Source organism: Streptomyces sp. NPDC002868, assembly GCF_055563295.1.
In genome coordinates this window covers 129,347-354,348 of the sequence record NZ_JBVHDR010000004.1, presented here as the reverse complement: position 1 = coordinate 354,348, position 225,002 = coordinate 129,347, and the positions used below count along the sequence as shown (strand labels likewise).

Sequence of the window (225,002 nt, the reverse complement as noted above, 5' to 3'; positions counted from 1 at the left end):
CGGCTCAAGGCGCAGGCGCTGGCCGCGATCGAGGGCGGGGGCTCGCAGGAACGCGACGACGTGGCCTGGCTGCTCGTGCTGGAACAGCTGATCTTCCAGACCGAGGCGGAGGCGCGCTGGCTCGACCACTGCGAGGTGCGGCTCATCCGGATCTCCGCGGCGGCCGGCCGGGGCGCGGACCGCGGAGCGGAGCACACGACGGCCGCGTCCCTGCTCGGTACCCCGGCGGGGCGGGCGTCTTCGGCGTCTTCGACGGAGCCCCCATCGGCAGGCTCGGAGGGCCCGGCATCTCCGGCGGCGCCGTCAGGCTCGGCGCGCGCACGGCCCGCGCCGCCGACGTAGCCCGCCGAACGCCGCCGAAGTAGCCCGCCGAACGCCGCCGGCCGGCTCAGTCCGCCGAACGCCGCCGGCTGAGCCCACCGAAACGACGCGCTCGCCCAGCTCTCCCAATCTCCGTACATCCGCTCGCGGCATCCAGCCGCTCGTACACCGTCCGTCCAAGGGGGGACCCTTCCATGTCCGACCGTCAGTCACAGAAGTCACAGCAGCCAGTGCTGCAACTCCAGCAACTCACCCGCGTTCACGGCAGCGGCGCCACCGAGGTGCATGCCCTGCGCGGCATCAACCTCGATGTCTTTCCCGGCGAACTCGTCGCCGTCATGGGCCCGTCCGGCTCCGGCAAGTCCACGCTGCTCACCATCGCCGGCGGACTCGACACCCCCACCTCGGGGCGTGTGATCGTCGAGAACACCGACATCACCACCGCCGACCGCAAGACGCTCGCCGCTCTGCGCCGCCGCAGCATCGGCTATGTCTTCCAGGACTACAACCTCATCCCGGCGCTCACCGCCGCCGAGAACGTCTCCCTGCCGCGCGAGCTGGACGGCATCTCCGCACGCAAGGCCCGTACCGAGGCCGTCGCCGCGCTGGAGGAGATGGAGCTCGGTCATCTCGCCGACCGCTTCCCCGACGAGATGTCGGGCGGCCAGCAGCAGCGCGTTGCCATCGCCCGCGCCCTGGTCGGCGAGCGCCGGCTCGTCCTCGCCGACGAGCCGACCGGCGCCCTCGACTCCGAGACCGGCGAGTCCGTACTCGCCCTGCTGCGCTCCCGCTGCGACAGCGGCGCGGCCGGCATTCTCGTCACCCACGAACCGCGCTTCGCGGCCTGGGCGGACCGTGTGGTCTTCCTGCGCGACGGCGCGGTCGTCGACCAGACCATCCGCAGCCAGGCCGACTCGCTGCTCTCGGGCCAGGCGGCCGAGCTGTGAACAGTTGGTACCACTCCTGGCGGGCCGCGATCCGGATCGCCCGCCGCGACGCCTGGCGCTCCAAGGGACGCAGTTTCCTCGTTCTCGCCATGATCGCCCTGCCCATCCTCGGCGTGAGCGCCGCGGATCTGACCCTGCGCAGCGCCGAGCTGTCGACCGAGCAGAGCCTGGAGCGCTCGCTGGGCGCCGCCGACGCACGGCTGAACGACCCCGGCATGGGCGGGGTCGCCCTCATGCAGACCCCCGACGCCAACAGCTCAACGCCGGTGGGGGACTTCGAGAACAAGCCGTATCCCGAGGGCAAGACCGACGTCAACAAGGCACTGCCCACCGGCGCCAAGTCCCTGACGGACTCGCTTGGTTCGGGCAAGCTGCGCACCACCCACGGTCTGCTGAACACCGAGATCCGTGAGCTGAAGGCCTCGGACCCGTTGGCCAAGGGCATCATGGTCGTCGATCAGGGCCGGCTTCCGCAGAAGGCCGACGAGGTCGCCGCGACCACACACTTTCTGGAGACCAGCGGTCTGAAGGTGGGCTCCAAGCTCACGGCCCGCGGACTCGACCGTGAGTACAAGATCGTCGGCGCCTACGAACTCCCCGACACACTCGACACCGACCAGGTCAACGCGCTGCCGGGCGCCCTCCTCGCCCCGCTCGACAAGGCTCTGGAAAAGGCCGGGCTGCCCGTGACCGAGGCGAGCACCACGCATCTGGTGAGCGTTCCCGGTGGTTTCACGTGGAACATGGTCAAGGAGGCCAACGCCAAGGGCGTAACGGTCAATTCGCGCGCCGTGGCCCTCGACCCGCCCGCCAGGTCCGACGTTCCGATCTACCAGCAAGAGGGCTGGGGCGATTACGAGGAGAGCACGGCGGCCAAGGCCGCGGCGCTCGCCGCGGTCGGCACCGTCGTCGGCCTCGCGATGCTGGAGATCTGCCTGCTGGCAGGGCCCGCCTTCGCGGTCGGCGCGCGTCGCTCCCGCCGCCAGCTCGGTCTGGTCGGCGCGAACGGCGGCGACCGCCGCCACATCCGCGCCATCGTCCTCGCCGGCGGCCTGGTGATCGGCGTCGCCGCGGCGGTGGTCGGCACGGTTCTCGGCCTGCTCCTCACCTTCGCGCTGCAGCCGCTGCTCGAGGACTACATGGGCCAGCGGTTCGGCAGTTTCGACATACGGCCGCTGGAACTGCTCGGCATCGGGCTGCTCGCCGTGTTCACGGGCCTGATGGCCGCGATCGTCCCGGCCATCGCCTCGTCCCGCCAGTCCGTGCTGGCCTCGCTCACCGGCCGTCGGGGTGTACGCAAGAGCAGCCGGGTACTGCCGGTGATCGGCCTGATCGCGGTCGGGCTGGGCGCGGCGATCGCGCTCTACGGCTCGGTGATGACCGACCAGTACATCGTTGTCGCGGGCGGCAGCGCCATCGCCGAGCTGGGCGTGGTCGCGCTGACCCCCGCTCTGGTGGGCCTGTTCGGCCGGGCCGGACGTATCCTGCCGCTCTCCCCGCGGCTCGCGCTGCGGGACGCGGTACGCAACCGTGGCCGTACGGCTCCTGCCGTGGCCGCGGTGCTGGCCGCCGTCGCGGGCACCGTGGCCGTGGCGACGTACGCCGCGAGCGACGACGCCCAGGGCAAGGCGCAGTACGAGGCACGCCTCCCGCACGGCGCGGTCTCGGTGATGCTCGACGAGGCAGGCGGCCGTGACGTTCCGGCGGTGCGCGCCACCGTGCAGAAGATGCTGCCTATCGACCTACGGGCCGATGTGGACCGGATCTCGGTCGGCAAGACCAACTGCTCGATGTACGGCGGCGGGGAGGGCTGCGGCCGCTACGAGGTAGTGGTGCCCAGGGCAAACCAGTGCCCGCTGTGGATGACCGACCCGGCCCACCCGGACGAGGACCCCTCGGCGAAGTTCGACAAGGCCGAGCGCCGCAAGCTCGCCGACGACTGGCGCTGCAAGGAGCTCCCGGGCGGCGGCGGCTATGTCGACGGCGGTGTGCTGGTCGGTGACGCGAAGCTGCTGAAGGTGCTCGCGATCGATGACGCTGCGGCCGAGAAGGCGCTGGCGGCCGGGCAGATCGTGTCGTTCGACAAGCGCAACGTCGACACCAAGGGCAAGATCGGCATCCGTCTGATCACCGACACCAAGAAGGCCGACGAGGCCGCGCAGAAGGGCAAGGACGCGCCGGGCGAGATCAAGGCGTTCACCGCGCACCAGGTCGCGAGTGAGCCCAATTCGTACGGCGTCGCGATGATCCTTCCGCCTGCCGCGGCCAAGTCGGCGGGCATGAGCACGGTGCCGTTCGGGGCGTACTACTCGACGGACAAGATGCCGAGCAGTGAGCAGCGCCAGCGGCTGGACGGCGAGCTCGACAAGACCGGCTCGGACATCGACCTTCATGTCGAGGAGGGCTACACCAGCGAGAACAGCATCATCCTGCTGGCGCTGACCGTCTTCGCCGGGCTGATCACGATCGGCGCGGCCGGTATCGCCACGGGCCTGGCCCAGGCTGATGCCGAGGCCGACCTGAAGACGCTGGCGGCTGTGGGCGCGCCGCCACGGGTCCGCAGGACGCTCAGCGGATTCCAGTGCGGTGTGGTGGCCGCGATGGGTGTGGTCCTTGGCTCGGCGGCGGGTGTCCTGCCCGCGATCGGGCTCCGGCTCACCGAGAAGCGCGAGCAGATGAAGTGGTACCGGGAAGCGATGGACCAGGGCTACGGCTCGCTCAACTCGGTGCCGCACGTACCGATCATCGTGCCCTGGGAGACCCTGGCCGCGCTGCTCGTCGCGGTCCCGGTCGGCGCGGCGCTGCTGGCGGCGCTGGTGACCCGCTCCCGCGGCGCGCTGTCCCGCCGCGAAGCGACCTGATCGGCGGAGCCGGGCGAATCCAGCCATATCCAGCGGCTTTGTGCCCCCGTACAAGGGTGGATCACCCTTGTACGGGGGCACACCGTGTGGTGAGGCACATGTGCGAGAGAATGGCGGCATGGAGATGCCGAGGAATGAACGGTCGCAGGAGAGCCCCCACATTCTTGTCGTGGGACAGGACGGGATGGCACTCGGCGGCGGTGACGGTGACGACGAGTCGCGCGAGGTCCCGGTGACGGAAATGGTGGAACAGCCTGCCAAGGTCATGCGCATCGGCAGCATGATCAAGCAGCTGCTGGAGGAAGTCAGAGCAGCACCTCTGGACGAGGCGAGCCGGGTCCGGCTCAAGGAGATCCACGCCAGCTCGGTCAAGGAGCTGGAGGACGGCCTCGCCCCCGAACTGGTCGAGGAACTCGAACGTCTCTCGCTGCCCTTCACCGACGAGGCAATCCCCTCCGAGGCCGAACTGCGCATCGCACAAGCCCAGTTGGTGGGTTGGCTGGAGGGCCTCTTCCACGGAATCCAGACGGCCCTGTTCGCACAGCAAATGGCGGCCCGCGCCCAACTCGAACAAATGCGCAGGGCGCTCCCCCCGGGAGCCCCGCACGAGGACGACGAGGGCGGCCAGCACGGAGCGATCCGCTCGGGACCGTATTTGTAGGGGCGCAAGGGTACTGCGTACGGCGCTGGGGGTACTGCGTCCCCCAGCGCCGAGCCAATTCCGCGACTGGTACTGAGTACTGACAGCCCGCGCCGCCAGGGGCGGGGGCATCCGAGGCGCACGCCGCCACTCCGAGGTCCGCGCGGCCGGGGCGGCCGGGGGCGAAGCCCGCGCCAGAACCCCCAGCCCGGTCTGACAGGGCGGTCGGGGGCGCCGAGGCTCGGGCCACTCCGAGGTCCGCGCAGGAGGGGGCGGGGGGCGAAGCCCGCGCCGTCGCCCTCAGCGGCGGGGGTCACACGCCGCCAGCCCGAGCTGGCATGGCGGTCGGGTCCGAGGTCCCACCCGCCCTCAGCCCGCGCCGCCAGGGCGGCCGGGGGCAAAGCCCGCGCCGCCACCCGCAGCCCGCGCCGACGGGGTCCGAGGCCCTCGCCAGAACCCCCAGCCCGCTCCGGCAGGGCGGGCGGAGGCGAAGCCCGTGCCGCCACCCTCGAGCGTGGCCCGCGCCGTGCGAAGCCTGCACGGCAGCCGGGGTGTTGGGGCACGCAGTTGCCCCCACATTCAAGGACGCGACCCGCCGTGCGGCGAAGCCGGGTACGGCGGAGTCCGGAGTGCCGGGAGGGACCGGGAGGGAACGGTCCGCCGCTCTCCGCACCGAGGCCCGCCGTGCGGCGAAGCCTGCACGGCAGCCGGGGCGTGGGGGTGCGCAGTACCCCCACATTCAAGGGCGGGCGGGTGGGACAACCTGGCCCGCACCCCGGACCCCCGCCACGCGGCGCACCACACCGCAGCCGGCGCGCGAACCGCGGGCGCGCTCAGCCCCCCTCAGGCGCCACCAGCAGCACCTTGCCGACGTTCGCCCCGGCCTCCAGCACCCGATGGCCCTCCCCCGCATCCGCCATCCCCAGCTTCCGGTCCACGACCGCCCGCACCCGGCCCCCCTCGATCAGCGGCCACACATGCTCCCGCACCGCCGCCACGATCGCCGCCTTCTCGCCCAGCGGCCGCGCCCGCAGCGACGTCGCCGTCACCGCCGCCCGCTTCCCCAGCAGCGCCGCCAGGTTCAGCTCACCCTTGACGCCACCCTGCAGCCCGATCACGGCCAGCCGGCCGTTGACCGCCAGCGCCTGCACATTCCGGTCCAGATACTTCGCGCCGACGATGTCGAGGATGACGTCCGCCCCCGCCCCCTCCGTCGCCTTCCGCAGCTCCTCCACGAAGTCCTGCCCTCGGTAGTCGATCAGGATGTCCGCGCCCAGCTCCGCGCACCGCGCCAGCTTCTCGGGCCCGCCCGCCGTCACGGCCACCCGCGCACCCACCGCCTTGGCGAGCTGGATCGCCATCGTGCCGATCCCGCTCGCACCCCCGTGCACCAGCAGCGTTTCACCCGGCCGCAAGTGCGCGATCATGAAAACGTTCGACCACACCGTCGCGGTCACCTCCGGCAGCGCAGCCGCCGTGACCAGGTCCATCCCCTCCGGCACCGGCAGCAGTTGCCCCGCCGGCACGGCGACCTTCTCCGCGTAACCGCCGCCGGCGAGCAGCGCGCACACTTCCTCGCCCACGGCCCACCCGGAGACACCCTGCCCCAGGGCGACGATGCGCCCCGAGCATTCAAGGCCGGGGTACGGCGACGCCCCGGGCGGCGGGTCGTAGAAACCCTGACGCTGCAGCAGGTCGGCGCGGTTGACGGCGCTCGCCACGACCTCGACGAGGACCTCCCCCTCGCCAGGTACGGGATCGGGCACCTCGGCCCACACAAGCGCCTCGGGGCCGCCAGGTTCGGGAATCGTGATCGCATACATGGCCGCGAGGCTACTCCGGAGCGGCCCTATTCAGGGCGGTTGAGTGCTGCGCCTTCCTCGGCGCGCACGATGGTGATGAGGCGGTCCGTCAACTGCAATGGACTGGCCGCAGGATCGTCGTATCCGAGCAGCCGGTGCCCCCGCAGCACGCTCACCACCAGGTCATCCGTCTCCCGCACACTGCGCCCCACCTCGGCCTTTATCACCGGCCGCTCAATGAGGTCGAGCCCGCTGCCCTGCTGGATCAGGTCCTCCATCACCGTCCCCGCACTGGGGCTGAGCACGGACAGACCCAGCAGCCGCCCCGCCGCACTGGCACTGGTGATCACCGCGTCGGCGCCGGACTGCCGCAGCAGCGGCGCGTTCTCCTCCTCGCGCACCGCGGCGACGATCTTCGCTCCACGGTTGAGCTGCCGCGCGGTCAGCGTGACCAGCACCGCCGTGTCGTCGCGCTGCGTTGCGATGACAATCTGGCGCGCTTTTTGCACCTCGGCGCGGAGCAGCACATCACTGCGGGTCGCATCACCGACCACCCCCACAAAGCCGTCGGCGTTCGCGGCCTCGATCACCTTGCTGCTGGGGTCGACGACAACGATCTGCTCTTCCTTCAGGCCCGTGGCGGTCAGCGTCTGTACCGCGGACCGGCCCTTGGTGCCGAAGCCGACGATGACGGTGTGATCACGCAAGCGAAGCCTCCACGGCTTTAGGCAGCCACTTTGGGGCGAGCCTCTAAGATCATGGCCCCGATTCGGGCTGTTGCGGGCAGGCTAGGTGCTGCCCGAATCGCGGCCAGCGTAAGGGGCCATGATCACTCGCCCCAAAGCAGCTCCAGCCCAAAGCCGCTCCACCGACCTCACGCCGATGTCGTGCTCAGGTCTCGTCAAGAGCCTTCTGACGAGGCACCACAACAACTTGGTCCTCATCTTCGTAGATGATCTTTCCAGGTTCCAAGGACTCAGCTCGCTCGCAGGCAACACCATGCCCGGCAAGGATCTCCAAGTACCCATCCACGCGCTTGATCAGCTCAGCAGACGACACCTTGAACCACGCCACAGCGCCAGGGTTCAGTTGATGGTCATAAACGGTCGGATCGCTGTCTGACGGGTTGGCGTAGTTCGCGTCATACCAGTCGTTGTTAGTCCGCCGGAATCGCTCTTGCTCCTCGGTCAGCCGGCCCTCACGAGCCAGACCGTTGACCAGGGCGAAGACTCCGGGGAAATGGCCCCGCTCGCTTCGAGTGGTCCCTTGGAATCGCACGTACAACGCTTCCTGCAACAGAACGCCTCCGCCTCAGACCGCCACCGACACGTTGGATCATTCCATCAACGTGCCCCTCGCGTGCCCGAACGAGCGGGGAACCACGGGGAACGGCAGTCGGTCACGGAGTGCCGAAACAGTGAGAGCCCCCGACCGGTTTCGCTGGTCAGGGGCCGTTCACGTGCGGTGGGTGTGGGATTTGAACCCACGGTGGCATCGCTGCCACGACGATTTTCAAGATCGTTGATCGGTTGACTCGCCCATTGGCTCCACCGACCTCGACGCGTCGCTCCGTCACTGGCCCGCCTGCTCCCTCCCAAGAGTTCGAGTTCTCCAGTAGGCCATGGCCTCCGCGCCGAAGCCGGCCGCTACGAACAGGCATCCCAGCCAGAAGAGCGACGTGCTCTGCCGCTCCACGCCGCCAAGCAGCATCACCACCATGCCGAGGACGGGAAGAAAAACCGCGCCAGCCGTCCACCACTGGCCTTTACGAACTTGGACAACCGCGGAGGCCAGCCCGAGCACGAAGACCAGCGTCATCACTGCCATTGCTATCCACATGACGGCAGTCTGCCGTGTCTCCTGCCACATACCCGCCACGTGCTCGATCGGCAGTGGGCTGGGGCGCCTGCGGGCCGTCCGAGGCCGGTCAGCAGCGCTCGCTATAGGCGAAGTACAGCAGCGGAGTACCGCAACCACAGCAACCGTCCACGTCCGCTAACGTCCCTCCAGGACCTTGAAGCGACCGGTATGACCGACGCTGACCGATCCGGCTAGAGCTACGGAACAGAAGATGGCCGTGCCCCATCCGTGCCCGATAGGGCGATCAGCCACGGTCAACCGGGGCGCGTGGTGGCGCAGATACTCGTTAGCAGGACCATCGCCCCCGGACGGCTGCCCAGCGCAGACGCGTCCGCGACCGGTGCCAGGCTTACAGAAAGTGGTCGTGAATCTCCCACCTAGCTCTGATCGGCCCTGGGGCGTGGCCGATGGTCACCGACGTTCGGTGACTGAGTCAGTGGCCCAGCAGGCCGATCAGGACGCCTCCATCGCCGCGCGCGCCGATTCAACAAACTGCCCCTGGCGCCGCAGATACGCCTCCCGCACTTCGTCGAAGCGAGCGCGTGCATCGGCGTCACCGCGGGTGATATGCCACAGGCACCGGTTGACCTCCAGCGCCGCGTCCAAGACGGCCTGGGCCGCTACGGCGGTCGTGGACGGGCCTTCCAGGATGACGACACGGACGCTGTGCATGAGAGGGGCGTAGGCTTCGCGTAGCTCCGAACGTAGATCCTCAAGGCGCGCCAGCTGCTGGTCCGGGCTGGAGATCTCGTGAAACGCATTAATGATCCTCCGGTACAACTCGCCGGTGACGTGGGCGCGTTCCATCAGCTCGAGGTAAGCCTCCCGCTGCAGCTCCCGCACACGTCCCCGATGCTGAGCCTGTACCGAAGCCTCGACTTGGACCCGGGCGGTCCGCACGTTCCCCAGGTTGGTCACCCAGCTTGCGAAGACGGCCGTGCCGCCAGTAAAAGCTGCGACCCACATCGCGCTGTCCCCCACACCAATTAGTCTCGGTGAGGTGCTGGCCGCTGTCGAGGGCCACTCTCGACCTGCCCGGCGGATCCTGGCGGAGAAGCGGTGCCCTGGACCAGGCCACGGCTGCGCCGCGCCGTGCGATCGGGCGGTGAGTGTCTAACTGCGTGACAACGCCGACGAACAGCCACGGACGAGCACGGAAGTCCACAGACCATCAACACAGGTGCGCGGCGTACAAACCCAAGGTAGCGGCCCCGCCCAGGTTGCTTCGGGACGAAGAGGTCTCGTCGCCAGGGGCGGTGGGAGGGGGCGGTGCGCTGGCGCGACTGGAGTCCCGAGGCGACCCTGGGGACCTTTCAATTCCCGCCCCCCTTGGCCGCCGTGCCCTCAACGGGGACATCGAACCGGCCCATCGCGCCAGCAGCTAACACCTGACAACGTCCTGGCGTCGGCCAGGGCCATCCGCACAGACGTGCCAGATCGCCGGGAACCACGGGGAATGGCAGAGACCAGGTCGTTGGCCAGTCAGGCGCCGTAACCGCTCCGCCACAGGTCAGCCCGGCAATTGCCCGTAGAAGACCCCAGCTTCCCAAGCTGAGGTCCCAAGTACGCCGGCGCAAACAGAGCCCATAAGGTTCGGCTCATGGTGACTGCGACTGTCCGCGAGTGGCGCGACGAGGAAGGGTGGGGCGTGCTCGACTCCCCCGAGACTCCCGGCGGCTGCTTTGGCCACTACTCCGACATACAGATGACTGGGTTCCGCACCCTGGCGCCCGGACAGCAAGTGGACCTCACGTGGGAAGCCCCCGGCTTCAAACAGGACGGGTACGACTACCGCGCGGTGAGCATCGTGCCTCGACCTGCCTGACATCCGCACCTGACATCAACGACAGCGCACGACCACGGTCCCCAGCGGTTCGCTGTGCCATCGCACCCCCTACCCCGGCATCCAGTGGCGTCCTGTTGATCAAACTCCTGAAGCGTGTGTCACACGATGCTGGGGGACGCTGCGCCTCGGATGTCAGAGTCTGGTGAGAGCGTGTCCCGCATGGAGGACACACACTTTGATCTGCCTGAGGTGAGTAGCCCGGAGCAGGCCGTGATTGCTCACTTCCAGCTTGGCGGCGAAGGCTTCGGTGCGCCTGGCCAGCGCGCGCTCGTTTTCGATGCAGAGCGTGCCATGACGGAAGCCGTCGAGGATGCGGGCGTAGGTGAGGTGGAGGGCAACGAGTTCGGTGGAGGCGAGGCTGTGCTGTACGCGTACGGCCCGGATGCCGACGCTCTGTTCAGGGTCATGGAAGCGACCTTGCGCGCACTGCCGTTCCGGCCGGCGCACGTCGTTCTCCGGCGCGGGGACGCGGGGGATCCCGAAGCCGCTGAGTCTCGCGTGGAGTTGTGAGGTCCGTGCCAGATCCGTGCCAGGTTGCACGGGCAGCCTCGGTCAACGACGGGCACATCGGTACCGCACGGAGCCCGCTCGATTCTGCGAACTTGCTGCTCAGGACACCCGCCCGCCGTGGATCAGCGGTGATTCCCAAGCTCAGGGTCTTCGCGAGGTCGGTACGGCCGCGGGATCTCGTACGCTTCCAGCGCATCGGCGTAGCGCGTCAACAGCGCGTCGAGGTCGGCCAGCAGGAGGCCAGCGGTTTCCCGGGCCCCGGCCACGTCGCCCTGGTCGAAGGCTTCCACCACTTCGGCAACGTCGCTGCGGAGGATGGAGAGAGAGTCACCCTGGATCAGTACACCGGGAAATCGGCGGCCGGGCAGGCGCACCACAGCGTTGTTGCCACCGTCCGTGAACAGCTCAACCTCGACTCGTTCCATATGGCCATCCAACCTGACATCACCGTCTGACTGTGAGGATGTCGATGGCGCCGCCCCGGGGTCAGACTCGCTGGCACACACGCGACCGCACGGTGCTCGCCAACTGAAATCGAACAGACGTACCATTCTGGTGTGGCTGAAACGTACGACTTCCCCGACGATCTCCGTGCCGCGCAGCTCGACCTGCACCGGACGCGTGCTGAGTACGCGGCGCTGTGTCGTACCTTGCCCTGGTCGGTGACCCCGGAGCCCGGCTGGACGAGCGAGAAGCACGTACTCGGCGACCGGGTCGTGTCCTTTCCCGACAGCCCCGGCTACACCACGGAACAGACAGCGGAGGTGGAGCGGTTGCGCCGACGGCTGCTCGATCTGTCGGTCATGGTGAGCACGCATCCGTACTGGGCGACCCTGACGGCGGACGTGGTCGATGCGCGGATGGCTCTCAAGCACGCCCATCAGCAGGCCGAGGCCAAGGCGGCGTAGACCGTCATGGCCGAGCGCCCACCATCGCGGCTGGAACTTCTGCGCTTCCTGGAGCGGGTCCAGCTTCAACAGCTCCAGCAGACAAAACGCTGGCTGGAGCAAGAGGAGGACCGAGCCCTGCATTCTGCCCACGTTCCGCCACCACTGCCGGAGTGGAAGATCGAGATGAGCCGCGGCGGGCGACACGCCATCGCCGTCCATACCGGGGACTGCACGCACGGCGGCGCACCGCGGGCCAAGCCGATCAGCCGCGAGCAGGCACTCGCCGCCCTCGCCGCGCACGTCGAACCCTGCACCATCTGCCGCCCCGACCGAGACCTCGGCACGCTGTGACCGACCACCCGTCGCAGCCCGGAGACATGAGAAGCGCACCGATCGTCGTGCACCGGATCTCCCCGACCGGCGGCCGACGGGTCACCGTGCGGGACCAGATCATGGGCCTCGCCCACTCCGACCGAGACCTGCTGGAATTCCTCCGCCAAGCAGGCCTACCCGACGCAGAAGACCGCCTCGACGACCCGACCTGGGTCGAATGGTTCAGCGGCAGAGCACACGAGTACAAGCCGGACGATCCTCCGAGCTGAGCGCCGCCCCTTGGCCCACACGCGAAAGCGCCGCCGTCTCAGTTTCCCTCTCATTCAGCCGCGTTCACCATCGTTCAGACCCGACCCAGTCCAAGTCCCGCTGCACCAGTCACACCGCCATGGCCCCAGGTGAACGACCCTGGACATGCCCCTCAGCGACACCAACAGACTTGAAAAGCGTGCGCATGTCGGCACTGCCGGCGAGCACGATGCGCCATGGCGACGGACAGGACTGCGCCGACGATGTGCCCGCCCGGGCGTCGAAGGCAGCGGGCCACCTCAGCTCGCTTTACCCAACCGAGAAACGGCCCGTACGAGAGCTGCCACGTCATGAGCCGCAGCCGCCGGCAGCACCACGCGCAGCCCCCAATGCCCCCAAGCCGAACAGTTTGGTTGTCGCAGCGTCCGCAGTCGTGACCGACGAGACGGGGCGCATCCTTCTCCAACGACGCCGTGACAACGAACTCTGGGCACTGCCCGGCGGCGGCATGGACATGAGCGATTCACTGCCCGGCACGGCTGTACGGGAGGTCAAAGAAGAGACGGGCCTCGACGTGGAGATCACGGGTCTTGTCGGCACGTACACGGACCCCCGCCACGTGATCGCCTACACGGACGGCGAGGTGCGCCGTCAGTTCAACGTCTGCTTCACAGCACGCGTGGTTGGCGGTCGACTCGCCATCTCTGACGAGTCCACGGAACTACGTTTCGTGTCGACGGAGGAGCTCGAAGCGCTGCCCATGCACCACACACAGCGGCTGCGGATCCAGCACTTTCTGGAGCACCGAGAGCGGCCGTACCTCGGCTAGTAGTGCTGGATTCCGGACGGCACCGCGGGTGATGGCCTGGGTTCGGGCTTTGACTGCGGACGTCTGGGCCACTCTCAAGATTCGCAACGCCTCGACAGAGCCGTCACCGAGCTTCGCTGTTGCGGTGGCTCGGCCGGACAGCATGCGCTGCTGCTTCGGCGTCGATCGTGTCGGTCAGTCGGGCGGGTGCGGGTACTGATCCGAACGGTGCTGGAACGCCAGGATGCTGGGGTTCTGGATGACACCGTCGCGGATCTCGATGGCGCGGCGGATGGTCTCGTTGGACTCCCAGGTGCTGTGTCCGGTGAGCACGGCCCGCAGGAAGGGGAGCAGGGCCTCGCTGTTCTCCCAGGTCGCGGAGTTCCACAGGTAGGACGGGCTGTGGTCCACGCCGTAGTAGAGGATGTTCTCGCCGACCACGAACGTCGGCTCGATGAACGATGTCGGCCGCGCCCAGCTGAAGCCCATGCCCTCGTCGCAGGAGACATCGATGATGAGGGTGCCCGGTGCGAGCAGACCGAGGTCGTCGTCGCTGAGGAACATCAGCGGCGCCGCGGTGTCCTGCAGTACGCAGTTGACGATGATGTCGTGCTCGGCGAGGAATCCGGATAGTGGTACTCGGCCGGCGTCGGAGAGGGCGTAACTGCGGCGGGTGTCGGCTTCGTCACGGTCGAACTGTATGATCCGCGCCGAATGGATCGGCGAGCTGACGGCTGTGACGCCACGTTGAGTGAGGACGTCGACGTCGTGCACGCCCAGGGCGCTCAGAGCGGTCACGGCTCCGCGGGCGGTCGCGCCGAAGCCGAGCACGGCCGCTCGAAGCCGACGGCCGTAGTCGCCCGTCGAGCCGTTGATCTGCAAGGCGTGAAGTACGGAGGAGTAGCCGGCCAGCTCGTTGTTCTTGTGGAAGACGTGCAGGTTGAACGAGCCGTCGTTGGTCCAGTGGTTCATCGCCTCGAAGGCGATCAACGTCAGCTTCCGGTCGATCGCCACCTGAGTGAGCCTTTTGTCCTGGACGCAGTGCGGCCAGCCCCAGAGGACCTGTCCATAGCGCAGTTCCTCGAGATCTTCCTGCAGCGGTTTGGCCAGCAGGACGACATCGCACTCAGTGATGAGCTGCTCTCGGGAGCGAAACCCGGCGACGAGGGGCGCCAGCTTCTCGTCGGGGATGCCGAAGCGCTCCCCGTACCCGCGTTCAAGGAAAATACGTTCCCGGAGGTCCGAGTCGATCTGGTCGAAGTGTGAGGGGTGAATCGGCAGTCGACGCTCGTTCTCTTTACGTGACTGTGCCATCACTCCGAGAGTGAGAAAGTGCACGTGCACCCCCTTCGAGTGATGCTGTCCAGCATAGATCAGCACGTCACGGACGCGTGATCACGAGGAGCCGGCCCGCAGGCCGAAGCGGGGCGCCGACCACCACCTGGCCATCGATGCGCCCCCAAGACCGACGCCAGGCAAAATCCCGAAGTCACCGTAGCCGCAATTTGATGGGCCATCAATTTTCTTTATTTTCAAGACATTTGACTCCCCCCATTCTTGCGGCGCGTTGATTCCTTATAGAATTCTGACCACGCTATGGAGCAGAGCCGAGCCTCACGCGTCGCCATTCGTCGTCATCGTCGCCGAAAGGCGGCCCGGGTGAGGTGTTCATGAGGAGCGCAACCGAGGCCCGAGCCTCGGTTGCCGGTCTTAGGAAGAGGCAGTCGCGTCTTCGGCTGGGGCATCCGAGATCCGAATTTGGCTGCCGCCAAGCGCAACCGCCCGAACAGCTGCGCCCCGCAGCCCGTGTCGCCAGTACTTGCGGCGAAGGCGCATCCGGCACACGATCCCGGAGAAGACCGACAGCCAGGCCGCCCGCCTGCGCAAAGGCTCACGTGGCGGACGGCCACCCGGCTTCGACGAAGAGCGGTACAAGAAGCGCAACACCGTCGAGCGGGCGATCAACAGGCTCAAGCAGTCCAGAGCGGTAGCCACCAGGTATGACAAGCGCGGCTACGTCTTCCTCGACACCGCGACAGCCGCCGTCTGGCTCCGAACTAGAGCCGTGGCGAGCTCAGATCAAGCCTCCCGCATGCACACCATTCGCCGGTCCGGTACGGAAGCATGGTCGGCATGCTGAATGAACGGATCACTGCACGCGAGGGCCGGTCATGAAAGACGAGACGCAGTCGGCCGAGACGCGAAGACTCTCGGTTTTCCGGTCCCTCTGGTCCGGCACCCGGTCTGGGGGCCAGGTCGACGCTGACGCTGCCCGCACCGTCGTCATGCCGGTCATGGGCGTGGTACCTCCACTTCAGCAAGTCCTACGACGCCTCACCATGGCCCTGGGCGTGCTGCTGGCGACAGTGGCCATCGTCTACGTCGATCGCGGCGGCTACCACGACAATGCCAACGACTCGGTTGATCTTCTCGACGCCTTTTACTACGCGACAGTCACCCTCTCCACCACCGGATACGGCGACATCGTTCCGCATAGCGACAGCGCACGCCTGACCAACATCCTTCTCATCACCCCGTTGCGCGTGCTCTTCCTGATCATCTTGGTTGGCACCACCCTCGAAGTGCTCACCGAACGAACGCGGCAGCAGGCTCGCGTTCACCGTTGGAAGAGCCGCACCCAAGGCCACGTGGTCGTCGTCGGCTATGGCACCAAGGGTCGTCACGCCATCGCGACGCTGCTCGGCCAGGGAACCCCCAAAGACAAGATCGTCATCATCGACCCTCAGCAGAAGGCGGTGAAAGCCGCCAGCAGTGACGGCTTCGTAGCGGTCCTTGGGGACGCGACACGCTCCGAAACACTGCTGCAAGCAGAGGTGCCGCGCGCCGCACAAGTGATCATCGCTCCCGAGCGGGACGACACAGCCACTTTGGTCACTCTCACCGCGAGACAGCTCAATAGGCGAGCCGCCATCGTCGCAGCTGTCCGGGAAGACGAGAACGTACCGCTGATCAAGCAGAGTGGAGCCGATGCCGTAGTAACCAGCTCCAGTTCGGCCGGGCGGCTTCTCGGGCTTTCCACCATCAAGCCTTATGTGGGCACGGTGTTGGAAGACCTGATGACTTATGGCAGCGGGCTTGATTTGTCTGAGCGGCCGGTGACGGACGAAGAGACAGGCCGATCACCCCGCGAGTGCACGGACCAAGTCGTCGCTGTCGTGCGCAGGCGCGAGGTACTGGGCTACGACCACCCAGACGCCGCGACGCTCCGGCCCGGCGATCGGGTGATCACGGTGACCCGGACGAATTCACACGGCTGACCAGGCGTGGCTCGTGGCACATCTGGCAAACCGTTGACTCCAGCGGTTCAGCCGCCACTCGTCCCGGGTTCTCTCCGTGAGGACCTCGAGAGTCGTGCCGACCAGGATGATCAGAAAGAGCACGCGCAGCGGCGTCACGATCAGCACGTTGGTGAGCCGTGCCCCGTCGCTGTACGGGACGATGTCGCCGTATCCCGTGGTGGAGAGAGTGACCGTCGCGTAGTAGACGCAGTCGAGGAAGTCGACGGAATCGTCAGCGTTGTCGTGGTAGCCGGCTCGGTCGGCCCAGATGAGCAGCACCGTCAGAGCGAGCACCGCCAGAGCTATCAGCAGGCGTTTGCCAACCTGACGCAACGGGCGCTCGACGACGCGGCGGGGGAGTTTCACCCGGCTGGTGACCAGCTGCTCGTCGACATGCCTGGCCATGGCGTCATGGCCGGGAAGTTTCACGTGAAACATCCTCCCTCGGCGAGGGAGGGTGTCCAGGACGTCCACGGCAGATCGAGGACCTCCAGCTCGTCACCGGCCTGCGCGCCGCCCGGCGGCACGACGGCGAGTCCATCGGCGGCGGCGATACCGCGCAGCATGGCCGGCCCGTTGTAGTGCAGCGGCACAAGGCGGTCGGTGCGGTGCACGAACGGCACAAGGCGGGTGTCGTACGGATGCCCGTGCACCTCATCACGTACGGGCGCGCGATACGGGACGGGCGCCGGGCGGCCAGCGAGTCCGCGCAGCAGCGGCTCGGCAAGCGTGAGGAGCCCGGAGACCGCGGCCAGGGGATTGCCGGGCAGACCTACCAGATGCCTGGCCGGGAGATCGCCGTCCGCGGCGAGCCGGGCCAGCAGCATTGGATGGCCGGGGCGCACCGCGACGCCGTCGACCAGCAGCTCGGCGCCCGCCTTCCGCAGGACCGGGTGGACATGGTCGACCGGGCCCGCGGCAGTACCGCCGGTGGTGAGGATGAGATCGGCATCGGAGGTGGTGACGGCACGGTGGAGCGCTTCGGCGTCGTCGCCGAGGCGGCGTGTGGCGACGACATCGACGCCGAGGGCGCGCAGCCAGGGACCGACCATCGGCCCGAGGGCGTCGCGGATGAGGCCGTCGTGGGGGAGTCCGGCAGTGAGCAGCTCATCGCCGAGGATCAGGACTTCGACGCGCGGCCGGGCAACGGTGAGCAGTTCGTCGTAGCCGGCGGCTGCGGCGAGGCCGAGCACGGCGGGGGTCACGAGGGAGGCGGCGGGCAGGAGTTGGTCGCCCGAGCGGCATTCCTGGGCTCGCGGTCGGATGTCCTGACCGGGGATCACCTCGCGCTCGGCGTACAGCTGGCTCTTGTCCGCGTCGGTACGGGCATGCTCGCTGCGGATCACCGCTGTGGCCTCGGGCGGGATACGGGCGCCGGTGGCGATCCGTACCGCAGCCCCGTCGGGCAGCGGCGGGGCTTCACCGTGCCCGGCGAGAATCGAGCCGCCCACTTGAACGGTCCATGGTCCGGGGCCCGCGACGACCCAGCCGTCCATGGCGGAGGTGTCGAAGGAGGGCAGATCGCAGAGCGCGGTGAGCGGCTCGGCGAGCACCTGCCCGAGGGCCTGATCAAGGGGCACACGCTGAGTACGGCGTTGGGCGGAGCGCCCGATGCGCGCGGCTAGCGCGCGGGCTTCGGGCCAGGCGGTGGCCCGGTGCCGAGCTGTCGAAGGACCGCCGGCGGGGGCGGGGGCGGACTTTTGGTGCGTCTGGCGGCCGACCAGCGCGAGGGCCTCCTCGACGCCGTCCGACTCGGCCTCGTCGCTCCCGTTGAGAGGGGCACCGGTCACATCTGATCCGTCCGCCGCGTCGAACTCGTGGTCCCGACCGTTCATCCGGCGTCGGCCTGGTCCTGCTCGCCGGCCTTGGCGGGCTTGGCGGGCTTGGCAGACTCGGCAGGGCCCGCTTCCGGGGTGGCCTCTTCGGCCTCCTCCGCCCAGCGCGCGGCGAGCGCGGCCGCTTTACGGGCGGCCTCCGCGACCGCCGCCGGGCCGCCGCTGCCTGCCTGGGCCGCCGCGTACCCCACCAGGAACGTGGTGAGCGGCGCGGCGGGGCGGGCGACGCCGTGGGCGGCATCCCGGGCCAGGTCGAGCAGAACGCCTGTGTCGACGTCCAGTTCGATCCCGAGTTCGTCCTTGACTGCGGTAATCCATTCGTCCAGCACGTTCCCATGCTCCCGTATACGGGCCCGGGCTGCGGAGATGTCCTCCCAGGTGTCGCAGTCGAAGGAGGCGAGCGGCTCCGCGCCGATCCGGGCGAGGTCCAGTTCCTGCGTCAGCAGACGCAACGGCAGCCCGTTAAGACTCCCGTACTCGGTGGCGAGGAGGGCGAGTTCACGTCGCAGCGGTTCGGTGCGGTACGCGGCCACGAGCGGCTGGTCGCGGCCGCCCGCATCGGTGAGCAGCGCCGCCTCACGCCCGCTGGTGCCGAGCGTGCCGAGCAGCTGCCGCACCGTCCGCTCCCCCAGGAACGGCAAATCGGCCGAGAGCACGAGAACGGCCTGCGCCTCGACCTGCCGCACCCCTGCGTCCAGCGCGGCCAGCGGCCCGCCGCCAGGGGGCTCCTCGCGCGCCCAGACCACGGGGCGAGCGGTGGCCCGGCGCCCTCCGACGACAACGGTGCGCCCCGCGTCGCGGCACACCCCGAGCACCCGGTCGAGCAGGGCCCGCCCGCCCACGCTCACGGACGGCTTGTCGACCCCGCCCAGCCGCTTGGCGGCACCTCCTGCGAGCACGATGGCGTCATACGCGGTCATGCCTGAAGTATGGGCCGCGATCGCGTGGGCGGGGAGCCCCGAGTGGATCTCTCTTGCACCGATGGGATCTCTTGCAGACCTCGCTTGCAGACCTCGCTTGCAGACCTCTCTCGTGGCCTCTTCCTGTGCTGCCGGCCTACAGGCTGCGCAGCAGCACCGCCGGATGTTCCACGCAGTCGGCGACATAGCGCAGGAATCCGCCCGCCGTGCCGCCGTCGCACACCCGGTGGTCGAAGGTGAGCGAGAGCTGAACGACCTGGCGGACGGCCAGTTCGCCCTGGTGCACCCATGGCTTCGGCACGATCCGACCGACCCCGAGCATCGCCGCTTCCGGGTGGTTGATGATCGGCGTGGAGCCGTCGACGCCGAACACCCCGTAGTTGTTCAGGGTGAACGTCCCACCCGTCAGATCCGCCGGAGTCAGCGTCCCCTGTCTGGCCGCCTCCGTCAGCCGTCCGAACTCCGCGCTCAGCGACTCGGCCGAGCGGCTGTCCGCATCCCGTACGACGGGAACGACCAGGCCGCGCTCGGTCTGCGCCGCGAACCCGAGATGCACCGCGGGCAGGCGCACGATCTCCCTGGCGTCCATGTCCACCCTGGAGTTGAGTTCCGGGTGGCGGGCGAGGGCAGCCGTGCAGATCCGGGCGAGCAGCGCAAGGAGCGAGATCTTCGGACCGCCCGCGGCGTTCATCGACGCCCGCGCGGCCATCAGCTCGGTCGCGTCCGCGTCGACCCAGCACGTGGCGTCCGGTATCTCACGCCGACTGCGGGACAGCTTGTCGGCCACGGCTCCGCGTACGCCGCGCAGCGGTATCCGCTCACCGTGCGACGCGGCTGAGGCCGGGGCTGCGGCGACGACGCGCTCGGGCGCGGCAGGCGCCTCGGCGGCCCGCATCGCGGACTCGACGTCGGCCCGCAGGATCAGGCCGTCGGGCCCGGACCCCGTCAACTTCCGTAGATCGAGACCGTGTTCACGGGCGAGGCGGCGGACCAGCGGCGATATGACGGGCACGGGCCCGCCCTGCGCCATGTCCTCGACCGCCACGGCGCGCACTGCCTGCCGCTCGGGCTCCGCAGCTGAGGCCCCGGCCCCGGCCGGGGCCTCAGGCGTCGGCGCAGGAGCCACAGCCACAGCCGCAGCCGGTGCCGGGACCGCGGCGGGAACAGGCGCGGCGGGCGCGGCAGGCCGGATCCGGCGGCGGCGGGCGGCGGGCGCCCCCGTCCCATAGCCGACGAGAACGTTGCCGGACGACTCGTTCGAGGACCCCGACGAGCCCAAGGACCCGGCAGAGCCCGCGGCACCGGAGGAGCCGGCACCGGCCCCGCCGGAACCGGCCGACTCCACCGCCCCCACCGCAACCGTCAACAGTGGTGCCCCGACCGGTAGTTCCGCGCCCTCCTCGCCGAAGCGCGCGGTCACCACGCCCCCGTACGGGCACGGCACCTCCACCACCGCCTTGGCCGTCTCGACCTCGACGACCGGCTGGTCGATGGCGACGACATCGCCCACCGACACCAGCCAGCGCACGATCTCGGCCTCGGTCAGCCCTTCCCCGAGGTCCGGGAGCTTGAATTCGAGCACCTGAGCCATCAGCTCCCCGCCTCCCACTGCAGCCGTGCCACCGCGTCCAGCACGCGGTCCACTCCCGGCAGATGGTGCCGCTCCAGCATCGGCGGCGGATACGGAATGTCGAATCCGGCCACCCGCAGCACCGGCGCCTCCAGATGGTGGAAACAGCGCTCCGTCACCCGCGCCGCGATCTCCCCGCCCGGCCCTCCGAAGCCCGTCGACTCATGGACGACAACCGCACGTCCCGTACGCCGCACGGACGCGCAGACCGTCTCGTCGTCGAAGGGCACCAGCGAGCGCAGATCCACGACTTCCAGGTCCCAGCCCTCGGCCGCCGCGGCCTCCGCCGCCTCCATACAGACCGGCACGGAAGGCCCGTACGTGATCAGCGTGGCACTGCGCCCCGGGCGCCTGACCACGGCCCGGCCTATCGGCTCGACCGCCGACGGCGCCTCCGGCGACCACGCTGACTTCGACCAGTACAGCCGCTTCGGCTCCAGGAAGACCACTGGGTCGTCGGAGGCGATCGCGGCCCGCAGCAGCCCGTACGCGTCGTCGACCGTGGCCGGCGTGACGACATGGAGCCCCGGAGTCGCCATGTAGTACGCCTCTGACGAGTCGCTGTGGTGCTCCACACCGCCGATTCCGCCGCCGTACGGAACGCGCACGGTGATCGGCATCGGCATCCCGCCGCGCGTGCGGTTCCGCATCCGCGCCACATGGCTGATCAGCTGCTCGAACGCCGGATACGCGAAGGCGTCGAACTGCATCTCGACGACCGGCCGCAGCCCGTACATCGCCATGCCGACGGCCGTGCCGAGGATGCCCGCCTCGGCGAGCGGCGTGTCCGTACAGCGGTCCTCGCCGAACTCCTTGGCGAGCCCGTCCGTGACCCGGAAGACCCCGCCGAGCGCGCCGACGTCCTCCCCCAGCACGTGAACGGCCGGGTCCTCGGCCATCGCGTCGCGCATCGCGCGCTGCAATGCCTGCGCCATGGATGCGGGCTTCACCGCGGCCGTGGTCATCGCGCCTCTCCCTCCGCATCCAGCTCGGCCCGCAGCTGCGCCGCCTGCTCCCGCAGCTGACTGGTCTGCTCGGCGTAGACATGCGCGAACAGGTCCATCGGGTCGAGCACCGGGTCGGCGTTCATCCGCTCACGCAGATCCGCGGCCATCGTCTCGGCCGCGTCTGCCGCAGCCCGTTTGCCGTCCTCGTCGAGCAGTCCTCGCTCCGTCAACTCCCGCTCCAGCAGCCGGATCGGATCATGCGCACGCCAGGCCTCGACCTCGCCCTCGCCTCGGTAGCGCGTCGCGTCGTCAGCGTTCGTATGCGCGTCGATGCGGTACGTCACGGCCTCGATCAGCGTCGGACCGCCACCGCGCCTCGCTCGCGCGACGGCCTCGACGACCACCTCGTGCACCGCGGCCGCGTCGTTCCCGTCGACGAGCCGGCCCGGCATGCCGTACCCCACGGCCTTGTGGGCCAGCGACGGGGCGGCGGTCTGCTTGGCCAGCGGCACCGAGATCGCGAAGCCGTTGTTCTGCACGAGGAAGACGACCGGGGCCTGCCAGACCGCGGCGAAGTTCAGCGCCTCGTGGAAGTCGCCCTCGCTGGTCCCGCCGTCGCCGACCATGGCGAGCGCGACGACGTCGTCCCCCTTGAGCCTGGCGGCGTGCGCCAGCCCCACGGCGTGCGGCAGCTGGGTGGCGAGCGGGGTGCACAGCGGCGCTATGCGGTGCTCACGCGGGTCGTAGCCGGTGTGCCAGTCGCCGCGCAGCAGGGTCAGGGCCTGCACGGGGTCGAGGCCGCGCACCACGGCCGCGAGGGTGTCGCGGTAGCTGGGGAAGAGCCAGTCCCGCTCCTCCAGCGCCAGCGCCGCCGCCACCTCACATGCCTCCTGCCCGGTGCTCGACGGGTAGACGGCGAGCCGGCCCTGCTTGGTCAGGGCTGTGGCCTGGGCGTTGTACCTGCGGCCGCGTACCAGCTGCGCGTACAGCCGCAGCAGCAGCTCGGGGTCGGCCCCGGCTGCGGCGTCCGTGCCGAGCACGCGGTACGGCTCCGGGTCCGGGAGCAATGGTGCGGGGTCGGTCCGGGGCTTCCACGCCGGGGGCGGGGTGGGCCGGTAGGCGGCGGCACCGGGCAGCTCCTGGACCGTCATGCTGCTCTTTCTCAACGCGAGCACCTCCTCGTGGGAGCGACGACGAAGCGGCCCGAGTGTCGAGCGCCTCACCTACCGATTGTTCGGTCGTGGACGCATTTTGGCTACAGGCACCTTCAGCCTGTGGACAAACGGTTCTCCACAGCCTGAGATGGAGACAGGTCGTCCATGCTAGGAAGGCGGGGGGATATGGCAGCTGAACAAATGGCCGAGGGCGGGGACCGGGCGGAGCAGCCCCCTCCGCCGCGCCCGCTCGACGCCATCGACCGAGACATCCTGCGCATCCTGCAGACGGACGGTCGCGCCTCGATACGCTCCGTGGCCGAGCGGGTCCATGTGTCCCGCGCCAATGCGTACGCCCGGATCAACCGGCTCATCGACGACGGAGTGATCCGCGGTTTCAGTGCCCGTGTGAACCATGAACGCGCAGGTCAGGGCGCGTCCGCCTACATCACCCTCAAGATCGTGCAGAACTCCTGGCGCACGGTGCGCGAGCAACTGCAGGCGCTGCCCGGAGCCGCCCATATCGCGCTGGTCAGCGGCGATTTCGACGTACTGCTGCTGGTGCACACCCCGGACAACCGCACCCTGCGCGAGCTCGTCCTGACCAGGCTCCAGTCGATCCCTGAGGTGCTGTCCACCCGCACGCTGCTGGTCTTCGAGGAGACGGATCTCGACCCGGGGCCGGGGCAGGGGCCGGTTGTCGCGCCCGCTCCGGACGCCGAGCCACTGTAGGAGCCCCGGCAGCGCGAGGAGCCGCCGACAGCTCTAGGAGTCCGTGCGCAGGCCGTCGAAGGCGAGCCTGACGACCGCCTCGGCGACCTGGTCGCCGTCATAGCCGCCGCCCGGGTGCGGCCGGTACCACTCGACCAGGGAGTTCACCATGCCGAAGAGCAGCCGGGTGGCCAGCCGGATGTCCATGTCCGCGCGGAGATCGCCGTCCGCCGCGGCAGCCTTCAGCAGATCGGCGACCCGCTGGTCGAACTCCCGGCGCCGCTCCATGGCCCACCGCTCGGTCTTGGTGTTGCCCCGCACCCGCAGCAGCAGCGTCACATAGGGCAGCTCGGACATCAGCACCTCGACGGTGCGCCGGGTGACGTACTCGACCCGCTCGATGGCCCGCCCGCGGACGGCTCCCGGCTCCTCGAGGATCGCGAAGAGCGCCTCGAGCGCCCGGCTGACGGCGCGGCGCAGCAGTTCCTCCTTGCCCGCCACGTGGTGGTAGATCGAGGACTTGGAGATGCCGGCCGCCTTGGAGAGATGCTCCATGGAGGTGCCGTCGTAGCCGCGCTCGTTGAAGATCCGCACGGCGACGGTCAGCAGCGTCTCGGGGGTGTACGTATCGCGCTTGGCGGTGGTCATCAGGCGCCCTTCTGGGAGGTCGCGTACGACCACTGATGGAGCGCGAGGGACCGCGCGTAGCGTCCGGTCGGCACACTCTCGTGGAGATTGCCGAGCAGTTCCCAGGCCCAGTCGCGCCCCAGGCTGTCGTTCCATTCGATGGGCCCCAGGGGGTAGTTGACCCCCAGACGCATCGCCGTGTCGATGTCCTCCTTGGTCGCGACCCCCTTGGCGACCGCGTCCAGCGCCAGATCCCCGAGCATCGCGACGGTACGGGCGACGATCATGCCCGGTACGTCACCGATGACACTGACCTGCTTGCCGAGCGCCTGGAAGAGGCCGGTCGCCTGCCCGAGCGTGTCGTCCCCGACGTCGTCGGCGGCGGACAGGGCGATCCGGGTCGCGGACCGGTAGTCGAGTGCCAGGTCGAAGTAGACGACATCGCGGAATTCAACGGATGTCTGGCCGTCGGCGAGCACCAGCTGACCGCCGCTGGGCAGCACCAGCCGTGTTCCCTTGTCCTCGTCCTTCTGCCGCACCTCGATGCCCGCTTCCCGGATCATCGCGATCAGCTCTCCGGCGGGCTCCAGATCACCCTCGACCACGACGTACTCGGGAGCCCTGGCCGGCTCTGCCGTGTGCGGCGCGGGCTTCGGCGCCCCTTCGGCGTACGAGAACCAGCCGTGGCCGGACTTCCGGCCCAGGCGGCGCGACTCGACCAGACGGCGCTGCGCGAGGGAAGGGAGAAACTTGAGGCTGTGGAAGAAGGACTCCCAGACGGAACGGGTGACGGCCTCGTTGACGTCCTGGCCGATCAGATCGGTGAGCTCGAAGGGGCCCATTTTGAAGCCGCCGGATTCCCTGAGGACCGCGTCGATGGTGGCGGGATCGGTGCCGTGCTCCTCGTACACCGCGAATGCCTCGGCGTAGAAGGGCCGGGCTATGCGGTTGACGATGAATCCGGGCAGGTCGGCGCAGCGCACCGGGGTCTTGCCCCAGGCCGCCGCCGTCGCCCACGCGCGCGTGGCGGTCGCCTCGTCGGTGGCGTGGCCGCTGACGACCTCGACGAGCGGGAGCAGGGGCGCCGGGTTGAAGAAGTGCAGCCCGACGAAACGGCCGGGGTGTCTCAGGGCGCCCGCGACGGCCGTGACGGAGAGGGAGGAGGTGTTGGTGGCGAGCAGGCAGTCGTCGGCGACGATCTCCTCCAGCGCCGTGAACAGCTCCTGCTTGACCGCCAGTTGCTCGAGGACCGCCTCGACGACGAGCGCGGCGTCGGCCAGCTCGGCGAGGTTCGCTGCCGGGTGCAGACGGGCCCGTGCCGCGTCGCGCTCGGCGGCGCCCATCCGGCCCTTCTCGACCAGCCGGTCGAGGCGCGCGCCGATGGCATCCGCGGCTTCGCCGACCCGCCCGGGAACGGCGTCGTAGAGGCGCACGGGATGGCCTGCGGCGAGGGCGACCTGAGCGATGCCCTGTCCCATGGTGCCGGTGCCGACAACGGCGACGGTACGGCTCTGATCGATGGCGGTCATGGCGCGATCCTCCCCGATGAGTTATCCACAGGCTTGACAGGCCCCCTTGTACCGACCGATCGTTCGGTTACTCTAACTCTGTCATTCCTTCCCTGCCCAGCTCGACGAGGAGTTGGTCCTTCATGCAGCTGACCGAGACCCACCGGCCGACGCTCGACCAGGCCCTCGAGGTCATCCGCACACGCGCCTACTGGTCCCCGCATCCCGAGCACCCCAAGGCGTACGGCGAGACCGCGCCGGCCGACGGACTCGCGGCGTTCGAGGCCCTCCGTGGCACCCGCTTCGAGCTGGACCAGCCGGGCACGGACGGCTGGACGGGCGCCGAAGTCTCGCCGTACGGCCCGGAGTTGGGCATCGAGTATCCCCACCCCGACATCGACGTCCTGCTGCCCGCGATGCGCGCGGGCATGGCCGCCTGGCGCGAGGCCGGTCCGGAGACCCGAGCCCTGGTCTGCCTGGAGATCCTTTCGAGGATCAGCGCCCGCACCCATGAATTCGCGCACGCGGTGATGCACACCAGCGGGCAGGCCTTCATGATGGCGTTCCAGGCGGGCGGCCCGCACGCCCAGGACCGCGGCCTCGAGGCCGTGGCGTATGCCTACGAGGAGCAGACCCGCACACCCGCGGCCGCCGACTGGTCCAAGCCTCAGGGCAAGCGCGACCCCCTGGAGCTGCGGAAGACCTTCACCACGGCGGGACGCGGCATCTCCCTGCTCATCGGCTGCAACACCTTCCCCACGTGGAACGGCTACCCGGGGCTGTTCGCCTCCCTGGCCACCGGCAACCCTGTGCTGGTCAAGCCGCACCCCCGCGCGGTGCTGCCGCTCGCGCTCACGGTGCGGGTCGCCCGCGAGGTGCTGACCGAGGCGGGCTTCGACCCGAACCTGGTCTGCCTTGCCGCCGAACGACCGGGCGAGGGCATCGCCAAGACCCTCGCGGTACGCCCGGAGATCAAGATCATCGACTACACGGGGTCCACCAGCTTCGGCGACTGGCTGGAGGCCAACGCCCGGCAGGCGCAGGTCTACACCGAGAAGGCCGGCGTCAACACCGTCGTCGTCGACTCCACCGACAACTACAAGGGGATGCTGTCCAACCTGGCCTTCTCGCTGTCCCTGTACAGCGGCCAGATGTGCACCACCCCGCAGAACCTCCTCATCCCCAAGGACGGCATCACGACGGACGCCGGCCCCAAGTCGTACGACGCGGTGGTCACCGACCTCGCGGCCTCGGTGGGCGGCCTGCTCGGCGACGACGCCCGGGCGAACGCCCTGCTGGGCGCGCTGGTCAACCCGGATGTGAAGGCACGCCTGGACGGCGCAGCCGGGCTGGGCGAAGTGGCCCTGCCCTCTCGGAAGATCGCCAACCCTGAATTCCCGGATGCTGTCGTCCGTACGCCGGTGATCGTAAAGCTCGACGGCTCGCGGAAATTCTGGGACGGGGCCGACGCTGAGGCGGCGTATCTGTCGGAGTGCTTCGGCCCGGTGTCCTTCGCCGTCGCCGTGGACTCGACGGCCGACGCGCTGGAGCTGCTGCGGCGCACGGTCCGCGACAAGGGCGCGATGACGGTCGGCGCGTACACCACGTCGGCGGAGACGGAGCGCGCGATCGAGGACGTCTGTCTGGACGAGTCGGCGCAGCTCTCCCTGAACCTGACGGGCGGGGTGTACGTCAACCAGACGGCGGCGTTCTCCGACTTCCACGGCTCGGGCGGCAACCCGGCGGCGAACGCCGCACTGTGCGACGGGGCGTTCGTCTCGAACCGCTTCCGTGTGGTGGAGGTCCGCCGCCAGGCGTGAGACTTCGGCGATCTGCGCGTGTGTGCCGACGGCGAGGACCATGCTGTCGGCACGCACGCGGGGTCCGTCCGACAGCTGCGCTGTCGCTTACGGGTGCGGGATTTCCGCGTGCCGCTGCACCCACGCGTGCATGGCGATCGCCGCCGCCGCGCCCGCGTTGATCGAGCGCGTCGAGCCGAACTGCGCGATCGAGCACACCATCGTTGCGTGCTTGCGCGCCTCCTCCGTCAGCCCGGGCCCCTCCTGCCCGAAGAGCAGTACGCAGCGCCGCGGCAGCTCGGTGCGCTCCAGCGGCACGGCCCCCGGCAGGTTGTCGATACCGATGATCGGCAGATCCTCCGCCGCGGCCCAGGCCGTCAGGGAGGCCGTGTCCGGGTGGTGGCGCACATGCTGGTACCGGTCGGTGACCATGGCACCGCGCCGGTTCCAACGCCGCCGGCCCACGATGTGGATCTCCTTCGCCAGGAAGGCGTTGGCGGTACGCACCACCGACCCGATGTTGAAAGTTTCTGTTACACAACGGGTCTGGAGAGCTCTCAGCCATCCTGGGCGTCTGGTCCCTGTAGCGGACCGCCCCAGTGGAACAGAGCCATGGCCACGCTGGTCGCAAGGTTGTAGCTCGACACCTGGGGCCGCATCGGGAGGGCCAGCAGCTTGGTTGCCTGGCCCCGGAGCTCGGGCGAGACCCCATGCCGCTCAGAGCCGAATACAAGCAGCGCGTCACCAGGGATGCCCACAGACCTGATGTCCTCCCCTTCTGGGTCAAGGACGTACAGCGGGCCTGGTGGAAGATCACTGAAGGGGAGCCGTTCCACGGCGGTGGCGAAATGGAGACCCGCCCCCGCCCTCACCACGTTGGGATGCCACGGGTCCAGGTCACCGGTGGTAACCACACCTGTGGCCCCAAAACCGGCAGCAAGACGAACCACGGCTCCGACATTCCCGAGATTGCGTGGGTTGTCCAGAACGACGATCGGTGACGTCCGTGGCAGCCGGCCCAACCCCGCCAAGTTCGTCTGACGGCTGCGCCTGGTGGCCAGAGCGGCCACCTGCGTGGGGTGAACCCTCGGCACCAGTTCGCGCAGGGTCTGTACTGGTACCTCTACGACAAGATCCCGGATGCGGTCCGTCACGTCGTCGGCAAGCGAGGCAGCGAGCGCCAGGGCGGCCTCCTTGTTGCCGGTGACTGCGACTCGTACATCCGCCCCGAAACGAAGCGCGTGCTTCAGCGCATGGAAGCCGTCGAGCAGCACAGCATCAGGCGGGGCCTCACTCCACTGCCGTACAGCCCTCGTGGCATCGTCATCGCTCATCGCCTCAGGCTACGGCGCCGAACAGCCGCTCTCCCGCATCGCATAACGCCCATAGGGCCCGCTGCTCGGTGGCCTATGGCCCATTGATTGATCGTGTTGAACGTCCCAGTACGGCAACATCCGCCGGGGGCCACACGTCGGGGTCCTTGGGCAGCTTGTACCGGCTGCGCACCGGGTGCCCGGTCAGCTCCTCCAGGGCGGGCACCTGATCGTCCAGCCAGCGGGCGGCGGCGGGCGTCAGCATCTTGAATTGCCACGGCGGTGTCATCGTCTCGTGGTCGATTCGGGCACGCCGAGATCTCGGCGCATGACACGGCGGAGTTCGGCCACTGCCGAATCAAACCTGTTCTCCAGCTCGCTGTACGCCGGGCTCTCGATCACAGCGCCGTCCACGAGCAGGTCTCTCGTGTGCCTCAAGACCACGAACGCGGCGCGGGCGGCCTCAACGACATCTTGCGGGGCGATGATGGCCAGCTGGTGGCGGATCTCGTACGCCCCGGGCGCCAGAAACAGCTCGCGCACCCTCTTAGGGCGCTCGCTTGCAGGTATGTCTGCCTGCGCGCACTCGTGGAGCGCCGTTCGCATACGCGAGAGGGCAGCGGTGTAGTCGGCGTAGAGCTGCCTCCGCACGTCGAGACTCTGGCCGGCGCGCTCCCTGCGCCACCTGAGCCGATCGGCAATCAACGTCGAACCGACCCCGATCACCGCGCCAAGTGCCGTACTGACTGGCGATATCCACTCCATGGCAGCGGAGCCTAGAACGTCCGTTTGCCCGCCGCCCTGCAAGCGTACCTTGGACGTGCGCTCTGAGCTTGGGAATCACAAGGTCGTCACGGATCGTCCGCGGCCGCTGGTCTGCGCATACGCTCCGCACAGCTTGCGGCTGTCAGTGCCCTTGAGTTGTCGGCACTGCCCGTGAGTGCCCGCTCGTTCTGGCACGGATCGGCACGTTCTGGCTCGTTCAACCAGGAGTGCGTCACGGCACTGGGGCCAGTTCAGGGACGTGCGGACTGTCGAATCAATCCCCACGACCTCACCACCCGTGACGTGAGGTGCCGTTAGAGGTAACGTGCGCCGTACACTTTTCAGCCTGCTGGCCGATATGCAACCAGGGACTGTGATGCAGGATCGTTTGATGTTGCCCGCTCATGCCCACCAGGAGATAGTGTCCGCCGACCCTCAGGCGTGGCATGTCCCTGACATCGTGGGCGCGGGCAAGGCAGTTGAGCGCCACATGGTGCTTCTGGCGGTGTTGCCTGCCGTGCTGGTCACGATCACCGGAGCCGCAGCCGCTGCTCTCCTGTTCACCGCAGGCGTGGGCCACGTCGACAAGAGCGCCTTCTGGGGTCTGCTCAATGGCACGCTGCTGCTCGTCTGCATGATCCTCTCGGGCGCAGCGTTCATCGCCGCCGGGAAGGCGCGGGCCGTGGCACGCCGCCATATCGAGTTGAGCTCGTTCGCGGCACGCGGCCAGGCCGAACTGGCTAAGTTGCAACGGCAGATGGAGCCTGGGCAACAGCTGACAGAAAATCAGCGGCATCAGTCCGGCCCGTTGCCCAAGCGGACGGGTGATGCGCTGGATCGGCTGGGGCAAGAGATCGCATCCGCCCAGCGCGTTGCCGAGGCGACTGTGGTGGAGCTCGGGGCACGGGAGCGTGGCGGCGAGCACTTCGAGGTCTTCGCCAATCTGGCCCGAAGGCTGGAGTCTCTCGTGCACCGCGAGATCGGGCTGCTGGACGACCTGGAGAACGAGGTCGAGAACCCGGACCTGCTCAAAGGCTTGTTCCATGTGGACCACCTGGCCACCCGTATCCGGCGATACGCCGAGAATCTGGCCGTGCTCGGCGGCGACGTCTCCTATCGCCAGTGGACCCGACCGGTCAGCATGGCCGATGTGATGCGTTCCGCGGCCGCCGAGATCGAGCAGTACTCGCGGGTCAAGATGGTGCCTCCGGTGGACGGGACGGTGAGCGGGCACGCGGTCGTCGACGTGGTCCACCTGCTGGCGGAGCTGGTGGAGAACGCCACGGTGTTCTCCCGTCCCCAGACCCAGGTGCTGCTGCGTGCCGAGCACGTCACCGCCGGGCTGGCGATCGAGGTCGAGGACCGCGGTCTGGGCATGACCTCCACTGAGCGGGACCAGATGAATGCCCTGCTCGCCTCCCCTGAGGGGATCGCCTTGGGCGAGCTGCTCCAGGACGGTCGCATCGGCCTGTATGTGGTCTCTGTGCTGGCCCGGCGGCACGGCATCGTCGTACAACTCCAGAGCAACGTCTACGGCGGTACACAGGCGGTGGTGGTGCTGCCGCACGAGCTGCTGGGCCGGGGCCCGGACGTGGTGGAATCACGGCAACAACAGTCGGACCTCACTCCCGCCGCCCCTCATGGACACGCCGACGACTCGACGGAGCAGGCACTTGCGCCGGACACGTCTGTCGCTCGGGGCCCGGTACCCGCACCGGTGGCCGAACCACTACTCGCCCCCGTCGCGGCTCCCACGCAGGGAGATGCTCCCCCCGTACTGCCCCAGCGGCGCCGTCAGGAACACCTCGCCCCGGAATTGCGGCAGTCCCCCCACGCTGCCGTGGCGCCCAAGGAAGACGATCACGATCCCGGCTTGATGGCCGCGTTTCAGAGCGGCGTCCGCCTGGCTGAGGACTCCGAGGAAACTGACACCTCCCCGTCCCTCGGCGGGGAGCTCCGACCGGACCCGGCCCCCTAGCAGTTTCACGTCATTGAGGAGAAGTGGGCAATTGTGGTGAGCGAAGATCTCTCTTGGCTGTTGAGCGGCCTTGTGCAGCGCGTACCGCATACGCGGAGCGCACTGCTGTTGTCCTCGGACGGTCTGGTGATGGCCTCGGATGGAATGGACAAAGACGCGGCGGATCATCTGGCGGCCCTCGCCAGCGGGCTCTACTCTCTGGCGCGCAGTGCCGGCAAGCGATTCGATGACGGCGATGATGTGCGGCAGATCGTGACCGAACTCAGCAGCTCGCTGCTTTTTGTCTCCGCGGCCGGGCAGGGCGCCCTGTTGGCAGTGCTGGCCGGGCGCGAGGCGGATGTGCCAGTGCTGGGCTACGAGATGACCATGATGGTGAAGAGCGTCCGCAGCCACCTGGGGGCCGCTCCCCGTCAGCCGGCGGGGCAGTGAGAGATGCCGGATGACCCGGACGATCCGCATAGGCCGTTGCTCGATGATGCCCTGGGGCGGCTGGTTCGGCCGTACACCGTCAGTGACGGACGCACCAGACCCACCTGCCAATTCGACTTGATGACCATGGTGGTGGCCACGGGTACCGTGCTGCGGACCAACCTCGGATTGGATCACGGACATGTGCTTGACCTGTGTCGGACGCCGGTCACGGTGGCTGAGATCGCGGGGCACACGCGCATGCCGGCAACGGTGATCAAGGTGCTGCTGTCCGACTTGGTGGAGCGTGGGGCGGTCGTCACACGGCGCTTCGACATGGGAACACGGGGGTCATACTCTCCCCCCGATCTAGATCTATTGGAGGCGTTGCGGGATGGGCTCCTCAAACGGCTCTGAGGCACCCGGCGCCGACTCCCTTCCGATGGGGATCAAGGTTTTGGTCGCCGGGGGTTTCGGGGTGGGCAAGACCACCTTTGTGGCAGCAGTGAGCGAGATCGAGCCGCTGAGCACGGAAGAACTGCTGACCGAGGTCAGTGCTGCCACGGACAGGTTGGAGGGCGTGGAGAACAAGGCCACCACCACGGTCGCGATGGACTTCGGCCGGATCACCGTCAGCCCCCACCACGTGCTCTATCTGTTCGGCACGCCCGGTCAGGAGCGTTTCTGGTTCATGTGGGACGAGATGTCCGCCGGTGCGCTCGGTGCGGTAGTGCTCGCCGACACCCGTCGGCTGGACCACAGTTTCGCGGCTGTCGACTTCTTCGAAGCACGTGGCATCAACTTCGTCGTCGCGGTCAATGAGTTCGACGGGGCGCACCGCTATGAGCCGGAAAAGGTGCGGGCGGCGCTGGACCTCAAGCCTGAGGTCCCGGTGGTCCTGTGTGATGCTCGCCTGTCCAGCTCGGGTATTCGGGTTCTACTTTCCCTCGTGCAGCATCTGATCACTTCAAGGAGTTCGCATGGCTGAGATGGTGTACAGGTCTCCCTTCGGAGGTGACATAGCGATCGCCGTACGTCATCTGCTTCTCCCTCCGGAGGACCCTGAGGCAGAAGCCCGGACGCGCCGACTTCGGGAACTGGGGATCGAGGACAAGCCCGTTCCGGAGTTCGATGACTTCGCGCGTGAACTCGCGCAGCGCACCGGGGGGTGTTACGCGGGGGTCAACTTCCTTGTCGACGAGAGCCGTCAGTACTTCGCGGGCTTGTACAGCGCGGCCGCCGACACAACCGTGAACCTGGAGTCCCCCCTTCTCGACGATCCCGTGCCCGGCCGGGTGATGCCTCGTGACTTCGACATTGGTTTCTGCCCGCATGTGGTCAGGCGGCGCAAGGCTCTGGTGCTGGAGGATGTCCGCGACTATCCACGCTTTGCCGGGAACCACGTGGTCGACGCCATCGGGATCCACTCCTACCTGGGCGCTCCGCTGATCGACAACACGGGCATGGTGCTGGGCACGATCTGCGTGGTGGACCAGGATCCGCATCCCTGGGGTCAACAGGGGCTGGAGACTATCAAGACGATGGCGGCCGACCTGGTGGAGCGCATCGAGCGGCGGGCGCACGGCTCGTGAGGAAGCCTGTTTGAGAGAGGGTCTTCGGCCACCGGCAGGAGCGGGTACGTCTTGTCAGCGGCTGTGCCCGGCCGATCCACCCGCAGCGGTGGGAAGACCAGGTGGACGCGCGCACGGGGGACGTGTGAACCATGGTTGATCGCGGTTCGCCGCCCGATCTGGTGCGCACCGGGTGCAGCACTCGTGGAGTGCTTGCCGTACTGACGGTGCGGACGGTGCCCTGGGCGTCGCACATCCTGAGGATACGACGAGCCCAGTCTGCGTGCCCCGGCAATGCCTCGGACCGGAGAACGCCATCTGGCACGTCATCGGCCCGGCTGTCGGCGCGGTCTCGCGACCGTCCTTCTGGTTCGGATCTGGTGCAAGGCGCTTAGCGCCGTTCAGACAACAAAGAAGCCCCGGGCCGCTGGCCCGGGGCTTTCTGTCGGAGCGGGTGACGGGAATCGAACCCGCGCTCTGAGCTTGGGAATCACCGGCGGTTCGTGGCACTTCGCAGACCTGACCAGGCAGAACAGGGCCTTGAACCCGGTCTTGCGTCTACGACGTTGGACCGCTGCTCCGGAGCCGCCGTGTGTCCAGGTCGGCGACGATCGCCTCGCGCGTCCAGTACCTGTAGTGGTCGGCCACATTGCGCCGGTCGCCCTCGGCCAGCAGCTGGGGGTCGTACCGCCCGTCCTGCGGCCACGGCAGCGGACACGGCCCGACGCCGACCTCGGGGCTGTAGGCGTCGTCGTACTGAATCGGTTCTTCGGTGGTGCTCACCCGACGAGCGTACGGGGCTGGTCCGGGCTACCCCGCCGCTGCTCCAGCCGCCCCGCGACGTCCGCGCGCGAGAACAGCCGGTCCCGCCCGCGCGCCGCCCGCCCGCCGAGCCAGATCAGGAAGGCGGTCGGCAGGAAGACCGCGTCGGCGGCGATCATCGCGAGTGAGAAGAAGGGCAGCCCGAGCAGTACGGCGATGGCCGCGTGCTCCAGCATCATGGCGGCCAGCAGGACGTTCTTGACTCGCCGGTTGAAGAGCGTGAACGGGAAGGCGACCTGCACGATGACCGTGCCGTACGTCAGCACCATCACCATCACGCCACCGGAGGCGAGGAGGTCGGAGAGGGCCGGCCAGGGCGTGAAGTAATCGAGCTTGAGCGGGTAGTAGAGCGCGGTGCCGTCCTGCCAGCGGGAGCCCTGGATCTTGTACCAGCCTGCGGTGGCGTAGATCAGACAGACCTCGGCCATGATCACGACGAGAGCGGCGTTGTGAGCAAGGTTGGCGAGAACGTCCAGCAGGGTGCGCAGCTCGCTGTTCGGCGCGTATCGGCTCACCATCCACCACAGCCCCAGCCCCACCCAGAGCACCCCGAGCAGCAGCAGTACGAGCCAGCCGGTCTGGTTCAGGAATGTGGCGATGACCAGGGCGAGTCCCAGCACCGCCCAGAGCACGGGGCCGACCCGGTCGCGGGACGGCCTGCCCGGCGCTTCCTGCGTGCCCTGCACCGCCGACCCACCCGGTACTCCCTGCGCGTCCGGTTCGGCCGCCACCCCCGGCAACGCTCGCGCCGCGCGCCGTGCGTCCAGGGACCAGACCTGCCCGCAGCGCGTCAGGACCAGATAGATCGCCATCAGATGGATGACGTTGTCGCCGCCGTCGCCCATGAAGATGGAGCGATTCTGGAGCGAGAGCACACCGATCATGAAAAGCACGGACATGGTGCGGGTACGCCAGCCGAGTATCAGCAGCACGCTGGACAGCACGGCGAGGCCGTACACGACCTCGAACCAGAGAGTGGTGTCCGACCAGATGAGCGCGGTGAAGGCGTCATTGCCCGCTATGAGCTGCCGCGCCATGTCCCAGCTCCACGGACCGTTGGGGCCGTACATCTCATGACGATTGGGCAGCTCACGCAGCAGGAAGAGCAGCCAGGTGGCGGCGAAGCCGATCCGGACGACGGCGCTCTGGTACGGACCGAGGGCCGTGGAGGTGATGCGCTGGACAGCGCGCGCGACCCCGCGGTCGGCGGTGTCGTTCACGTGCCCGCCTCCGTCCGGCCGTTACCGACACCCTCGGGCAGATCCGCGGCGGTGACTGTCCACCAGGGCAGAACCCGGTAGGCGGGGCGGGTGTCGATCTTCTCGTCGCTCCACTCCGGGGCCTTGACCGAGCGGGTCGAGGACCTGAGCTGGATGCGCTCGACGGATCTTCCCAGGTCGTGCGCGTCGAGGCGCATCATCACAATCCTGCGGACATATCTCTCTGAGAGCTGGCCGCGCACGCCGTTGGCGCGGTTCTCGTTGTCGTGGGAGTTGATGTAGAAGTCCCACGCCCGGCGCAGCTCGTTCTGCTGGACATGGCTGGGGAGGAGATTGCCGCGGATCGCCTCGCCGTCCTCGGCGGTGAGGTCGATCCAGTCGGTGGTCTTACGGCTGCCGTCGGTGGCCGTGAACTCGGCCTTCACCTGCACGGCGACGTTCTGCTGGAGCGGGTTGGGGGCGAAGAGCTTCCAGTTCTGCTCGAACTCGGGGTAGACCCAGCCGTCGACCGCCTTGCCGTACTGCTTGGTGACGGTGTTGGACGGGGCGACGTGCAGAAACACCATGGCCAGGTGGACGCAGGCGAGAGCGCCGATAATCGCGAGCGAGACGGCGGCGGCGACCTGGTAGGGGAGGGAGAGGGCCGCCATGCCGCGGACGGGGGCGGGCTCGGGGGCTGCGGGCTCGGCGGCGTCGGGGGGCGCGACCGGCGGAAACCGGTGCCAGTGCTCCTGCTCAAGCTGGTGCTGGACCTCGGACTCGACCGCGGGTTCGAATTCAGGGTGGGATTCGGGCTGCGTACGGGCCTTGGGGACGCGGCCGGGCCGCGGCTCGGAGCTCAGGCTCCTGGCGCCGTTGACGTCCTCGTCCTCGTAGGAGTCCATCCCGCCCCGATCCCCATCGGTCCACCTCAGTTATCCACAGGGTTGACACCCTACGGGCCGTCGACCCACCATTGAAGTCAATGAACCGAACGATCGGTCGGTAGGGGGCCCGGATGACGGCAGTGACTGCGGATACGTACGAGGCGGTTTTCGACGCCGCCGTAGCCGCCGATGAGCGCATCGAGCCGCGCGACTGGATGCCCGATGCCTACCGGGCCACGCTCGTCCGCCAAATGGCTCAGCACGCCCACTCCGAGATCATCGGCATGCAGCCGGAGGCGAACTGGATCACGCGGGCGCCCTCGCTGCGCCGCAAGGCGATCCTGATGGCCAAGGTCCAGGACGAGGCGGGCCACGGGCTGTATCTGTACAGCGCCGCCGAGACCCTGGGCACGAGCCGCGAGGAGCTGCTCGACAAGCTCCACGCCGGCCGCCAGAGGTATTCATCGATCTTCAACTACCCGACGCTGACCTGGGCCGATGTCGGCGCGATCGGCTGGCTGGTGGACGGCGCGGCAATCACCAACCAGGTGCCGCTCTGCCGCTGCTCCTACGGTCCGTACGCCCGCGCGATGGTCCGGATCTGCAAGGAGGAGTCCTTCCACCAGCGCCAGGGGTACGAGCTGCTGCTCACCCTCTCCCGTGGGACGCCCGCCCAGCACGAGATGGCGCAGGACGCGGTGAACCGCTGGTGGTGGCCGTCGCTGATGATGTTCGGCCCGCCGGACGATGAGTCAGCACACTCGGCGCAGTCCATGGCCTGGAAGATCAAGCGGCACTCCAATGACGAGCTGCGCCAGCGCTTCGTGGACATCTGCGTACCGCAGGCCGAAGCCCTCGGCCTCACCCTCCCGGACCCCGATCTGCGGTGGAACGAACAGCGGGGCCACCACGACTTCGGCGCGATCGACTGGGCCGAGTTCCAGGACGTCCTCAAGGGCAACGGCCCCTGCAACGAACAGCGGATCACGCAGCGCCGCCGGGCCCACGAAGAGGGCGCCTGGGTCCGGGACGCGGCCGCGGCGTACGCCACGAAACACCAAGCACAGCACGCGAAGCCCGGGGAGGCGACGGCATGAGCAGCTCGACCGACTGGCCGCTGTGGGAGGTCTTCGTGCGCTCGCGCCGCGGGCTGTCCCACACGCACGCGGGAAGCCTGCACGCCCCGGACGCGGAGATGGCCCTGCGCAACGCCCGCGACCTGTACACCCGGCGGAACGAAGGCGTGTCGATCTGGGTGGTTCCCTCCACGGCGATCACCGCGTCCTCGCCCGACGAGAAGGACTCGTTCTTCGAGCCGGCCGGCGACAAGCCCTACCGTCACCCGACCTTCTACGAGATCCCGGAAGGGGTGAAGCACCTGTGACCGCGACGGCCAATGCCGCGGCGCTCGCCCTCGGCGACGATGCGCTGGTGCTCTCGCACCGGCTGGGGGAGTGGGCCGGCCATGCGCCCGTCCTGGAGGAGGAGGTCGCCCTCGCGAATATCGCGCTGGACCTGCTGGGGCAGGCGCGGGTGCTGCTCTCCCTCGTCGGGGACGAGGACGAGCTGGCGTATCTGCGCGAGGAGCGGGCGTTCCGCAATCTCCAGCTGGTCGAGCAGCCGAACGGCGACTTCGCCCACACCATCGCCCGCCAGCTCTACTTCTCCCTCTACCAACGACTGCTGTACGGGCAGCTGACGGCGGGGAACAGCGAGTTCGCCGGGCTCGCGGCCAAGGCGGTCAAGGAAGTGGCGTACCACCAGGACCACGCCGAGCACTGGACCGAGCGGCTCGGCGACGGCACGGCCGAGAGCCATGAGCGGATGCAGCGGGCGTGCGACGCGCTGTGGCGGTTCACCGGCGAGATGTTCCAGCCGGTCGAAGGGCTGGACGTCGACTGGCAGGCGCTGGAGGCCGGTTGGCTGGAGGCCGTCACCGCCGTGCTGGAGCGGGCGACGCTGTCCGTGCCCGACGGGCCGCGGGCCGGCGGCTGGGCGGCTGGCGCGGGACGGCAGGGTCTGCACACCGAGTCCTTCGGGCGGATGCTGGCGGAGATGCAGCATCTGCACCGCAGCCACCCGGGGGCGTCATGGTGACCGACGTGACTGAGACGCGACTGGAGGCGGAGCTGCGCAGGCTCGCCGGCTCCGTGCCAGACCCTGAGCTGCCGGTGCTGACGCTGGAGGAGCTCGGCGTGCTTCGCGGGGTTCAGATCCTCGGGCCCGGCAGGGTCGAAGTGGAGCTGACCCCGACCTACACCGGCTGCCCGGCGATCGAGGCCATGACCTCGGACATCGAGCAGGTGCTGCATGACCACGGAATACCGGACGTCTCGGTCGTCAAGGTCCTCTCCCCGGCCTGGTCGACAGATGACATCAGCGCGGAAGGACGGCGCAAGCTCGCCGAGTTCGGGATAGCCCCGCCCCGCCCGCACACGGCTGAGGGGCCGGTGCCGCTCACTCTCTCCGTACGCTGCCCGAACTGCGGCTCCACCGATACCGAGCTGCTGAGCAGGTTCTCCTCCACCGCTTGCAAGGCACTGCGCCGCTGCGTCAGCTGCCGCGAACCCTTCGACCACTTCAAGGAGTTGTAGATGTTCCATCCGCTCCGGGTCAGCGAGGTCGAACAGCTCACGGACGATTCGGTGGCGGTCACCTTCGAGGTGCCGCCCGAGCTGCGCGAGACCTTCCGCCACACCCCCGGCCAGCACCTGGCCCTGCGCCGGCTGGTGGAAGGCGAGGAGATCCGTCGTACGTACTCGATCTGCGCCCCGGCCGCCCCGGCCAACGGTGATCCGATACTGCGCGTGGGCATCCGGCTGGTCGACGGCGGCGAGTTCTCGACGTTCGCGCTCAAGGAGCTCGGTGTCGGCGACACCGTCGAGGTGATGCCGCCGATGGGCCGCTTCCTCCTCGCCCCGCGCCCCGGGTACTTCGCAGCGGTCGTCGGCGGCAGCGGCATCACCCCGGTGCTGTCGATGGCGGCGACGCTGCTGGCGCGGGAGCCGGAGGCCCGGTTCTGTCTGATACGCAGCGACCGTACCGCGGCGTCGACGATGTTCCTTGACGAGGTCGCCGACCTCAAGGACCGCTTCCCGGACCGTCTTCAGCTGGTCACCGTGCTCTCCCGGGAGGAACAGCAGTCGGGACTGCCGTCCGGACGACTGGACCAGGAGCGGCTGACGGGGCTGCTGCCCGCCCTGCTTCCGGTGACCGACGTGGACGGCTGGTTCCTGTGTGGCCCCTTCGGCCTGGTCCAGGGCGCCGAGCGCGCGCTGCGCCGGCTCGGGGTGGACCGGAGCCGTATCCACGAGGAGATCTTCCATGTCGACGACGGCTCGGCGCCCGGGCCGGGGCCGGTGACCGCGCCGGCCCATGCCGAACTGACCGCGACCCTGGACGGCCGTTCCGGCAAGTGGCCGGTGCGGGAAGGCGAGTCACTGCTGGAGACCGTGCTGCGGAGCCGCTCGGACGCGCCGTACGCGTGCAAGGGCGGGGTCTGCGGTACCTGCCGGGCCTTCCTGGTCTCGGGCGAGGTGCGCATGGACCGCAACTTCGCGCTGGAGGCGGAGGAGACCGAGGCGGGCTATGTGCTGGCCTGCCAGTCTCATCCGGCCACACCGGAAGTGGAGTTGGACTTCGACCGCTGAGCAGGCCCTGGGTCGCTCCCTCCCACGCTGTGTTCTTTTTCAAGAACCTGTTCTATCTTGACGGTCCGTCAGATACGGATTTCAGGGCAGCACCGGTGCGTGGGAGGACAGGGCAGTGGACTTCACCTTCACCGAGGAGCAGCAGGCGGCGGTCGAGGCTGCGAAGGCGGTCTTCTCGGGCGTCGCGCCCGACGGAGTGCCGAGCCCCGCGCTCACCCCGGGCGCGGTGGCCGAGGAGTTCGACCGGCCGCTGTGGGCCAAGCTCGCGGACTCCGATCTGCTGAGTCTGGTCCTGTCGCCACAACACGGCGGGGCCGGCCTCGATCCAATCGCGCTCTGCCTGGTGCTGCGCGAGTCCGCGAAGGTGCTGGCGCGGGTGCCACTGCTGGAGACGAGCGCGGTCGCCATGGCCGTGGAGCGTTACGGCAGCACCGAGTTGAGCGACGAGATCCTGCCCCGCGTCGGCCGCGGCGAACTGGTGCTCACCGTCGGGGCCAACGGCCGCACCGGCCACGACCCCGCCGAGCTCGCCGTCGCCGCGCGCCCTGCCCGCGCACAAGGTGATGGGGCCGGCTGGGTGCTCGACGGGGTGCAGACGGGCGTGCCCTGGGCCCAGTCCGCGGACCGGATCGCCGTGCCGGCGCACACCGGTGAGGGCCGGGCCGCGTTCGCCCTGGTCCCCCGGGACCGTGAAGGCATCACGTTCGGCGAGCAGGTCTCCACCAGCGGCGAGCGCTTCGCCGAGGTCAGCCTCGACTCCGTACGGATCGACAGCCGCGAACTGATCGACGCCGACGGCGCCTGGGAGTGGCTGCGCCAGCTCCTGGCCACCGGAACCTGTGCACTGGCTCTCGGGCTCGGCGAGAGCGTGCTCGCGATGACCAGCGAGTACACCGGAAAACGTGAGCAGTTCGGCTTCCCGGTCGCCACATTCCAGGCAGTCGCCGTCCAGGCCGCCGACCGCTATATCGATCTGCGCGCGATGGAAGCGACCCTTTGGCAGGCGGCTTGGCGGCTGACCCCGGCGCGGGAGAGCACGGGAGTCGGCGGCCCGCTGCCGGTGTCCGGCGATGTTGCGGTGGCGAAGATCTGGGCCTCGGAGGGCGTACGCCGCGTCGTCCAGACCGCGCAGCATCTCCACGGCGGCTTCGGCGCCGACACCGACTATCCGCTGCACCGCTACCACGCCTGGGCCAAGCAGCTCGAGCTCTCACTCGGCCCGGCCGCGGCCCATGAGGAGGCCCTGGGCGACCTGCTGGCCGCTCACCCCCTCGGCTAACGGCTCAGGGAGCCGAATCAAGCCTCGCAGCCCCGAGCCTCGTGCCCCCAGCCTCGTGCCCCCAGCCTCGTGCCCCCAGCCTCGTGCCTCGTGCCTCGTGCCTCGTGCCTCGTGCCTCAGAGGACGAACGCCGGGTTGCCGGTGTCGGTGACCATCGGGCGGCCGACGCCGTCCCATGCGAGCATGCCGCCTTCGATGTTCACCGCGTCGATGCCCTGCTGCACCAGATACTGGGTGACCTGCGCGGACCGCCCGCCGACCCGGCACATCACATACGCCCGGCCCCCGTCGGCCAGAGCCTCGGTCACCTCACCGAAGCGGGCCACGAAGTCGCTCATCGGGACATGCAGCGCGCCCTCGACATGCCCGGCCGCCCACTCTTCGTCCTCCCGGACGTCCAGTACCAGGCCGTCGGACGGTACCGCCGCGGCGTCCACCGAGGGCAGCGGGGCGAAATTCATGGTCATGCCTTCTCTCGTGCATCTCACACATATCGTGCATCTCGAACATACGCGGCAGGGTCTCTCGGCTCCTGAGAAACCTCAGAAAACCTACTGCACCAGTCCGGACAGTTCCTTCTCACGCTCGGCGACCTGCACGAGCAGCTGCTCGGCGATCTCCTCCAGCAGCCGGTCCGGGTCCTCGGGCGCCATCTTCAGCATCGCGCCGATCGCGCTCTCCTCCAGCTCCTGCGCGACCGCGGTCAGCAGCTCCTTGCGCTGCGACAGCCACTCGAGCCGGGCGTAGAGCTCCTCGCTCTCGCTGAGTGGCTGTTCGGCGGGCACAGGCCCGGCCGCCCACTCCTCGGCCAGCTCCCGCAGCAGCGCCGCGTCGCCGAGCCCGTAGGCGGCGTTCACGCGCGTGATGAACTCTTCGCGCCGTGTCCGCTCCCCCTCGTCCTGCGCCAGGTCCGGGTGCGCCTTGCGGGCCAGCTCGCGGTAGAGCTTGCGTGCCTCCTCGCTGGGACGCACCCGCTTCGGCGCCCGCACGGGCTGGTCGTTGAGCATCGCGGCGGCCTCGGGGGAGAGGCCCTCGGAGTCCATCCAGTCGTGGAACAGCTCGTCGACACCGGGCATCGGCATCACCATCGCCCGCGCCTCCTGCGCCTTGCGCAGATCCTCCGGATCGCCGCTACGAGCGGCCCGGGCCTCCGCGATCTGCGCGTCCAGCTCGTCCAGGCGCGCGTACATCGGACCGAGCTTCTGGTGGTGCAGCCGGGAGAAGTTCTCCACCTCCACCCGGAACGTCTCCAACGCGATCTCGAACTCGATCAGCGCCTGCTCGGCCGCGCGCACCGCCTTGTCCAGCCGGGCCTCGGGCCGTGGCTGCGCGTCCTGCTCTTCGTCGTTCCGGGTCGTCGGCCCGCCGGATGCATCCTGGGTCACGCGCCCAGCCTACGGGCGCGGCGAAGCACCCCGTCACACCCCCAGCTCAGCGGCTATCCGCCCACTCTTGATCGCCGCCAGCAGATCCGCGTGGTCCGCTTCCGTACGGTCCGCGTACGTCATGGCGAAGCCGGCCACCGCCTCGTCCAGCTCCTCGTTCTTGCCGCAGTACCCGGCGAGCAGCCGCGGGTCGGCGCTGTGCGCATGCGCCCGGGCCAGCAGCGCACCGGTCATCCGCCCGTAGTCGTCGAATTCGTCGGGCGCAAGCGCCGCCGGGTCCACGCTTCCCTTGCGGTTCCTGAACTGCCGTACCTGGAAAGGCCGTCCGTCGACCGTCGTCCAGCCGAGCAGAATGTCGCTGACCACCTGCATCCGCTTCTGGCCGAGCACCACTCGGTGCCCTTCGTGGTCCACCTCCGCCACCTGGAACCCGGCGGCCGGCAGATACGGCAGCAGTGCCGAGGCCCGCGCCTCCTTCACCTGAAGCACCAGTGCCTCGCCCCGGTGGTCGAGCAGCAGCACCACATAGGACCGCGTGCCAACGCTCCCTGTTCCCACCACCCGGAACGCCACATCGTGGATCGCGTACCGCGCGAGCAGCGGCCGCCGGTCCTCCGACACCGTGCGCAGATACCCCTCGAGCGCCGAGGCGACGGCCGCCGCCTCCGCGTCCGGCACCCGCCGCAGCACCGGCGGCGCGTCCACGAAGCGCCGTCCGCCGTCGCCACACTCCTCCGTCGCCTTGGCGGCGAAGCGCGCACTCGTGTTGTTACGGGCCCTCTCCGAGACCCGCTCCAGCGTGCCGAGCAGATCGCGCGCGTCCGTATGGGAGACGAGCTCCTCGTCGGCGATGGCGTTCCACGCGTCCAGCGCGGGCAGCCTGGCCAGCAGCCGCATGGTGCGCCGGTACGCGCCCACCGCGTCGAACGCGGCCGCCCGGCAGACAGTTTCGTCCGCGCCTGCCACCCGCCCGGCCAGCACCAGTGAGACGGCGAGCCGCTTGACGTCCCATTCCCACGGGCCGACAACGGTCTCGTCGAAGTCGTTCAGGTCGATGACGAGGCGGCCGCGCACATCGCCGTACAGTCCGAAGTTCGCCGCGTGCGCATCGCCGCAGATCTGCGCGCTCACCCCGGTGACCGGAGTGCCCACCAGGTCGTGGGCCATCAACCCCGCCGAGCCGCGCAGAAACGCGAACGGCGATGCGGCCATCCGGCCCACCCGTATCGACGTGAGCCCAGGCACCCGGCCGCGGCTGGACTCCTCGACGGCCTCGACCGCGTCGGGCCGCGTCACCGCGAGCACCAGCGAGTCGTGCGAAGCCCGCGGCACCCGGTCCCGCAGCACCTTCCCCGCCTCCTTCGGCGACCGGGCGGCGTCCGCAACGCCGGGCGTTCCCTGCCCCGGACGCGGTGCGAAGCCCGGCACCACCGGAATGCGCTCCCCGCCCGTCGCCCCTGCCCCGACCTGCTGCACCGGCATCACCGTCTCCGCCTGGCTCATGACGCGCTGCCTCCCCCGTCGTCGTACCGACTCCAACATCAACTGCCAACGACGGTACCGCCGCTGCCCGACAACCGTCTCCCCCTGTGGATAACGTTGCGCAACTCCGCGGCCTGCAAGGCTCAAGCGCCCAAACCCCGCCCTTGAGCCTCCGTCCGAGCCGGGAGCCCCGCTAGCAGGGGTCCGAGCCGCCCTTTGCCAGATACGTGTCGGCCCACAGCGCCAGTTCCTTGAGCGCGGGCTCCATCGCCGCCCCGGCCTCGGTCAGCCGGTACGCGACGCGCAGCGGCGGCCCCTCGTCGACCTCTCGCACGACCAACCCCGCCGCCCCCAGCTCGGTCAGCCTGTCCGAGAGCATGCGCTCGCTGATGCCCGGGATTGCCCGCCGCAGCTCCGCGAAGTGCACAGCGCGCTGCATCAGCACCGAGACGATCAGCCCGGTCCAGCGCTTGCCGAGCAGCTCGAAGACGCGCGTGATGCCCCCATCGACCCTCTTGCACGCCTCTTCGCTGTGTTCCGCCATGCCTCCAGAGTACTGCGCCATCCCCATGAACTTACGAAAGATAAGTACCTATGCTATCTATAGGTGCGTACGGAATTTCATCACGCACCACCCCCTCATGGAGAACCTCATGGCCACACTGCTGCACCTCGACTCCGCCGTCTTTCCTCAGGGCTCGGCCTCCCGCGACATCACCGCCTCCTTTGTCCAGGCCTGGCAGGAGCAGCACCCTGAGGGCACGGTCGTCTACCGCGATCTCGCCGCCACGCCCCTGCCCCACCTGGACTTCGCCGCCGTTTCCGCGGGGATAGAGGACGCGCTGCGCGCCGAGCTCGCTTCCGAGCTCGAGGCGGCGGACGCCGTTCTGATCGGCGCACCGATGTACAACTTCACGATCCCGTCCACTCTCAAGGCATGGCTGGACCAGGTGATCGTCGTCGGCCACAACGCGGGCCCCGACGGTCCGGTGGCCGGCACCCCGGTCACGGTCGTCGCCAGCCGCGGCGGTTCATACGCTCCGGGCACCCCGCGCGAGGACTACGAGTTCGTCCAGAACTACCTGGAGAAGGTGCTGACCGGCATGCTCGGCGCTGAGGTCGACTTCATCGTCCCCGAGCTGACACTGGCTCACTCCAAGCCCGAGATGGCGGAGCTGATTCCGCTGGCCGACGCCTCCCGTTCGAAGGCGCTCGACGAGGCTGCCCAGAAGGGCAAGGCCCTGGCTGCGCGTCTCGTCGCCTGACTACAGGTGCCGCGCGCAGCGCACACCTCACGTGAAACGCCCGCGGAGAGTCCATCCTCCGCGGGCGTTTCACGTGAAACACGTCAACGCGGATGTTCCACGTGAAACGTCAGCCCGTCAGGACGCCCACGTGCCCGCACGACGCCCGCCCGCACGACGCCCGCAGGCACGACGCCCGCAGGCACGACGCCCGCAAGCAGGCCCCCACGCCCAACCCGCTCACCCGCTCACCCGCTCACCCGCTCACCACCCACCGTCCAACCCGGCGTCCCGCGCCAGCAGTGCCGCCTGCACCCGGTTCTCGCACTCCAGCTTCGCCAGGATGCGGCTCACATACGTCTTCACCGTGGCCTCGCTCATATGCAGCCGCCTCCCGGCGTCCGCGTTGGACAGCCCCTCGCCGAGCAGCGCCAGCACCTCCCGCTCGCGGGCGCTCAGCCCGGCAACGCGAGCCCGCGCCTCCTCGCCGCGCGCAGCCGCCCGCCCGGACGCGAGCTGGTCCACCACATGCCGGGTCGCTCCGGGGGAGAGATACGCCTCGCCCGCGGCCGCAGCCCGCACCGCCCGGATCAGCTCCGCGGGTGCAGTGTCCTTGAGCAGGAACCCGGCGCCCCCGTGTTCCAGCGCCCGCAGTACGTTCTCCCGCTCACCGAAGGTCGTCAGCACGATCACCCGCGTCGCCGGTGCCGCCCTGCGGAGTTCCCCCAGCGCCGTGAGCCCGTCCATCACCGGCATCTGGATGTCGAGGAGCACCACGTCGGCGGTGTGGGAACGCGCCAGGTCGATGGCCTCGCGCCCGTTCGCAGCCTCCGCCACGACCTCGATCTCGCGGTCCGAGGTGAGGATCATCCGGATCCCCGCCCTGATGAGCGGCTCGTCATCAGCGACGACGACCCGGATCGGCGAACCGCTCGGCGACCCTGTCGACGCACCCGTCGGCAACCCCGTCACATGCACCCCCACACCACAGGCACCCCCACAACACAACCGCCGCCTACCGGCACCCGCCGCCGCCCACCGCCCTCAGCGGCTGACCTCGTAGGACTTCTTCTCGATCAGCTTGCCGCCCTTGAAGCAGAACCGGAACACCGGCTCGGTCTCGATACTGTCCCCCACCTCCGAGGACATCAGCACCATGCACTTGGAGTCCGCAGGCTCCTTCGGGCCCTTGCCGCTCAGCCCCGTCGTCGTGATCGTGTCCCCGCTCGGCAGCTGGTCGCGCACCTCTTCCTCGGACGCCCCGATCTTCACCTGCTCGTACTGGGCCGGGTCGATCATCCCGTCGCTCACCGACCCCACCAGGAAGAACATCCCGAAGACACCCGCCACCACCAGCACCAGCAACGCCGCCAGGGCAATCCCGCATCCCAGCGCGAACCCCCCGCCACTGCTCTTCCCACCCATCGCCAACTCCCGCTCCGAAACAGTCCAGTCCATGACCGGATCACCGTTCCCGAGCGCGGCCTTCGGCGACTGCTGGCGGAAGTCGTCCTCCGCAGCGACGAACGGCGCGGCCTCCACGACTCCGTACGGCAGCACTCCAGCCACCCGGAAGCCCCCGCCGTCCGCCGGCCCCGCATGCACGATGCCGCCGACCAGCCGCGCCCGCTCGCGCAGCCCGGTCAGCCCCTGCCCGCCGCTGACCACCTCGCCGGGTGCCGACGCCCCAGCTGCCCCGCTGACGATCTCGACGACGACCGAGTCCGGCTCGTATCGCAGCTCCACGTCGATCGGAGCGCCGGGAGCGTGCTTGTACGCGTTGGTCAGCGCCTCCTGCACGATGCGATACGCCGCATGGTCGGCCGCCGCGGCGAGCGCCCGCGCCTCGCCCTTGCACCGCAACTCCACCGCGTTGCCCGCCGCTCGCGCGGCCTCCACGAGCCCCCCGATACCGGCCGTCCCACGCGCGACCCGCCCCGACTCGTCAACCGGCGCCGGCCCCTCGACCCCGTCCCGCAGAATCCCGACGACCTCACGCAGTTCATGCATTGCGGTCACCGAAGCGTCCCGCAGCACCCCGACCGCCTCCCGCTGCCGCGGCGTCAGCTCGGGATCCACCTCCAGCGCACCGGTGTGCACGGAGATCAGCGCCAACTGGTGACCGAGGCTGTCGTGCATGTCCTGAGCGATCCGCTGGCGCTCACGCAGCCGCGCCTGCCCCACCACCATCGCGCGCTCCCGCAAGAGCTGGACGTTGCGCTGCTGCAGGGTGTGCAGCAGGGTCCGGCGCTGCGTCCAGTAACGGCTGGCCAGGCCCGGTACGACCGCCGTCGCAAGGAAGTACAGAGTGGCGAGCAGCACCAGCGTCATCGGCGTCTGCTCGGACCAGGTGTCGACAAGCATGATGCCGACAAAGAGGCCGTACGCGACGGTGAACGCGACCAGCGCCCGGCCGGCGCCCACGATCCTGCGCCCCGCCGACCAGCCCACGACCATCAGCAGCGGCGCGAAGCCGCTCAAGAGCGGCGCGAGCGCCCCGGTGACCACCAGCACCGGCAGGGGCATCCGGCGCCGCAGCAGCGACAGCAGCGCGGCCGCCGCCCCGACGCCGAGCAGCCGCAGCCCCGCGCTGCCCGTCAGTTCCTCGGTTCCGGCGGCCATGAGACCGAGCACCAGCGCGAGCACCACCTCGCCGACGGTCCGCCTCCGCGACCAAAGCTCGGGTGCCGCCAGCCACGTCCAGCCGGCCCATATCTTCGATGACGCGTTCACGCCCGCACCCTAAGCAGCCCGCCCCGCCGCCCACGGCCCACTTTCGTCTCGCCCCGGAGCGACGAACGTCGCACAGTCGCACATCCCACACTCCGGTCAGCCCGCGCGGAGGACACCCCGGGCGGGAAGAAGGCAACGCAGAAGCCCCGTAGGTCGATGACCTACGGGGCTTCTGATCTGTGCGCGAGGGGGGAGTTGAACCCCCACGCCCTTTCGGGCACTGGAACCTGAATCCAGCGCGTCTGCCTATTCCGCCACCCGCGCATTGGGTGCTGCCGCCTTGTGCCCCACCCGTTCGGTGTGACCCCCTGGCGACATCCAGAAGATTAGCACGCGGTACAGGGTGCATTCACACTCGATTGTTTCGGCAGAGCCGACGAAGGAAGAGGGAACGGAGAGCGGTCTCCCCCCACTCCTCTTGGGTGCACCCTGGGTGCGGGACACTGTCAGGAGGCCGCCTCTACGATCCGTGTGAGAGGTGACACTCATCGACGGGGCAGACAAGGGGAACCAGCCGATTTCCCGACGCGTGGATACGATCAGTAAGCAGTACCAGGACGGCAACGACGGAGGAGGTGCCTCATGGGAGTCCTGAAGAAGTTCGAGCAGCGACTCGAAGGTCTGGTCAACGGCACCTTCGCCAAGGTGTTCAAGTCCGAGGTCCAGCCCGTCGAGATCGCGGGCGCGCTCCAGCGCGAGTGCGACAACAACGCGACGATCTGGAACCGCGAGCGGACGGTCGTCCCCAACGACTTCATCGTGGAGCTCAGCGCGCCCGACTTCGAACGCCTGAGCCCGTACTCCGGCCAGCTCGGCGACGAGCTCTCCGGCCTGGTCCGCGACTACGCCAAGCAGCAGCGCTACACCTTCATGGGGCCCATCAAGGTCCACCTCGAGAAGGCGGAGGACCTCGACACCGGTCTGTACCGGGTGCGCAGCCGCACTCTCGCGTCGAGTACGTCACAGTCGCCCGAGCGGGCCCCCGCCGGCCCCGGGCCGGCCGCAGTCCCTCAGCGCGGCGCCCGCGGCGGCTACGGCTATCCGCCCGCCGGTGCGCCTCCCATGCCGGCCGCGCCGCCTCCGGGCGCCGGCCGACCCGGTCCCGCGCCCGCCGCGGACCGCCGCTCTGCACCCGGCCCAGGCCCGATGCCGAGCACTCAAGTACGACGCTGGATCGAGATCAACGGCACCCGCCATCAGATCTCCCGCCCGACGCTGGTGCTGGGTCGCAGCACCGACGCCGATGTGCGGATCGACGACCCCGGCGTATCGCGCCGGCACTGTGAGATCCGGACCGGAACGCCCTCGACGATCCAGGATCTCGGGTCTACCAACGGCATCGTGGTAGACGGGCAGCACACAACCCGCGCTACGCTCCGCGACGGCTCGCGGATCGTCGTGGGCAACACCACCATCGTTTACCGGCAAGCCGAAGGGTGAAGCGGGGGCAATGTCAGAGCTGACCCTGACGGTCATGCGGCTAGGTTTCCTGGCCGTTCTGTGGCTGTTCGTGATCGTGGCCGTCCAGGTCATCCGCAGTGACCTGTTCGGTACGCGCGTCACGCAACGCGGCTCACGCCGCAACGCCGACGCGCGTCCCCAGCAGACGCGCCAGACCGCCGCGCCGCCGCAGCAGCGCCAGCAGGCGGGCGGCGGCCGCCAGCGCCGTGGGGCGCCCACCAAACTTGTTGTGTCCGAAGGCACCCTCACGGGCACCACGGTGGCCCTGCAGGGCCAGACCATCACGCTGGGCCGGGCGCACGACTCCACAATCGTGCTGGACGACGACTACGCGTCCAGCAGGCATGCCAGGATCTACCCGGACCGTGACGGCCAGTGGATCGTCGAGGATCTCGGGTCCACCAATGGCACATATCTCGACCGGACCCGACTCACCACCCCGACACCGATTCCGCTGGGCGCGCCGATCCGCATCGGCAAGACCGTCATCGAGCTGCGGAAGTAGTACGACAATGAGCGAGCGGAGCGAGCGAGCCGCAGCGGTCCCGACAGCGGACCGGGACGGGCTCCCGACCGGAGGGTGGGCAGTGTGGCTCGAGACCGGCTGTACCCCGAGCCGACGGGCGAGGTGCGCATGAGTCTGTCTCTGCGCTTCGCCGCCGGATCGCACAAGGGCATGATCCGGGAGGGCAACGAGGACTCCGGCTATGCCGGCCCCCGCCTTCTGGCCATCGCCGACGGCATGGGCGGCCAGGCCGCCGGCGAGGTCGCCTCCTCGGAGGTCATCTCCACGCTCGTCACGCTCGACGACGACGTGCCCGGCTCGGACATCCTCACCTCGCTCGGTACGGCCGTGCAGCGCGCCAACGACCAGCTGCGGCTGATGGTCGAGGAGGACCCCCAGCTCGAGGGCATGGGCACCACGCTCACCGCCCTGCTCTGGACCGGCCAGCGCCTCGGCCTCGTACATGTCGGCGACTCGCGCGCCTATCTGCTCCGCGACGGCGTGCTGACACAGATCACCCAGGACCACACCTGGGTGCAGCGCCTCGTCGACGAGGGCCGGATCACCGAGGAAGAAGCCACCACCCACCCGCAGCGCTCCCTGCTGATGCGCGCGCTGGGCAGCGGCGACCATGTCGAGCCCGACCTCTCCATCCGCGAGGTCCGCGCCGGCGACCGCTATCTGATCTGCTCCGACGGACTGTCCGGCGTCGTCTCCCACCAGACGATGGAGGAGACCCTCGCCAGCTACCAGGGCCCGCAGGAGACGGTCCAGGACCTGATCCAACTCGCGCTGCGTGGCGGCGGCCCCGACAACATCACCTGCATCGTCGCCGACGTCCTCGACACCGACTCCAACGACACCCTGGCCGGGCAGCTCAACGACACCCCGGTCGTCGTCGGCGCGGTCGCCGAGAACCAGCTCCAGCTGAACGACGGCGGCGCTATGCAGACCCCTGCGGGACGCGCGGCCGGCCTCGGCCGCCCCGTGCCCCCGCAGCAGAACGGCAGCTTCGGCCCGCCCGGCAGCGGCGACGGCATGGGATACGGCGGCATGCCGCCCGAGGGCAGCTTCGGGGCGTACTCCGACGAGGACTTCGTCAAGCCGCGCGGCAGCCGCAAATGGCTGAAGAGATCCTTCTACATCGTGCTCGCCCTGGCGGTTGTCGGCGGCGGTCTGTACGGCGGCTACCGCTGGACACAGACCCAGTACTACGTCGGCTCCCAGAATGAGCACGTCGCGCTCTACCAGGGCATCAGCCAGGACCTGGCCTGGGTCTCGCTCTCGAAGGTCGAGAAGGACCATCCCGAGATCGAACTCAAGTACCTCCCGCCCTACCAGCGCAAGCAGGTGGAGGCGACGATCACCGCCGACAGCCTCGGCAAGGCACGCGCGAAGATCGACGAGCTCGCCGTCCAGGCCACCGCCTGCAAGAAGGACGAAGAGCGCCGCGAGGCGGCCGACCGCGCGAGCACCCCGCCGCCCGGCGAGGGCGAGGCCGGTGGCACCACCGGCAAGCCGACCACCCAGAACGCCAAGACCAAGCCGACCGCAGCTACTCCCTCTCCGGGGCCCACCCTCTCGGAGGAGGAGCAGAAGCTGGCCTCGAACTGCGGAAAGCAGTAATCGGCCGTAGGGGGCCTTCTCCACCATGAGCGTTGTCACCAACACCACCACGATCGGCGCGATCGAAGCACCGAGCCGCCGCAACACCGAGCTGGCGCTGCTCGCCTTCGCAGTCGTCATCCCGGTGTTCGCGTACCTCAACGTCGGCCTCGCCCTGAACGGCGAAGTGCCGGCCGGACTGCTCGGATACGGGCTCGGCCTCGGCCTGCTCGCGGGCGTGGCCCACCTCGTGGTGCGCAAGTTCGCCAGATACGCGGACCCGCTGCTGCTGCCGCTGGCCACCCTACTCAACGGCCTCGGCCTGGTGATGATCTGGCGCCTCGACCAGTCGCCCCGGCTGATCCAGCGGGCGACGACGCTCTTCGGGGGCTTCAGCCCCGACGCCCCCAAGCAGCTGCTGTACTCGGCGATCGGCATCGCCCTCTTCGTCGGCGTACTGATCCTGCTCAAGGACCACCGGATCCTGCAGCGCTACACCTACATCTCGATGGCGGTGTCGCTGGTCCTGCTGATCCTGCCGGTGTTCTTCCCCGCGGTGAACGGCGCGAAGATCTGGATCAGCCTCGGCCCCTTCACCATCCAGCCAGGTGAGTTCGCAAAGATCATCATCGCGATCTTCTTCTCGGGCTATCTGATGGTGAAGCGGGACGCCCTGGCGCTCGCCAGCCGCCGGTTCATGGGCCTGTACCTGCCGCGCGGCCGTGACCTCGGACCCATTCTCGTGGTCTGGGTGATGTCGATCCTGATCCTGGTCTTCGAGACCGACCTGGGTACCTCGCTGCTGTTCTTCGGCCTGTTCGTGATCATGCTGTACGTCGCCACCGAGCGCACCAGCTGGATCGTCTTCGGTCTGCTGATGTCCGCGGTCGGCGCGGTCGGCGTGGCCACCTTCGAGCCGCACGTCCAGCAGCGCGTCGAGTTCTGGCTCAACCCCTTCGCCGAGAAGACCTGGGCGCAGAGTGAGCAGATCGGCCAGGCCCTGATGTCGTTCGGCTCGGGCGGCACGCTCGGCACCGGCCTCGGCCAGGGCGACTCCGACCTCATCGGCTTCGCCGCCAACTCCGACTTCATCCTCTCCACCTTCGGCGAGGAGCTCGGACTCGCCGGGATGATGGCGTTCCTGCTGATCTACGGCCTGATCGTGGAGCGCGGCGTACGCACCGCCCTCGCCGCCCGCGACCCCTTCGGCAAGCTCCTCGCAATCGGCCTCTCCGGCGCCCTCGCCATCCAGGTCTTCGTGGTCGCCGGCGGTGTGATGGGTCTCATCCCGCTGACCGGTATGACCATGCCGTTCGTCGCGTACGGCGGCTCGTCCGTGATCGCCAACTGGGCCCTGGTGGGCATCCTGATCCGCATCAGCGACACCGCCCGCCGTCCCGCGCCCGCGCCCGCCCCGTCCCCCGACGCCGAGATGACCCAGGTGGTCCGACCGTGAACAAGCCCCTGCGCCGGATCGCGATCTTCTGCGGGCTCCTCGTGCTGGCCCTGCTGGTGCGCACGAACTGGCTCCAGTACGTCGAGGCCGACGAACTCAACACGCACTCGAAGAACCGCCGTGTCCTGATCGAGCGGTACGCCAACGAGCGCGGGAACATCATCGTCGACGGCAAGCCGATCACCGGCTCCGTGGAGACGAACGACACGGACTTCAAGTACAAGCGCACCTACGTCGACGGCCCCATGTGGGCGCCGGTCACGGGTTACGCGTCGCAGGCCTTCGACGCCAACCAGATCGAGAAGCTCGAGGACGGCATCCTCACCGGCAACTCCGATCAGCTCTTCTTCGACCGCACGATGGCGATGTTCACCGGCGACAAGAAGAAGGGCGGCAACGTCGTCACCACCCTCAACGGCGCCGCGCAGAAAGCCGCCTTCGAGAAACTCGGCTCCAAGAAGGGCGCGGTCGCAGCGATCGACCCGCAGACCGGCAAGATCCTCGCCCTGGCCTCCACCCCCTCGTACGACCCCTCGACCTTCGCCGGCTACTCCGGCAAGGACGAGAAGGCGTGGCTGGCACTGGAGCGGGACAAGGACAAGCCGAAGCTGAACCGCGCGCTGCGCGAGGTCTACCCGCCCGGCTCCACCTTCAAGGTGCTCACTGCGGCAGCGGCCCTGGAGCACGGCGTCGTCGACGACATCAACGCGGCGACGGACACCCCGGAGCCGTACATCCTGCCCAACACCCGCAGGCCGATGGTCAACCACGCCAACGGCTGCGAGAACGCCAGCCTGAACCAGGCGCTCAAGGTCTCCTGCAACTCCGTCTTCGCCAGCCTCGGTGACAAGGTCGGCCGGGACAAGATGGTGGAGACGGCCCAGAAGTTCGGCTTCAACAACCCCGAGATCGACACCCCGGTGCGGGCCGCCGGCTCCGTCTACGACAAGACGATGGACCGCCCCGGCAATGCCCTGTCGTCCATCGGCCAGTTCAACACCGCCACCACCCCCCTCCAGATGGCCATGGTCACCGCGGCGATCGCCAACGACGGCAAGCTGATGAAGCCGTACATGATCGACCGGCTGGAAGCACCCAACCTGGAGGTCATCAAGAACAACGAGCCGCAGGAGATGAGCCGCCCGCTCTCCCCGGAGAACGCGCAGCTCCTCCAGGAGATGATGGAGAACGTCGTCAAGCAGGGCACCGGTGGCAACGCCAAGATCGACGGCGTCGAGGTCGGCGGCAAGACCGGTACCGCCCAGCACGGCGAGAACAACAGCAAGAACCCGTACGCCTGGTTCATCTCGTACGCGAAGACCGCTGACGGCGGATCCCCGGTCGCCGTCGCCGTCGTGGTCGAGGACAGCGAGGCCAAGCGGGACGACATCAGCGGCGGCGGTCTCGCCGCCCCCATCGCCAAGGCCGTGATGCAGGCGGTACTGGACAGCAAGAAGTGACGCGGATCACGTCTGGCGTCCATACCTGCACATTGCGATACCGGTCGGGTATCAGGTGACGGTCACAGGCGGATCAGGTGCGGCGTGCCCGGTAGCGTATGCGCGAACAGCACACCGCCGGACCACACACGGGTGCGGTCGGGACTGACGGAGAGGGCTGGAACAGTTATGGAAGAGCCGCGTCGCCTCGGCGGCCGGTACGAACTGGGCTCGGTGCTCGGCCGTGGTGGCATGGCAGAGGTCTACCTCGCCCACGACACCCGGCTCGGCCGCACCGTCGCCGTGAAGACGCTGCGGGCCGACCTCGCCCGCGATCCGTCCTTCCAGGCCCGGTTCCGCCGTGAGGCCCAGTCTGCCGCCTCGCTCAATCACCCGGCGATCGTCGCGGTCTACGACACGGGCGAGGACTACGTCGACGGGGTCTCGATCCCGTACATCGTCATGGAGTACGTCGACGGGTCAACGCTCAGAGAGCTGCTGCACTCCGGGCGCAAGCTGCTGCCCGAGCGCACGCTGGAAATGACCATCGGCATCCTCCAGGCGCTCGAGTACTCGCACCGCAACGGCATCGTCCACCGCGACATCAAGCCGGCGAACGTCATGCTGACGCGCACCGGCCAGGTCAAGGTGATGGACTTCGGCATCGCCCGTGCGATGGGCGACTCCGGCATGACGATGACGCAGACCGCGGCCGTCATCGGCACCGCCCAGTACCTCTCCCCGGAGCAGGCCAAGGGCGAGCAGGTCGACGCGCGCTCCGACCTGTACTCCACGGGCTGCCTGCTCTACGAGCTCCTCACCGTGCGTCCGCCCTTCGTGGGCGACTCCCCGGTGGCGGTGGCGTATCAGCATGTGCGGGAGGAGCCGCAGCCGCCGAGCAACTTCGACCCAGAGATCACGCCCGAGATGGACGCCATCGTCCTGCGGGCCCTGGTCAAGGACCCCGACTACCGCTACCAGTCGGCCGACGAGATGCGCGCGGACATCGAGGCCTGCCTCGACGGCCAGCCGGTCGCGGCGACGGCGGCGATGGGCGCGGTCGGCTACGGCGGGTACGCCCCGGACGACCAGCCGACCACGGCGCTGCGCCAGGCCGACCCGGGTGGCCAGACGTCGATGCTCCCGCCGATGAACCCGGACGACGGGGGCTACAACGGCTACGACGACCGACCGGACCGCCGCCGCCAGAAGAAGTCGAACACCTCGACGATCCTGCTGGTACTCGCGGGCATCCTGGTGCTGGTCGGCGCGGTGCTGATCGGCAAGTCGGTCTTCAGCGGCAATGGCGGCGGCAACGGCGATGTGCCGGTGCCGCAGCTGGTGGGCAAGCCGTTCAAGGAAGCCCAGAGCCTCGCGACCAACGCGGGCGTCAAGGTCGCCCAGTCCAATACGGCGCGCTGCGACCAGCCCAAGGGCAGCATCTGCAGCCAGACGCCGGCCGAGGGCAAGATGCAGCAGGGCGAGACGATCCAGGTGGTCGTCTCGGAGGGCGCGCCCAAGGTCGAGGTGCCCGACGTCACGGAGAAGTCCCTGGCGAACGCCAAGGACCAGCTGCAGGGCAAGGAATTCAAGGTCGAGGTCAAGGAAACCGAGTCCGACGAGGAACCGGGCACCGTGCTCGATCAGAACCCCGATGGCGGCACCCAGGCGGAGAAGGGTTCGACGGTCACCCTCACCGTGGCCAAGCAGTCCAAGATCAACGTGCCCCGGGTCGTGGGCGCGCAGTTCGACGCCGCCAAGGCCCAGCTCGAAGGCCTCGGGTTCACTGTCGCGCGGGTCGATGCGGACTCCAACCAGCCTGCGGGCCAGGTCACCGAACAGGACCCCAAGGGCGACTCGAGGGCGGCCAAGGGCACGCAGGTCACGCTCACGGTCTCCAAGGGCCCGCAGCAGACGCTGGTGCCCGTTCCCGAGATCAGGACCAAGAGGGTCTCCGAGGCCAAGCAGATCCTGGCGCAGAGCGGCTTCACGAACATCCAGTTCGCGCCCGGCAGCTCCCCGGACGACAACGCCTTCGTGAGCAACTCCGACCCGCAGCCCGGCACTCCGGTGGACCCGGCGACCACAACGATCACGCTCACGACGGTCGGTGGCAGCGGTGGGAACGGCGGAGGCGGGAACGGCGGCGGCGAGTTCATCGGCGGCGCCGGCGACTAGCCGACCGGCAAGGCTCCGTACAGCGAGAAGCCCCGGCACCCACCCAAGGGTGCCGGGGCTTCTTGCGTCCGTGCGTACGGGCTAGCGCAGCTCCTCCGGCAGCGTACGGTCATGGTCGACCTTCTCCGTGCGCGTCAGCTCGCCCCACACGATGTAGCGGTAGTCCGACGTGTACAGAGGCGTGCAGGTCGTCAGCGTGATGTAGCGGCCCGGCTTCGACTTCCCCGACTCCTTCGGGACGGACTGCAGCACATCCACGTTGTACTTCGAGGTCTCCGGCAGCCTCTTGTAGACCTTGTAGACGTACCAGGTGTCCCGCGTCTCGAAGACGATCGGGTCGCCATCCTTCAGCTTGTGGATGTTGTGGAACTTCGCGCCGTGGCCGTCGCGGTGCGCGGCGAGCGTGAAGTTCCCCTTGTCGTCCCAGGGGAGCGCCGACTTGATCGGGTCGGTGTAGTAGCCGGCGATGCCGTTGTTCAGGGCCTCGGCGTCGGTGCCCTTCTTCACCAGCACCTCGCCGTTGTTCATGGCGGGGACGTGGAGGAAGCCGATGCCGTCCTTGATGTCGAGGGCGCCAGGGCCGCGGTTCGCCCAGCCGTCGCGGATCTGGTCGCCCTGTTTGGAGGCCTCACGGTCGGCGAGAACGTTCGTCCACCACAGTGAGTAGACGACAAAGAGCCCCAGCACCACGCCCGCAGTGATCAGCAGTTCGCCGAAGACACTGATGACGCCGGCGATCCGGCCACGAGCACGTGCCACTGCACCTTTTCCCGTCTTGAAGTCTCACAGCGCTTCAGCGTCTCAGCCGACAAGCGCGTCCGGCTTTCCCTTGCTGCGCGGCCGTTCCTCGACCATTTTGCCCCACACGATCATTCGGTACGTACTCGTGAACTCGGGCGTACACGTCGTCAGCGTGATGTACCGGCCCGGCTCCGTGAACCCGGAACCCGGCGGCACCGGGCCGATCACGCCGATGTTCGACGGCGAGGTCTGGGGGAGGATGTTCGCCATCTTGTACGTGTAGTACGCGTCCTGCGTCTCAACAACGATCGGGTCCCCCGGCTCGAGACGGTTGATGTACCGGAACGGTTCACCGTGAGTGTTGCGATGGCCCGCGACCGCGAAGTTACCCGATTTGTCCGACGGCATCGCGGTCTTCAGCTTCCCCTCGGCATAGTGCCCGACCATGCCGCGGTCGAGGACCTTGGGCTTGCTGATGCCCTCGGCGATCGGGACGACGACATCCAGCTTGGGGATGTGCATTATGGCGAAGCCCTGCCCGGGCTCGAACACACCGGGCTTGCGGCCGTTCGCCCAGTCGTCCTGGATCTTGTTCGTCGCCTGGTTGGCCTGCTGGCCGGCGCGGATGTTCGTCCACCAGAGCTGGTACGTGACGAAGAGCAGCATCAGTACGCCGAAGCTGATGAACAGTTCGCCTATGGCGCGGCTGGCGATGACGGCGGGGCTGTCCTTCGCCGCACGCGCGGCACGGCGGGCCTCGACCCGCGAAAGGGGCCTGCCGGACTCGGACGTCGTCGAGGGGGCGGGCTCAGGGCGCTTACGGCCCCGCGCCTTGGCCGCCCGGCGGCGCTCCGCCCGGCCGGGACCCGCGGGGGTCTCCAGCGCGCGACGCGTGTCAGCCGTACGCAGAGCGACGGTCTCGTCGTCCGGCACCGGGATCGGCTCGGACACCGGCGCTGGCTCGGCTATCTGCTGCGGCATCGGCACAGGCTCCGGCTCGGGCCGCGCTACGGGTACTGGCCCCTGTTCCGGTACCTGCACCGCTTCCGGCTGGGCGTACCAGTCCCGCTGATAGTCCGCAGGGTCGTCCACGGAGTACTGGCGGTAGTCAGACCACTCCTGCGGGGGTGGCGGCGGGGGCTGCTCCTCCTGCTCCGGAACGCTCGTCGCCCGGAACCACGGCGAGCCGCTCTCCCCCGGCGGCAAAGGGTCCGTCAGCGGGTCGTACTCGTACCCGTCCTCAGGGCGCGGACCACTCACGCCACGGCCTTGCCCACCACCGGTGCGAGCCCCGCGGAACGCCCGACCGCCCCGGTGTCGCCGCACTGCTCCAGCCAGTTGGCGAGCATCAGATGCCCGTGCTCGGTCAGGACCGACTCGGGGTGGAACTGCACACCCTCGACGGCCAGTTCACGGTGGCGCAGCCCCATGATGATGCCGTCCGCGGTCCGTGCCGTGACCTCCAGCTCGTCCGGCAGCTCCGCCGGCTCCGCGGCCAGCGAGTGGTAGCGGGTCGCGGTGAAGGGCGAAGGCAGCCCGGCGAAGACGCCCTTGCCCTCGTGCGTGACCAACGAGGTCTTGCCGTGCAGCAGCTCGGGGGCGCGGCCCACCACACCGCCGTACGCCACCGCCATGGACTGCATGCCCAGGCAGACACCGAAGACCGGGACGCCGGTGTCCGCGCAGTGCCGCACCATCTCGATGCACACACCGGCCTGCTCGGGCGTGCCGGGCCCGGGGGAGAGCAGCACCCCGTCGAAGCCGTCCTGGGCGTGCCTGGGGGCCACCTCGTCGTTGCGCAGGACCTCGCACTCGGCGCCGAGCTGGTACAGGTACTGGACGAGGTTGAAGACAAAGCTGTCGTAGTTGTCGACGACAAGGATGCGCGCGCTCATCGGGCCGCCCCCGCTCCGTCGACCGTCACATCGTTGAACGGAAGCAGCGGCTCCGCCCACGGAAAGACGTACTGGAACAGCACGTAGACGACCGCGAGGGCCAGCACGAGCGAGATGAAAGCCCGCACCCATGCGTTGCCCGGCAGATGCCGCCAGATCCAGCCGTACATGCTGTCCCTTTCCGTTCGGTACCGCACCAGACTAAAGGGCGGCAGGGGCACATGGGTCAGCTGCGCAAAGCTTCCGGTTTGCCGTCGGTCACAGGCTGGGTGGCGTCCAGATGCGCCCAGACGATCAGCCGGTGGCTGCTGCCCCACTCCGGGTCGCAGGTGGTCAGCGTCAGATAGCGCCCCGTCCCGTCGAAGCCGGACTTACGCGGGACGGGGTCGATGACGCCGACGTCGCTCGGCACGGTCCGGTGGGGCTCCTTCTCGATGCGGTACGTGAACCAGGTCGTGCCGTCCGTCAGCACCACCGCGTCCCCGGCGCGCAGCTTCGGGAAGTCCTTGAAGGGATCGCCGTACGTGCGCCGGTGGCCGGCGACCGAGAAATTGCCGCTCTCGCCGAGCGCGGCGGTGGAGGCGTAGTGCCCGAGGCCCTTTTTGAGGGTGCCGGTCCTGGTGCCTTCGAGGACCGGCCAGTCCCAACTCCCGCCGAAGCGGGGGATGTACATGACGGCGAAGGGCTTGCCGTCCTCGTACGTCTTCGGAGCCGGCGACACCGTCCGTTCGGGCGCGGGGGCCGTGCCCTGCGACCACTCGTCCTGGAGCCGGTCGATCTGGCCGTCCGAGGCACTGTCGGCCTTGATGCCGGTCCAGAACAGCACGTACGCCACAAAGAGCACAATCAAGGTGCCAACGGTGATGCAGAGTTCGCTGAAGGTCCTGACGACCAGCCGCACCGACACCGACTCCCCCAAGCACTACCCAACGGGCTTCGCGTAGTGGAGATCCACTGTGCCCGAGTAGGCGGGGAGAGTCACCGCCTCACGCTCGTCGACTTTCCAGCCGAGGCCGTACGCCTTCACATACAGCTGGTAGTTCTGGATCGCCGGAGAGGCGGCGATCGCGTTCTTGAGCGCGCCCTGGTCACCGACAGCGGTGATCTTGTACGGCGGGGAGTAGACACGGCCCTGCAGGATCAGCGTATTGCCGACGCACCGCACGGCGCTGGTGGAGATCAGCCGCTGGTCCATGACCTGGATGCCCTTGGCGCCGCCCTTCCACAGGGCATTCACGACGGCCTGCAGGTCCTGCTGGTGGATGACCAGGTCATTGGCCTGCGGCTCGGGGTAGCCGGGGGCGGCCTGAGCGTTCGGCGGGGCGTCGTTGAGGGTGACCGTGAGGGCGGGGCCGCTCAGCTTCTTGGTGCCCGCGGACCTCTCCAGGGCGCCGAGCTTCTCGTCCTCGGCCCTGGTGGAGCCGTCGTCTCGCTGGGCGAGGGCGTCGATGTCCCCGCGCAGCGCCGCGGTGGACTCGTTGAGGTCGCCGTTCTTCGCGCTGCGCTGCTGGATGAGGTCGGAGAGCTTCAGCAGCGAGGCGTCCGTACGGATGTTGGTGCCCTTGGCGGTGTTGAAGCTGGTCACGAAAATCAGCCCGGCGAGGGCGAAGACAGCAGCCGTCAACAGCCGGACAGTCCCGCCCGCCAGTCGGCCACCACCCTTCATCGAGCTTCGCCCACCTTTCTGTCCCTCGAAGCGGTTGACCGGCCCTTGGGGGTCGTCGGCAGAATTGCTCAACGTACCCTTATCTCCTCAGGCGCCGCGGAAGCACTACGCTAACGGACGCCCGGGGGAGGCAGTGGTCCCCCTCGCTCCACCCCCCGGCGCCAGCCACAGTTCCCTGCGCGGTCACGCAGCGCATCGACAGGAGAGTCCCTCGTGCCGAAGTCACGTATCCGCAAGAAGGCCGACTTCACGCCGCCGTCGGCATCGAAGCAGGCGACGAGCATCAAGCTGACCAGCCGTAGCTGGGTGGCACCGGTGATGCTCGCGCTGTTCCTGATCGGTCTTGCCTGGATTGTCCTCTTCTATGTGACCGAGGGCGACCTGCCGATCAAGAGCTTCGGCAACTGGAACATCGTCGCCGGCTTCGGCTTCATCGCCGCCGGCTTCGGCGTCTCCACCCAGTGGAAGTAGCTTTTCCGCAGTCCCGCCGTCAAGCCCTGCCCTGAGGTTATCCACAGCGTTGTCCACAGTGGGGAAAAGGTCAGACGATCTGTGGATAACCCTCGGAGCATTGACGCCGGTGTGACTGCATCGGCCATCTTGGTGAAGCGACCCGCCCCTTGCGCTTACTGGGAAAACCCAGCTCAGCGACAAGGGGCACGCTTGTTCCACACAGCATGCACAAGATCCGCCACACGCTGTGGACAACTTTGGGGAAAGGTCTCGCTCAGGTGAGCGAGGCGGTTCTCGCCAGCACGACCACGACGGTCACCAGGAAGATGACTGCACAGGTCCCGACCTGCACCAGAGTCCGGTGCTCGCGCGGCGCGTAGACGAGGCCGAGGGTGACCAGACCGCCGGCCACCAGGCCGCCGACGTGCCCCTGCCATGAGATGTCCGGCCATGTGAAGGTGAAGAGCAGGCTCAGCGCGAGCAGGGCGATGACCGGCCGCATGTCGAGGTTCGTACGCCGTACGAGCACGGCGAACGCGCCCATCAGGCCGTAGATCGCGCCCGAGGCGCCCAGCGAGGGCTGGTTGGGCGCCGCCAGCAGATAGGCGAGAGCGCTGCCGGCAAGGCCCGAGAGCAGATAGACGGCGAGATAGCGGGTGCGGCCGAGTGCCCGTTCGACGAGCCTGCCCAGGAACCACAGGGTCAACAGGTTGAACAGGATGTGCGGCACCTGTTGGTGCAGGAACGCCGCGGTGATCAGCCGGTACCACTCGTCGTCCGCCACTCCGACGATTTCGCCGCCGAGCTGTGGACTGCGGGCGAGTCCGATCAGCTCCATCTCGGCGACGAACCGGTCGCCGAGCGCGAGCACCACGCCGTACACCGCGATGTTGACTGCGATGAGGATCTTGGTTACCAGGAAGGGGTCCGCCTCGACGGTGCCGCCCGCGAGCGTCCGCGGCTGGTTGGCGGTGGGGGAATGTCCCGTACCGGATCCGGTACGGACGCACTCCGGGCACTGGAAGCCGACCGAGGCGCTGACCATGCAGTCCGGACAGATCGGCCGCTCGCAGCGGGTGCAGCTTATGCCCGTCTCGCGGCCCGGATGCCGGTAGCAGCTCGGCAGGCCGTGCGTGCCCTGCGGCTCCTGCGGACTGCCTGGCGCCTGGTCCATGAGGTCCCCACAATCTCTCCGGCTCATCACACCGCCCCGCCCATCCATACGGACGGGCGGGGCGAAAAGGTTCCCTGGGGATCACGCGTGGATCACGACGTGGGATCACACGGGTTCACACGGGTTCACACGGGTTCACACGGGATCACACGGGATCACACCCGGGGATCCGGGAATCAGCCCTCGCGGGTCTCGACGACGACCGACTCGATCACGACGTCGTTGACCGGGCGGTCGGTGCGCGGGTTGGTCTGAGTGCCCACGATGGCGTCCACGACCTTCTTCCCGGCCTCGCTCGTGACCTCACCGAAGATGGTGTGCTTGCGGGTCAGCCAGGCGGTGGGCGACACGGTGATGAAGAACTGCGAGCCGTTGGTGCCCGGGCCGGCGTTGGCCATGGCCAGCAGGTACGGCTTGTCGAAGGCCAGGTCCGGGTGGAACTCGTCCCCGAACTCGTACCCCGGGCCGCCTGTGCCGTTGCCCAGCGGGTCGCCGCCCTGAATCATGAAGCCGCTGATCACGCGGTGGAAGACCGTACCGTCGTACAGCTTGTCCGTGGACTTCTTGCCGGTCGCCGGGTGGGTCCATTCACGCTCGCCCTTGGCGAGCTCGACAAAGTTCTTGACCGTCTTGGGCGCGTGGTTCGGCAGAAGCCGGATCTCGATGTCGCCTTGGTTGGTCTTCAGGGTGGCGTAAAGCTGCTCGGCCACGATCTGCCTTCCGTAAGTCTTCTCTGACGTTCCCCGATCCTCGCACGGAAGAGCCGCCCGGGGAGAAAAGGCGCCGAGTCGTCGCGCGACCGGCGCGCTGAAGGGCGAACCGTGGCATCGTCGTCCGCAAAGCTCCCTACATGACCCGGATGCCCGCCCCGCATGCCGAGGCGGCTGTCAACAGGCATGATTTTCAAACGGGTGGAAAGGCGAAACTGTGCCCAACTGGGGATGAACCCCAGCATCCCAGAACGCCACCGAGGAGGAGGATCCCGTGACCCGCATGGACAGCGTGCGCGCCGCGACCGGTACGGCGAAGGAGAGCGTGCTGCACGCCGCGGAAGTGGTGGCGCCCTACGCCGGCACGGCCAAGCACCAAACGGCGCATTATGCACACGAGGCTCGCGTACGGCTCGCGCCCAAAGTCTCGAAGGCCGCGAATCAGGCCCGTTATCAGTACGACGCGCGAGTGGCGCCGCATGTGCCGCCCAAGGTCGACAAAGCCGCACACCGAGCTGCGGTGAAGGCCCGCAAGGCCGCTCGTCAGGCGGCGGATTACACCGTGCCGCGTGTCGAGCACGCGGTGGCCCTCGCTCAGCCCGTAGGGGAAGAGGCTGCGGCCCGCTCCACTGCCGCACTGGCCGCTCTGCGCGGGCAGGTGACGGCGAAGGACATTCAGAAGCTGGTGAGGAAGCGCGAACGGCGGTCCAGGGCCGGACGTCTCGCCAAGGGTCTCGCGATCATCGGCGTGCTGGCCGGCGGAGCCTTCGCCGCCTGGAAGTGGTGGGACAAGCAGGCCAACCCCGATTGGCTGGTGGAACCGCCCGCCGCCACGGAGGTCTCCGACCGCGCACCGCTGACGTCCGTCGACGGCACTGGACAGGAAGACCTCGATCCTGAGGTGCAGGCGAAGCAGGCCGAGGCGGAGGCTGACCGCGACGACCGTCGCTGATCGCATACCGCCCCTGTGGCCGGTGGCGTCGGGAGGAGTGCGAGCTCCCGGCGCCTCATGCGGCAGAGAGCGCCAGATCCGCGCCGGGGGCGGAGGCGGTGCTCAGCGCACTGTAGGCGCTGTAGGCGCCGTAGGCGTCGAGCACGGGCCGGTGCCTGGTGGCGGGTGAGGCGCCATGGGCCTCGGCGCGGATGCGCTGCTTGATGGTGGGTGGCAGTGACCTGCCGCGCGCGATGGGGCTCCATCGTGTAGTGGGGGCCACTGTCGCCCGGACACCCTGCGGACGCGCCTGCTTCGGCAGGTCCAGTCGGCCCGGCGTCCGCACGGCCGGCTGCTGAGCGGCGTTGGCGGCGGTGGTCAGCCCCACCGACGCAAGCAGCGCAAAGAGCGCGGTGATGAACGCGGCCCACAGATTCTTGACCTTGAAGGCGGCCATGACCCCTCGCTTTCGGGTTGAGCGATCTACATACCTTCCTCATGATGTGTACGCATCTTGGGAAGTGGGGGACCTACGCCGCCGCCGTGCAGTTCTTCGGATGAACACCACCCGTACGGTCCAGTGGCGGCCGTCGCCCGCAGCGGCAAGGACGAGCGGGGGCGGCGCACAGCGGTGCAAGGACCCGCAGAAGATCCGCGAGGACAACTTCGGCTTCGGGCTCCAGAAAGTCCTCGACGGCCTGGAGGGCCCGGCTCGGCGTACAGGCGGCCGGGCGCGCGGCGAAGGGTGAGCCGTGCCCTTCGTAGGAGAAAAGACCCCCTCCAACCGCGTTTCCACAGGTCAAAGGGGGTCTTGAAGTGTGGAGCCTAGGGGAGTCGAACCCCTGACATCTGCCATGCAAAGACAGCGCTCTACCAACTGAGCTAAGGCCCCGGAAAGGTGGATACGACCGAGCAGAAACGTGCCTCGGCCACCGCCGCAGACCAGAGTACCGGGTGACCCCCGTGATCCTGCAAAAGGATTAGGGCTCCCGGTCGGCGACCACGCTCCGTAAGATGCTCGGCGTGGTTCGCAGCAGCGAAGCCCGCTTGGGGAAGCGATGGGGAGACGCGATGGACGCCGCACAGCAGGAAACGACCGCCAGAGCCAGAGAACTGCAGCGCAGCTGGTACGGAGAGCCACTGGGGGCGCTCTTCCGTCGGCTCATCGATGATCTGGGTCTGAACCAGGCTCGCCTCGCGGCGGTGCTCGGGCTGTCGGCGCCGATGCTCTCCCAGCTGATGAGTGGCCAGCGGGCCAAGATCGGCAACCCTGCGGTGGTCCAACGGGTGCAGGCGCTGCAGGAGTTGTCGAGCCAGGTCGCCGACGGCAGCGTCAGCGCGGTCGAAGCCACCGACCGGATGGAAGAGATCAAGAAGTCGCAGGGCGGCTCCGTGCTGACCGGCACCAGCCAGAGCACGAGCAGCTCCGGCGCGCCGACTGTGCGCCGCGTCGTACGCGAGATCCAGTCGCTGTTGCGCTCCGTCTCGGCGGCGGGCGACATCATCGATGCGGCGGACTCCCTCGCCCCGAGCCACCCCGAACTGGCAGAGTTCCTCCGGGTGTACGGCGCCGGGCGCACGGCGGACGCGGTCGCCCACTACGAGTCGCACCAAAGCTGATCGAGGCAGGACGCCTCACAAGGGAACGGGGAGCGGGCGCAGCGCAATGGGTGAGGTCTTCGCTGGTCGGTATGAACTGATCGACCCGATCGGGCGCGGTGGTGTCGGTGCGGTCTGGCGCGCCTGGGACCACCGGCGCCGTCGCTATGTGGCGGCCAAGGTGCTGCAGCAGAGCGATGCGCACACACTGCTGCGCTTCGTCCGCGAGCAGGCTCTGCGGATCGATCATCCCCATGTCCTCGCCCCGGCCAGCTGGGCCGCGGACGACGACAAGGTGCTGTTCACCATGGATCTGGTGAGCGGCGGGTCGCTGGCGCATGTGATCGGCGACTACGGCCCGCTGCCGCCCCGTTTCGTGTGCACCCTGCTCGATCAGCTGCTGTCCGGTCTGGCCGCGGTGCACGCGGAGGGGGTCGTGCACCGCGACATCAAGCCGGCGAACATCCTGCTGGAGGCCACCGGGACCGGACGGCCGCATCTGCGGCTGTCCGACTTCGGGATCTCGATGCGCAAGGGTGAGCCGCGGCTGACCGAGACCAACTATGTGGTGGGCACGCCCGGTTACTTCGCGCCCGAGCAGATGATGGGCGCGGAGCCGGACTTCACGGCGGATCTCTTCGCGGTCGGCCTGGTCGCGCTCTATCTGCTCCAGGGCCAGAAGCCCGACTCCCGGGCTCTGGTCGAGCACTTCGCCAGCCACGGCACTCCCGGCGCCCCCCAGGGCATGCCGGAACCGCTGTGGCAGGTGCTGGCCGGTCTGCTGCAGCCCGACCCGCAGGCCCGGTTCCGTACTGCCACGGGCGCGCGCAAGGCGCTCACGGCGGCTGTCGAGATGCTGCCGGAGGCCGGCGCCGGCGACGAACCGGTCGAGGTCTTCGACCAGATCGGGCCGCTCCCCGCGGGGTTCGGCCCCACCGGTCCCGTAACCGACCCCCAGGCAGGCCAGCAAGCAGGTGGGCAGGGAGCGCAGGCTCCCGCGCAGCAGCCGCTCCCCCCGACGGAGACCGGCAGTTTCCATCTGGCCCCGCCGCCGCAGCAGCCGCCCGTACAGCACAACACACAACTGCCGTACGCGGCACAGCCGTCCACTCCTCCCCCCATGCCTGCGGCTCCGGAGCCAACGCCGACCCCCACTCCGATCCCCGCCCCCACACCCGTACCAGCGCACAGCGCCTCCCCCCTTTACGCTCCAGTGCCCGAGCAGCCCGCGCAGTCGCAGACCGCTCCGACCGCCCCGGTGCAGTACGAACAAGCTCTTACTCGTGCTTACACCGCTCAGAGCCCGCAGGTTCCGATCCCGCACGCACCGGTTCCGACGGCGGCCACAAAGCGACCGGGACCGCCCCCGAAGGTCGCGGTCCCGGTGCTGCTCGTTGCTCTGCTCTGTTTCGCGGTCGGCATCTGGGCGCTGACCCAGTCCTGAGACGCCAGTCCTGAACTACCAGGAGGGCGGCGGCCCGTACTGCCCCGGCCCCGGCGCCTGCCCCGGCCCCGGCGCCTGCCCGGGCACCTGTCCCTGACCAACAGGACCCGGCGTCGGCGCCGCCCCCAGCACCGCGCCCGCGGTCGCCGTCACCGTCGCCGTCCGCCGCCGTGCCAGCAGCGTCCACACCCCGAGCCCGAGCACCAGCACGATCCCGGCGCCGATCCCCGCGGCGGCGACCAGCTGCATCGTGTCGCTCTTCGCCGCCTCCGGCGCGCTCTTCCCGCTGTCCGCGGCCTCCTGGTCGTCCTTGGTGACCTCGAAGTCCCCCGCGGGCCCCGCGTACGCCGGAGCGCTCTCCGCCTCGCCCTCGACGTTCACCCGCAGGGTCAGCGGGATCGCCTTCTTGCCGAACTCCTCGCCGACTTCCGGGTTGAGCGTGACCGAGAGGTAGTACCAGCCGGCGAACCGCATGGCGCTGGTGGAGGGGTCGGAGTCGTAGCGGTTCTCGTACGCCACCGGCGGCACCGGATCCATCGCCAGCGACTTCTGCTTGCCGTCGTAGTACACGCTCGACGCGTCCTGCACGATCCCGCGCGCCGGGTTGTGCAGGGCCAGCACGAGGGCGTTGCCGACGCCCTGCGCGCTGTCGTCCGCCGCGCTGGTGCCGAGGTCGGCGCTGGCGAAGATCTGCTGTCCCCAGTCGACCGGCACCCGGTAGAAGAGCGTCTGGCCGGGCGTGATCTCGTCCTGCCACTCGCCCTGCGTGAGGCCGGTGGCGTCGGTGAAGCTCGTGCCGCCGTGCCGCTCCTCCGGGCCGCCGCCGGGCGCGGCGGGCGATGCGGACGGCCAGTTCTCGGGCGGTGCCGTCGGGCCGGCGGACTTCAGCCCCGGCTCCGAGGCGAAACGGATCTCCACATCCCATGGCTCGGGCGTCGACGTGCCCTCACTGGACCGCTCCAGAAGCACGTAGTACGCGCCCGCCTCCTGACAGCTGCTGCTGTCCTTGTCGATCGTCCGGTCCGCGTACGCGGCGACCGGCCTGACGTACGTGGCGGAGCCGAACTGGGCGTCGTCGTCACCGCACTTGGTCCCGGAGCGGTCCTCGATGCTCACCGACAGCTTGTCCGCGTACCCGACCTTGGTGGCCAGCTTGGGGACGGCTACCGCCGAGACGTACGCATTGGTCTTGGCGTCCAGGTCGACACGGTAGTAGCGCTTCTCGCCGGGCTCGATCGTGTCCTTGTAGGTCGATCCGGCCGTCAGGGGCGGCCCATCGCTGTTGACCGCCGAGCCCCGCACCGCCTTGGCCTCGCTGTCGAAGGTGTACGGATGGGGCTCGCCGACCGCCCACGCCTGCCCGGGCAGCGCCGCCACCGCGCACATCGCCGCCATGCCGGCCAGCGCCACCCGGCCTCTGCCGCGCTGCCTCTTCACGCGCTTCTCCTTGGTGTGGTCGTGTCCGTGGCGGTGCCGGTCGCCGGCTTGCGCCGTACCAGTACGAGCACCAGGCCCGCGATCAGGACGACCGCCCCGCCTGCTGCTGCGGCGATCGCGGTGCCGGTCCATCCTGCCCCGCCGGTCGCATCGCTGTCTGCGCGGGCAGCCGAATCACCCTTCTTGTCCGCCTTGTTCGCGAGGGCCGGCGCGTTGTGCTGCGGCCCGGCCAGCTCGTCGCCCATCACCGCCACCCGCAGCACCACACCGATCTGCGGGTTCTCGGCGATCTCGGCAGCCTTCGCGCCGAGCGTGACGGCGATGTAGAAACCGCCCTTGGTGTGCACCGGGACGACATTGGGGTGGGACTCGTGGCGGTTGGTCCAGGCGACCGGCACGGTGCCCATCTCCAGCGCCATGGGCCGGCCGTTGTAGATGGCCTGCGGGCCGAACTCCCCGGTGCCGCCGCCGACCGGCGCCCGCCCCGGCGTGAAGACCTGCGTCGCTCCGTAGGACCACACCGACGAAGAGCCGTCCACAGTGGGCTCGTTGGCGAACTCCACGTCGTACCGCAGCTGCTGCCCCCAGCCGACCGGAACCTTGTGCCAGAGCGTCTGCGACGGCAGCACCTTGTCCCGCCACACGCCCTGCCCGATCTCCTTGGCGTCGTTGAAGCCGGTGCCGCCCGTCACGTCGCGCGGGTCCCCGGTCGGCAGCAGGGCGTCCTTGTCGCCCTTCCCGTACTCAGGCTGCGACTGAGCCGGCGTCACATCCTTGGGCAGCGGCTGCTCGACGCCGTACGTCAGCTCCAGCGGCCATCGCGCGGCGTCCGAGCCCTTCTTGCTCTCCCGCTCGACGACCAGCCAGTACCGGCCCGCCTTGTCGCAGCCGCTCGTTCCCTTCTCGCTCGGAATCCGGGCAACGGCCGAGGTCAGAGGGGTCGCTCCCTCCTTCTGGAAGAAGTGCTCGGTGCTGGTGGCGCAGGCACTGTCAGTACCGTACGCAATCCTGGTGCGCAGGACGTCGAAGGTGTCGACCGCCGCCCCGGGCTGCGGCACCGCCGTCGCGGAAAACTCCACAGTGGATTCGGCATCCAGGTCGACCGCGTAGTACCGCTGCTCGCCGGGTCCGATCGTGTCCAGATACTGCCCCGGTACGAGAGAGGGCGCCGCGTCCCGGCGCAGCGCGCCCTCGACCCGCTTGCCACGGAAGCGGTATCCGTCGGCCGACAGCTGGGCCGAGCGCTGAAGCTGGCGGGCGAGCGCCTTGGCGTCGGGTGCGTCGTAGTAGCGCCCGTTGCCCGCCTTCGCGATGCACTCCAGCTGCTGCCGCGCCGCGCCCCGCACCTGGAATCCGACCGTGTCGATGCGCAGCCCGACGCCATCCTTGGAGAGCTGCTCGGCGGCCTCACAGGGCGGCGGAGAGCCGCAGTTGTCGTCACCGTCGGAGATCAGGAGGATCGTACGGGTCCCGATCGCGCCGTCGGCGGGTTTCGGGAAGTCCTCGGCGGCCTTCTGCAGCGAGAGCCCGATGGGGGTGTCGCCCTTGGGCCGTAGCGCCCCCACGGCCTGCTTCATGCCCGCACGGTCGAGCGGCTCGACAGGCCGGACCAGCCGGGTGTCTGTGCAGCCCTTGGGCCGATCGGCGCCGTAGACCCGCAGACCGGTGGGAAAGCCGTCGGGGAGGGCGTCGACCACGGTCCCGACGGCCGCGCGGGCGGAGGCCATCCGGGTCTGCCCGCTGCCGTCGTCGTCGGCCATGGAGCCGGAGGAGTCGAGCACCATCACCAGGCCGCTCTTGCCGTCTGGCGCTTCAGCCTGCCGCGCTTGCCCCGCCCGACTCGCCTCCCCCGTCCGACTCACTTCCCCCGCCTGCCCGTTCCGCCCCGCTTGCCCGACCTGCGCGGCCGCACTCGCCGCCGGCAGCGGGCCCGCCGCCAGGGCGAGCAGCGCCGCGCCGATCGTTGCCACCGTCGTACGGCGGCCCAGTCGTGCCTTCACCCGTGTTCCCCTCCCGAGTCCCCGAAGTTTGCTCTTGCAATTTAGTAATTTGCTTTGGTGAATTCAAGAGCAAGATTGTCACGGTCACGCCACAGCGGGGGAGGTTGTGTGCAGCGGCAGGCTACGGGCAGCAGGAAGCCCCGGCCGCTTCAGCGACCGGGGCTTCGTACCAAGACTGCTGCGTCTCACACACCCGAACCTGCGGGCACGGAGTCGGTCGCCTCCGTCCACAGATCCTGCTCGGCGCGATCCGCCTGGATCTGGCGGTACACGAGGAGCCCGCCGATGGCGGCCAGTGCGACCAGGAGAAGCTTCTTCACCGCGCGACCTCGTCTTTCCTTGACGTATGAGGACTTCTGGCGCCCGACTATACACACCGACCGATACCGATCGGTGACCTGCGTACGACGTGCGAGGGGCCGGCGAACGCCCCAACTCGGGCTCCGGACAAAGCGATCGGCCCGGACGGAGAAGCTCCGTCCGGGCCGAATCACAACTGTGGGGCTAACAGGATTTGAACCTGTGGCCTCATCCTTATCAGGGATGCGCTCTAACCAACTGAGCTATAGCCCCGCCGCGCTGCGCGCTGACCTCTGAAGATTAGCGCACGTCCGGGGCAGTACCAAAATTGGTTACTCGTCCTCCGCCAGGGTCAGCTCCACGCCACCGACGAAACCCGCGGACAGGTTGTAGATGAACGCTCCGAGCGTCGCCAGCGCTGTGGCCAGCACCACATCGATCACCGCAATGACCGAGGTGAAGATGAGCACCCGCGGCAGCGAAAGGAACGACTGAAGGTCGAAACCATTGCTCTCGTTGGAGCCGGTGGCCTCGCTGATCGTCCCGCCGACCGTCGAGAAAACGCCCATCGCATCCATGACCATCCACAGCACCGCGGCCGCGATCACCGTGCAGATGCCCAGCGCGATGGAGAGCAGAAAGCTGACCTTCATCACCGACCACGGGTCGGCCTTGGCCACCCGCAGCCTCGCCTTGCGGGTACGCGGCGTCGTACGCGCCCCGGTCCGCGGTCGGCGCACAGCGCCACCCGCCTGCGACACGCCGCCACCGCCCTGGGGCGAGGGATACGCCTGCGGCGGGTGGTACGGCTGCCCGGCCTGCTGCGGCGCCGGCTGCTCGCCGCCAAACCTCTCGTACGGGGGTGTGTGCCCCCGAGTGTCCGTCACCGTAACCCCCTGGGAGTCCGCGGCAGGGCCACGAGCACCGTTCGCTCCGGAATCGGCCGATCCGGCGCCCGTGGCTCCACTCACGCTTTACTCCTCGTGCTCCCCGGTCGAAGGCTCCGTGCCCTCGACCACCGCCTCGACCGCCTCACCGTCGGCCTCTTCGGTCCCGTCGACCTCTTCGGCCTCGCGACCCGCCTCGGCGTTGCGCGCGATACCGACCACGGCGTCGCGCTTACCCAGGTTGATCAGTTGGACGCCCATGGTGTCACGGCCCGTCTCCCTGACTTCGTTGACTCGCGTACGAATCACACCGCCCCCGAGGGTGATGGCGAGGATCTCATCCGTCTCCTCGACCACCAGCGCACCCACGAGCGAACCGCGGTCCTCCACAATCTTGGCGGCCTTGATGCCGAGGCCGCCGCGACCCTGGACGCGGTACTCGTCGACGGCGGTCCGCTTCGCGTACCCACCATCGGTGGCAGTGAACACGAACGTACCGGGCCGGACGACATTCATCGAGAGCAGTTCGTCGCCCTCACGGAAACTCATGCCCTTCACACCCGACGTCGCACGCCCCATCGGACGCAGCGCGTCGTCGGTCGCGGTGAACCGGATCGACTGCGCCTTCTTGCTGATGAGAAGCAGATCGTCCTCGGCCGACACCAGCTCGGCGCCGATCAGCTCGTCGTCGCTGCCGTCCTCCGTCTCACGGAGATTGATCGCGATGACGCCACCCGAGCGGGGCGAGTCGTAATCCTTCAGAGACGTCTTCTTCACCAGACCGCCCTTGGTGGCGAGCACCAGGTAGGGCGCGGCGTTGTAGTCGCGGATCGCCAGGATCTCGGCGATCTGCTCGTCCGGCTGGAAGGCCAGCAGGTTGGCGACATGCTGACCGCGCGCGTCCCGGCCGGCGTCGGGGAGTTCGTACGCCTTGGCGCGGTAGACACGGCCCTTGTTGGTGAAGAACAGCAGCCAGTGGTGCGTCGTGGAGACGAAGAAGTGGTCGACGATGTCGTCTTCCTTCAGCTTCGTGCCGCGTACGCCCTTGCCGCCGCGCTTCTGCGAGCGGTAGTCGTCCGTCTTCGTGCGCTTCACATAGCCGCCACGCGTGATGGTGACGACGATGTCCTCCTCGGCGATCAGGTCCTCCATGGACATGTCGCCGTCGAAGGGCACCAGCTTGGAGCGCCGGTCGTCGCCGAACTTCTCGACGATGACGGCCAGTTCCTCGCTGACGATCCGACGCTGCTTCTCGGGCGAGGCCAGGATCGCGTTGTACTCGTTGATCTTCGCCTGCAGTTCGTCGTGCTCGGCGACGATCTTCTGGCGCTCCAGGGCGGCCAGTCGGCGCAGCTGCATCTCGAGGATGGCGTTGGCCTGGATCTCGTCGATCGTGAGCAGGCCCATCAGGCCCTCGCGCGCGACCTCGACCGTGTCACTACGCCGGATCAGCGCGATGACCTCGTCGATCGCGTCCAGCGCCTTGAGCAGACCGCGCAGGATGTGTGCCCGCTCCTCCGCCTTGCGCAGGCGGAACTTCGTGCGCCGGACGATGACCTCGATCTGGTGGTGCACCCAGTGGCGGATGAAGGCGTCCAGCGAAAGCGTGCGCGGCACGCCGTCGACCAGCGCCAGCATGTTCGCGCCGAAGTTCGTCTGCAGGTCGGTGTGCTTGTAGAGGTTGTTCAGCACGACCTTGGCGACCGCGTCGCGCTTGAGCACGATGACCAGGCGCTGGCCCGTACGGGAAGAGGTCTCGTCGCGGACATCCGCGATGCCGCCGATCTTGCCGTCCTTCACCAAGTCGGCGATCTTCTGCGCGAGGTTGTCCGGGTTGGTCTGGTACGGAAGCTCGGTGACCACCAGGCACTGCCGGCCCTGGATCTCCTCCACCTCGACGACCGCGCGCATCGTGATGGAGCCGCGGCCGGTGCGGTACGCCTCCTCGATGCCCTTGCGGCCCACGACCAGCGCACCGGACGGGAAGTCCGGGCCCTTGATCCGCTCGATGAGCGCGTCGAGCAGCTCCTCGTGGGTGGCCTCGGGGTGCTCCAGTGCCCACTGTGCGCCGGCCGCGACCTCGCGCAGATTGTGCGGCGGGATGTTGGTGGCCATGCCGACCGCGATCCCCGCCGAGCCGTTGACCAGCAGGTTCGGGAAGCGCGCCGGCAGGACCGTCGGCTCCTGGTTACGGCCGTCGTAGTTGTCCTGGAAGTCGACGGTCTCCTCGTCGATGTCCCGGAGCATCTCCATCGACTGCGGCATCAGCTTGCACTCGGTGTACCGCATGGCGGCGGCCGGGTCGTTGCCCGGGGAACCGAAGTTGCCGTTGGAGTCCACCAGCGGCATCCGCATCGACCACGGCTGGGCGAGACGTACAAGCGCGTCGTAGATCGAGGAGTCGCCGTGCGGGTGGTACGTACCCATGACGTCACCGACGACGCGGGCGCACTTGTAGAAGCCCTTCTCGGGCCGGTAGCCACCGTCGTACATCGCGTACAGCACGCGCCGGTGGACCGGCTTGAGGCCGTCCCGTACGTCGGGCAGCGCACGCGAGACGATGACGGACATCGCGTAGTCGAGATACGAGCGCTGCATCTCGGTCTCGAGCCCGACAGGCTCGATCCGCAGCGTCGGCTCTTCTTCTTCAGTCGTGGCGGGAGTGTTCTCGTCGGCCATTGCTGGTCAAAATCCTTTCGAAGCGGTCAGCGACAGACCGACTCAGATGTCGAGGAAGCGGACGTCCTTGGCATTGCGCTGAATGAACGAGCGCCGCGCCTCGACGTCCTCGCCCATCAGCACCGAGAACAGGTCGTCGGCCTGCGCCGCGTCGTCGAGCGTGACCTGGCCGAGCACGCGGTGGTCCACGTCCATCGTGGTGATGCGCAGCTCCTCGGCGTTCATCTCGCCGAGACCCTTGAAGCGCTGGATCGAGTCTTCCTTGATCCGCTTGCCGTTCTGCTTGCCGAGCTCGACGAGCGCGTCGCGCTCACGGTCCGAGTACGCGTACTCGAAGTCGTCCCGACCCCACTTGATCTTGTAGAGCGGCGGGCGCGAGAGATAGACGTGCCCGGCCTCGACCAGCGGCCGCATGAAGCGGAACAGGAAGGTCAGCAGCAGCGTGTTGATGTGCTGGCCGTCGACGTCGGCGTCCGCCATCAGGATGATCTTGTGATAGCGGAGCTTCTCGATGTCGAAGTCCTCGTGGACTCCGGTGCCGAAGGCGGAGATCAGCGCCTGGACCTCGGTGTTCTGCAGGATCTTGTCGATCCGCGCCTTCTCGACGTTCAGGATCTTGCCTCGGATGGGCAGGATCGCCTGGTACATCGGGTTACGGCCGGACTTCGCCGAGCCGCCGGCGGAGTCACCCTCGACGATGAAGATCTCGCACTTCGTCGGGTCGTTGGACTGGCAGTCGCTCAGCTTGCCCGGCAGCGAAGCCGACTCCAGCAGGCCCTTGCGACGGGTCAGGTCGCGGGCCTTACGGGCCGCTACTCGCGCCGTCTGCGCCTGGATGGACTTGCGGATGATGTCCGCGGCCTCGTTGGGATTGCGGTCGAACCAGTCGGTGAGGTGCTCGTGCACGACCTTCTGGACGAAGGTCTTCGCCTCCGTGTTGCCCAGCTTGGTCTTGGTCTGGCCCTCGAACTGCGGCTCGCCCAGCTTGACCGAGATGATCGCGGTCAGACCCTCGCGGATGTCCTCGCCGGAGAGGTTGTCGTCCTTCTCGCGCAGCAGCTTCTTGTCGCGCGCGTAACGGTTGACCAGGCCCGTGAGCGCGGCCCGGAAGCCCTCTTCGTGCGTACCGCCCTCATGGGTGTGGATCGTGTTCGCGAAGGAGTACACACCCTCGGTGTACTGGGAGTTCCACTGCATGGCGATCTCGACAGAGAGCATCCGCTCCTTGTCCTCTGCCTCGATGTCGATGACAGTCGGGTGGATCAGATCGCCCTTGCGGGAGTTCAGGTACTTCACGAAGTCGACGATGCCGCCCTCGTAGTAGTACGTGACCGTCCTGGCGGGCGGCTCCTCGTCCGGCTCCTCGGGGGCGTCCGCGCCCGCGGTGGCCTTGGCCGACTCGCGCTCGTCGGTCAGCGTCAGGGACAGGCCCTTGTTGAGAAAGGCCATCTCCTGGAAACGGCGGGAGAGCGTCTCGAAGGAGTACTCGGTCGTCTCGAAGACGTCGCCGTCGGCCCAGAACGTGACCGTGGTGCCGGTCTCGTCGGTGGGCTCGTTCCGCTGGAGGGGGGCGGTGGGGACGCCGAGCTTGTAGTCCTGCGTCCAGCGGTAGCCGTCGCGCTTGACCTCGACGGAGAGCTTGGACGACAGGGCGTTGACGACCGATACGCCGACGCCGTGCAGACCGCCGGAGACGGCGTAGCCGCCGCCGCCGAACTTGCCGCCGGCGTGCAGAACGGTCAGCACCACCTCGACGGCCGGCTTGCCCTCGGACGGGACAATGTCCACCGGGATACCGCGGCCGTTGTCGACCACGCGTACGCCACCGTCGGCAAGGATCATGACGTCGATGGTGTCCGCGTGCCCGGCGAGGGCCTCGTCGACGGAGTTGTCGACGACCTCTTGCACAAGGTGGTGAAGTCCACGCTCACCGGTCGAGCCGATGTACATGCCGGGGCGCTTGCGGACCGCGTCCAGACCCTCGAGGACTGTGATCGCGCTGGCGTCGTACGAGGCGGATACCTCGCCGTTTCCACCGGCAGGAGTGGACGGAATGTTCTCGTTGGGGTTGCCGGAATCGGCCACGAAGCGCCCTTTCTGGCACAGCACAAGCCGTTCTCCGGGCAGGCGGGAGCGGCTGCGTCGTTCGACATGTTCCGCGAGTGGGCGGGATTGTCCACCAGTCTACCGGTACCGCCGACACGAATGGGGGTTTGCCGGTAGCTGAGTCCGCATGTGCCGCCCTGAACCGTGATGGTCCGACTCCCCATATCCAGGAAGGGGCTCCAGGAGGCTCACACGGGCGTTGAGCGCTTCGGCCTGTCAACCACTCGCTACGGTCTGACTATGTTCTGGCTGTGGTGAGAGACGCGTCACACACTTCGTGGGGTTTCGCTCGTTACGGGTGGGGGTGGCCGCCGAAAATCCTGGGGGTCCGGGGCGCAGCCCCGGTTTCGGGAACCGGTGGGGTGGGGGTGGGGAGAGACACCCCTCAGCCGTACGTGTCGCCCGGCCCCACACTCCCCGGCGCCCTCAGCGGCCCGTACCCCCTCTGCGGCCCCCCGGGCCCCAGCACCTTGATCAGCCGTACCGTCCCGTGCCCCAAGTCCTCGTTCAGCCGCGCCACCAGCCTCGGCGCCAGCAGCCGCAGCTGCGTCGCCCACGCCGTCGAGTCGCACTGCACCGTCAGCACGCGCTCGTCAGGATCTTCGTCGTACTTCAACGGCACACAGTGGTTCGCCAGGTCCTCGCCCACGATCTGCGGCCAGCGCCCCATCACCCCGCCCACTGCGGCCGGAGTCTCCCAGCCCCGCTCGGTGATCAGCCGGTTGATCGCCGCACCCAGCGGGAGCGGATCGCGGCCGTCCGCACGCGCCCCCGACCGCAGACCCCCGCCCCGCCTGGCCTGTTTCTTCTGCTGCGCCGCCGCACCCCGTGCCTTCGCCTGCTCCTTCGCCGCGCGCAGCGCGACCCGGGCCAGGTCGACACCCGACGACTCGGGCACCTTCGGCATCTGAACGGACTCGCCGCCGGGGTCCTGGTTCATACGCGTTCCACCGCCCCGTCCGCCACCGCGTACCGCGTACCCGCCAGCACCCCCGGCACATCGTCCTCGACCGCCGCGGTCACCAGCACCTGCTCACCCGGAGCCACCAGTTCAGCCAGCCGCTCCCGACGTCGCGCGTCCAGCTCCGCGAAGACGTCGTCCAGCACCAGAACGGGCTCATTGCCCTCCGCCCGGAGCAGGTCGTACGAGGCCAGCCGCAGCGCCAGCGCGTACGACCAGGACTCGCCATGGCTGGCGTACCCCTTCGCCGGCAGCTGCCCCAGCTTGAGCACCAGGTCGTCCCGGTGCGGCCCGACCAGGGTCACGCCCCGCTCGATCTCCTGCTTGCGCACCTCCGTCAGCGCGCCGATCAGCTGCTCGTACAACGCGTCGCGCCCCTGCACCCCGGCAGCACCCGCACCGCCACCGGCGGAGGAACGGTACTCCAGCGCTACCGGCCCGCCCCCCGGCGCCACCTGCTCGTACGCCTTCTCCGCCAGCGGCTCCAGCGCCGCGATCAGTTCGATCCGCTGCGCCAGCAACTCCGCGCCCGCCCGCGCCAGATGCTGGTCCCACACGTCCAGCGTCGACAGATCCGCCCCGCCGGACTTCGTCCCGGGAGCTGCCGCCACGCGCCCGCCGTGCCGCCGCGCCATCGCCGCCGACTTCAGCAGGGTGTTGCGCTGTTTGAGCACGCGCTCGTAGTCGGACCGCACCCCCGCCATCCGCGGCGACCGCGCCGTGACCAGCTCGTCGAGGAACCGCCGCCGCTCGCCGGGATCGCCCTTCACCAGCGCCAGATCCTCCGGCGCGAACAGCACCGACCGCACTATCCCCAGCACATCACGCGGTCTGACCTGCGAAGACCTGTTGATACGGGCCCGGTTCGCCTTCCCCGGATTGAGCTCCAGCTCGACCAGCTGGGAACGCTCGCCCTGCGTGACAGCGGCCCGGATCACCGCCCGGTCCGCCCCCATCCGCACCAGCGGCGCGTCCGAAGAGACCCGGTGACTGGACAGCGTCGCCAGATAGCCGACCGCCTCGACGAGATTGGTCTTGCCCTGCCCGTTCGCCCCCACGAACACGGAGACGCCCGGGTCGAGCGGGACCTCGACCCGGGCGTACGAGCGGAAGTCGGCCAGCGACAAATGCGTGACGTGCATGGATGTACGCCGACCTCCCCCGGCTCAGGGCTACTTCTTGTTCTCGACCGCGTGGCCGCCGAACTGGTTGCGCAGCGCCGCGACCATCTTCATCTGCGGGGAGTCGTCCTGACGAGACGCGAACCGCGCGAACAGCGACGCGGTGATCGCGGGCAGCGGCACCGCGTTGTCGATCGCGGCTTCCACAGTCCACCGGCCCTCGCCGGAGTCCTCTGCATAACCGCGCAGCTGGTCCAGGTGCTCGTCCTGGTCCAGCGCGTTGACCGCCAGGTCGAGCAGCCAGGAACGGATGACCGTGCCCTCCTGCCAGGAGCGGAAGACCTCACGTACGTCGGTGACCGAGTTGACCTTCTCCAGCAGCTCCCAGCCCTCGGCGTAGGCCTGCATCATGGCGTACTCGATGCCGTTGTGGACCATCTTCGCGAAGTGGCCCGCGCCGACCTTGCCCGCGTGCACCGAGCCGAACTCGCCCTCGGGCTTCAGCGCGTCGAAGACCGGCTGCACCTTCGCGACGTGCTCGGCATGGCCGCCGTACATCAGCGCGTAGCCGTTCTCCAGGCCCCAGACGCCGCCGGACACACCGCAGTCGACGAAGCCGATGCCCTTGATGCCCAGCTCTACAGCGTGCCTCTCGTCGTCCGTCCAGCGGGAGTTGCCGCCGTCCACCACGATGTCGCCCGGGGACAGCAGCTCGGCCAGCTCGTCGATGGTGGACTGGGTCGCGGATCCGGCCGGCACCATCACCCACACGACCCGCGGGCCCTTCAGCTTGCCCACAAGCTCTTCGAGGCTGTGGACATCGGCGACGTCCTGGTTGCGGTCGTAGCCGATGACGGTGTGGCCTGCGCGGCGGATGCGCTCGCGCATATTGCCGCCCATCTTGCCGAGGCCGACGAGACCGAGCTCCATCACAAATTCCTTAAGCGTTGTATGCCGATTCGTACCCGGATCCGAGCCTACGCCGGGCCGGTACCGACGGCCCGACGGGCCCGCTCGGGCGTGAGCGGGCCCGTCGGGATCAGCCCTCGGCGGACCAACCGGACTCAGCCGGACAGCCGCACAGGCATGATCAGGTACTTGTACGCCTCGTCCGCCTCGGCATCCACAGCCGGCTTGCCGCTCAGCAGCGCCGGCTTGGTGGAGGTGGTGAACGAGAGCTGGGCGACCGGCGAGTCGATGGCGCTCAGGCCGTCGAGCAGGAAGGTCGGGTTGAAGGCGATCGAGATGTCGTCGCCCTCGAGGTTCGCGTCGACGCGCTCCACAGCCTGTGCATCGTCGCTGGAACCGGCCTCCAGGATCAGCACGCCCTGCTCGAAGCTGAGCCGCACCGGGGTGTTCCGTTCGGCGACCAGGGCCACCCGCTTGACGGCCTCGACGAAGGGCGCGGTCTCGATCACGGCGACCGAGTTGAACTCGGTGGGGAACAGCGTCCGGTACTTCGGCAGATCGCCCTCGAGCAGCCGGGTCGTGGTCCGCCGCCCGGCGCCTTCGAAACCGATGAGCCCCTCGCCTGCACCCGAGCCGGAGAGCGCGAGGGTGACCGTGTCACCGCTGGTCAGCGCCTTGGCGGTGTCCAGCAGCGTCTTGGCGGGCACCAGCGCGACAGCGGACGCGTCCGGGTTCTCCGGCTTCCACAGGAACTCGCGGACAGCGAAGCGGTAGCGGTCGGTGGAGGCCAGGGTGACGGTGTCGCCCTCGATCTCGATACGTACGCCGGTGAGCACCGGGAGCGTGTCGTCGCGGCCGGCGGCGATGGCGACCTGCGCGGCGGCGGAGGCGAAGACCTCACCGGGCACGGTGCCGGTCGCGGTCGGCATCTGCGGCAGCGCCGGGTACTCCTCCACAGGCAGGGTGTGGAGTGTGAATCGCGAGGAGCCACAGACGACGGTCGCCCGTACACCGTCTGTGGAAATCTCCACCGGCCGGTTGGGGAGGGCGCGGCAGATGTCTGCGAGCAGTCGGCCGGAGACCAGGACTGTGCCGTCCTCGTCCACCTCCGCCTCCACGGAGACGCGGGCCGAGACCTCGTAGTCGAAGCTCGAGAAGCTGAGGGCGCCGTCCTCCGCCTTCAGAAGAAGGCCCGCGAGTACGGGCGCCGGCGGACGGGCCGGGAGGCTCCGGGCCACCCAGGCCACCGCCTCCGCGAGTACATCGCGCTCCACCCGGATCTTCACCGGAACCGCCTCCTGCTGTTGCTGGCTCGCCCTTGCTGGCCTTCGTCGTCGGCTGTGTCGCCGGGGACCAGTCTGACGTACGGCACCGACAGTCGGTGCGGGTCGGGGTCAAGTCGTGGCAAGAGGCGTGAGGCGCTCCGGGCTCGAGTTGTGCACAGGGCCTTCTTCGAAGCGAATTCCCCGGTAACTCTAAGTGGGAGTAGTAGTAGGGCCTGTGGAAACGGTGGATAACGCCATCCATGCAGGTCAGACCCATTTTTTTGTCCACCGGGCCTGTGGGCGGAGCCGGTGGACAACCCGGTGGTTCTGTGGACGCCCGAAAGTTCTGCACATCCGATGCACAGCCCGGGGGGACTTCTCCCCAGTGCTGTCCCCAGCTTTACCCACGTTCCCCACAGGCCAACCGACCTCGTTGGTGTGACGCCTTTCACTCGACACAGTGATCTCGGGTGTTTCGTTGCCGAACAGTGGACAGGGGTGTGGGAAAGCTGTGGGCAACGCGGCGCTGCCTGTGGGCTGCCGGTGGACAACCTTGATCGAGCCCTGTGGAGGGCTTCTGTGTCCACAGTCTGTGGAGCACGGTTGGCCACAAATCCACAAGCGTCTGACCTGGTGTGATGAAGTCTCAGCAACCGCCCCTGTGGACGCAATCTGGACAACTTTCCAGTCCCCAGGCTGTGGACGGAAAGTCGTCCCCAGATCTGTGGAGAACACCTCCCGGTCGCCGACTATTCGAACACCGGACATCTGGAGGAGAGGCGCGGGAGGGGTGGCGCGATGCCTCTGGAACGACGAAGGGCGCCCCGGGACCTCGTCCCGGGGCGCCCTCGAAGGCCTCTTGGGTGGCTGCCTCAGCCGTTCTTGATGCGGTTGGTGAGCTCGGTGACCTGGTTGTAGATGGAGCGCCGCTCGGCCATCAGGGCGCGGATCTTGCGGTCCGCGTGCATCACGGTCGTATGGTCGCGGCCGCCGAATTGCGCGCCGATCTTCGGCAGCGACAGATCGGTGAGCTCACGGCACAGATACATCGCGATCTGGCGGGCGGTCACCAGCACCCGGCTGCGTGACGATCCGCAGAGATCCTCCACCGTCAGACCGAAGTAGTCGGCGGTCGCTGCCATGATCGCGCTCGCGGTGATCTCGGGAGCCGCGTCCTCCCCACCCGGGATCAGATCCTTGAGCACGATCTCGGTGAGCCCGAGATCCACCGGCTGCCGGTTGAGCGAAGCGAAGGCGGTCACCCGGATCAGCGCGCCCTCCAGCTCGCGGATGTTGCGCGAGATCCGGGAGGCGATGAACTCAAGTACCTCCGGCGGGGCGTTGAGCTGCTCCTGCACCGCCTTCTTACGGAGGATCGCGATCCGCGTCTCCAGCTCCGGCGGCTGTACGTCGGTGGTCAGACCCCACTCGAAGCGGTTCCGCAGCCGGTCTTCCAGCGTCACCAGCTGCTTGGGCGGCCGGTCCGAGGACAGCACGATCTGCTTGTTGGCGTTGTGGAGCGTATTGAAGGTGTGGAAGAACTCCTCCTGCGTCGACTCCTTGCTCGCCAGGAACTGGATGTCGTCGACCAGCAGGATGTCCACATCGCGGTAGCGCTTGCGGAACGTGTCGCCCTTGCCGTCGCGGATCGAGTTGATGAACTCGTTGGTGAACTCCTCCGAGCTCACATACCGCACCCGGGTGCCGGGGTAGAGACTGCGTGCGTAGTGCCCGATGGCGTGCAGCAGGTGGGTCTTGCCGAGCCCCGACTCCCCATAGATGAACAGGGGGTTGTACGCCTTGGCCGGCGCCTCCGCGACCGCGACCGCCGCGGCGTGCGCGAACCGGTTGGAAGCGCCAATGACAAAGGTGTCGAAGAGGTACTTCGGGTTCAGGCGGGCATGCGGCTCACCGGGACCGGGCGCCGGCGAGGGCTGAGCGCCCAGCGGTCCGGGTGCCCCCCCGGGAACGCTGCGATGGGGTGCCTGCCGATCGGGAAGGTCGTGGCGCTCCGGGCGCGGCTGCTCGTACTGCTGGCGCTCGGGTGGCTGCGGCTGCCGGTAGTCGTGCTGGGGCTGGCGCTGCCGGGCGGTGGCGTACGGGTCGCGGTCCTGGAAGCCACCGAGCCGCGGCTGCTGCCAGGAGAGGTCCTCCTGTGTACGCGGCCAGGCGCCGGGCTCAGGGCGCTGATGCTGCTGGTACTCGGGGTAGGCAGGACGGACGTTGGGCAGCCGGTCGTCGTCGGGCCGGTGCCCGTAGTCGTCGTACGGGTCGTTCCGCCGCTCGTCGTGCTGCGGGCCGCCCTGATAGCGAGGAGCCTGCTGTTGCGTGGGGGGTGACTGCGGAGCCGGAGACTCGCCCACGGAGTCGTCCACGGTGATGGCGATCCGGATCGGCCGACCGCACTCACGGCTGAGGGTCTCGCTGATCAACGGGGCGAGTCGGCCCTCGAGGACGCGCTTGCCCCATTCATTGGGCACGGCGAGGAGCGCGGTGTCGGCCACCAGTGCGAGTGGCTGGCAGCGCTCGATCCACTGCTTGTCCTTGGGCTCGATGCCCTGCTGGCCCTCGGCGAGGAGCTGTTCCAGCACTCGTGGCCACACTGCGGCAAGATCGGCAGGTACGTCAGCCACAAGGCACGCTCTCTCGCAGGTCCCACGAATGTGTGGTTCTCGGGACGGGATGGGAAGACAGGCAGGAAAGGAATTGGAGTTCAGCCACGGTAGTCAGGGCGACCCGCGCGGTTCAAGTTGTTGTCCACAGCCTGTGCACAGTGGACCACGCCGTGACCCTGGTTTGACCGGATGGCGTAGCCGCGCGTACCGTAACCAGGTCGAGTTGTCGATGGCTGCTGCCGCCTGCCTCCGATGGGCAAAGATCACGGTCTGTGATCGTGAAGCGGTGCACTCGGGCGTAAACGCGAGCTACTCGTGGGCGCACGGTGACAGCCAGGCGATGTCCCGCCACCAACGAATCATTTCTGGAGCCCCCGAGTGAGCAAGCGCACCTTCCAGCCGAACAACCGTCGTCGCGCCAAGACCCACGGCTTCCGCCTGCGGATGCGCACCCGTGCCGGCCGCGCGATTCTCGCGAACCGCCGTGGCAAGGGTCGCGCCAGCCTGTCCGCCTGATCGCGTACAGGTTATGACGTGCTGCCTACCGAGAATCGGCTGAGGCGGCGCGAGGACTTCGCGACCGCGGTACGCCGAGGACGCCGGGCCGGCCGCCCGCTCCTCGTCGTCCATCTACGCAGCGGTGCAACGGACCCGCACGCGCCTGGGGAGAGCGCTCCCCCGACGTGTGCGGGTTTCGTTGTAAGCAAGGCCGTGGGCGGGGCGGTCGTACGCAACAAGGTCAAGCGGAGACTGCGCCACCTGATACGCGACCGGCTCGCCGAGCTGCCCCCCGGTAGCCTGGTGGTCGTACGGGCGCTGCCCGGCGCGGGCGACGCCGACTATGCACAGCTGGCCCGAGACCTGGATGCCGCTCTTCAGCGGCTGCTGGGAGGGGGCGCGCGATGAAGTACCCGCTGCTGGCTCTGATCAAGCTGTACCAGTGGACGATCAGCCCGCTGCTGGGGCCTGTCTGCAGGTACTACCCGTCGTGTTCCCACTACGGATACACGGCCATCGACCGGCACGGCGCGGTCAAGGGCACAGCACTGACCGCCTGGCGCATCCTGCGATGCAATCCATGGTCGCCGGGTGGCGTGGATCATGTGCCGCCGCGCAAGCGTCCGCGATGGCATGAAATGCTGCGCGACGCCTTGCGTGGCAGCAAGGGCGGGCACTCCGCCGCCGATGTGCCTCCCCGGGAGTCGACCCCCGAACCCCCGAGTGCGGCCGCAGAGACCTCGCCCAATGCTCAAGGAGCCTGATTAGTGGACACGATTGCCAGTCTCTTCAGCTTTATCACCACACCTGTTTCGTGGGTCATCGTCCAGTTCCACACGCTCTACGGGGCGATCTTCGGCCCCGACACGGGCTGGGCCTGGGGACTGTCCATCGTGTCGCTGGTGATCCTCATCCGGATCTGTCTGATCCCGCTCTTTGTGAAGCAGATCAAGTCGACCCGGAACATGCAGGCGCTCCAGCCGAAGATGAAGGCGATCCAGGAGCGCTACAAGAGCGACAAGCAGCGTCAGTCCGAAGAGATGATGAAGCTGTACAAGGAGACGGGTACCAACCCGCTCTCCTCGTGCCTTCCGATCCTCGCGCAGTCGCCGTTCTTCTTCGCCCTGTACCACGTGCTCTCCAGCATCGCCTCGGGCAAGACCGTCGGTGTTATCAATGAATCGCTGCTGGACAGCGCCCGCCAGGCGCACATCTTCGGTGCCCCTCTGGCGTCGAAGTTCACAGACAGCACAGAGAAGGTCGCCGCACTCAACGCCTCGCTGACCGATGTGCGCATCGTCACCGCGATCATGATCGTCCTGATGTCGGCGTCGCAGTTCTACACCCAGCGCCAGCTGATGCAGAAGAACGTCGACCTGACGGTCAAGACGCCGTACATGCAGCAGCAGAAGATGCTGATGTACATCTTCCCGGTCATCTTCGCCGTGATGGGCATCAACTTCCCCGTCGGTGTCCTCGTCTACTGGCTGACCACCAACGTGTGGACCATGGGCCAGCAGATGTACGTCATCAACCAGAACCCGACGCCGGGCAGCAAGGCCCAGGACCACTACCTGCAGCGTCTGCTGAAGGGCGTCACCGCCCACAGCGAGGTTCGGTCGCGTCGCAAGCGCAATGTCATCCAGGCGATCGTGGCCAAGGGTGCGGACCGCAACGAGAACGAGCGTCGGTTCATCACAGGCCTGGCCAAGGCGGGCTTCGCCGCCCAGCCGGACGGCACGGTGGCCAAGAGTGACACGGCAGCCGCCGAGGCCGATGGCGGCCCCGCACAGAGGCGGCAGCAGCCCAAGCGTCAGACCAAGTCGAAGCGTCAGTCCGCCGCTGCGCAGCAGGGCGCAGCCAAGAGCTCCGAGTCCGCCGACTCCGAGTCGAGGCTCTCGCTCGAGAAGGATGCGCGCTCCGGGAGTACCTCCGAGGCCGGAGGCTCTGGGGGAGACACCAAGCCGAAGCCGGCGGGGAAACCTGCCTCAGGTTCCGCACGCCAGCAGCCCAAGTCCGGACAGCGCAAGGGCCAGCAGCGGCCCAAGCACCCGTCGTCCAAGAAGTAAGAAGGAGTCCATCCGTGACGGAAGGCACCATCTCCGCCGCCGCCGAGGGTGGCGACACCCTGACCCGCCTCGAGCAGGAAGGGGAGATCGCGGCCGACTACCTCGAGGGTCTGCTCGACATCGCCGATCTCGACGGTGACATCGACATGGACGTCGAGGCCGACCGGGCCGCGGTCTCGATCATCAGTGACTCGGGCAGCCGGGATCTACAGAAGCTCGTCGGCCGTGACGGCGAGGTCCTGGAGGCGCTCCAGGAGCTGACGCGGCTTGCCGTGCACCGGGAGACAGGGGACCGCAGCCGGCTGATGCTGGACATCGCGGGCTTCCGGGCCAAGAAGCGCACGGAGCTCGCCGAGCTCGGTGCCAAGGCCGCCGACGAGGTGAAGGGCACCGGTCAGCCGGTGAAGCTGGACCCGATGACTCCGTTCGAGCGCAAGGTCGTGCATGACGCGGTCGCCGCGGCGGGTCTGCGCAGCGAGTCCGAGGGCGAAGAGCCGCAGCGCTTCGTCGTCGTACTCCCCGCCTGACCTCCATCGTTCTGTCGGCCCCGTCTGTTCGCAGGCGGGGCCGATCTTTGTCAGCCTGATAGTCAGCCACCACAGTCCACAGTGCGACAGTGCGGTACGGAAGGACGGTTCCCGTGACGGAGGCAGCAGAGCTTCCCCAGGCGCCCGAAGAGGCGCGGACGGTATTCGGAGAGTTCTTTCCGGAGGCCGTGCGGTATGCGGAGCTGCTCGCGGACGTCGGAGTCAAGCGTGGCCTGATCGGTCCCCGTGAGGTGCCGCGGCTGTGGGAACGGCATCTGCTGAACTGCGCGGTGCTCTCCGAGGTCGTACCGGAGGGTGTGACGGTCTGCGACGTGGGCTCGGGGGCCGGCCTACCGGGCATTCCGCTGGCGTTGGTGCGTCCGGATCTGAAGATCACGCTCCTTGAACCTCTGCTGCGGCGCACAAACTTCCTTCAGGAAGTCGTCGAGCTGCTGGGCCTGGACCATGTGACCGTGGTCCGTGGTCGTGCCGAGGAGGTCCTGGGCAAGCTCCCTCCGGTGCATGTAGTGACGGCGCGTGCCGTGGCGCCGCTGGACCGGCTGGCGGGCTGGGGGGTGCCCCTGCTGCGTCCCTACGGAGAGATGCTCGCGCTCAAGGGCGACACCGCCGAGGAGGAGATCCAGGGAGCCCGGGCCGCACTGAGCAAGCTCGGCGTTGTGGAGACCTCGGTGCTGCATGTCGGTGAGGGCCTCGTCGATCCGCTGTCCACTGTGGTGCGTGTGGAGGTCGGGGAGAGCCCGGGCGGAGTGCGCTTCGCAGCGAAGCGGGCCAAGGCCGCCCGGACCAGCCGTACCCGTCGGCGTCGCTGATCGATAGCAGTTCGTAACTGTCTATCAGCGATGCTCCATACAAGCTGCCATACGTACGCATTTCGGAGTGTCGTGCGCCCGTAGTCCTGCGTCGCGTGCATCGTGTTTCACGTGAAACGTCGCTCACTGCTGCAGGGAATCATCAGCCGCGGCCGTGCTGCCGCCCCGATGCGGGACCGCAAGCCCTTCGCGAGGGCTACGGAATTGTCCACAGAGGTGGATTCATCCACAGAACCACGGGCCTCGCTGGTTCACGACCCCGAAAGCATGGCAGGCTCTGCTTATTGCGAGCCTGAAGTCGAGGAGAGTGAATCCTTGCGGTCCGACGCCAACATCGCGGGACCGATGACCGATCCGGTCCCCGGTCCCCGTACCGAGTCGCCGGGGGACGATGTTTCACGTGAAACACCGCCCCCGATGGACGACACCCCCATTGGTCGAGCTGCCCAGCTGGCCGTGGAGGCGCTGGGGCGTGCCGGTGAAGGTCTGCCCCGACCTGAGCAGACGCGCGTCATGGTTGTCGCCAACCAGAAGGGCGGCGTAGGGAAGACCACCACCACGGTCAACCTTGCCGCCTCGCTCGCGCTGCACGGCGCGCGCGTTCTGGTGGTCGACCTGGATCCACAGGGAAACGCCTCCACGGCGCTGGGGATCGATCACCACGCCGAAGTCCCCTCGATCTATGACGTCCTGGTGGAGAGCAGGCCGCTCTCCGATGTGGTCCAGCCGGTCCCGGACGTCGAAGGCCTCTTCTGCGCCCCCGCCACCATCGATCTCGCCGGTGCGGAGATCGAGCTGGTGTCGCTGGTGGCGCGGGAGAGCCGACTGCAGCGAGCCATCCAGGCTTACGAGCAGCCGCTGGACTACATCCTCATCGACTGCCCGCCGTCGCTCGGTCTGCTGACCGTCAATGCGCTGGTCGCCGGTGCGGAGGTGCTGATCCCCATCCAGTGCGAGTACTACGCGCTGGAGGGCTTGGGACAGCTGCTCAGGAACGTGGACCTGGTGCGTGGGCATCTCAACCCGACGCTGCATGTCTCGACGATTCTGCTCACCATGTACGACGGCAGAACTCGTCTTGCCTCGCAGGTGGCTGATGAGGTGCGCAGCCACTTCGGTGACGAGGTGCTGCGGACGAGCATCCCGCGCTCGGTGCGTATTTCCGAGGCCCCTAGTTACGGGCAGACGGTGCTGACCTACGATCCGGGTTCCAGCGGCTCCCTGTCGTATCTTGAGGCGGCTCGCGAGATCGCGCTGCGTGGGGTCGGGATTCACTACGACCCGCAGCAAGCCCATGTGGGCAGTCAGAACAGCCAGCAGAACATGTCGGAGGGGATCCAGTGAGCGAGCGACGTAGAGGGTTGGGGCGTGGGCTCGGTGCGCTGATCCCTGCCGCTCCCCAGGAGAAGCAGGTGCCCCCTTCCGGGGCTTCGAGCTCTCCGGGAGCGGCTCCGGTGCTAACCGCGGAACGGGGCGTGGCAGCAGCCAAGGTGACGACGCTGCCGGCGGCCGCCGCTGCTCCCGAGGCGATCACACCGGCACCGGAGCCGGAGGCGGCAGCGCAGCCCGCTGAGCCGGCCGGCGCGCACTTCGCCGAGCTGCCGCTCGACGCCATCACGCCCAACCCGCGCCAGCCGCGTGAGGTCTTCGACGAGGACGCCCTCGCGGAGCTGGTCACGTCCATCAAGGAAGTGGGGCTTCTCCAGCCTGTCGTCGTACGTCAGTTGGGGCCCGAGCGCTACGAGCTCATCATGGGCGAGCGCCGCTGGAGGGCCTGCCGCGAGGCCGGTCTGGAGCGCATTCCGGCGATCGTCCGGCACACGGACGACGAGAAGCTCCTGCTGGACGCGCTGCTTGAGAACCTGCACCGCGCACAGCTGAACCCGCTGGAGGAGGCTGCCGCCTACGACCAGCTGCTCAAGGACTTCAACTGCACGCACGACCAGCTGGCCGACCGGATCGGACGCTCGCGTCCGCAGGTGTCCAACACGCTGCGTCTGCTGCGTCTGTCGCCTCCCGTCCAGCGCAGGGTCGCCGCCGGTGTGCTCTCGGCCGGTCATGCGCGGGCGCTGCTCTCGGTGGAGGACTCCGAGGAGCAGGACCGGCTCGCTCACCGGATCGTGGCCGAGGGGCTCTCGGTGCGGGCGGTCGAAGAGATCGTGACGCTGATCAACTCGAGTCCGAAAAGCACGTCCAAGCCGAAGAGCCCGCGGGCCGGAGCGCGGCTGTCGCCGGCGCTCACGGACCTCGCCTCTCGGCTCTCGGACCGCTTCGAGACCCGGGTGAAGGTCGATCTCGGCCAGAAGAAGGGAAAGATCGTCGTCGAATTCGCTTCGATAGACGATCTGGAGCGCATCCTCGGCACCCTCGCTCCAGGCGAGGGACGGGTCCTGGAGAAGGGACTCGCCGAGGAGGACGACGAGGGCTGAGGCCCGCACAGTATCGCAAAGGGCGGGTCGTCTCCGGTTGGCTGACCGGACACGACCCGCCCTTTGCCGTAAGACAGTATCCGTGCCAGGGCTGGGTGGATACGATGCGTTCTGGTATGACGCATCCACCTTGATCCACCTCAGAGGGACGGCGAGGGCAATGCGAACGGTGAGCCGCAGCCAACTGGTGACAGCAGGCCTGGGCCTTGGGGCAGTCGGAGGTTTCATCAGCAGCCTGCTCCAAGAGCGGAGCGCGCTGGCAGCCGCCCGTAGCGCGGCAGGTGAGGGAAGCGAGGAACAGCCTTCATGGGGCGTCGGCTTGTACCGCTCACGTTGGACAACCTTTCGGACCTTCCCAAGCGTTGTCGTGCGTGCGTCTTCTGGGAGCTTGATCCGGTCAGCGGCGAAGCCGCGGTAAAGGCGGGCACGCCCGAGCTGGAGAAAGAGGCCTGGATCTCCGCCGTGCTCCTGGAGTGGGGCTCTTGCGGCCGGGTTGTCTATGTCGACGAGGTGCCGGTCGGCTTCGTTCTGTACGCGCCTCCGGCCTATGTGCCGCGCTCCACGGCCTTCCCCACGAGCCCTGTCTCACCGGACGCCGTCCAGCTGATGACTGCCTGGATCAGTCCGGGCTATCAGGGACAGGGGCTCGGCCGGGTCATCGTGCAGACAGTGGCCAAGGATCTGCTGCGGCGAGGCTTCCGCGCGATCGAGGCATTCGGCGATGCCCGCTGGAAGGAGCCGGCCTGCGTGCTGCCCGCCGATCATCTGCTTGCCGTGGGCTTCAAGACGGTCCGTCCGCACCCGACGTATCCCCGACTGAGGCTGGAGCTGCGGACCACCCTCTCCTGGAAGGAAGACGTGGAGCTGGCTCTGGACCGGCTGCTGGGCGCTGTACAGAAGGAGCCGGTGCTGCGGCCGCTATGACTCCGAACGCGAAAATGGGCTCATCCCCTGAGGGATGAGCCCATTCGTGTTTCACGTGAAACAACCGAACTGACTGCTCGGACTACTCGCCGATGAACCCCTCAAGGTCGCGGACGATCGCGGCCTTCGGCTTGGCACCGACGATCGTCTTGGCGACCTCGCCGTTGTGGTAGACGTTCAGCGTCGGGATGGACATGACGCCGTACTTGGCCGCGGTGGCCGGGTTCTCGTCGATGTTGAGCTTGACGATCTCGATCTTGTCGCCGTGCTCCGCCGCAATGGCCTCGAGGGAGGGCGCGATCTGGCGGCAGGGACCGCACCAGGCGGCCCAGAAGTCCACCAGCACGGGCTTGTCGCTCTTGAGGACATCCTCTTCGAAGGTGTCATCTGTCACGTTCTTCAGGGCGCCGGCCACGGCGGCCTCCTTACTTCTTTGCGGGGTGGGAGGGGGATGGTTCAGGGGGTCAGACCGCGGGGGTCTTCTCCGGCTCGGCGATCTTCTCCGGCTCGGCCGCCTTCTCGCTGTCGGCGAGCGCGGCGAGGTAACGCTCGGCATCGAGGGCGGCGGAGCAGCCGGTGCCAGCGGCGGTGATGGCCTGACGGTAGGTGTGGTCGACGACGTCACCCGCCGCGAAGACACCCGTCAGGTTGGTGCGCGTCGACGGCGCATCGACCTTCAGATAGCCCTCGTCGTCCAGGTCCAGCTGGCCCTTGAAGAGCTCGGTGCGCGGGTCATGGCCGACGGCGATGAACAGCCCGGTGACCGGAAGCTCAGAGGTCTCGCTGGACTTGGTGTTGCGCAGAGTCAGACCGGTGAGCTTCTGCTCGCCATGGACCTGGGCGACCTCGCTGTGCCAGGCGAAGGAGATCTTCGGGTCGGCGAAGGCGCGGTCCTGCATGGCCTTGGAGGCACGCAGGGTGTCGCGGCGGTGGACGATGGTGACGGACTTGGCGAAGCGGGAGAGGAAGGTCGCTTCCTCCATCGCGGTGTCGCCACCGCCGATCACGGCGATGTCCTGGTCCTTGAAGAAGAACCCGTCGCAGGTGGCGCACCAGGAGACGCCGCGTCCGGAGAGCGTGTCCTCGTTGGGCAGGCCGAGCTTGCGGTGCTGGGAGCCGGTGGTGACGATGACGGCCTTGGCCCGGTGGACGATGCCCGCGGTGTCAGTGACGGTCTTGATCTCGCCGGTGAGGTCGACGGAGACCACATCGTCCGGAACGAGTTCGGCGCCGAAGCGCTCGGCCTGGGCGCGCATGTTGTCCATCAGATCCGGACCCATGATGCCGTCGCGGAAGCCGGGGAAGTTCTCCACCTCGGTTGTGTTCATCAGCGCACCGCCGGCGGTGACTGCACCCTCGAATACCAGCGGCTGCAGCGAAGCGCGCGCTGTGTAGAGCGCCGCCGTGTAGCCGGCCGGCCCGGAGCCGATGATGATCACGTTACGGACGTCGCTCACGGGTTTCTTCCTCGTCTCTGCGGACTGTCTGCTGCCTACGGGGGCCGGTCAATGACTCTCACCCCACCCAACGGATCCTACGGGGCTTGCATTCCCGGGTTGTCCGAGCGGCGCAGCGGCGTGTGTCAGCGGCGAGGGTAGGAGTTCGTCAGCAGCAGCTTCCCGGTGGACGCGGGCGCCGTGTCGGTGCAGGCCGCATCGATTACATACGCCTGGACCTGCTCGCTGTCCGTGGAATGCGGCAGCACCACGAGGTAGGCATTGTCGCCCTCGTACTGGCCGCGCTCCGCGGCGATCGGAGCATCGGTCCGGCCGGTGCCCTTCTGGATACAGGGCGGTACCGCGACGTCCGGTGTGCGCTTGGGCGAATTGGAGTTGGAGTGGCTGTCGATGGACGGCCCCTTCTCCATTCGTGGCTCTGCTTGGGTTGGGCTCGTGGTGACGAGCGCCTGTACGCGATCCTCGAGACCCGCCGCAGAGAATTCGTGGGAGTCGCCGGCCGCGGAGCTGACGCTCGCATCCTTCTGGGCGGAGCTGTTGGTCGCGGACTGGAACGACTGGAGGAGCAGGACGCTCATACTGACTGCCGCCGCCCCGAGAACGGCACCCAGGACAGCCTTGCGTCGCCGCCGGGTCTGGCGGCCGCGGCCGGGACCGGTGGCAGCGCGTGCGTGTCCTGCCGGCCGGTCGGCCGGAGCGGTCTCCGTCAGCTGTGCAGCGGGCACTGCAGCGGGCTCTGTTTCACGTGAAACATCCGCGGTCTGTTCGGGCGCGGTGGAGTCCAGCAGAGCCTCGGCGGCCAGCGCGGCATCGATGCGGCCGACGACATCGGCGGGCATCCGGTGGGCACCGGGGAGCGTGCCGAGGAGTCCGCGGATTTCCTCGAGAGACGCATGTACATCGGCGCACAGCGAACAGCCGTCCAGATGCTGTCGAACGTCGGCTGTGCGGGACGGAGTGAGGAGCCCCTCGGTGAGGTCGGAGATTTCCGAGACGTCCGGGTGCTGAGTCGTATCGGCCGTGGATGTCACGCGCGCCCACCTCCGCCCTTCACAGCTGCAGGATCACTTGGCCCTGCGTCCCTTTGTCCCGACGCCGGTGGGACGGATGCCCCCGGCGTCCGGTTCCTTCCCCTGCCGAGCTCGGTGCTATCCCCGGCATCACCGCGCAGATGAGTGAGCATCGGCAACAGCCGTGCCCGACCGCGCGCACAGCGGCTCTTGACGGTCCCGATCGGCACATCGAGGACGCTGGCCGCCTCCGCCACCGGGTAGCCCTGCATGTCCACCAGAACCAGCGCTGCCCGCTGGTCGAGGGGAAGCTTTGCCAGCGCGGCCAGGAGCTCGCGGTGCAAATCCTGACGCTCCGCCGGGGCCTCGGCGGATTCATGAGGCTCGAGGAGTTGCTCCAGACGCTCGGTGTCGTCCACGGGGGAGGTCTTTCGCGAGGCCGCCTTGCGGGCCCGGTCGAGACACGCATTGACGGTGATGCGGTGGAGCCAGGTGGTCACGGCAGACTGGCCGCGGAAGGTGTGGGCGGCCCTGAAGGCGGACACCAGGGCGTCCTGAACCGCGTCCGCGGCCTCCTCGCGGTCCCCCAGGGTGCGCAGGGCGACAGCCCAGAGCCTGTCGCGGTGGCGCCGCACAAGCTCACCGAAGGCATCCGGGTCCCCCGCGACGTGGCGGGCCAGAAGGTCCTGGTCGCTTGTGTCGCCGAGTGTCGCGTCGTCCAACGGTGAGCCCCCTCCCCTGATGCCGTCAGCTGGTGATCTTGATCTCCGAGACCTTGCCCCGGAAGTTGCCCTCGTCGGTCTGCGGCAGTTCGGTCAGCCAGACCAGAACGTACCGTGCCCGTACCGGCTTGCCGGGCTTGAGGGACACATTCGAACCGGATCCGTCGGAGACCTTGGTGAAGCCGTCGAGGGTCGTCGGCTCGGACGAGGCGTCCTCGGGCGCGGTCCGCAGTTCTACAGAGGTCTCGCCACCGAGGAAGGACACGTCCACGGTGCCGACCTGCTGGACCTTGCCGAGGTCCAGAACGATGCCTACGCCCGCCTTCAAACGGCCGAAGTCTGCGCTGAAGTAGCCATCGGTGTTCCAGTAGGTGCCCGGGTCGCCGTCGTAGCTGTTCTTTATCCCGGCAGGCTTCTCGGAGCCATCACTTCCGAGCGGGTCGAAGTCATGGGCGCTGGCGATGGCGACCGGCTTGCCGGTCTGGGCCCCGTTGTTCTTTTCGCCGTTGTTCGTCTGCGAGGTGCCCGGATCGACCGGGTCCTTGTCGCGGTCGATCAGCTTGTCGGCGACCTGCCAGCTGCCGAGTCCCAGCGCGGCGATGAGCAGAGCCGCCACCGTCCACTTGAGGACCTTGCCGGTACGGCTCTGGAGCGGCGCGGGTGGGCTGGGTACCGGCTGAGGGGCCGTGGCGTTCGGACGGGTGGCAGGACGGCCATACGTGCCCTGCTGGTACGTGGTGCGCTGGTACTCAGGCGGTGAGGTGAACGCAGGCTCCGGCGGCCGGATGCGAGGCATAGCAGCGACGGCCTTCGCGAGTTCGTCGGGCGTGGTGCACGGCGGCTCCTGGCGGGACGCTGTGGCCCCGTCGTTGACCAGAGCTCGCATGGCGAGCTCCGAGAGCCCGCGGTGGACACCGGCCCGCACTTGGTCGGGGGCGATGAGCCCGACGCCCTTGGGCAGCCCGGAGAGGCCGTATGCGTCGTTCTCGTATGGCCAGCGCTGAGTCAGCGCGGCGTACAGCAGGGCGCCGATCGCCTCGGTGTCGGCGCGCTGCGGACCATCAGCGGTGATCCCGCGCAGGGCGGCATTCACCGCGAGACCGCGGATCCGGTACTGCCCGGTCGAGGTCCGCAGCACCGCGCCGGGCGTCAGCTTGAGATGGGCCAGCCCCTCACGGTGCGCCGCGGCCATCGCCTGAGAGAGCTGGTCGACGAGCTGGTACGCGTCGTGCGGCTCCATGGGGCCCATGGCAAGCAGCGCGGTGAGCTCCGTCGCGTCCGGAAGCCACTCGTGGACGACGTAGACGAGGTCGTTCTCCTCGACGGCGTCGAGGACTTGTACGAAGCGAGGGTCGCCGAGAAGCGCCGAGGAGCGGGCCGCCGCGAGTACGGAGCGGGCCCGCGGATGGTCTGCAGGGAGTAGATGGACGCCGACAGCACGGCGCAATTTCTCGTCGACTGCGCGCCAGCTGCTGAAACCGTCCAGACGGGTGACGCACTCCTCGAGTCGGTAGCGTCTGGCGAGTTTGTGACCGCTGTGCAGTTCGGGCGTGGCGATGGCGGGTTCGGTCTCCTGCCGTTCGCTGCCCGTGTCCGGTGCGGTCTTCTCCGCCGTGTCCTGGGATTCCGCCGCCCCGTCGGTCGTGGCCTTGCCCGCCTGGGCGGTCAGCGGATCGTCTCCGCTGTTGTCGGCCACGTCGACGGCAGCCGTGCTACGTTCCGCCACCGTCGCTCCTGCCTCCCCATCCGTTGCGCATATTCAACAGCCATGCCAATTGTGCCCACAGTCGGCCGCTATGCACGACACACGGCGGCCGACGATGGTTGTGCGGGACTACGCGCCCGCTAGCGGCCGAGGCGGCCGCGCACCATGCCGACCAGGGCGTTGAGCTCCGCGATGCGCATCCGCTTCGCGGCGACGAAGAAGACGCCCAGCAGCACGATCCCGCCGCCGGCCAGCGCGGCGAGCGAGCCGAGGGCGCCGCTCCCGAGCCCCTTGACGATGACGAAGGCGACCGCGCCGGCGGTCGCCGCCGCGGGGACGGAGGCCAAGCAGAGACGTGCATACGTGCGCATGACGTGTGCGCCGTCCAGATCGCCGCCGAGGCGGTTCTTGAGTCGGCGCCAGGCGATGCCTACGCCGACGGCGTAGGCGAGACCGTAGGAGGCTGCCATGCCGACGACTGCCCAGCGGGCGGGCAGCACGACATAGCAGGCGGCGGAGGCAGCGGCGTTGACCGCGGCGACGATGACCGTGTTGTAGAAGGGCGTCCTGGTGTCCTCGTACGCGTAGAAGCCACGCAGCACGACGTACTGCACGGAGTACGGGATGAGGCCAAGGCCGAACGCCATCAGGATGAAGCCCATGCCGCGGGCGGCTTCCTGGCCGCTGGAGGCGAACAGCAGGCTGGACATCGGTACGCCGAGAGCCAGGAACGCGAAGGCCACCGGAACGATAGCGACTGCGGAGTTGCGCAGCCCCTGAGAGATGTCGTCGCGCACCGCGCCCGGGTCGTCGTCGTGGGCGGCGCGGGAGATCCGCGGCAGCAGGGCGGCCATGACCGAGACGGTGATGATGGCCTGCGGCATGCCCCAGATCAACTGGGCGTTGGTGTACGCGATGAAGCCCGCGCCGTCCCTGCCGGACGCCTCACCGGCGGCGGTGGCGAGCTGGGTGACGACCAGCACGCCCGCCTGGTTGGCGAGGACGAACAGCACGGTCCACTTGGCCAGCTTGACGGTCTTGCCGAGACCGTGGCCCTTCCAGTCGAACCGCGGCCGGAACCGGAAACCGGTCTCACGCAGGTACGGGATCATCGCCAGGGCCTGGACCACGAGGCCCAGCAGAGTGCCGATGCCCAGCAGCCGCACGCCCTCCGGCGGAATCGTCTGAACGCCCATCTGCGACTCGGCGGAGGTGCCGTACACCCAGATGAACAGGCCGAACGTGGTGATCATGACGATGTTGTTGAGGACCGGGGTCCACATCATCGCGCCGAACTTCCCACGGGCGTTGAGGATCTGTCCCATGACCACGTGCACGCCCATGAAGAAGATCGTGGGCAAGCAGTAGCGGGCGAAGGTGACGGCGACACTGTCTGCCGCCGCATTGGAGGCGATGGTGTCCGACATGAGCTGGATCAGCAGCGGAGCCGCGAACACCGCGATGGCGACGATGGCGCCGAGCGCCACCATGACGAGCGTCAGTAGCCGGTTGGCGTAGGCCTCGCCGCCGTCCTCGTCGTTCTTCATCGCCCGCACCAGCTGCGGTACGAACACAGAGTTGAGGCCGCCTCCGACGGTGAGGATGTAGATCATCGTCGGCAGGGTGTACGCGACGGTGTAGGTGTCACCGAGCAGGGCGGCGCCGAGAGCAGCGGTGATCACCAGGCTGCGTACAAAACCGGTGAGGCGGGACACCAGCGTGCCGGCCGCCATCACCGCGCTGGACTTCAGCAGCCCGGAGGCCCGGCCGCCGGACTTCTTGGGGGCCGGTGCCGCCGGGATGGGTTCCGGGGGCGGGGTGGGGCGGCCGGAGGCCTGCTGGTCCCGGAAGAGGTGTGCGAACGCGTCGGGCTCCGGCTCCTCCTCGCCGGCCCGGGTGACCAGGTCGTCCACGCCCGTGAACTGGGTGGTCCTGGCGTCGTCCCCGTACGGCAGATGACGGGAGGGGCCGGCCGGCTCGGGCGGCGGGGTCTGCGCCCAGATGCGGGGGTCCGGTGCGTGCTGCGGTGTCGGGGGCTGCTGATACAGCGGCTGGGGCTCCTGGTACGTGCCGTGGGGCGGCGGCGGGTGGGATGCGCGGTCGTACAGCGCCTCGGTCACGGGGTCCTGCGTGGACAGATCCTGCGCCCGGTAAGGATCACGGTCGTAGGCGTCCTGGATGTACGGATCCTGGGTGTATGGGTCAGGGTCCGGTTGTGGCGGCGGAGGACCCTGGCCCGGCAGCGGGGGATCGGGGGTCGGGCCCGGAGAAGGCACAGCTCCGTCCGCGCCCTGACCGCGGTCACCGTCGTACGGCGCGTTCATTGCAACCCCACCTCATCGTCCCCGGCCCACCGGCCACGACATCGCTCAACGGTCCACTTTCTCACCCGTGCCCGACGGGTCGCCGCTGCCCGGTCCGGTGTCCGGTGTCGGGTCACTCGCCTGCCCGGGATCGGGGCTGCTGATGTCACCCTCTGAGCCCTCTGACGCGGAGCCCTCTGACTCTGAGCCCTCTGAGCGTTCCGTGTCCTCCGCAGCTGCGTCTCGCGCAGCCGCGCGCTTGCGCTGGGTGTACATCCTGACGCCTGCCAGGACGAGCAGCAGCACACCGCCGGCGATGACGAGCATCACAGTGGGAGTGATCTCGGAGACCTTCACCGTGAACCTCATTGGGTCGCCGTACGGCTTTCCGTCCTCGGTGAAGAGCTGGGCCGTCATCTGCACCGGGCCGTTTGCATTGGCCGCCGCGGCGAACTTCACCGACTGGCTGTGGCCGCCTTCGACCTTGATCGGCTGCTGGGCGGTGGCCTTGTCCTGGTCGAGGTTGAGGCGGGTGGCGTTGTCCGACGTCAGCCGCAGCACCAGATGGTCGATCCCCTGGACCAGTCTGTTCTGCACAGTGACCGGGATCGTCGCACTGCGCCCCGACAGGGTGATGGCCGACTTCTCAATCAGCTGCACCTCTTCGGTGAGGCTCCGCAGGTAGGCCCGCACACCGTCGCGGTACAGCTGGGCCCCCACCGGGTTGCCACGCCAGGAGGTGGACATCTCCCTGTCGATCGCCCTGCCGAACGGGGTCTCCACCCGGTCCTGCGCGGTGAGGATGACCTTGAAGTTGTCGAGGGTGTTCTGCGTGTTCCTGATGTCGCGGAACGCCTGAGGCGGCAGCTCCTGCTTGCGCAGCTGCTCGGGATAGCGAGAGCTGCCCGGCACCTTGGTCTCGGCATTGGCATCGGGCTTGGCGCCCGCGGCAGCGACCAGGTCGAGCGGCTGCGTCCAGCGTTGGGCTTCGAGGGCTTGCAGCGCGCGTGCCATGGACTGCGCCTGGGACGCGCTCGGGATCCGTTGCGGGGCGACGACGATGCTCCGCTGCTTGCTGGGGGCCTGGAGGGTCAGCGCAAGGGTCTGGGCGAGGAACTCCTGAACCGCGAGGGTGGAATTCCCGGTCTTGATCATGTCGCCCTGAAAGGCGGTGGAGAGCCGGGCGTCGGCGACCACTGCCGTTGTCCCGCCGCCAATGGGGCGCGCCGCGCTGGGCGTGTACGACAGGTCGTCCCGCAGGCTGTCGCTGCGGGAGATCACTTTGTGGGCGCCGGCCGAGGTGGCGACATCGACGATCGAGGAGTCGATGGCGCCATCGACGGGCCACGCGAAGTCGATGGACGGCTTCACGTGGAGGATCGTCTCCACGGTCGTCTCGGCGACCTTGGTGGCCGACTGCAGATGGCTGAGGGATCCGGAGATGTTCTTGCCGCGGTGCGCCAGGGAGGCCAGATCAGGGTCGGCGAACGGCAGCGCGACCACCTTGCGGCCCTGGACCGCGGCCTCGACGGCGCTCAGCCACCGCTTGGCAACGGCCTGGTTCTTGCCCGGGACGGTGGTGGCCCCGCTCTTGACCTGATAGTTCCTGGTCATCGCATCGACGCTGGCCAGTAGATCCGGGTCGACGACCCAGGTGACGGGCAGATCGGTGCCGAGGGAGACGAGCTGGTCCAGCCGTCCGCCCGGGGCGAGCTCAGTGGCCAGCGTCTCGTCCTCGAAGACCGGAGTCTGCTGCTCGTCCGATCCCGTCTCCGAGGTGAGGTGGGTCGAGGAGATCAGCGGCCAGAGATAGGTGAACTGGGTCTTCTTCTCCACAGCCTCGGGCTGCCACGGGAGGAGGGTCCGCTCTATGCCCAGGACCTGGTCGAACGGCTCGTCCGGGGTCTGGCCCGACAGGGACACACCGAGCTGGTAGACGCCGTCGTCGTCGAGTTCGAGCTCATTGACCGGGATGGAGAGCGTGAACTCGCGGCTGATGTCGGAGACGAGCCTGGGGATCTTGACTGTGTACTTGTCGCCGACCGGCGAGCCATCGGTGCCCGGCGCATAGCCGGTCTGCTGGGCGACGCGGTCGATGGCGGCCCTGCTGGACAGCTTGGGCCCCACCCGTAGATCGATCTCGGCGTCGGTGATGGTCTGCTTGCCCTTGTTGATCACCGTGCCGGAGATCGTGAGCGTGTCGCTCTCGCCGGGGGCGGTCGGCGTCAGCGTGTCGAGGGACACATCGACTGTGTGGGAGTCCGAGGCGTCCTCGGCCGCGTGCGCGGCTGGCGTGGCCGGGCCGCACAGCAGTCCGGCCACAAGCGGGACGCCGAGGATCACGGAGGCTGTGCGCCGGAGCCACCGGCGGGCAGGAGAAGGGTTCATCTCCTGGAAGTCTGCCGCCTCGGCCACGCGCTCGTCCGTCCTCGTTGTCTGCTGCCGTTGGTGGGTGTCGCTGATTGCGTCCACGCATGGTAACGAGGTGCGCTGTGTCGAAGTGCCGCGGAGTGCCCCACATGATCGGATCGGCGTCATAAACAGGGGCGCTGCGGTCGGCGGGGCACGTACCCTTTTCTGTTGTGCCGAACGCCAATGAAGACAACCCCACTGCACTGAGCCAGGTGCAACGCCGCGCGGTGAGCGAACTGCTGCGGGTGTCCCCTGTCGCCGACGACCTTGCCCGCCGCTTTCAGGAGGCCGGGTTCAGTCTTGCCCTGGTCGGCGGCTCGGTCCGGGATGCGCTCCTCGGCCGGCTCGGCAATGACCTGGACTTCACGACGGAAGCCCGCCCCGACGACGTGCTGAAGATCGTCCGTCCGTGGGCGGACTCGGTCTGGGAGGTCGGGATCGCCTTCGGCACGGTCGGCTGCCAGAAGCAGGGCTACCAGATCGAGGTCACGACCTACCGCTCGGAGGCGTACGACAGAACTTCGCGCAAGCCCGAGGTGTCCTACGGCAACTCGATCGAGGAAGACCTTGCCCGGCGGGACTTCACCGTGAACGCGATGGCCGTGGCGCTGCCGGAGAAGGAGTTCATCGATCCGCACGGCGGTCTCGAGGACCTTGCCGCGCGAGTCCTGCGGACCCCGGGTACGCCCGAGGAGTCCTTCTCCGACGACCCGCTGCGCATGATGCGGGCCGCCCGCTTCGCTGCGCAGCTGGACTTCGAGGTGGCAGCCGAGGTCGTCACCGCGATGAAGGAGATGGCAGACCGGATCGACATCGTCTCCGCCGAACGGGTACGCGATGAGCTGAACAAGCTGATCCTCTCCGCCCACCCCCGCAAGGGGCTGGCGCTGCTCGTCGGCTCCGGCCTGGCCGACCATGTGCTGCCCGAGCTGCCCGCGCTGCGTCTGGAGAGTGACGAGCACCACCGCCACAAGGATGTGTACGAGCACTCTCTGACCGTCCTGGAACAGGCGATGGATCTGGAGGAGGACGGCCCGGATCTGGTGCTGCGGCTGGCCGCGCTTCTCCATGACATCGGAAAGCCACGGACGCGGCGCTTCGAGAGCGACGGCCGGGTCTCCTTCCATCACCACGAGGTAGTTGGCGCGAAGATGACCAAGAAGCGGATGACCGCGCTCAAGTACTCCAATGACATGATCAAGGACGTCTCGCGGCTGGTGGAGCTGCATCTGCGCTTCCACGGCTACGGGACCGGGGAGTGGACGGACTCGGCAGTGCGGCGGTACGTACGCGATGCCGGGCCGCAGCTGGAGCGGCTGCACAAGCTGACCCGCTCGGACTGCACCACACGGAACAAGCGCAAAGCCACCGCCCTCTCCCGGGCCTATGGCGGGCTTGAGGAGCGCATCGCGCAGTTGCAGGAGCAGGAGGAGCTGGACGCGATCCGGCCCGACCTGGACGGCAATCAGATCCAGGAGATCCTGGGTGTGGGCCCCGGCCCGGTGATTGGCAAGGCGTACGCGTTCCTGCTGGAGCTGCGCCTGGAGAACGGGCCGATGGGGCATGATGCGGCGGTCGCGGCCCTCAAGGAGTGGTGGGCGACGCAGGGCTGAGCATGAAACGGCTCCATGTTTCACGTGAAACATGGAGCCGGATCGATGGGCGAAGGGGCGATGTTTCACGTGAAACATCGCCCCTCGGCGTATGCGACTACTTCTTGATCTCATCCAGGCAGAGCACGAACTGCTTGCCCGAGCTGCGCCGCCCCCCACTCGTCTGCTCGAAGTAGCCAACGGATGGTCTTAGTGTCGAGACCGCCGCGGCGGGAGGGCGTCGGAGGCGGCGGGGTGCCCCACTGCTGCTGCGGATATCCGTAGCCGGGCTACGGGGGGTACGGCTGCTGAGGCTGCTGCGCGTACGGATCAGGGTGCCCGTAGGCGCCTTGGCCCTGCTGCGGCGGATAGGTCATGCGGGAAGTCCCCCGCAAACGTGTGCGATCCATTGTTTGACGCGCGCACGCTATATCACCGTGCCAACACGACTCCAACGGGCCATAGTTGCCGCGACGGCTGCGTAGATGACCGCCACTACGACCACCAGGTGGACCGACCGGCCGTCAGGCGGCAGCATCAGCGCGGCGATGGCCGCCGCGCCCACGAAGGCGACGTTGAACAGCACGTCGTAGAGGGAGAAGATCCTGCCCCGGTAGGCGTCGTCCACCGATGTCTGCACCACCGTGTCCGTGGCGATCTTCGCCCCCTGGGTGATGAGCCCCAGGATGAACGCGGCGACCAATATCGGCTCGGGCTCGAACGGCAGACCCAGAGCCGGTTCAAGAACGGCTGCCGCCGCCGCGCACGCCACCATCCATCCGAACTGGCCGAGCCGGCCGACCGCCCACGGGGTCACCACTGCCGCCGCGAAGAACCCCGCGCCCGAGATGGCGATGGCCAGACCCAGCAGGGCCAGGCCGTCCGACTCCTTCTCGGACCAGGCATACCGGCAGAGCATCAGCACCATGACCGTCAGCGCCCCGTAGCAGAAGCGCATCAGCGTCATCGCGGCCATCACACGGGCCGCCGCCCGGCGCTCGGTCAGGTGCCGCAGTCCGCCCACCAGTCCGCGCGCGGTGGAGGCCAGGGCGGCGGCCAGTCGCGGTTGCACCAACTCCTGCTCGGGACCGAGCAGTTCACGTGGCATCCGGAGCGAGGCCAGGGCCGAGCAGAGATAGAGCGCGGCACCCAGCAGAACCACCGCGGCGTCGGAGTTCGCGGACACCAGCCGTACGGCGAAGGCGAGTCCGCCGCCCGCGGTCGCGGCGAGTGTGCCGGCCGTTGGAGACAGGGAGTTGGCCATGACGAGCCGGTCGTCGTCGACCACCCTGGGCAGTGAGGCAGAGAGCCCGGCCAGTACAAAGCGGTTGACGGCTGTGACGGACAGAGCCGAGGCGTAGAAGAGCCAGTCGGGTACGGAGGCGAGAATCAGCACCGCCGTCCCGCTCGCGAGGAGCGCCCGCAGCAGATTCCCGTACAGGAAGACCTGCCTGCGCTGCCAGCGGTCCAGCAGGACGCCGGCGAAAGGGCCGATCAAGGAGTACGGCAGCAGCAGCACCGCCATGGCCGAGGCGATCGCGGTCGGCGAGGTCTGTTTCTCCGGGGAGAAGACGACGTACGTGGCGAGCGCGACCTGATAGACGCCGTCGGCGGACTGGGAGAGGAGCCGGACCGCCAGAAGGCGGCGGAAGTTCGTCAGGCGCAGGAGTACGCGCAGATCACGTACGACAGGCATGCGATCAAGCGTCACATACGAGGAGGGTCCCCGGGCGGATTACCAGGGGACCCTCCTCGGTCGAGCAGGCGAACGCTTAGCGCTCGACCTCACCCTCGATGAACTTCTCGACGTTGTCACGGGCCTCGTCGTCGAAGTACTGGACCGGCGGGGACTTCATGAAGTACGAGGACGCGGAGAGGATCGGGCCGCCGATGCCGCGGTCCTTGGCGATCTTCGCGGCGCGCACGGCGTCGATGATGACACCCGCGGAGTTCGGGGAGTCCCAGACCTCGAGCTTGTACTCCAGGTTCAGCGGGACGTCACCGAAGGCACGGCCCTCGAGGCGGACGTACGCCCACTTGCGGTCGTCCAGCCAGGCCACGTAGTCCGACGGGCCGATGTGGACGTTGTCCTCACCGAGCTCGCGGTCACGGATCTGGGAGGTGACGGCCTGCGTCTTCGAGATCTTCTTGGACTCCAGGCGCTCACGCTCGAGCATGTTCTTGAAGTCCATGTTGCCGCCGACGTTCAGCTGCATCGTGCGGTCCAGGATGACACCCCGGTCCTCGAAGAGCTTCGCCATCACGCGGTGCGTGATCGTGGCGCCGACCTGCGACTTGATGTCGTCACCGACGATCGGGACACCCGCCTCGGTGAACTTGTCCGCCCACTCCTTGGTGCCGGCGATGAAGACCGGGAGAGCGTTGACGAACGCGACCTTGGCGTCGATGGCGCACTGCGCGTAGTACTTCGCAGCGTCCTCGGAACCGACGGGCAGGTAGCAGACCAGGACGTCGACCTGCTTGTCCTTGAGGATCTGGACGATGTCGACCGGTGCCTCGGCGGACTCTTCGATGGTCTGGCGGTAGTACTTGCCCAGGCCGTCGAGGGTGTGGCCGCGCTGCACGGTGACGCCGGTGTTCGGCACGTCGCAGATCTTGATGGTGTTGTTCTCGCTGGCTCCGATGGCATCCGAGAGGTCGAGGCCGACCTTCTTGGCGTCGACATCGAAGGCGGCCACGAACTCGACGTCGGAGACGTGGTAGTCGCCGAACTGGACGTGCATCAGACCCGGCACCTTGCCGGCCGGGTCGGCGTCCTTGTAGTACTCGACGCCCTGCACCAGCGAGGCGGCGCAGTTGCCCACGCCGACGATGGCTACGCGAACCGAACCCATTCCGGTTGCTCCCTGTTTGATCTCGGTATTCCGGATGAAACCCTGCGGACCGCAAGGCATCACTTGGCGGTGTCGTCGGACGGATCCGGCGGGATGGAGTGCCCGGGGGGTGTTCCCCCGGAGGACTCGGCACCCCTGTGCCGGGGCAGGCCGCCCGTCTCTCCAGATGTGTTGTCCTGCTGAGGTGAGCTCTCGGAGGCGGGCTGTCGCTGATCCCGCCCCGCCCGCTCGCTCTCAATGAGCTCGTTCAGCCAGCGCACTTCGCGCTCCACGGACTCCATGCCGTGTCGCTGCAGCTCAAGCGTGTAGTCGTCGAGGCGCTCGCGGGTGCGTGCCAGGGAGGCGCGCATCTTCTCCAGACGCTCCTCCAGCCGGCTGCGGCGGCCCTCCAGCACCCGCATCCGCACCTCGCGCTCCGTCTGCCCGAAGAAGGCGAAGCGAGCAGCGAAATGCTCGTCCTCCCAGGTGTCCGGGCCGGTGTGGGAGAGCAGCTCCTCGAAGTGCTCCTTACCTTCCGCCGTCAATCGGTAGACGATCTTTGCGCGGCGCCCTGCGAGTGACGCGGCGAGCGCATCCTCGGGAGCGCTACCCGGCTCCTCGATCAACCAGCCGTTGGCGACCAGCGTCTTGAGACAGGGGTAGAGGGTCCCGTAACTGAAGGCCCGGAAGATTCCCAGCGAGGTATTGAGCCGTTTCCGCAGCTCGTACCCGTGCATCGGGGCCTCACGGAGCAGACCCAGCACGGCGAATTCGAGGATGCCGGAGCGCCTGCTCATCGTCGCCTCCCTCGCCGTCCCGGTCGCTTATGTCGTGCTGATGTATCGACTCGATACATCAGCACGATAGAACGACGTTCCTGCTGCGACAAGAGGGGCCATGGTGAACGGCGTCACATCGTCAATTCATAGCGAGCAAGTTGCCTGATTTGGGGTGACTTTTGGCAGTAGGTGGGTTTTGACCGTGCGTAGTCTGTGCGCCATGCAGACCACCGGGAACCACGGGACGCCTGAGAGCGTCATCGCCGGGGATGCACAGCGGATGAGCCCTTCGCGGGGCTGGTCCGTATCCATTTCGGGGGGACCGGAACTCAACTGCCGCTTCCAGGCGTCTCGCCTGCCCGAGGAGTAGTCGTTCGATGAGCGAGCACCGTCGCAAACCGCCGCAGTCGCAGGGTGGCGGACGTGCCGCGGCCAGGCGCGCCGCCCCACAGCCGTCTGGCCGCCGCGCAGCCCCGTCCCGGGGTACCACCGCAGGGTCTCCTTCCGCTTCGTCCGCCGAGGAGCGTCCGTACGGCGGCCGGGCCGAGGCTCGCCGCGCCGCACAGCGCAACGGCGGTGGTCGCCGGCGCGTGGACGAAGGCGCGGGCGCCGGCCACGGAGGCCGGGGAGGCGGCCGCCGCGGAGGCGGCGGCGGGGGCCATGACGGTCCCGGCCGTGGTCACGGCGGGCGGCCGTCCAAGAAGCGGATGATCGACTACCCGCGCCACAACAAGTACGGATGGCGCCGGTGGGTGCCGTCCTGGAAGCTCGCCACCGGACTCTGCCTGGGCTTCATCGGCAGCCTGATGGCTGCGGCGACCATTGCGTACGCCATGGTGGAGGTCCCTGACCCGAACAAGACGGCTAAGGCGCAGAACAACGTCTACTACTGGGCGGACGGCAGCCAGATGGCCGCCACCGGTGGAGAGATCAACCGGCAGATCGTGGGCATCGAGCAGATCCCCGAAGCCATGCAGAACGCGGTGATCTCGGCGGAGAACAAGACGTTCAAGACCGACTCGGGAATCGACCCGATGGGCATCGGCCGGGCCCTGTTCAACATGGCCAAGGGCGGGCAGACCCAGGGTGGCTCCACCATCACCCAGCAGTACGTGAAGAACGCGCGGCTCGGCGACCAGTCCCAGACCCTGAGCCGTAAGTTCAAGGAGCTGTTCATCTCCATAAGGGTCGGAACCGACATGGACAAGCCGGAGATCATGGCCGGCTACCTGAACACCTCGTACTACGGACGCGGCGCCTACGGCATCCAGGCCGCGGCCCGTACGTACTACAACAAGAACGCCAAGGATCTGGACGCCAGCGAGTGTGCGTTCCTCGCCTCGCTGCTGAAGGGCGCGACGTACTTCGACCCGGCCGGCAGCGAGGACATCGACCGCGCGGCGACACCGGCGGCCAACAAGGCTCGCGCTACCGAGCGCATGAACTGGATCCTCGACGAGATGGTCAAGGACAACCACCTCAGTGCCGCCGAACGGGCCAAGTTCACCAAGCTCCCGGAGATCGACCCGCCCAAGAAGAACGCACAGCTGGGCGGCCAGGTGGGTTATCTGGTGGCCCTGGCCAAGTCGAACTTCCTCAACAACAACGACAAGGGCATCAAGGCCGACGACCTCGCGCGTGGCGGCTACGAGATCCACACGACCTTCGACGAGGACAAGGTCAAGAAGCTCGCGACCGCGGTCAAGAAGGTTCGGGATGCCAACATCAAGCCGGACAAGCGCCCCAAGACCGACACCTTCGTCCAGTTCGGCGGCGCCTCGGTAGAACCGAAGACCGGCAAGATCGTCGCCATCTACGGTGGCGAGGACGCCACCAAGCACTTCACCAACAACGCCGACCAGACCGGCGCCCAGGTCGGATCGACCTTCAAGCCGTTCGTACTGGCCGCGGCGATGCGGGACGGCGTGCGCGACCCGAGTGAGCCCGAAGACCAGGGAGACGAGTACCGCCACAAGGTCGACCCTGACAAGACCGTGTACAACGGCAAGAACAAGCTCAAGATCAAGAAATACGACGGCACCGTCTGGAAGAACGAGGAAGGAAAGGAGTGGCTGCAGCGCAACGACGGCGATGAGTCGTACAAGAACATCAACCTGCGTGAAGCCATGATCCACTCCGCCAACTCGCCCTTCGTGCAGCTGGGCATGGACGTCGGCATTCCTCAGGTCAGGGAGGCCGCCATCAACGCAGGCCTGCTCGATTCCTCCCTGTCGAAGTCGGACGTCCCCTCCTTCTCGATCGGTATCTCGGACCCCAGCGCGATCCGGATGGCCGGCTCCTACGCGACCTTCGCGGCCAACGGCGAGCAGATGGATCCGTTCTCCGTTACCAAGGTCGACCACGAGGGCCGGACGGTCTACAAGCACGACGACAAGCCCGAGCAGGCCTTTACCAGTGCCGTCGCGAGCAATGTGACCGATGTGCTGAGGGATGTCGTCGACGACGACGAGGGCACCGGCAAGAACGCCCGGCTCCCCGGCCGCGAGGTCGCCGGCAAGACGGGTACCACCGACGGCAACAAGTCGGCGTGGTTCGTGGGCTACACGCCGCAGCTGTCGACCGCCATCGACATGTACCGGCTCGACGACAACGAGAAGAGCAGCAAGAAGCGCGAGTTCCTCGAGATGTACGGCACCGGTGGCCAGGACAAGATCCACGGTGCGTCGTTCCCGTCCGAGATCTGGCAGACGTACATGTCGGAGGCGCTCAAGGGCGCGCCGAAGCTGACCTTCCCGGAGCCTGAGCCCCTCGACGCCGAGGCTTACTGGGGCGGCGGTGCCTCGAGTCCGCCCCCGTCGCCGTCCAACACGCCCTCCAGCACCCCGTCCTCGACCCCTTCGGGCACGCCGTCCACCACGCCTTCGGGCAGCCCCGACCCGAGCCAGTCCTGCAAACCGTGGGAGGACTGGACCTGCGGCACCACGGGTGGCAGTGGCGGCAATGGCGGAAGCGGCGACCCGACCGGCAGCCCGTCGATCAGTCCGACGGCAACGCCACCGGGAACCAACGGCAACGGCGGCGGCAACGGCAACGGAGGGTTCATCGGAGGCCCGAGCAGTTAGCGGCCGCCGGTCCAAGCTCCGGCAACGTCATGAGGGCCGCCGCACCCGGTTCGCACAGCACCTGTGCGCTCCGGGGGCGGCGGCCCTCGCCGTATCCCAAACCCCGTACGGCAGGATGTGCACCATGCCCAGCGCAGAAGAGACGAGCGTGTACCAGGACCGACCGGGCCGACCGGAGCGGCCGGAGCGGCCTGACGTACGGCCCACACGGCGTGACTCCGTCGCCGCGTCCGGCAGCGAGCTGATCGGTGGTCCGGCCGGCCGCTGGGCCCGGCGAGGCAGCAGTGGCTGGCTCACTCCCGTACGTGTCATCGCATTGGTGGCAATCGGCATGTTTGCGCTCGGCATGGTGCAGAAGATGCCCTGTTACAACTGGGCCTGGTTCCGGGGCACGAGCTCCCAGTACACCCACGCCTGCTACTCCGACATTCCGCACCTCTACCTGGGGCGTGGTTTCTCCGAAGGGCTCATCCCGTACTTCGACCGACTGCCCGGCGACATGGAGTACCTCGAGTACCCGGTCCTCACGGGTGTCTTCATGCAGGTCGCGTCGTGGCTCAATCTGGCCGGCGGCTCCATGCAGAACCAGGAGCAGATGTACTGGATGGTCAATGCGGGCATGCTGATGATCTGCACCGCGGTCATCGCCGTCTGTGTGGCCCGCACACACCGCCGCCGTCCCTGGGACGCCCTGCTGTTGGCTCTGGCGCCAGCCTTCGCGCTCACCGCCACCATCAACTGGGACCTGCTGGCCGTGGCGCTCACAGCCGCCGCGATGCTCATGTGGTCACGCGGCCGGACGCTGGCCTTCGGCATCCTCATCGGGCTCGCGACCGCCGCCAAGCTCTATCCCGTACTACTGCTGGGTCCATTGCTCCTGCTGTGCTGGAGGGCAGGCAAATGGCGAGAGTTCGCCACCGCGGCACTCGGCGCGGCCGGTGCCTGGCTGGTGGTGAACCTGCCCGTGATGCTGATGGCGCCGGAGGGGTGGAAGAAGTTCTACACCTTCAGCCAGGAGCGGCAGGTCGACTTCGGCTCGTTCTGGCTGATCATCACGCAGCGCACGGGTGAGCCGCTGGAAGTCGACTCCGTGAACACCTACGCGACGCTGCTGATGATCCTGGCGTGCGCGGGCATCGCGGCGCTGACGCTGAGTGCGCCCCGGCGGCCCCGTTTCGCGCAGCTCGTCTTCCTGGTCGTCGCGGCGTTCATCATCACCAACAAGGTCTACTCGCCACAGTACGTACTGTGGCTGATTCCGCTCGCCGCACTGGCCAGGCCGCGCTGGCGGGACTTCCTGATCTGGCAGGCCTGCGAGGTCATTTACTTCCTGGGGATCTGGATGTACCTCGCGTACACGACCAGCCCCAAGCACCAGGGGCTGCCGCCCGAGGGCTATCAGGTGGCGATCGCCCTGCATCTGCTGGGGACGCTGTATCTGTGCGCCGTGGTCGTACGGGACATTCTGATGCCGGAACGGGACGGCGTACGGAAGGACGGCTCGGACGATCCGTCGGGCGGGGTGCTCGACGGGGCCGAGGACGTCTTCGTGGTGGGGCAGGCGGCGCATCCGCCGCGGCATGCGGCGCACGCGGTGGAGGGGCCGCGGGTGGAGTGGGGGGCGCAGCCCCATGGATCCGGCGGGGCGCAGCCGTCGGCTTAGCGGTCGGCGCTCGGGGTCCGCTCGGCGGAGCCCCCAGCGGGCCTCTCAATGCGCCTCAGCAGGCCTCTCAGAGCGCCTCAGCGGCCGACTCCGGGCGGCCCCTCTCGGCAGGCCCCTCCGGGCGCCTCAGCGGTCGACGAGGCGGTCGAACTGCGTCGTGGTGTGGCGCAGATGCGCCACCAGCTCGTCGCCGACCTTCGGCTCCTGCGATTCCGCCGGCACGAACAGGATCGACACCTGCATGTGCGGCGGTTCGGCGAACCAGCGCTGCTTGCCCTCCCAGACGAACGGCGACAGGTTGCGGTTGACGGTCGCCAGACCCGCGCGGGCGACACCCTTGGCGCGCGGCATCACGCCGTGCAGGGCCTTCGGGGCCTCCAGGCCGACGCCGTGGGACGTGCCGCCGGCGACGACGACCAGCCAGCCGTCGGATGCGGCCTTCTGCTGGCGGTAGCCGAAGCGGTCGCCCTTGGCGACACGGGTGACGTCCAGGACGGCGCCGCGGTACTCGGTCGCGTCGTGGTCGCCGAGCCACAGCCGTGTACCGATGCGGGCGCGGAATCGGGTCTGCGGGAACTGCTGCTGGAGGCGGGCCAGTTCCTCGGCGCGCAGATGGCTGACGAACATGGAGTGCAGCGGCAGCCGGGCCGCACGCAGCCTGTCCATCCACCCGATGACCTCCTCGACCGCGTCGGAGCCGTCCGTACGGTCGAGGGGCAGGTGCAGGGCGAAGCCCTCCAGGCGTACGTCCTCGATGGCGGCGTGCAGCTGGCCCAGGTCCTGCTCGGCGATGCCGTGGCGCTTCATGGAGCTCATGCACTCGATGACCACGCGCGCGCCGACCAGCGCGTGCACACCGTCGACCGACGAGACCGAGCGGATGACTCGGTCCGGCAGCGGAACTGGTTCCTCACCGCGCCGGAAGGGGGTCAGGACCAGGAGATCACCGCTGAACCAGTCCTTGATCCGGGCCGCTTCGTACGTCGTGCCGACGGCCAGCATGTCGGAGCCGAAGCGGGAGGCCTCGTCGGCGAGGCGCTCATGACCGAAGCCGTAGCCGTTGCCCTTGCAGACCGGTACGAGACCGGGGAACTGGTCGATCACGGACTTCTGGTGCGCCCGCCAGCGCGCGGTGTCGACGTAGAGGGAGAGCGCCATGGCCGGCCCGGAACCTTTCTGGTGGCTGCGGTGTATCAGAGGTATGTACGAGATTTACGAGGTTACGGCGTCGGCCGCGGCACCGTCAGCGGCGCGACATGTAGATGTCGAGCGCCTTGTGCAGCAGCTTGTTGAGCGCGAAGTCCCACTCGCCGACGTACTCGACGGCCTCGCCGCCGGTGCCCACCTTGAACTGGATCAGGCCGAAGAGGTGGTCGGTCTCGTCGAGGGAGTCGCTGATGCCGCGCAGGTCATAGAGGGTCGCGCCCATCGCGTAGGCGTCGCGGAGCATCCGCCACTGCATCGCGTTGGAGGGCCGGACCTCGCGGCCGATGTTGTCGGAGGCGCCGTACGAGTACCAGACATGCCCCCCGACGACCAGCATCGTCGCCGCGGACAGGTTCACACCGTTGTGCCGCGCGAAGTACAGCCGCATCCGGTTCGGATCCTCGCTGTTCAGCACCGTCCACATGCGCTGGAAGTACGAGAGCGGGCGCGGCCGGAAGTGATCGCGTACAGCGGTGATCTCGTACAGCCGCTGCCACTCGGCCAGATCCTCGTAGCCGCCCTGGACGACCTCGACACCGGCCTTCTCGGCCTTCTTGATGTTGCGTCGCCACAGCTGGTTGAAGCCCTTGAGGACATCATCGAGCGACCGGTTCGCCAGCGGCACCTGATAGACGTACCGCGGCTGTACGTCACCGAAGCCGGCGCCGCCGTCCTCGCCCTGCTGCCAGCCCATCTTCCGCAGCCGGTCCGCCACTTCGAACGCACGAGGTTCGATATGCGTCGCCTCGATGTCGCGCAGCCGCTTCACATCCGGGTCCTGGATTCCGGCCTTGATCGCGGGCGCGTCCCAGCGGCGGATGACGACCGGTGGGCCCATCTTCACGGAGAAGGCGCCCTGCTGCTTGAGGTGGGCGAGCATCGGCTGCAGCCAGTCGTCCAGGTTCGGCGCATACCAATTGATCACCGGGCCCTCGGGCAGGTAGGCGAGATAACGCTTGATCTTCGGCAGCTGGCGGTACAACACCAGGCCTGCGCCCACCAGTTCATCGCTCTTGTCGAACCAGCCCAGGTTCTCCGAGCGCCATTCCGTCTTCACATCAGCCCACGCCGGGACCTGGCAGTGACTTGCCGCGGGCAGGGTCTGGATGTACGCCAGATGCTGCTCGCGGCTGATGGTCCTCAGGGTCAAGCTCATGCGGGGCGCTCCTCGGCAGGTGTGTCCCCATGGGTACAGGGGCTCCGGCTCTCGCGCCGAAGCCTACTGCGCTGGGGGAGCGCCCCGAATGGCTGCTGGGAACCTGGCCCAGGACTCCGCCTAGCCCAGGACCCCGCCGAAGAGTCCGCCGTGGGCCATGCCGAGGAAGAAGCCGAACGCAGAGGCGCCGAGACCGATGATCAACGCGAAGCGTTCGCGGGTCGTCACCGAGATGAACTGGCCGTAGGCGCCTGTGAGGATCCCCACCAGCCCGGTCCAGGAGCTGAGCAGATGGAGGCTGTGGAACATCGCCGAGACGAAGGCGATAGCGCCGAGCACCAGAGTCACCGCGAGCAGGGTGTCCTGGAGGGGGTGAGGCTTGCCGTCTGTGGCGAAGAGGGAGACGGAGGAACGACGTCGCATTGCCTGTGCCATGGGGCACCTCCTGGCGTTGCCGGAAGGCGGCGCACTGTAGCGCCGCGCACACCCGATGTGTACAGACTGCGTCCCCAGGCCACCGGATTTCAACCGGAAGCCTGTCTGCGGGTACTCTGTACGGTCTGCACCGGTGTCTGTCCAGGCCAGAAAGCAATCCCCCCGGATTGTCAGTGGCGGCCGATACCGTTGCGTACGCATCACGACCCTCCTGCCACGGAACGACCGTGGCCGCTGAGTCCAAAGGAGGTGGGTTCCACATGCGTCACTACGAGGTGATGGTCATCCTCGACCCCGATCTCGAGGAGCGCGCTGTCTCCCCGCTGATCGAGAACTTCCTCTCCGTCGTCCGTGAGGGCAACGGAAAGGTTGAGAAGGTCGACACCTGGGGCCGTCGTCGTCTCGCTTACGAGATCAAGAAGAAGCCCGAGGGCATCTACTCGGTCATCGACCTGCAGGCCGAGCCTGCGGTCGTCAAGGAGCTCGACCGCCAGATGAACCTGAACGAGTCGGTCCTCCGGACCAAGGTCCTCCGTCCCGAGACCCACTGAGCGCCTAGCTCAGAAGTCATCGGGTTCGAGTAGCAGCAAGCAGCCAGAAGCAATCCCCGCCGAGAGGTTCACCCATGGCAGGCGAGACCGTCATCACGGTCGTCGGCAATCTCGTCGACGACCCCGAGCTGCGCTTCACCCCGTCCGGTGCGGCGGTCGCGAAGTTCCGCGTCGCGTCCACTCCCCGCACCTTCGATCGTCAGACCAATGAGTGGAAGGACGGCGAAAGCCTCTTCCTCACCTGCTCGGTCTGGCGTCAGGCGGCGGAGAACGTCGCTGAGTCGCTCACACGCGGCATGCGCGTCGTCGTGCAGGGTCGGCTGAAGCAGCGGTCCTACGAGGACCGCGAGGGCGTCAAGCGCACGGTCTACGAGCTGGACGTCGAGGAAGTCGGCCCCAGCCTCAAGAACGCCACGGCCAAGGTCACCAAGACCACCGGTCGCGGTGGCCAGGGTGGCTATGGCGGCGGTCAGCAGCAGGGCGGCGGCAACTGGGGCGGCGGCCCCAGTGGCGGTGGTCAGCAGCAGGGCGGCGGCGGTGCACCCGCCGACGATCCCTGGGCCACCAGCGCGCCGGCCGGCGGCGGCCAGCAGCAGGGCGGTGGGGGCAGCTGGGGCGGAAGCTCCGGAAGCTCCGGCGGTTCCGGCGGCGGCTACTCGGACGAGCCTCCCTTCTAAGGGCGGCTCGTACCCCACTTCTTGATCACACAGGAGATACACCATGGCGAAGCCGCCTGTGCGCAAGCCGAAGAAGAAGGTCTGCGCATTCTGCAAGGACAAGACCGTGTACGTGGACTACAAGGACACGAACATGCTGCGGAAGTTCATTTCCGACCGCGGCAAGATCCGTGCCCGCCGCGTTACCGGCAACTGCACGCAGCACCAGCGTGACGTCGCCACGGCCGTGAAGAACAGCCGTGAGATGGCGCTGCTGCCCTACACGTCCACCGCGCGATAAGGGAAGGGTGACCGAATCATGAAGATCATCCTCACCCACGAGGTCACTGGCCTCGGTGCCGCCGGCGACGTCGTTGACGTCAAGGACGGTTACGCTCGCAACTACCTGGTCCCGCGTGGTTTCGCGATCCGCTGGACCAAGGGTGGCGAGAAGGACGTGGCGCAGATCCGCCGCGCCCGCAAGATCCACGAGATCGCGACCATCGAGCAGGCCAACGAGGTCAAGGCCAAGCTCGAGGCCGTAAGGGTGCGTCTGGCTGTTCGCTCCGGCGACGCCGGCCGCCTCTTCGGCTCCGTCACCCCGGCCGACATCGCCTCGGCGATCAAGGCTGCCGGTGGTCCGGAGGTCGACAAGCGTCGCGTTGAGCTCGGTTCGCCGATCAAGACCCTGGGCTCGCACCAGGTGTCTGTGCGTCTGCACCCCGAGGTTGCTGCGAAGCTCGGCGTCGAGGTCGTCGCCGCCTGAGCATGGCTCTCGACTGAGCAGCTCTGAGCAGTACGAAGGGCCGCACCCGATGGGTGCGGCCCTTCCGCTTTGCCGTCCGGCTCTGGCCCTGTTTCACGTGAAACATCGATGGTGAACATCGAGCGTGGGGTCAGCGCGTGGCGCCGGTGACGAGCCAGCGGCCGGAGCGCATACGGAGCCAGAGCGTCAGCATGCGGACCGTCATCATCAGCGTCATGGCCCACCACAGAGCCGTCAGTCCGCCGCCGAAGGTGGGGACGAGCAGAGCGACGGGAGCGAAGACCGCCAGCGTCACGAGCATCGCTCCGGCGAGGTAGGTGCCGTCACCGGCTCCCATCAGTACGCCGTCGAGCACGAAGACCACGCCCGCGATCGGTTGGGAGACGGCGACCACAAGCAGGGCCGGGAGCAGCGTGTCGTGCACCGCCGCGTCGCTGGTGAACAGCGGGATGAAGAGCTGCCGCGAGGCCACGATCAGGATGCCGAGCACCACGCCGGAGGCAATTCCCCACTGCACCATGCGGCGGCAGGCCTGGCGGGCTCCCTCGGCGTCATCGGCACCGAGATAGCGGCCGATGATCGCCTGCCCGGCGATGGCGATCGCGTCGAGCGCGAAGGCCATCAGGCTCCACAGGGAGAGGACGATCTGGTGGGCAGCGATATCGGTGTCGCCAAGGCGGGCGGCGACGGCGGTGGCGATCAACAGGACGGAGCGCAGCGAGAGCGTACGCACCAGGAGGGGGACGCCGGCCTGGGCACTGGCTCGAATGCCCGCGGCGTCGGGGCGCAGAGAGGCGCCGTGGCGCCGTGCTCCCCGAACGACGACGACCAGATAGGCGGCGGCCATGGCGACCTGGGCGATGACGGTGCCCCAGGCGGAGCCGGCGATGCCGAGGCCGGCGCCGTAGACGAGCCCCGCGTTGAGCCCGGCGTTGGCGGCGAAGCCGCCGATGGCGACGTACAGCGGGGTCCGGGTGTTCTGGAGGCCACGGAGTACGCCGGTCGCGGCGAGCACGATCAGCATCGCCGGTATGCCGAGGCTGGAGATCCGTAGATAGGTGGTGGCGTACGGAGCGGCGGTGTCGGACGCCCCGAATGCCTCGACAAGCCAGGGTGCCGTGGGCAGGGTGACGGCGATGACGGCGACGCCGAGGAGCAACGCGAGCCAGATGCCGTCCATCCCCTGGCGGATGGCTGCCGCGAGATCGCCCGCGCCGACGCGTCGAGCGACGGCGGCAGTGGTGGCGTAGGCGAGGAAAACGAAGATGCTTACGGCGGTCGTCAGCAGGGCGGCTGCGACTGCCAGTCCGGCGAGTTGCGGGGTGCCGAGATGGCCGACGATGGCGCTGTCGACCATCACGAAGAGCGGCTCGGCGACGAGGGCGCCGAAGGCGGGGACGGCGAGCGCGACGATCTCTCGATCGTGGCGTCGTCGGGCGGCCTTCGGCGCCGCGGGTGCCTGTGTCATGGCAGCAATCTAATCTTCCACAGGTAAGAGATGCAAAGTATTTGCAGTCCTTACCGATCCACCAGGTGCACGTTCTGCTGTGCGCCCTTTGTTCTGATCTTGGTCCAGTTGGGAAAGTTTTTCTCCCCCACAGCCGGTGGACGGAAAAAGTCCAGGTCAGACCCAATGGAGCGGGGTGGCCATGAACTTGTCCACAGTGCTGTCCCCCGGTCCGTGCACAGGTTCTGTGGGGTTCTCCACAGCATCTGGTCGGTCGTCCACATGGCCTGTGGATAACCAGATTGGCTGACGGTGCCGACGGGCCTACCGTGGACCGTCGCCCGACGCGCCGGAAGCGGAGTCTGGCCGTTCGTTTTGTCAGTGCTGTGCCGTAGAAAAAGGGTGGCACGGCTAGGTCCGCGGAGCGGACGGGAGGAGGTGGCCCGGGTGAGCATTTCCGAGCCCTTGGACGACCCCTGGGCGGCCGAGGGCGGCCCCAGTGACCGTCTGCCCGTCTCCCGCCAGCGCCGCAACGACGGCCGTGGTGGCCGCGAGGACCAGCACGAGCGCGGCAGGGACAACGGCGGCTGGGACGGTGGCTCCCCCGGCTTCGAGCGCGTACCTCCGCAGGACCTGGACGCCGAGCAGTCCGTCCTCGGCGGCATGCTCCTCTCCAAGGACGCCATCGCCGACGTCGTGGAGATCATCAAGGGCCATGACTTCTACCGGCCCGCCCACGAGACCGTCTATACGGCGATCCTCGACCTCTACGCCAAGGGCGAGCCGGCCGACCCCATCACCGTCGCCGCCGAACTGGTCAAGCGGGGCGAGATCACCCGGGTGGGCGGGGCGCCGTACCTCCACACCCTGGTCCAGTCGGTCCCCACCGCGGCCAACGCCTCGTACTACGCGGAAATCGTCCATGAGCGCGCCGTGCTGCGGCGCCTCGTGGAGGCCGGCACCAAGATCACGCAGATGGGATACGCCGCCGACGGCGACGTCGACGAGATCGTCAACTCAGCCCAGGCCGAGATCTATGCCGTCACCGAGCAGCGCACCAGTGAGGACTATCTGCCGCTGGGCGACATCATGGAGGGCGCGCTCGACGAGATCGAGGCGATCGGGTCGCGCAGTGGCGAGATGACCGGTGTGCCGACCGGGTTCACGGACTTCGACTCGCTCACCAATGGCCTGCACCCGGGCCAGATGATCGTCATCGCGGCCCGACCCGCGATGGGTAAGTCCACCCTTGCGCTGGACTTCGCCCGGGCCTGCTCGATCAAGAACAACCTGCCGAGCGTGATCTTCTCCCTCGAAATGGGCCGCAACGAGATCGCGATGCGACTGCTGTCCGCCGAGGCGCGGGTGGCGCTGCACCATATGCGCTCGGGGACGATGACGGACGAGGACTGGACCCGGCTGGCCCGCCGGATGCCGGATGTGTCGCAGGCCCCGCTCTATATCGACGACTCCCCGAACCTGTCGATGATGGAGATCCGGGCGAAGTGCCGGCGGCTGAAGCAGCGCAACGACCTGAAGCTGGTCGTCATCGACTATCTGCAGCTGATGCAGTCCGGCGGTTCGAAGCGCGCCGAGAGCCGCCAGCAGGAGGTCTCGGACATGTCCCGAAACCTCAAGCTGCTGGCCAAGGAGCTGGAGCTCCCGGTGATCGCGCTCTCCCAGCTGAACCGTGGTCCCGAGCAGCGTACGGACAAGAAGCCGATGGTCTCCGACCTGCGTGAATCCGGCTCCATCGAGCAGGACGCGGACATGGTCATCCTGTTGCACCGAGAGGATGCGTACGAGAAGGAGTCGCCGCGCGCGGGCGAGGCGGACCTGATCGTGGCCAAGCACCGAAACGGTCCGACGGCGACGATCACGGTCGCCTTCCAGGGCCACTACTCCCGCTTTGTGGACATGGCGCAGACCTGATCAGTCGGTTCGAGTTGAAGACCCCTACGCGGGGGACATCAGCTCGTAGAGGTTCTCGGAGTCGTCGGCGAAGTAGAGACCGCGGGGGCACAGCGGGTGGTCGGTCCGGCCGTTGTCGGGGGTGGCGGGGTCGTTTCCGTAGGGGATGGCGGCGGCTTGGAGGCGGGCGAGGACCGCGTCGAAAGTGGCCGGGTCGACGTCGAAGGCGAGATGGCTGCCGGGGGGCTCGGGCACGGTCAGGAAGTCCAGGGTGAGGGACTCGTTGACCCGCACGGGAGCGAAGTGCCGGTCGGGGCCGGTGTATTCGAGGCCCATCACGGTCGCGACGAAGCGTGCGGCCCACTCGTTGTCCGCGGCGCTGACAACGGTGTGGTTGAGGCTGATCGGCATGGGGCGGGGTCCTTTCAGACGGGGGTGGTCAGCGCGCCGTGCAGGAAGACCTCGACGATTTCCGCGATGTCCTGGGGCGAGTCGTGGTGGCCCCTGGTGAACAGCAGGCCGAAGAAGAGCACGGCCAGCCGCTCGGGCGGGAGCCGGAGAGTGTCGCGCTCGGGCTCGAAGAGCTCGGCGAGGGCGTCGCAGGCGGCGTTGATACCGGCCTGACGGTCCGGCACCTGGCCGCTGGGGGCGGTACGTTCGGTGCGGATGCGGCCTCCGGTGGCCTGGAGGGCGCCCATGACGGCGCCGATCCGGTCCATGTGGGCGAGCATCGCTTCGGCTGCCTCGCTGAGGCGGCCGGTGAGCGGCTGGTCGAGGTCGATGGAGCCGATTTCGGTGAGGGAGTTGCCGGGGCTCATCGTCTCGACGACACAGGCGTCGAGGAGTTCGTCCTTGTCGGCGAAGACCCGGAAGATCGTGCCCTCGCCGATGCCCGCAGCCTGGGCGATCTGACGCGTGGTGACGGCGCTGCCGTGCTCGATGACCAGAGGGATCGTGGCGCGGACGATCATTTCTCGGCGCTCTTCGGGGCTCATGGCGGGGGCCCGGCGTTTCTTGGCTGTGGGGGGTGTCATGCATCGATAATGCGGAGTGAGTGCTCACTCCGTCAATGCATTTCGGTGCGCCTCTCCTTCCGCCCGCCGCGTAATGAACTCGACCGAGACGGGATGGCACCGATAGACCTGCCTCATGACCTCACCTTTTGATGAGCTTCTCCCTGCCACGCAGCGCGCCCTGCTGCATCGCATTGCGGTCGCCCAGTCCGAAGGGCGCGTACCCTCGTTCGTCGCCGGAGTGGAGCGCGACGGGCAGCTGGTCTGGACGGGCTCCCGCAGCTCGGTCGACGGGCATGGGCCGGACGCCGACACCCAGTACCGCATCGGCTCGATCACCAAGACCTTCACGGCCGTCCTGGTGCTGAGGCTCCGCGACGAGGGTCTGCTCGATCTGAACGATCCCCTGGAGAAGCACCTTCCTGGCACGGGCGTGGGGGATGTGACCATCGCACAGCTCCTCGGCCACAGCGCTGGACTGAGCGCGGAAGCTCCGGCGCCCTGGTGGGAGCGGACGCCGGGCTCGCTCCGCCCCGAACTCGCCGATGTCCTCGGTGACCAGTCGCGGATGCATCCCACCGGCCGCCGTCACCACTACTCCAACCCCGGCTATACGCTGCTCGGTTCGCTGGTCGAGGCGGTACGCGGGGCGTCCTGGGAGGACGTCCTGCGCAGCGAGATCCTTGAACCGCTCGCCCTGCACCGTACGAGCGCGCAGCCCCGATCTCCGCATGCCGGTGGCTGGGCGGTGCACCCGTGGGCCGATGTGATGCTGCCCGAACCCTCCGAGGACCTCGGTCTGATGGCCCCGGCCGGACAGCTCTGGTCGACGGTGGCCGACCTCTGCCGCTTCGCCACGTTCCTTGCCGAGGGCGACGAGCGCGTGCTGAGCGCTGCGTCCGTGCGGGAGATGCGTACGCCGTCCGTGCCGCCAGAGGCCGGGGAGTGGGACAGCGCCTACGGCCTGGGGGTGCAGATCGTACGGAAGGACGGCCGCACCCTCGCAGGGCACACGGGCTCGCTGCCCGGCTTCGTCGCGGGTCTCTGGGTGAGTGTGGACGATGGAGTGGCAGCCGCCGCGCTCGCCAATGCCACCTCGGGGCCGCTCACGGGGGTCGTCGCCGCCGATCTCGTACGGATCGTGGCCGAGGCTGAGCCGCGCATCCCCGAGCCCTGGAGGCCGCTGCCGGAGGTCGACCAGGAGCTCCTGGAGCTGACGGGGCCCTGGTACTGGGGGACGTCCTCCTTCGTTCTGCGCCTTGGCGCAGAACGCGGCGTGGAGCTGCAGCCGCTCCGAGGGAACGGCCGCGGGTCGCGTTTCGTCGCGGAGGCGGATGGGACCTGGACCGGTCTCGACGGCTACTACGCCGGGGAGACACTGCGCGTGGTGCGTCGGGAGGACGGCTCGGTGAGCCACCTCGACCTGGGGTCATTCGTCTTCACCCGTGAGCCGTACGAGCCGGGGGCACCGGTTCCGGGAGGTGTGGACAAGGAAGGCTGGCGCGGACTACAGACGTGAAACGCAGGTGATGTTTCACGTGAAACGGGCGCGACGCCGGCGCCGGGCGCGGGGGCTGCTGCTGCGGCCCTCAGGCCGTCAACTCCCGCTCCAGCGGCGTACGGAAGCGGGGAGTGATCCGGGCCTTGCCCACCCAGCCCCTCAGCCGTGAGGCCTCCGCTTCGATGGCGGCGGTGGCTTCGCGGCCGGCCTCGGCCAGCAGTCGCCAGACGATCTCGCCGTCCGAGCGCTGGGCCCAGCCGCCGATTATCTGCCCGTTCCACCACACGGTGGGACCGATATTGCCGGCACGGTCGAAGAGCTCCGCGCGATGGTCCGCGGTGAAGTGGAAACCTCGGTCTGCCCAGGCCATGGCGCTCGGGTCCAGCGCGGGAAGCAGTGCGGCCCACGGCTCCACAGGTGGTTCGGGCGTGGTGTCTCCCGGCGCCACATAGCCGGTTCCCTCATCGAGCCGGACCTCCTCCGCGCCGACGTCGGCGAGCGCCTTGCGAACGTTGCCGAGGGTCCATCCCGTCCACCATTTGAGGTCGGCCTCGGTGGCCGGTCCGTACGAGAGCAGCCAGCGGCGGGTAATCTCGGCCCGTGCCTCGGCGGCCGGCAGCGCGGGCCAGGGATCGCTCGCCGTCCAGTGGAACTGGCTTGAGGTCCAGGAGCCGCGTGGTCGGTCCCTTCGGATGCGGCAGTCGGCGGCGAGCAGCCGGATGACCCGGGTGGCGACGCCCTGCACTGTCTCGTACTTCTTGCCGGGGAAGACGGTGATCTTCGTCTTCAAGGCCGGAACGTCGGCAGAGAGCTGGCTGCCGGTGGCGGAGCCGCGCATGGCAAGGGCCGCAAGCACCGCCTCCTCGGCCTCGGCGAGCCACGTCTCGTCCAGCCTGTTCGAGTCCTCCGCGAGATGGCTTACGAGTGTCCTGCGCTCCTTTACAGCTATGGAGCGAGCGGTGGAGGCACTGACATACGGGGCGAGTTCGGCGGAGACGGCGAAGAGCGTGTGCCGCATGGAAAGGAGCCGGACCAGCGCCACGTCCTCGTACAGGGACCGCTCCACGGTCGCGATGCTCGGGGCGGTGAGGCGTGCGCAGGCGGCGAGGAAGACGGTCGCGGCGTCGGTGGCGTGCAGGGCGACCACCGCATCGGCGGCTGCCACCGGCGAGTCCGCCCGTACCGACGGGGCCAGCAGATGGCGGCGGCCGAGCCGGGTGCGGCGCTGCTCGTCACTGATCCGGTGCACGGTGAACTCCCTTGGTCAGAGCTGGAGTTTGAAACCCACATGGGATGGCTCGAAGCCGAGCCGCTCGTAGAAGCGGCGGGCGTCGGTGCGGGAGGCGTCCGAGGTCAACTGCACCAACTGGCAGTCCTGGCGGCGGGATTCGTCGATGGCCCATTCGATGAGCCGGGTGCCCAGACCGCTGCCGCGCTCCTCGGCGTGGATACGTACACCTTCGATGATCGAGCGGGTCGAGCCGCGCCGTGACAGCCCGGGGATGATTGTGAGCTGGAGAGTCCCGACGACGCGGTCCTCGCGTACGGCGACGGCCTGGATCTGGTTCGGGTCCCGGGACAGCCGCTCGAAGGCGGCGGTGTACGGGGTGAGGTCGTCGGGCGATTCACGCCTGGCGCCCAACGGGTTGTCGGCGAGCATCGCCACGATCGCCGGAATGTCGTCGATTTCCGCGGGCCGTATTTCCAGATCGCTCATGATCGGCAGATTACGCGGGGACCCTCAGTTCCTCGACAGTCCTGACCAGGGGAGCCAACTCGGGGTTCTTGGCAGCCTCGTCGAGGGCTTCGCGCAGCGCCGTGTCATTGGTCGGCCGGGCCTCGGAGAGCAGGACAAGGCCGGACTCGGTCACGTCGGTGTAGATGCCGCGGCGGTCGGTGTCGCAGAGATAGCGGGTCAGCAGGCCGCGGTCCTCGAGGCGCGTGACGAGGCGGGTGGTGGCGCTCTGGCTCAGCACGACTGCATCGGCCACCTGCTTCATCTGCAGATGGCCGCCCGGCCCGTTGTGCTGGCGGCTGACGACGTCGAGGAGTGAGTACTCGCGCATGCTCAGGCCGTGCTTGGTCTCGAGTGCGCGCTCGATGTGCGCCTCGATCTTCCCGTGGAGCAGGGAGAGGGCACACCAGCTTTGGGAGAGCGCGGTGAGTGCGGGGTCGGTCGCGGTCATCTGTCTTCCTCCTCCTGCCGGAGCGGCTTCCCTCCAGGATAGACGACTACTGCAATAGCCCGCGCTTGCAATTATTCTCTGCCATTCAAACGCTCCCACTCAACGGCGACTAGCCTGCCGCGACCGACAGCGGGGCAAAGCGGCGGGTCCAGTCGCCCGGGAGGTCCGGGATGCCATAGGTCATCACCGCATTGAAAGCGATCGTCTCCAGGCCGTGTCCCTTCACCCAGGCCAGCAGCTCCTCGTGCCGTACGTCGATGTCCGTACGGAGCGGCCTGTCAGTACCGGCCGCCAGGGAGGTGATCAGAGCCTTCGCCGTCCGAGTGTCCCGGGCGATCAGCGGGCCGACGACATGGGTCTCCATGTTCGGCCAGGCCGCCGCGAAGCCCGTCAGGACTCCGTCCTCCTCCGCCACCCGGAACTGGTCGGCGAAGGCCGGCAGCCGCGCGATCATGTGGGTGCGGTCCAGGCCGAAGACCTCGGTGTCCAGGCGCAGCACGGCGGGGAGATCATCGGCGGTCGTCGGGCGGGTGGTCACCCCCGCCTCGGCGGCCGGGACCTGGAAATGGCCGCAGACCATCTCGGCCCGGCCGACGTTGACGAAGCCCAGCTCCTCGTAGAGCGGCTGCCCGTACGGGGTGGCATGCAGCGTGACCGGGGTGTCCCCGGCCTCCGCCAGCGCGTGCTTCATCAGTCGGCGGCCGACGCCCTGGCGGGCGTACCGCTCGGCGACGAGCATCATCCCGATTGCGGCGAACCCGCGTTCGTACGACGTCACTATGCAGGCGGTCACCAGCCCCTTGCCCCCAGGGTCATCGATGCCGTACCCCGTCCCCGCCGCAAGAAGCAGGCCCCATTTGTGCTCCTCGCGCGGCCACCCCCGGTCCGCGGAGAGATCGGCGCAGGACATGAGGTCGTCCGTGGTCAGACGGCGGATGGGCAGCTCGGAGAGCGGTGTCGACATACGGGTCAGGCTGTCGGACGCAGTGATCGTTCGTCCAGTGCTTTCCGAGAAGTGGCCAAGAGGCGCAACTGCCGGCCGCGTCGCGTGAGACCCCATGGCTTGAGGACGGAGATGACCGTCATGAAGAGGTACGCCGAGAAGGAAACGACCGGTCCCATCACCAGGTCGAGGGGGTCTGCCAGCGGGGTACCCGCTGCGACGGTGTCAACTGCGTCATTGACACCCGGACGCAGTGCAAAGATCGATGCGGTGAGGGTGATGAGAGTCAGCCAGAACTTTGTATAGACCCAGCGGTGCCTGGCAAGGCCCCACTTGGTGCCGAGCGACAGAAAGAGACCGCTGAGCAGAGTCACCAGCCCGATGGGAATCACCAGCCAGTCCGTGAAGACCTTCATCGAGCGGCAGGCGGCCTCGATCATGGGCGCGGCTTCCGTGCCGACTGCGGTGAGGGCAAGCGCGAGCAGGCCGAGCGTGAGCCCGAGCCAGCCGGCGGACGCGGCGACATGGACGACGAGGAGGGCCCGGCGAGCGGGCCGCTTGAGTGGTTTCACGTGAAACACCGTGCCGGGCGGGGGCGCCGCACCGCGTCTGACGACGGGAGTAACTGCGGGTACTAACCTCGGCGTACATGGCGTACAGGGAGAGAACGCGCAGGCTGCATATCTTCGATCTCGACGGCACGCTGATCCGTGGATCGGCGGCGCCGGTGGAGATATCGCGGCAGCTGGGGCTGCTGGAAGAGATCGGCGAGCTGGAGCGGGACATGATCGCCCGTCGAATAGGTCCGCCGGAGTATGCGGTGCGGGTGCACGCTCTCTGGAGCGATCTCACCGAGGCGCATGTTGCGGCGGCCTTCGAGTCAGCCCCCTGGCTCGACGGCATCCAAGAGGTATGGCGGGAGATCCGCGAAGGCGGCGACTACTGCGCAGTAATTTCCCTCTCGCCGTCCTTCTTCGTTGAGCGGCTGCTGGGCTGGGGAGCTCATGCGGCGCACGGCTCACGCTTTCCCGAGTTGCCCTTCACCCAGCCCGTGGACCCGTCGGGCATTCTCAGCGCGGCCGCGAAAGTGAAGATCGCGGACGAGCTCTGTGCAGAGTTGGGGGTTGGTCTGGACGCTTGTGTTGCATACGGTGATTCCATGTCCGACGCGGAGATCTTTACGGTAGTGCCCACAACGGTGGCGATGAATGCCGATCACCATCTGTCAGGTCTGGCCACACACACTTATACGGGGGGCGATCTGCGCGAGGCCTATGAACTGGTGCGATTCCGCAGGTAGTTCAAGCCCGGGGGCGGTCCGGGAGTTCCGGACATGGACATGGGGGCACTGGAGCTTAACGGGAATGCCGGTTCGGATGCCCGGACTTTCTACTCTTTGTCGCCTTCGGTGGCGCTGCCTGGCATGCTGCGACGACGGGCGCTGCGGGCAATGTCACATTCCGTGCTCAGTCGTCCCGATTCAGCTTGCGGTCATGGTTAGTGTGGGCTGGCAGTAGTCCTGAAGCAGAGCGGGGAATTGAGGCACGTTCCGAGCCAGCGGAAGTGCGTGGACCGACCGAAAGATGTTCGAGGCGAGGCACACAATGGACGCTCCGACCACCACGTCGGCCGACAACGGCACTTCCGGGGACAATAACGGGGGCGGATGGTTCACCCCTCGTAAGCCGCCGGGCCAGGGTCGGCCCGCCCCCGGTGAGGGGGCTTCCACAGGTGACGCAGATCAGGAACGAATAGCTGCCCCGAGGCGGTCAGTCGCCTCCATACGCCCGGTGGGCTCCGGTACGTCTCGGCCCGCCCCGCCGCCGGTCGGGGATGCGAGGGAGCCCGCGGCTCCCGCCGACGAGACCCCGCTGGACGAGGCCCCAGCCGACGACCTTCAGGCCGAGCACGCGCCCGCCGAGCGCCACCCGGCCGAGCGGGTCCAGGATCAGCGCCGCCGGACTCAGGGACCCTACGAAGGGCACACGGCCTACGAGAGCGCCGGTCACCGTGAGGAGCCCGGCGGCCGCGAGAGCCACGAGGCCGCTCCTCGGGTCCCGAGCCCTCGCGAGGCCGCTCACCTCAGCGAAGCCCCTTACCCCCGTGAGGCCGTGCACCCCAGCCAAGCCGCTCACCTCCGCGAAGCGCCTTGGCCCCGTGAGGCGGCTGGGCACCGCGAGTCGGCAGGACGACTCCATCTGGCGGGCCAGCCGCACGAAGCCGCAAATCCGCACGAAGCCGTAAAGTCTCCCGAACCCGCCGCCGCCGGACCCCGCGAAGCCCTCGGGGCGCGCGAAACCCCGGCCCACCACGGTCCTCCCGGAGAGCACCAGGCCCACCACCCGCAGCCCGCCGCCCCCGCGGACGACGCGTCCCCCGACGCCATCCTCATCCGCCGCACCATGGCGGAGATCGCGCCGGTCGCGGACAAGGTCACCTCGTACTTCTATGCCTTGCTCTTCGTCCGCCACCCCGAGCTGCGGGGCCTCTTCCCCGCTGCCATGGACTCCCAGCGCGACCGGCTCCTCAAGGCGCTGCTCACCGCCGCCGAGCACATGGACAACGCGGCCGTGCTGACCGACTATCTGCAGAACCTGGGTCGCGGCCACCGCAAATACGGCACCCAGCCGGCGCACTACCCCGCCGTCGGCGAGGCCCTGATCGGCGCGCTGACCCGGTACGCCACGACGACCTGGGACGAGGAGACCGAGGCCGCCTGGGTGCGGACGTACATCACGATCTCCCAGATCATGATCGACGCGGCGGCCGAGAACGAGCGGGAGGCGCCCGCCTGGTGGCAGGCCGAGGTGGTCTCGCACGACCTCCGGACCCCGGACATAGCGATCATCACCGTCCGCCCGGACCAGCCGTACGCCTTCCTGGCCGGGCAGTACACGAGCCTGGAGACGCCCTGGTGGCCGCGGATCTGGCGGCACTACTCCTTCGCCGGCGCACCCCGTACCGACGGTCTGCTCTCCTTCCATGTCAAGGCGGTGCCGGTCGGCTGGGTCTCCAACGCCCTGGTCCACCACGCCCGCCCCGGCGATGTGCTGCGCCTCGGACCGCCCGCCGGCTCGATGACCGTCGACCACACCACCGACAACGGCCTGCTCTGTCTGGGCGGCGGGACCGGCATCGCCCCCATCAAGGCACTGGTCGAGGATGTCGCCGAGCACGGGGAGCGGCGCCCGGTCGAGGTCTTCTACGGGGCGCGCACCGATTACGACCTGTACGACATCGACACCATGCTGCGGCTCCAGCAGACCCACCCCTGGCTGTCGGTCCGCCCGGTGGTGGACGACCGGGCGCAGTTCCCGGACGCCGTGCGCGAGTTCGGCCCGTGGTACGAGTACGACGCCTACCTCTCCGGCCCGCCAGGCATGATCCGCAGCGGCGTCAACGCGCTGCGGGGCCTCGGCATCCCGTTCGACCGGATCCGCCACGACTCGCTCGAAGAACTCGTCGCGGCAGGCGACTAGGACGCGAGAGCGAAAGACGAGTCAGCCCAGGTCGGGGGCGTGCATCGCCCGAACGCCCTCGATATTGCCGTCCAGGTAGTGCCGCAGCGACAGCGGTACGAGATGGACGGCTGCGATCCCGACCCGGCTGAACGGCACCCGTACGATCTCGTACTCCCCGCAGGGCTCGTCGATCTCCGGGCCATGCCGTCGTGCGGGGTCCATGGACTCCAGTCGGCAGACGAAGAAGTGCTGCACCTTCACCCCCGTCACACCGCCGTCCGCGATGTGTTCGACGGTGTCGACGAAGCAGGGCACCACATCAGTGATCTTGGCGCCGAGCTCCTCGTCCACCTCCCGGTGGAGCGCGTCGACGACGGTGGAGTCCTCGGGCTCGACCCCGCCGCCGGGCGTGAGCCAGTAGGGATCCACGCCGGGTTTGGTGCGCTTGATGAGGACGAGGTCGTCGCCGTCGAGCAGGATGGCGCGTGCGGTGCGCTTGACCACTGGCCGTTCGGTCATGGCTAGAAAATGGCCCGCGGCGGAGCTTCTGAAACTCCTGCCCGCCGGGCGGTCACCACTCGACGGCGGCGCGCAGCAGCCACTCGTGCGCCCGCGCGATGTGTGGCAGGGCGAGTGTGCCGGTGCGTACGACGAGAAAGTAGGTACGCAGCGGGGGCACCGGAGGATCGAGGAGCGCCACCACCCGCCCGTTCTGAAGAGCCTCCTCGCACAGATAGCGCGGCAGTACGGCGAGGCCCGCGCCCGAGGCCGCGGTCTCCAGGACGGCCCGCAGGTCGGGGGCTATGACGGCGCCAGCGGCGGCCGGCCGGGAGTCGAAGACGGCGGACCAGTAGCGCGAGACCAGCGGCAGGGACTCGTGGACCTCCACCACGGGCAGCTGCTCGAGCACCACGTGGCCGGCACGCAGCACTCCGGGCCCCAGCCGGGCCGCCCAGCGCGGCGAGGCGACCAGCACGTGCTCCTCGTCACAGAGCGGGGTCGCCGTGAGCAGTGAGCCGCGCGGCCGGGCCGTGGTGATGGCCAGATCGTGATGCCCGGCGGCCAGCCCCTCCAGCGTCTCCTCGGCGGTCCCGAACGAGGCCCGCAGCGCGAGCCCCTGCGAGATCAGCGGGGTGAGGGCGGGCAGGGCGCGCAGCGAGGTGAACTCCGGGGGACCGGCGAGATGCAGGGTCCGTACGCCCGACTCCTCGTCGAGGCCGCTCTCGGTGATCTCCACCAGGGCGTCCAGATGCGGCGCTGCCCGGTGCGCGAGCTCGTCGCCGATGGTCGTGGGGGTCACGCCGCGGGCCTGGCGCAGGAACAGTGGGCGCCCCAACTGCCGCTCCAGCGTGCGGATCTGGCCGGTCACCGCGGGCTGGGAGAGACCGAGGAGCGCGGCGGCGCGGGTGAAGGAGCCGGCCCGGTGCACCGTGACGAATGTGCGCAGCAGGGCCAGATCCATGCCATGCCCCTCTCGACCGACGATGCCCGCGGACTCGGACAACTATAAATATGTCGATAGGTCGCTGTCGCTACTGTGATTGGACACTGACGCAGAGTCAACTAGCCTTGGTCGCGCGGTTCTTCGTGTGGGGAACCGAGGGCGGTCCGAGCCATGAGGGGGGAGGCTCGGGCCGCCCGTTGTACGTAAACCCGCTCAGCGTCCGACGTACCCCGGCGTACGCCCCCGTCCACCGCGCAGCCTCGCTCCGCGCCCCGGCTCGCACCTTCCGACGGCTGGAAAGCGCCCAACCCGCGCGCCCCCAGCGCCCCCCGGCGAACGGCGCTACCCCGCCGCCTCGTCCAGCGCCCGCAGCACATCCGCCACCAGGTCCTCCGCGTCCTCCGCGCCCGCCGAGAAGCGGATGAATCCCTCCGGCACCGCGTCGCCGCCCCAGCGACCGCGCCGTTCCGCCGTGGAGCGCACCCCTCCGAAGCTCGTCGCGTCGTCCACCAGCCGCAGGCCCTCCAGGAAGCGCTCCGCGTGCCCGCGATCGGGCAGCACGAACGAGACCACGCAGCCGAAGCGCCGCATCTGCTGCGAGGCGATCTTGTACGAGGGGTCGCTCGGCAGCCCGGGGTAGCGCAGCCCTGTCACTTCGTCGCGACCGCCCAGTGCCTCAGCGAGCGCCAGCGCATTGGCGCACTGCCGCTCGATCCGGAGCTGCAGCGTGGCCAGCGAACGGTGCGCGAGCCATGCCTCCATCGGCCCCGGAATCGCCCCGACAACCTTGCGCCAGCGCCGTACACCGGCCGCCAACTGAGGATCACGGCAGGTCACATGGCCGAGCAGGATGTCGCCGTGGCCCGTCATGCCCTTGGTGTCGCTGGCCACCGAAAAGTCCGCGCCCAGGTGCAGCGGGCGCTGCCCGAGAGGCGTCGCGAGGGTGTTGTCGACCGCGACCAGCGCGCCGGCCGCGTGCGCCGCCTCCGTCAGCCGCCGCACGTCGCACACATCGAGCCCCGGATTGGACGGAGTCTCGATCCACAGCAGTTGCGCCCCGTCCAGGACGGAAAGCTGTGCGTCGTCGCCGGTCGGGGCGGTCCTGACCTCGACGCCGTACGCCTCGAGCCGTTCGCGTACGAGCGATAGCGCCTGATAGCCGTCATTCGGCAGCACCACCGTGCCCCCGGCCTTCAGCTGCGAGAAGAGCACGGCTGAGATCGCCGCCATCCCCGAGGCGAAGGTCACGGTCTCGGCGGGTTCCCCCGGCGCCTCCAGTTCGCCGATCGCCCGCTCCAGATGGGTCCAGGTCGGATTCTCGTCACGCCCGTAGGTGTACGGCCCGGTGGGCTCGCCCGGCAGATGGAAGTGGGCAGCGAAGACCGGTCCCGGCAGGGTCGGTTCGTACTTCACCGGCACGGGCAGCCCCGCGCGTACCGCCCTGGTTCCTTCCCCTGCCTCCGCCGGGACACCGTTTCCTTCGCTCATGCCGCACGCTCCTCGACTGCCGTCCGTACCGCGTCGAGCAGACCCTCGCTCGCCGCCTCCACCATCTTCAGGCACTCCCGAAGCCGCAGACGCGATACCCAGACCTCACGCGGCGTTCAGTCCTTGTCGGGCAGGGCGACATTCATTGCCCACGAAACGACCGAGATGATCAGGCCGCCGAGCACGGCGGTCCAGAAGCCCTCGACATGGAAGTTCAGATCGACCGCGTCGGCCAGCCAGGAGGTCAGCAGCAGCATGAGGGCGTTGATGACCAGCGTGATCAGCCCCAGGGTGAGGATGAACAGCGGTAGCGTGAGCAGCTTCACGACGGGCTTGACGAGGAAGTTGACCAGCCCGAAGAGCAGCGCCACCAGGATCAGGGTCAGCGCCTTCTTGCCGGTGCTGTCACCGGTCAGGGTTATGTCCTGCAGCACCCAGATGGCCACGGCCAGGGCTGCGGCGTTGGCGATCGTCTTGACTACGAAATTCTTCATGTGTCTGATCGTGGCAGACGTGATCGGACCAAGGGCAGGGGCGGACGGACGATGAAGGCATTCCGACTGGACGAGCTGGAGGCGGAGCGCGCCGCCAACGACGGCGCGTATCTGCAGTTCCTTCGCGAACGGAATATGTCGGTCGGGCTGTACGCACTGGACGCCGGCGAGCTGGACCCGCAGCTGCCCCACCGCCAGGACGAGGTCTACTTCGTCGTCAGCGGCCGCGCCGCCATCACGGTGGGGATGGAGACGACGCAGGTCGGACGCGGCAGCGTGGTCTACGTCCCGGCCGGAGTGGCCCACAAGTTCCATCACATCACCGAGGATCTGCGGGTGATGGTGGTCTTCTCTCCCCCTGAGAGCTGACCGGAAGCACCGCCGATCCCTAGGGGTTCGGTCAGGGGAGATCGAGGGCTCGCGGGCCCCCGCACACCACCCCCTCCCGCCTAGCATCGAGGCAGGAACCCAATGAAACGAGGTAAGGACGATGGCTGTGCGGGAAGTATTCGCGGGGATGCCGTGGTGGATCAAGTGGGTCGCGGTGCCCGTCATCGCCCTTGTCGTATTCGGAGGACTGATCACGAGCGTCGTCGGCTTTGTGATCGGACTGCTCTTCAAGATCCTTGTCTTCGTCGCCCTGGTCAGTGGACTCGTCTTTGTCGTACGGAAGTTCATGTCGTCGTCGAGCTCACGCAGCGACTGGTAGCCCATGCCCGTCCGGGCGTTAGCCCGGGCGGGGGAACGCCCCGACAAACCCCCACTGCCTCACGGGGGCGGCCATTACAGTGACAACCCCGCTGCCGCCCCATGGAAAATCCGCCCTTGGGAAATACGCGCGGCGGGCCGCGGGGGCGGCCCCCGCAGGCGGGCGCGCTGCCCGTCACCATGCCTGGGGGTGACCTTTGGCCACGGCTACGAACGCTCCTGCCCCTACCCTGATCGTTTCGGTGCAACGGGCGATGAGGCTGCTGGAGACCGTGAGCCCCCATCCGGACGGGGCCCCTGCGAGCAGCTCGCGCGCGAGGCGGGCTTCCCCTTCCCACCCACCACGGCCGGATCCGGTGCCGTCGCGATGGGCATTTCGCTCCCGCTCCACCGGGAAGAGCGCTTGCTTCCTGCGGTCGAACAACCACGTAACGCCGTCGGAGGACTTCTGGGCTCCATAGCGTTCTCTATCAGTATCTGAAAAATCACTCCTTGTGATCTGCCAGTCCTTACAGGACGATTACGTCAAGAGGCCATGGGGATCACTCCAGGCCGTTTTCAGCTGAGTTCTTCACTGCTTCATTTGCTGCGGGGTACATGATGCGCGAGTCCGTCCAGGCCGAGGTCCTGATGAGTTTCCATGTCTCCGAGGAGCTCTCTTTCCGGATCCCGGTGGAGCTCCGGTACGAGACGGGGGATCCGTACGCGGTGCGGATGACCTTCCATCTGCCCGGCGATGCCCCTGTGACCTGGGCCTTCGGGCGCGAGTTGCTGCTGGACGGCATCAATGGGCCGAGCGGCGACGGTGATGTGCACATCGCTCCGACCGGTCCCCAGGGGCTGTCCGACGTCGCCATCCGGCTCCAAGTCGGCGGCGACCGGGCGCTGTTCCGGGTGAGCGCGGCCCCGCTCGTGGCCTTCCTCGACCGCACCGACAAGCTGGTGCCGCTGGGACAGGAGCGTACGCTCGCCGACTTCGAGGACAATCTGGACGTGGCGCTCGGGCGCATCCTCGCCGAGGAGAACGCCGGCTGAGCAGTCGACGCCGCTACTTCTTGCGGCGGCGGCCCCTGCCGCCCCGAACTGGCGATCCACTCCGTGCCGGTGATTCGTCCGCCGCTGCGGTTCCCGGCCGGTCGGCGGAGACCACCAGGCTCGCGAGTGCGGTGGTCACCGGCACGGCGGCGACAAGTCCGATCGACCCCACCAGGGTCCGTACGATCTCCATCGCCACCAGCTCGCTGTTGGCCACCGTCCCCACACTGCTCTGCGCGATCGAGAAGAGCAGCAGCAGCGGCAACGCGGCGCCCGCGTAGGCCAGTACGAGAGTGTTGACGACGGAAGCGATGTGGTCCCGGCCGATTCTGATCCCGGCCCGGTAGAGCGCCCGTGGGCCCATGCCCGGGTCCGCCTGACGCAGTTCCCAGACCGCCGAGGTCTGGGTCACCGTCACATCGTCGAGCACGCCGAGCGAGCCGATGATGATGCCGGCCAGCAGCAGACCGCTCATGTCGATGTTCGGATACAGACCGTGAATCAGACCGGTGTTGTCGTCGGTGTTGCCGGTCAGGCTCGCCCAGCCGATGAAGAGTGAGCCGAGCAGCCCGGTCAGCAGCAGCGAGATCAGCGTGCCGAGGACCGCGACCGATGTGCGGGCGGTGAAGCCGTGGCACAGATAGAGCGCGACCAGCATGATTGCGCTCGCCCCGATCACCGCGACGATCAGCGGATTCGAGCCCTGCAGGATTGCGGGCAGGATGAACAGGGTCAGTACGGCGAACGAGACGGCCAGTGCGATCAGCGCCATCACGCCGCGCATCCGTCCCACCAGCACCACTGCGAGCGCGAAGATACCGGCCAGCACCACCATCGGGAGCTCACGGTCCACATCGGTCACGGAGTACTGCAGGTCGCGGGGCGCGTCGGGGGCGTACGCCACCACCACGCCCTGGCCCTTGTCCAACTGCCGCGACGCGTCCGGCTGGACGATCTCGGTGAACGTACGGCCCTTGTCCTTGCCGCTGGTGACCTCGATCGTCGCCTTCTCACAGCTGCCTTGCTGGGCATTGACCGCCTCGCGCCCCTCAGGCGTGGAGGTGTCGCCGGTCGGCGGTACCTGCGCGGCGTTCACGTCCTTGCAGTTGACCTTGTCGACCTGCACCACCTTGCCCTGCTCGGTCTGCCGGTCGAAACCGACACCGGTGCGCTCATGCCCGGGCGCACCGCCCGGCCAGAGCACGACAAGGCCCACGACGACCGCGGTGGCGAAAGGAATGAGCACCGCGGCGATGACCTTGCGGAGATGCTGCGAAACAGGCGCGGCGGGCCCATGGCTGTGCGAGTGGCCGTGGGGTTCGGGCGTCTGCGGCGAGGGGGTCGGCGAGTAGGTCACCGACCGATCATCGCAAGAACGAGGGGGGCCCTCTGTTCAGCGCGCCAGAAATGACGCTAGCGTGGTGTCACCTTTGCACACGCGGGAGCTCGGAGCACCGGGCTGAGAGGGCGCTGACCTCCGCATTCGCCGACTGGCCGAAGCCAGTACGCCGTTTACGGAATCCGCTGCGTCGACCGCCGAACCTGTTACCGGGTAATGCCGGCGTAGGGAGTAGGTCTCATGACCGTATCGGATGCACGCACGCCTGCCTCGAATCAGAACGACGAGGGCGGGAAGTCCATCGGCTGGCACAAGGGATACGTCGAGGGCTCGCGCCCCGACCTCCGGGTGCCGGTCCGCCAGGTGCACCTGACCAACGGCAAGGACGTGACGCTGTACGACACGTCCGGCCCGTACACCGACCCCACCGTCGAGACCGACGTCCGCCGCGGCCTGCCGCCGCTGCGGGAGAACTGGATCATCGGCCGCGGCGACACCGAGGAGTACGCGGGCCGTCCGGTCCGCCCCGAGGACGACGGGATCAAGCACACCTCGCCGAGGGGCGGTCTGCGCAACCTCGACGCGGTCTTCCCGGGCCGCCCGCGCCAGCCCCGCCGGGGCCGGGCCGGACAGGCGGTGTCGCAGCTTGCGTACGCCCGCCGTGGCGAGATCACGCCGGAGATGGAGTACGTCGCGATCCGTGAGAACGTCTCGCCCGAGGTGGTGCGCGAGGAGATCGCGGCGGGCCGGGCCGTCCTGCCCGCCAACGTCAACCACCCCGAGATCGAGCCGATGATCATCGGCAAGCGGTTCCTGGTGAAGGTCAACGCCAACATCGGCAACTCCGCTGTCACCTCCTCCATCGAGGAGGAGGTCGAGAAGATGACCTGGGCGACCCGCTGGGGCGCGGACACGGTCATGGACCTCTCCACCGGCCGCAACATCCACACGACCCGCGAATGGGTGCTGCGCAACTCCCCCGTGCCGATCGGCACCGTGCCGCTCTATCAGGCGCTCGAGAAGGTTGACGGCAAGGCCGAGGAGCTGACCTGGGAGGTCTACAAGGACACGGTCATCGAGCAGGCCGAGCAGGGTGTCGACTACATGACGGTCCACGCGGGCGTGCTGCTGCGGTATGTGCCGCTGACGGCCCGCCGCAAGACCGGCATCGTCTCGCGCGGCGGCTCGATCATGGCGGCCTGGTGCCTGGCGCATCACAAGGAGTCGTTCCTGTACGAGAACTTCGAGGAGCTCTGCGAGATCCTCGCCTCGTACGACGTGACGTACTCCCTCGGCGACGGTCTGCGGCCCGGCTCGATCGCGGATGCCAACGACGAGGCGCAGTTCGCGGAGTTGCGCACGCTCGGGGAACTCAACTCCATCGCCAAGAGTTTCAATGTGCAGACGATGATCGAAGGACCCGGTCACGTCCCGATGCACAAGATCAAGGAGAACATCGACCTCCAGCAGGAGATCTGCGAGGAGGCCCCCTTCTATACGCTCGGCCCGCTCACCACGGACGTGGCCCCGGCGTATGACCACATCACCTCCGGCATCGGGGCGGCAATGATTGCCTGGTGGGGCACGGCGATGCTCTGCTATGTCACGCCCAAGGAGCACCTGGGTCTGCCCAACCGCGATGACGTGAAGACCGGCGTCATCACCTACAAGATCGCGGCGCATGCGGCAGATCTCGCCAAGGGGCACCCGGGTGCGCAGGAGTGGGACGACGCGCTGTCCGACGCGCGCTTCGAGTTCCGGTGGGAGGACCAGTTCAATCTGGCCCTCGATCCGGACACGGCACGGGAGTTCCACGACGAGACGCTCCCGGCGGAGCCGGCGAAGACCGCGCACTTCTGCTCGATGTGCGGCCCGAAGTTCTGCAGCATGAAGATCAGTAGAAGCATCACAGAGCGATTTGGTTCCGATGCGGCTCTGACCAGCGAAGATGAGGTAGTGGCTGGGATGTTGGCCAAGTCTGCTGAGTTTGCCGCCCAAGGGAACCGGGTCTACCTGCCTATTGCAGATTGATCTTCTAGCATCTCAGCGTCCCCCGCCATATCGGGGGACGCTTCGAAGCTAGGGGTGCCGCCTTCGAGGCGGCACCCCCTTTAGAGGGCGTTTGATGTAGGCGAAATGCCCTTTATATTCTAGAAGGTTCCTCGCCAGGTGGGTGTGGTCTCGTCCGTTATGCGCTTGGCGAGGTTGTCGATCGAGGCGAGATGGATCATGGCTTCGGAGCTGGCGATGAGGGTCTCGTAGTCGCGGGCCAGGCGGCGGTGCAGCATGATCCATCTGATGCTGCGTTCTACGACCCAGCGCCTTTCCACTCGGACTTGAGCGCGTTCAAGAGCCTGTTCATAGGCGCTCTACGGGGCGGGCGCGACAGGCGTGACGGCTGCCATGAGGCTGTGCCGTCCGTTGCGTGCGGGTGCTCAGGGCGTGGATTGCACCGTTCAGACGTGACGATTGCTCAGATCTGATGAGGTTGGCGCGTTCGCGCCGTCCGCGGCGAGCGCTCGGCTGTGCCCGGGTCGAGCTTGCCCTCGCATGTCGGATTTCGGACGTGAAGTCCCAACCCGAGGGAAACGAGGAGCAAGCAGATGAATCCTGAGTGCAGGACGCCGTCCCGGCTGGGGCCGCTGCCGCGTCGTAACAAGTGGATGGTCGGCAGCACGGTCGCCTCGCTCGCGCTGGTCCTGACGACCGGGTGTTCAGCCCGGCCGCGGCCTCCGTCAACAACGTGGGTGACCGGGTGAGGTGACCGGTCACGCGGGCGACGACGGCGACAAGTGCAGGGACGGGCTCACGCTCGGTCAAGTCGGGCCGCAGGGCGACGACGACAGGGACCGCTGCAAGAAGGGACCGACCGGGGCGACCGGGGCGACGGGTGCGCCTGGTGTGCCGGGGCGACGGGTGCGACCGGGGCGACGGGTGCGACCGGGGCGACGGGAGCTCCCGCACCCGTCGTCGATGTCGGCGCGAGTATCTTCTCCACAGCAGACCAGACCATCCCGTCCGGCGTCGACACGCAGATCACCTTCGATGACGCCGCCTACGACACGGACGCGATGTTCGATGACGCGACCGACAGTCTGGTGGTCAACACCCCCGGGCGCTACCTCCTCAAGTCAAGGCTTCTCTGGTCCTACACTGCGACTGAGGGGGCGACTCGTGCAATGGCCATCTTCGTCAACGGCGTTGCCGTCTCCTTTGACGCGCAGGACACCTCAGACATCGCGAATGACCTCGGAAATTCGCAGGAGTCGTCCACGATCGTTGAGCTGGCTGCGGATGACGTGATCACCCTCTTCGTCTCCCAGAACACCGGAGTCGACGCCACCTCGGTCAGCGCGTCTTCGACAACGACTGTCGTGGCTCCGCAGCTCCAGGCGGAGTTGCTCGAGCCGTAGACAGCTCCCTCGGGCCGATGGATTCTGCGACGGCCCGCCGGACCGGGTCCTGCCCCGGCAGACGCCGCAGGTGATCTCCGATCCAGTCACGTCCGGTCTCCGGGCGCTCCCGCTCGCAGCAGTCCGAGCAGCCCAGCAGTCTCAGCAGGAGATCGAGGACGGCATGGCGGAGAAGTCCAAGGAGTTCGCCGCCGCGGGCAACCGCGTCTATCTGCCAATCGCGGAATGACGGAGGAGTGATCTCGCAATGACGTGCCGCCACGAGCGCCGGCCGGGACTCACTCCGGCTGGTGCTCGGGGCCGCCGAATTCCGGGCTGGTGAAGTCCGGGCTGGTGAAGGTTGGCCGCTGTCCCGCCGTCGAGCCCTCGCTCGGGCTTGAGTAGTCCGGGCCGCTGTAGCCGATCTTGGGGATACGGCTCACATGGCGCGGCGGGTCCGCTGAGGTCGGGTCGGCGCTGGGGTCCGCCAGCGCTGCCCGCAGGAAGGGCAGCAGTCCGCGCTCCAGCAGAGCGTGCCGCCAGGCTTCCTTGGCCCGGGCCACTTCGTCGGGCAACTCGCCCGTCGACTCCTCGGCCGGGACTTGTGTCGCGCCGTTGCGCAGGGCGGTGAGCAGCAGTCCGATCGCGGCGACCAGGATGGCGGCCGCCGTGAGAGCCCCGAAGAACCAGCCCGCGGAGACCAGGGCCTCCGCGAACGACGGCGTGGGGCTGAGCATCTTCAGGATGTAGCCGACCAGCAGGAAGATCACCGCGGCTGTCCCGGCGAGCACCGGGGCGAGCACGGCTATGACGGCGGCGAACCCCGCGCCGCGTTCGGAGGCCTCGCCGACGGCCGGGGACAGCACGGAGTTGTGCATGGAGGCGGTGGCCGCGGGGGTTCGCATCTCCTCGCGGATCTTTATGTAGTGCTCGTACTCGGCAGCGGCGGCGGTGGTGATCAGTGCCGTCGCGTTCAGGGCCATCGTGCGCAGCTGTTCGGTGTTCAGGCGCTGCCCCACGGCAGCGAGATCCGGACGGTCATGGGCGTTGCGCAGTGCGTCGTCGAGGATGCGCTCGTACTCGGCGCGGTCCTCGGTCAGCAGGTGCGGAGCGCTGTTCATCTGCATCCCCCGATGCTCCGTAGGGCCGGATTGCCCGCATCGACCGGGCGGTTGGGCAGAAACGGAGGAGAGCCTGCTACGGATAAGCCGATGGTAGAGCGGTTACGGCACGGGGTGACAGGGGGTTTGAGTAAATCGCCTGTCGGGCTTGGATCAGTTGGACAGGGGAAGCTGGACGACAAGGAGCTTTCCGGCCATGGTCACGCCGCCGTCCATGGCGATCGCCAGCCCGTCCGCGTACACATGCGGGCCCTCGACGACCGGGCGCGCGCCGTCCTCGCCGTCCTCGGTGCCCACTTCGCCCAGCAGATACGGAATGGGGCTGTGGCCGTGCACGACGCGGCGGCCACCGTAGGTGGTGAGCAGTTCGCGTACGGCCTGCGGCCCTGCGTCGTCGCGGAAGGCGAAGCGCTTGGTGAACTTGCGGAACAGGTCCCAGCACTCGTCGGCGTCATTGCGGGTGAGGATCGCGTGGACGGTGTCGTTGACGTCCTCGATGGTGTCGCCGTACTCCAGATAGGCGGTGGTGTCGGAGTGCATCAGCAGATGCTCGTCCTCCTCGATCACCGCGTCGAGGCGTGCCATCCACTGCAGATGGACGTCCTGCAGCCGGTCCATGTCGGTCTTCTGGCCGCCGTTGAGCAGCCAGGCGGCCTGGAAGGTGGCGGTGCCGGCACCGGAGTTGACGGGGGTGTCGCCGAATCGCTTCGCGCCGAGCAGCAGCAGTTCGTGATTGCCCATCAGGGCCTTGCAGTAGCCGCCTGCGGCCGCGGCCTCGGCGGAGAGCCGCATGACGAGGTCGATGACGCCGATGCCGTCGGGGCCGCGGTCGGTGAAGTCGCCGAGAAACCAGAGGCGGGCATGGCCCGCGGCCCAGTGGCCGTCGGCGTCGATGAGGCCTTGCTCGGCCAGGGCCTCGACGAGTTCGTCGAGATAGCCGTGGACGTCGCCGACCACATAGAGCGGGCCGAGGCCTTCGGGGGTGGGCGCCTCGTCCGGTGTGACCTGCACCTGGACGGTGTCGCCCGGACCGCCGCGGCCGATCACCGGCAGATCGCGCGCGGTGGGGGTGTAGCCGTCCGGAGCCTCGCCCTCCGGGACGGCGTTGCCGGGGTGGGCGGACTCCGGGGATTCAGGGGACTGCTGCGTCGGCTGCGTGCGCGACGGCATCTGCTCGTGCGGCAGCACCTGATCCTGCGACGGCGGCACCTGCTCCCGCGAAGGAACCTGCTCGGGCGGCGTACTAGCCGGGTGCTCCTGCGGCGGCAGTTGCGACTGTGCGGGGAGTTGCGGGTGCGCCGGAACCTGCGACTGCACGGGAACCTGTGCGTACGGCGGAACGCGGAAGTCGCGCAATGTTGCCGTCCGCACCACGGGTCCTTGACCGGCCCCCTGAGTCATCGACCCCTCCACACCGTCGCGCCGCCGTTCACCAGTCGGCCCAGCCTGGTCGGGGTGGTCCGCGGTGTCGTCCGCCCATCATAGGAATGAGGTCCGCGCTGTGTGACGCACCAGGGGTGGTGAATCCTGTTGCACCCCTGGTTCGCCGGTTGTTTCGTCCTGATTGGGAAGGTCTAGTCCGATGAAGGGGATCGAGGTGGGCTGACAGTCGTCCGCGAAGGGCGGCGCTGCGAGGACGTCCGGACGATCAGTTCGGTAGGTATCACCTGCTCGACCGGCCGGTCTTCGTCGATTCCCTCGATGGCGTCGATGAGGAGCTGGACGACCGCCGTGCCGATTCTGCGTGGTTTGAGCGAGAGCGTGGTGATGGGCGGCTCGGTGGTGGCGTACACGGTCGACTCACTGCAGCAGATGAGCAGCAGATCGTCGGGGACTCGCAGTCCGTACCGCCGGGCGGCGGCGAGGAGATCGGTGCCGTTGGGGTCGAAGAGTCCATAGACGGCGTCGGGCCTGTCCGGACGGGCGAGCAGCCGGTCGGCGGCGACGGCGCCGGCGCACGGGTCGTGGGCAGGGTAGGACTCGTAGACCGGGTCCTGGCCCACGCGCTCGCACCAGTTCAGATAAGCGGTGGTGGACAGGCGGGTGTAGGTGTCCGTGGTGGTGCCGGTGAGCAGGCCGATCCGGCGGGCGCCGGCGGCGGCGAGATGGTCGAGCAGATCGAGTACGGCGGTTTCGTGGTCGTTGTCGACCCAGGCGGTGACCGGGAGCGTGCCGGCCGGGCGGCCGTCGGAGACGACGGGTAGGCCCTGGCGGACGAGTTCGGTGACGACGGGGTCGTGGTCGGAGGGGTCGATGACGACGGTGCCGTCGAGGGCGACGTTCGACCAGACGTCATGGCGTGAGGTGGCGGGGAGAATGACGAGGGCGTAGCCGCGGGCGAGCGCGGCGGAGGTCGCGGCTCTCGCCATCTCGGCGAAGTACGCGAACTCTGTGAAGGTGAAAGGTTCATCCCCGTACGTCGTCACGGTCAGGCCGATCAAGCCCGACTTTCCGGTACGGAGCGTTCGGGCCGCGGCGGAGGGCCGGTAGCCCAGCCGGTCGGCGACCTCGCGGACATGTCGGCGGGTGGCGTCCGGGAGCCGGCCCTTGCCGTTGAGTGCGTCTGAGACAGTCGTGATGGAGACTCCGGCTGCGGCGGCCACGTCTCGGATGCCCGCCCGACTCCGCCTGCTGCCCCGCCGGGATGTCTCCGTCCGGCTCACCTGGTGCTTCCCTGCTGCTGTCATGGCGAGCCGATAGTAGGGCTCGCGTGGGCGGTTGAGCCGGTCGCATATTCACTCGTTGACAGGCACGTTTCTGCATGATCGTTCTTACCCAACTGCCTTGGAAATCAAGGGACTTGAGCGATCATCCCATAACGTCTCGGGTGTGGAGACGTGCAGGCCTCTCGAATGGTCGATGTTGCGAAGAGGTCTCAACTCACCAGTACGGGCGATGCGCGCCACGGAGTGAGCTACCGGCGCGCGCTACGGGAGAGGGCGCCCCCCTTTCCCGGCCGCTGCCGTTCGCAGCGGCCGGGAATCCTCATAAGGTGAGAAGTATTCGAAGCTGCTGATTGCAACTGATGGCACGAGGAGGACCTGCGGTGAGCGAGACGAGCCCCAAGCTGCGCGCCGAGCTGGACGGCATTCCCACCTACAAGCCGGGCAAGCCCGCCGCTGCAGGCGGCCCGGTCGCGTACAAACTGTCGTCCAACGAGAACCCGTATCCGCCGCTGCCGGGTGTGATGGAGAGCACGATCGCCGCGGCGCAGGGTTTCAACCGCTACCCCGACATGGCCTGTACCGGCCTGATGAATGAGCTGGCCGACCGCTTCGGGGTGCCCGTGACGCACCTGGCCACCGGCACCGGCTCGGTGGGCGTCGCTCAGTCGCTGCTGCAGTCCACTTCGGGCCCGGGCGACGAGGTCATCTATGCCTGGCGGTCCTTCGAGGCGTACCCGATCATCACCCGGATCAGCGGGGCGAAGCCGGTGCAGGTGCCGCTGACCGCCGGTGACGTGCACGATCTGGATGCGATGGCCGATGCGATCACCGACCGGACCCGGCTGATCTTCGTCTGCAACCCCAACAACCCGACCGGCACGGTGGTGCGCCGGGCGGAGCTGGAGCGGTTCCTGGACCGGGTGCCGTCGGATGTTCTGGTGGTGCTGGACGAGGCCTACCGCGAGTTCATTCGTGACGCCGATGTCCCGGACGGCACCGAGATCTACCGCAACCGCCCCAATGTGGCGGTGCTGCGCACCTTCTCCAAGGCATACGGCCTGGCAGGGCTGCGGGTCGGCTTCGCGATCGCCCATGAGCCGGTGGCCGCCGCGCTGCGCAAGACCGCGGTCCCCTTCGGCGTCACGCAGCTCGCGCAGGACGCGGCGGTCGCCTCGCTGCGTGCCGAGGACGAGCTGCTTGGCCGGGTCGGCTCGCTGGTTGCCGAGCGCACGCGTGTGTACGACGGACTGGTCGAGCAGGGCTGGACCGTGCCCGAGACCCAGGCGAACTTCGTCTGGCTGCGGCTCGGCGACCGTACGGTCGACTTCGCGGCGGCCTGCGAGAAGGCCGGCGTCGTGGTGCGTCCGTTCGCGGGTGAGGGCGTACGGGTCACCATCGGGGAGAACGAGGCCAACGACATCTTCCTGCACACCGCCGAGGCGTTCCGCAAGGAGCTCTAGCCGGTCCAGGCAGCTGCCCGGCGGGCCATGAGATGCGTATCTGCACCCGCCGGGCTCAGCAAGCTGTTGAAGTTCCTGGGGCGAGACACCGAAGAGGTACCCCCCGCTCGAAGGTTCGGATTTCGTATGAGCCATAATGCTTGTGAATGTGAACGCGTTCACAAGCGCGCCCTGATCATCCCGAGATCGATCGGATTAAAGGGGCAAACCGCCGCTGTGACCATGGCGATGTAAGGAGAAGACGACGTGGACCTGGCTCTGGCGCCGGAAACCTTGGCGCGATGGCAGTTCGGCATCACCACCGTCTACCACTTCCTCTTCGTCCCCCTGACGATCTCGCTCGCCGCGCTCACAGCCGGCCTGCAGACAGCCTGGGTGCGGACGGAGAAGGAGAAGTACCTCAAGGCCACGAAGTTCTGGGGCAAGCTGTTCCTGATCAACATCGCCATGGGTGTCGTCACCGGCATCGTCCAGGAGTTCCAGTTCGGCATGAACTGGTCCGACTACTCGCGCTTCGTCGGTGACATCTTCGGCGCCCCGCTCGCCTTCGAGGCGCTGATCGCGTTCTTCTTCGAGTCCACCTTCATCGGGCTGTGGATCTTCGGCTGGGACAAGCTGCCGAAGAAGATCCATCTGGCCTGCATGTGGATGGTGTCGATCGGCACCATCCTCTCCGCGTACTTCATCCTGGCCGCCAACTCCTGGATGCAGCATCCCGTCGGCTACCGGATCAACGAGGAGCGCGGGCGGGCCGAGCTCACCGACTTCTGGCAGGTGCTGACCCAGAACACCGCGCTCACCCAGTTCTTCCACACCATGACGGCCGCCTTCCTCGTCGGCGGCGCTTTCATGGTCGGTATCGCCGCCTTCCATCTGGCGCGCGAGAAGCACATCCCGGTGATGCGCACCTCACTGCGGCTCGGGCTGATCACCGTGATGGTCGCCGGACTGCTCACCGCGGTCAGCGGTGACCTGCTCGGCAAGGTCATGTTCAAGCAGCAGCCGATGAAGATGGCCGCCGCCGAGGCGCTGTGGGACGGCGAGGCGCCGGCTCCCTTCTCGATCTTCGCGTACGGAGACGTCGACGCCGGCCACAACAAGGTCGCCATAGAGGTGCCAGGACTGCTGTCCTTCCTGGCCAACGACGACTTCGACTCGTACGTCCCCGGCATCAACGACGTCAACAAGTCCGAGCAGGAGAAGTTCGGGCCCGGCGATTACCGGCCCAACATCCCCGTCGCGTACTGGGGATTCCGCTGGATGATCGGCTTCGGCATGGCGTCCCTCACCATCGGGCTGATCGGGCTCTGGCTCACCCGGAAAAAGTTCATGCTGCCGCCGGGGCTGCGGACGGGCGAGGACCAGGTGCCGCATCTGGTGCTCTTCAAGAACCAGGCGCTGAACCCCAAGCTCACCAAGTGGTACTGGATCGTCGCCCTCTGGACCATGCTCTTCCCGCTGATCGCCAACTCCTGGGGTTGGATCTTCACCGAGATGGGGCGTCAGCCCTGGGTCGTGTACGGCGTGCTGCGCACCCGAGACGCCGTCTCCCCCGGCGTCTCGCAGGGCGAGGTGCTCACCTCGATGCTCGTCTTCACCCTGCTCTACGCGGTGCTCGCCGTCATCGAGGTCAAGCTGCTCGTGAAGTACGTCAAGGCCGGACCGCCCGAGCTGACCGAGGCCGACCTCAACCCGCCCACCAAGATCGGCGGCGACGACCGTGACGCCGACCGGCCGATGGCCTTCTCGTACTGAGGCCCTGAGGAGCTGCTGAGGCATGGAACTTCACGACGTCTGGTTCGTACTCATCGCCGTCCTGTGGATCGGCTACTTCTTCCTCGAAGGCTTCGACTTCGGGGTCGGCGTCCTGACCAAGCTGCTGGCCCGGGACCGGACCGAGCGGCGGGTCCTGATCAACACCATCGGGCCTGTCTGGGACGGCAACGAGGTGTGGCTGCTGACCGCGGGCGGCGCGACCTTCGCCGCCTTCCCCGAGTGGTACGCCACTCTCTTCTCCGGCTTCTATCTGCCGCTGCTGCTCATCCTGGTCTGCCTGATCGTGCGCGGAGTCGCCTTCGAGTACCGGCACAAGCGGGACGAGGAGCGGTGGCAGACCAACTGGGAGCACGCGATCTTCTGGACTTCGCTGGTGCCGGCCGTGCTGTGGGGCGTCGCCTTCGGCAACATTGTGCGCGGCGTGAAGATCGACGGGCAGAAGGAGTACGTCGGCAACTTCTTCGACCTGCTCAACCCGTACGCGATGCTGGGCGGGCTGGTCACGCTGACCCTCTTCACCTTCCACGGTGCAGTGTTCGCCGCGCTGAAGACGGTGGGGGACATTCGGATGCGGGCCCGCGCTCTGGCGCTGAAGCTGGGGCCGCTCACCGCCGCGCTGGCGCTCGGTTTCCTGACCTGGACCCAGGTCTCGCGCGGTGACGGCAGCAGTCTGGTCGCGGTGATCGTCGCGGTGCTGGCGCTGGTCGGGGCCGTTGTGACGATCAAGGCGGGCCGCGAAGGCTGGTCGTTCGCGCTGTCGGGAGTGACGATCGTGGCCGCGGTCGCGATGCTCTTCCTGACGCTCTTCCCCAACGTCATGCCGTCCTCCCTCAATGAGGAGTGGAGCCTGACGGTCACCAACGCCTCGTCGAGTCCGTACACCTTGAAGATCATGACCTGGCTGGCAGGCATAGCCACGCCGCTGGTGCTGCTCTACCAGGGCTGGACGTACTGGGTGTTCCGCAAGCGGATCGGTACGCAGCACATCGCCGATGCCCACTAGTGGGGGATGTTTCACGTGAAACCGATCGACCCGCGTCTGCTCCGGTACGCCCGGGCCACTCGTCGCTTTCTGATCGCGGTGGTGCTCCTCGGACTTGTCGGGGCGGCGCTGGTCGTCGCCCAGGCGATGCTGATCGCCGAAGTGGTGGTGGGGGCCTTCCAGAAGGGGCTCTCCACCTCCGGCCTCGGTATGCCGCTGGCGCTGCTGGCAGCAGTTGCGGTCGGCCGGGCGGTCGTGTCCTGGCTGACCGAACTGGCCGCACACCGGGCGAGCGCGGCGGTCAAGTCGGAACTGCGCGGACGACTGCTGGAGCGGGCTGCCGAGCTGGGGCCGGGCTGGCTGAGCCGACAGCGCACAGGCTCGCTGGTGGCACTCGCCACCCGCGGTGTCGATGCGCTGGACGACTACTTCTCGCGCTTTCTCCCGCAGTTGGGGCTCGCGGTGGTGGTGCCGGTGGCGGTGTTGGCGCGGATCGTGACCGAGGACTGGGTCTCGGCGGCGGTCATTGTGGTGACGCTGCCGCTGATTCCGCTGTTCATGGTGCTCATCGGCTGGGCCACCCAGGCGCGGATGGACCGCCAGTGGCGGCTGCTGTCCCGGCTGTCGGGGCACTTCCTGGATGTGGTCGCCGGTCTGCCGACGCTGAAGGTATTCGGGCGGGCGAAGGCGCAGGCCGAGTCGATCCGGTCCATCACCTCGGAGTACCGGCGGGCCACGCTGCGGACGCTGCGGATCGCGTTCCTCTCGTCGTTCGCGCTGGAGTTGCTGTCGACACTCTCGGTGGCGCTGGTGGCCGTCGGCATCGGGATGCGGCTGGTGCACGGGGATCTGGATCTGTACACGGGGCTGGTGATCCTGATCCTGGCGCCCGAGGCGTATCTGCCGATCCGGCAGGTGGGGGCGCAGTATCACGCGGCGGCCGAGGGGCTTTCGGCCGCGGAGGAGATCTTCCGGGTACTGGAGACCGAGCCGCGGGCGGGCGGTGCGGGGGAGCCGGGCACGCTGCGGCTGGAGTTGGACGGGGTGACTGTCCGCCATGCGGGGCGCAGCGAGGCGTCGTTGGACACGGCTTCGCTGGTGGTGGAGCCCGGCGAGACGGTTGCGCTGGTCGGGCCGAGCGGCGTCGGCAAGTCGACGCTGCTGGACGTACTGCTGGGGTTCGTGGCGCCGGCCGAGGGGCGGGTGCGGGTCGGCGGCGCGGATCTCGTCAGCCTTGATCTGGACCGGTGGCGGGAGCGGATCGCCTGGGTGCCGCAGCGCCCGTATCTCTTCGCGGGGACGGTCGCGGAGAACGTACGGCTGGCGCGGACGGACGCCGATGACACGGCGGTGCGGGAAGCGCTGCGGGACGCCGGGGCGTACGACTTCGTGACCGCACTCCCCCAGGGTGTGGACACCCTGCTCGGGGAGGACGGCGCGGGGATCTCGGCCGGGCAGCGGCAACGGCTCGCGCTGGCCCGGGCGTTCCTCGCTGACCGGCCACTGCTGCTGCTCGACGAGCCGACGGCGGCGCTGGACGGGGAGACGGAGGCGGGCATCGTCGACGCGGTACGGCGGCTGGCGGAGGGGCGGACGGTGCTGCTGGTGGTCCACCGCCCGGCGCTGCTGGCCGTGGCGGACAGGGTGGTGGAGCTGCGGGCGCCTGTGAGTGCCGTGGGAGGGGGTTCGGTCGAGGGGCTGCGTCCGTTGGCTTCGCCGGAGGGCGTGGGAGAGAGCTCGGTCGAGGGGCTCCGTCCGGCGGCCTCGCTGGACGGGGTCAAGGAGCTGCATCCCCCCGGATCTGACTTGGCTGCCCTTGCGAGGGTGCGGGGGATGGCCGGGCAGCTGCGGGGGCGCTTCGCGCTCGGGCTGCTGCTCGGCGGCCTCGCTCTGGGGTCCGCGGTGGGGCTCATGGCCGTATCCGGCTGGCTCATCTCGCGCGCCTCCGAGCAGCCGCCGGTGCTCTATCTGATGGTGGCCGTGACTGCGACCCGGGCCTTCGGCATCGGGCGGGCCGTCTTCCGGTACGCCGAGCGGCTCGTCTCGCACGACGCCGTGCTGCGGATGCTCGCCGAGCTGCGGGTCGCCGTCTACCGCAGGCTGGAGCGGATCGCGCCCGCCGGGCTGCGGCAGACCCGGCGCGGCGATCTGCTGTCCCGGCTCGTTGCCGATGTGGACGCCCTGCAGGACTACTGGCTGCGCTGGCTGCTGCCCGCGGGCGTGGCCGTCGTCGTGGGAGCGGGGTCCGTCGGCTTCACGGCGTGGCTGCTGCCCGAGGCCGGGGCGGTGCTCGCCGTCGGCCTCCTCGTCGCCGGGGTTGCCGTCCCGCTGATCAGCGGGACCTGTGCACGGCGAGCCGAGCGGCAACTCGCCCCCGCGCGCGGGGCGCTGGCCACCGGGGTCGTCGACCTCCTGCGCGGGACCGCCGAACTGACCGTCGCCGGAGCGCTGAAGGGCCGGCTGGACAAGACGCGGGAGGCCGACCGGCGGCTGACCCGGATCGCCTCGCAGGGCGCCGCGGCCACCGCGCTCGGCGGCGGGCTCTCCGCGCTGGCCTGCGGGCTGACCGTTGTGTGCGCCGCGTTCGCCGGCGTGCAGGCGGTGCGTGACGGGCGGCTCGACGGCGTGTCTTTGGCGGTCGTGTTGCTCACTCCGCTCGCCGCGTTCGAGGCGGTCACCGGGCTTCCGTCGGCAGCGCAGTACCGGCAGCGGGTCAAACGGAGCGCCGAGCGGGTGTACGAGGTGCTGGACGCGCCCGTCCCCGTACACGAACCGGAGTCGCCGCTCACCCCGCCCGGGACGGCATTCCCGCTCGAAGTGCGGGGCCTTCGCACCCGGTACGCCGGGCAGGAGCAGGACGCACTCGACGGCGTCGATCTGACGCTGACCGCGGGGAAACGCATCGCCGTCGTCGGGACCTCGGGGTCGGGGAAGACCACCCTTGCGCAGGTGCTGCTCCGCTTCCTGGACGCCAGGGAGGGGACGTACACGATCGGCGGCGTGCATGCGGCCGCGCTCGAGGGGGACGCGGTCCGGCGGTTTGTCGGGCTGTGTGCACAGGACGCGCATCTCTTCGACAGTTCCGTACGGGAGAACCTCAGGCTCGCGCGTACAGCGGCGACGGAGGACGAGCTCAGGCAGGCGCTGGGCAGGGCGAGGCTGCTGGAGTGGGTCGACGCGCTGCCCGACGGCCTCGACACCCTCGTCGGCGAGCACGGCGCGCAGCTCTCCGGCGGTCAGCGGCAGCGGCTGGCGCTGGCCCGCGCGCTCCTCGCCGACTTCCCCGTCCTCGTACTCGACGAGCCCGCCGAGCATCTCGACCTGGCGACGGCGGACGCGCTGACGGCGGATCTGCTGACGGCGACCGAGGGGCGGACGACCCTGCTGATCACGCACCGGCTGCAAGGGCTGGACGCCGTCGACGAGGTCGTCGTACTGGAAGCGGGGCGGATCGTGCAGCGCGGTTCCTACGCCGAGCTCGCCGCGGCCGAGGGTCCGCTGCGGCGGATGCTGGAGCGCGAGCGGGCGGCGGACCTGCTCGCTACCCGGCCCTCCGGATGACCGAGCTGCTGGAAACCATGCGCTCCGTCGGCTGCGGCCCGGGGATCGGGGAGGACTGCGGGGGTACGACGGTGTCCTGGCGGGCCTCGCTCTAGTCCGGACGGGGCGGGAAATCCCGCACGTCGGCGGGAAACTGAGCCAGGTGGCGGTACGACACCTCACGGGTACCAGGAATCGCCGCGGCTCCGGGCGATTATCCGAGGATGCGCTTGAGACACCGCGACCGGCTGCTGCTCGTCCCGGTTCTGCTGTGCGCGCTCCTTGGCCCGAGCGCGCCCGAGGCCATGGCGTCCGACGGTCCGCAAGCCAGCATCAGCGCCGAGGTGGCGCAGCTGTTCGAGGACGCGGCGAAGGCCACCGCGACCTACGAGCAGGGCAGGCGGAGGGCCGAGGTACAGCGCGACAAGGCGGACGGGCTGCAAATGCAGCTGAACGAGCAACGGGATGAACTCGAAGCGATCCGCGACGAGGTGGGCAGCGTCGCCCGCGCCCAGTACCGCACCGGCGGGACGCTCGCGCTCACTGCGCAGCTGCTGCTTGCCAGGAACCCCGACGAACTACTCCGCGGACGGCGGCTGGCCTGGCAGGCGGGGCTGGCCGTGAACCAGTTGCTCGGCCGGGCCGGGCAGGCCAACCGGAAGCTCACCCTGGTCGAGGGGAAGGCCAGGGCCGCCCGGCGCGAGCTCGACGCCCGCGAGGCGCAGCTGGCGACGATCAAGCGGTCCATCGAAGCGAAGCTGGAGGCCGCGCAGTGGAAGCTGCAGGCTGAGGCGGACCGCAGCGTAGCGGCAGGCACGTGTTCGGGCGCCGTAAAGCTCGGCCGCAGCGGGGGCAAGCCGCCGCGGGGTGCGGCGTGGGTGGCGCCGGTGGAGCAGTACGAACTGTCCGCCGGGTTCAACAGTGCCGGTGAGCGCTGGGCGAAGCGGCACACCGGCCAGGACTTCGCGGTCGGCATCGGGACCCCGGTGCGGTCGATCGGGGCGGGCCGGGTGATCTCGGTCTCCTGCGGCGGCGGCTTCGGAATCGAGATCGTCGTGCAGCACCCGGGCGGCTACTTCTCGCAGTACGCGCATCTGGCGGCGGTCACCGTCGACCAGGGCGATCGGGTACGCACCGGGCAGTGGATCGGACAGACCGGCACCACGGGCAACTCGACGGGGCCGCACCTGCATTTCGAGGTGCGGCTCACGCCGTATCTGGGGTCCGGGGTGGATCCGGTGGCATGGTTGAGCAAGCGAGGCGTCTGGCTTTAGCAGATCGCTGCTACACGTTCTTGAGGATCTGCTCGATGACGACCGCCACGCCGTCCTCATTGTTGGCGACAGTCCGTCCGGAGGCCGCGGCGATCACGTCCGGGTGCGCGTTGCCCATCGCGTACGAGGTCCCGGCCCAGGTCAGCATCTCCACATCGTTGGGCATGTCCCCGAAGGCGACGACCTCGTCGGCGGAGATCCCGCGCTGGGCGCAGCAGAGCGCCAGCGTGCTGGCCTTGCTCACGCCCAGGCCGCTGACCTCGAGCAGCGCGGTCGGGCTGGAGCGGGTGAAGGACGCGAGCTCGCCGGCGGCCGTACGGGCCAGGGTGAGGAAGCCGTCGGGCGTCAGCTCGGGGTGGTGGGCGAGCAGCTTGATCACCGGGGCGCCGGCGTCGGGATGGTCCTCGTCGAGCAGCTTCTCTGCGGTGGCGACGGTCGCGCCCGGGTCGAGATGGAAGGGCGGGTAGTCCGGCTCGTAGTGGATACCGGTGGTCAGCTCGACCGCGAAGGAGGTGCCGGGAGCGGCGTCGCGCAGGGCCCGTACGACATCGAGGGCGATGCTCCGCTCCAGGGCGCGGACCTCCAGCAGCTTGCCGCCGGCGTGCAGATCCACGACGGCCGCGCCATTGGCGCAGATCGCCAGCCCATGGCCGTGGACATGTTCGCTGACGACGTCCATCCAGCGGGCCGGCCGTCCGGTGACGAAGAAGACCTCGATCCCCGCGTCCTCGGCGGCGGCGAGGGCGGCGATCGTACGGTCGGACACGGACTTGTCGTCGCGTAGCAGAGTGCCGTCCAGGTCAGTGGCGATCAGCCGGGGGGCAGCGGGCAGCGGGAAGGGATCGGTAGCTGAGGTCACAGATCCATTCTCCCGTACGCCGGTGCACGGGCGTACGACAGGGCGCACATTTGAGTGCGCACGCGGCACTCCGGGGCCACGTACGCTCGATGCATGCGTTTGAGTACCGTGATCCTCCCTGTCCGCCCTTGGCACAACGGTGGCCGCGACGACTGGCTCCGAGCCGAGCAGCTCGGCTTCCACACCGCGTACACCTACGACCATCTGTCGTGGCGGTCCTTCCGCGACGGCCCGTGGTACGGCGCGGTCCCGACGCTGACCGCCGCGGCCGCCGCCACCGAGCGGCTGCGTCTCGGCACCCTGGTCACCTCGCCGAACTTCCGGCACCCGGTGACCCTCGCCAAGGACCTGATCTCGCTCGACGACATCTCCGGCGGGCGGATCACGCTGGGCATCGGCGCGGGCGGCATGGGCTTCGACGCGACGGCGCTGGGTCAGGAGGCATGGACACCGCGTGAACGGGCCGACCGATTCGGCGAGTTCGTGCCGCTGCTCGACCGGCTGCTGACCGAGGACTCCGTGACGTACGGGGGGACCTTCTACTCGGCGGTCGAGGCCCGCAACATCCCCGGCTGTGTACAGCGGCCCCGGCTGCCCTTCGCCGTCGCGGCCACCGGGCCGCGTGGGCTGAAGCTCGCGGCGAATCACGGGCAGGCATGGGTGACCACCGGCGACCCGAAGCTGTTCGAGACGGGCACGCCCGAGCAGTCCGTCGAGGCCGTCCGCGGGCAGATCGAGAAGCTCGCCAAGGCGTGTGCGGACATCGGCCGGGATGTGGCCGAGCTGGACAAGATCCTGCTCACCGGCTTCACTCCGGAACCCGGCCGCGTGCTGGAGTCCCTCGACGCTTTCGTCGACTTCGCGGGCAGGCACTTCGAGCTCGGCTTCACGGAGATCGTGCTGCACGCTCCGATCCCGGACTCGTACTTCGCCGCGGACCAGGCCGTCTTCGAGCAGATCGCGACGGAGGGCCTCGCTCAGCTGACCCGCTGAGCCGGACCTCGTGGGGGGACGACCTCACGGCGTCCACCCCTTGACGGTGGCCTACGCGCCGGGAAAGCGCAGAAACTCCGGCGGTACGGCGTCGGTGAGCCAGACACCGTTGGTGCTGACGTGGAAGAGGTGGCCCGCCCGATGCATCGCCCCGGCGTGTACGGAGAGGACGACGGGGCGGCCGCGGCGGGCGCCGACGCGGGTTGCGGTCTCGCGGTCGGGCGAGAGATGGACATGGTGGCGCTTCATCGGGCGCAGGCCTTCGGCGCGGATTGCCTCCAGGCTGCGGGCCACGGTGCCGTGGTAGAGGTACGCGGGCGGCTCGGCCGGGGGGAGGTCCAGATCGACCTCGACGGTGTGGCCCTGATTGGCTCGGATGCGCGTGCCGTCGATCGTGAACCGCTGCTTGTCGTTGACGGCGACGACATGGTCGAGCTCGGCGCGGGTGAACAGGAAGCCGTGCGCGGCCGCGGCCCGCATCAGCTCGTCCACCGCCACCCAGCCGTTCTCGTCGAGGGTGATGCCGAGCCGGTCCGGCTGGTGCCGCAGATGCTTCGAGAGGTACTTCGACACCTTCACGGTGCGTTGTTCATCGGGTCTTGCGTTCATGCCGTCAGCGTGCCCTTCGGCTCGGTCCGGCGCCACCGAAAAAATCGCGCTACAGGTTTGATCCACAGCCAACTGTAGTTATCCACAAGGGAATTGGCGTTTCTGTGGACAACGCGGCGCCGATTCAAGCTCTTTGGTCAAATTGCCTGGAATCACCGTCCTTTGAGGCCAGGGCGTCCAATGTCCTTGCCTGCACCTCCCGTTCGGTCGCGGCCGCGATGAAGGCGGCCGCATTCTCCTGGCCAACCAGACGGTGTACCGCCCGGATTGTCTCCGGCGGCAGCGTCACCGAGCGCGGCTCACTTTCCACCGGCGGCGGCCCTTCGGCCCCCAGGTGCTGCTGCAGATGCCGGGTGGCGAACGTCCGCATGGCCCGCGCCAGTTCGGCGTCGACCGTCCGCTGCGCGAGCGGCCGCAGCCGCCGGACCAGCGACGCGGCCTCGGCCGCATCAGCGTCGGTCGGTGGCCGGTGTCCCAGATAGCGTGCGAAGACATGCTCGGCGGTGAACTCCAGGAAACGGGACGCTATGTGCTCCACCTGCCCGCGAAGTTCCCGCAGATGACCGGAGATTGCCGAGAGCGGCACCCCCGCCGCGTACAACTCGGCCGCCACCGCGAGTTCTTGGGGGCTGGGCACCAGGAATTCGTCGGCATGCCCCGGGATCCGCTCCAGCACACCGAGGTCCACCGCCTCCGCGACGGCCGCCTCGTCCGGCCTCCCGCCGAACTTCCCGTCCAACTCGGCGCGGGTGATCCGGGCTGCCTCCTCGTCCGTCCACGGCCCCTGCACCTCGGCGACCAGGCCGAGCACCCCACCGAGCCCGCGCCCGGCGTCCCAGGCCTCCAGCAACTCCTTGATCGAAGCCAGGGTGTAGCCGCGGTCGAGCAGGTCCGCGATCTGCCGCAGCCGGGCGAGGTGTGTGGAGCCGTACACATTGGCCCGCCCTCGCCGCTCCGGCTTCGGCAGCAGTCCGCGGTCCTGGTAGGCGCGGATCGTACGGACGGTGGCGCCGCTGTGGTGCGCCAGATCCTCGATCCGGTACTCGGCTACTGGCTGCTCGGACAAGCCCGCTCCCTGGATGACAGCTCGATGACAGGCCGCCTACGACAAGGCGGCACGGCCCACCGCCCCCGCCGCGGCGCGGGCCGCGGGCGAAGTCGCGAGATAGTCGACGGCCTTGCGCAGCGAGCCCTCCTGCGAGGGATGGTACGACCCCCGGAAGTAGCGGGGTATGGCCGCGCCCAACTCCCGCCAGGTGGGCAGCAGCCCCTTGCCGACGGCGCGGTTGTGCTCGCGCAGTGAGTACCGCAGCCGGCCGGCGAGCTGTGGATCGTGCCGGATCAGATAGGCCGTGCCCCACCCCCACAGCCAGAGCAGCACGGGCGCGGTGACGAGCATGCCCTCGACACGGCGGGCATAGCGCGGCAGCCCCTCGCCGCCACAGTGCTGGTACATGTCGAAGGCGACGGCCCGGTGCTCGACCTCCTCCGCGCCGTGCCAGCGCAGCAGATCCAGCATGATCTCGTCGGCGTCCGCCCGGTCGAGCCCCTCGGCATGCAGCACCCAGTTGCCCAGGACCGCCGTGAACTGCTCGATCGCGGCGATGATCGCCAGCCGGAAGCGCAGCCACTCCCGGGCCGGTATCGGCGCTCCGAACGGTGGCGTCTCGCCGAGAAGTTTCTCGAAGAGGAGCTCGACGTACTTGGTGAATCCCTCGGTGTCGAGCCGCTGCGCGGCCAGGTGGTCCAGTACGTACGCGTGCTGCACGCTGTGCGTGGCCTCCTGGCCCATGAAGCCCTTGACGTCCTTTCGCAGTACCGGGTCGCCGACCAGCGGCAGAGCCTCCTTGAAGACCTTGACGAACCACCGCTCGCCGGCCGGCAGCAGCAGATGCAGCACATTGATGACATGGGTGGCGGTGGGCTCGTCCGGTATCCAGTGCAGCGGGGTCCTGTCCCAGTCGAACGAGACCCGGCGCGGCGTGATGGGGTAGCGGCCGATGTGCTCCTCGGCGCTCACAGCGGCGGCTCCAATCGGGCGATCGCACGCAACGTCCGGGGCATGAAGCGGGACAGGAAGTGGGCGCCGCGGGCTTCGGGCGTCACCGGCACCACCGCCTGGTTCTTCACGACGGCGCGCAGGATCGCGTCGGCGACCTTCTCCGGCGGGTAGTTGCGCAGTCCGTACAGCCGGGCGGATCTCCTCTGGCGCCGCTTCTCCTCCGCCGCGTCCACTCCGGCGAAACGCGCGGTGGAGGTGATGCTGGTGTTGACGAAGCCGGGGCAGATCGCGGAGACCCCGATCCCCTGCCCGGCCAGCTCGGCACGCAGACACTCGCTGAGCATCAGCACCGCGGCCTTGGAGGTGCTGTACGCGGGCAGTGCCTTGGACGGCTGATAGGCCGCCGCCGACGCGGTGTTGACTATATGGCCGCCCTGGCCACGTGCGGCCATCTGCCGGCCGAAGAGCCGGCAGCCGTGGATGACGCCCCACAGATTGACGTCGAGGACTTTCCTCCAGTCCTCGGCGCTGGTCTGGAGGAACGAGCCGGCCAGACCGATGCCCGCGTTGTTGACCAGGACGTCCACGACTCCGTACTCGGCGGCGACCTTGCCGGCGAGCTTCTCCATCGCCTGCTCGTCGCTGACGTCGACCGTCTCGCCCCAGGCCTCGGGCGCGCCGATCAGCCGCGACATCTCCGCGGTCCTGGCCGCACCCTCCCCGTCCCGGTCCACGGCCACGATCCGCGCCCCCGCCTCGGCGAACGCGAAGGCCGTGGCCCGCCCGATGCCGCTGGCCGCGCCCGTCACCAGGACGAGCTGCCCCCCGAACCGCTCGGCATACGGGCCGCGGGCCAGGGTCTCCCGCGCGGCCACCCCGGCCGCGCTGTCCTCGTTGGCCAGGACGAACTCGCCGATCCAGGCAGACAGCTGGTCCGGCCTGGTGCGCGGCGCCCAGTGCTTGGCGGGCAGCGAGCGGCGGGTCAACTGCGGTGCCCACTCGCCCAGTTCGTCGTAGAGCCGCTCGGACAGGAAGATGTCACCCGTCGGGGTGATCAGCTGGACCGGAGCCTGGGCGTACGCGTCGGAGCGCGGGCGGCGCAGCCGCGCGCGGACGTTGTCGCGGTAGAGCCACGCGCCGTGCGCCGCGTCCTGCGGCAGCGAGGGCGTGGGGTAGTCACCGCCGGGCACCTTCTCCAGCCGCTGCAGGATCCTGGGCCACCGCTTGCCCAGCGGCCCGCGCCAGGCGAGCTCCGGCAGCACCGGCGTATGCAGCATGTACACATACCAGGACTTGGCGCCCTGTCCGAGCAGCTGGCCGACCCTGCGGGGCGTGGGCCGGCTCATCCGCTTCTTGATCCAGTGGCCGAAGTGGTCCAGGGACGGTCCTGACATCGAGGTGAAGGAGGCGATCCGGCCCTCGGTGCGCTTCACGGTCACGAACTCCCAGGACTGCACCGACCCCCAGTCGTGGCCGACCAGATGCACCGGCCTGTCCGGACTCACCGCGTCCGCGACAGCCAGGAAGTCGTCCGTCAGTTTCTCCAGGGTGAAGCCGCCGCGCAGTGGCGTCGGCGCGGTCGAGCGACCGTGCCCCCGGACGTCGTACAGCACTACATGGAAGCGGTCAGCCAGCCGCTCGGCGACCTCCGACCACACCTCCTTGCTGTCCGGATAGCCGTGCACGAGCAGCACCGTCGGCTGCGTCGCGTCGCCCAGCTCCGCGACGCAGAGCTCGATTCCGCCCGTACGGACCCAGCGCTCCCGCGCCCCCTTGAGACTCACGCCGACTCCTCCGCCCAACGCCGCACATGCGGCAGATCGTCGTCCAGCCAGAACGCGCTCTGCTCCGGGTCCTTGGAGTCGGTGACCACCAGGATCTCCTCGAACTTCGCGCCCGTACCCCTGAATCCGAGGTGCGGTTCGACCGCCCACAGCCCCGGCCGGGGCGGGTGGTCGGAGAATTTGTACGGACTCCACAGCGGCGACCAGCCGTCCCGGTGGCCGTGCAGCGCGTCGCTCGCAAGCCCCTTCAGCGACTGTGTGCCGAACCCGAAGAGATGCGGCGACCAGCGCCGCTCCTTCACCCGGTCGACCTTGTGGGCGATCACACCGAAGGGATACGCGCGGTGCCGGTTGGCATACCCCTGCCGGACCATCAGTCGGTCCACGTCCTCGTAGATCTCGCGCAGCGAGCGCCGCTCCCGAACCTCGCGCAGTATCAGCTCGCGGTGCGCCTCAAGATCGGCGAGCAGTCTGTTGTGCACAGGGCTCGGGCCGAGGCAGCTGGAGTACCCGATGTCCGCGGTGTAGCCCTTGTAGACCGGGGCCATGTCGAGGATGAAGGGCATGCCCGCTTCAAGGACGCGGTTGGTCGGGAAGAACTGCAGCGGTATTCGGAAGCCGACGAAAGCCGTGCGGTCCCCGAACCAGGCGAAGGGGAGGTGGAACCAGTCGCGCACACCGCGCTCCCGCAGCCACTCGCGCTGCATCCGAGCCGCCCCGCGCTCGGTCACCCCGGGCTTGAGCTGCGCCGCGACCACCTCCGCGCATTCGTACGCGAGGCGCTGCACTTCTCTGAACCCTCGCAGTTCCGCGGTCAGTTCGCTTGCTGCTGCTGAGGTCATGCCACCTGCCCGTCCATCCGTCCCGAGTGCGGTACGCAGCCGTAACTTGACACTGATGAATGTGACAATGCACGGCGGCTGCGTCAAGGGTTGTGCATCACCTGTGGACAACCGACACCTGTGGACAACCGGCCTGTGGACAGCCTCGCCGCCGTTCTTTCGTCGCTGCCCCCTACGGGTCCGTACCTCTCGAGTCGGACACCGATCCAGCCGCCAGGGCTGACGCCCCATGTGTCGTGCGCCACTACCTTCGAAATGTGACTGTGATCGCGACCGAAAGCCTGAGCAAGCGGTTCCCCAGGGTGACCGCGCTTGACCGGCTCTCCTTGGACATCGGACCCGGTGTGACCGGACTGGTGGGCGCCAACGGAGCCGGCAAGTCCACGTTGATCAAGATCCTGCTGGGTCTGTCCCCCGCCACGGAAGGCCGGGCCGCGGTGCTCGGCCTCGACGTCGCCACGAGCGGCGCCGCCATCCGCGAACAGGTGGGGTACATGCCCGAGCACGACTGCCTGCCGCCCGACGTCTCGGCCACCGAGTTCGTCGTCCATATGGCGCGCATGTCCGGGCTGCCGCCGACGGCCGCCCGCGAGCGCACCGCTGACACCCTGCGCCATGTCGGCCTCTACGAGGAGCGGTACCGCCCCATCGGCGGCTACTCGACCGGCATGAAGCAGCGCGTCAAACTCGCGCAGGCCCTAGTCCACGACCCGAAGCTGGTCCTTCTGGACGAGCCGACCAACGGCCTCGACCCGGTGGGCCGCGACGAGATGCTGGGCCTGATCCGCCGCGTCCACACCGACTTCGGCATCTCGGTCCTGGTCACCTCGCACCTCCTCGGCGAGCTCGAGCGCACCTGTGACCATGTCGTCGTCATCGACGGCGGCGCCCTGCTGCGCTCCAGCTCCACCAGCGACTTCACCCAGACCACCGCGACGCTCGCGGTCGAGGTCACCGACACGGACACGCATCCCGACGGCACCGCCGTGCTCCGTAAGGCACTTGCCGCCGCCGGAATCACGCTCCACGCGCGCGTGGAGGACGGTCTGCCCGGCGCGGGCCACATCCTGCTCATCGAGGCGACGGGCGAGGAGACGTACGACGTCGTACGCGACACCGTCGCCGGGCTCGGCCTCGGACTCGTACGGATGGAACAGCGCCGCCACCACATCGCGGAGGTCTTCCGTCCGGAGGCAGCGGCACAGCCCATGGAGGTGCAGGCGCGATGAGCATCGAGACCACCGGGATCCAGAAGGACACCACCCGGATCCACAACATCGGATACCGGAACTACGAAGGCCCGCGGCTCGGCCGTGCGTACGCGCGCCGCTCCCTCTACTCGCAGTCGCTGCGCGGCGCCTACGGACTCGGCCGCTCGGCCAAGTCCAAGGTGCTGCCGATGATCCTCTTCGCGGTGATGTGCCTGCCCGCGGCGATCATCGTCGCGGTCGCCGTCGCCACGAAGCTCAACGACCTCCCCCTCGACTACACCCGCTACGCGATCGTCACCCAGGCGGTCATCGGCCTCTTCCTGGCCGCGCAGGCCCCGCAGTCCGTCTCCCGCGATCTGCGCTTCAAGACGGTGCCGCTGTACTTCTCGCGCCCGATCGAGCGCATCGACTACGTCCTGGCCAAGTACGGGGCGATGGCCTCGGCGCTGTTCGTACTCACCGCGGCGCCGCTGGGCATCCTCTACATCGGCTCGCTGCTCGCCAAGATGGACTTCGCGGACCAGACGAAGGGCTTCGCGCAGGGCATGGTCTCTGTGGCACTCCTCTCCGTACTCTTCGGCGGCCTCGGCCTGGTGATGGCCGCGCTCACACCGCGCCGCGGCTTCGGCGTCGCCGCCGTGATCGCGACACTGACCATCACGTACGGCGCCGTCTCCACCGTCCAGGCGATCGCCTGGGAGACCGGATCGCCCGGAGCGATCAAGTGGCTCGGCCTCTTCTCGCCGGTCACGCTCATCGACGGCGTACAGACCGCATTCCTCGGCGCGACCTCGGCCTTCCCGGGCGAGGCGGGACCGGGAGCCGGTGCGGGCGTGGCCTATCTGCTCGTCGTTACTGCGCTCGTCCTCGGCTCGTACGCCGTACTGATGCGCCGCTACCGAAAGGTCGGGCTGTGACCACCATCAACATCGAGCACACCTCGCGGTGGTTCGGGAATGTCGTGGCCGTCAACGATGTGACCATGACGATCGGCCCGGGCGTCACCGGTCTGCTCGGCCCCAACGGCGCCGGAAAGTCCACGCTCATCAACATGATGGGTGGTTTCCTCGCCCCCTCGACGGGAAGCGTCACGCTCGACGGTCGGACGATCTGGCGCAATGAGTCCGTATACCGGCAGATCGGCGTCGTACCGGAGCGGGAAGCGATGTACGACTTCCTCACCGGCCGCGAATTCGTGGTTGCCAACGCCGAGTTGCACGGCCTGGGCGCCAGGGAGGCCCAGCGCGCGCTGGCCACCGTCGAGATGGAGTACGCGCAGGACCGCAAGATCGCTACGTACAGCAAGGGCATGCGGCAGCGCGTGAAGATGGCATCGGCGCTGGTGCACGAGCCGTCCGTGCTGCTGCTCGACGAGCCCTTCAACGGCATGGACCCGCGCCAGCGGATGCAGCTGATGGACCTGCTGCGCCGGATGGGCGGCGAAGGCCGTACGGTCCTCTTCTCCTCCCACATCCTGGAGGAGGTCGAGCAACTCGCCTCCCACATCGAGGTGATCGTGGCCGGCCGGCACGCCGCCTCGGGCGACTTCCGCAAGATCCGCCGACTGATGACGGACCGGCCGCACCGCTATCTCGTACGGTCCAGCGACGACCGGGCGCTCGCCGCGGCCCTGATCGCCGACCCGTCGACGGCGGGCATCGAGGTCGACCTGGCCGAGGGTGCGCTGCGCATCCAGGCCGTCGACTTCGGCCGGTTCACCGAACTGCTGCCGCGGGTCGCCCGCGAGCACTCCATCCGGCTGCTCACGGTCTCGCCCTCGGACGAGTCCCTCGAGTCGGTCTTCTCCTACCTCGTAGCGGCCTGAAAGGAGCTGTGACGCAGATGTACAACCCCACAGTCGCCCGGCTCACCTATCGGGCCGTGCTCGGCAGGCGCCGGGCAGCGATCCTGTTCGTACTGCCCGGACTGCTGCTGCTCATCGCGGCGGCGGTACGGAGCTTCAACGGCGTGGACGACCAGGTCGCCGCCGATGTCCTGGGCGGGTTCGCCATCGCCACGATGGTGCCGCTGATCGGCGTGATCGCGGGCACCGGGTCGATCGGGCCCGAGATCGACGACGGGTCGATCGTCTATCTGCTGGCCAAGCCGGTGAAGCGGCCGACGATCATCGTCACGAAACTGATCGTGGCCATCGCGATCACGATGGCCTTCTCGGCGGTGCCCACGCTGATCGCCGGATTCATCCTGAACGGCAACGGCCAGCAGGTCGCGGTGGCGTACACCGTGGCGGCGCTGGTCGCGTCGATCGCGTACAGCGCGCTGTTCCTGCTGCTCGGGACGGTCAGCAGGCATGCGGTGGTGATCGGACTCGTCTACGCGCTGGTGTGGGAGACGTTGTTCGGCAGCCTGGTGCCGGGGGCGCGCACGCTGAGCGTCCAGCAGTGGTCGCTGTCGCTCGCCGAGAAGATCGGCGGGGAGGGCCTGATCGGCTCGGACGTGGGGCTGCCGCTGGCGGTGGCGCTGCTGGCGGGGGTCACGGTGGTGGCGACGTGGTACGCGGGGCAGAAGCTGAGGGTGCTGAAGCTCGCCGGGGAGGAGTGAGGCGGCGGGGTCCGTGTCTCCTCGGTGTCAACCCCTGTCCGGTGGGCGGGGGTTGACGCGTATCCGCGTAACTGTACGTTTATCGGTTCGTTGTCCACTGTGCGTGGAGGCAACTGGAGTTCGTGGCGACGAGAGTTCGTGAAACTGGGGATTGCCGGTGCCGGATCGAAAGCCGGGCCGGTCACTGGGTGAGTAGCACCGTGAGCCGACCTCCACCCCTGAAGCCCGGGGAGGAGGGCCGTCCATGATCGGTTTTGCGAACGGAAGGCATTTTCATGCCATCGGAAGTCGCCCTGCTCGAGTCGCGCGCGATGCGCGACGAGCACCAGGGGCGTGTCGAAGTCCTGGACAAGGTGAAGGCGCTTGTCATGCTCCCGGACGGAACGCACGTCACCACGGAGGGTGTCGCGCGCTACTTCGAGGTCCACAGGGGCACTGTGCACAGCATTGCCAGGCGCCATCGGGACGAGCTCGAAGCCAGCGGGATGATCACACTCAAGGGCTCTGAGCTGCAGTCTTTTGAAGTGTTCAATTTGAACACTTCAAAGGAGAGTTATCCACAGGGGCGCGCACACCTCCGGCTCTACACCCGCCGGACCGTGCTCAACATCGCGATGCTCCTTCGCGACAGCGACATCGCCCGCTGCGTCCGCATGTATCTCCTCGATGCCGAGGAGGCAGGGGGCTGGCGCCAGAGTTACGCATCCCTCGACCGACGCGTCACCAAGGTCGAGGCGAACCTGGACACTGTCGGACACGCGCTCCAGGAACTCGGCCCCGTGATCCACGGGATCTCGGTGCGGCTCGACCGTCTCGACCGGCGGCTCGACGCCACCAATCAGGTCGTCGGGGCGATGAGCAACCGGCTCTGCGATCTCTCCGACGACATGCGGCGGATGGAGCGCCGGATGGACAGGAGGATGGACGACTTCGCCCACCAGCTGAGGGAGCTGCAGCGCAGCCGGCGGCGTAAGCGCCGCTGATCCCGGCTCGCGGTCCGCGCCTTGACGCACCCTCCGGTCGCGGGCCGCGAGCACCTGGCCCTCCAGCCCTAGGCCCTGCCCAGGCCCCGCCTGGTTCCAGCGCCCGATACGGAGCGCCTGCCGCCCCGCCTAGCGTCACGCACATGACGAAACTCGGATTTCTCGGCACAGGCCATGTCGCGAGGGCAGTGGCGGCCGGAGCGGCCGCCGCCGGTCATGACGTCGTGCTGGGCTCGCGCGAACCGGACAACCGAAAGCATCTGGACTTTCCCGTCGTCACCCTCGCCGAGGCCGCCTCCCACGGCGACATCGTCGTCAACGCCACGCCCGGCACCGAATCCCTCGCCCTGCTCCAAGTCCTTGCCCCTCAGCTCGCCGGAAAGGTCCTCCTCGACATCGCCGTCGGCCTCACCGACAGCATGGAGCTGGCCCACCCCAACTCCAGCATCGGCGAACAGATTCAGCAGGCGCTCCCGGACACCAAGGTCGTCAAGAGCCTCTGCACCATGGACGCTTCCCTCATGGCCGCCCCCGACGCGCTCGTCGGCCCCAGCACAGTCTTCCTCTCCGGAGCCGACGCCGGAGCGAAGGCACAGGTCGCCGCGGTGCTGGGCGACCTCGGCTGGCCGTCCTCGTCGCAGCTCGACCTGGGCGGGATCACCACCGCCCGCGGCCAGGAACACCTCGCGTTGCTGTTCCTCGGCGTGGCCGCCGCCCTCGGCACGTACACCTTCAACCTCAATGTCGTACGAGGCGCGGGGCAGGAGCACGCGTCATGACCGAGAGGTGACCCGACTCGAAAACCAGTGGCACCGAAGGGCCGCCCGGGGCACAGTAGTTGAGTCGGCGCACGCCAGTGCGACCGACGCCACCGACCGGGAGAGGAGCGCGGCGATGACCGAGAGTACGAGTGCGAGTCCGTCGAGCTCCCAGCAGGGCAGCGCCGGGCAGGCAGCGGAGTAGCCACCGACCACTCCGCGAAGCCGCCCGCAGGCAGCTGCCCGGGGGCGGCCGCTTCGAGCGCGCATCCGCGCGGGCCGCCCCCTCCCGGAGGATTGGCCGAGTGGTAAGGCAGCGGCTTGCTAAGCCGTCGTCGGGGCCGAAAGCCCCGCGCGCGTTCGATCCGCGCATCCTCCGCAGCACCGCGACACCGCAGCACCGAGACACCGCAGCGCGTCAGCCCTGAAGAAGCTGCTCCAGCACCACCGCGATGCCATCGTCCTCGTTCGACGCCGTGATCTCGTGTGCCACGGCCTTCAGCTCCTCGTGCGCATTGGCCATCGCCACCCCGTGCGCCGCCCACCCGAACATCGGGATGTCGTTCGGCATGTCACCGAACGCGATCGTGTCCGCAGCCCGCAGCCCAAGCCGTCGCGCCGCCAGCGACAGCCCCGTCGCCTTGCTCAGTCCCAGCGGCAGGATCTCCACCACGCCCGGGCCCGCCATCACCACGTCCACCAGGCTTCCGACCGTCGCCCTGGCCACCTTCGCCAGCGCGTCGTCGTCGAGCCCCGGATGCTGGATGTAGACCTTGTTGATCGGCGCGGACCACAGCTCGGACGGGTCCTCGAACGCCACAACCGGCAGCGGGCTCTCCTGGACCCGGTAGCCGGCGCCGACCAGCACCTCGCCGTCGAGCCCGTCGCGACTCGCGGCCAGCGCCAGCGGGCCGGCCTCCGCCTCGATCTTGGAGAGCGCAAGACCGGCCAGCTGCCGGTCCAGCGTCACGGACGTCAGCAGCCGGTGCTCGCCCGCGTGGTAGACCTGCGCGCCCTGGCCGCAGACCGCGAGGCCGTCGTACCCCAGGTCGTCCAGGATGTGCCGGGTCCACGGAACGGCCCGTCCGGTGACGATGATGTGCGCGGCGCCCGCCGCGGTGGCCGCGACGAGGGCGTCGCGCGTGCGCTCCGAGACCGTTTCGTCGCCACGCAGCAGCGTGCCGTCGAGATCGGTCGCGACGAGCCGGTAAGGGAACGTCACTTGGCGACCGGCTCCAGCACTTCACGGCCACCCAGGTACGGACGGAGTACCTCGGGCACCCGCACCGAACCGTCTGCCAGCTGGTGGTTCTCCAGGATCGCCACGATCGTGCGCGGTACGGCGCACAGTGTGCCGTTCAGTGTCGCCAGCGGCTGCACCTTCTTGCCGTCGCGCATCCGGACCGACAGGCGGCGCGCCTGGAAGCTGTCGCAGTTCGACGCGGAGGTCAGCTCGCGGTACTTGCCCTGGGTCGGGATCCACGCCTCGCAGTCGTACTTGCGCGAGGCCGACGCGCCGAGGTCGCCGGTCGCCACATCGATCACCTGGAACGGCAGCTCCAGGCCCGTCAGCCACTGCTTCTCCCAGTCCAGGAGCCGCTTGTGCTCGGCCTCCGCGTCCTCGGGAGCGACGTACGAGAACATCTCGACCTTGTCGAACTGGTGCACCCGGAAGATTCCGCGGGTGTCCTTGCCGTACGTCCCTGCCTCGCGGCGGAAGCACGGCGAGAAGCCGGCGTACCGCAGCGGCAGCTTGTCGGCCTCGATGATCTCGTCCATGTGGTACGCGGCGAGCGGGACCTCAGAGGTGCCGACCAGGTAGTAGTCGTCCTTCTCCAGGTGGTAGACGTTCTCCGCGGCCTGGCCGAGGAAGCCGGTGCCCTCCATGGCGCGCGGGCGGACCAGCGCCGGGGTCAGCATCGGGATGAAGCCGGCCTCGGTGGCCTGCGCGATCGCGGCGTTGACGAGTGCGAGCTCGAGCAGCGCGCCGACACCCGTCAGGTAGTAGAAGCGCGAGCCGGACACCTTGGCGCCGCGCTCGACGTCGATGGCGCCGAGCGCCTCGCCGAGCTCCAGGTGGTCCTTGGGCTCGAAGCCCTCGGCGCCGAAGTCGCGGACCGTGCCGTGCGTCTCGAGGACGACGAAGTCCTCCTCGCCGCCGACCGGAACGTCCTCATGGACGATGTTCCCCAGCTGGAGCAGCAACCGCCTGGTCTCTTCGTCGGCCTCGTCCTGCGCGGCATCAGCCGCCTTGACGTCGGCCTTCAGCTGCTCGGCCTTCTTCAGCAGCTCGGCTCGCTCTTCGGGAGAGGCCTTGGGGATGAGCTTGCCGAGCTGCTTCTGCTCGGAGCGCAGCTCGTCGAAGCGGAGGCCGGACGACCTGCGCCGCTCATCGGCCAAGAGCAGGGCGTCGACGAGGGCGACGTCCTCTCCACGGGCGCGCTGGGAGGCGCGAACACGGTCGGGGTCCTCACGGAGCAGGCGAAGGTCAATCACCCCACCAGGCTACCGGTGCGGACTGACGGCACCCCACCCGATATTGCCTTGCGTGTAATTTTGTCCGGATTACTCGAATTGCCGGAATTGGATAGAGGTCGGTAAATCGGTTGTCGATTGAGCGGGCAAGCGTCAATAAACACGACGCTATTCGCCGAAATGGGGCATGGGGTGAGGGGTCGCATTGACCCACACCCTTTGGGGGATGGGGGCTGAGCTCCCCTTGTCCACAGGGATGCAGCTTCTCGCAAGGTTATCCACAGGCTGTGCGTGAGATCTGTGGACCGCGGAAAACCACGGAAAAGATCGTTTTCAGGGTTGTGCGCGGGCCGGAGGGTTCCCCATCCAAACCCACCTCACACACTCATTCGGGTGGGAATTCCTCGCTCTAAAGAGTTGATCAATGGAATTGAGGTGACAGGGGGCGCCCTGCGGCCCTATGGACGGAAGTGGGGCGAGTGAGCAGATTTGTCGACCATGTCGGCTTGTGTTGTCGACTTGTCCCCAGGTCGAGAAGCACGCCTGTGGATAAGTCCTGTGGATAACGAAAATCTGCAGGTAGGACCGGGCCCGTAGGCCTCCCAGTCCCCTCAGGCGCGGCCGTTCGCCTCAGGCGCGGCCGTCCTGGCAGCGCGCCAGCCAGTCCGACGCCGCCGTGAACTCCGCGTCCGACGTCCCCGCGCGCAGCTCCCGTACGTCCCCCACAGCCACACCCGCCCGCGGATACGAACCGAGGAACCGCACCTTCGGACAGATCCGCTTCAGCCCCATCAGCGCCTCGCCCACCCGCCGGTCCGCGATATGGCCCTCGGCGTCCACGGCGAAGCAGTAGTTCCCGATCCCCGCGCCCGTCGGCCGCGACTGGATCAGCATCAGGTTGACCCCGCGCACCGCGAACTCCTGCAGCAGTTCGAGCAGCGCACCCGGGTGGTCGTCGCCCAGCCAGATGACCACCGACGTCTTGTCCGCGCCGGTCGGTGCCGCGGGCCTGGCGGGCCGGCCCACCAGTACGAAGCGGGTCTCCGCGTTCTCCGCGTCATGGATCTCGGTGACCAGCGGCTCGAGCCCGTACGTCGCCGCCGCGAACTCGCCCGCGAAGGCCGCGTCGTACCGCCCCTCCTGCACCAGCCGCGCGCCGTCCGCGTTCGAGGCTGCCGACTCCCACAGGACGTCCGGCAGGTTGTTCCGCAGCCAGTTCCGGACCTGCGGCTGCGCGACCGGGTGCCCGGTCACCGTCTTCACCTCGGACAGCTTGGTGCCCGGCCGTACCAGCAGCGCGAAGGCGATGGGCAGCAGCACCTCGCGGTAGATCATCAGCGGCTCGCCGGAGGCCAGCTCGTCGAGGGTGGCGGTGACGCCGCCCTCCACGGAGTTCTCGATCGGTACGAGGGCGGCAGCGGCTTCCCCGTTGCGTACGGCATCGAGCGCCGCCGGTACGGACACCATGGGGACGAGTTCCCGGGTGGCGGCTTCGGGGAGCGTGCGCAGGGCGGCTTCGGTGAAGGTGCCCTCGGGACCGAGATACGTGTAGCGCGTGGCCGACATACCGTCACCCTAATGGGCCGCAATGATTCACGACTCCAGAAGCCGCTGCCCCACGTACTCGCCCTCCTTGGACCCGCCCGGCACCGCGAACAGTCCGCTCGCCTCGTGCCGGACGAACGGCGACAGCGCATCGCCTCGGTCGAGCTTGCGCTGTACGGGTACGAAGCCGCGCAGCGGATCGGCCTGCCAGCAGATGAAGAGCAGGCCCGCGTCCGGCGTACCGTCCGGGCCGATCCCGTCGTGGAACGAGAACGGCCGCCGCAGCATCGCGGCACCGCCGTTCTGCTCCGGCGCGGAGATCCGGGCATGGGCGTTGTCGGGGATCACCAGCTTCCCGTCGGGCCCTGTCCTGTCGAGCGCGAGCTCGGTCGTCTCGGTGCCGCCGGTCAGCGGCGCGCCGTCGGACTTGCGCCGGCCGATGACCAGCTCCTGCTTCTTCAGCGAGAGCTTCTCCCAGTCGTCGAGCAGCATCCGGATCCTGCGTACGACGGCGTAGGAGCCGCCCGCCAGCCACGCGTATTCGGTCCCGGACGGGACGAAGATCCGCCGGTCGAAGTCGGCCTCGGACGGCTTGGGATTGCGTGTGCCGTCGACCTGGCCCATCAGATTGCGGGCGGTCATCGGCTTGCCCGTGGCCCCCGGCGAACGATTGAACCCGTTCATCTGCCAGCGCACCCGGGCCGCTTCCCCCGCCGCCTTCTGGACGGCGCGCAGCGCGTGGAAGGCGACCAGGGCGTCGTCCGAGCCGATCTGCACCCACAGATCGCCGTTGCTGCGCTTGGCGTCCAGCTGGTCGGAGGAGAAGGCGGGCAGCGGGTCCAGCTCCGGTGGGCGCTGCGCCACCAGCCCCGTACGGTCGAAGAAGGTGCGGCCGAAGCCGAAGGTGATCGTCAGCGACGAGGGCCCGGCGTCCAGCGCGACGCCCGTATCGCCGCCCGCCCGGCCCGCCATCAGTTCGGCAGCGAGCGTGGACCACCGGCGCAGCAGCGCGGCGGCTTCCTTGCGGCCCGCTCCCGGCGCGAGGTCGAAGGCGATCAGATGGCCGCGGGCCTGCAGAGGCGTGGTGATGCCCGCCTGGTGCTCGCCGTGGAATGCGATGCCGGTCGAGCCGACCGTCGTCAGCGCGGTAGGGGCGTCGCCGGAGGCAGCCGCGTGCGCGGCGGCGCCGCCCGCAGCCCCCAGCACCAGCGCGGTCGCGCCCGCCGCGCCGACGGTGCCGAGCAGTCGCCGCCTCGAGATGTCGCTGTCGCTCGCGAGGTCGCTCACTGCGGCACTCACTGGGGCACTCACGGGGTCGTGCACGGGATCTTTCACGGAGTCACTCACGGTACGTCAGCCGATCTTCACGTTCTTGTCGACGGTGGTCTGATCGATGTCGGAGGTCCGCACGGTCACCTGGACCTGCCACTCGCCCGGCATCGGTATCTGGACCGCGCCCGCGCTCCAGTGTCCGGTGGTGAGGCGGTCGGGGGTGATCGGCAGCGGGCCGATCTGCTTGGCCTTGAGGGTGAAGGAAACCTTCACCTCGGGCACGTCCATCGGCTTCAATTCCGGGTTGTAGATCCACAGGTGCATTTCGTTGGCGCCGGAGGTGGCCGGATCGAGGCTGAGCCGGATCGTCCCCTTGCCGTTCTGGCCGCCGGTGTCGAAGGGCAGCTTGAGCTCGGTGGGACCGGCGGGTGCGGGAGCGGCCGCCTGGGCACCTCCGGACCGGGCAGCCTCTTCTTCCGTACGGCCCGGTTCGGTGGTTGTCAGCACGGTGGTCACGGCCAGGAGCACCACCGCGACACCCGCCTCCGCCAGCACGGATCGACGCAGTCCGGAACGCGAGGGGTCGGCGTCCCGTGCCTTCTTCTTCTGGGCAGTGGCCACCGCGGCCTTCTGGCGGGCGAGTTGAGTGGCCCGTTCGGGGTCCGACGAGTCTGCCGCTTCCTCTGCTTCCTCGGCGTTGGCCTCCGTCGCCTCCGTCGCCTCCGTCGCCTCCGTCGCCTCCGTCACCCCCGCCGTCGCCTCGGTCGCCACCGCCGTCGGCTCCCCGAGCTGCGCCGTCCACCGTCGCGAGATCCACGCGGCACCGACCATGACGACGACCAGCCCCACCTTGACCAGCAGCAGCTGTCCGTACGACGTTCCGGTCAGCGCCGACCACGAACCGACCTGCCGCCAGGACTGGTAGAGCCCGGTCGCGGCGAGCACGACGACGCTGATGAACGCGACCCTGGAGAACCGCCGCACCGCCGCCCGCTCGATCGACGGCGCTCGGTAGAGCGCGGTCAGCAGCGCCGCGAGCCCGCCCAGCCAGGTGGCCACGGCCAGTAGATGAGCCACGTCCACGGGCATCGCGAGCCCCGGCTGGATGCCGGTCGACGCATGTTCCGACAGCGCCCAGGTCCCGGCGATCCCGGCCGCGACGACCGTGCCGCCGATGGCGAGACCGAAGGTGAGGTCCTTCTTCTCGGCTTCGTCCTCGCGCTTCGCGTACGCCCCGAAGAGCACGGCGACGAACAGCGCGGCCGCCCCGAGCAGCAGCAGCCGGGAGATCAGCGCCGCCCCGGTCTTGGTCTCCAGAACGTCCCGCAGACCGCCGAGGTCGAAGGCGTCGGCCAGTTTTCCGGAGCCGGTATAGGGGGTGCGCAGCAGGAGCGTCGCGAGGGTGGCCGCGGTGAGTGTCACCCAGCCCTGCACGACGAGGCGTTGCAGCGGGCGGACGGAAGCGCCGCGCTGCCAGCACAGGAGCACGAAGGCCGCGCCGCCTGCCAGCAGCACGAAGCCCGCGTACGAGGCGTAGCGCGCGATGTCGTAGAGGACGCCGACGACGCCTCCGCCGGCCTCCCTCTCGGGCAGGGCGACAGTGATCTTGGAGGGCGCTCCGATCGAGAAGGTGAAAGCCCCGGAGATGGGATGGCTGTCGGCCGAGACGGCCTGCCAGGCCACGGTGTACGTGCCGTTGGGCAGACCGGGCAGCAGATCGACGCCGTAGCTGACCGTGCCACCGGTGCTCAGATCACGGATCTTCGCCTTGTCGGAGCGCTTGCCGTTGGGTTCGAGGACCCGGATCGAGTCGTTCCCCATGGCGACCTGCTCGGAGAAAGTGAGCGTGACGTCCTTGGGGGCGGTGGCGACCACCGCCCCGTCCTTCGGGTTGCTCCCGGTCAGCGCGGCGTGCGCCGAAGCGGGACTCGCGCCGGCCAGGAGTGCGCCGAGAAGCGTGCCGATGAGCACGGCCGCGGCGAGTAGCAGCCGGACGGGGGAAGGGCCGAAGCGCGGGGCGGTGGCTGTCATGGCGTGATCAGTCCCTCGGTGCTCAGTGCTTCATCGGGTTGTACGTGGGCTCCTTCACGGGAAGTTCGACCTTGATCGGGCCGGACTTCTCGAAACGCAGCTCCACGGCGACCTTCTCGCCCTGCTTCGGCTTCTGCTTGAGCTTCATGAACATGATGTGGTTTCCACCGCGTTCGAGATCGAGCTCGCCGTCCGCAGGCACGTCGAAGGCCTTCACCTCCTGCATCTTCTGGTTCTTCGACTCGTGGATCGTGATGTCGTCCGAGATGTCGCTGGTGACGGAGGTGAGTTTGTCCGCGCCGCCTCCGCTGTTCTGCACGGTCAGAAACCCGGCCGCCATGTCGTCACCCACGGGCTGCGGCATGAACGCGCCGCTGACCTTCAACTCGGGCCCGTTGTCCGACGAGGTGGAACAACCCGTCAGCGCCAGCCCCACGGTCAGGGCTATGACCGAGGCGAGCGCGGGGGCGGGGGCGGTGGTTGCGCGGCGGTTCACGGGTTCTCCCCGCGGACGAGCTTCGGCAGGTCCTTGGCGTAGTCGTCCACCGTCGTGTCCTCGCCGTACAGCACATAGCCCTTGTCGGTCTTCGGGGAGAACGCGATGACCTGCGCGCCGTGCATGGAGACGACCGTGCCGTCCTTCTCCTTCTTCGGCGGGTCGATGCCGATGCCCATCTGGCGTGCGCCGGACTGGATCGTAGAAAAGTCGCCGGTGAGGCCGGTGAACGACGGGTCGCCCGCGCTGGGCAGCCACTTGGCGAGCTCGGCCGGGGTGTCCCGCTCCGGGTCGGTGGTGACGAAGACGACCTGGAGTTTGTCCTGGTCGGCCTTGGGGAGCTGCTTCTTGGCGATGGCGATGTTGCTCATCGTCAGCGGGCAGACATCGGGGCAGTGCGTGTAGCCGAAGTAGATCAGCGTCGGCTTGCCCTTGGTCCGCTCACGCAGGTCGTACTTCTTGCCGTGGGTGTCCGTGAGGACGAGGTTCGGCTTGGCGTACGGCTGGTCGAGCAAGGTCGCCGGCCGGTTCGCCTGGGCGGAGATATCGGCGACGGGCCCCTTGGCGGAGTCGTCGCCGCCCGAGCAGGCGGACAGGATGAGTCCGGCGGCCACGACGAGCGCGGCCGTGGACAAAGTCTTCTTGCGCATGGAGAAATGTCCCAAATGTGGTGTACGGACCGTCAGGCGGCGCGTCAGGAGGTGCGGCGGCGTCCGGCCAGGACGCCGAAGGCGACGCCTGCGGCGCCGACGAGGATGCCGACGATGCCCAGGATGCGCGCCGTGTTGTCGCTGCTGTCGTCGGACGCGGCCTCGGTCTTCTCGTTCTCGTCGTGCCCGGCGTTCTTGGCGTCCTTGCCGTCCTTGGCGGCCGCGTCCGCGGCGCCGCCGCCGTGGTGATCTTCGGTGGCCGCGGACAGCTTCAGGACCGGCGCGGGGGACTCGGGCTCCTCAGCGCCCTCCTTGGTCTCCTCGATCCAGCGCACGACCTCCTTGTTGTCGTACGTCTGGATCGCCTTGAACACCAACTGGTCGGTGTCCTCGGGCAGCCGCCCGAGCGAGACCGGGAACTGCTGGAAGTGGCCAGGGGCGATCTTGGAACCGTCCGCGGTCCAGGTGACCTTGGAGACCGCCTCGGTGATCTGCTTGCCGTGCACCTCGAGCGGCTTGGCCAGCTTCGACTTGGTGACCTCGACCTTCCAGCCGGGCACGGGCTGGGGCATCACGGACGACAGCGGGTGGTCGGTGGGGACGGTGACTTCGAGCTTCACGGTCGAGGCGTTGTCGCGCTCGTTGGGGACCTTGAAGTTGACCGTCGCGTAGCCGCCCTTGGCGGCCTCGCCCTGCGGTTGCACGCTGACGTGCGCGAAGGCGGTGCCGGACAGGAGCAGCACGGAGGAGGCGGCGATACCGGTCGCGACAGCGATGCGGGAAACGTTCATGGCAGAGGACACTCCACGGTTCATGGGAGGCGGATGTGCGCCGCGCACACAGGGGTGCGCCGACACCGCGGCGCCACTCCCGTCGAGTGGGCCGCGTCAGGCTGCGAGAGCGAGGTCCGCGGGAGGCCCGCGCCTGATCACCGTGTGCTGGAGCGCCTCCCCGGCGGCCGGCGCGGGAGGGTCGCACGACGTCCGGGGAGCGCGCGGATCCACCGTGGGCGCCCCCGAGAGACCGGCTCGCAGCGCCCGTACGAGAGCGAGCGCGGCGCGCAGCGAACGCAGCCACGCCGTCTGGGCCACCTCATGGGCCGAGTCCGCCGACAGCCGGGCCAGCCGTACGAGCGCGAGATCCCCGCGCCGCAGCAGCCAGCCGGTCGCGAGCGCGGCCAGCAGATGCCCGAGCAGCATGGGGAGGCTGGGCAGCAGCTGAGGCGAAGCGGTGACGGTCTGCGCCATATGGTCGTGGGTGCCGTGCCCCGGCGGGGTGATGCCCGCGGTGGTGACGATCCGCCGGGCGTCCGCGGGGCTCAGCGACGCTGCGCCCGCCCCGCACACCAGCTTCGCGGCCATTCTGATCAGCGCGTCGTCGGCCGCCGGGGCCAGCTGCAACCGGTGCTGTCCGACCCCGAACAGGGCGTGCAGAGCGACCTGTCCGACGGTCAGCGCGACGGCGATGGACGGCAGCGAGCGCGTCCGCCCGGCGAACGGCGCGACCAGCGCGAACACCCCGATGAAGCCTGCCGCCAGAGTCCACCGGGGCACGGCCGCACAGGCGGCCAGCACATGTCCCGTCGCGGACAGCACGACGCAGACCGCGGTGAACACCGCGGCCCTCAGCAGCCGCAGACCGGCTCCGGCGCGTGCAACGGGGATGGACGACATGGCCGGGTCATCATCGCACTGCGGTGGGAGCGGCCGTACGGCAGGTCCGGAAGATCCCCTTTGGCGACATACATCGCCGCGCGAGCCGCGCGCGTCCGCCGAATGAGCGCAATCACGTCAACTGTGTGCTTACGGACCGCGTCTTGCGGCAATACGTATCGGTATGTCGAGCCGCAGCCAGGAGGCTGGAGCATGAGCATCTGGTGGTCTCTCCACTTGCGGCGCGAAGCCGCGAGCGTCCCGCTCGCCCGGCGCCTGCTGCTCGGCACCATGGAGACCGCGGGCGTCGATCCCGACATCTCCTACGATCTGTCGGTCGCGCTCAGCGAAGCCTGTGCGAACGCCGTGGAGCACGGCGGCGGCCAGGGCTCCGGCGAAGCCTCCGCATACCGCGTCACGGCGTATCTGGACGGCGAGAAGTGCCGTATCGAAGTGGCCGATTCGGGCCCCGGCTTTCCCACCAGGCGCGGCGGGTGCGCCTACGCCGCGCCGCAGGCCGCGCTCACCGACGAGAGCGGCCGCGGACTCTGTCTGATCGAGCAGCTCGCCGACCATGTCCACTTCCGCAACCGGCCCGGGCACGGCGCGGTGGTCAGCTTCGACAAGATCCTGAAATGGCGGGAGGACGCGCTGCTCAAGGTCTCCTGAGGTCTCCTGAGATTTCTTGAGATCTCCTGAGAACACCTGAGGTCCTGAGCCGCGCGCCCTCCGCCGTGTTCCTCGTATGTCCGGGGGTCAGCCCTTGAGCGAGGCCATCCAGGCCTCGATCTCGTCGGCCTGCCGCGGCAGCGCCGCCGACAGATTCCGGTTGCCGTCCTCTGTGACCAGGATGTCGTCCTCGATCCGGACGCCGATGCCGCGGTACTCCTCCGGCACCGTCAGGTCGTCCGCCTGGAAGTAGAGCCCGGGCTCCACGGTCAGGCACATGCCCGGCTCCAGCGTCCCGTCGACATACGCCTCGGTGCGCGCGGCGGCGCAGTCGTGGACGTCCATGCCGAGCATGTGGCCGGTGCCGTGCAGGGTCCAGCGGCGCTGCAGACCCAGCTCCAGCACGCGCTCCACCGGTCCTTCGAGCAGACCCCACTCGACGAGCTTCTCGGCAAGCACACGCTGTGCGGCGTCGTGGAAGTCGCGGTACTTGGCGCCCGGCTTCACGGCCGCGATGCCCGCCTCCTGCGACTCGTACACCGCGTCGTAGATCTTGCGCTGGAGATCGTTGAAGCGGCCGTTGATCGGCAGCGTGCGCGTGATGTCGGCGGTGTAGAGGGTGTGGGTCTCCACGCCTGCGTCCAGCAGCAGCAGCTCGCCGGAGCGGACCGGGCCGTCGTTGCGCACCCAGTGCAGGGTGGTGGCGTGCGGTCCGGCCGCGCAGATCGAGCCGTAGCCGATGTCATTGCCCTCGACGCGGGCGCGCAGGAAGAAGGTGCCCTCGATGTAGCGCTCGCTGGTCGCCTCGGCCTTGTCCAGGACCCTGACGACATCCTCGAAACCGCGCGCCGTGGAGTCGCACGCCTTCTGCAGCTCGCCGATCTCGAACTCGTCCTTCACGGCACGCGCCTCGGAGAGGTATCCGCGCAGCTCCTCGTCGCGCTCCGCGGTGACCTTGTCGGTCAGGGCGGCCTCGATGTCGGCGTCGTGTCCGCGCACGGCGCGGACCGGTCCGGTCGCCTGGCGCAGCTGCTCGGGCAGTTCGCGTACGTCCTTGGCGGGAATGCCCAGCAGCTGCTCGGCCTCGGCGAGGGAGTGGCGGCGGCCGACCCACAGCTCGCCCTGGCCGGAAAGCCAGAATTCGCCGTTCTCACGGTTGGAGCGGGGCAGCAGATACATGGTGGCGCGGTGGCCCTCGCCGTGCGGCTCCAGGACCAGGACGCCGTCCTCGGACTGGTCGCCGGTGAGGTACGCGTACTCGGTCGAGGCGCGGAAGGCGTACTCGGTGTCATTGGAGCGGGTCTTCAGATTGCCCGCCGGGATCACCAGGCGGTCACCGGGGAAACGCGCCGAGAGCGCGGCACGGCGGGCGGCGGTGTGCGAGGCCTGGGCGATGGGCTGCAGATCGTGCAGCTCGGTGTCGGCCCAGCCGGTCGTCATGTTCTCGGCGAGCTCGTCGGACACGCCCGGGTACAGGCCGTTCTTGCGCTGCTTGATTGGCTGCTCTTCTTCTTCCGGGGTCTCCGGGGTGAGCTCCTCAGCCACGTCTTCTCCTCGATACGACACTGGACCGGCTTCCATCGTATGTGCGACGGGAAGACCGCCCGGTGCCCTGTGGAAAACGTGGGGGATGTCAGTCAAAACGGGCGGCGAGCAGCACCACGTCCTCACCGCTGTCGGCCTCGTCCAGACCCTCCGGAAGCACTGTGCGCAGCACATGGTCGGCGATCGACGCCGGGTCGTGGCGTACGGCCTTCGGCACGCTCGCCGCCGCCGCGTGCAGCCGCGCGAAGGCCCGGTCCATGGGATCTCCGGTACGCCGCAGCAGTCCGTCCGTGTACAGCAGCACCGTTTCTCCTGGCTCGGGCGAAAGCTCCACGCTCGGCGCCTCCCAGCAGGCGAGCATCCCCAGGGGGGCCGACAGGGATGTCTCGACGAACTCGGTGCGCCGCTCGCCGACCACCAACGGCGGTGTGTGCCCCGCCCCCGCCAGCACGATCTTCCTCCTGGCCGGCTCGGCGTACGCGAAGAGCGCGGTGGCGGTCCTGGCCGGCTCGGTCAGCCGCAGCAGCAGCTCCAGATCGGACAGTACGGCGACGGGGTCCTCGCCCTCCATCACGGCGTACGCCCGCAGGGATGCCCGCAGCCGCCCCATCGCGGCCAGTGCGCTCGGCCCGGAGCCGCTGACCGAACCAACGGCCAGTCCCAGCGCGCCTTCCGGCAGCGGCAGCGCGTCGTACCAGTCGCCGCCGCCGTGCGGTCCTGTGCGGTGCCTGGCGGCGAGCTGGACGCCCGGCACCCGGGGCAGCCGACTGGGCAGGAGTTCCTCGGCGACGGTCGTCACGGTGGCGCGGGCGTGTTCCAGCTCGAGGAGCCGGGCCAGATGCTCGGTGGCGTAGCGCATATAGAGCCCCACGAGATGGCACTGACGCTCCACAGGCGCGGCGGGCTCGTCGTACATCCAGACGGCGGCGCCGAGCGTACCTGCCGCTTCGGAGGCGAGCGGCTGGGTGTAACTGGCGGCATAGCCGAGGCGGACGACGACGTCGCGGTGGCGGGGGTCGAGGGTCTCTTCGCCGAGCAGGTCGGGGTGGGCGACGGCCTGCGGGAGGCCGCCCGGACCGGGCTGCCCGTCGGGGAGCCGACCGTCCAGGATCCTGCCGTACGCCGTCGCGCCGCGCGGGACTGTCTCGATATGGCCAAGTTCGGCATGGGTGAGCCCGAGGCCCTTGGTGAGGGCGGGGCCGTGGTCGGGCTCGAAACAGTCGGCCCGCCAGGAGCCCGGCGCGGGTTCGAGGACGACCATGCCGCGGCGGGCGCCGACCAGGGCGGCTCCCGCGCGCAGCAGTTCATGGAGGGCGTCGTCGAGCGAAGCGGTTCTGGCCAGGCGTTCGGTGAGTTCGTGGAGGGTGGTCAGGTCGGAGACCCAGCCGGCCAGCCGGTCCTGAATCACCGCGCCGGGAGGGGCCGCTGAAGCAGGAAGGGCGGGCAGGGGGGAGGGAGTGTGCGCCGGAGCGGGAACCGCTGAATCGATTCCAGCCACTTTCGGCAGGTGAGGGGCGCTCATGGCAGCCGGCTTTCCGACTGGTGCGTTTCGCTCAATAGCATCGCAAACCCCCATGTCATTCTGCGCGGCTATCAATGCATCCACATGTACACGCACACGTAAGGGGATGTCCAGCATTGCCCCAGTGGGATTGGTGGTGTCTACGAGACTGTTAACTTGGCTGAAAAATGCACCCTATGGCGGTTGATTGGGGTCGACTGAGGGCGGTCAGTAGGGCGTCATTCCAAGCGTGATGGGTACGTAAACGGTGATGGCCAGGGGCAGTTGGGACCGCCCCGGAACCTGGCGGCGGGCCCGGGCGTCTTAGCAGCCGGAGGCCGCGCCCCATCCCCGAGTGGCGGGGAAAGTTCAGCGGGACAGCAAGCGCCAGGCGCGCGCCACCCCTCGCCACGCGTTTAATGGACTACAGCCCACGTTCGGCCCCCGGGCGGCGATCCTGTCGCAGGCGAAGCGGGGGGTCGCCCATGCCACCGGCAAGGGGCGGTGATGCGCCGACTTGTACGCACAGTGAAGAGCTGCACACAGTTGTGATGTGGACCTCGGCGTTCAACGGAAAGGAACGAGCGCTCATGCGCGAGATCCTCGGAAGGCGACGCAGGCTCGGGTTCCGGCGCAAGAGGGGGCCTGTACAGCTCGAAGCGGCGCTCACCTGCGCCGTCGAGTGGCAATGGCCGGTACTCCCCGGTGTGGGACTCAAGGCGGCCGGAAGTCGCGGTGACGGCGGGCGCGGTTGCGCCTGCCCCGACCCCGAGTGCGTCGTACCCGGCGCGCACCCCTTCGACCCCGGAATCCTGGCGGCGACGACCGACGAGCGAATGGTGCGCTGGTGGTGGACCAACCGGCCCACCGCTCCGATCATGCTGGCCACCGGAGGGCACGCACCGTGCGCGGTGAGCCTGCCCGCGGTTGCCGGGGCGCGTGCGCTGTCGGCGCTCGACCGGATGGGCATGCGACTCGGGCCCGTTGTCGCGACGCCCACGCGCTGGTCGCTCCTGGTGGCTCCGTACACCCTCGAGGAGCTCGGCGAACTGCTCTTCGTCAAGGACTGCGTGCCGAGTTCGCTGCGCTTCCACGGCGAGGGCGGCTATCTGGTGCTGCCGCCCTCCGAGACGGGGACTGGCCAGGTGCGCTGGGAGCGCGCGCCGCTGCCGGGATCCGCGGCTCCCTGGCTGCCGGGTGTGGAGGCGGTGGTGGACGCGCTGGTCGAGGCGAGCACCAGCGCACCGGACGGCGGCAGCCGCCTCGCGTACTGAACGTGCGCACAGGGCCCGCGGTATCGCGGGCCCTCGATCCCTCTCTTGATCCGGGCCGGCTCTGTCACTCGTACGGGTAGGGGTCGGCCCGAGTTGTGCGGGAATTGGGCGCGGGGCCCCACTGGCGGCGACATTGGGTGGATATCTTCGGCCCACCGTCAGAATTCCCGCGCAGTCGGCAGGTGGGCCCATGAATCTCCGCATGATCGGGCTCGCCGCCGTCGTGGTGTTCACCGGGCTGCTGCCGCTGGCCGCCTCCGCAGGACCGGTTGGGGGTACCTCCCGGGCCGAAGGCTCTGGGGGAGGACTCCGGCCGGGGCCGGGGGCCCTTTCCGCACCCGTTCCCGCGCCCGACCCCGCTCCCGCTCTCGGGGAGGAGGCGAGGCCGAAGCCCGAGCCGGGTCTGCTGCCCGGGCCCGGCGCGTCCCCAGCCGTCGGCGTGAGCGGGCCCACTGCCCCGCACACATCTGCGCAATGTGGGCCGGAACTCGCCTCTCCCGACGGGGTCGAAGCCCAGACCTGCGTGCTTACCGAGGGGCGCGACACCTGGGCGCGTACGTACTACCGCAATGCCACAGGCGAGGAATTGACTTCCCTGCTCACTCTGATGGGACCCGGCGGGCGCACACTGCAGATCAACTGCGTGGTCGAGGTGGGGGACGAGCCGGACGTCTGCGAAACGCCCCGTGAGGCCTCTCGTGGGGCTGTAGCGGAGTATTCCGCGGTGGCGGAGTTCGCAACTGCCGACGAGGTCGGAGAGGGGCCGCTGCTCCTGCGGTCCGGGAGCAACTCCGCGTCGCCTGCGGTCCGTTGACGGAACGAACCATTCCGTAGAAATGGAAGCGCCCGGTCGCTGGCGACGGGGGATGCACCAGCGACCGGGCTTCTAGAACGGTAACAAGAGATCGGCAGTTCGCAAATTCGATCTCGGGTATTCGGACAGGGATTTACCTGCCCATAGGGCGAGTTGTGACTGGGGTCACCTATCGGTCGACAGAAAACATCACTCTCAGCTGAGGGTGACTTGGCGGTTGGTGAGCCCGCCGCGCGCCCGGCGCTCCTCCGCGGTCAGCGGCCCGTCGGTCGCGAGAGCCTTCGCGAGCCGCTCGACGAGCTCGGCGGCCGGCTTCTCGCACTCCTCGGCACCCATCGAGCTCGGCAGGTCCCAGACCGGGACCATCAGCCCGTGCGCACGGAAGGATCCGACCAGCCTGGTCCCCTCGCCGATCGAGGAGGCACCGGCGGCGTGCAGCCGGGCAAGCGCGTCCAGGAGGTGCTCCTCGGGGTGCGGCATGACCCAGCGGAGGTGGTTCTTCTCCGGCGTCTCGCACCAGTACGCGGCTTCGACGCTGGAGAGCTTCACTGTCGGGATCGCGGCGGCGTTCGCGCGCTCCAGCGATGCGGACACCTCGGGCGTGGCGCTTCCCGCGGAGTCCGGGACCCAGAACTCGAAGCCGGAGTGGACGGTCGGCTCGAAGTCGGCGTCCGCGTCGAGCAGCTCCTGCAGCCGCACACCGTCGGCGGGCACCCTCTGGGCGGCGACCGGGGTGCCGGGCTCGGCGACAAGCGCGCGCTGCAGGGTGTCGGCCAGATCGCGGCTGAGGTCGCCGGACGAGGTGTCGTTCTGCAGGCCGAGCAGGACAGAGCCGTCGTCACGGCGCAGGGCGGGCCAGGCCATCGGCAGTACGGTCGCGAGTGTCACCGACGGCACGTCCTCGGGCAGCCCACCCTTGAGGGTGAGCGTGGCGGTCGCGGCCGGCACCAACTCGCGCAGGGCCACCCAGTCGCACTCGCCGGGCAGTCCCTCGAACGGGCGCTGGACCAGCTCCGTCACGGCGTGCGCGGCGGCCCGGCCGTGACAGGCCTTGTAGCGGCGGCCAGATCCGCAGGGGCAGGGCTCGCGGGCCCCGACCACGGGGATCTCTCCGTCCCTGAGCTGCGGCTTCCCGGCCTTGGTCTGGGGTCGCTTCTTGGCCATGGTGTGGCTTTCTCCCGATTACGGCGGTGCTGTGTGCTGTGTCGTCGGGCGCGAGCCTAGCCGTCGGCCGGGTTCAGTACAGCTTGGCTGGGCCCTGCATCGGGTTGAGCCGAGCCCGGGACAGCTTGGTCGGCTGTCGGCCGGGCCCCCCGCCCGGCTGTCGATCGGGCTGTCCGCCCGGCTGTCGGTCGGGTTGTTGGTCGGGCCCGCCGCACGGCTGTCGGTCGGGCTGTCCGCCCGGCTGTCGGTCGGGCTGTCGGTCGGGCCCGCCGCACGGCTGTCGCTCGGACTGTCGGTCGGGCTGTTGTCGCGCCCTCCGCCCGGCTGTCGGCGGGGCTCTCCGTTGAGCTCCGCCGGGCCTGTAGAACTCCGCCGGCCTCAGTCGAGGTCGTCGTACGACTCCGCGAAGTCGAATCCGGGGCCCGCGACGCGCGTAGCGAAATCTTCGCGGCGGTGCCCTTCGGTGACAATCACCCACACCGTGACCTCACCGGTCGCGCTGTCGCGAACACCCCAGTCCTGGGCGAGCGCGCTGATGATGTTGAGCCCGCGGCCGCCTCGCGCGGTGACCGATGGCGTGGCTGGAACCGGCCGGGTAGGACCGCCTCCGTCCGTCACCTCGACGGTGAGCCGGCCTGCCCTGTCGACGCGCCAGGCGGCGCGGATGTCGCCGTCGCCCACCTCCGCGTGCCCCAGCGGCCTGCCGTGCCGACAGGCATTGCTGAGCAGTTCGGAAAGGATCAGTACTGCATCGTCGACGACCGATTCGGACATCCCGTTGCGGCGCAATTGCTCACGCATCCGGTGTCTCGCCTCACCCACGCCCGCAGGGCCATGGGGTACGGCCATGCTCGACGACGTGGGCACCTCCTGTGCCACCACCAACGCCACCCCCGAGACCTCCTTTGCCCCACGCCACGGTGTGAATGCCCCAATGGACTGGACCGGAAACCGGCCAAGCACGGGCCAGTGACGCACTCGTAACGATCCAATACGGAACGAACGCGCCGGTGCACTCCCTGTAATCAGCGTTAAAGGCGGCCCAGTTGGGACAGCACCTGTTTGGGGCGATTGGTGATGATCGCCTCGACACCGAGGCGGGTGCAGAGCTCGACGTCCTCCGGTTCATTGACGGTCCACACGTGCACGCGATGGCCCGCGCGGTGCAGCCGGGCGACATATCCGGGGTGGTTGCGGACGATCCGCATGCCCGGGCCGGCGATCCGCGCGCCGGCCGGCAGCCGCCCGTCGCGCAGCCGCGGCGTCACGAACTGCATCAGATAGACAGTGGGGAGGTTCGGCGAAGCCGCCGAGACCCGGTGCAGGGACCGGGCCGAGAAGCTCATGATCCGTACGGGCGAGTCGTCGGCCGTGGTCGGATCGGACAGGCCGAAGCGCCCGAGAAGGTGAAGCAGTCGCTCCTCCACCTGGCCCGCCCAGCGGGTGGGGTGCTTGGTCTCGATGGCCAGTTCGATGCGGCGGCCGGAATCGGCCACCAGCTCCAGCAGCCGTTCCAGGGTGAGTACGGAGGTGAAGGACGGGTCTCCCCAGTCGGGGCTCTCCTCGCTGTCCTTCCACGACCCGAAGTCGAGGGCCGCGAGATCTGCGAGCTCCAGGGCGGAGACGGCGCCTCGGCCGTTGGAGGTGCGGTTGATGCGACGGTCGTGGACGCAGACGAGATGCCCGTCGGCGGTGAGCCGTACATCGCACTCGAGGGCGTCGGCGCCGTCCTCGATCGCCTTCTTGTACGCAGCCAGGGTGTGCTCGGGGGCGTCTTCGGAGGCGCCTCGGTGGGCGACGACCTGGATGTTGTGCTGCCGTGCTTGAGTCACCGCGTCATGGTGTCACCGAGGCGGGGTAGGCGCGTGCAGGGGGCTGGTCCGGAAGCTGGTTCGGGGGCTGTCCGGCAGCTGTCTGGCGGCCGTCCGGTGGTTTTGGAGATGCGTCCGTTTTGTCGGACGTAAAGGATTGCCGAGATACACACAGGTCCTGCTTACAGTGGTCTGACGTGTGGTGGGAAAAGCTGACGGCAGACAGTTGCGAGCGCTGATGAGGAACCTGTGGAAAACCTGAGGAGAGAGCTGTGAGCACCGAGAACGAGGGCACTGCGGTCCCGGCCGCCCCGTCCGTACCTCCTGTGCCGGGCGCCGCTCCCGAAGGCACGTCGGCATCCGCTTCAGTAGCCGAGACGCCGCAGACAGCCGAATCAGCTCACCAGGACGGGACGCACCACTACACCCAGCCGACAGCGGCTGCGGCCGAGCGGCCCGGGCACTCCCCCCAGCCCGACCCCGCCACCGCGCCGCTGCCCGGTCCCGTCCCCGCCGTCGCGCCGACAGGCGCGCACCACACGGCAGTCGGCTGGCCGCCGCCCCCGCCCGCACTCCCCTCCTATGGGGGCAGCGGCGGCGGCCCGGCCTGGGGCGCGTCGGCCCAGGTCTCCGAGCCCTCGCGCAAACGTTCCGGCGGACTGGTAGCCGCGGTGCTCGCCGCCGCGCTCGTAGCGGGCGGCGTCGGCGGCGGAATCGGCTACTGGGCCGCTGAGCGCAACGACGACACCTCCGGCTCGACCACCGTCTCCGCGGCGGACGCGCCCAAGGACTTCAAGCGCGAGCCGGGAACGGTCGCCGCGGTCGCGGCCAAGGCGCTGCCGAGCGTGGTCACCATCGAGGCGAAGGCGGGGGGCGGCGCCGGCGGCAACGGCGAGACCGAAGGCGGCACGGGCACCGGCTTCGTCTACGACAGGGAAGGCCACATCCTCACCAACAACCACGTGGTGGCCTCCGCGGCCGACGGCGGCACGGTGTCCGCGATCTTCTCCAACGGCAAGAAGTACGACGCCGAGGTGGTCGGCCGGGCCGAGGGCTACGACGTAGCCGTACTGAAGCTGAAGGACGCCCCCTCGGGGCTGAACCCGCTGGCCCTCGGCAACTCCGAGCAGGTCGCCGTCGGCGACTCGACCATCGCGATCGGCGCGCCCTTCGGCCTGTCGAACACCGTCACCACCGGCATCATCAGCGCCAAGAACCGCCCGGTCGCCTCGGGCGACGGCTCCAGCGGCAAGAACTCGTACATGAGCGCCCTGCAGACCGACGCCTCCATCAACCCGGGCAACTCCGGCGGCCCGCTGCTGGATTCGCGCGGTGCGGTGATCGGCATCAACTCCGCGATCCAGTCGGCGGGCAGCGGCGGCCTCGGCCAATCGCAGGCGGGCTCGATCGGCCTCGGCTTCGCCATCCCGATCAACCAGGCGAAGAACGTCGCCGAGCAGCTGATCAAGACGGGCAAGCCGGTCTACCCGGTGATCGGCGCGACGGTCGACATGTCGAGCAAGGACTCGGGAGCCAAGATCGCCGCCGAGGGCGCGGGCGGCACCCCGTCGGTGACCCCGGACGGCCCGGCCGCGAAGGCAGGGTTCAAGGCGGGCGACGTCATCACCAAGTTCAATGGCAAGCCGATCGACAGCGGTCCGACCCTGATCAGCGAGATCTGGAACCACAAGCCGGGTGACAAGGTGACGCTCACGTACCAGCGCGACGGCAAGGAGCACAAAGCGGAGGTCATCCTGGGCAAGCGCACGGGCGACAGCTGATCCCGGTAGTCTGTAGCCCGCTCCGCCGCAGGTGGCCGGGGCGTGGGTGGGTTGCCCGAGCGGCCTAAGGGAACGGTCTTGAAAACCGTCGTGGCAGCGATGTCACCGTGGGTTCAAATCCCACACCCACCGCGCAGAGCCTGTAAGGCCAGGTGACAAGGGGTGTCCGGAGCTTCCGGACACCCCTCTCTGCGCCGTGATCTGCTGCAAGCGGTTCTCAATGCGATGAGCACAAGTCCGCGACCGGGCCTCCCCCAGATGAGGTTCTGCTCAGCCCTCCGCTTCCAGTGCCGTGATCAGGCGCGCAGGGGCGACCAGGCAGTAGGCGTCCAGAACGAGGTCCTTCACCAGAGCCCAGTCGACGGCGACGTCGAGGTAGACGCCAATCCAGCCCCGGTGGCCGACGTAGGGCGGGCGGAAGAAGTGCACCGGGTCGGAGGCGACCAGGTGCTCTTGAACTCCGGCCGGTGCCGCGCACCAGAAAGCAAGCCGGTCGTCGTGGTGGTGGTCGGAGAAGGTGACGAACACCTTCTTCCCGGCGGCGAACCAGGTGGGTTCCCCGTGACTGAGCCGCTCGTCCGCCTCGGGAAGTGCCAGGCAGATCGACCGGAGCCGGTCCAGCGCTGAAAGTGCCATGGCCGGATCAGCCGGGATCCGCGGCCTTGCGAGGCTCGCCGCGATAGGTGCCGAAGGACCACCGGTTGCCTTCGGGGTCGCGGGCGGCGAAGTCTCTGGAGCCGTAATCGGTTTCGCGCAGTTCGGAGGTGATCTCCGCGCCGGCGGCCTTCGCGCGGGCGTACAGCCTGTCGGGGTCGGCCGTGACCGCATAGGCGCCGAAGCTTCCGGGGCGCAGCGGCCAGGCGTCGGTCTCGGCGTCCCGCTTCGCCGAGCCGAGCATGATCCCGCCGCCTTCCGGCCAGGACAGCTGGGCGTGGTCGACGCGGTCACCCTCCCCGTGGACCACGGTCTCCTCGAATCCGAACGCGTCGGTCAGAAACCGGATCAGCGCGCGGGCGTCGTGGGCACGCAGGGTGGGCCACACCTGCGGTGCCGGTGTTGTGTCGTCCATGTCCACCAGGCCTCCTCGGCCAGTCCTTCAGCACTGGTTGGGCTCTTGCCGCAGCCAATCCTGTGCTGGTCCGCCGCTGGGGGCTTGGACGTTTCGGAACTCCTCGGCCAGCCACCTGCTGGGGGCGCAGCCGGCCAGGGAGCGGAACTCGCGCGCGAGGTGTGCCTGGTCGAAGTAGCCGCACTCCGCTGCCACGTCGGCGAGCCGGGGAGGCTCCGACCGACCGGCACCGGCTGCCAGCAGTCTGCGGGCGCGGTCGAATCGGACCACCCTCGCGGCGGCCTTGGGCGTCAGCCCGGTCTCCTGGCGGAAGCGGTCCGCCAGATGGCGTCCGCTCCAGCCGACTTCGTCCGCCAGTGCCGACACCGGCACGGCACCGCCGGTGCGGATCAGCAGCTGCCAGGCGCGGGCGACCTCGGGCGGAGCGCCTACGTAGGGGCGGGTCGCCCGGAGCAGCAGCTTGTCCAGCACGGCGAAGCGCTCCGGCCAGCTACCGGCCGCCTGCAGCCGTGCCTGGAGCTCACCGCACAGGCGGCCCAGGACGGCGTCTGCGGGGAGGTCGGTGTTGGCCAGTTCACCGGCCGGCAGACCGAGCAGCGCCCGCGCACCGAGCGGGTGCAGCGCAATTTGTATGCCCGACTGCCGGCCCTGGTGGGTGATCAGCGCCGGTGACGTGTGCAGGCCGCCGAGCAGGGTGTCGTAATTGCCCGGTGCCTGTCGGGGATCAGGGTGGCCGGCCACTGTGAGCAGGTCGTCGAGCGTGAAGATCAGCGTCAGGTAGGGCGAGGGCATCCCCCGGTGCAGTGTGGCCGGGAAGCCGTCTTGTCGGTAGCCGGTGTACCAGGCCACATAGGGCCGCAGCGCGGCTGCGGCCCGAACGCGGACCGACTCGTTGACCACGCCATGGCGCGGCAAGGTCGTGGCCGCCGCGCCGACCTGCTCGCGCGGCGCTGGGCCGGCGTGCGGCCCCGGGATGTCCACTCGCGGGGCGCTGTACACGCCACCAGTATCGGCCCGCCAGGCCAAGGAGTCGTTCCCCGTTTCCCCAACCCCCGTGCCCTCCGTCAGCGGCCCCGGCCCGAGGTGAGCCGGTCCGCCGAGGCGATCGTCGCGCGGGCTTCGTGCTCGCTCAGACCCGCGCGGACCGCCGCCTCGGTGAGGGCGTCCGCGAGTTCGTCGCCGAAGCCGTTCTCGTAGGCGCGGCAAGCTGCCCAGAAGAGCCGGGTGTTGCGCTGGCCCTCGTGAGCCGCGAGGACGAACTGGACCAGGCCCTGGCCCTGGGACGGACGGGAGGGGGCGGCGTGCGTGGGGTGGTGGGGGCGTGCGGGGGGTGTGATGAGGCGCAGGAGTGCGCGGGGGCACGGCGCGGGGGACAGCTCTGCCGTGCCGGGCGCGAGTCGGTATGCGCCGTGGGCGCTCACCGAGCCGGGGCCGACGAGATAGCCGCCGGCGCCGCGGACGTCGATGCCGGCGGCGAGCCGGCTCGCGGAGTTCGGGACGACGACGTCGGGCGGGCCGGTCAGCCAGAGGTGGCGGCCGCCGCTCGGGGTGAGGACGGTGACCGTCTCCGGGATCGTGAACAGATGGCGCAGGGCCAGGTGCTGCAGCGCGGCCACGGAGTCGGTCGAGGACTTGGTGTCGAGATCGATGCCGATCAGATGGTGCGGCGGCCGGCCGCAGGCGATGCCATAGCCGGTGGCCCAGGGGGCGGCGGCGAACAGGGCGCGGATGCCGGCCGGGTCGGTGGTGGCGTCGTGGACGCCGTGGCCCGGCAGGCCGCATTCTCCGCGGCACAGGACCGGCTCGGGGTCGCCCCGGTGGGGTGAGCGCAGGGCGGGGAGCTTGGTGGGGGACAGGGGAATGACGGGGAGCCCGCGCTCGGCGGCGGAAAGAGCGTGGGCGAGGGCCAGGGTGGCGGTCTGCCGGTCGGTGATGGCCATGGCTCTATTTTCGTACAAGCGTTCGAAGAAGGGAAGAGGGAAAGACTGGCCTAAAACATGCCGAAACGCTTCACCCCTTGTCCTGGCCGGACTCTGTGGTGCGCGCTGACGTGAACTGGGGGCTCTGCGGGCGCGAAGGGGGTTTATCGGCATGTCATCACGCTTGAGGGCGAATTGGGTGCTCCGGCGTGGTTCGCCGGGGATTCGGTGGGCAACTCTGATCCCGCGACGTCGTGACCACGATCCGGGGCGGTCGGCCAACTGCTCTGGAACAAGCCGTACTTCTGCAGTTCCGGTTCATGGAGGAAATGACATGGCAAGCATCCGCACCGCCCGCGCCATCGCCGCTGTCGCCGCCCTGCCCCTCGCTGCCGCCCTCTTCTCGGGTGTTGCCCAGGCCGACAACGGCGCGTTCGCGGACGACGGATCGAATGCGACGGTGGCGTCGGTCGTCAGTGGCGTCGGCGGTGACAACTGGGGCAATTCGACTACCACTCAGCAGGTGGCGAGCGGCGCCGGCGCGTCCAACCAGAACAACACCGCCAGTGTGAACGGCTCCGGTTTCACCGCGATCGACCAGTCCAACACGGTGGTGAACTTCACGAGTCTGTGGTGGTGACGGCCCGAGGGGGGTTCGATCAAGGGGTGAACGACTGCCTGCGCGGCGGCACTTCGGTGCCGCCGCGCAGGCGGTTGTGCGTCGTGGCTGTCTGCTGCGGCTGTGCGTGCGGCTGTACGTGGTGGCCGCGTCCGGCGCCGACCTTGACAGCGGATGCGTATCTGACGGACAGTCAGAAACCCTGACCCGTACGCCCGGGAGGCGGCCCCCGTGCACCTCGCCCCGACGGAGCGGCAGCAGCAGCTGCGCGCCGAACTGCGTTCGTACTTCCGAGACGTGATGCCGGACGGACCGCCGCCCGCCGACGACGAGACGGGGCAGCGCCGGCTGCTGCGACGGATCGGCGCGGACGGGCTGCTGGGACTCGGCTGGCCCGTTGAGTACGGAGGCCAGGGGCGGGGCCCCGACGAGCAGTTCGTCTTCTTCGACGAGGCGTACCGGGCGGGTGCGCCCGTCTCCATGGTGACGCTGAACACCGTAGGCCCGACCCTGATGAAGTACGGGACCGCGGAGCAGAAGTCGTACTTCCTGCCGCGCATCCTCAGCGGCGATGTCGTCTTCGCGATCGGCTACAGCGAGCCGGAGGCCGGGACGGACCTCGCCTCGCTGCGTACGCGCGCCGTGCGGGAAGGCACAGCAGACGGCGACTCCTGGGTCGTAGACGGGCAGAAGATCTTCACCAGCAACGGCCAGAACGCGGACTGGATCTGGCTCGCCTGCCGTACGGATCCGCAGGCGCCCAAGCACAAGGGCATCTCCATCATCCTGGTGCCGACGGACGCGCCCGGATTCGCGTGGACGCCGATCGAGACAGTGGGCGGGCTGACCACGACGTCGACGTACTACGACGGGATACGGGTGCCCGCGGAGAACCTGGTCGGCGAGGAGAACGGCGGCTGGGGGCTGATCACCAACCAGCTCAACCATGAGCGGGTGGCGCTCGCGGCGATCGGGATGCAGGCCGAGGACTTCTACGAGGCGGCGCTGGAGCGGGCGCGTACACCCGATCCAGTGACGGGCGAACGCCGGATTGACGAGCCGTGGGTGCAATTCAGAGCGGCTGAAGTGCACGCCCGGCTGGCGGCAACGCGCCTGCTCAACTGGCGTTTGGTGGGGGATGTGGGGGCGGGCCGGCTGGCGCCCGGCGATGCGAGCGGCGTGAAGTTCGCGGGAACCGAATCCGCGGTCGAGGTGTATCGAATGTGCCAGGAAATCACGGGGGAGGCGGGGCTGATCCGGGGCGGCTCGCCCGGCTCGCTCGACATCGGAGCTCTGGGTGACGGGGAGCTGGAGCGGATGAACAGAGCGGCGCAGATCAACACCTTCGGGGGCGGGGTGAGCGAGGTGCAGCGGGAGATCGTCGCGACGATGCGGCTCGGCATGAAGAGGGGGAAGAGGTGAGCGGTGAAGTGGTGAGGGGCCAGGTGGTGAGGGGTCACGTGGTGAGCGGGGAAGGGGCGAACGAGGAGTTCTATGGACGGCTGAAGGCGTACGAGGGGAGGGCCGCGGCCACGGCGGGCGTCGGCAAGGACCTGGTCAACGAACCGATGATCAGGCACTGGTGCGAGGCGATGGGGGACGCCAACGCCGCCTACACCGGCCCTGACGCCGTAGCGCCGCCGACCATGCTGCAGGCGTGGACGATGGGCGGTCTGTCCGGGCACACGGACCGGTCGGCGGCGCAGGACGAGCTGTTCGCCCTGCTCGACGGGGCGGGGTACACCTCGGTGGTCGCGACCGACTGCGAGCAGGAGTATCTGCGGCCGCTGCGGCCGGGAGACCGGATCACCTTCGACGCGGTGATCGAGTCGGTGTCGGAGCTCAAGACGACGAAGCTGGGGACGGGCCATTTCGTCACGACGCGGATGGACGTCCGGGCGGACGGGGAGCCGGCGGGCACCCACCGCTTCCGGATCCTGAAGTACGCCCCGGCGGCGAAGGGGAGGCCCAGGGGGAAGCCCAAGGGTGAGCGGCCACGGCCAGTGATCAACCGGGACAATGCCGGATTCTGGGACGGGGTGGCCGAGCACCGGCTGCTGATCCAGCGGTGCGCGGGGTGCGGGGCGCTGCGCTTTCCCTGGCTGCCGGGGTGCGCCGCCTGCGGCTCGCCGGAGTGGGACACGGTCGAGGCGAGCGGCGCGGGGACCGTCTACTCGTACGTCGTGATGCACCACCCGCCCTTCCCCGCCTTTGACCCTCCGTATGCGGTGGGGCTGATCGAGCTCGCGGAAGGCGTGCGGATGGTCAGCAATGTCGTCGGCGTGCCGTACGACAAGGTGCGGATCGGGATGCCCGTGCAGCTTGAATTCCTGCGGGTCGACAAGGAGTTGGAGCTGCCGGTCTTCAAAGGCTCGGACGGGGGTGCGGGCTGATGGACTTCACACCCACCGAGGAGCAGTCCGCCGCACAGGAGCTGGCCGCGCGGATCTTCGATGACCTCTCCACACATGAGCGGCTGGCCGCCGCTGGGACCGGGACGGACGCCGAGCTGTGGAAGGCGCTGTGTGCGGCGGGGCTTGTCGGGGCCGCCGAAGACATAGGCGTGCTCGGTCTGGTGTTGCTCATGGAGGAGCAGGGGCGGACCACCGCACAGGTGCCTTTCGCGGCGACCTGTGTGTACGGACTGCTGGCAGTGGCTTCCCACGGCACGGACGAGCAGCGCGTCCGGCTGCTGCCCGCACTGCGGGACGGCACGGCGGTGGCGACCGGGGCGTTCCCAGCGCACGGAGGTGGGATACGGGCCACCGCGCCGGGGCAGTTGAGCGGCGCCCTGCCGTTCGTGCCGTGGCTGCGGGACGCCACGCATGTGCTGGTCCCCGACGCCGACCGGGCGCTGTGGCTCGTACGGACAGCTGACGCGGAGGTGTCGGAGGTGGAGACCACCGCGCCCTGGGCGGCCGGGCGGCTCGTCCTGTCCGGGACGCCGGGCGAACGGCTGGGCGGGCCCGGTGCGTACGAATCAGTGCTGGCCCTGGGGCGTACGGCCTTCGCCGGCCTGCAGGCCGGGGTGTGCGCGGGCTCCCTCGCCCGGGCCGTCCAATACACCTCGACCCGCGAGCAGTTCGGGCGTCCCCTCTCCACCAACCAGGGCGTGCTGCTGCGCGCCGCCGACGCGTACATGGACACCGAGGCCATACGGGTCACGGCCTACGAAGCCGCCTGGCGACAGGACGAAGGCCTGGACGCGGCCGCCGAGGTGCTGACCGCCGCCTGGTGGGCCTCCGAGGCCGGCAAGCGTGTCGTCCACGCCGGGCAGCATCTGCACGGCGGGATGGGCGCCGACCTGGACCATCCCGTCCATCGGCACTTCCTGTGGGGGCGCCAGCTGGACGCCTACCTCGGCTGCGGCGCGGAACAACTCGCCGAACTGGGTCAATTGCTCGCGAAGGAGGAGCCCGTATGACGAGTGCCGGAGAAGAGCTGCCACCACTGACCATCCCCATCACCCGCACGCTGATCATCGCCGGGGCCGTGGCCTCCCGCGACTACCAGGACGTCCACCACGACTCCGAGCTCGCGAAGGAGAAGGGATCCCCGGACATTTTCATGAACATCCTCACGACCAACGGCCTGGTCGGGCGGTACATCACCGACTGCTTGGGGGAGCGGGCCGTGCTCCGTAAGGTCGCGATCCGGCTGGGCGCGCCCAACCACCCGGGAGACACCATGGTGTTGAGCGGCACGGTCACCTCCGTGGAGGGCGACACCGCCGAAGTGCGGATCTTCGGCGCCAACAGCATCGGCAACCACGTCACCGGCACAGTGACGGTGACAGTTCCGGGGGAAGGATCATGAGCATCCGCAGCCGGGACACGCTCGGCGGCCGGGCGGCGGTCGTCGGGATCGGGGCGACCGAGTTCTCCAAGGACTCCGGGCGCAGCGAGCTCAAGCTGGCCGTCGAGGCGGTGCGGGCGGCTCTCGACGACGCAGGTCTCTCCCCCACCGATGTCGACGGCCTGGTCACGTTCACCATGGACACGAGCCCCGAGATCACCGTCGCCCAGGCGGCCGGCATCGGCGAGCTGTCCTTCTTCTCCCGCATCCACTACGGCGGCGGCGCGGCCTGCGCCACCGTGCAGCAGGCAGCCCTGGCCGTCGCCTCGGGGGTCGCCGAAGTGGTTGTCTGCTACCGGGCGTTCAATGAACGGTCCGGGCGGCGCTTCGGCTCCGGAGTGCAGCACCGGGAGCCGTCGGCCGAGGGCACGGCGCTCGGCTGGAACCTCCCGTTCGGGCTGCTGACCCCCGCCTCCTGGGTCGCCATGGCAGCGCAGCGCTATCTGCATACGTACGGACTCACCCCCGATGCGTTCGGCCATGTCGCCGTCACCGACCGCCACCATGCGGCGACCAACCCCGCCGCGTACTTCTACGAGAAGCCGATCACCCTCGCCGACCATGCAGCATCGCGCTGGATCGTCGAGCCGCTGAGGCTGCTCGACTGCTGCCAGGAGACCGACGGCGGCCAGGCGATTGTCGTCACCAGCGTCGAACGGGCCCGCGACCTGCCGCAGCCGCCCGCGGTGATCGTCGCGGCGGCGCAGGGAGCGGGCCGGGTGCAGGAGCAGATGACCAGCTTCTACCGCGACGATCTCACCGGCCTGCCCGAGATGGGCGTGGTCGCCCGGCAGCTGTGGCGGACGTCCGGGCTCGCCCCCGGCGACATCGACGTCGGCATCGTCTACGACCACTTCACCCCGTTCGTACTGATGCAGCTGGAGGAGTTCGGGTTCTGCAAGCCCGGTGAGGCGGCGGATTTCGTGGCTGCGGACACGCTGCCGCTGAACACCCATGGCGGCCAGCTCGGCGAGGCGTATCTGCACGGGATGAACGGCATAGCGGAGGCGGTCAGACAGCTGCGCGGCACCTCGGTGAACCAAATACCGGGCGCGGCAAGGACACTGGTCACGGCGGGCACCGGCGTCCCCACATCCGGGCTGATCCTGGGCGCTGACGGGTGAGCAGCCGTGGTGGCCGTATCCGCGTCAGTATCCGCATCGGTACGCGTATCGGTATGCGCATCGGCGGCCCTGACGGTGACCGTGGGCGTGTCCGTTGCCCTGTCCGACCCTGAGGGTCTCCTCCACCTTCAGGAGGTGAGGGCAAGGCCACCAGTACAACCTGAGGCGGACAACGCTTCGGGACCTGGGGCCGATCCGCGACAGTACTGCCCACTCCTAGCGTGGACCTATGACCACGCCAGTCTGCACAAGCGCTTCGAAGGCCGCCGCGCCGGTGCCTTCCTACGTGCCGACCGGGCGCTATGCGCCCGGCGCACCCTATTCGTCGTTCTCGTCGTACGTACGGGCGCGGGGGCCTGTACTGCTGCGTACCGCCCGCTCGCTCACCGCGAACCCGAGCGACGCCGAGGACCTGCTGCAGACCGCGCTCACGAAGACGTATGTCGCGTGGGAGCGGATCGAGGACCACCGGGCGCTCGACGGCTATGTCCGCCGTGCCCTGCTGAACACCCGTACCTCGCAGTGGCGCAAGCGCAAGGTGGACGAGTTCGCCTGCGACGAGCTGCCCGAGCCGGAGACGGTGCCCACGCCGGACCCCGCCGAGCAGCAGGTGCTGCACGACGCGATGTGGCGCGCCGTGATGAAGCTGCCGGACCGGCAGCGGGCGATGGTCGTGCTGCGTTACTACGAGGATCTCAGCGAGGCACAGACTGCCGAGGTGCTCGGGGTGTCGGTCGGCACGGTCAAGAGCGCGGTGTCCCGGGCGCTCGGAAAGCTCCGCGAGGACCCGGAACTGTCGCCCGTGCGCTGATCCGGTCCGCTCCCGCGTGCTGATCCGGTCCGCTCCCGTGCGCTGATCGGGCCGGCCCCGGTGTGCTGATCCAGTCCGCGCCCGTGCGCTGATGTGCGATGAATCCTTACTCCCGGGTAGTGACATACCAAGCGGTACGTGAGCAGAATCTTCACACCTTTACTGCCACCTAGCGCTAGCGCCCACCGGGAGGACGCCGTGCTGAGCACCATGCAGGACGTACCGCTGACTGTGACCCGCATCCTTCAGCATGGGATGACGATCCATGGAAAGTCGCAGATCACCACTTGGACAGGTGAGGCCGAGCCGCAGCGCCGCACCTTCGCGGAGGTCGGGGAGCGTGCGACCCGACTGGCCAACGCCCTGCGCGACGAGCTCGGGATCGACGGCGACCAGCGCGTCGCCACCCTGATGTGGAACAACGCCGAACATGTCGAGGCGTACTTCGCGATCCCCTCCATGGGGGCCGTACTGCACACCCTCAACCTCCGCCTCCCCGCGGAGCAGCTGGTGTGGATCGTCAACCACGCCGCCGACCGCGCCGTCATCGTCAACGGCTCGCTGCTCCCGCTGCTCGCGCCGCTGCTGCCGAATCTGCCGACGATCGAGCACATCGTGGTGTCCGGCCCGGGTGACCGCGGACTCCTGGCCGATACCCAGGCTCGGGTGCACGAATACGAGGAGCTGATCGCCGGCCGCCCGACCAGCTACGACTGGCCGGAGCTGGACGAACGCTCCGCCGCGGCCATGTGTTACACCTCCGGCACCACCGGCGACCCCAAGGGCGTGGTCTACTCCCACCGCTCCATCTATCTGCACTCCATGCAGGTCAACATGGCCGAGTCGATGGGGCTGACGGAGCGCGACACGACCCTCGTCGTCGTCCCGCAGTTCCACGTCAACGCCTGGGGCCTGCCGCACGCCACGTTCATGACCGGCATCAACATGCTGATGCCCGACCGCTTCCTGCAGCCCGCGCCGCTCGCCGACATGATCGAGCGCGAGAGGCCCTCGCACGCCGCGGCCGTCCCCACCATCTGGCAGGGCCTGCTGGCCGAAGTCGCCGCGAACCCCAGGGACCTGAGCTCCATGAACCAGGTCACCATCGGCGGCTCGGCCTGCCCGCCCGCGCTGATGGAGGCGTACGACAAGCTGGGCGTGCGGCTGTGCCAGGCCTGGGGCATGACGGAGACCTCCCCGCTCGGCACGATGGCGCACCCGCCGGCGGGGCTGAGCGCGGAGGAAGAGTGGCCGTACCGCGTCACGCAGGGCCGTTTCCCGGCAGGCGTCGATGCCCGTCTGGTCGGCCCCGGCGGCGATCTCCTGCCGTGGGACGGCAGGTCTGCCGGTGAGCTGGAGGTGCGCGGCAGCTGGATTGCCGGCGCGTACTACGGCGGCGCGGGCGGCGACGACTTCAAGCCCGAGGACAAGTTCAGCGAGGACGGCTGGCTGAAGACCGGCGACGTCGGCGTGATCAGCTCCGACGGTTTTCTGACGCTGACCGACCGCGCGAAGGACGTCATCAAGTCCGGCGGCGAATGGATCTCCAGCGTCGATCTGGAGAACGCGCTGATGGCTCACCCCGAGGTCGCGGAGGCGGCGGTGATCGCCGTCCCGGACGACAAGTGGGGCGAGCGGCCGCTCGCGACCGTGGTGCTGAAGGAGGGTTCGACCGCGGATTACGAAACGCTGAAGGCCTTCCTCGCCGAGAAGATCGCGAAGTGGCAGCTGCCGGAGCGGTGGGCGGTGATTCCGGCGGTGCCGAAGACGAGCGTCGGCAAGTTCGACAAGAAGGTGATCCGCAGGCAGTACGCGGACGGCGAGCTGGACGTCACGCAGCTTTAGCGGGTGCGGCTGTAGCGCGTACAGCCCCAGTACGTACAGCCCCAGTACGTGCTGCTGCAAGGGGCGGCGGTGACAACTGCCGCCCCTTGCAGATCAGTTTGTCCCGATCTTCGCCAGCAGGTCGACGATACGGGCCTGGACCTCGTTGCTCGTGGAGCGTTCCGCCAGGAAGAGCACCGTCTCTCCCGACGAGAGGCGTGGCAGTTCCGCGCGGTTGAGGCCCGCGGAGGTGTAGACGACCAGCGGGGTGCGGTTCAGCTGGCCGTTCGCGCGCAGCCAGTCGATGATCCCGGCCCTGCGGCGGCGTACCTGCATCAGGTCCATCACCACCAGGTTCGGTCGCATCTGGGCGGCGAGTGTGACCGCGTCCGCGTCCGCGCCGGCCCGGGCGACCTGCATGCCGCGGCGTTCCAGGGTCGCCGACAGCGCGAGCGCGATCTCCTCGTGTTCCTCGATCAACAGCACGCGCGAGGGGTGCTGTTCACTGTCGCGCGGGGCGAGCGCCTTGAGCAGTACGGCCGGATCCGCGCCGTACGCCGCCTCCCGCGTCGCCTGCCCCAGACCCGCCGTCACCAGCACCGGGACCTCAGCGGCCACCGCTGCCTGGCGCAGCGACTGCAGCGCGGTCCGGGTGATCGGGCCGGTCAGCGGGTCGACGAAGAGCGCTGCCGGGAAGGCTGCGATCTGCGCGTCGACCTCCTCGCGCGAGTGCACGACCACCGGGCGGTAGCCGCGGTCGCTCAGTGCCTGCTGCGTGGAGACGTCGGGCGCGGGCCAGACCAGCAGCCGACGCGGGTTGTCCAGGGGCTCCGGGGGCAATTCGTCGTCGACGGGCTGCGGCTGCGGCTTGTTGGCCACCTCGACCGCACCGCCCGGGCCGTCGAGCGGCTCGGGGCCCTCCGCGCCCTCGTCGGGCGCGCCGATCATGTATGCCCGGCCCTCGGACCGGTCGGCCGGCAGCTGCGACCCGGTCTGCGCCGGGGCCTGCGGGTGCGGCAGGGCGGCGGTCTCGGGCCGCTCGCCCTCCGGGGGCGTGGCCAGCTTGCGGCGGCGGCCGGAGGCGAGCGTCTGGTTCTGCTGCTGGGCGATCTGCTGCGAGAACGGCACGCCCTGCCCGAGCGTGCGCACGCTGAACGCCCGCCCCTGCGTGGAGTCCGCCGGAGCTGGAGCCGGAGCAGGAGCCTCGGCGGGCAGCGGCTGGGCGGCGCGCGGCGCGGCCGACGGCCCGTCGGCGGCGGGCTCCGGCAAGCGCTGCGTCGGTCGCTGCGTCGGCGGCTGCTGCGTCTGAGGCTCCGGCAGGGATACGGAGCCGGTGACCTGGACCGTCTCCCCGGTGCTCGCGGCGGGGGCGGCCTCGTCGACGGCCGCCGTGTGCTGACCGGTCGAGCCGTCGGAGGCGAGCGCCGCGAGACCGGTGCCCGAGGTGTCGGCCTCCGCCCACTCGGGCTGCGTCTGCGGCTGTCCGAGGGGCTGCGTCTGGAGCTGCCCGTCCGGCTGCACGCCGGGCAGTACGGGCTGGGCGTCGGGTGCCTCGGCGGGCAGCGGCTGCGCTTCCTTGCGGCCGCGGCGGCGGCCGGTCGGCACGGGATGCGGCTGCGGCGGCGTGTGGTGATCGGTGCCCGGCTCGGTGCGTACGGCGTCGTGCCGGCCCGGCAGCGAGGCATCCGCCTCACCGGCCGTCGGCAAGATCCGGTCGGCCTCGGCCGGCGGCAGCGCGAACGCCGTACGCCCTGACTCCACCTCGGCCGGTGCGGTCGCCAGCGCCCGCCTGGCCCGCCGCCCGGCGGGCGCAGCCGGAGCCGCGCCCGGACCCGGAGCAGCGGAGAGCTCGGGCAGCCCGCCCTCCGCGCCGCGCCGCGCGCGCAGCCCTGAGGGGCCTGTTCCATGTGGTTCGACGGGCACGCCCTGCGGCGGGACCGTCTCGCCGAGCGCCGCGCGCCCGGTCGACGCCGCGCCCTCCGCGGCCGTCACCACCGAGCCCTCGGCGGGCCGGACGCCGCCCGCGGCAACCGCGACGGCCTGCTCGGCGGGGCTCGGCCGCCCGCGCCGCCGCCCGGTCCCGCCGTTTTTGGCGCCCCCGGCGCCTCCGCCGTTTGCGGGACCACTCCCCTCGCCCGAATCCTGGGCCGGGATCAGTTCCTGCTGCGGCTCCTGCCCCTGCGCCCGGCGCCGCCCCGTCGGCTGCGCGGCCATCGGGTCCTCCATGGCCACCGGGCTTTCCAGGAAGGCATCCGTGGAGGCCCGCCGCGCGCGCCGCCGTCCGCGCCCGCCGGGCGTGCCCGTCTGCTGCTCCGGCAGCGCGAGCGCACCGGCCTGCTCCGGAGCCGGAGCGGGAGCCGTCACCGTCCCCGAGCCCTCGCCGAGCGGCACCTCCAGGACGTACGCGCTGCCGCTCATCCCGGGCACCTCATGCGTCTGCAGCACGCCGCCGTGCGCCCGTACGATCCCGCGCACGATCGGCTCGTGCACCGGGTCTCCCCCGGCGAACGGCCCCCGCACCTCGATCCGTACGACGTCACCGCGCTGCGCTGCAGCCACCACGACTGTCGAGTCCACATACCCACCGCCCGGAACCACCCGGGCCTTGCCGGTCGAGTCGACCCCGGCCACATCGGCGACCAGATGCGCGAGCGCCGTCGCCAGCCGCCCCGCATCCACCTCGGCCTCTATCGGCGGCGCGTGCACCGCGAACTGCGCCCGCCCCGGACCGATCAGCTCGACCGCACCCTCGACGCCCGCCGCCACGACACCGTCGAGCAGTACGTTCGCCTTGTTCAGCCCCTCAGCGCCGGTGTCGAGCCGCTGGAAGCCCAGCACATTGTCGACAAGCGTCGTCATCCGGGCATATCCGGCGGCCAGATGGTGCAGGATCTGGTTGGCCTCGGGCCACAGCTGGCCTGCCGGGTCGGCGGCCAGCGTCCCCAGTTCGGCGCGGAGTTCCTCCAGCGGCCCCCGCAGCGACTCGCCGAGGACGGCGGTCAGCTGGGCGTGCCGGGCGGCCAGTTCCTCGTACCGCTCCGCGCGCGCCTCGATCTCGGCGGAGTACCGCTCCGACTTGTCCGCCAGCTCGGCCGTGAGCCGCTCGGTGGTCTCGGCCAGCTCGGCCGTGAGCCGCTCGGTCGTCTGTGTGACCTCCGCCGCGTGCTGCTCCGCCAGCTCCTCGTAAGGACGCCGGTCGGTGAAGGTCATCACCGCGCCGACGAGCTGGTCCCCGTCCCGTACCGGCGCGGTCGTCAGATCGACGGCCACCTTCGAGCCGTTCTTCGCCCACAGCACCTGTCCGCGCACCCGGTGCTTGCGGCCGGACTTGAGGGTGTCCGCGAGCGGTGATTCCTCGTACGGGAAGGGCTCGCCGTCCGCGCGCGAGTGCAGGATCAGCGGATGCAGCTCCTGGCCGCCCAGGTCGCTCGCCCGGAACCCGAGGATCTGCGCGGCGGCCGGATTGACCAGCACGACCCGACCGTCCGTGTCCGTCCCGACGACACCCTCGGACGCGGCCCGCAGAATCATCTCGGTCTGCCGCTGCGAACGCGCCAGCTCCGCTTCCGTGTCCACGGTGCCCGAGAGATCCCGTACGACGAGCATCAGCAGCTCGTCGCCGGTGTAGCCGGTGTACGAGTCGTACGCCTCGCGCCCGTCCTCCAGGCTCGCGCTGGTCACCTCGACAGGAAACTCGCTGCCGTCCGTACGCCGCGCGACCATCCGGGCCGGCTTGGTGCGCCCCCGCTCGTCCGCCGCCTCGGGCCGTCGCATGGAGCCCGGGATCAGCCGGGAGTCGAAGGAGGGCAGCAGATCGAGCAGCCCGCGTCCGACGAGGGCGGTGCCGGGCGTCTCGAAGAGTTCGAGGGCGATGGTGTTGGCGTTGACGACCGTGCCGTTGCAGTTGACGAGCACGAGCCCATCCGGAAGGGCGTCGAGTATGGCTGCGAGGCGAGCAGCGCCTCGGGATGGCCTGCTGCTCACGACGACGGTTCCTCCCTGACCTACTGCATGGTGCGGACGGCCGGTCCCATCTTGCCCCTCGGGCCTCAGCCTGTCACTGGAGGGAGTCTAAAGGCAGGGATGTGCGAGGGGCGGCGGATGAGGGGGAGCTCTCACCAAGCTTGTGTGCGCATGGCGTACGCCTTGGGCCTATGACCTGGTGTTCGGCAGTACGGGCTCCATGGTCCGCCAGCGTGAGATTTCGCAGCCGTCGGTCCTCCTGAAGGTGGCGTCCACGCGCTGCCCCTGCCAGGTGCCGGTGATGTGCGCGGTTTGGGGCCCGCCCATCTGCTGGGTGCACATCTGGTCCTGGGGCACTGGAGCGAACGGGTCCATTCCGTCCCGCGCCAGCTGGTCCAGCCGGTCGCAGGCGGCCTGCGCGGACGGGTGGGTCCCGCCGGTAGGCCCGCACTCCAGCTCGTACAGCCCGTCGGTCCGTGCCCCGGTCTCGGAGACGGTCATGGTCAGCTGGTCCGCGGCCTGGGGCGACAGCAGCGGAAGCGGGAGGGGCAGCGCGAGGGGCAGGGGCGAGGCCCCGGCGGCAGGCACGGCGGCGACCAGCGCGGCGAAGGACGCGGTTGCGGTGAGGACGATGCGGCGCAGCATGGGAGCTCCTGGAGCTGAAGAGATCACGAATCCTTCAGGGGCAGCGAGGCCCCGGCATCTCTAACGCTCCTTGAGCCTCGGCGTTGCGCAACCGGAAATATGTTCTCCGGGGGACCGCCCCCGGGCTCCGGCCCCCCGGACTTTGCTCTGCGGCCCGCGTGCCTAGTACCGTGGGCAGCGATTGGTGACACCCCGCTGGGCTGTGTCATCATCTGCACGCACCACTCGCGCCCACGCGGGTGGGCTGGAGGCGTCGCCTAGTCCGGTCTATGGCGCCGCACTGCTAATGCGGTTTGGGTCTTAAAGCCCATCGAGGGTTCAAATCCCTCCGCCTCCGCGAGTTGATCACCGAAGCCCCTGCCAATGGCGGGGGCTTCGGTCGTTTCGACGTTGTTTTCGCAGGTCAGGCGGGGTGCGCTTAACGGATTTCACCTGACGGCGCGGGTCATGTAATGTTGTTCCCGCAACGCCGACCAGGCACAAAAGCCCGGAACGCCAAGCACTCGTAGCTTAACGGATAGAGCATCTGACTACGGATCAGAAGGTTGCAGGTTCGAATCCTGCCGAGTGCACACAGGTAAGAGGCCCCCCGGAGAAATCCGGGGGGCCTCTTGCGTTGCCCGTACAGCAACGAAGTACAGCAACCGTGTCAGCCGGTGCCGCCCATCGCGTCGGACAGCTTGCCGATCGCGGCGCGTACCGCTTCCTCGCTGGCTTCGGCGTAGACCTCCATCGTCATGGCGATCTGTGAGTGCCGCAGGATGCGCTGTGCCACCTTCGGGTGGACCTTGAGGGCGACCAGGAGCGAACTGCAGGTGTGCCGGGTGTTCCGGAGCGGGATCACCCGAAGGCCCGCACGGCGAGCCCGCAGGGCGAACATGCGTGTGAGGTTGCCCGGCTCGATCGGGGTGCCGTGCTTCGTGGTGAAGATCAGGCCATGGCTGTCCTGCCAGAGCTTTCCGGCGGCTTTCCGGTCGCCAAGTTGTTGAGCGCGGCGCATCCGAAGGGCCTTGAGGCAAAGTGCCGGCAGGGGCAGGAAGTCGTCGGAGTCCTCTGTCTTGGTCTCGCGGTGGAGGATCTGACGCCCCGCCCGCTGGATCTGGTGATCCACGTACAGCTCGCCGGTCTCGAAGTCGACGGACTTCCACGTCAGGCCCAGCACCTCACCGCGGCGCAGCCCGAGGCAGAGCACGAGCACCCAGGCCGCAAAGAGGTGGTCATCGCGGGCGGCTGCATCGGTGAGGAACTGGCCCGCCTCGGCGACGGACCATGGCTTGATCCGGCGGCGGCGGGGCTTGGGCACCTTCACGAGTGAGGCGACGTTTTTACTGATCTCCTCCTCTGCGACCGAATGGGTGAGAGCGGCCCGCAGAGCGTCGCGGGAACCTTGGATCACCCGGCGGGACGGGTACGACTCGCAGCAGTCGCCGACGGCGCAGCATTTGCGGCGGTTGGGCGCCCTCTTCGCGTCCTTCTCCTGGGCGCAGCACTGGCAGACGGTCGCCAGCTTGGTCAGCCACTCGCGCACATCCCGGACCGTGAGCTTGTCCAGCCGCTTGGCGCCGAGGTACGGGACGATGTAGAGCCGGACGTACCCCTCGTACGAGACGTACGACAGCGGGGCGAGGTTGGGCTTCACGATCGAGTCGAGCCAGTACGTGAGAAAGACGGCGAGCGTCCGGTGCCGGGTGGCGACTGGGCCCTTCTTCGCCTCGGCGTGGAGCTTGAGCCACTTCTCGTGGACCTCCTCGCGGGTCTTGCCGTAGGCGTACTTCCGGGCCCGCTTCCCGTCCGGCTTGGTGACCCAGACGTAGGCCGCATAGCCGTTCTTGTACGGATAGATGGAGCCTTCGCCGTTGCCGCGCTTGCCGCTCACGCCGAACCCTCCTCGGCCTGGCGGGCGCGACGTTCCACGTACTCATCCACGTAGCGCGGAAGGATGCGCCGGTTCCGACCATCCTTGATGGACCGGAGCTCGCCCGTGTTGATCAGCATCTTCGTCTTGGACAGGCCGTAGCCGAGCATCTCGGCGACCTCTTTGGTTGTGTGCCACTTCCGCTCAATCACGGTGGTGGTCATGCTGCGGCTCCTTCCAGGGCGAGTTATTCGCGTAGGGCCTCGCGGGCGGTTTCGCGGTTGAGCTGGAGGTCTCTCGCGATGGAGGCGGCGAGGACGGATTCGCCGGGGCTGTGGCCTTGACCGGCGTACTGCCAGGAGGCGAGGACGAGCACGGTGTCCGGTTCGGTGTCGGCGAGGCCGAGTGCTTCGTTCTGCTGGGCGGCGCGGTAGTCGGCTCGGACCTGGCGGAGGGCGCCGAGTGTCGTCGAGTACCGGCGGGACTTGGAGGAGAAGTGGCCGCGGAAGCCGAGCATGTGAGCCCAGGCGCGCAGTCGGCGGTCCGGGTACAGGGCGTCGAGTTCGAAGCAGGCTTCGATGAGGCGGCGCGGGTGCTCGGGTACATCGAGGAGCACCAGGACCTCACGGTTGCCGACGCGGCGGTCCACCGTGCCGGTCGTCTCGGCTGCCTTGGTGGCGTATTTCGCGACGTAAGAGGCGACCTTCTGCTCGGTGATGTCGGTGCCGGATCCGAAGGCCTGGATGGGTCGGATGTCGAGCTGCTCGCCCCACCGCAGAGAGCGGGCTGGTCGGCGGCGGCCGGGACGGTGACGGTCGTATACGCGTGGTCGACGGCAGTGCGAATGGCGTCGGTCAGCAGCTGCACTGTGGCCCAGGAGGGCGGCGGATCCTCGGGCCCGTCCGGTCCGTCCAGGCGTACGACGGCATGGAAGTGGACCGCACCACGCTTCTGGAACTCGGCGACTTTGCCGTAGGAGACCCGTGCGGCTGCCTTGAGTTCACGCTGGCTGAGTCCGGCGCTTGCGGCGATCTCACGGCGGAGCCGGTTGGTGAAGCGCTGCCAGAGCTGGCCCGCGTGGTTGTTGAAGAGGACGGCGGCCGCGTAGTCGTACGTCGCCGGGTCCAGCGGCGTACCGAGGGTGTCGTCGTCCGGAGGGTGAGTGACGCCGCAGCGGCAGCGGCCGGAGTCCGGGCGGTTGTGCACCGGGCCGAACGACGGGGGCGTGAGCGTGACGAAGACACGGGGGTGGTCGCGAACGGTGGCCGGGACGTCCTTCTCCTGGTCGCCCGCGAGTCCGGCGCGGATCAGCTGGTAGGTGTCGGCGGCGTACATCCAGGCGCATGACGGGCAGCGGGAGGCACGGCGGTTGCCGCAGGCGAGGCGAAGCCGCCCATCAGGCTCGGTCTCCGTGGAGTAGCGGTGCAGGGTGTCGCCGGTGGTCTTGTCCTTGGTGAGCGTCCAGCCGGTCAGGTGGATGGGGTTGGCGCAGCCTCCAGTACGGCGGACTTGGTCGCGCCAGCGGTCGAACCCGGCGGACCCTGCCACCCGCAGCATGTCGCCGAGGGTGGACGGGTCCAGGCCCGCGACGGTCGCGGTGTCGGTCACGCGCGCTCCCGCAGGACGACGGCGGGAGCCGAGACGGTCGCCATGCCGGTGCCACGGCAGCGGCGGCAGACCACGTTGAGCGTGGCGCGTGTGCCATCGGACAACAGCGAGCCGGTGTCGATGGCGACCACGGGGAAGCCGTCGCAGTCAGGGCAGATGCGCGTCCGGGCAGGGCGGAGCTGGGCCATGATGATGGTCCTTTCGATTGCGGTTGGAAGGGGCCGGACCGTCCGGGCGGCGGCGATGCTTGGCGGCTTGTGCGCCGCCCGGAGGCCGGTCAGTGCGTTAGCGCTCAGCGCGAGAGAGCACGGGTGTCCCGGCGGCCCGCCTTGCCCTTGGCCGCGTACATCGCGGAGTCGGCGGCGGCGAGCGCGTCGGACAGGCTGCGGACCGGAAGGTCGGCGAGACGGCAGGACCCGATGGAGACGTACAGCGGCAGTCGTCGACCGGCGTACGCGAGCGGCTGATGGAGAGCACTAGTCAGTGAGCCGAGGTCGGGACCGCCGTCCGAGCGCATGACGGCGACGAACTCATCTCCACCGAGGCGCCCCGCGATTCCGTGTCGCCCGCACCAGGCGGTGAGGCGCTCCGCCGTGACGGTGAGCGCCATGTCTCCGGCAGCGTGGCCGTGAGCGTCGTTGAGGTTCTTGAAGCCGTCGAGGTCCAGGAGCAGGACGGCGGCGTCCCGATGGCGGCGGATGATGCGTTCGGCGCGAGCGGTCCACCCGGCGCGGGTGCGCAGGCCGGTAAGCGGGTCGCGGCGAGCGATGGCCAGCCTCTGGGCGAGGTAGGCGGAGTGGGTGGTCCAGCCGATCAACGGCATGGATAAGGCGAGCACTTGGGTGTCCACGGTTGTCCTTCATCGCGGTTGGAAGGGGTTGCGTGGGCCGTCCGGGCAGCGGCGATGCTTGGCGGCTTGTGGCACTGCCCGGAGGCCGGTCAGCGGCGGAATTCCTGGCGAAGCATGCGGACCAGGAGCAGAAGTACGACGCCGCTGATGGAGAGAGCGAGTCCGGTGATGGCCACCGCGAGGAGCGTGGAAGTGAGCACCACTCCGGTGACGGCGACACCCGTTACGGCGGCGGTGGGGTTGCTGCGGATCAGGTCGACCACGCCGGAGCGGGCGGGCGCGGGTACCGGCGGGGCGGGCTGCTCGACCGGAACCGGTGCCTGGGTGTGGGCGGTCGGAACGTAGGTGTCGGGCGTTGGGTACTTGGGCTTGAACATGGCCGTTCTCCTTCGGGACGGACTACTTGGCGAGTTGGTCGATGACCGGGGCGAAAAGGCTGTCCGCCAGGAGGTAGCCGCCCAGGAGCAGGACGGCCACGAGCCAGATAGGCGGGCGAACGAGCTTGATGCCGAGCCAGCCGACGACGATCAGCGCGAGCCAGAGCGGGACGTTCATGGCGGTCATCTCCTCGGTGGTCAGCGCGGGTTGCAGCGATGGGTACGAGCGGCGAGTTCGGCGGCGGCGCGGTTGAGGTAGTCGGCGGACCAGTCGCAGCCGGGCGCGGTGCAGGCGGCGGCGTGGGCTTCGCGGCCGTGGCGGTCGTGGTGGGTGCCGATCTGGACGGGACCGATGCGGTCGACGTCCCAGAAGCGGTTGCGGGGCATGGCTTCACCTCCTCTCAGGCGAGTTGGGGGTGAGCTCGGCAGCGGTGTACGTCTCGACCGCGGCGGCGTAGGCGGTGACGGCCGCAAGCAATTCCTGCGCGAACTTGAGCTGCTCAGCAGGGGGAACGCTGTCGCGGGCGTAGAGCGTGAACGACGCGTGCCTGTCCTGCACAGCGAGGATCGGAGTGCGGCTCGTGCCGTAGTCGTGGCACATCACGAACGGCTTGTCGGTCACGTGGAAGCTGATCGAAGCGCCGATGGAACTGGTCATCAGGAACTCCCTCAAGCGAGCTGGGCAGCGATGGCCTCAGCCATCGAGGCGGGGACACCGAGGCGAGCGCGCAGGGTGTCGGGGTCGATGGCACGGCCGGTTGCCGAGTGGTGAGCGTCGGCGAGCTTCCGCGCGTGGGTGATCAGGGCGGCGGGTACTGCGGGAGTCGCGGGCAGCGCAGGGGCGGGCTCGGTGACCTTCTCCCGTACGACCTCGGTCTCCGGCTCGGCCGGTTCGAGCGGTGCGGACTCCCCATGCTCAGGACCGGGGGTGTGGACGAGCAGCGTGCCGCCGAGGAATGCGAGCGCCGGCCACCCGGCGACGAGGATGCGCAGCCAGTCGGGGACGTCGCTCAGGTCGAGCAGTCCGGCCGTGGCGACGTTCGCTCCGAGTGAGGCCGCGAGCGCCACCGCGAACCAGGTCCACGCGCCACGCCTCGGCGCGTCGGAGTCCCGCAGTGTCCGAAGCCGACGCCACGCGGCGACAAGCAGCAGATCCACCGAGACCGGATAGGCCCATGCCTTCCAACCGCTCTGTCCGGCAGCCTCGGCGAGGTCGTGCAGATGGGAGAAGGACAGCGCACCCGCGATCACGGCTTGCACGAGCACGGCGTCCAGTCGCAGCGATGACCGCATGGCGTCAGTCCTTGTCCGCGACCAGGGCGAAGGCCCGCGAAGGCGCTGAGGGTCGGAAAGGGTCGAGGCTCGGCACCGAGGGCGTCATGGCGGCGTGCTCGGCGCAGGCCGCGACGGCGTCGGGCAGGCTCGTGAACGGGCTCCGGACGAGGGACCAGCCGCCGGACGAGTCACCGGCCACGGCCACCCCGCGCTGATCGGGTCCGATGGTGGTCGCCGCGAGGACAGCCACGGGGCTGATGTCCCCGAGCGCCATCTTCGCTGTGGCTTCGTCGTTCACCCGGTGCGAGATGCGGCCCGTGAGCTGGGCCCGCAACGCGGTTGCTCCCTTGCCGAGTTCGGCGCCGAAACGCTGCACGCACACCTCCAGATAGATACCGGCCGCCCGGCCGAGCTGGGCGAGCCGTACGAGCTGCGTGACCATCTGATCCCGGCGCTTCTCGTCGGCAGCGCTCGCGGTGAGGAAAAGCTCCGCGACTTCGTCGATGAAGACCACGACCGGCACGGGCCTCATGTCCTCCGGCAGACCCCAGATGTCCGAGGTGATCGACTCCGGAGACGTGCCGGCCGCAAGACGCTGAACGCGCCTGATCAGCTCGTACCTTTCCGTCATCTCCGCGACCAGGGCGTCCAGCAGGTCCGCAGCTTCCGCAGGCGTGCAGGCCAGCGCGGACAACCTCGGGGAGAAGGGGGCCAGTTCCACGCCCCACTTGCAGTCGATGCCGACCAGTGCGACTGGCTGTGGAGCAAGCCCCGTCAGCAGACCGCGCAGGTAGACCGACTTCCCCGACTCCGTCGCGCCCATCACGAGCTCATGGGCGATGGTCCGGAAGTCCCGCGTGTGAACGGCTCCGTCGGAGCGAAGCGCCACCGGAACGCTCAGGAACTTCGACGTTGCGGTCCGAGGCATGACGACCCGGCGCAGCACGTCGTAGCCGATGACCCGAACCTGAAGCCAGCCCGGTGCAAGTGCCGTGGTGTGCACGGCGTACGCGCGCCAGGAGTGCCGAAGGCGCTCGGTCGCCGTCTCGAAGTCGCGTACCTCCTGACCCGGTTGCATCTTGATCCGCAGCACCAGTCCGCTGGCGGTGATACGAGCCCGGGTGAGGCGCGGCACCATCCGGGACGCCGTGCGCTGTGTGGCTGCCGCGACGGCGAGCCGGAACCGGGACGGAGGCTCGGTGAGGCCGCACGCCTCCATGACCGAGCGATACGTGATAGCGATCCGGACCAGCTTCGCCGGAGCGCCGAAGGCGACCCAGTACCAGACGGGCCGCGTCCGACGCAGGACCAGCAGTCCGGCGACTATCAGCACCAGGCCCACGAGCGCGGTGATCTGTCCACCGGTCATTGCTCAGCCCGCCAGCGATGTGACTGCAGCCGCACGGAATGAAATGCCGTGCCGCTTCTGGCCGTTGAACTCGTTCTCCCACGGCCGGGCCATGAGGCTGGTAAGCGCCACCGGCGTACCCATGGCCAGCTCACCGGAGATGTCGTCCTCGATCACGGTGACCGTGACGACCTCAGCGTTGCCGTTCCCGACGAAGAGCACATCCACCGTCATCAGCGGCTTCTTGGTCTCGGTGTCGACGGCCATGACGCCGTTCTTCTTGTCCTTCATCTTCGGCTGCGGCGGCTGGGCGACCATCACGGTCACGCCGGTCATGTCCACAGGGATCACACGCACAGAGATCACTCCTCTAGAAGTGCTGGACTCTGTCACTTATGTATATGAGTGACATGAAGAAGAGTGCATCACTCCTATACATGAGTTAACCCGCCGAGACGAAGAAGTCGCGGCGGGCTGTGGGGAGTTGAGCGAGCGTCAGTCGGCAGCCGGGATGCGGTAGCTGAAAACGAACTGGTCAGCGGCCATGAGGGTGTCGCAGACCTCGACCACGCGGCCTTCCTCAGTCACCGCCTCGCGGACGAGATGGACGACCGGAGCGCCGGGGCTCAGGGCGAGTTCGGTGGCTTCCGCCTTGGCGGCCGGACGCGCCTGAAGCGTCTCGCCGAACTCCGCGAACACATGGCCGTCATCCTCCAGCCGGGCGTAGATGCCACCGGGGCCGGGGTTCTCGGCGAACAGTTCGGGGATGTCCTTGACCACGTCCCACGGGAGGTACGAGGTCGCGGTCTCGACGGGCGTCCCGTTGCGGAAGTAGAGCCGCCTGCGCGCAAGCACCTGGGTGCCGGCCTCAACGCCGAGCCGTTCCGCGATGTCCTCGGGGGCCTCCATCGGACCGATATAGAGGACGCTCACCTTGGCCGTGGCCCCCGATTGCGCGGACTCGGCCAAGTACGCGGCCTTGCCGCCCCGCCGATGCGACGCCCGGAACCGGTCCGACGACCGCAGCCGTACGGGCGGGCGATCCTTCACGATCGAGCCCTTGCCATGGCGCGTGTCCACCAGGCCGCTGGCCCGGACCTCCACCATCGCCTTGCGAATCGTGCCGCCGGAGACGCCGTAGCGCTCGACGAGCTCGGACTCGCTCGGCACCATGTCACCAGGCTTCAGGACACCAGCCCGGATCTGTTTGACGATCTCCTCGGCGATCTGCACGTACCGAGGTCCGTTCGTGCCACCTCCTACCGCGGTTCCCATAGTCCTTCTCTTCCTCCTATGCTCCTGTACATGAGTAACAGCGCCAGCGCAGGCCAGTCAACGCCACTGCACTCCGTGTCCGTGGCCGGGGCCGTCGTGCGCGAGGACGGCCGACTCCTGGCGATCCGCCGAGCGGACAACGGGACTTGGGAACTGCCGGGCGGAATTCTCGAACTCACCGAGTCACCCGAAGCAGGCGTCACCCGCGAGGTCCTGGAGGAGACGGGCATCCACGTCGAGGTGGACGAACTCTCCGGCGTCTACAAGAACACGACGCGCGGCATCGTTGCGCTTGTCTTCCGCTGCAAGCCGTCCGGTGGCATCGAGCGCACCTCCGACGAGTCGACGGCGGTCGCCTGGCTCACGCCCGAGGAAGTCGCCGAGCGGATGTCCGAGGTCTACGCGGTACGGCTGTTGGACGCTCTGGACGAGGACGGCCCTCACGTGAGGAGCCATGACGGCAAGCGCCTGATCTCGGCGCGGTAGAACTTTCTCTACTAGATCAAGCACCCGTCGTCGCTCCGCTCCTCCGGGCGGGCGCGGGCGGCAGGCGGCGCCCGCGCTCATGTCTCCGCCCCGCTCGGCACCGCCGGCCGCCCGCTCCCGCCCAGGAGGCAGGCACACAGAGCATGAGGTCAGAACACGTCGTGGCTGGGGCGGTCGGCTCCACGACTTTAGACAGCCACTTTGGGGCGAGCCTCGAAGATCATGGCCCCAACGTCGTGCTTTACCGGGCAGGTCCACAGACTGCCCGACTCGCCATCAGCTTACGGGGCCATGATCACTCGCCCCAAAGCAGCTCCAGTCCAAAGTCGTTCCGCCGACCGCGTGATCAAGGTCATGGCACGTGCCACGAACGTGCCAGAACGGGCGGGGAACACCGGGGAGCGGCGGGCACTGGCGTGAGCCGAGAACGAGAATGGCCCCTGACCAAACTCGCTGGTCAGGGGCCGATTCCCACTAGAGTGGCGGCGCCAGGATTCGAACCTGGGAAGGCGAAGCCGGCAGATTATGAGGTTGCTCGTTTGCACCGTACTCAGTGCGGTAGCAGCTCAAACGGGGTGGACCGCTGTCCGTGTGTGGCGGAACCCGGCACGAGCGCAGAGTGAAGCCGACACGTGGGCACAGCTGGTTGACCGGGGCGGGCCGCTCGCGTGGGATTCGGTGCCGCCGAAGCGAGAAGGGCCGTACACACGACTGCGTACGACCCTGGTGTGTCGCCTACAACACGGCCATGTAACCCCTTAGCAGGACGCCTCGACACCGGCTTGCTCGTCCCAGTCCGTCCTGCCCAAGAGCTTCAACTCCGTGTAGGCACGCGAAGTGTACTCGCAACTGTAGGCGTCTACCGACGGGGCATAGCAGCCAGCCGTCGCACCCACGGCCAGGTTCGAGGCCGCGCACCACACATCGCCGCCCTCCGGCGACATGAAGACAATCCGGCCCTTCTCGATGTAGACGTTGTGAGCCGTGGCGTTCTGGACCACTAGCACAGCCTGCGTCTTGGTCGGCCAGGTGGTGCCTATGACGATGCAGGTCTTAAATTTTACTCCACCCCCAACGCCCACATATGCCGAGTGCTGCCCGTAGTCCGTGCAGTGCCAGTTGCTGTTAGTGCTCACAGACTTCCAGTTGACCGTGGCGCTGGCTGAAGCGGGCGCAGCGCAAATCGCTACTGCACCAGTGGCAGCTGCAATGACCGCAGTGAGACGTCTAATCATGACATTCCCCGAGGCAAGAGAGTGTGGAGCAGGACCGTGATCGTATGGTCCCTGCGCGGCGCTGTACAGCAGCGAAGTACAGCAACCGCCGCGACCGGAGGTGACCCTCACAGGTCGCAGGCTGCCACCCGAACGGCCCAGCAGACCTCAGTGACCGCCTCGCCCATAGTTCGCATCGAGGGGGTCACCGTGCCCGCTGCGTGCCCGTTCCAGGGGGATGCAGCGGGAAGCCACGGGGAACAGCGGGCCCAGCTGCGCTCTGTCCCAGGTCGGGGTGTCGGCAGGTCGGCCAGGGTCCGCATACGCCGTCTTCCAAACTAGGGCCCACCGTCCGCGTGACCGCCCCTAGGGATAGCCTTCTCGCCCGTTCGAAGGCCACCGGAGGGCCCTGTGCGCGACATCGTTTTCCTGCTGCGGGGTCCCCTGTATCTGCTTTGCATCGTGGTGCTCGTTTGGGAACTGGACCGTAAGACCGCTGGACGGAACCTCAGGAAGTCGCGGCTCTTCTCCGTGGTGGCGGCGCTCGCCCTCGCTGAGCTGCTCGATACCGGCTGAGTGTCTAACTGCGCTACAACGACCCCGCACTCGGGCGCACAACCACGGACTCTTGCGGACAGTCCTCGCAGGTCACAGACGAGTGAGCCGCAGGTCGCAGGGTCGCCCGCATTGCTTCGGGACGAAGAGGTCGTGGGTTTAAATCCCGCCACCCCGGCTTCGTTGTTCGGCTTGGCCGTGCTCTCCTGACGTACGGCGGAGGCAAACACTCCAGAGGGAGTTGCTCCACCCAGCATGCTGCCGTGCCCCGGCCCACCAAAACTCACGTGACTTCGGTCCATGGACCGGTGGTCTCGTCTTTTGGAATCCAGAGCAGCGGTTGGCCCGTGCGGCAGCGCTCGTCCGCTCCCTCTTCCCAGGGGAACCGTCCGACCTTGTCCGGCCAGAACAGCTGCGTGATTGGCAGGGGCGGGGTCTGGTAGAAGTCGATGCCTGCGCCGAAGAAGTCGTGGTACCAGCTGGGATGCACGGGCCGGACGGCCACGTCGAAGCCGTTGAGGACGTCTCCCCGGCGCTGGTCGGGCTCGAGTGGGTTGCCGTCCCGTATCGCTGCCCCAGCGGCGTTCGCCACGCGCATTGCGGTCTGCGACGGCAGGCCGAACACGCTTACCTCGGGACTACGCAGTGTGTGCCAGAGACCGATGGAGTAGCCCCAATCGCCGGGGGCATCACCGCCGGCCACGCCCATGACGTGCCAGCCGAAGTCCGCGACACTCTTCGCTATGCGGCTGTCGCGTTCCTCCCACACGGGCCCGCCCCATTCCGTCGGGGCGCAGAGGAGGCAGAAGCAAGGGGCGTCGTCCATCCGAGGAGAGTAAGCCTGCTCGCACACGGGTCCCTCTCCAGGGGTAAGGCGTACAGCAGCGAAGTACCGCAACTCCAGCAACCGTCCCCGTCCAGTAGCGCTCCTCCAGGGCCGTGCAGCGGCCTATATGGCCTTCGCTGACCGATCCGGCTGGAGCTACGGATCAGAAGGTTGCAGGTTCGAATCCTGCCGAGTGCACAACAGGCCAGAGGCCCTGTCGAGAGATCGACAGGGCCTCTGGTTTTTGCGTTGACGGCGATCGTTGACGGCAACCGCGTCCAGATCGCGGCGATTACTCCAGCCGTGTCGTCATCGCCGTCCGGCCGGTTGCCGTCAATGCCTGCCAGCGCATCACTGACGCGGTCGAAGGCGGCCCGTTGGGTGTCCGGCCGGACGAAGGTGTAGACGTCCATGGTCACGCGGATCGAGCTGTGCCCGAGGACTTCCATGATCGTCCGAGCGTCGGCCCCTTGCCCAGATCTGTTGTCGTGCACTTGTCTCCGCGAGCAAGCCGGTCGGCATGCTGTTGAGCGCGACGAGAACGCAGCGCGGTCGCGCACTCGGCAGGCAGCGGCACCCGGCGCGTGGAGCGAGCCGTCTTCGTGGCCGCCCGCACCAGCTCACCGCGTGCGCTTTCAGAGATCCGCCGGCATCGGCCGATCGTCACGGAAGCCAGCTCTCGCGAGCGGATCAGGTTGTGGACCGTCCAGCGGCTGACCTGGAGGTGAGCGGCCACCTGGTCGACGGTGAGCAGCACGGGCGGTGCCGTGCGTCCGAGTTCGGTCAATCACCCCACCATTCGCCGTCCTCGATTTCCAGAGCCGCGACAGCGATTGGCATGAGAGGGCAGCCGAAGCGAAGGCGGCAACGGCTTCTGACTCTTGACGGGTGATCGTGCAAGTTCAATGCAGGAAGTCAGGAACCAAGGGGAGTGACAGGTGCTGGGTCAGGCCAACCCGTTTGATGTGAGCACCCGTTGTCACTGCTGGCGACTGAACCGGCCGTAGTTCGCATCGAGGGCAGCCTGACATCCGCAGCTGACATCAACGACGGCGAACAGCAGTGGCGTCGAACGGCCACCAGTCGAACTTGTAAAGCGGGGGCCGTCGGTTCGGATCCTTAGTTCAAAGATCTAGACGGTCACGCGTCAGTTGGCGAGGCGGCAGGAGCGCCAGTGTCGGCCGGTCCGGGTGATCACTCCGGCCTGTTCCATCCGACGGAGCTGATACGCCACGGACGAGGTACTCGAGAGGCCGACGCTCTTACCGATCTCTCGGATCGTGGGGCCCTCAGAGACCGGAGGACAGCCGGAGCGGGCGACGGCGCAGCGTGGATGTTCAAAGCCAGGGGTGACCTCTCGGCAGTGGACGTCGTCGTAGTGGTCCCTGCTGCGTGCGGGAGGGAAGACGCAGGTCAGGCGCTCATGTCACATCCTGCCGAGCTGTGCCGTCGTAAGTGTGCAAGCACCGACAACGGCAGAGGAGATCTCCATGAGTGCCCGTTTGGACGCCTTCAGCAGCCCGACCGTAGGCAAGGTCTTCAAGCACATCATCGCGGCAGGCAAGGTGCTCGAGGACTCGACGCTGCCGGCCGCGACGCAGGAGCTGGTGAAGCTCCGCGCCAGTCAGATCAACGGGTGCGGTTTCTGCACCGACATGCACAGCAAGGACGCCGCCGCCGCCGGTGAGACCTCGGTACGTCTCAGCCTGGTCGCGGCGTGGCGGGAGGCCACGGTCTTCACCGAGGCCGAACGGGCCGCGCTGGAGCTGGCGGAGCAGGGCACCCGCATCGCGGATGCGGCCGGTGGGGTCACGGACGAGGCCTGGGCGAACGCCGCCAAGCACTACGACGAGGAACAGTTGGCCGCCCTGGTGTGCGGGATTGCTCTCATCAACGCCTTCAACCGGGCGAACGTCATCATTCAGCAGCCCGCCGGCGACTACCAGCCCGGCCAGTTCGCATAACCCGGAGTGCCTGGCCGGGACTGCTGGTGCCCCCGCGGCTGCAGCATCACACGCCCCGGGCGCCCCTCGCCGGGGCCCGGGGCGTTGCTGTGGTCCGCCCGGCGGTCCGACTGGTCCAGCGAGTCGGACCGCCCGGCGCAGTTCAACCGCTGCCCCTGACCCAAGCTTCCCTACGTTCTTCTACGGGACAGGGCGAGCCCTTCGTATGGTTGGCCCACCCAGGGGCGTCGGGTGTGGCTTTCAAGCTTCTGCCGCTTGTGGCTTCCATCGATTGGCCGCCCGACGCCCCACGACGACTCGGCTGCCAATGAGGAATTGCGAATGATCGCTCCGTAGGGAATCGACAGCGAGGTCGTCCGGCGGGGGCCAGAGGGAGAGGCGCTACCTGCGCGCTACCTGTTGGCTGGGCCGTCCGGGTCATCGCTCGCCGGGGGCAGCGGGCGATGGCCCTCACTGTGACCGTTCACCCAGCCGCAAAGGGGGCACGCGTACCGGCCATCAAGACCGGCAATTCGAGTGCCGCACTGGCGGCAATCAGTTTCCGTAATCTCGGTCGGTGCGGGTTCCGGAAGCTGGGCCATGCTGCGCAGGCTACCGGCCCCGGAGCCACGCCGCTTTGCCATCCGAAGTTGCCGCACAGCCGGCCTCCCGTCAACGACGGCACACACACAGCTGAGAGGCCCTCCGGAGAAATCCGGGGGGCCTCTTGCGTTGCCCGTACCCCCTCGTCCCTCCCGGTCGCGCCGTCGCCGTTGACCGCCCATCATCGACAGCGACCTAAGCGTGCGTCCGACGAAGGAGTCCGGGGTGCGAGAGCCGGCGATCATCGAGGCGCCGTCCGTCCTCGGGCTGCGGCCGTCCGGGGTTGAGGAGCTGCCCGCGGCGCTGGTCGGGGCCGGGCTCGGGGATCGGCTTGGGGCGGTGCGGGCGGGGAGGGTCGAGGCGGCGGCGTACGACCCGGCGCGGGACCCGGAGACCTGGGTGCTCAATCCGGGTGGTATCGCCGATTACTCCGTACGGCTGGCGGACGCTGTTGGCGGGGTCATCGATCGAGGGCTCTTCCCCGTCGTCCTCGGCGGGGACTGCAGCATCCTGCTCGGCAATCTCCTCGCGCTGCGCCGCCGGGGTCGGTACGGCTTGCTGTTCCTCGACGGGCACACCGACTTCTACCAGCCGGCCGCGGAGCCGACCGGTGAAGTGGCGTCGATGGAGCTCGCCCTGGCGACCGGGCGCGGGCCGCGGGTGTTGGCCGATATCGAAGGTCTTGGGCCGCTGGTGCGGGACGAGGACGTTGTCGCCTTCGGGTTCCGGGACTCCGAGGAGTCCGCGGCGGCCGGGATGCAGCCGCTGCCGGAGCGGCTGCATGCCGTCGACCTCGACGGGGTGCGTGCGATTGGGGCAGCTGCGGCGGCGCGGCAGGCCGTCGGGCGGCTCGGCGACTACTGGGTGCACCTCGATGTCGACGTGCTGGACGACGCGCTCATGCCGGCTGTCGACTATCGCCTGCCCGGTGGGCTGAGCTGGGCCGAGCTGGAGAGCGTGCTGCGGACGGCGCTGGGCGACGAGCGGGCCGTCGGCCTGGATGTGACGATCTTCAATCCGCGCCTCGACCCCGACGGGACCATCGCCGCTCGCCTCGTCGAGTGCCTGTGCCGAGGGCTCGGGTAGCGTCCCGCATAGTCGGGCGGAGGTGTGTATGGCGTGGCGGTGCGCCGGGCTCAGCTGGCCGCGCGGGGCGCGGATGGCCGTACTCGCGTGGGAAGGCGGGCGGGTCAGCCCGCTGACCCCCGGGAAAGAGCTGGGGTTCCGGGCGGAGGGGCAGCGGCGGTGTGTCGGGGCGCGCGGGAATCCCTGTCCCCTGCGGGCCGTTGTGAGCGGGCGGGCGACAGGGGCGCGGTGTGCGGAGTGTGCGCGGCTGGACCGGGCGCACTCGGTGGCCGCCGACACCATGGCCGACGACCCGCGGACGTACCGCGTGTATCTGGCCTGGTTCGGGCCGGGGATGGTCAAGGTCGGGATCACCGCGGAGGAGCGCGGGCCCGCGCGGCTGCTTGAGCAGGGGGCCGTGGTCTTCAGCTGGCTCGGGCGCGGGCCGCTGATGGCGGCGCGGCGGACCGAGGAGTTGCTGCGCAGTGCGCTGGGGGTGCCGGACCGGATTCCGTATGCGGACAAACGGGCGGTTCGGGCCGCGCTGCCGGGGGCGGCCGAGCGGGCCGCGGAGGTCGAGGAGCTGCACCGGCGTGCCGTCGGGCTTGCCGGGTGGGCCGAGTCGCTGGAGCGCATCGGCTTCGAGGCGGTCGACCACGCCGGGGTGTTCGGTCTCGACGGGCTGCCGCCCGCGACCGGGGTGGTGCGCGAGCTGGTGGACGGCGGGGTGGTCGCCGGGCGGCTGGTGGCGGCCGCCGGGCCCGATCTGCATCTGCGGACCGCGGGGGACGGGCTTGTCGTACTCGATACCCGGCTGATGACCGGGTGGGCGCTCGTCGGGTCCGACTCGGGGGCGGGGGTGACGGTGCCCCTCGCCGCTATGGGCTCCGCGCCCGGATCGGTGCAGGACGGGCTCTTCTGACCGGATGGTCAAGTCTTGGATCCCGTTTGGATCCCTTACGGCAATGAGGGTGGACACCTCCCTGACCTGGCACGGAAGGTGGGCGTCATGAGCATCGAAAGCATCAGGCCTGTCGCGGCACATGAACCGCCCTACTACACCGTGGTGTTCACCTCCGTTCAGACCGAGCGGCCCGAGGGCTACGGCGAGGCCGCCGAGCGGATGAAGGAACTTGTGCAGGAGGTCTCCGGCTTCCTGGGATACGAGTCGGCGCGCACCCCCGGCGGACTCGGGATCTCCGTCGGCTACTTCAGGGACGAGGAATCCATAGCCGCCTGGCAGCGGAATCTGGAGCACCAGGCCGCGCAGAAGCGTGGACGCGCCGAGTGGTACGAGAGCTACAGCGTCCATGTAGGCAAGGTCGAGCGGAGTTATGGCTTTGAGCGTGAGTGAAGGCAGTGAGACGGCGGACCAGGACGAGGCCGCGGATGTACGGGAGTTCTGGACGCGGCTCGGACTGCCCGGGCTCGTCGACGTACACACCCACTTCATGCCGGAGCAGGTCCTCAGGAAAGTGTGGGCCTACTTCGACGCCGCCGGGCCGCTGACCGGCATGGAGTGGCCGATCACCTACCGGCACGAGGAGGAGCAACGGGTCGCGCTGCTGCGTGACTTCGGGGTCCGTGCCTTCACCTCGATGCTCTATCCGCACAAGGCGGGCATGGCCGAGTGGCTGGGCGGCTGGGCCGCGGACTTCGCCCTGCGCACACCCGAGTGCCTGCAGACCGCGACCCTCTTCCCCGAGGAGGGAGTCGCGCCGTACGTGCGCGAGGCCGTCGAGCGCGGGGCCCGGATCTTCAAGGCGCACCTCCAGGTCGGGGCGTACGACCCCAATGACGCGCTGCTCGATCCCGTGTGGGGGCTGCTCGCCGATGCCGGGGTCCCGGTGGTGGTGCACTGCGGGTCCGGGCCGGTGCCCGGCAAGCACACCGGGCCGGAGCCGGTGGGGCGGCTCCTCGCGCGCCATCCGCGGCTGCGGCTGGTCGTGGCGCACATGGGGATGCCGGAGTACGCCGACTTCCTCGATCTCGCGGAGCGGTACGGGGAGGTCCGCCTCGACACGACGATGGCCTTCACGGACTTCAGCGAGCGCTTCGCGCCCTTCCCCGAGCGGGAGAAGGGGCGGCTGCTGGAGCTGACGGACCGGATTCTGCTCGGGACCGACTTCCCCAACATTCCGTATCCGTACGCCCATCAGCTACAGGTGCTCGAACGGCTCGGGCTCGGGGACGGCTGGCTGCGGGCGGTCTGCCACGACAACGGAGCGCGGCTCTTCGACCTGCCCGCCGCTCCCGACCCCTCCTAGCGCTTTCTCAGGGAATTCACAGGGAAGGGCAAGGACCCTCTCAGGGCGAGGTCGCAGGGTACGAGCATGACCGCGACCTCGCCCCAGGGGCGTACCGAAATGCTCAGGCCGGACGGCAGCCCCGTCCGGGTGCTCGTCGTGGACGACGAGGCGGCGCTGAGCGAGCTGCTGTCCATGGCCCTGCGCTACGAGGGCTGGGAGGTGCGCAGCGCAGGGGACGGCGCCGGCGCGGTGCGTTCGGCGCGCGACTTCCGGCCGGACGCGGTGGTGCTCGATGTGATGCTGCCCGACATGGACGGGCTCGCGGTGCTGGGACGGCTGCGGCGCGAACTGCCCGAGGTGCCGGTGCTCTTCCTGACCGCCAGGGACGCGGTCGAGGACCGGATCGCGGGGCTGACGGCGGGCGGCGACGACTATGTCACCAAGCCGTTCTCGCTGGAGGAGGTCGTGGCCAGGCTGCGCGGGCTGATCCGGCGGTCGGGGACGGCGGCCGCACGAAGCGAATCCCTGCTGGCGGTGGGGGACTTGACGCTCGACGAGGACAGCCACGAGGTGAGCCGGGGCGGGAAGTCGATCCATCTGACGGCGACGGAGTTCGAGCTGCTGCGCTTTTTGATGCGCAATCCGCGACGGGTGCTCAGCAAGGCGCAGATCCTCGACCGGGTGTGGTCGTACGACTTCGGCGGGCAGGCAAATGTCGTCGAGCTGTATGTCTCGTATCTGCGGAAGAAGATCGACGCGGGGCGTACGCCGATGATCCACACCCGGCGTGGGGCCGGCTATCTGATCAAGCCCGGTGAGTAGGACCCGGAGCCGCCGGTGGTCGCTGCGGACCCGGCTCGTGGTCTCGGCGGTGATGCTGATCGCGGTGGTGGCGGCGGTGATCGGCACGGTCACGACGATCGCGTACCGCACCTATCTGTACGGCCAGTTGGACATCCAGCTGCGCAACGTCGCGGCCCGGGCCGCGGGCCCGCCGGACACGGACGGCGGGCGGCCGCCCATCGATACGCTGTCCAAGGATCCGCTGGGCTTCGTCACCGGCGGCGGTATGCCGGTGGGCACTGTCGGCGCCCTGGTTGCCGACGACGGCAGCATCGACCGGGGCGTGGCCAGCACCGAGCAGGCGTCGGACGGACTCGCGCCGCAGGTGAGCCCGCTCACTGTGGCGCAGGCCGAGGCCTTGACGGAGGTACCGCGCGACGGCAGTCCGCACACCCTGGAGCTGGCGGGCCGGGGCGACTACCGGGTCAGGTACACCACCGGGATGCGCGGTTCCTTCCTCGTCGGGCTCCCTACGCGAGAGTTGCAGGACGCGCTCGGCACCCTCGTCGTGGTCGAGGTCTGTGTCACCGGCGCCGGACTGATCGCGGCCGGGATCGCCGGCGCCGCCCTTGTCGGCGTCGCGCTGCGGCCGCTGCGGCGGGTAGCCGCCACCGCCACCCGGGTCTCCGAACTGCCGCTGCACAGCGGCGAGGTGGCCCTGCTCGAGCGGGTCCCGGACGCCGAGGCCGATCCGCGGACCGAGGTCGGCCAGGTCGGCGCGGCGCTCAACCGGATGCTCAACCATGTGCACTCCGCGCTGCACGCGCGGCAGGAGAGCGAGACGCGGGTACGGCAGTTCGTCGCGGACGCCAGCCATGAGCTGCGTACACCGCTGACGTCGATACGCGGCTACGCCGAACTCACCCGGCGCGGCCGGGAGCACGTCGGCGCGGACACCCGGCATGCGCTGGGGCGGATCGAGGCCGAGGCGACCCGGATGACGGGCCTGGTGGAGGATCTGCTGCTGCTCGCCCGTCTCGACGCCGGACGCCCGCTCTCGTACGAGAGCACTGATCTCTCACCGCTGGTCGTGGACGCGGTCAGCGATGCGCGGGCGGCGGGCCAGGACCACAAGTGGCTCCTCGAGCTGCCGGTCGAGCCCGCGGCGGTACGGGGCGACGGCGCCCGGCTCCATCAGGTGCTGGTCAATCTGCTGGCGAACGCCCGAACCCACACACCGCCCGGCACGACCGTCACCGCACGGGTGTGGTGCGGCGATGTCGCCGGGGCGGGCCCCACGGTCGTGCTGGAGGTCGAGGACGACGGGCCCGGCATCCCGCCCCAGCTGCTCCCGCACATCTTCGAACGGTTCGCGCGCGGCGACGCGTCCAGGTCCCGGCACGCCGGGTCGACCGGTCTCGGCCTGGCGATCGTGCAGGCGGTGGTGGCCGCGCACGGCGGCACGGTGGGCGTGCGGTCCGAGCCGGGGCGCACGGTCGTCGGCGTACACCTGCCCGCGGACCTGGTGGCCCGGCCTCCCGCGTACGACTCACAGACGGGGCACAGGCACATCACACAGCCGTGACAGCGCGCCCGCCGAGTGTCGTTCCATGCGAACCGACACCCCAAGGGGGACTCTGCCGGCCCGGGAGCATCTGCTCGCCGACACGGCCGACCTGCCTGTACTCGACGTGGTGATCCCGGTCTACAACGAGGAGGACGACCTCGAGCGGTGTGTGCGCAGGCTGCACGACTACCTCGCACGGACCTTCCCGTACGGCTTCCGGATCACCATCGCGGACAACGCGAGCACCGACAGCACGCCCGAGGTGGCCGCCCGGCTCGACCGCTCGATCGCCGAGGTACGGGCGTACCGGCTGGAGCAGAAGGGCCGGGGGCGTGCGCTGCGCACCGTGTGGTCGCACTCCGACGCGCCCGTCCTCGCCTATATGGACGTGGATCTGTCCACCGACCTCAACGCCCTGCTGCCGCTGGTCGCGCCGCTGATCTCCGGGCACTCGGATCTCGCGATCGGGTCCCGGCTCGCGCGCTCGTCGCGCGTGGTGCGCGGCCCGAAGCGGGAGTTCATCTCGCGCGCCTACAACCTGATTCTCAAGTCGTCGCTGGCGGCGCGGTTCTCCGACGCGCAGTGCGGATTCAAGGCGATACGGCGGGAGGTGGCCGAGCGGCTGCTCCCGATGGTCGAGGACACCGGATGGTTCTTCGACACCGAGCTGCTGGTGCTGGCCGAGCGAGCCGGGCTGCGTATCCACGAGGTGCCGGTGGACTGGGTCGACGACCCCGACTCGACGGTGCACATCGTGAGCACGGCGACTGAGGACCTCAAGGGTGTGTGGCGGGTGGGGCGCGCGCTGGCGGTCGGCGCGCTGCCGCTGGACCGGCTGGCGCGGCCCTTCGGGGACGATCCGCGGGACAGGCAGCTGACCGGAGTGCCGGGCGGACTTGCCCGGCAGCTGGTCGGCTTCTGTGTGGTCGGCGCGCTCTCGACCCTGCTGTATCTGCTGTTGTACACGGTCTTCCGGGCGGGAGCCGGGCCTCAAGTCGCCAACGCGGGCGCGCTGTTGCTGTCCGCCGTCGCGAACACGGCCGCGAACCGGCGGCTCACCTTCGGGGTGCGCGGCCGGGACCGCGCCGTACGCCATCAGGCCCAGGGCCTGGTCGTGTTCGGCATCGGCCTCGCCCTGACCAGCGGCTCGCTGGCGGCTCTGGACGCGGCCGCCGGGAACCCGTCCCACGGCACGGAGCTGGCGGTCCTGATCGCCGCGAACCTGGCGGCGACGGTGCTGCGGTTCCTGCTCTTCCGCGCGTGGGTCTTCCCCGACCGGCGCGGGGACGTGCCTGTGCCGGTCGGACCGGGCGCACCCGCCGCCACTCGCGGGGACACGACCGCGCCTCTGCACGCCATGCCCCTCGACGACGAGACGATCACGATGACGAGGAATCGACGATGACCACGCAACATGACCGATACCAGGGTATGCAGCCGGGCGGTGCTGCCGCCGTGGATGCCGTGGCTGCCGCCGGGGACGCTGTCACCGTGGCTCCGCCCGTGTGGGCGGATCCCTCGGCCCCCGCGGGGCACGGACTACGGCGTTCCGCGTCGGCGCCCGCGCGCTGGTGGCGCGGGCGTGCCGAGGACGCCCGCTGGGTGCGCCCCGCCTTCCTCGCGCTCCTTGTCGCCACCGCGCTCCTCTACCTCTACAACCTGAGCGCGTCGGGCTACGCCAACTCCTTCTACTCCGCGGCGGCCCAGGCCGGCAGCGAGAGCTGGAAGGCCTTCTTCTTCGGCTCGTCCGACGCCGCGAACTCCATCACCGTCGACAAGCCCCCGGCCGCGCTGTGGCCGATGGCCCTGTCCGTACGGCTCTTCGGGCTCGGCTCGTGGCAGATCCTGCTGCCCGAGGTGTTGATGGGGGTCGCCACGGTGGGCGTGCTGTACGGGGCCGTACGCCGGCGCTTCACACCCACCGCCGGGCTGATCGCGGGCGCGGTGCTCGCCGTGACGCCCGTCGCCGCGCTGATGTTCCGCTTCAACAACCCGGACGCGCTGCTCGCGCTGCTGATGACGGTGACGGTGTACTGCGTGCTGCGCGCCCTCGAAGGCGCGCGGACGAAGTGGCTTGTCTGGGCGGGCGTCGCGGTCGGCTTCGCGTTCCTGACGAAGACGCTCCAGGCGTTCCTGATCCTGCCGCCGCTGGCGGTGGTGTACGCGGTGTGCGCGCCGACGACGCTGCGGCGGCGGCTCGGCCAACTCGCCCTTGCCGGGCTCGCGATGGTCGTCGCGGGCGGCTGGTGGGTGGCGATCGTCGAGCTGTGGCCGGCTTCCTCACGTCCGTACATCGGCGGCTCGCAGAACAACAGCTTCCTGGAGCTGACCTTCGGCTACAACGGCCTCGGCCGGATCAACGGCAATGAGACCGGCAGCGTCGGAGGCGGTGGTGGCGGGGCCCGTGGCGGTGGCGGTGGCGGCGGCTGGGGCGAGACCGGCATCGACCGGATGTTCAGCGGGAACATCGGCGGCCAGATCTCCTGGCTGCTGCCCGCCGCGCTGCTGCTGCTCATCGCCGGACTCGTCGTCACCTGGCGTGCTGGGGGTACCTCCCAGGCCGGCAGGCTCTGGGGGAGGACTGACACTGCGCGGGCGGCGTTCCTGGTCTGGGGCAGCTCGCTGCTGATGACCGCGGGGATCTTCAGCTTCATGGCCGGGATCTTCCACGAGTACTACACGGTGGCGCTGGCGCCGTACATCGCCGCGCTCGTCGGCATGGGCGCCACGGTGCTGTGGGAGGAGCGGCGTTCGTTCCTCGCGTCGGCGGCGCTCGGCGGCACGGTCGCGGTGACGGCGTACTGGTCGTACATCCTCCTTGGCCGGAGCACGGACTATCTGCCGTGGCTGCGGTGGGCGGTGCTGATCGGCGGTCTTGCGGCCGCGGCGGGTCTGCTGCTCGCGGGGCGGCTCGGCCGTCGACTGGCCCTCGGTGCCGCGGTGTTGGGGCTTGCGGCGTCGCTGGCGGGGCCGGTCGCGTACTCCCTCACGACGGTGAGCGAGGGGCACGCGGGCTCGATCGTGACAGCCGGGCCGACGGTGGCGGGAGGCCGCGGTGGTCCGGGTGGTGGAGGCCCGGGCGGCGGTGGTGGTCCGGGTGGTGGTGGCCCGGGCGGCGGGGTCGGCGGCCGGATGCAGCCGCCCGGCCAGGCGCAGGGCCAGGGCCAGGGCCAGAACCAGCAGGGTGGTCCCGGCGGCGGCATGGGCCAGCCCCCGGCCGGCGGGCAGCAGGGCCAGGGGCAGGGGCAGGGTCGGGTCCAGGGCCAGATGCCCGGCGGGTTCCCGGGCGGCGGCGGGGCCGGCGAGCGCGGCATGGGAGGCGGCATGGGCGGTCTCCTCAACGGCGCGAACGTCAACTCGAAGGTCGAGGCCAAGCTGAAGCAGAACGCCGACGACTACACCTGGGCCGCCGCGGCCATCGGCTCCCAGAACGCGGCCAGTTACCAGCTCGCCACCGAGAAGCCGGTGATGGCGATCGGCGGCTTCAACGGCAGTGACCCGTCCCCGACCCTCGCGCAGTTCAAGCAGTACGTCGCGGACGGGAAGATCCACTACTTCATCGCGAGTGGTGGCCAGGGCGGCGGGCCCGGCGGCAACTCCAGCTCCGGGATCACTTCCTGGGTCGAGTCCACCTTCACCAAGGTCACCGTCGACGGCGCGACTCTTTACGACCTGACCGACGAGAAATAGTCCTGTACGGCGTACGAGGATTCCTTATGCGGTGTACGAGACCTGAGTCCCGTACACCGTACAAGGAGTGTCCATGACGGCGACGCCGCCGAGACCGACCCGGTCGACACGGGCACCTCGGGCTCCTCGGGCCATCCGCAGCGCTGGCTCATCCTCTGCAATTCGTCCTCGGATACGGGCCGCTGGACGCGGGTCTGCGCACGGCGCCGCTCGCGCTGACCGTCATCGCCCTGAACCGAGGCCCGCCGCCACCAGCGTGAGCCAACGCGATCATGAGCGCGATCCCGCCTGCGAGGGCGGGGGTGGGCGCGGGCATCAACGGCACGCTCGCGGAGTTCGGCAACGGGCTGGGCGTGGCCGTCCTCGGCGCCGTGCTCAACTCCCGCTTCGCCGCGCTCGTATCGACGGTGGTCGGGGCGGCCTCGCTGCCCGCGGCGCTGGCGGCCGCGGGGGGCGCCGGTGAGCGGGAGCGGATCTCGGACGCCTTTGCCTCCGGCCTCCAGACGAGTCAGCTGGTCGGCGCGGTGGCGGTGCTGGCCGGTGGCCTGCTGGCAGCGATGCTGCTGCGGCGGGCGGACCGGGCAGAATCACCCAGGGCAGCGGAATAGCATCGGGGCGGGGGCCAACCGAGGAGGGTGCGCGATGGTGAGTGCGGCCGACCGCGCGAAGGGTCCCGCGCGGACGAGTGTGTGGCTGGACGGCAAGGACCGGGATCGTGACCGGGATCGGGACCGGGGCCGTAAGTCGGGCCAGCCGGCAGGCCTGGACCGCGACAAGATCATCGAGGCGACGGTCCGGCTGCTGGACTCCGAGGGCGCGGCCAAGTTCTCGATGCGCCGCCTGGCCGCGGAGCTGAACGTCACCGCGATGTCCGTCTACTGGTACGTCGACACCAAGGACGACCTGCTGGAACTCGCCCTCGACGCGGTGTTCGGAACCTTCCCGCTGCCGGACGTGAGCACCGAGACGGACTGGCGCGACCAGCTGCGCGAACTGGCCACGGGCTACCGGGCGTTGCTGGTTCGGCACCCGTGGGTGTCGGCGCTGATCGGTACGTTCCTGAACATCGGGCCGCACTCGATGGCGTTCTCGCTGGCGGTGCAGCAGGTGATGCGGAACACCGGGCTGCCGCCGCACGGGCAGATGGGCGGGCTGTCGGCGGTCTTCCAGTTCGTGTACGGGTTCGGAACGATCGAGGGGCACTTCATCCAGCGGTGCGCGGCGGCGGGGATGAGCCAGGACGAGTACTTCCGCCAGGCGATGGGGACGATCAGCGAGCAGCCGGAGTTCAAGGAGAGCTTCGCGAACGCGTCGGAACTGATGGAGGCGCGGGGCGGGGACACGGTGGAGGAAATGCGGGAGCGGGACTTCGACTTTGCGCTGGAGCTGCTGGTGGCAGGCATCGAAGCGATGGTTGCTCGCGCGTAGGGGGTGGCCCGGCGCCGTGCGGTGCGGGGTTCCGCGGTGCGGGTCGTGGGGTTGTCCGGTGTCGTGGGGTGCGGGTTCCGGGGCCCCTCCGGGCTCGACTCCTCGGGGTCGGCGGCGTGAAGGGGTTCGTGTTGATCACCGGGTCCGGCCGCCGATCCCCTGCGGGGACGACCCTGCACGGCCCCTCCCCACCGGGAGGCACCCCCCGGTACGGGCCCGCCCGAGGGGTGGACGCCTCAGCCCCCGCCTTGTGGGCTCCGCGGCGAAGCCGCCCCGAGCGGCCGGGGATGCGGGTCCATCAGCCCCGCCTCTTCCTAGGCTCCGCGGCGAAGCCGCCGGGGGTGTGGGGCGTCAG

Annotated in this window: 211 protein-coding genes, 8 tRNA genes and 12 pseudogenes (1 of these 231 cut by a window edge); 105 read left to right on the top strand and 126 right to left on the bottom strand. The window is 68.9% G+C overall.

Annotated features, from left to right (window positions below):
• From ACZ3H8_RS15790 to ACZ3H8_RS15775, 4 genes are all read left to right on the top strand, one after another.
• A protein-coding gene (locus tag ACZ3H8_RS15790) for a PadR family transcriptional regulator (RefSeq protein WP_467401938.1) crosses the window boundary here: on the top strand, positions 1–342 show its final stretch. It extends 384 nt beyond the left edge of the window; only the last 342 of its 726 coding nucleotides appear in the window; its start codon lies beyond the left edge, outside the window; its stop codon occupies positions 340–342.
• A gap of 173 nt (positions 343–515) precedes the next feature.
• On the top strand, positions 516–1,268 hold the full coding sequence (locus ACZ3H8_RS15785) for an ABC transporter ATP-binding protein (protein WP_467401936.1): 753 nt from the start codon (positions 516–518) through the stop codon (positions 1,266–1,268).
• Positions 1,265–4,129, top strand: a complete 2,865-nt coding sequence (locus ACZ3H8_RS15780; protein WP_467401933.1) for an ABC transporter permease — start codon at positions 1,265–1,267, stop codon at positions 4,127–4,129. Before ACZ3H8_RS15785 ends, ACZ3H8_RS15780 begins: the two co-directional genes overlap by 4 nt.
• Before the next feature lie 118 nt (positions 4,130–4,247).
• The gene (locus tag ACZ3H8_RS15775) at positions 4,248–4,790 is read left to right on the top strand and encodes a bacterial proteasome activator family protein (RefSeq protein WP_356224526.1); all 543 of its coding nucleotides are present in this window, start codon (positions 4,248–4,250) and stop codon (positions 4,788–4,790) included.
• Between the two features lie 812 nt (positions 4,791–5,602).
• Here ACZ3H8_RS15775 and ACZ3H8_RS15770 read toward each other — a convergent pair.
• The 6 genes and pseudogenes from ACZ3H8_RS15770 to ACZ3H8_RS15745 all read right to left on the bottom strand — a co-directional run bounded on the left by ACZ3H8_RS15770 (position 5,603) and on the right by ACZ3H8_RS15745 (position 9,412).
• Positions 5,603–6,592 carry an NAD(P)H-quinone oxidoreductase gene (locus ACZ3H8_RS15770; protein ID WP_467401929.1) on the bottom strand — a complete coding sequence of 330 codons (990 nt, stop codon included), beginning with the start codon at positions 6,590–6,592 and terminating at the stop codon, positions 5,603–5,605.
• Between the two features lie 26 nt (positions 6,593–6,618).
• Positions 6,619–7,299: pseudogene (locus ACZ3H8_RS15765) on the bottom strand (potassium channel family protein); the annotation flags it as partial.
• A 163-nt stretch (positions 7,300–7,462) separates the two neighbouring features.
• Entirely contained in the window at positions 7,463–7,867 is a 405-nt protein-coding gene (locus ACZ3H8_RS15760; protein WP_467401927.1) for a hypothetical protein, read from the bottom strand.
• A 166-nt stretch (positions 7,868–8,033) separates the two neighbouring features.
• Positions 8,034–8,123, bottom strand: a tRNA-Ser gene (locus ACZ3H8_RS15755).
• A 20-nt stretch (positions 8,124–8,143) separates the two neighbouring features.
• Positions 8,144–8,389: a hypothetical protein gene (locus tag ACZ3H8_RS15750; RefSeq protein WP_467401925.1), complete on the bottom strand. Its 246-nt coding sequence runs from the start codon at positions 8,387–8,389 to the stop codon at positions 8,144–8,146.
• Positions 8,390–8,884: 495 nt separating this feature from the next.
• On the bottom strand, positions 8,885–9,412 hold the full coding sequence (locus ACZ3H8_RS15745) for a hypothetical protein (RefSeq protein WP_467401923.1): 528 nt from the start codon (positions 9,410–9,412) through the stop codon (positions 8,885–8,887).
• 619 nt (positions 9,413–10,031) lie between these two features.
• Between ACZ3H8_RS15745 and ACZ3H8_RS15740 the strand changes: the two genes are divergently transcribed.
• Positions 10,032–10,256, top strand: coding sequence for a cold-shock protein (locus ACZ3H8_RS15740; RefSeq protein WP_467401921.1), 225 nt, complete (start codon positions 10,032–10,034; stop codon positions 10,254–10,256).
• Between the two features lie 180 nt (positions 10,257–10,436).
• Positions 10,437–10,787, top strand: a complete 351-nt coding sequence (locus tag ACZ3H8_RS15735; RefSeq protein ID WP_467401919.1) for a hypothetical protein — start codon at positions 10,437–10,439, stop codon at positions 10,785–10,787.
• A gap of 122 nt (positions 10,788–10,909) precedes the next feature.
• Here the strand turns inward: ACZ3H8_RS15735 and ACZ3H8_RS15730 are convergent, their stop codons facing one another.
• Positions 10,910–11,212: a DUF6959 family protein gene (locus tag ACZ3H8_RS15730; RefSeq protein ID WP_467401916.1), complete on the bottom strand. Its 303-nt coding sequence runs from the start codon at positions 11,210–11,212 to the stop codon at positions 10,910–10,912.
• A 132-nt stretch (positions 11,213–11,344) separates the two neighbouring features.
• On the opposite strand from ACZ3H8_RS15730, the gene ACZ3H8_RS15725 reads away from it, so the two are divergent.
• The 4 genes from ACZ3H8_RS15725 (at position 11,345) to ACZ3H8_RS15710 (ending at position 13,088) form a co-directional block, all read left to right on the top strand.
• Positions 11,345–11,695, top strand: a complete 351-nt coding sequence (locus ACZ3H8_RS15725; protein ID WP_467401914.1) for a hypothetical protein — start codon at positions 11,345–11,347, stop codon at positions 11,693–11,695.
• A 6-nt stretch (positions 11,696–11,701) separates the two neighbouring features.
• Positions 11,702–12,028, top strand: a complete 327-nt coding sequence (locus ACZ3H8_RS15720; protein ID WP_467401912.1) for a DUF6233 domain-containing protein — start codon at positions 11,702–11,704, stop codon at positions 12,026–12,028.
• A 26-nt stretch (positions 12,029–12,054) separates the two neighbouring features.
• On the top strand, positions 12,055–12,279 hold the full coding sequence (locus ACZ3H8_RS15715) for a hypothetical protein (protein WP_467401910.1): 225 nt from the start codon (positions 12,055–12,057) through the stop codon (positions 12,277–12,279).
• A gap of 320 nt (positions 12,280–12,599) precedes the next feature.
• Positions 12,600–13,088 (top strand): NUDIX domain-containing protein, encoded by a 489-nt coding sequence (locus ACZ3H8_RS15710; RefSeq protein WP_467402297.1) that lies wholly within the window; start codon positions 12,600–12,602, stop codon positions 13,086–13,088.
• A 24-nt stretch (positions 13,089–13,112) separates the two neighbouring features.
• Here the strand turns inward: ACZ3H8_RS15710 and ACZ3H8_RS15705 are convergent.
• A pseudogene (locus ACZ3H8_RS15705) lies at positions 13,113–13,263 on the bottom strand (IS110 family transposase); the annotation flags it as partial.
• Positions 13,263–14,405 carry a N(5)-(carboxyethyl)ornithine synthase gene (locus ACZ3H8_RS15700; RefSeq protein WP_467401908.1) on the bottom strand — a complete coding sequence of 381 codons (1,143 nt, stop codon included), beginning with the start codon at positions 14,403–14,405 and terminating at the stop codon, positions 13,263–13,265. The pseudogene ACZ3H8_RS15705 and the gene ACZ3H8_RS15700, both read right to left, overlap by 1 nt.
• Positions 14,406–14,877: 472 nt before the next feature.
• Between ACZ3H8_RS15700 and ACZ3H8_RS15695 the strand changes: the two are divergent.
• Both ACZ3H8_RS15695 and ACZ3H8_RS15690 read left to right on the top strand, forming a co-directional pair.
• A pseudogene (locus ACZ3H8_RS15695) lies at positions 14,878–15,120 on the top strand (IS5/IS1182 family transposase); the annotation flags it as partial.
• A 232-nt stretch (positions 15,121–15,352) separates the two neighbouring features.
• Positions 15,353–16,345 (top strand): potassium channel family protein, encoded by a 993-nt coding sequence (locus ACZ3H8_RS15690; RefSeq protein WP_467402296.1) that lies wholly within the window; start codon positions 15,353–15,355, stop codon positions 16,343–16,345.
• A gap of 39 nt (positions 16,346–16,384) precedes the next feature.
• Here ACZ3H8_RS15690 and ACZ3H8_RS15685 read toward each other — a convergent pair.
• The 6 genes and pseudogenes from ACZ3H8_RS15685 to pdhA form a co-directional block, all read right to left on the bottom strand.
• Positions 16,385–16,804, bottom strand: a pseudogene (locus tag ACZ3H8_RS15685) (potassium channel family protein); the annotation flags it as partial.
• Positions 16,792–18,201 carry a molybdopterin molybdotransferase MoeA gene (locus ACZ3H8_RS15680; protein ID WP_467401905.1) on the bottom strand — a complete coding sequence of 470 codons (1,410 nt, stop codon included), beginning with the start codon at positions 18,199–18,201 and terminating at the stop codon, positions 16,792–16,794. The pseudogene ACZ3H8_RS15685 and the gene ACZ3H8_RS15680, both read right to left, overlap by 13 nt.
• Positions 18,198–19,121, bottom strand: coding sequence for an NTP transferase domain-containing protein (locus ACZ3H8_RS15675; RefSeq protein ID WP_467401903.1), 924 nt, complete (start codon positions 19,119–19,121; stop codon positions 18,198–18,200). The genes ACZ3H8_RS15680 and ACZ3H8_RS15675 overlap by 4 nt, the downstream gene beginning before the upstream one ends.
• 136 nt (positions 19,122–19,257) lie before the next feature.
• A complete protein-coding gene (locus tag ACZ3H8_RS15670) occupies positions 19,258–20,712 on the bottom strand; it encodes a dihydrolipoamide acetyltransferase family protein (RefSeq protein WP_467401900.1) in 1,455 nt (484 codons plus the stop codon).
• Positions 20,712–21,716, bottom strand: a complete 1,005-nt coding sequence (locus ACZ3H8_RS15665; RefSeq protein WP_467401899.1) for an alpha-ketoacid dehydrogenase subunit beta — start codon at positions 21,714–21,716, stop codon at positions 20,712–20,714. The genes ACZ3H8_RS15670 and ACZ3H8_RS15665 overlap by 1 nt, the downstream gene beginning before the upstream one ends.
• Positions 21,713–22,849 carry a pyruvate dehydrogenase (acetyl-transferring) E1 component subunit alpha gene (pdhA, locus tag ACZ3H8_RS15660; protein ID WP_356223542.1) on the bottom strand — a complete coding sequence of 379 codons (1,137 nt, stop codon included), beginning with the start codon at positions 22,847–22,849 and terminating at the stop codon, positions 21,713–21,715. Before pdhA ends, ACZ3H8_RS15665 begins: the two co-directional genes overlap by 4 nt.
• A 204-nt stretch (positions 22,850–23,053) precedes the next feature.
• Between pdhA and ACZ3H8_RS15655 the strand changes: the two genes are divergently transcribed.
• Positions 23,054–23,584 (top strand): Lrp/AsnC family transcriptional regulator, encoded by a 531-nt coding sequence (locus tag ACZ3H8_RS15655; protein WP_467402293.1) that lies wholly within the window; start codon positions 23,054–23,056, stop codon positions 23,582–23,584.
• 33 nt (positions 23,585–23,617) lie between these two features.
• On the opposite strand, the gene ACZ3H8_RS15650 is transcribed toward ACZ3H8_RS15655, so the two are convergent.
• Together ACZ3H8_RS15650 and ACZ3H8_RS15645 are read right to left on the bottom strand one after the other, a co-directional pair.
• The gene (locus ACZ3H8_RS15650) at positions 23,618–24,211 is read right to left on the bottom strand and encodes a TetR/AcrR family transcriptional regulator (protein WP_467401896.1); all 594 of its coding nucleotides are present in this window, start codon (positions 24,209–24,211) and stop codon (positions 23,618–23,620) included.
• Positions 24,211–25,719, bottom strand: coding sequence for a 3-hydroxyacyl-CoA dehydrogenase (locus tag ACZ3H8_RS15645; RefSeq protein ID WP_467401895.1), 1,509 nt, complete (start codon positions 25,717–25,719; stop codon positions 24,211–24,213). Before ACZ3H8_RS15645 ends, ACZ3H8_RS15650 begins: the two co-directional genes overlap by 1 nt.
• A gap of 122 nt (positions 25,720–25,841) precedes the next feature.
• Between ACZ3H8_RS15645 and paaN the strand changes: the two genes are divergently transcribed.
• Complete coding sequence (paaN, locus tag ACZ3H8_RS15640) at positions 25,842–27,518, top strand: phenylacetic acid degradation protein PaaN (RefSeq protein WP_467401893.1); 1,677 nt, start codon at positions 25,842–25,844, stop codon at positions 27,516–27,518.
• Positions 27,519–27,605: 87 nt separating this feature from the next.
• Here paaN and ACZ3H8_RS15635 read toward each other — a convergent pair.
• From ACZ3H8_RS15635 to ACZ3H8_RS15620, 4 genes and pseudogenes are all read right to left on the bottom strand, one after another.
• Positions 27,606–28,022 (bottom strand): annotated as a pseudogene (locus ACZ3H8_RS15635) (TrmH family RNA methyltransferase); the annotation flags it as partial.
• Positions 28,023–28,054: 32 nt separating this feature from the next.
• On the bottom strand, positions 28,055–28,831 hold the full coding sequence (locus ACZ3H8_RS15630; RefSeq protein ID WP_467401890.1) for a TrmH family RNA methyltransferase: 777 nt from the start codon (positions 28,829–28,831) through the stop codon (positions 28,055–28,057).
• Positions 28,832–28,902: 71 nt separating this feature from the next.
• Positions 28,903–29,072: pseudogene (locus ACZ3H8_RS15625) on the bottom strand (flavoprotein); the annotation flags it as partial.
• Positions 29,073–29,095: 23 nt separating this feature from the next.
• Complete coding sequence (locus tag ACZ3H8_RS15620; RefSeq protein WP_467401888.1) at positions 29,096–29,575, bottom strand: hypothetical protein; 480 nt, start codon at positions 29,573–29,575, stop codon at positions 29,096–29,098.
• A gap of 391 nt (positions 29,576–29,966) precedes the next feature.
• On the opposite strand from ACZ3H8_RS15620, the gene ACZ3H8_RS15615 reads away from it, so the two are divergent.
• The 5 genes from ACZ3H8_RS15615 to ACZ3H8_RS15595 are packed head-to-tail and all read left to right on the top strand — an operon-like array spanning position 29,967 to position 33,553.
• On the top strand, positions 29,967–31,553 hold the full coding sequence (locus ACZ3H8_RS15615) for a sensor histidine kinase (RefSeq protein WP_467401885.1): 1,587 nt from the start codon (positions 29,967–29,969) through the stop codon (positions 31,551–31,553).
• Between the two features lie 33 nt (positions 31,554–31,586).
• Positions 31,587–31,982, top strand: a complete 396-nt coding sequence (locus ACZ3H8_RS15610; protein ID WP_307662284.1) for a roadblock/LC7 domain-containing protein — start codon at positions 31,587–31,589, stop codon at positions 31,980–31,982.
• A gap of 3 nt (positions 31,983–31,985) precedes the next feature.
• On the top strand, positions 31,986–32,378 hold the full coding sequence (locus ACZ3H8_RS15605; RefSeq protein ID WP_307662285.1) for a DUF742 domain-containing protein: 393 nt from the start codon (positions 31,986–31,988) through the stop codon (positions 32,376–32,378).
• Positions 32,356–32,949 (top strand): GTP-binding protein, encoded by a 594-nt coding sequence (locus ACZ3H8_RS15600; protein WP_467401884.1) that lies wholly within the window; start codon positions 32,356–32,358, stop codon positions 32,947–32,949. Before ACZ3H8_RS15605 ends, ACZ3H8_RS15600 begins: the two co-directional genes overlap by 23 nt.
• Positions 32,942–33,553: a GAF domain-containing protein gene (locus ACZ3H8_RS15595; RefSeq protein ID WP_467401882.1), complete on the top strand. Its 612-nt coding sequence runs from the start codon at positions 32,942–32,944 to the stop codon at positions 33,551–33,553. Before ACZ3H8_RS15600 ends, ACZ3H8_RS15595 begins: the two co-directional genes overlap by 8 nt.
• 564 nt (positions 33,554–34,117) lie before the next feature.
• On the opposite strand, the pseudogene ACZ3H8_RS15590 reads toward ACZ3H8_RS15595, so the two are convergent.
• The 3 genes and pseudogenes from ACZ3H8_RS15590 to ACZ3H8_RS15580 form a co-directional block, all read right to left on the bottom strand.
• Positions 34,118–34,315: pseudogene (locus tag ACZ3H8_RS15590) on the bottom strand (rRNA methyltransferase); the annotation flags it as partial.
• Positions 34,312–35,574, bottom strand: a complete 1,263-nt coding sequence (locus ACZ3H8_RS15585) for an HTTM domain-containing protein (protein WP_467401879.1) — start codon at positions 35,572–35,574, stop codon at positions 34,312–34,314. The pseudogene ACZ3H8_RS15590 and the gene ACZ3H8_RS15585, both read right to left, overlap by 4 nt.
• The gene (locus tag ACZ3H8_RS15580; RefSeq protein ID WP_467401877.1) at positions 35,571–36,458 is read right to left on the bottom strand and encodes a DUF5819 family protein; all 888 of its coding nucleotides are present in this window, start codon (positions 36,456–36,458) and stop codon (positions 35,571–35,573) included. Before ACZ3H8_RS15580 ends, ACZ3H8_RS15585 begins: the two co-directional genes overlap by 4 nt.
• 113 nt (positions 36,459–36,571) lie before the next feature.
• Here ACZ3H8_RS15580 and paaA point away from each other — a divergent pair, with 113 nt between their 5' ends.
• From paaA to ACZ3H8_RS15550, 6 genes are all read left to right on the top strand, one after another.
• On the top strand, positions 36,572–37,537 hold the full coding sequence (gene paaA, locus ACZ3H8_RS15575; protein ID WP_467401874.1) for a 1,2-phenylacetyl-CoA epoxidase subunit PaaA: 966 nt from the start codon (positions 36,572–36,574) through the stop codon (positions 37,535–37,537).
• Positions 37,534–37,824: a 1,2-phenylacetyl-CoA epoxidase subunit PaaB gene (gene paaB, locus ACZ3H8_RS15570; RefSeq protein WP_254372136.1), complete on the top strand. Its 291-nt coding sequence runs from the start codon at positions 37,534–37,536 to the stop codon at positions 37,822–37,824. Before paaA ends, paaB begins: the two co-directional genes overlap by 4 nt.
• Entirely contained in the window at positions 37,821–38,537 is a 717-nt protein-coding gene (paaC, locus tag ACZ3H8_RS15565) for a 1,2-phenylacetyl-CoA epoxidase subunit PaaC (protein WP_467401870.1), read from the top strand. The genes paaB and paaC overlap by 4 nt, the downstream gene beginning before the upstream one ends.
• The gene (paaD, locus tag ACZ3H8_RS15560; RefSeq protein ID WP_398990222.1) at positions 38,531–39,034 is read left to right on the top strand and encodes a 1,2-phenylacetyl-CoA epoxidase subunit PaaD; all 504 of its coding nucleotides are present in this window, start codon (positions 38,531–38,533) and stop codon (positions 39,032–39,034) included. Before paaC ends, paaD begins: the two co-directional genes overlap by 7 nt.
• On the top strand, positions 39,035–40,090 hold the full coding sequence (locus ACZ3H8_RS15555; RefSeq protein ID WP_467401868.1) for a 2Fe-2S iron-sulfur cluster-binding protein: 1,056 nt from the start codon (positions 39,035–39,037) through the stop codon (positions 40,088–40,090). It begins immediately after the preceding gene.
• Between the two features lie 115 nt (positions 40,091–40,205).
• A complete protein-coding gene (locus tag ACZ3H8_RS15550; RefSeq protein WP_467401865.1) occupies positions 40,206–41,369 on the top strand; it encodes an acyl-CoA dehydrogenase family protein in 1,164 nt (387 codons plus the stop codon).
• A 116-nt stretch (positions 41,370–41,485) separates the two neighbouring features.
• On the opposite strand, the gene ACZ3H8_RS15545 is transcribed toward ACZ3H8_RS15550, so the two are convergent.
• The 4 genes from ACZ3H8_RS15545 to ACZ3H8_RS15530 form a co-directional block, all read right to left on the bottom strand.
• Positions 41,486–41,830: a rhodanese-like domain-containing protein gene (locus ACZ3H8_RS15545; RefSeq protein WP_467401864.1), complete on the bottom strand. Its 345-nt coding sequence runs from the start codon at positions 41,828–41,830 to the stop codon at positions 41,486–41,488.
• Positions 41,831–41,920: 90 nt separating this feature from the next.
• Positions 41,921–42,754, bottom strand: a complete 834-nt coding sequence (locus ACZ3H8_RS15540; protein ID WP_307662298.1) for a hypothetical protein — start codon at positions 42,752–42,754, stop codon at positions 41,921–41,923.
• A 33-nt stretch (positions 42,755–42,787) separates the two neighbouring features.
• The gene (locus ACZ3H8_RS15535) at positions 42,788–44,257 is read right to left on the bottom strand and encodes a DUF2252 domain-containing protein (RefSeq protein WP_467401861.1); all 1,470 of its coding nucleotides are present in this window, start codon (positions 44,255–44,257) and stop codon (positions 42,788–42,790) included.
• A gap of 172 nt (positions 44,258–44,429) precedes the next feature.
• The gene (locus tag ACZ3H8_RS15530) at positions 44,430–44,780 is read right to left on the bottom strand and encodes a winged helix-turn-helix transcriptional regulator (RefSeq protein WP_467401859.1); all 351 of its coding nucleotides are present in this window, start codon (positions 44,778–44,780) and stop codon (positions 44,430–44,432) included.
• 109 nt (positions 44,781–44,889) lie between these two features.
• Between ACZ3H8_RS15530 and ACZ3H8_RS15525 the strand changes: the two genes are divergently transcribed.
• Positions 44,890–45,501, top strand: a complete 612-nt coding sequence (locus ACZ3H8_RS15525; protein WP_467401856.1) for an FMN-dependent NADH-azoreductase — start codon at positions 44,890–44,892, stop codon at positions 45,499–45,501.
• A 243-nt stretch (positions 45,502–45,744) separates the two neighbouring features.
• On the opposite strand, the gene ACZ3H8_RS15520 is transcribed toward ACZ3H8_RS15525, so the two are convergent.
• The 3 genes from ACZ3H8_RS15520 to ACZ3H8_RS15510 all read right to left on the bottom strand — a co-directional run bounded on the left by ACZ3H8_RS15520 (position 45,745) and on the right by ACZ3H8_RS15510 (position 48,477).
• Positions 45,745–46,452, bottom strand: a complete 708-nt coding sequence (locus ACZ3H8_RS15520) for a response regulator transcription factor (RefSeq protein ID WP_467401854.1) — start codon at positions 46,450–46,452, stop codon at positions 45,745–45,747.
• 72 nt (positions 46,453–46,524) lie between these two features.
• Positions 46,525–48,213: a sensor histidine kinase gene (locus ACZ3H8_RS15515; RefSeq protein WP_467401851.1), complete on the bottom strand. Its 1,689-nt coding sequence runs from the start codon at positions 48,211–48,213 to the stop codon at positions 46,525–46,527.
• Positions 48,214–48,393: 180 nt separating this feature from the next.
• Positions 48,394–48,477, bottom strand: a tRNA-Leu gene (locus ACZ3H8_RS15510).
• Between the two features lie 318 nt (positions 48,478–48,795).
• On the opposite strand from ACZ3H8_RS15510, the gene ACZ3H8_RS15505 reads away from it, so the two are divergent.
• The 6 genes from ACZ3H8_RS15505 (at position 48,796) to pknB (ending at position 56,857) form a co-directional block, all read left to right on the top strand.
• Complete coding sequence (locus ACZ3H8_RS15505) at positions 48,796–49,653, top strand: FhaA domain-containing protein (RefSeq protein ID WP_467401850.1); 858 nt, start codon at positions 48,796–48,798, stop codon at positions 49,651–49,653.
• Between the two features lie 10 nt (positions 49,654–49,663).
• Positions 49,664–50,179, top strand: a complete 516-nt coding sequence (locus tag ACZ3H8_RS15500) for an FHA domain-containing protein FhaB/FipA (protein ID WP_307662304.1) — start codon at positions 49,664–49,666, stop codon at positions 50,177–50,179.
• A gap of 129 nt (positions 50,180–50,308) precedes the next feature.
• Positions 50,309–51,805 (top strand): PP2C family protein-serine/threonine phosphatase, encoded by a 1,497-nt coding sequence (locus ACZ3H8_RS15495; RefSeq protein ID WP_356223419.1) that lies wholly within the window; start codon positions 50,309–50,311, stop codon positions 51,803–51,805.
• A gap of 25 nt (positions 51,806–51,830) precedes the next feature.
• Complete coding sequence (locus tag ACZ3H8_RS15490; RefSeq protein ID WP_307662306.1) at positions 51,831–53,240, top strand: FtsW/RodA/SpoVE family cell cycle protein; 1,410 nt, start codon at positions 51,831–51,833, stop codon at positions 53,238–53,240.
• The gene (locus ACZ3H8_RS15485) at positions 53,237–54,700 is read left to right on the top strand and encodes a peptidoglycan D,D-transpeptidase FtsI family protein (protein ID WP_467401846.1); all 1,464 of its coding nucleotides are present in this window, start codon (positions 53,237–53,239) and stop codon (positions 54,698–54,700) included. Before ACZ3H8_RS15490 ends, ACZ3H8_RS15485 begins: the two co-directional genes overlap by 4 nt.
• Before the next feature lie 168 nt (positions 54,701–54,868).
• Positions 54,869–56,857, top strand: a complete 1,989-nt coding sequence (gene pknB, locus ACZ3H8_RS15480; protein WP_467401845.1) for a Stk1 family PASTA domain-containing Ser/Thr kinase — start codon at positions 54,869–54,871, stop codon at positions 56,855–56,857.
• Between the two features lie 81 nt (positions 56,858–56,938).
• Here pknB and ACZ3H8_RS15475 read toward each other — a convergent pair whose 3' ends face one another.
• From ACZ3H8_RS15475 to ACZ3H8_RS15450, 6 genes are read right to left on the bottom strand one after another with little or no spacing between them, the layout of a single operon-like run.
• Complete coding sequence (locus ACZ3H8_RS15475; RefSeq protein WP_467401842.1) at positions 56,939–57,616, bottom strand: class E sortase; 678 nt, start codon at positions 57,614–57,616, stop codon at positions 56,939–56,941.
• Positions 57,617–57,658: 42 nt separating this feature from the next.
• Entirely contained in the window at positions 57,659–58,858 is a 1,200-nt protein-coding gene (locus tag ACZ3H8_RS15470; RefSeq protein WP_467401840.1) for a class E sortase, read from the bottom strand.
• Complete coding sequence (locus ACZ3H8_RS15465) at positions 58,855–59,493, bottom strand: aminodeoxychorismate/anthranilate synthase component II (RefSeq protein WP_467401837.1); 639 nt, start codon at positions 59,491–59,493, stop codon at positions 58,855–58,857. Before ACZ3H8_RS15465 ends, ACZ3H8_RS15470 begins: the two co-directional genes overlap by 4 nt.
• Positions 59,490–59,663: a hypothetical protein gene (locus ACZ3H8_RS15460; RefSeq protein ID WP_307662312.1), complete on the bottom strand. Its 174-nt coding sequence runs from the start codon at positions 59,661–59,663 to the stop codon at positions 59,490–59,492. Before ACZ3H8_RS15460 ends, ACZ3H8_RS15465 begins: the two co-directional genes overlap by 4 nt.
• 56 nt (positions 59,664–59,719) lie before the next feature.
• Positions 59,720–60,394 carry a class E sortase gene (locus ACZ3H8_RS15455; protein WP_467401836.1) on the bottom strand — a complete coding sequence of 225 codons (675 nt, stop codon included), beginning with the start codon at positions 60,392–60,394 and terminating at the stop codon, positions 59,720–59,722.
• A 21-nt stretch (positions 60,395–60,415) separates the two neighbouring features.
• Complete coding sequence (locus ACZ3H8_RS15450; protein WP_467401833.1) at positions 60,416–61,231, bottom strand: DUF881 domain-containing protein; 816 nt, start codon at positions 61,229–61,231, stop codon at positions 60,416–60,418.
• A 141-nt stretch (positions 61,232–61,372) separates the two neighbouring features.
• Here ACZ3H8_RS15450 and crgA point away from each other — a divergent pair, with 141 nt between their 5' ends.
• The gene (crgA, locus tag ACZ3H8_RS15445) at positions 61,373–61,630 is read left to right on the top strand and encodes a cell division protein CrgA (RefSeq protein ID WP_467401831.1); all 258 of its coding nucleotides are present in this window, start codon (positions 61,373–61,375) and stop codon (positions 61,628–61,630) included.
• Between the two features lie 256 nt (positions 61,631–61,886).
• On the opposite strand, the gene ACZ3H8_RS15440 is transcribed toward crgA, so the two are convergent.
• On the bottom strand, positions 61,887–62,786 hold the full coding sequence (locus ACZ3H8_RS15440) for a rhomboid family intramembrane serine protease (RefSeq protein ID WP_467401828.1): 900 nt from the start codon (positions 62,784–62,786) through the stop codon (positions 61,887–61,889).
• Between the two features lie 176 nt (positions 62,787–62,962).
• On the bottom strand, positions 62,963–63,496 hold the full coding sequence (locus tag ACZ3H8_RS15435) for a peptidylprolyl isomerase (protein WP_307662315.1): 534 nt from the start codon (positions 63,494–63,496) through the stop codon (positions 62,963–62,965).
• Between the two features lie 274 nt (positions 63,497–63,770).
• Between ACZ3H8_RS15435 and ACZ3H8_RS15430 the strand changes: the two genes are divergently transcribed.
• Positions 63,771–64,448 carry a DUF5324 family protein gene (locus ACZ3H8_RS15430; RefSeq protein WP_467401826.1) on the top strand — a complete coding sequence of 226 codons (678 nt, stop codon included), beginning with the start codon at positions 63,771–63,773 and terminating at the stop codon, positions 64,446–64,448.
• Between the two features lie 55 nt (positions 64,449–64,503).
• Here the strand turns inward: ACZ3H8_RS15430 and ACZ3H8_RS15425 are convergent, their stop codons facing one another.
• Positions 64,504–64,884 carry a DUF6344 domain-containing protein gene (locus ACZ3H8_RS15425; RefSeq protein WP_467401823.1) on the bottom strand — a complete coding sequence of 127 codons (381 nt, stop codon included), beginning with the start codon at positions 64,882–64,884 and terminating at the stop codon, positions 64,504–64,506.
• Positions 64,885–64,984: 100 nt separating this feature from the next.
• Between ACZ3H8_RS15425 and ACZ3H8_RS15420 the strand changes: the two genes are divergently transcribed.
• Positions 64,985–65,176: a hypothetical protein gene (locus ACZ3H8_RS15420; RefSeq protein WP_467401822.1), complete on the top strand. Its 192-nt coding sequence runs from the start codon at positions 64,985–64,987 to the stop codon at positions 65,174–65,176.
• A 70-nt stretch (positions 65,177–65,246) separates the two neighbouring features.
• Here the strand turns inward: ACZ3H8_RS15420 and ACZ3H8_RS15415 are convergent.
• Positions 65,247–65,319 (bottom strand) — tRNA-Ala (locus ACZ3H8_RS15415).
• 179 nt (positions 65,320–65,498) lie between these two features.
• Between ACZ3H8_RS15415 and ACZ3H8_RS15410 the strand changes: the two genes are divergently transcribed.
• Positions 65,499–66,047: a helix-turn-helix domain-containing protein gene (locus tag ACZ3H8_RS15410; RefSeq protein WP_356223380.1), complete on the top strand. Its 549-nt coding sequence runs from the start codon at positions 65,499–65,501 to the stop codon at positions 66,045–66,047.
• Between the two features lie 46 nt (positions 66,048–66,093).
• Positions 66,094–67,470, top strand: a complete 1,377-nt coding sequence (locus tag ACZ3H8_RS15405) for a serine/threonine-protein kinase (protein WP_467401820.1) — start codon at positions 66,094–66,096, stop codon at positions 67,468–67,470.
• 15 nt (positions 67,471–67,485) lie between these two features.
• Here the strand turns inward: ACZ3H8_RS15405 and ACZ3H8_RS15400 are convergent, their stop codons facing one another.
• The 12 genes from ACZ3H8_RS15400 to dnaA all read right to left on the bottom strand — a co-directional run bounded on the left by ACZ3H8_RS15400 (position 67,486) and on the right by dnaA (position 83,768).
• Positions 67,486–68,907, bottom strand: a complete 1,422-nt coding sequence (locus ACZ3H8_RS15400) for a hypothetical protein (protein ID WP_467401817.1) — start codon at positions 68,905–68,907, stop codon at positions 67,486–67,488.
• Complete coding sequence (locus ACZ3H8_RS15395; protein ID WP_467401815.1) at positions 68,904–70,907, bottom strand: vWA domain-containing protein; 2,004 nt, start codon at positions 70,905–70,907, stop codon at positions 68,904–68,906. Before ACZ3H8_RS15395 ends, ACZ3H8_RS15400 begins: the two co-directional genes overlap by 4 nt.
• A 185-nt stretch (positions 70,908–71,092) precedes the next feature.
• Entirely contained in the window at positions 71,093–71,227 is a 135-nt protein-coding gene (locus ACZ3H8_RS15390; RefSeq protein ID WP_003958712.1) for a DLW-39 family protein, read from the bottom strand.
• Positions 71,228–71,406: 179 nt separating this feature from the next.
• Positions 71,407–71,480 (bottom strand) — tRNA-Ile (locus ACZ3H8_RS15385).
• A 59-nt stretch (positions 71,481–71,539) separates the two neighbouring features.
• Positions 71,540–72,094: a DUF3566 domain-containing protein gene (locus ACZ3H8_RS15380; RefSeq protein ID WP_467401813.1), complete on the bottom strand. Its 555-nt coding sequence runs from the start codon at positions 72,092–72,094 to the stop codon at positions 71,540–71,542.
• 87 nt (positions 72,095–72,181) lie between these two features.
• A complete protein-coding gene (gene gyrA, locus ACZ3H8_RS15375) occupies positions 72,182–74,773 on the bottom strand; it encodes a DNA gyrase subunit A (protein WP_467401810.1) in 2,592 nt (863 codons plus the stop codon).
• A 42-nt stretch (positions 74,774–74,815) separates the two neighbouring features.
• Positions 74,816–76,882: a DNA topoisomerase (ATP-hydrolyzing) subunit B gene (gene gyrB / locus ACZ3H8_RS15370; protein WP_467401807.1), complete on the bottom strand. Its 2,067-nt coding sequence runs from the start codon at positions 76,880–76,882 to the stop codon at positions 74,816–74,818.
• Positions 76,883–77,264: 382 nt separating this feature from the next.
• Positions 77,265–77,819 (bottom strand): DciA family protein, encoded by a 555-nt coding sequence (locus tag ACZ3H8_RS15365; protein ID WP_467401805.1) that lies wholly within the window; start codon positions 77,817–77,819, stop codon positions 77,265–77,267.
• Positions 77,816–78,982 (bottom strand): DNA replication/repair protein RecF, encoded by a 1,167-nt coding sequence (gene recF / locus ACZ3H8_RS15360; protein ID WP_467401802.1) that lies wholly within the window; start codon positions 78,980–78,982, stop codon positions 77,816–77,818. Before recF ends, ACZ3H8_RS15365 begins: the two co-directional genes overlap by 4 nt.
• Before the next feature lie 30 nt (positions 78,983–79,012).
• Positions 79,013–79,891 (bottom strand): phosphogluconate dehydrogenase (NAD(+)-dependent, decarboxylating), encoded by an 879-nt coding sequence (gnd, locus tag ACZ3H8_RS15355; protein ID WP_398990253.1) that lies wholly within the window; start codon positions 79,889–79,891, stop codon positions 79,013–79,015.
• A gap of 134 nt (positions 79,892–80,025) precedes the next feature.
• On the bottom strand, positions 80,026–81,156 hold the full coding sequence (gene dnaN / locus ACZ3H8_RS15350; protein WP_398990254.1) for a DNA polymerase III subunit beta: 1,131 nt from the start codon (positions 81,154–81,156) through the stop codon (positions 80,026–80,028).
• An 851-nt stretch (positions 81,157–82,007) separates the two neighbouring features.
• On the bottom strand, positions 82,008–83,768 hold the full coding sequence (gene dnaA, locus ACZ3H8_RS15345; protein ID WP_467401798.1) for a chromosomal replication initiator protein DnaA: 1,761 nt from the start codon (positions 83,766–83,768) through the stop codon (positions 82,008–82,010).
• Between the two features lie 360 nt (positions 83,769–84,128).
• Between dnaA and rpmH the strand changes: the two genes are divergently transcribed.
• From rpmH to ACZ3H8_RS15300, 9 genes are all read left to right on the top strand, one after another.
• Positions 84,129–84,266, top strand: coding sequence for a 50S ribosomal protein L34 (rpmH, locus tag ACZ3H8_RS15340; RefSeq protein WP_006381191.1), 138 nt, complete (start codon positions 84,129–84,131; stop codon positions 84,264–84,266).
• A gap of 18 nt (positions 84,267–84,284) precedes the next feature.
• Positions 84,285–84,656, top strand: a complete 372-nt coding sequence (gene rnpA / locus ACZ3H8_RS15335; protein WP_307662332.1) for a ribonuclease P protein component — start codon at positions 84,285–84,287, stop codon at positions 84,654–84,656.
• A complete protein-coding gene (gene yidD / locus ACZ3H8_RS15330) occupies positions 84,653–85,012 on the top strand; it encodes a membrane protein insertion efficiency factor YidD (RefSeq protein WP_307662333.1) in 360 nt (119 codons plus the stop codon). The genes rnpA and yidD overlap by 4 nt, the downstream gene beginning before the upstream one ends.
• Positions 85,013–85,015: 3 nt before the next feature.
• Positions 85,016–86,317: a membrane protein insertase YidC gene (gene yidC / locus ACZ3H8_RS15325; protein ID WP_467401794.1), complete on the top strand. Its 1,302-nt coding sequence runs from the start codon at positions 85,016–85,018 to the stop codon at positions 86,315–86,317.
• A gap of 14 nt (positions 86,318–86,331) precedes the next feature.
• Positions 86,332–86,844 carry a Jag family protein gene (locus ACZ3H8_RS15320; protein WP_356223347.1) on the top strand — a complete coding sequence of 171 codons (513 nt, stop codon included), beginning with the start codon at positions 86,332–86,334 and terminating at the stop codon, positions 86,842–86,844.
• A gap of 113 nt (positions 86,845–86,957) precedes the next feature.
• The gene (rsmG, locus tag ACZ3H8_RS15315) at positions 86,958–87,674 is read left to right on the top strand and encodes a 16S rRNA (guanine(527)-N(7))-methyltransferase RsmG (protein ID WP_467401790.1); all 717 of its coding nucleotides are present in this window, start codon (positions 86,958–86,960) and stop codon (positions 87,672–87,674) included.
• 267 nt (positions 87,675–87,941) lie between these two features.
• On the top strand, positions 87,942–89,018 hold the full coding sequence (locus ACZ3H8_RS15310; RefSeq protein WP_467402292.1) for a ParA family protein: 1,077 nt from the start codon (positions 87,942–87,944) through the stop codon (positions 89,016–89,018).
• A complete protein-coding gene (locus ACZ3H8_RS15305; RefSeq protein ID WP_467401787.1) occupies positions 89,015–90,103 on the top strand; it encodes a ParB/RepB/Spo0J family partition protein in 1,089 nt (362 codons plus the stop codon). The genes ACZ3H8_RS15310 and ACZ3H8_RS15305 overlap by 4 nt, the downstream gene beginning before the upstream one ends.
• A 306-nt stretch (positions 90,104–90,409) precedes the next feature.
• Positions 90,410–91,027 carry a GNAT family N-acetyltransferase gene (locus ACZ3H8_RS15300; protein ID WP_142214726.1) on the top strand — a complete coding sequence of 206 codons (618 nt, stop codon included), beginning with the start codon at positions 90,410–90,412 and terminating at the stop codon, positions 91,025–91,027.
• Positions 91,028–91,109: 82 nt separating this feature from the next.
• On the opposite strand, the gene trxA is transcribed toward ACZ3H8_RS15300, so the two are convergent.
• The 7 genes from trxA to ACZ3H8_RS15265 all read right to left on the bottom strand — a co-directional run bounded on the left by trxA (position 91,110) and on the right by ACZ3H8_RS15265 (position 100,639).
• Positions 91,110–91,442, bottom strand: a complete 333-nt coding sequence (trxA, locus tag ACZ3H8_RS15295) for a thioredoxin (protein ID WP_307662338.1) — start codon at positions 91,440–91,442, stop codon at positions 91,110–91,112.
• A 49-nt stretch (positions 91,443–91,491) separates the two neighbouring features.
• Entirely contained in the window at positions 91,492–92,484 is a 993-nt protein-coding gene (trxB, locus tag ACZ3H8_RS15290; protein WP_467401784.1) for a thioredoxin-disulfide reductase, read from the bottom strand.
• A 125-nt stretch (positions 92,485–92,609) separates the two neighbouring features.
• Entirely contained in the window at positions 92,610–93,515 is a 906-nt protein-coding gene (locus tag ACZ3H8_RS15285) for an anti-sigma factor (RefSeq protein ID WP_467401781.1), read from the bottom strand.
• Positions 93,512–94,216 carry an RNA polymerase sigma factor SigM gene (gene sigM, locus ACZ3H8_RS15280; RefSeq protein ID WP_467401780.1) on the bottom strand — a complete coding sequence of 235 codons (705 nt, stop codon included), beginning with the start codon at positions 94,214–94,216 and terminating at the stop codon, positions 93,512–93,514. Before sigM ends, ACZ3H8_RS15285 begins: the two co-directional genes overlap by 4 nt.
• Positions 94,217–94,241: 25 nt before the next feature.
• The gene (locus ACZ3H8_RS15275) at positions 94,242–95,942 is read right to left on the bottom strand and encodes a protein kinase family protein (RefSeq protein ID WP_467401777.1); all 1,701 of its coding nucleotides are present in this window, start codon (positions 95,940–95,942) and stop codon (positions 94,242–94,244) included.
• Between the two features lie 119 nt (positions 95,943–96,061).
• Entirely contained in the window at positions 96,062–98,245 is a 2,184-nt protein-coding gene (murJ, locus tag ACZ3H8_RS15270; RefSeq protein WP_467401775.1) for a murein biosynthesis integral membrane protein MurJ, read from the bottom strand.
• Positions 98,246–98,290: 45 nt separating this feature from the next.
• Complete coding sequence (locus ACZ3H8_RS15265; protein WP_467402289.1) at positions 98,291–100,639, bottom strand: DUF6049 family protein; 2,349 nt, start codon at positions 100,637–100,639, stop codon at positions 98,291–98,293.
• Between the two features lie 167 nt (positions 100,640–100,806).
• On the opposite strand from ACZ3H8_RS15265, the gene ACZ3H8_RS15260 reads away from it, so the two are divergent.
• Positions 100,807–102,249 (top strand): CCA tRNA nucleotidyltransferase, encoded by a 1,443-nt coding sequence (locus ACZ3H8_RS15260; RefSeq protein ID WP_467401773.1) that lies wholly within the window; start codon positions 100,807–100,809, stop codon positions 102,247–102,249.
• 406 nt (positions 102,250–102,655) lie between these two features.
• Here ACZ3H8_RS15260 and ACZ3H8_RS15255 read toward each other — a convergent pair whose 3' ends face one another.
• The 3 genes from ACZ3H8_RS15255 to ACZ3H8_RS15245 form a co-directional block, all read right to left on the bottom strand.
• Positions 102,656–103,924 (bottom strand): MFS transporter, encoded by a 1,269-nt coding sequence (locus ACZ3H8_RS15255; RefSeq protein ID WP_467401770.1) that lies wholly within the window; start codon positions 103,922–103,924, stop codon positions 102,656–102,658.
• Between the two features lie 76 nt (positions 103,925–104,000).
• Entirely contained in the window at positions 104,001–105,083 is a 1,083-nt protein-coding gene (locus ACZ3H8_RS15250; protein ID WP_467401768.1) for an inositol-3-phosphate synthase, read from the bottom strand.
• Between the two features lie 59 nt (positions 105,084–105,142).
• Positions 105,143–105,859 (bottom strand): PadR family transcriptional regulator, encoded by a 717-nt coding sequence (locus ACZ3H8_RS15245; protein WP_467401766.1) that lies wholly within the window; start codon positions 105,857–105,859, stop codon positions 105,143–105,145.
• Between the two features lie 359 nt (positions 105,860–106,218).
• On the opposite strand from ACZ3H8_RS15245, the gene ACZ3H8_RS15240 reads away from it, so the two are divergent.
• Both ACZ3H8_RS15240 and ACZ3H8_RS15235 read left to right on the top strand, forming a co-directional pair.
• Positions 106,219–108,924 carry a transglycosylase domain-containing protein gene (locus ACZ3H8_RS15240; protein WP_467401763.1) on the top strand — a complete coding sequence of 902 codons (2,706 nt, stop codon included), beginning with the start codon at positions 106,219–106,221 and terminating at the stop codon, positions 108,922–108,924.
• A 124-nt stretch (positions 108,925–109,048) separates the two neighbouring features.
• Entirely contained in the window at positions 109,049–110,587 is a 1,539-nt protein-coding gene (locus ACZ3H8_RS15235) for a glycosyltransferase family 87 protein (RefSeq protein ID WP_467401762.1), read from the top strand.
• A gap of 126 nt (positions 110,588–110,713) precedes the next feature.
• Here ACZ3H8_RS15235 and ACZ3H8_RS15230 read toward each other — a convergent pair whose 3' ends face one another.
• The 3 genes from ACZ3H8_RS15230 to ACZ3H8_RS15220 form a co-directional block, all read right to left on the bottom strand.
• A complete protein-coding gene (locus ACZ3H8_RS15230) occupies positions 110,714–111,745 on the bottom strand; it encodes an alanine racemase (RefSeq protein ID WP_398990271.1) in 1,032 nt (343 codons plus the stop codon).
• Between the two features lie 85 nt (positions 111,746–111,830).
• Positions 111,831–112,949, bottom strand: coding sequence for a lipid II:glycine glycyltransferase FemX (locus tag ACZ3H8_RS15225; protein ID WP_467401758.1), 1,119 nt, complete (start codon positions 112,947–112,949; stop codon positions 111,831–111,833).
• A 120-nt stretch (positions 112,950–113,069) separates the two neighbouring features.
• Positions 113,070–113,384: a hypothetical protein gene (locus ACZ3H8_RS15220; protein ID WP_307662353.1), complete on the bottom strand. Its 315-nt coding sequence runs from the start codon at positions 113,382–113,384 to the stop codon at positions 113,070–113,072.
• A gap of 260 nt (positions 113,385–113,644) precedes the next feature.
• On the opposite strand from ACZ3H8_RS15220, the gene rpsF reads away from it, so the two are divergent.
• The 4 genes from rpsF to rplI all read left to right on the top strand — a co-directional run bounded on the left by rpsF (position 113,645) and on the right by rplI (position 115,357).
• A complete protein-coding gene (rpsF, locus tag ACZ3H8_RS15215) occupies positions 113,645–113,935 on the top strand; it encodes a 30S ribosomal protein S6 (protein ID WP_004950685.1) in 291 nt (96 codons plus the stop codon).
• Between the two features lie 74 nt (positions 113,936–114,009).
• Positions 114,010–114,612 carry a single-stranded DNA-binding protein gene (locus tag ACZ3H8_RS15210; RefSeq protein ID WP_467401755.1) on the top strand — a complete coding sequence of 201 codons (603 nt, stop codon included), beginning with the start codon at positions 114,010–114,012 and terminating at the stop codon, positions 114,610–114,612.
• A 43-nt stretch (positions 114,613–114,655) separates the two neighbouring features.
• Complete coding sequence (gene rpsR / locus ACZ3H8_RS15205; RefSeq protein ID WP_003956534.1) at positions 114,656–114,892, top strand: 30S ribosomal protein S18; 237 nt, start codon at positions 114,656–114,658, stop codon at positions 114,890–114,892.
• A gap of 18 nt (positions 114,893–114,910) precedes the next feature.
• The gene (rplI, locus tag ACZ3H8_RS15200; RefSeq protein WP_467401751.1) at positions 114,911–115,357 is read left to right on the top strand and encodes a 50S ribosomal protein L9; all 447 of its coding nucleotides are present in this window, start codon (positions 114,911–114,913) and stop codon (positions 115,355–115,357) included.
• A gap of 130 nt (positions 115,358–115,487) precedes the next feature.
• On the opposite strand, the gene ACZ3H8_RS15195 is transcribed toward rplI, so the two are convergent.
• Positions 115,488–116,825, bottom strand: coding sequence for an MATE family efflux transporter (locus tag ACZ3H8_RS15195; protein ID WP_467401748.1), 1,338 nt, complete (start codon positions 116,823–116,825; stop codon positions 115,488–115,490).
• 444 nt (positions 116,826–117,269) lie between these two features.
• On the opposite strand from ACZ3H8_RS15195, the gene dnaB reads away from it, so the two are divergent.
• Positions 117,270–118,736 carry a replicative DNA helicase gene (gene dnaB / locus ACZ3H8_RS15190; protein WP_467402288.1) on the top strand — a complete coding sequence of 489 codons (1,467 nt, stop codon included), beginning with the start codon at positions 117,270–117,272 and terminating at the stop codon, positions 118,734–118,736.
• 24 nt (positions 118,737–118,760) lie between these two features.
• Here dnaB and ACZ3H8_RS15185 read toward each other — a convergent pair whose 3' ends face one another.
• Positions 118,761–119,126: a VOC family protein gene (locus tag ACZ3H8_RS15185; RefSeq protein WP_467401745.1), complete on the bottom strand. Its 366-nt coding sequence runs from the start codon at positions 119,124–119,126 to the stop codon at positions 118,761–118,763.
• A gap of 14 nt (positions 119,127–119,140) precedes the next feature.
• The gene (locus tag ACZ3H8_RS15180) at positions 119,141–119,749 is read right to left on the bottom strand and encodes a TetR/AcrR family transcriptional regulator (RefSeq protein WP_467401742.1); all 609 of its coding nucleotides are present in this window, start codon (positions 119,747–119,749) and stop codon (positions 119,141–119,143) included.
• 115 nt (positions 119,750–119,864) lie between these two features.
• Between ACZ3H8_RS15180 and ACZ3H8_RS15175 the strand changes: the two genes are divergently transcribed.
• Positions 119,865–121,247 (top strand): serine hydrolase domain-containing protein, encoded by a 1,383-nt coding sequence (locus ACZ3H8_RS15175; protein ID WP_467401740.1) that lies wholly within the window; start codon positions 119,865–119,867, stop codon positions 121,245–121,247.
• 70 nt (positions 121,248–121,317) lie between these two features.
• Here ACZ3H8_RS15175 and ACZ3H8_RS15170 read toward each other — a convergent pair whose 3' ends face one another.
• The 5 genes from ACZ3H8_RS15170 to ACZ3H8_RS15150 form a co-directional block, all read right to left on the bottom strand.
• Positions 121,318–122,478 carry a winged helix DNA-binding domain-containing protein gene (locus ACZ3H8_RS15170; RefSeq protein WP_467401737.1) on the bottom strand — a complete coding sequence of 387 codons (1,161 nt, stop codon included), beginning with the start codon at positions 122,476–122,478 and terminating at the stop codon, positions 121,318–121,320.
• A gap of 15 nt (positions 122,479–122,493) precedes the next feature.
• Positions 122,494–122,946 carry a GNAT family N-acetyltransferase gene (locus ACZ3H8_RS15165; RefSeq protein ID WP_467401735.1) on the bottom strand — a complete coding sequence of 151 codons (453 nt, stop codon included), beginning with the start codon at positions 122,944–122,946 and terminating at the stop codon, positions 122,494–122,496.
• Positions 122,947–122,956: 10 nt separating this feature from the next.
• Entirely contained in the window at positions 122,957–123,415 is a 459-nt protein-coding gene (locus ACZ3H8_RS15160) for a MarR family winged helix-turn-helix transcriptional regulator (protein WP_467401732.1), read from the bottom strand.
• A 109-nt stretch (positions 123,416–123,524) separates the two neighbouring features.
• Positions 123,525–124,379: a GNAT family N-acetyltransferase gene (locus ACZ3H8_RS15155; protein ID WP_467401731.1), complete on the bottom strand. Its 855-nt coding sequence runs from the start codon at positions 124,377–124,379 to the stop codon at positions 123,525–123,527.
• Between the two features lie 5 nt (positions 124,380–124,384).
• Positions 124,385–124,930, bottom strand: coding sequence for a DUF2269 domain-containing protein (locus ACZ3H8_RS15150; RefSeq protein WP_467401729.1), 546 nt, complete (start codon positions 124,928–124,930; stop codon positions 124,385–124,387).
• 77 nt (positions 124,931–125,007) lie between these two features.
• Here ACZ3H8_RS15150 and ACZ3H8_RS15145 point away from each other — a divergent pair, with 77 nt between their 5' ends.
• On the top strand, positions 125,008–125,658 hold the full coding sequence (locus ACZ3H8_RS15145; protein WP_467401726.1) for an HAD family hydrolase: 651 nt from the start codon (positions 125,008–125,010) through the stop codon (positions 125,656–125,658).
• Positions 125,659–126,127: 469 nt separating this feature from the next.
• On the opposite strand, the gene ACZ3H8_RS15140 is transcribed toward ACZ3H8_RS15145, so the two are convergent.
• Positions 126,128–126,397, bottom strand: coding sequence for a hypothetical protein (locus tag ACZ3H8_RS15140; protein ID WP_467401724.1), 270 nt, complete (start codon positions 126,395–126,397; stop codon positions 126,128–126,130).
• Between the two features lie 72 nt (positions 126,398–126,469).
• Here ACZ3H8_RS15140 and ACZ3H8_RS15135 point away from each other — a divergent pair, with 72 nt between their 5' ends.
• Positions 126,470–127,837 carry a globin domain-containing protein gene (locus ACZ3H8_RS15135; protein WP_467401722.1) on the top strand — a complete coding sequence of 456 codons (1,368 nt, stop codon included), beginning with the start codon at positions 126,470–126,472 and terminating at the stop codon, positions 127,835–127,837.
• 21 nt (positions 127,838–127,858) lie between these two features.
• Here the strand turns inward: ACZ3H8_RS15135 and ACZ3H8_RS15130 are convergent, their stop codons facing one another.
• The 4 genes from ACZ3H8_RS15130 to ACZ3H8_RS15115 all read right to left on the bottom strand — a co-directional run bounded on the left by ACZ3H8_RS15130 (position 127,859) and on the right by ACZ3H8_RS15115 (position 131,245).
• Entirely contained in the window at positions 127,859–128,338 is a 480-nt protein-coding gene (locus ACZ3H8_RS15130; RefSeq protein WP_398990286.1) for an NUDIX domain-containing protein, read from the bottom strand.
• 52 nt (positions 128,339–128,390) lie between these two features.
• Positions 128,391–129,281 carry a LysR family transcriptional regulator gene (locus ACZ3H8_RS15125; protein ID WP_398990287.1) on the bottom strand — a complete coding sequence of 297 codons (891 nt, stop codon included), beginning with the start codon at positions 129,279–129,281 and terminating at the stop codon, positions 128,391–128,393.
• A 324-nt stretch (positions 129,282–129,605) separates the two neighbouring features.
• Positions 129,606–130,751 (bottom strand): cystathionine gamma-lyase, encoded by a 1,146-nt coding sequence (locus ACZ3H8_RS15120; protein ID WP_467401718.1) that lies wholly within the window; start codon positions 130,749–130,751, stop codon positions 129,606–129,608.
• A 116-nt stretch (positions 130,752–130,867) separates the two neighbouring features.
• Complete coding sequence (locus ACZ3H8_RS15115) at positions 130,868–131,245, bottom strand: phage holin family protein (RefSeq protein WP_307662368.1); 378 nt, start codon at positions 131,243–131,245, stop codon at positions 130,868–130,870.
• Positions 131,246–131,296: 51 nt separating this feature from the next.
• Between ACZ3H8_RS15115 and ACZ3H8_RS15110 the strand changes: the two genes are divergently transcribed.
• The 4 genes and pseudogenes from ACZ3H8_RS15110 to ACZ3H8_RS15095 all read left to right on the top strand — a co-directional run bounded on the left by ACZ3H8_RS15110 (position 131,297) and on the right by ACZ3H8_RS15095 (position 132,988).
• Positions 131,297–131,614, top strand: coding sequence for a cupin domain-containing protein (locus tag ACZ3H8_RS15110; protein WP_108150174.1), 318 nt, complete (start codon positions 131,297–131,299; stop codon positions 131,612–131,614).
• Between the two features lie 127 nt (positions 131,615–131,741).
• Positions 131,742–131,954, top strand: a complete 213-nt coding sequence (locus ACZ3H8_RS15105; RefSeq protein ID WP_356225928.1) for a DUF5326 family protein — start codon at positions 131,742–131,744, stop codon at positions 131,952–131,954.
• Between the two features lie 229 nt (positions 131,955–132,183).
• A pseudogene (locus ACZ3H8_RS15100) lies at positions 132,184–132,290 on the top strand (helix-turn-helix domain-containing protein); the annotation flags it as partial.
• 263 nt (positions 132,291–132,553) lie between these two features.
• Complete coding sequence (locus ACZ3H8_RS15095; protein ID WP_467402285.1) at positions 132,554–132,988, top strand: SsgA family sporulation/cell division regulator; 435 nt, start codon at positions 132,554–132,556, stop codon at positions 132,986–132,988.
• Positions 132,989–133,001: 13 nt separating this feature from the next.
• On the opposite strand, the gene ACZ3H8_RS15090 is transcribed toward ACZ3H8_RS15095, so the two are convergent.
• Complete coding sequence (locus ACZ3H8_RS15090) at positions 133,002–134,345, bottom strand: YibE/F family protein (RefSeq protein ID WP_467401713.1); 1,344 nt, start codon at positions 134,343–134,345, stop codon at positions 133,002–133,004.
• Positions 134,346–134,567: 222 nt separating this feature from the next.
• On the opposite strand from ACZ3H8_RS15090, the gene thiC reads away from it, so the two are divergent.
• On the top strand, positions 134,568–136,358 hold the full coding sequence (thiC, locus tag ACZ3H8_RS15085) for a phosphomethylpyrimidine synthase ThiC (protein WP_467401712.1): 1,791 nt from the start codon (positions 134,568–134,570) through the stop codon (positions 136,356–136,358).
• A 119-nt stretch (positions 136,359–136,477) separates the two neighbouring features.
• Here the strand turns inward: thiC and ACZ3H8_RS15080 are convergent.
• A pseudogene (locus ACZ3H8_RS15080) lies at positions 136,478–136,657 on the bottom strand (IS5/IS1182 family transposase); the annotation flags it as partial.
• An 849-nt stretch (positions 136,658–137,506) separates the two neighbouring features.
• Here ACZ3H8_RS15080 and ACZ3H8_RS15075 point away from each other — a divergent pair.
• Positions 137,507–137,740, top strand: a complete 234-nt coding sequence (locus ACZ3H8_RS15075; protein WP_467401710.1) for a hypothetical protein — start codon at positions 137,507–137,509, stop codon at positions 137,738–137,740.
• Between the two features lie 139 nt (positions 137,741–137,879).
• Positions 137,880–137,969: pseudogene (locus ACZ3H8_RS15070) on the top strand (thiamine biosynthesis protein ThiC); the annotation flags it as partial.
• A 49-nt stretch (positions 137,970–138,018) separates the two neighbouring features.
• On the opposite strand, the gene ACZ3H8_RS15065 reads toward ACZ3H8_RS15070, so the two are convergent.
• The 3 genes from ACZ3H8_RS15065 to ACZ3H8_RS15055 all read right to left on the bottom strand — a co-directional run bounded on the left by ACZ3H8_RS15065 (position 138,019) and on the right by ACZ3H8_RS15055 (position 141,527).
• Entirely contained in the window at positions 138,019–138,846 is an 828-nt protein-coding gene (locus ACZ3H8_RS15065) for an ABC transporter permease (RefSeq protein WP_467401707.1), read from the bottom strand.
• A 147-nt stretch (positions 138,847–138,993) separates the two neighbouring features.
• The gene (locus ACZ3H8_RS15060) at positions 138,994–140,241 is read right to left on the bottom strand and encodes a metallophosphoesterase (RefSeq protein WP_467401705.1); all 1,248 of its coding nucleotides are present in this window, start codon (positions 140,239–140,241) and stop codon (positions 138,994–138,996) included.
• Between the two features lie 173 nt (positions 140,242–140,414).
• Positions 140,415–141,527, bottom strand: coding sequence for a LacI family DNA-binding transcriptional regulator (locus ACZ3H8_RS15055; protein ID WP_307662375.1), 1,113 nt, complete (start codon positions 141,525–141,527; stop codon positions 140,415–140,417).
• Positions 141,528–141,886: 359 nt separating this feature from the next.
• Here ACZ3H8_RS15055 and hisC point away from each other — a divergent pair, with 359 nt between their 5' ends.
• From hisC to ACZ3H8_RS15030, 5 genes are all read left to right on the top strand, one after another.
• Positions 141,887–142,966: a histidinol-phosphate transaminase gene (gene hisC, locus ACZ3H8_RS15050; protein WP_398993663.1), complete on the top strand. Its 1,080-nt coding sequence runs from the start codon at positions 141,887–141,889 to the stop codon at positions 142,964–142,966.
• A 246-nt stretch (positions 142,967–143,212) separates the two neighbouring features.
• Positions 143,213–144,721, top strand: coding sequence for a cytochrome ubiquinol oxidase subunit I (locus ACZ3H8_RS15045; protein WP_467401701.1), 1,509 nt, complete (start codon positions 143,213–143,215; stop codon positions 144,719–144,721).
• 22 nt (positions 144,722–144,743) lie between these two features.
• Positions 144,744–145,745 (top strand): cytochrome d ubiquinol oxidase subunit II, encoded by a 1,002-nt coding sequence (cydB, locus tag ACZ3H8_RS15040; protein WP_467401699.1) that lies wholly within the window; start codon positions 144,744–144,746, stop codon positions 145,743–145,745.
• Positions 145,746–145,760: 15 nt separating this feature from the next.
• The gene (gene cydD, locus ACZ3H8_RS15035; protein ID WP_467401696.1) at positions 145,761–149,285 is read left to right on the top strand and encodes a thiol reductant ABC exporter subunit CydD; all 3,525 of its coding nucleotides are present in this window, start codon (positions 145,761–145,763) and stop codon (positions 149,283–149,285) included.
• Positions 149,286–149,488: 203 nt separating this feature from the next.
• Complete coding sequence (locus tag ACZ3H8_RS15030) at positions 149,489–150,538, top strand: M23 family metallopeptidase (protein WP_467401694.1); 1,050 nt, start codon at positions 149,489–149,491, stop codon at positions 150,536–150,538.
• A 10-nt stretch (positions 150,539–150,548) separates the two neighbouring features.
• Here ACZ3H8_RS15030 and ACZ3H8_RS15025 read toward each other — a convergent pair whose 3' ends face one another.
• A complete protein-coding gene (locus ACZ3H8_RS15025; RefSeq protein WP_467401692.1) occupies positions 150,549–151,397 on the bottom strand; it encodes a Cof-type HAD-IIB family hydrolase in 849 nt (282 codons plus the stop codon).
• 93 nt (positions 151,398–151,490) lie between these two features.
• Here ACZ3H8_RS15025 and ACZ3H8_RS15020 point away from each other — a divergent pair, with 93 nt between their 5' ends.
• Positions 151,491–152,390 carry an LLM class flavin-dependent oxidoreductase gene (locus tag ACZ3H8_RS15020; protein WP_467401689.1) on the top strand — a complete coding sequence of 300 codons (900 nt, stop codon included), beginning with the start codon at positions 151,491–151,493 and terminating at the stop codon, positions 152,388–152,390.
• Between the two features lie 51 nt (positions 152,391–152,441).
• Here the strand turns inward: ACZ3H8_RS15020 and ACZ3H8_RS15015 are convergent, their stop codons facing one another.
• The 5 genes from ACZ3H8_RS15015 to ACZ3H8_RS14995 all read right to left on the bottom strand — a co-directional run bounded on the left by ACZ3H8_RS15015 (position 152,442) and on the right by ACZ3H8_RS14995 (position 157,627).
• Positions 152,442–152,999, bottom strand: a complete 558-nt coding sequence (locus tag ACZ3H8_RS15015) for an RNA 2'-phosphotransferase (protein WP_398993677.1) — start codon at positions 152,997–152,999, stop codon at positions 152,442–152,444.
• A 124-nt stretch (positions 153,000–153,123) separates the two neighbouring features.
• A complete protein-coding gene (locus ACZ3H8_RS15010; RefSeq protein WP_467401686.1) occupies positions 153,124–154,065 on the bottom strand; it encodes a MerR family transcriptional regulator in 942 nt (313 codons plus the stop codon).
• 36 nt (positions 154,066–154,101) lie between these two features.
• Positions 154,102–155,019 carry a metal-dependent hydrolase gene (locus tag ACZ3H8_RS15005; protein WP_467401683.1) on the bottom strand — a complete coding sequence of 306 codons (918 nt, stop codon included), beginning with the start codon at positions 155,017–155,019 and terminating at the stop codon, positions 154,102–154,104.
• On the bottom strand, positions 155,016–156,785 hold the full coding sequence (locus tag ACZ3H8_RS15000) for an SDR family oxidoreductase (RefSeq protein WP_467401680.1): 1,770 nt from the start codon (positions 156,783–156,785) through the stop codon (positions 155,016–155,018). Before ACZ3H8_RS15000 ends, ACZ3H8_RS15005 begins: the two co-directional genes overlap by 4 nt.
• A complete protein-coding gene (locus ACZ3H8_RS14995) occupies positions 156,782–157,627 on the bottom strand; it encodes a M24 family metallopeptidase (RefSeq protein ID WP_467401678.1) in 846 nt (281 codons plus the stop codon). Before ACZ3H8_RS14995 ends, ACZ3H8_RS15000 begins: the two co-directional genes overlap by 4 nt.
• Positions 157,628–157,890: 263 nt before the next feature.
• On the opposite strand from ACZ3H8_RS14995, the gene ACZ3H8_RS14990 reads away from it, so the two are divergent.
• The 7 genes from ACZ3H8_RS14990 (at position 157,891) to ACZ3H8_RS14960 (ending at position 163,520) form a co-directional block, all read left to right on the top strand.
• A complete protein-coding gene (locus tag ACZ3H8_RS14990; RefSeq protein ID WP_307665897.1) occupies positions 157,891–158,856 on the top strand; it encodes an ABC transporter ATP-binding protein in 966 nt (321 codons plus the stop codon).
• Positions 158,853–159,755: an ABC transporter permease gene (locus tag ACZ3H8_RS14985; RefSeq protein WP_467401676.1), complete on the top strand. Its 903-nt coding sequence runs from the start codon at positions 158,853–158,855 to the stop codon at positions 159,753–159,755. The genes ACZ3H8_RS14990 and ACZ3H8_RS14985 overlap by 4 nt, the downstream gene beginning before the upstream one ends.
• Positions 159,752–160,663: an ABC transporter ATP-binding protein gene (locus tag ACZ3H8_RS14980; protein ID WP_467401673.1), complete on the top strand. Its 912-nt coding sequence runs from the start codon at positions 159,752–159,754 to the stop codon at positions 160,661–160,663. The genes ACZ3H8_RS14985 and ACZ3H8_RS14980 overlap by 4 nt, the downstream gene beginning before the upstream one ends.
• A gap of 17 nt (positions 160,664–160,680) precedes the next feature.
• Positions 160,681–161,400 carry an ABC transporter permease gene (locus ACZ3H8_RS14975; RefSeq protein ID WP_467401671.1) on the top strand — a complete coding sequence of 240 codons (720 nt, stop codon included), beginning with the start codon at positions 160,681–160,683 and terminating at the stop codon, positions 161,398–161,400.
• Positions 161,401–161,675: 275 nt separating this feature from the next.
• Positions 161,676–162,383, top strand: a complete 708-nt coding sequence (locus ACZ3H8_RS14970) for a hypothetical protein (RefSeq protein WP_467401670.1) — start codon at positions 161,676–161,678, stop codon at positions 162,381–162,383.
• 143 nt (positions 162,384–162,526) lie between these two features.
• A complete protein-coding gene (locus tag ACZ3H8_RS14965) occupies positions 162,527–163,162 on the top strand; it encodes an NADPH-dependent F420 reductase (protein ID WP_467401667.1) in 636 nt (211 codons plus the stop codon).
• 270 nt (positions 163,163–163,432) lie between these two features.
• Positions 163,433–163,520 (top strand) — tRNA-Ser (locus ACZ3H8_RS14960).
• A gap of 39 nt (positions 163,521–163,559) precedes the next feature.
• Here the strand turns inward: ACZ3H8_RS14960 and ACZ3H8_RS14955 are convergent.
• The 9 genes from ACZ3H8_RS14955 to ACZ3H8_RS14915 all read right to left on the bottom strand — a co-directional run bounded on the left by ACZ3H8_RS14955 (position 163,560) and on the right by ACZ3H8_RS14915 (position 173,283).
• Positions 163,560–164,363: an HAD family hydrolase gene (locus tag ACZ3H8_RS14955; RefSeq protein WP_467401665.1), complete on the bottom strand. Its 804-nt coding sequence runs from the start codon at positions 164,361–164,363 to the stop codon at positions 163,560–163,562.
• Positions 164,360–165,637, bottom strand: a complete 1,278-nt coding sequence (serS, locus tag ACZ3H8_RS14950; RefSeq protein WP_467401662.1) for a serine--tRNA ligase — start codon at positions 165,635–165,637, stop codon at positions 164,360–164,362. The genes ACZ3H8_RS14955 and serS overlap by 4 nt, the downstream gene beginning before the upstream one ends.
• Before the next feature lie 609 nt (positions 165,638–166,246).
• Positions 166,247–167,182: a prephenate dehydratase gene (gene pheA / locus ACZ3H8_RS14945; RefSeq protein ID WP_356225891.1), complete on the bottom strand. Its 936-nt coding sequence runs from the start codon at positions 167,180–167,182 to the stop codon at positions 166,247–166,249.
• A gap of 27 nt (positions 167,183–167,209) precedes the next feature.
• Entirely contained in the window at positions 167,210–168,448 is a 1,239-nt protein-coding gene (gene efeB, locus ACZ3H8_RS14940) for an iron uptake transporter deferrochelatase/peroxidase subunit (protein ID WP_467401660.1), read from the bottom strand.
• 66 nt (positions 168,449–168,514) lie between these two features.
• Complete coding sequence (locus ACZ3H8_RS14935) at positions 168,515–170,464, bottom strand: copper resistance CopC/CopD family protein (protein WP_467401657.1); 1,950 nt, start codon at positions 170,462–170,464, stop codon at positions 168,515–168,517.
• Positions 170,465–170,486: 22 nt separating this feature from the next.
• Positions 170,487–170,960, bottom strand: coding sequence for a copper chaperone PCu(A)C (locus tag ACZ3H8_RS14930; protein ID WP_467401655.1), 474 nt, complete (start codon positions 170,958–170,960; stop codon positions 170,487–170,489).
• On the bottom strand, positions 170,957–171,610 hold the full coding sequence (locus tag ACZ3H8_RS14925; protein WP_467401653.1) for an SCO family protein: 654 nt from the start codon (positions 171,608–171,610) through the stop codon (positions 170,957–170,959). The genes ACZ3H8_RS14930 and ACZ3H8_RS14925 overlap by 4 nt, the downstream gene beginning before the upstream one ends.
• Before the next feature lie 44 nt (positions 171,611–171,654).
• Positions 171,655–172,401, bottom strand: a complete 747-nt coding sequence (locus ACZ3H8_RS14920; RefSeq protein WP_467401651.1) for a YcnI family copper-binding membrane protein — start codon at positions 172,399–172,401, stop codon at positions 171,655–171,657.
• A 96-nt stretch (positions 172,402–172,497) separates the two neighbouring features.
• Positions 172,498–173,283, bottom strand: coding sequence for a hypothetical protein (locus ACZ3H8_RS14915; protein ID WP_467401648.1), 786 nt, complete (start codon positions 173,281–173,283; stop codon positions 172,498–172,500).
• A 192-nt stretch (positions 173,284–173,475) separates the two neighbouring features.
• Here ACZ3H8_RS14915 and ACZ3H8_RS14910 point away from each other — a divergent pair, with 192 nt between their 5' ends.
• A complete protein-coding gene (locus ACZ3H8_RS14910) occupies positions 173,476–173,931 on the top strand; it encodes an ATP-binding protein (protein WP_467401646.1) in 456 nt (151 codons plus the stop codon).
• A gap of 87 nt (positions 173,932–174,018) precedes the next feature.
• Here ACZ3H8_RS14910 and ACZ3H8_RS14905 read toward each other — a convergent pair whose 3' ends face one another.
• Together ACZ3H8_RS14905 and ACZ3H8_RS14900 are read right to left on the bottom strand one after the other, a co-directional pair.
• Positions 174,019–175,476: an aminopeptidase P family protein gene (locus ACZ3H8_RS14905; RefSeq protein WP_467401643.1), complete on the bottom strand. Its 1,458-nt coding sequence runs from the start codon at positions 175,474–175,476 to the stop codon at positions 174,019–174,021.
• Between the two features lie 88 nt (positions 175,477–175,564).
• A complete protein-coding gene (locus ACZ3H8_RS14900; RefSeq protein WP_467401641.1) occupies positions 175,565–177,115 on the bottom strand; it encodes a PP2C family protein-serine/threonine phosphatase in 1,551 nt (516 codons plus the stop codon).
• 452 nt (positions 177,116–177,567) lie between these two features.
• On the opposite strand from ACZ3H8_RS14900, the gene ACZ3H8_RS14895 reads away from it, so the two are divergent.
• Positions 177,568–178,251, top strand: a complete 684-nt coding sequence (locus tag ACZ3H8_RS14895; RefSeq protein WP_467401638.1) for a bifunctional DNA primase/polymerase — start codon at positions 177,568–177,570, stop codon at positions 178,249–178,251.
• 190 nt (positions 178,252–178,441) lie between these two features.
• Entirely contained in the window at positions 178,442–179,065 is a 624-nt protein-coding gene (locus ACZ3H8_RS14890; protein WP_467401635.1) for a hypothetical protein, read from the top strand.
• A gap of 195 nt (positions 179,066–179,260) precedes the next feature.
• On the opposite strand, the gene ACZ3H8_RS14885 is transcribed toward ACZ3H8_RS14890, so the two are convergent.
• The 3 genes from ACZ3H8_RS14885 to ACZ3H8_RS14875 form a co-directional block, all read right to left on the bottom strand.
• Complete coding sequence (locus ACZ3H8_RS14885; RefSeq protein ID WP_467401633.1) at positions 179,261–180,229, bottom strand: DUF5926 family protein; 969 nt, start codon at positions 180,227–180,229, stop codon at positions 179,261–179,263.
• 378 nt (positions 180,230–180,607) lie between these two features.
• On the bottom strand, positions 180,608–181,207 hold the full coding sequence (locus ACZ3H8_RS14880; protein ID WP_467401630.1) for an ATP-binding protein: 600 nt from the start codon (positions 181,205–181,207) through the stop codon (positions 180,608–180,610).
• 53 nt (positions 181,208–181,260) lie between these two features.
• A complete protein-coding gene (locus tag ACZ3H8_RS14875; RefSeq protein ID WP_467401628.1) occupies positions 181,261–182,061 on the bottom strand; it encodes a glycerophosphodiester phosphodiesterase in 801 nt (266 codons plus the stop codon).
• A gap of 251 nt (positions 182,062–182,312) precedes the next feature.
• Between ACZ3H8_RS14875 and ACZ3H8_RS14870 the strand changes: the two genes are divergently transcribed.
• Positions 182,313–183,821, top strand: a complete 1,509-nt coding sequence (locus tag ACZ3H8_RS14870; RefSeq protein WP_467401625.1) for a S1C family serine protease — start codon at positions 182,313–182,315, stop codon at positions 183,819–183,821.
• Positions 183,822–183,866: 45 nt separating this feature from the next.
• Positions 183,867–183,953 (top strand) — tRNA-Ser (locus tag ACZ3H8_RS14865).
• Between the two features lie 138 nt (positions 183,954–184,091).
• Here ACZ3H8_RS14865 and ACZ3H8_RS14860 read toward each other — a convergent pair.
• From ACZ3H8_RS14860 to ACZ3H8_RS14845, 4 genes are all read right to left on the bottom strand, one after another.
• Positions 184,092–184,457, bottom strand: coding sequence for an MmcQ/YjbR family DNA-binding protein (locus tag ACZ3H8_RS14860; protein WP_467401623.1), 366 nt, complete (start codon positions 184,455–184,457; stop codon positions 184,092–184,094).
• Positions 184,458–184,464: 7 nt separating this feature from the next.
• Positions 184,465–184,890, bottom strand: coding sequence for a VOC family protein (locus tag ACZ3H8_RS14855; protein WP_467401621.1), 426 nt, complete (start codon positions 184,888–184,890; stop codon positions 184,465–184,467).
• Between the two features lie 27 nt (positions 184,891–184,917).
• The gene (locus tag ACZ3H8_RS14850) at positions 184,918–185,889 is read right to left on the bottom strand and encodes an AraC family transcriptional regulator (RefSeq protein WP_467401618.1); all 972 of its coding nucleotides are present in this window, start codon (positions 185,887–185,889) and stop codon (positions 184,918–184,920) included.
• A gap of 65 nt (positions 185,890–185,954) precedes the next feature.
• Positions 185,955–186,830, bottom strand: a complete 876-nt coding sequence (locus tag ACZ3H8_RS14845) for a bifunctional DNA primase/polymerase (protein WP_467401616.1) — start codon at positions 186,828–186,830, stop codon at positions 185,955–185,957.
• Positions 186,831–187,143: 313 nt separating this feature from the next.
• Between ACZ3H8_RS14845 and ACZ3H8_RS14840 the strand changes: the two genes are divergently transcribed.
• The 8 genes from ACZ3H8_RS14840 (at position 187,144) to ACZ3H8_RS14805 (ending at position 195,063) form a co-directional block, all read left to right on the top strand.
• On the top strand, positions 187,144–187,449 hold the full coding sequence (locus tag ACZ3H8_RS14840; protein ID WP_307662413.1) for a hypothetical protein: 306 nt from the start codon (positions 187,144–187,146) through the stop codon (positions 187,447–187,449).
• A 210-nt stretch (positions 187,450–187,659) separates the two neighbouring features.
• A complete protein-coding gene (locus ACZ3H8_RS14835) occupies positions 187,660–188,850 on the top strand; it encodes an acyl-CoA dehydrogenase family protein (RefSeq protein WP_467401614.1) in 1,191 nt (396 codons plus the stop codon).
• Positions 188,851–188,891: 41 nt separating this feature from the next.
• Entirely contained in the window at positions 188,892–189,821 is a 930-nt protein-coding gene (locus tag ACZ3H8_RS14830) for a bifunctional MaoC family dehydratase N-terminal/OB-fold nucleic acid binding domain-containing protein (RefSeq protein ID WP_467401611.1), read from the top strand.
• Positions 189,821–190,852, top strand: a complete 1,032-nt coding sequence (locus tag ACZ3H8_RS14825; protein ID WP_467401609.1) for an acyl-CoA dehydrogenase family protein — start codon at positions 189,821–189,823, stop codon at positions 190,850–190,852. Before ACZ3H8_RS14830 ends, ACZ3H8_RS14825 begins: the two co-directional genes overlap by 1 nt.
• Positions 190,849–191,244 (top strand): MaoC family dehydratase, encoded by a 396-nt coding sequence (locus ACZ3H8_RS14820; protein WP_467401606.1) that lies wholly within the window; start codon positions 190,849–190,851, stop codon positions 191,242–191,244. Before ACZ3H8_RS14825 ends, ACZ3H8_RS14820 begins: the two co-directional genes overlap by 4 nt.
• Positions 191,241–192,407: a lipid-transfer protein gene (locus ACZ3H8_RS14815; RefSeq protein WP_467401604.1), complete on the top strand. Its 1,167-nt coding sequence runs from the start codon at positions 191,241–191,243 to the stop codon at positions 192,405–192,407. The genes ACZ3H8_RS14820 and ACZ3H8_RS14815 overlap by 4 nt, the downstream gene beginning before the upstream one ends.
• 229 nt (positions 192,408–192,636) lie before the next feature.
• Positions 192,637–193,218 carry a SigE family RNA polymerase sigma factor gene (locus ACZ3H8_RS14810; RefSeq protein ID WP_467401601.1) on the top strand — a complete coding sequence of 194 codons (582 nt, stop codon included), beginning with the start codon at positions 192,637–192,639 and terminating at the stop codon, positions 193,216–193,218.
• Between the two features lie 198 nt (positions 193,219–193,416).
• Positions 193,417–195,063 carry a long-chain fatty acid--CoA ligase gene (locus ACZ3H8_RS14805; RefSeq protein WP_467401599.1) on the top strand — a complete coding sequence of 549 codons (1,647 nt, stop codon included), beginning with the start codon at positions 193,417–193,419 and terminating at the stop codon, positions 195,061–195,063.
• A 93-nt stretch (positions 195,064–195,156) separates the two neighbouring features.
• Here ACZ3H8_RS14805 and ACZ3H8_RS14800 read toward each other — a convergent pair whose 3' ends face one another.
• Positions 195,157–199,026, bottom strand: coding sequence for a PAS domain-containing protein (locus ACZ3H8_RS14800; RefSeq protein WP_467401597.1), 3,870 nt, complete (start codon positions 199,024–199,026; stop codon positions 195,157–195,159).
• 168 nt (positions 199,027–199,194) lie between these two features.
• The gene (locus ACZ3H8_RS14795; protein WP_467401595.1) at positions 199,195–199,650 is read right to left on the bottom strand and encodes an SSI family serine proteinase inhibitor; all 456 of its coding nucleotides are present in this window, start codon (positions 199,648–199,650) and stop codon (positions 199,195–199,197) included.
• A 246-nt stretch (positions 199,651–199,896) separates the two neighbouring features.
• Between ACZ3H8_RS14795 and ACZ3H8_RS14790 the strand changes: the two genes are divergently transcribed.
• Positions 199,897–199,987 (top strand) — tRNA-Ser (locus ACZ3H8_RS14790).
• A gap of 162 nt (positions 199,988–200,149) precedes the next feature.
• A tRNA-Arg gene (locus tag ACZ3H8_RS14785) sits at positions 200,150–200,222 on the top strand.
• Between the two features lie 77 nt (positions 200,223–200,299).
• Here ACZ3H8_RS14785 and ACZ3H8_RS14780 read toward each other — a convergent pair.
• The 13 genes and pseudogenes from ACZ3H8_RS14780 to ACZ3H8_RS14720 form a co-directional block, all read right to left on the bottom strand.
• A complete protein-coding gene (locus tag ACZ3H8_RS14780) occupies positions 200,300–201,526 on the bottom strand; it encodes a site-specific integrase (RefSeq protein WP_467401593.1) in 1,227 nt (408 codons plus the stop codon).
• A complete protein-coding gene (locus ACZ3H8_RS14775) occupies positions 201,523–201,729 on the bottom strand; it encodes a helix-turn-helix domain-containing protein (RefSeq protein WP_467401590.1) in 207 nt (68 codons plus the stop codon). Before ACZ3H8_RS14775 ends, ACZ3H8_RS14780 begins: the two co-directional genes overlap by 4 nt.
• Before the next feature lie 23 nt (positions 201,730–201,752).
• A pseudogene (gene repSA, locus ACZ3H8_RS14770) lies at positions 201,753–203,062 on the bottom strand (replication initiator protein RepSA).
• Positions 203,063–203,109: 47 nt separating this feature from the next.
• Positions 203,110–203,301: a hypothetical protein gene (locus ACZ3H8_RS14765; protein WP_467401589.1), complete on the bottom strand. Its 192-nt coding sequence runs from the start codon at positions 203,299–203,301 to the stop codon at positions 203,110–203,112.
• 104 nt (positions 203,302–203,405) lie between these two features.
• Entirely contained in the window at positions 203,406–203,963 is a 558-nt protein-coding gene (locus ACZ3H8_RS14760) for a GGDEF domain-containing protein (RefSeq protein WP_467401586.1), read from the bottom strand.
• A gap of 89 nt (positions 203,964–204,052) precedes the next feature.
• On the bottom strand, positions 204,053–204,340 hold the full coding sequence (locus ACZ3H8_RS14755) for a SpdD protein (RefSeq protein WP_467401585.1): 288 nt from the start codon (positions 204,338–204,340) through the stop codon (positions 204,053–204,055).
• Between the two features lie 22 nt (positions 204,341–204,362).
• Positions 204,363–204,518, bottom strand: coding sequence for a hypothetical protein (locus ACZ3H8_RS14750; protein ID WP_406270378.1), 156 nt, complete (start codon positions 204,516–204,518; stop codon positions 204,363–204,365).
• A 20-nt stretch (positions 204,519–204,538) separates the two neighbouring features.
• The gene (locus ACZ3H8_RS14745) at positions 204,539–204,727 is read right to left on the bottom strand and encodes a mobile element transfer protein (protein ID WP_175298015.1); all 189 of its coding nucleotides are present in this window, start codon (positions 204,725–204,727) and stop codon (positions 204,539–204,541) included.
• Between the two features lie 4 nt (positions 204,728–204,731).
• On the bottom strand, positions 204,732–204,998 hold the full coding sequence (locus ACZ3H8_RS14740; protein ID WP_467401580.1) for a hypothetical protein: 267 nt from the start codon (positions 204,996–204,998) through the stop codon (positions 204,732–204,734).
• Between the two features lie 11 nt (positions 204,999–205,009).
• Entirely contained in the window at positions 205,010–205,633 is a 624-nt protein-coding gene (locus ACZ3H8_RS14735) for a DUF2637 domain-containing protein (protein ID WP_467401579.1), read from the bottom strand.
• Between the two features lie 4 nt (positions 205,634–205,637).
• A complete protein-coding gene (locus ACZ3H8_RS14730) occupies positions 205,638–206,984 on the bottom strand; it encodes an FtsK/SpoIIIE domain-containing protein (protein ID WP_467401577.1) in 1,347 nt (448 codons plus the stop codon).
• Positions 206,985–206,987: 3 nt separating this feature from the next.
• A complete protein-coding gene (locus ACZ3H8_RS14725; RefSeq protein ID WP_467401574.1) occupies positions 206,988–207,320 on the bottom strand; it encodes an SCO3933 family regulatory protein in 333 nt (110 codons plus the stop codon).
• A 138-nt stretch (positions 207,321–207,458) separates the two neighbouring features.
• A complete protein-coding gene (locus ACZ3H8_RS14720) occupies positions 207,459–208,238 on the bottom strand; it encodes a GntR family transcriptional regulator (protein ID WP_467401571.1) in 780 nt (259 codons plus the stop codon).
• Positions 208,239–208,256: 18 nt separating this feature from the next.
• On the opposite strand from ACZ3H8_RS14720, the gene ACZ3H8_RS14715 reads away from it, so the two are divergent.
• Positions 208,257–208,724, top strand: coding sequence for an NUDIX hydrolase (locus ACZ3H8_RS14715; protein WP_467401569.1), 468 nt, complete (start codon positions 208,257–208,259; stop codon positions 208,722–208,724).
• A gap of 1,625 nt (positions 208,725–210,349) precedes the next feature.
• Positions 210,350–210,514, top strand: a complete 165-nt coding sequence (locus tag ACZ3H8_RS14710) for a hypothetical protein (protein WP_467401566.1) — start codon at positions 210,350–210,352, stop codon at positions 210,512–210,514.
• A 262-nt stretch (positions 210,515–210,776) separates the two neighbouring features.
• Here the strand turns inward: ACZ3H8_RS14710 and ACZ3H8_RS14705 are convergent, their stop codons facing one another.
• From ACZ3H8_RS14705 to ACZ3H8_RS14695, 3 genes are all read right to left on the bottom strand, one after another.
• Positions 210,777–211,319, bottom strand: coding sequence for a DUF4262 domain-containing protein (locus ACZ3H8_RS14705; RefSeq protein WP_381191418.1), 543 nt, complete (start codon positions 211,317–211,319; stop codon positions 210,777–210,779).
• Positions 211,320–211,734: 415 nt separating this feature from the next.
• Positions 211,735–212,076, bottom strand: coding sequence for a helix-turn-helix domain-containing protein (locus ACZ3H8_RS14700; protein WP_467401564.1), 342 nt, complete (start codon positions 212,074–212,076; stop codon positions 211,735–211,737).
• 390 nt (positions 212,077–212,466) lie between these two features.
• Entirely contained in the window at positions 212,467–212,598 is a 132-nt protein-coding gene (locus tag ACZ3H8_RS14695) for a LexA family protein (protein WP_467402283.1), read from the bottom strand.
• 211 nt (positions 212,599–212,809) lie between these two features.
• Here ACZ3H8_RS14695 and ACZ3H8_RS14690 point away from each other — a divergent pair, with 211 nt between their 5' ends.
• From ACZ3H8_RS14690 to ACZ3H8_RS14640, 11 genes and pseudogenes are all read left to right on the top strand, one after another.
• Complete coding sequence (locus ACZ3H8_RS14690) at positions 212,810–213,283, top strand: carboxymuconolactone decarboxylase family protein (protein WP_467401561.1); 474 nt, start codon at positions 212,810–212,812, stop codon at positions 213,281–213,283.
• 807 nt (positions 213,284–214,090) lie between these two features.
• Positions 214,091–214,951: an arginase family protein gene (locus ACZ3H8_RS14685; protein ID WP_467401558.1), complete on the top strand. Its 861-nt coding sequence runs from the start codon at positions 214,091–214,093 to the stop codon at positions 214,949–214,951.
• A gap of 28 nt (positions 214,952–214,979) precedes the next feature.
• Complete coding sequence (locus tag ACZ3H8_RS14680; RefSeq protein WP_467401556.1) at positions 214,980–215,852, top strand: DUF2797 domain-containing protein; 873 nt, start codon at positions 214,980–214,982, stop codon at positions 215,850–215,852.
• A gap of 87 nt (positions 215,853–215,939) precedes the next feature.
• Positions 215,940–216,284 carry an antibiotic biosynthesis monooxygenase family protein gene (locus ACZ3H8_RS14675; protein ID WP_467401554.1) on the top strand — a complete coding sequence of 115 codons (345 nt, stop codon included), beginning with the start codon at positions 215,940–215,942 and terminating at the stop codon, positions 216,282–216,284.
• Complete coding sequence (locus ACZ3H8_RS14670) at positions 216,277–217,197, top strand: amidohydrolase family protein (protein WP_467401551.1); 921 nt, start codon at positions 216,277–216,279, stop codon at positions 217,195–217,197. The genes ACZ3H8_RS14675 and ACZ3H8_RS14670 overlap by 8 nt, the downstream gene beginning before the upstream one ends.
• A 66-nt stretch (positions 217,198–217,263) precedes the next feature.
• On the top strand, positions 217,264–218,001 hold the full coding sequence (locus ACZ3H8_RS14665) for a response regulator transcription factor (protein WP_467401549.1): 738 nt from the start codon (positions 217,264–217,266) through the stop codon (positions 217,999–218,001).
• A 52-nt stretch (positions 218,002–218,053) separates the two neighbouring features.
• Positions 218,054–219,547: a sensor histidine kinase gene (locus tag ACZ3H8_RS14660; protein WP_467402281.1), complete on the top strand. Its 1,494-nt coding sequence runs from the start codon at positions 218,054–218,056 to the stop codon at positions 219,545–219,547.
• Between the two features lie 25 nt (positions 219,548–219,572).
• Positions 219,573–220,934 (top strand): bifunctional glycosyltransferase family 2/GtrA family protein, encoded by a 1,362-nt coding sequence (locus tag ACZ3H8_RS14655; protein ID WP_467401546.1) that lies wholly within the window; start codon positions 219,573–219,575, stop codon positions 220,932–220,934.
• On the top strand, positions 220,931–223,219 hold the full coding sequence (locus ACZ3H8_RS14650; RefSeq protein ID WP_467401543.1) for an ArnT family glycosyltransferase: 2,289 nt from the start codon (positions 220,931–220,933) through the stop codon (positions 223,217–223,219). Before ACZ3H8_RS14655 ends, ACZ3H8_RS14650 begins: the two co-directional genes overlap by 4 nt.
• Positions 223,220–223,368: 149 nt before the next feature.
• Positions 223,369–223,827 (top strand): annotated as a pseudogene (locus ACZ3H8_RS14645) (MFS transporter); the annotation flags it as partial.
• 34 nt (positions 223,828–223,861) lie between these two features.
• Positions 223,862–224,647 carry a TetR/AcrR family transcriptional regulator gene (locus ACZ3H8_RS14640; protein WP_467401541.1) on the top strand — a complete coding sequence of 262 codons (786 nt, stop codon included), beginning with the start codon at positions 223,862–223,864 and terminating at the stop codon, positions 224,645–224,647.
• The last annotated feature ends 355 nt before the right edge of the window (positions 224,648–225,002 follow it).

Coding starts and splice junctions, on each gene's coding strand:
- ACZ3H8_RS15785 (WP_467401936.1), top strand. CDS start 516: ATGTCCGACCGTCAGTCACAGAAGTCACAGCAGCCAGTGCTGCAACTC.
- ACZ3H8_RS15775 (WP_356224526.1), top strand. CDS start 4,248: ATGGAGATGCCGAGGAATGAACGGTCGCAGGAGAGCCCCCACATTCTT.
- ACZ3H8_RS15770 (WP_467401929.1), bottom strand. CDS start 6,592: ATGTATGCGATCACGATTCCCGAACCTGGCGGCCCCGAGGCGCTTGTG.
- ACZ3H8_RS15750 (WP_467401925.1), bottom strand. CDS start 8,389: ATGACGCTGGTCTTCGTGCTCGGGCTGGCCTCCGCGGTTGTCCAAGTT.
- ACZ3H8_RS15740 (WP_467401921.1), top strand. CDS start 10,032: ATGGTGACTGCGACTGTCCGCGAGTGGCGCGACGAGGAAGGGTGGGGC.
- ACZ3H8_RS15735 (WP_467401919.1), top strand. CDS start 10,437: ATGGAGGACACACACTTTGATCTGCCTGAGGTGAGTAGCCCGGAGCAG.
- ACZ3H8_RS15730 (WP_467401916.1), bottom strand. CDS start 11,212: ATGGAACGAGTCGAGGTTGAGCTGTTCACGGACGGTGGCAACAACGCT.
- ACZ3H8_RS15720 (WP_467401912.1), top strand. CDS start 11,702: ATGGCCGAGCGCCCACCATCGCGGCTGGAACTTCTGCGCTTCCTGGAG.
- ACZ3H8_RS15715 (WP_467401910.1), top strand. CDS start 12,055: ATGAGAAGCGCACCGATCGTCGTGCACCGGATCTCCCCGACCGGCGGC.
- ACZ3H8_RS15690 (WP_467402296.1), top strand. CDS start 15,353: ATGCCGGTCATGGGCGTGGTACCTCCACTTCAGCAAGTCCTACGACGC.
- ACZ3H8_RS15680 (WP_467401905.1), bottom strand. CDS start 18,201: ATGAACGGTCGGGACCACGAGTTCGACGCGGCGGACGGATCAGATGTG.
- ACZ3H8_RS15675 (WP_467401903.1), bottom strand. CDS start 19,121: ATGACCGCGTATGACGCCATCGTGCTCGCAGGAGGTGCCGCCAAGCGG.
- ACZ3H8_RS15670 (WP_467401900.1), bottom strand. CDS start 20,712: ATGGCTCAGGTGCTCGAATTCAAGCTCCCGGACCTCGGGGAAGGGCTG.
- ACZ3H8_RS15665 (WP_467401899.1), bottom strand. CDS start 21,716: ATGACCACGGCCGCGGTGAAGCCCGCATCCATGGCGCAGGCATTGCAG.
- pdhA (WP_356223542.1), bottom strand. CDS start 22,849: ATGACGGTCCAGGAGCTGCCCGGTGCCGCCGCCTACCGGCCCACCCCG.
- ACZ3H8_RS15655 (WP_467402293.1), top strand. CDS start 23,054: ATGGCCGAGGGCGGGGACCGGGCGGAGCAGCCCCCTCCGCCGCGCCCG.
- ACZ3H8_RS15650 (WP_467401896.1), bottom strand. CDS start 24,211: ATGACCACCGCCAAGCGCGATACGTACACCCCCGAGACGCTGCTGACC.
- ACZ3H8_RS15645 (WP_467401895.1), bottom strand. CDS start 25,719: ATGACCGCCATCGATCAGAGCCGTACCGTCGCCGTTGTCGGCACCGGC.
- paaN (WP_467401893.1), top strand. CDS start 25,842: ATGCAGCTGACCGAGACCCACCGGCCGACGCTCGACCAGGCCCTCGAG.
- ACZ3H8_RS15630 (WP_467401890.1), bottom strand. CDS start 28,831: ATGAGCGATGACGATGCCACGAGGGCTGTACGGCAGTGGAGTGAGGCC.
- ACZ3H8_RS15620 (WP_467401888.1), bottom strand. CDS start 29,575: ATGGAGTGGATATCGCCAGTCAGTACGGCACTTGGCGCGGTGATCGGG.
- ACZ3H8_RS15615 (WP_467401885.1), top strand. CDS start 29,967: ATGTTGCCCGCTCATGCCCACCAGGAGATAGTGTCCGCCGACCCTCAG.
- ACZ3H8_RS15605 (WP_307662285.1), top strand. CDS start 31,986: ATGCCGGATGACCCGGACGATCCGCATAGGCCGTTGCTCGATGATGCC.
- ACZ3H8_RS15600 (WP_467401884.1), top strand. CDS start 32,356: ATGGGCTCCTCAAACGGCTCTGAGGCACCCGGCGCCGACTCCCTTCCG.
- ACZ3H8_RS15595 (WP_467401882.1), top strand. CDS start 32,942: ATGGCTGAGATGGTGTACAGGTCTCCCTTCGGAGGTGACATAGCGATC.
- ACZ3H8_RS15580 (WP_467401877.1), bottom strand. CDS start 36,458: ATGGACTCCTACGAGGACGAGGACGTCAACGGCGCCAGGAGCCTGAGC.
- paaA (WP_467401874.1), top strand. CDS start 36,572: ATGACGGCAGTGACTGCGGATACGTACGAGGCGGTTTTCGACGCCGCC.
- paaB (WP_254372136.1), top strand. CDS start 37,534: ATGAGCAGCTCGACCGACTGGCCGCTGTGGGAGGTCTTCGTGCGCTCG.
- paaD (WP_398990222.1), top strand. CDS start 38,531: ATGGTGACCGACGTGACTGAGACGCGACTGGAGGCGGAGCTGCGCAGG.
- ACZ3H8_RS15555 (WP_467401868.1), top strand. CDS start 39,035: ATGTTCCATCCGCTCCGGGTCAGCGAGGTCGAACAGCTCACGGACGAT.
- ACZ3H8_RS15545 (WP_467401864.1), bottom strand. CDS start 41,830: ATGAATTTCGCCCCGCTGCCCTCGGTGGACGCCGCGGCGGTACCGTCC.
- ACZ3H8_RS15535 (WP_467401861.1), bottom strand. CDS start 44,257: ATGAGCCAGGCGGAGACGGTGATGCCGGTGCAGCAGGTCGGGGCAGGG.
- ACZ3H8_RS15530 (WP_467401859.1), bottom strand. CDS start 44,780: ATGGCGGAACACAGCGAAGAGGCGTGCAAGAGGGTCGATGGGGGCATC.
- ACZ3H8_RS15525 (WP_467401856.1), top strand. CDS start 44,890: ATGGCCACACTGCTGCACCTCGACTCCGCCGTCTTTCCTCAGGGCTCG.
- ACZ3H8_RS15505 (WP_467401850.1), top strand. CDS start 48,796: ATGGGAGTCCTGAAGAAGTTCGAGCAGCGACTCGAAGGTCTGGTCAAC.
- ACZ3H8_RS15500 (WP_307662304.1), top strand. CDS start 49,664: ATGTCAGAGCTGACCCTGACGGTCATGCGGCTAGGTTTCCTGGCCGTT.
- ACZ3H8_RS15495 (WP_356223419.1), top strand. CDS start 50,309: ATGAGTCTGTCTCTGCGCTTCGCCGCCGGATCGCACAAGGGCATGATC.
- ACZ3H8_RS15490 (WP_307662306.1), top strand. CDS start 51,831: ATGAGCGTTGTCACCAACACCACCACGATCGGCGCGATCGAAGCACCG.
- pknB (WP_467401845.1), top strand. CDS start 54,869: ATGGAAGAGCCGCGTCGCCTCGGCGGCCGGTACGAACTGGGCTCGGTG.
- ACZ3H8_RS15465 (WP_467401837.1), bottom strand. CDS start 59,493: ATGAGCGCGCGCATCCTTGTCGTCGACAACTACGACAGCTTTGTCTTC.
- ACZ3H8_RS15460 (WP_307662312.1), bottom strand. CDS start 59,663: ATGTACGGCTGGATCTGGCGGCATCTGCCGGGCAACGCATGGGTGCGG.
- ACZ3H8_RS15440 (WP_467401828.1), bottom strand. CDS start 62,786: ATGGACCAGGCGCCAGGCAGTCCGCAGGAGCCGCAGGGCACGCACGGC.
- ACZ3H8_RS15425 (WP_467401823.1), bottom strand. CDS start 64,884: ATGGCCGCCTTCAAGGTCAAGAATCTGTGGGCCGCGTTCATCACCGCG.
- ACZ3H8_RS15420 (WP_467401822.1), top strand. CDS start 64,985: ATGAACACCACCCGTACGGTCCAGTGGCGGCCGTCGCCCGCAGCGGCA.
- ACZ3H8_RS15410 (WP_356223380.1), top strand. CDS start 65,499: ATGGACGCCGCACAGCAGGAAACGACCGCCAGAGCCAGAGAACTGCAG.
- ACZ3H8_RS15405 (WP_467401820.1), top strand. CDS start 66,094: ATGGGTGAGGTCTTCGCTGGTCGGTATGAACTGATCGACCCGATCGGG.
- gyrA (WP_467401810.1), bottom strand. CDS start 74,773: ATGGCCGACGAGAACACTCCCGCCACGACTGAAGAAGAAGAGCCGACG.
- ACZ3H8_RS15365 (WP_467401805.1), bottom strand. CDS start 77,819: ATGAACCAGGACCCCGGCGGCGAGTCCGTTCAGATGCCGAAGGTGCCC.
- recF (WP_467401802.1), bottom strand. CDS start 78,982: ATGCACGTCACGCATTTGTCGCTGGCCGACTTCCGCTCGTACGCCCGG.
- gnd (WP_398990253.1), bottom strand. CDS start 79,891: ATGGAGCTCGGTCTCGTCGGCCTCGGCAAGATGGGCGGCAATATGCGC.
- yidD (WP_307662333.1), top strand. CDS start 84,653: ATGAAGTACCCGCTGCTGGCTCTGATCAAGCTGTACCAGTGGACGATC.
- ACZ3H8_RS15310 (WP_467402292.1), top strand. CDS start 87,942: ATGGCAGGCTCTGCTTATTGCGAGCCTGAAGTCGAGGAGAGTGAATCC.
- ACZ3H8_RS15300 (WP_142214726.1), top strand. CDS start 90,410: ATGGGGCGTCGGCTTGTACCGCTCACGTTGGACAACCTTTCGGACCTT.
- murJ (WP_467401775.1), bottom strand. CDS start 98,245: ATGAACGCGCCGTACGACGGTGACCGCGGTCAGGGCGCGGACGGAGCT.
- ACZ3H8_RS15255 (WP_467401770.1), bottom strand. CDS start 103,924: ATGCCTGTCGTACGTGATCTGCGCGTACTCCTGCGCCTGACGAACTTC.
- ACZ3H8_RS15250 (WP_467401768.1), bottom strand. CDS start 105,083: ATGGGTTCGGTTCGCGTAGCCATCGTCGGCGTGGGCAACTGCGCCGCC.
- ACZ3H8_RS15245 (WP_467401766.1), bottom strand. CDS start 105,859: ATGAGCAGGCGCTCCGGCATCCTCGAATTCGCCGTGCTGGGTCTGCTC.
- ACZ3H8_RS15240 (WP_467401763.1), top strand. CDS start 106,219: ATGAGCGAGCACCGTCGCAAACCGCCGCAGTCGCAGGGTGGCGGACGT.
- ACZ3H8_RS15235 (WP_467401762.1), top strand. CDS start 109,049: ATGCCCAGCGCAGAAGAGACGAGCGTGTACCAGGACCGACCGGGCCGA.
- ACZ3H8_RS15230 (WP_398990271.1), bottom strand. CDS start 111,745: ATGGCGCTCTCCCTCTACGTCGACACCGCGCGCTGGCGGGCGCACCAG.
- ACZ3H8_RS15225 (WP_467401758.1), bottom strand. CDS start 112,949: ATGAGCTTGACCCTGAGGACCATCAGCCGCGAGCAGCATCTGGCGTAC.
- ACZ3H8_RS15220 (WP_307662353.1), bottom strand. CDS start 113,384: ATGGCACAGGCAATGCGACGTCGTTCCTCCGTCTCCCTCTTCGCCACA.
- rpsF (WP_004950685.1), top strand. CDS start 113,645: ATGCGTCACTACGAGGTGATGGTCATCCTCGACCCCGATCTCGAGGAG.
- ACZ3H8_RS15210 (WP_467401755.1), top strand. CDS start 114,010: ATGGCAGGCGAGACCGTCATCACGGTCGTCGGCAATCTCGTCGACGAC.
- rpsR (WP_003956534.1), top strand. CDS start 114,656: ATGGCGAAGCCGCCTGTGCGCAAGCCGAAGAAGAAGGTCTGCGCATTC.
- rplI (WP_467401751.1), top strand. CDS start 114,911: ATGAAGATCATCCTCACCCACGAGGTCACTGGCCTCGGTGCCGCCGGC.
- ACZ3H8_RS15195 (WP_467401748.1), bottom strand. CDS start 116,825: ATGACACAGGCACCCGCGGCGCCGAAGGCCGCCCGACGACGCCACGAT.
- ACZ3H8_RS15185 (WP_467401745.1), bottom strand. CDS start 119,126: ATGCCGATCAGCCTCAACCACACCGTTGTCAGCGCCGCGGACAACGAG.
- ACZ3H8_RS15180 (WP_467401742.1), bottom strand. CDS start 119,749: ATGACACCCCCCACAGCCAAGAAACGCCGGGCCCCCGCCATGAGCCCC.
- ACZ3H8_RS15175 (WP_467401740.1), top strand. CDS start 119,865: ATGACCTCACCTTTTGATGAGCTTCTCCCTGCCACGCAGCGCGCCCTG.
- ACZ3H8_RS15165 (WP_467401735.1), bottom strand. CDS start 122,946: ATGAGCGATCTGGAAATACGGCCCGCGGAAATCGACGACATTCCGGCG.
- ACZ3H8_RS15160 (WP_467401732.1), bottom strand. CDS start 123,415: ATGACCGCGACCGACCCCGCACTCACCGCGCTCTCCCAAAGCTGGTGT.
- ACZ3H8_RS15155 (WP_467401731.1), bottom strand. CDS start 124,379: ATGTCGACACCGCTCTCCGAGCTGCCCATCCGCCGTCTGACCACGGAC.
- ACZ3H8_RS15145 (WP_467401726.1), top strand. CDS start 125,008: ATGGCGTACAGGGAGAGAACGCGCAGGCTGCATATCTTCGATCTCGAC.
- ACZ3H8_RS15130 (WP_398990286.1), bottom strand. CDS start 128,338: ATGACCGAACGGCCAGTGGTCAAGCGCACCGCACGCGCCATCCTGCTC.
- ACZ3H8_RS15125 (WP_398990287.1), bottom strand. CDS start 129,281: ATGGATCTGGCCCTGCTGCGCACATTCGTCACGGTGCACCGGGCCGGC.
- ACZ3H8_RS15120 (WP_467401718.1), bottom strand. CDS start 130,751: ATGAGCGAAGGAAACGGTGTCCCGGCGGAGGCAGGGGAAGGAACCAGG.
- ACZ3H8_RS15115 (WP_307662368.1), bottom strand. CDS start 131,245: ATGAAGAATTTCGTAGTCAAGACGATCGCCAACGCCGCAGCCCTGGCC.
- ACZ3H8_RS15110 (WP_108150174.1), top strand. CDS start 131,297: ATGAAGGCATTCCGACTGGACGAGCTGGAGGCGGAGCGCGCCGCCAAC.
- ACZ3H8_RS15095 (WP_467402285.1), top strand. CDS start 132,554: ATGCGCGAGTCCGTCCAGGCCGAGGTCCTGATGAGTTTCCATGTCTCC.
- thiC (WP_467401712.1), top strand. CDS start 134,568: ATGACCGTATCGGATGCACGCACGCCTGCCTCGAATCAGAACGACGAG.
- ACZ3H8_RS15075 (WP_467401710.1), top strand. CDS start 137,507: ATGGCCATCTTCGTCAACGGCGTTGCCGTCTCCTTTGACGCGCAGGAC.
- ACZ3H8_RS15065 (WP_467401707.1), bottom strand. CDS start 138,846: ATGCAGATGAACAGCGCTCCGCACCTGCTGACCGAGGACCGCGCCGAG.
- ACZ3H8_RS15060 (WP_467401705.1), bottom strand. CDS start 140,241: ATGACTCAGGGGGCCGGTCAAGGACCCGTGGTGCGGACGGCAACATTG.
- ACZ3H8_RS15055 (WP_307662375.1), bottom strand. CDS start 141,527: ATGACAGCAGCAGGGAAGCACCAGGTGAGCCGGACGGAGACATCCCGG.
- cydB (WP_467401699.1), top strand. CDS start 144,744: ATGGAACTTCACGACGTCTGGTTCGTACTCATCGCCGTCCTGTGGATC.
- ACZ3H8_RS15030 (WP_467401694.1), top strand. CDS start 149,489: ATGCGCTTGAGACACCGCGACCGGCTGCTGCTCGTCCCGGTTCTGCTG.
- ACZ3H8_RS15020 (WP_467401689.1), top strand. CDS start 151,491: ATGCGTTTGAGTACCGTGATCCTCCCTGTCCGCCCTTGGCACAACGGT.
- ACZ3H8_RS15015 (WP_398993677.1), bottom strand. CDS start 152,999: ATGAACGCAAGACCCGATGAACAACGCACCGTGAAGGTGTCGAAGTAC.
- ACZ3H8_RS14995 (WP_467401678.1), bottom strand. CDS start 157,627: ATGACCTCAGCAGCAGCAAGCGAACTGACCGCGGAACTGCGAGGGTTC.
- ACZ3H8_RS14985 (WP_467401676.1), top strand. CDS start 158,853: ATGAGCATCGAGACCACCGGGATCCAGAAGGACACCACCCGGATCCAC.
- ACZ3H8_RS14975 (WP_467401671.1), top strand. CDS start 160,681: ATGTACAACCCCACAGTCGCCCGGCTCACCTATCGGGCCGTGCTCGGC.
- ACZ3H8_RS14970 (WP_467401670.1), top strand. CDS start 161,676: ATGCCATCGGAAGTCGCCCTGCTCGAGTCGCGCGCGATGCGCGACGAG.
- ACZ3H8_RS14965 (WP_467401667.1), top strand. CDS start 162,527: ATGACGAAACTCGGATTTCTCGGCACAGGCCATGTCGCGAGGGCAGTG.
- pheA (WP_356225891.1), bottom strand. CDS start 167,182: ATGTCGGCCACGCGCTACACGTATCTCGGTCCCGAGGGCACCTTCACC.
- ACZ3H8_RS14935 (WP_467401657.1), bottom strand. CDS start 170,464: ATGACAGCCACCGCCCCGCGCTTCGGCCCTTCCCCCGTCCGGCTGCTA.
- ACZ3H8_RS14925 (WP_467401653.1), bottom strand. CDS start 171,610: ATGCGCAAGAAGACTTTGTCCACGGCCGCGCTCGTCGTGGCCGCCGGA.
- ACZ3H8_RS14920 (WP_467401651.1), bottom strand. CDS start 172,401: ATGAACGTTTCCCGCATCGCTGTCGCGACCGGTATCGCCGCCTCCTCC.
- ACZ3H8_RS14915 (WP_467401648.1), bottom strand. CDS start 173,283: ATGTCGTCCATCCCCGTTGCACGCGCCGGAGCCGGTCTGCGGCTGCTG.
- ACZ3H8_RS14910 (WP_467401646.1), top strand. CDS start 173,476: ATGAGCATCTGGTGGTCTCTCCACTTGCGGCGCGAAGCCGCGAGCGTC.
- ACZ3H8_RS14900 (WP_467401641.1), bottom strand. CDS start 177,115: ATGCTGGACATCCCCTTACGTGTGCGTGTACATGTGGATGCATTGATA.
- ACZ3H8_RS14895 (WP_467401638.1), top strand. CDS start 177,568: ATGCGCGAGATCCTCGGAAGGCGACGCAGGCTCGGGTTCCGGCGCAAG.
- ACZ3H8_RS14890 (WP_467401635.1), top strand. CDS start 178,442: ATGAATCTCCGCATGATCGGGCTCGCCGCCGTCGTGGTGTTCACCGGG.
- ACZ3H8_RS14885 (WP_467401633.1), bottom strand. CDS start 180,229: ATGGCCAAGAAGCGACCCCAGACCAAGGCCGGGAAGCCGCAGCTCAGG.
- ACZ3H8_RS14860 (WP_467401623.1), bottom strand. CDS start 184,457: ATGGCACTTTCAGCGCTGGACCGGCTCCGGTCGATCTGCCTGGCACTT.
- ACZ3H8_RS14855 (WP_467401621.1), bottom strand. CDS start 184,890: ATGGACGACACAACACCGGCACCGCAGGTGTGGCCCACCCTGCGTGCC.
- ACZ3H8_RS14845 (WP_467401616.1), bottom strand. CDS start 186,830: ATGGCCATCACCGACCGGCAGACCGCCACCCTGGCCCTCGCCCACGCT.
- ACZ3H8_RS14840 (WP_307662413.1), top strand. CDS start 187,144: ATGGCAAGCATCCGCACCGCCCGCGCCATCGCCGCTGTCGCCGCCCTG.
- ACZ3H8_RS14825 (WP_467401609.1), top strand. CDS start 189,821: ATGGACTTCACACCCACCGAGGAGCAGTCCGCCGCACAGGAGCTGGCC.
- ACZ3H8_RS14820 (WP_467401606.1), top strand. CDS start 190,849: ATGACGAGTGCCGGAGAAGAGCTGCCACCACTGACCATCCCCATCACC.
- ACZ3H8_RS14815 (WP_467401604.1), top strand. CDS start 191,241: ATGAGCATCCGCAGCCGGGACACGCTCGGCGGCCGGGCGGCGGTCGTC.
- ACZ3H8_RS14810 (WP_467401601.1), top strand. CDS start 192,637: ATGACCACGCCAGTCTGCACAAGCGCTTCGAAGGCCGCCGCGCCGGTG.
- ACZ3H8_RS14795 (WP_467401595.1), bottom strand. CDS start 199,650: ATGCTGCGCCGCATCGTCCTCACCGCAACCGCGTCCTTCGCCGCGCTG.
- ACZ3H8_RS14775 (WP_467401590.1), bottom strand. CDS start 201,729: ATGACCACCACCGTGATTGAGCGGAAGTGGCACACAACCAAAGAGGTC.
- ACZ3H8_RS14765 (WP_467401589.1), bottom strand. CDS start 203,301: ATGGCCCAGCTCCGCCCTGCCCGGACGCGCATCTGCCCTGACTGCGAC.
- ACZ3H8_RS14755 (WP_467401585.1), bottom strand. CDS start 204,340: ATGTTCAAGCCCAAGTACCCAACGCCCGACACCTACGTTCCGACCGCC.
- ACZ3H8_RS14750 (WP_406270378.1), bottom strand. CDS start 204,518: ATGAACGTCCCGCTCTGGCTCGCGCTGATCGTCGTCGGCTGGCTCGGC.
- ACZ3H8_RS14745 (WP_175298015.1), bottom strand. CDS start 204,727: ATGCCCCGCAACCGCTTCTGGGACGTCGACCGCATCGGTCCCGTCCAG.
- ACZ3H8_RS14740 (WP_467401580.1), bottom strand. CDS start 204,998: ATGACCAGTTCCATCGGCGCTTCGATCAGCTTCCACGTGACCGACAAG.
- ACZ3H8_RS14735 (WP_467401579.1), bottom strand. CDS start 205,633: ATGCGGTCATCGCTGCGACTGGACGCCGTGCTCGTGCAAGCCGTGATC.
- ACZ3H8_RS14730 (WP_467401577.1), bottom strand. CDS start 206,984: ATGACCGGTGGACAGATCACCGCGCTCGTGGGCCTGGTGCTGATAGTC.
- ACZ3H8_RS14720 (WP_467401571.1), bottom strand. CDS start 208,238: ATGGGAACCGCGGTAGGAGGTGGCACGAACGGACCTCGGTACGTGCAG.
- ACZ3H8_RS14715 (WP_467401569.1), top strand. CDS start 208,257: ATGCTCCTGTACATGAGTAACAGCGCCAGCGCAGGCCAGTCAACGCCA.
- ACZ3H8_RS14705 (WP_381191418.1), bottom strand. CDS start 211,319: ATGGACGACGCCCCTTGCTTCTGCCTCCTCTGCGCCCCGACGGAATGG.
- ACZ3H8_RS14690 (WP_467401561.1), top strand. CDS start 212,810: ATGAGTGCCCGTTTGGACGCCTTCAGCAGCCCGACCGTAGGCAAGGTC.
- ACZ3H8_RS14680 (WP_467401556.1), top strand. CDS start 214,980: ATGGCGTGGCGGTGCGCCGGGCTCAGCTGGCCGCGCGGGGCGCGGATG.
- ACZ3H8_RS14675 (WP_467401554.1), top strand. CDS start 215,940: ATGAGCATCGAAAGCATCAGGCCTGTCGCGGCACATGAACCGCCCTAC.
- ACZ3H8_RS14665 (WP_467401549.1), top strand. CDS start 217,264: ATGACCGCGACCTCGCCCCAGGGGCGTACCGAAATGCTCAGGCCGGAC.
- ACZ3H8_RS14660 (WP_467402281.1), top strand. CDS start 218,054: ATGCTGATCGCGGTGGTGGCGGCGGTGATCGGCACGGTCACGACGATC.
- ACZ3H8_RS14655 (WP_467401546.1), top strand. CDS start 219,573: ATGCGAACCGACACCCCAAGGGGGACTCTGCCGGCCCGGGAGCATCTG.
- ACZ3H8_RS14650 (WP_467401543.1), top strand. CDS start 220,931: ATGACCACGCAACATGACCGATACCAGGGTATGCAGCCGGGCGGTGCT.
- ACZ3H8_RS14640 (WP_467401541.1), top strand. CDS start 223,862: ATGGTGAGTGCGGCCGACCGCGCGAAGGGTCCCGCGCGGACGAGTGTG.